The sequence below is a fragment of the Curtobacterium sp. PhB142 genome, assembly GCF_004341255.1.
In the GTDB taxonomy this organism is placed as follows: domain Bacteria; phylum Actinomycetota; class Actinomycetes; order Actinomycetales; family Microbacteriaceae; genus Curtobacterium.
Window position 1 is genome coordinate 1 of the sequence record NZ_SLUT01000008.1, and the last position, 206,180, is coordinate 206,180.

192 protein-coding genes and 5 tRNA genes are annotated in these 206,180 nt (G+C 71.2%); 92 read left to right on the forward strand and 105 right to left on the reverse strand.

What is annotated here, in order from left to right; translation table 11 throughout:
• Positions 1 to 222 precede the first annotated feature (222 nt).
• The 9 genes from EDF31_RS15455 to EDF31_RS15495 all read left to right on the forward strand — a co-directional run bounded on the left by EDF31_RS15455 (position 223) and on the right by EDF31_RS15495 (position 9,058).
• On the forward strand, positions 223 to 1,020 hold the full coding sequence (locus EDF31_RS15455) for a GNAT family N-acetyltransferase (RefSeq protein WP_131846781.1): 798 nt from the start codon (positions 223 to 225) through the stop codon (positions 1,018 to 1,020).
• Between the two features lie 87 nt (positions 1,021 to 1,107).
• Complete coding sequence (locus EDF31_RS15460; RefSeq protein WP_131846782.1) at positions 1,108 to 1,305, forward strand: antitoxin VbhA family protein; 198 nt, start codon at positions 1,108 to 1,110, stop codon at positions 1,303 to 1,305.
• Positions 1,306 to 1,347: 42 nt separating this feature from the next.
• Positions 1,348 to 2,130, forward strand: coding sequence for a Fic family protein (locus EDF31_RS15465; RefSeq protein WP_131846783.1), 783 nt, complete (start codon positions 1,348 to 1,350; stop codon positions 2,128 to 2,130).
• A gap of 6 nt (positions 2,131 to 2,136) precedes the next feature.
• Positions 2,137 to 2,733 (forward strand): recombinase family protein, encoded by a 597-nt coding sequence (locus EDF31_RS15470; RefSeq protein WP_131846784.1) that lies wholly within the window; start codon positions 2,137 to 2,139, stop codon positions 2,731 to 2,733.
• Between the two features lie 16 nt (positions 2,734 to 2,749).
• On the forward strand, positions 2,750 to 3,358 hold the full coding sequence (locus EDF31_RS15475) for a hypothetical protein (protein WP_131846785.1): 609 nt from the start codon (positions 2,750 to 2,752) through the stop codon (positions 3,356 to 3,358).
• Between the two features lie 406 nt (positions 3,359 to 3,764).
• The gene (gene tatC, locus EDF31_RS15480) at positions 3,765 to 4,517 is read left to right on the forward strand and encodes a twin-arginine translocase subunit TatC (RefSeq protein WP_111084003.1); all 753 of its coding nucleotides are present in this window, start codon (positions 3,765 to 3,767) and stop codon (positions 4,515 to 4,517) included.
• Complete coding sequence (locus EDF31_RS15485; protein WP_123339651.1) at positions 4,514 to 6,958, forward strand: DEAD/DEAH box helicase; 2,445 nt, start codon at positions 4,514 to 4,516, stop codon at positions 6,956 to 6,958. The genes tatC and EDF31_RS15485 overlap by 4 nt, the downstream gene beginning before the upstream one ends.
• An 11-nt stretch (positions 6,959 to 6,969) precedes the next feature.
• Positions 6,970 to 8,562, forward strand: coding sequence for an apolipoprotein N-acyltransferase (gene lnt / locus EDF31_RS15490; RefSeq protein WP_243650092.1), 1,593 nt, complete (start codon positions 6,970 to 6,972; stop codon positions 8,560 to 8,562).
• A gap of 145 nt (positions 8,563 to 8,707) precedes the next feature.
• Positions 8,708 to 9,058 carry an RNA polymerase-binding protein RbpA gene (locus EDF31_RS15495; protein ID WP_111084006.1) on the forward strand — a complete coding sequence of 117 codons (351 nt, stop codon included), beginning with the start codon at positions 8,708 to 8,710 and terminating at the stop codon, positions 9,056 to 9,058.
• Between the two features lie 73 nt (positions 9,059 to 9,131).
• Here the strand turns inward: EDF31_RS15495 and EDF31_RS15500 are convergent, their stop codons facing one another.
• Both EDF31_RS15500 and EDF31_RS15505 read right to left on the reverse strand, forming a co-directional pair.
• Positions 9,132 to 10,358, reverse strand: coding sequence for an SPFH domain-containing protein (locus EDF31_RS15500; protein WP_123339650.1), 1,227 nt, complete (start codon positions 10,356 to 10,358; stop codon positions 9,132 to 9,134).
• Positions 10,355 to 10,828, reverse strand: a complete 474-nt coding sequence (locus tag EDF31_RS15505) for an NfeD family protein (RefSeq protein ID WP_235035827.1) — start codon at positions 10,826 to 10,828, stop codon at positions 10,355 to 10,357. The genes EDF31_RS15500 and EDF31_RS15505 overlap by 4 nt, the downstream gene beginning before the upstream one ends.
• 154 nt (positions 10,829 to 10,982) lie before the next feature.
• Between EDF31_RS15505 and EDF31_RS15510 the strand changes: the two genes are divergently transcribed.
• From EDF31_RS15510 to EDF31_RS15525, 4 genes are all read left to right on the forward strand, one after another.
• On the forward strand, positions 10,983 to 11,744 hold the full coding sequence (locus EDF31_RS15510; RefSeq protein ID WP_131846786.1) for an SDR family oxidoreductase: 762 nt from the start codon (positions 10,983 to 10,985) through the stop codon (positions 11,742 to 11,744).
• Positions 11,745 to 11,754: 10 nt separating this feature from the next.
• On the forward strand, positions 11,755 to 12,210 hold the full coding sequence (locus EDF31_RS15515; protein WP_131846787.1) for an NUDIX domain-containing protein: 456 nt from the start codon (positions 11,755 to 11,757) through the stop codon (positions 12,208 to 12,210).
• 787 nt (positions 12,211 to 12,997) lie between these two features.
• On the forward strand, positions 12,998 to 15,391 hold the full coding sequence (locus EDF31_RS15520) for an excinuclease ABC subunit UvrA (protein ID WP_131846788.1): 2,394 nt from the start codon (positions 12,998 to 13,000) through the stop codon (positions 15,389 to 15,391).
• Positions 15,392 to 15,510: 119 nt separating this feature from the next.
• On the forward strand, positions 15,511 to 15,777 hold the full coding sequence (locus EDF31_RS15525; protein ID WP_123294405.1) for a hypothetical protein: 267 nt from the start codon (positions 15,511 to 15,513) through the stop codon (positions 15,775 to 15,777).
• Positions 15,778 to 15,870: 93 nt separating this feature from the next.
• Here the strand turns inward: EDF31_RS15525 and EDF31_RS15530 are convergent, their stop codons facing one another.
• A complete protein-coding gene (locus tag EDF31_RS15530; RefSeq protein ID WP_131846789.1) occupies positions 15,871 to 16,770 on the reverse strand; it encodes a shikimate dehydrogenase in 900 nt (299 codons plus the stop codon).
• A 95-nt stretch (positions 16,771 to 16,865) separates the two neighbouring features.
• On the opposite strand from EDF31_RS15530, the gene EDF31_RS20055 reads away from it, so the two are divergent.
• On the forward strand, positions 16,866 to 17,021 hold the full coding sequence (locus EDF31_RS20055) for a hypothetical protein (RefSeq protein WP_159571359.1): 156 nt from the start codon (positions 16,866 to 16,868) through the stop codon (positions 17,019 to 17,021).
• Positions 17,022 to 17,173: 152 nt separating this feature from the next.
• On the forward strand, positions 17,174 to 17,767 hold the full coding sequence (locus tag EDF31_RS15535; protein WP_131846790.1) for a dihydrofolate reductase family protein: 594 nt from the start codon (positions 17,174 to 17,176) through the stop codon (positions 17,765 to 17,767).
• A gap of 49 nt (positions 17,768 to 17,816) precedes the next feature.
• Here EDF31_RS15535 and EDF31_RS15540 read toward each other — a convergent pair whose 3' ends face one another.
• Positions 17,817 to 18,848, reverse strand: coding sequence for an alcohol dehydrogenase catalytic domain-containing protein (locus tag EDF31_RS15540; RefSeq protein ID WP_131846791.1), 1,032 nt, complete (start codon positions 18,846 to 18,848; stop codon positions 17,817 to 17,819).
• 91 nt (positions 18,849 to 18,939) lie between these two features.
• Between EDF31_RS15540 and EDF31_RS15545 the strand changes: the two genes are divergently transcribed.
• The gene (locus tag EDF31_RS15545) at positions 18,940 to 19,389 is read left to right on the forward strand and encodes a GNAT family N-acetyltransferase (protein WP_131846792.1); all 450 of its coding nucleotides are present in this window, start codon (positions 18,940 to 18,942) and stop codon (positions 19,387 to 19,389) included.
• A gap of 16 nt (positions 19,390 to 19,405) precedes the next feature.
• On the opposite strand, the gene EDF31_RS15550 is transcribed toward EDF31_RS15545, so the two are convergent.
• The gene (locus EDF31_RS15550; RefSeq protein WP_131846793.1) at positions 19,406 to 20,086 is read right to left on the reverse strand and encodes an SDR family NAD(P)-dependent oxidoreductase; all 681 of its coding nucleotides are present in this window, start codon (positions 20,084 to 20,086) and stop codon (positions 19,406 to 19,408) included.
• A 102-nt stretch (positions 20,087 to 20,188) separates the two neighbouring features.
• Between EDF31_RS15550 and EDF31_RS15555 the strand changes: the two genes are divergently transcribed.
• A complete protein-coding gene (locus tag EDF31_RS15555; protein WP_123294411.1) occupies positions 20,189 to 21,025 on the forward strand; it encodes a helix-turn-helix transcriptional regulator in 837 nt (278 codons plus the stop codon).
• Between the two features lie 52 nt (positions 21,026 to 21,077).
• On the opposite strand, the gene EDF31_RS15560 is transcribed toward EDF31_RS15555, so the two are convergent.
• From EDF31_RS15560 to EDF31_RS15570, 3 genes are all read right to left on the reverse strand, one after another.
• Positions 21,078 to 22,367 (reverse strand): DUF1254 domain-containing protein, encoded by a 1,290-nt coding sequence (locus EDF31_RS15560; protein ID WP_131846794.1) that lies wholly within the window; start codon positions 22,365 to 22,367, stop codon positions 21,078 to 21,080.
• 99 nt (positions 22,368 to 22,466) lie between these two features.
• The gene (locus EDF31_RS15565) at positions 22,467 to 24,377 is read right to left on the reverse strand and encodes an ABC transporter ATP-binding protein (protein ID WP_131846795.1); all 1,911 of its coding nucleotides are present in this window, start codon (positions 24,375 to 24,377) and stop codon (positions 22,467 to 22,469) included.
• A gap of 31 nt (positions 24,378 to 24,408) precedes the next feature.
• Complete coding sequence (locus EDF31_RS15570) at positions 24,409 to 25,629, reverse strand: beta-ketoacyl-[acyl-carrier-protein] synthase family protein (RefSeq protein WP_131846796.1); 1,221 nt, start codon at positions 25,627 to 25,629, stop codon at positions 24,409 to 24,411.
• A 55-nt stretch (positions 25,630 to 25,684) separates the two neighbouring features.
• Here EDF31_RS15570 and EDF31_RS15575 point away from each other — a divergent pair, with 55 nt between their 5' ends.
• On the forward strand, positions 25,685 to 26,293 hold the full coding sequence (locus EDF31_RS15575; protein ID WP_131846797.1) for a TetR/AcrR family transcriptional regulator C-terminal domain-containing protein: 609 nt from the start codon (positions 25,685 to 25,687) through the stop codon (positions 26,291 to 26,293).
• Positions 26,294 to 26,317: 24 nt separating this feature from the next.
• On the opposite strand, the gene dhaM is transcribed toward EDF31_RS15575, so the two are convergent.
• From dhaM to dhaK, 3 genes are all read right to left on the reverse strand, one after another.
• Positions 26,318 to 27,040 carry a dihydroxyacetone kinase phosphoryl donor subunit DhaM gene (dhaM, locus tag EDF31_RS15580; protein ID WP_131846798.1) on the reverse strand — a complete coding sequence of 241 codons (723 nt, stop codon included), beginning with the start codon at positions 27,038 to 27,040 and terminating at the stop codon, positions 26,318 to 26,320.
• Complete coding sequence (gene dhaL, locus EDF31_RS15585) at positions 27,037 to 27,678, reverse strand: dihydroxyacetone kinase subunit DhaL (RefSeq protein WP_131846799.1); 642 nt, start codon at positions 27,676 to 27,678, stop codon at positions 27,037 to 27,039. The genes dhaM and dhaL overlap by 4 nt, the downstream gene beginning before the upstream one ends.
• Positions 27,679 to 27,752: 74 nt before the next feature.
• Positions 27,753 to 28,754: a dihydroxyacetone kinase subunit DhaK gene (gene dhaK / locus EDF31_RS15590; RefSeq protein ID WP_131846800.1), complete on the reverse strand. Its 1,002-nt coding sequence runs from the start codon at positions 28,752 to 28,754 to the stop codon at positions 27,753 to 27,755.
• Between the two features lie 318 nt (positions 28,755 to 29,072).
• On the opposite strand from dhaK, the gene EDF31_RS15595 reads away from it, so the two are divergent.
• Positions 29,073 to 29,798: an MIP/aquaporin family protein gene (locus EDF31_RS15595; RefSeq protein WP_123294418.1), complete on the forward strand. Its 726-nt coding sequence runs from the start codon at positions 29,073 to 29,075 to the stop codon at positions 29,796 to 29,798.
• 74 nt (positions 29,799 to 29,872) lie between these two features.
• Positions 29,873 to 31,384 (forward strand): glycerol kinase GlpK, encoded by a 1,512-nt coding sequence (glpK, locus tag EDF31_RS15600; protein ID WP_111084025.1) that lies wholly within the window; start codon positions 29,873 to 29,875, stop codon positions 31,382 to 31,384.
• Between the two features lie 96 nt (positions 31,385 to 31,480).
• Here the strand turns inward: glpK and trpD are convergent, their stop codons facing one another.
• Entirely contained in the window at positions 31,481 to 32,545 is a 1,065-nt protein-coding gene (gene trpD / locus EDF31_RS15605; RefSeq protein ID WP_131846801.1) for an anthranilate phosphoribosyltransferase, read from the reverse strand.
• Between the two features lie 70 nt (positions 32,546 to 32,615).
• Between trpD and EDF31_RS15610 the strand changes: the two genes are divergently transcribed.
• The 5 genes from EDF31_RS15610 (at position 32,616) to EDF31_RS15630 (ending at position 37,994) form a co-directional block, all read left to right on the forward strand.
• On the forward strand, positions 32,616 to 33,254 hold the full coding sequence (locus tag EDF31_RS15610) for a heme-copper oxidase subunit III (RefSeq protein ID WP_111084027.1): 639 nt from the start codon (positions 32,616 to 32,618) through the stop codon (positions 33,252 to 33,254).
• A 21-nt stretch (positions 33,255 to 33,275) separates the two neighbouring features.
• The gene (locus EDF31_RS15615; protein ID WP_123294420.1) at positions 33,276 to 34,085 is read left to right on the forward strand and encodes a cytochrome c; all 810 of its coding nucleotides are present in this window, start codon (positions 33,276 to 33,278) and stop codon (positions 34,083 to 34,085) included.
• 33 nt (positions 34,086 to 34,118) lie between these two features.
• The gene (locus tag EDF31_RS15620) at positions 34,119 to 35,183 is read left to right on the forward strand and encodes a Rieske 2Fe-2S domain-containing protein (protein ID WP_111084029.1); all 1,065 of its coding nucleotides are present in this window, start codon (positions 34,119 to 34,121) and stop codon (positions 35,181 to 35,183) included.
• Positions 35,183 to 36,871: a ubiquinol-cytochrome c reductase cytochrome b subunit gene (locus EDF31_RS15625; protein WP_131846802.1), complete on the forward strand. Its 1,689-nt coding sequence runs from the start codon at positions 35,183 to 35,185 to the stop codon at positions 36,869 to 36,871. The genes EDF31_RS15620 and EDF31_RS15625 overlap by 1 nt, the downstream gene beginning before the upstream one ends.
• A gap of 163 nt (positions 36,872 to 37,034) precedes the next feature.
• Positions 37,035 to 37,994 (forward strand): phosphodiesterase, encoded by a 960-nt coding sequence (locus EDF31_RS15630; RefSeq protein WP_131846803.1) that lies wholly within the window; start codon positions 37,035 to 37,037, stop codon positions 37,992 to 37,994.
• Between the two features lie 648 nt (positions 37,995 to 38,642).
• On the opposite strand, the gene EDF31_RS15635 is transcribed toward EDF31_RS15630, so the two are convergent.
• The 4 genes from EDF31_RS15635 to EDF31_RS15650 form a co-directional block, all read right to left on the reverse strand.
• Positions 38,643 to 40,196 carry a stealth conserved region 3 domain-containing protein gene (locus EDF31_RS15635; protein WP_131846804.1) on the reverse strand — a complete coding sequence of 518 codons (1,554 nt, stop codon included), beginning with the start codon at positions 40,194 to 40,196 and terminating at the stop codon, positions 38,643 to 38,645.
• A 97-nt stretch (positions 40,197 to 40,293) separates the two neighbouring features.
• A complete protein-coding gene (locus EDF31_RS15640; RefSeq protein ID WP_207896251.1) occupies positions 40,294 to 40,728 on the reverse strand; it encodes a DUF6804 family protein in 435 nt (144 codons plus the stop codon).
• The gene (locus EDF31_RS15645; RefSeq protein WP_131846805.1) at positions 40,728 to 41,312 is read right to left on the reverse strand and encodes a GDSL-type esterase/lipase family protein; all 585 of its coding nucleotides are present in this window, start codon (positions 41,310 to 41,312) and stop codon (positions 40,728 to 40,730) included. Before EDF31_RS15645 ends, EDF31_RS15640 begins: the two co-directional genes overlap by 1 nt.
• Positions 41,309 to 42,841 carry an SDR family oxidoreductase gene (locus EDF31_RS15650; protein ID WP_131846806.1) on the reverse strand — a complete coding sequence of 511 codons (1,533 nt, stop codon included), beginning with the start codon at positions 42,839 to 42,841 and terminating at the stop codon, positions 41,309 to 41,311. Before EDF31_RS15650 ends, EDF31_RS15645 begins: the two co-directional genes overlap by 4 nt.
• 43 nt (positions 42,842 to 42,884) lie before the next feature.
• Between EDF31_RS15650 and deoC the strand changes: the two genes are divergently transcribed.
• The 3 genes from deoC to EDF31_RS15665 all read left to right on the forward strand — a co-directional run bounded on the left by deoC (position 42,885) and on the right by EDF31_RS15665 (position 45,377).
• Complete coding sequence (deoC, locus tag EDF31_RS15655; protein WP_131846807.1) at positions 42,885 to 43,616, forward strand: deoxyribose-phosphate aldolase; 732 nt, start codon at positions 42,885 to 42,887, stop codon at positions 43,614 to 43,616.
• Between the two features lie 136 nt (positions 43,617 to 43,752).
• Entirely contained in the window at positions 43,753 to 44,706 is a 954-nt protein-coding gene (locus EDF31_RS15660) for an ROK family protein (protein ID WP_123294427.1), read from the forward strand.
• Positions 44,707 to 44,825: 119 nt separating this feature from the next.
• A complete protein-coding gene (locus EDF31_RS15665; RefSeq protein WP_165901453.1) occupies positions 44,826 to 45,377 on the forward strand; it encodes a type IV toxin-antitoxin system AbiEi family antitoxin in 552 nt (183 codons plus the stop codon).
• Between the two features lie 82 nt (positions 45,378 to 45,459).
• Here the strand turns inward: EDF31_RS15665 and EDF31_RS15670 are convergent, their stop codons facing one another.
• From EDF31_RS15670 to ybaK, 17 genes are all read right to left on the reverse strand, one after another.
• The gene (locus tag EDF31_RS15670) at positions 45,460 to 47,784 is read right to left on the reverse strand and encodes a bifunctional (p)ppGpp synthetase/guanosine-3',5'-bis(diphosphate) 3'-pyrophosphohydrolase (protein ID WP_228505676.1); all 2,325 of its coding nucleotides are present in this window, start codon (positions 47,782 to 47,784) and stop codon (positions 45,460 to 45,462) included.
• Between the two features lie 69 nt (positions 47,785 to 47,853).
• Entirely contained in the window at positions 47,854 to 48,201 is a 348-nt protein-coding gene (locus EDF31_RS15675) for a rhodanese-like domain-containing protein (protein ID WP_131846808.1), read from the reverse strand.
• Positions 48,201 to 49,214, reverse strand: coding sequence for a protein translocase subunit SecF (gene secF, locus EDF31_RS15680; protein WP_131846809.1), 1,014 nt, complete (start codon positions 49,212 to 49,214; stop codon positions 48,201 to 48,203). Before secF ends, EDF31_RS15675 begins: the two co-directional genes overlap by 1 nt.
• Positions 49,214 to 50,965: a protein translocase subunit SecD gene (gene secD, locus EDF31_RS15685; protein ID WP_123292812.1), complete on the reverse strand. Its 1,752-nt coding sequence runs from the start codon at positions 50,963 to 50,965 to the stop codon at positions 49,214 to 49,216. The genes secF and secD overlap by 1 nt, the downstream gene beginning before the upstream one ends.
• A 92-nt stretch (positions 50,966 to 51,057) precedes the next feature.
• Positions 51,058 to 51,456 (reverse strand): preprotein translocase subunit YajC, encoded by a 399-nt coding sequence (locus EDF31_RS15690; protein WP_111084040.1) that lies wholly within the window; start codon positions 51,454 to 51,456, stop codon positions 51,058 to 51,060.
• Positions 51,457 to 51,547: 91 nt separating this feature from the next.
• On the reverse strand, positions 51,548 to 52,591 hold the full coding sequence (gene ruvB / locus EDF31_RS15695) for a Holliday junction branch migration DNA helicase RuvB (RefSeq protein ID WP_111084041.1): 1,044 nt from the start codon (positions 52,589 to 52,591) through the stop codon (positions 51,548 to 51,550).
• Positions 52,588 to 53,208, reverse strand: coding sequence for a Holliday junction branch migration protein RuvA (gene ruvA / locus EDF31_RS15700; RefSeq protein WP_111084042.1), 621 nt, complete (start codon positions 53,206 to 53,208; stop codon positions 52,588 to 52,590). Before ruvA ends, ruvB begins: the two co-directional genes overlap by 4 nt.
• Positions 53,205 to 53,849 (reverse strand): crossover junction endodeoxyribonuclease RuvC, encoded by a 645-nt coding sequence (gene ruvC / locus EDF31_RS15705; protein WP_111084043.1) that lies wholly within the window; start codon positions 53,847 to 53,849, stop codon positions 53,205 to 53,207. The genes ruvA and ruvC overlap by 4 nt, the downstream gene beginning before the upstream one ends.
• A 2-nt stretch (positions 53,850 to 53,851) precedes the next feature.
• Positions 53,852 to 54,619, reverse strand: a complete 768-nt coding sequence (locus tag EDF31_RS15710) for a YebC/PmpR family DNA-binding transcriptional regulator (protein WP_111084044.1) — start codon at positions 54,617 to 54,619, stop codon at positions 53,852 to 53,854.
• A gap of 140 nt (positions 54,620 to 54,759) precedes the next feature.
• Positions 54,760 to 55,371, reverse strand: coding sequence for a pyridoxal 5'-phosphate synthase glutaminase subunit PdxT (pdxT, locus tag EDF31_RS15715; protein WP_131846810.1), 612 nt, complete (start codon positions 55,369 to 55,371; stop codon positions 54,760 to 54,762).
• Positions 55,361 to 56,281, reverse strand: a complete 921-nt coding sequence (gene pdxS / locus EDF31_RS15720; protein WP_123292809.1) for a pyridoxal 5'-phosphate synthase lyase subunit PdxS — start codon at positions 56,279 to 56,281, stop codon at positions 55,361 to 55,363. The genes pdxT and pdxS overlap by 11 nt, the downstream gene beginning before the upstream one ends.
• 13 nt (positions 56,282 to 56,294) lie before the next feature.
• Positions 56,295 to 56,864, reverse strand: coding sequence for an HIT domain-containing protein (locus tag EDF31_RS15725; protein WP_123671781.1), 570 nt, complete (start codon positions 56,862 to 56,864; stop codon positions 56,295 to 56,297).
• Positions 56,864 to 58,852 (reverse strand): threonine--tRNA ligase, encoded by a 1,989-nt coding sequence (gene thrS, locus EDF31_RS15730; RefSeq protein WP_131846907.1) that lies wholly within the window; start codon positions 58,850 to 58,852, stop codon positions 56,864 to 56,866. Before thrS ends, EDF31_RS15725 begins: the two co-directional genes overlap by 1 nt.
• Before the next feature lie 103 nt (positions 58,853 to 58,955).
• Positions 58,956 to 59,498, reverse strand: coding sequence for an adenine phosphoribosyltransferase (locus EDF31_RS15735; protein WP_131846811.1), 543 nt, complete (start codon positions 59,496 to 59,498; stop codon positions 58,956 to 58,958).
• A 220-nt stretch (positions 59,499 to 59,718) separates the two neighbouring features.
• Positions 59,719 to 59,952, reverse strand: a complete 234-nt coding sequence (locus tag EDF31_RS15740) for a hypothetical protein (RefSeq protein WP_131846812.1) — start codon at positions 59,950 to 59,952, stop codon at positions 59,719 to 59,721.
• A gap of 648 nt (positions 59,953 to 60,600) precedes the next feature.
• Complete coding sequence (locus EDF31_RS15745; protein WP_131846813.1) at positions 60,601 to 63,216, reverse strand: ATP-dependent Clp protease ATP-binding subunit; 2,616 nt, start codon at positions 63,214 to 63,216, stop codon at positions 60,601 to 60,603.
• A gap of 95 nt (positions 63,217 to 63,311) precedes the next feature.
• Entirely contained in the window at positions 63,312 to 63,797 is a 486-nt protein-coding gene (gene ybaK / locus EDF31_RS15750; RefSeq protein WP_111084051.1) for a Cys-tRNA(Pro) deacylase, read from the reverse strand.
• A gap of 66 nt (positions 63,798 to 63,863) precedes the next feature.
• Here ybaK and EDF31_RS15755 point away from each other — a divergent pair, with 66 nt between their 5' ends.
• Both EDF31_RS15755 and yidC read left to right on the forward strand, forming a co-directional pair.
• Complete coding sequence (locus EDF31_RS15755; protein ID WP_131846814.1) at positions 63,864 to 64,169, forward strand: DUF6412 domain-containing protein; 306 nt, start codon at positions 63,864 to 63,866, stop codon at positions 64,167 to 64,169.
• Positions 64,170 to 64,232: 63 nt separating this feature from the next.
• Positions 64,233 to 64,976, forward strand: coding sequence for a membrane protein insertase YidC (gene yidC, locus EDF31_RS15760; protein WP_131846815.1), 744 nt, complete (start codon positions 64,233 to 64,235; stop codon positions 64,974 to 64,976).
• Positions 64,977 to 65,003: 27 nt separating this feature from the next.
• Here the strand turns inward: yidC and EDF31_RS15765 are convergent, their stop codons facing one another.
• Complete coding sequence (locus EDF31_RS15765; RefSeq protein WP_131846816.1) at positions 65,004 to 65,219, reverse strand: hypothetical protein; 216 nt, start codon at positions 65,217 to 65,219, stop codon at positions 65,004 to 65,006.
• Between the two features lie 95 nt (positions 65,220 to 65,314).
• On the opposite strand from EDF31_RS15765, the gene EDF31_RS15770 reads away from it, so the two are divergent.
• Together EDF31_RS15770 and EDF31_RS15775 are read left to right on the forward strand one after the other, a co-directional pair.
• A complete protein-coding gene (locus EDF31_RS15770) occupies positions 65,315 to 66,343 on the forward strand; it encodes a hypothetical protein (RefSeq protein WP_131846817.1) in 1,029 nt (342 codons plus the stop codon).
• Between the two features lie 212 nt (positions 66,344 to 66,555).
• The gene (locus EDF31_RS15775) at positions 66,556 to 67,917 is read left to right on the forward strand and encodes an MFS transporter (protein WP_111084056.1); all 1,362 of its coding nucleotides are present in this window, start codon (positions 66,556 to 66,558) and stop codon (positions 67,915 to 67,917) included.
• A gap of 371 nt (positions 67,918 to 68,288) precedes the next feature.
• Here EDF31_RS15775 and EDF31_RS15780 read toward each other — a convergent pair whose 3' ends face one another.
• Both EDF31_RS15780 and EDF31_RS15785 read right to left on the reverse strand, forming a co-directional pair.
• Complete coding sequence (locus tag EDF31_RS15780) at positions 68,289 to 70,367, reverse strand: carboxypeptidase regulatory-like domain-containing protein (protein WP_131846818.1); 2,079 nt, start codon at positions 70,365 to 70,367, stop codon at positions 68,289 to 68,291.
• Between the two features lie 116 nt (positions 70,368 to 70,483).
• A complete protein-coding gene (locus EDF31_RS15785) occupies positions 70,484 to 70,960 on the reverse strand; it encodes an NUDIX domain-containing protein (protein ID WP_347812752.1) in 477 nt (158 codons plus the stop codon).
• Positions 70,961 to 71,129: 169 nt separating this feature from the next.
• Between EDF31_RS15785 and EDF31_RS15790 the strand changes: the two genes are divergently transcribed.
• The gene (locus tag EDF31_RS15790) at positions 71,130 to 72,026 is read left to right on the forward strand and encodes a universal stress protein (protein ID WP_131846820.1); all 897 of its coding nucleotides are present in this window, start codon (positions 71,130 to 71,132) and stop codon (positions 72,024 to 72,026) included.
• Here EDF31_RS15790 and EDF31_RS15795 read toward each other — a convergent pair.
• The 3 genes from EDF31_RS15795 to EDF31_RS15805 form a co-directional block, all read right to left on the reverse strand.
• Positions 71,974 to 72,900 (reverse strand): SGNH/GDSL hydrolase family protein, encoded by a 927-nt coding sequence (locus tag EDF31_RS15795; protein WP_165901454.1) that lies wholly within the window; start codon positions 72,898 to 72,900, stop codon positions 71,974 to 71,976. The genes EDF31_RS15790 and EDF31_RS15795 overlap by 53 nt on opposite strands.
• Positions 72,901 to 73,052: 152 nt before the next feature.
• Positions 73,053 to 73,409, reverse strand: coding sequence for a PRC-barrel domain-containing protein (locus EDF31_RS15800; RefSeq protein WP_111084060.1), 357 nt, complete (start codon positions 73,407 to 73,409; stop codon positions 73,053 to 73,055).
• A gap of 50 nt (positions 73,410 to 73,459) precedes the next feature.
• Positions 73,460 to 74,452, reverse strand: coding sequence for a glycosyltransferase family 9 protein (locus EDF31_RS15805; protein ID WP_131846822.1), 993 nt, complete (start codon positions 74,450 to 74,452; stop codon positions 73,460 to 73,462).
• Between the two features lie 100 nt (positions 74,453 to 74,552).
• Between EDF31_RS15805 and EDF31_RS15810 the strand changes: the two genes are divergently transcribed.
• The 7 genes from EDF31_RS15810 (at position 74,553) to EDF31_RS15840 (ending at position 81,467) form a co-directional block, all read left to right on the forward strand.
• On the forward strand, positions 74,553 to 75,119 hold the full coding sequence (locus tag EDF31_RS15810; protein ID WP_131846823.1) for an HAD family hydrolase: 567 nt from the start codon (positions 74,553 to 74,555) through the stop codon (positions 75,117 to 75,119).
• Complete coding sequence (locus EDF31_RS15815; RefSeq protein WP_243650094.1) at positions 75,116 to 76,192, forward strand: glycosyltransferase family 9 protein; 1,077 nt, start codon at positions 75,116 to 75,118, stop codon at positions 76,190 to 76,192. The genes EDF31_RS15810 and EDF31_RS15815 overlap by 4 nt, the downstream gene beginning before the upstream one ends.
• A 53-nt stretch (positions 76,193 to 76,245) precedes the next feature.
• Positions 76,246 to 77,295 (forward strand): glycosyltransferase, encoded by a 1,050-nt coding sequence (locus EDF31_RS15820; RefSeq protein WP_131846824.1) that lies wholly within the window; start codon positions 76,246 to 76,248, stop codon positions 77,293 to 77,295.
• Complete coding sequence (locus EDF31_RS15825; protein ID WP_131846825.1) at positions 77,292 to 78,650, forward strand: glycosyltransferase; 1,359 nt, start codon at positions 77,292 to 77,294, stop codon at positions 78,648 to 78,650. The genes EDF31_RS15820 and EDF31_RS15825 overlap by 4 nt, the downstream gene beginning before the upstream one ends.
• Positions 78,647 to 79,267 (forward strand): SIS domain-containing protein, encoded by a 621-nt coding sequence (locus EDF31_RS15830; RefSeq protein WP_123339609.1) that lies wholly within the window; start codon positions 78,647 to 78,649, stop codon positions 79,265 to 79,267. Before EDF31_RS15825 ends, EDF31_RS15830 begins: the two co-directional genes overlap by 4 nt.
• A 77-nt stretch (positions 79,268 to 79,344) precedes the next feature.
• Positions 79,345 to 80,727 carry a PfkB family carbohydrate kinase gene (locus EDF31_RS15835; RefSeq protein WP_131846909.1) on the forward strand — a complete coding sequence of 461 codons (1,383 nt, stop codon included), beginning with the start codon at positions 79,345 to 79,347 and terminating at the stop codon, positions 80,725 to 80,727.
• 35 nt (positions 80,728 to 80,762) lie between these two features.
• Entirely contained in the window at positions 80,763 to 81,467 is a 705-nt protein-coding gene (locus EDF31_RS15840) for an SDR family oxidoreductase (protein WP_131846826.1), read from the forward strand.
• A gap of 669 nt (positions 81,468 to 82,136) precedes the next feature.
• Here EDF31_RS15840 and EDF31_RS15845 read toward each other — a convergent pair.
• On the reverse strand, positions 82,137 to 83,234 hold the full coding sequence (locus EDF31_RS15845) for a glycosyltransferase family 9 protein (protein ID WP_131846827.1): 1,098 nt from the start codon (positions 83,232 to 83,234) through the stop codon (positions 82,137 to 82,139).
• Positions 83,235 to 83,379: 145 nt separating this feature from the next.
• On the opposite strand from EDF31_RS15845, the gene EDF31_RS15850 reads away from it, so the two are divergent.
• From EDF31_RS15850 to EDF31_RS15870, 5 genes are all read left to right on the forward strand, one after another.
• Positions 83,380 to 84,795, forward strand: coding sequence for an aldehyde dehydrogenase family protein (locus EDF31_RS15850; RefSeq protein ID WP_131846828.1), 1,416 nt, complete (start codon positions 83,380 to 83,382; stop codon positions 84,793 to 84,795).
• The gene (gene rfaE2 / locus EDF31_RS15855) at positions 84,792 to 86,387 is read left to right on the forward strand and encodes a D-glycero-beta-D-manno-heptose 1-phosphate adenylyltransferase (protein ID WP_131846829.1); all 1,596 of its coding nucleotides are present in this window, start codon (positions 84,792 to 84,794) and stop codon (positions 86,385 to 86,387) included. Before EDF31_RS15850 ends, rfaE2 begins: the two co-directional genes overlap by 4 nt.
• A 93-nt stretch (positions 86,388 to 86,480) precedes the next feature.
• Positions 86,481 to 87,209, forward strand: a complete 729-nt coding sequence (locus tag EDF31_RS15860) for a VTT domain-containing protein (protein ID WP_131846830.1) — start codon at positions 86,481 to 86,483, stop codon at positions 87,207 to 87,209.
• Positions 87,206 to 88,423 carry a histidine kinase gene (locus tag EDF31_RS15865; protein WP_131846831.1) on the forward strand — a complete coding sequence of 406 codons (1,218 nt, stop codon included), beginning with the start codon at positions 87,206 to 87,208 and terminating at the stop codon, positions 88,421 to 88,423. The genes EDF31_RS15860 and EDF31_RS15865 overlap by 4 nt, the downstream gene beginning before the upstream one ends.
• Positions 88,420 to 89,082, forward strand: coding sequence for a response regulator transcription factor (locus tag EDF31_RS15870; protein ID WP_123292794.1), 663 nt, complete (start codon positions 88,420 to 88,422; stop codon positions 89,080 to 89,082). The genes EDF31_RS15865 and EDF31_RS15870 overlap by 4 nt, the downstream gene beginning before the upstream one ends.
• A 409-nt stretch (positions 89,083 to 89,491) precedes the next feature.
• Here the strand turns inward: EDF31_RS15870 and EDF31_RS15875 are convergent, their stop codons facing one another.
• From EDF31_RS15875 to EDF31_RS15910, 8 genes are all read right to left on the reverse strand, one after another.
• Entirely contained in the window at positions 89,492 to 89,992 is a 501-nt protein-coding gene (locus EDF31_RS15875) for a DNA starvation/stationary phase protection protein (RefSeq protein WP_111084072.1), read from the reverse strand.
• 156 nt (positions 89,993 to 90,148) lie between these two features.
• Positions 90,149 to 90,562 (reverse strand): SIP domain-containing protein, encoded by a 414-nt coding sequence (locus EDF31_RS15880; RefSeq protein ID WP_131846832.1) that lies wholly within the window; start codon positions 90,560 to 90,562, stop codon positions 90,149 to 90,151.
• A gap of 29 nt (positions 90,563 to 90,591) precedes the next feature.
• On the reverse strand, positions 90,592 to 91,320 hold the full coding sequence (locus EDF31_RS15885) for a TetR family transcriptional regulator C-terminal domain-containing protein (protein ID WP_243650096.1): 729 nt from the start codon (positions 91,318 to 91,320) through the stop codon (positions 90,592 to 90,594).
• Positions 91,317 to 93,386, reverse strand: coding sequence for a CocE/NonD family hydrolase (locus EDF31_RS15890; protein ID WP_131846833.1), 2,070 nt, complete (start codon positions 93,384 to 93,386; stop codon positions 91,317 to 91,319). The genes EDF31_RS15885 and EDF31_RS15890 overlap by 4 nt, the downstream gene beginning before the upstream one ends.
• Positions 93,383 to 95,164: an ABC transporter ATP-binding protein gene (locus EDF31_RS15895; protein WP_131846834.1), complete on the reverse strand. Its 1,782-nt coding sequence runs from the start codon at positions 95,162 to 95,164 to the stop codon at positions 93,383 to 93,385. The genes EDF31_RS15890 and EDF31_RS15895 overlap by 4 nt, the downstream gene beginning before the upstream one ends.
• Positions 95,161 to 96,045 (reverse strand): ABC transporter permease, encoded by an 885-nt coding sequence (locus EDF31_RS15900; protein ID WP_131846835.1) that lies wholly within the window; start codon positions 96,043 to 96,045, stop codon positions 95,161 to 95,163. The genes EDF31_RS15895 and EDF31_RS15900 overlap by 4 nt, the downstream gene beginning before the upstream one ends.
• Complete coding sequence (locus tag EDF31_RS15905) at positions 96,042 to 97,070, reverse strand: ABC transporter permease (RefSeq protein WP_131846836.1); 1,029 nt, start codon at positions 97,068 to 97,070, stop codon at positions 96,042 to 96,044. Before EDF31_RS15905 ends, EDF31_RS15900 begins: the two co-directional genes overlap by 4 nt.
• Positions 97,067 to 98,668, reverse strand: coding sequence for an ABC transporter substrate-binding protein (locus tag EDF31_RS15910; protein ID WP_131846837.1), 1,602 nt, complete (start codon positions 98,666 to 98,668; stop codon positions 97,067 to 97,069). Before EDF31_RS15910 ends, EDF31_RS15905 begins: the two co-directional genes overlap by 4 nt.
• A 155-nt stretch (positions 98,669 to 98,823) precedes the next feature.
• Here EDF31_RS15910 and EDF31_RS15915 point away from each other — a divergent pair, with 155 nt between their 5' ends.
• The 3 genes from EDF31_RS15915 to EDF31_RS15925 are packed head-to-tail and all read left to right on the forward strand — an operon-like array spanning position 98,824 to position 100,486.
• A complete protein-coding gene (locus EDF31_RS15915) occupies positions 98,824 to 99,417 on the forward strand; it encodes a molybdopterin-dependent oxidoreductase (RefSeq protein WP_131846838.1) in 594 nt (197 codons plus the stop codon).
• A complete protein-coding gene (locus EDF31_RS15920) occupies positions 99,414 to 100,217 on the forward strand; it encodes a ferredoxin reductase (protein ID WP_131846839.1) in 804 nt (267 codons plus the stop codon). The genes EDF31_RS15915 and EDF31_RS15920 overlap by 4 nt, the downstream gene beginning before the upstream one ends.
• Complete coding sequence (locus EDF31_RS15925) at positions 100,217 to 100,486, forward strand: DUF6510 family protein (protein WP_131846840.1); 270 nt, start codon at positions 100,217 to 100,219, stop codon at positions 100,484 to 100,486. Before EDF31_RS15920 ends, EDF31_RS15925 begins: the two co-directional genes overlap by 1 nt.
• Before the next feature lie 274 nt (positions 100,487 to 100,760).
• On the opposite strand, the gene EDF31_RS15930 is transcribed toward EDF31_RS15925, so the two are convergent.
• Positions 100,761 to 100,832 (reverse strand) — tRNA-Gly (locus EDF31_RS15930).
• Between the two features lie 186 nt (positions 100,833 to 101,018).
• Here EDF31_RS15930 and EDF31_RS15935 point away from each other — a divergent pair.
• Positions 101,019 to 101,225 carry a hypothetical protein gene (locus tag EDF31_RS15935; protein WP_111084081.1) on the forward strand — a complete coding sequence of 69 codons (207 nt, stop codon included), beginning with the start codon at positions 101,019 to 101,021 and terminating at the stop codon, positions 101,223 to 101,225.
• A 36-nt stretch (positions 101,226 to 101,261) separates the two neighbouring features.
• Here EDF31_RS15935 and EDF31_RS15940 read toward each other — a convergent pair whose 3' ends face one another.
• The 3 genes from EDF31_RS15940 to EDF31_RS15950 form a co-directional block, all read right to left on the reverse strand.
• A complete protein-coding gene (locus EDF31_RS15940; RefSeq protein ID WP_131846841.1) occupies positions 101,262 to 102,641 on the reverse strand; it encodes a hypothetical protein in 1,380 nt (459 codons plus the stop codon).
• 36 nt (positions 102,642 to 102,677) lie between these two features.
• Complete coding sequence (locus tag EDF31_RS15945; protein ID WP_131846842.1) at positions 102,678 to 104,750, reverse strand: GMC oxidoreductase; 2,073 nt, start codon at positions 104,748 to 104,750, stop codon at positions 102,678 to 102,680.
• 74 nt (positions 104,751 to 104,824) lie between these two features.
• Positions 104,825 to 105,697: an oxidoreductase gene (locus tag EDF31_RS15950; protein ID WP_131846843.1), complete on the reverse strand. Its 873-nt coding sequence runs from the start codon at positions 105,695 to 105,697 to the stop codon at positions 104,825 to 104,827.
• Positions 105,698 to 105,960: 263 nt separating this feature from the next.
• Here EDF31_RS15950 and EDF31_RS15955 point away from each other — a divergent pair, with 263 nt between their 5' ends.
• Entirely contained in the window at positions 105,961 to 107,412 is a 1,452-nt protein-coding gene (locus EDF31_RS15955; protein WP_279387370.1) for an MFS transporter, read from the forward strand.
• Here the strand turns inward: EDF31_RS15955 and EDF31_RS15960 are convergent.
• The 5 genes from EDF31_RS15960 to EDF31_RS15980 form a co-directional block, all read right to left on the reverse strand.
• A complete protein-coding gene (locus EDF31_RS15960) occupies positions 107,397 to 108,158 on the reverse strand; it encodes a glucose 1-dehydrogenase (protein ID WP_123938060.1) in 762 nt (253 codons plus the stop codon). The genes EDF31_RS15955 and EDF31_RS15960 overlap by 16 nt on opposite strands.
• 147 nt (positions 108,159 to 108,305) lie before the next feature.
• A complete protein-coding gene (locus tag EDF31_RS15965; RefSeq protein WP_131846844.1) occupies positions 108,306 to 108,833 on the reverse strand; it encodes a hypothetical protein in 528 nt (175 codons plus the stop codon).
• Between the two features lie 88 nt (positions 108,834 to 108,921).
• A tRNA-Val gene (locus tag EDF31_RS15970) sits at positions 108,922 to 108,996 on the reverse strand.
• A 48-nt stretch (positions 108,997 to 109,044) separates the two neighbouring features.
• Positions 109,045 to 109,118 (reverse strand) — tRNA-Cys (locus EDF31_RS15975).
• An 82-nt stretch (positions 109,119 to 109,200) separates the two neighbouring features.
• Positions 109,201 to 109,272 (reverse strand) — tRNA-Gly (locus EDF31_RS15980).
• A gap of 359 nt (positions 109,273 to 109,631) precedes the next feature.
• Here EDF31_RS15980 and EDF31_RS15985 point away from each other — a divergent pair.
• The 5 genes from EDF31_RS15985 (at position 109,632) to EDF31_RS16005 (ending at position 116,145) form a co-directional block, all read left to right on the forward strand.
• Positions 109,632 to 109,704 (forward strand) — tRNA-Val (locus tag EDF31_RS15985).
• A gap of 101 nt (positions 109,705 to 109,805) precedes the next feature.
• Complete coding sequence (locus EDF31_RS15990) at positions 109,806 to 111,335, forward strand: DUF3375 family protein (RefSeq protein WP_131846845.1); 1,530 nt, start codon at positions 109,806 to 109,808, stop codon at positions 111,333 to 111,335.
• On the forward strand, positions 111,332 to 112,120 hold the full coding sequence (locus tag EDF31_RS15995; protein WP_131846846.1) for a DUF4194 domain-containing protein: 789 nt from the start codon (positions 111,332 to 111,334) through the stop codon (positions 112,118 to 112,120). The genes EDF31_RS15990 and EDF31_RS15995 overlap by 4 nt, the downstream gene beginning before the upstream one ends.
• Complete coding sequence (locus tag EDF31_RS16000; RefSeq protein ID WP_131846847.1) at positions 112,117 to 115,482, forward strand: SbcC/MukB-like Walker B domain-containing protein; 3,366 nt, start codon at positions 112,117 to 112,119, stop codon at positions 115,480 to 115,482. The genes EDF31_RS15995 and EDF31_RS16000 overlap by 4 nt, the downstream gene beginning before the upstream one ends.
• 363 nt (positions 115,483 to 115,845) lie before the next feature.
• Positions 115,846 to 116,145 (forward strand): hypothetical protein, encoded by a 300-nt coding sequence (locus EDF31_RS16005; RefSeq protein WP_123292766.1) that lies wholly within the window; start codon positions 115,846 to 115,848, stop codon positions 116,143 to 116,145.
• Positions 116,146 to 116,346: 201 nt separating this feature from the next.
• Here the strand turns inward: EDF31_RS16005 and EDF31_RS16010 are convergent, their stop codons facing one another.
• A complete protein-coding gene (locus EDF31_RS16010; RefSeq protein ID WP_131846848.1) occupies positions 116,347 to 117,810 on the reverse strand; it encodes a peptide MFS transporter in 1,464 nt (487 codons plus the stop codon).
• Between the two features lie 359 nt (positions 117,811 to 118,169).
• On the opposite strand from EDF31_RS16010, the gene EDF31_RS16015 reads away from it, so the two are divergent.
• Positions 118,170 to 120,143 (forward strand): acyl-CoA dehydrogenase, encoded by a 1,974-nt coding sequence (locus EDF31_RS16015; protein WP_243650100.1) that lies wholly within the window; start codon positions 118,170 to 118,172, stop codon positions 120,141 to 120,143.
• A gap of 22 nt (positions 120,144 to 120,165) precedes the next feature.
• Here EDF31_RS16015 and csrA read toward each other — a convergent pair whose 3' ends face one another.
• The 13 genes from csrA to EDF31_RS16080 all read right to left on the reverse strand — a co-directional run bounded on the left by csrA (position 120,166) and on the right by EDF31_RS16080 (position 130,695).
• Entirely contained in the window at positions 120,166 to 120,441 is a 276-nt protein-coding gene (gene csrA / locus EDF31_RS16020; RefSeq protein WP_123292764.1) for a carbon storage regulator CsrA, read from the reverse strand.
• A 4-nt stretch (positions 120,442 to 120,445) separates the two neighbouring features.
• Entirely contained in the window at positions 120,446 to 121,378 is a 933-nt protein-coding gene (locus EDF31_RS20060; RefSeq protein WP_165901456.1) for a hypothetical protein, read from the reverse strand.
• Positions 121,353 to 123,407, reverse strand: a complete 2,055-nt coding sequence (locus EDF31_RS16030; RefSeq protein WP_131846850.1) for a flagellar biosynthesis protein FlhA — start codon at positions 123,405 to 123,407, stop codon at positions 121,353 to 121,355. Before EDF31_RS16030 ends, EDF31_RS20060 begins: the two co-directional genes overlap by 26 nt.
• Positions 123,404 to 124,597, reverse strand: a complete 1,194-nt coding sequence (locus EDF31_RS16035; RefSeq protein WP_131846851.1) for an EscU/YscU/HrcU family type III secretion system export apparatus switch protein — start codon at positions 124,595 to 124,597, stop codon at positions 123,404 to 123,406. Before EDF31_RS16035 ends, EDF31_RS16030 begins: the two co-directional genes overlap by 4 nt.
• A 6-nt stretch (positions 124,598 to 124,603) precedes the next feature.
• Positions 124,604 to 125,362, reverse strand: a complete 759-nt coding sequence (locus EDF31_RS16040; RefSeq protein WP_131846852.1) for a flagellar biosynthetic protein FliR — start codon at positions 125,360 to 125,362, stop codon at positions 124,604 to 124,606.
• A complete protein-coding gene (fliQ, locus tag EDF31_RS16045; RefSeq protein ID WP_111084131.1) occupies positions 125,362 to 125,637 on the reverse strand; it encodes a flagellar biosynthesis protein FliQ in 276 nt (91 codons plus the stop codon). The genes EDF31_RS16040 and fliQ overlap by 1 nt, the downstream gene beginning before the upstream one ends.
• 9 nt (positions 125,638 to 125,646) lie before the next feature.
• The gene (gene fliP / locus EDF31_RS16050; protein WP_228505755.1) at positions 125,647 to 126,393 is read right to left on the reverse strand and encodes a flagellar type III secretion system pore protein FliP; all 747 of its coding nucleotides are present in this window, start codon (positions 126,391 to 126,393) and stop codon (positions 125,647 to 125,649) included.
• 68 nt (positions 126,394 to 126,461) lie between these two features.
• Positions 126,462 to 126,977: a flagellar biosynthetic protein FliO gene (locus tag EDF31_RS16055; RefSeq protein ID WP_131846854.1), complete on the reverse strand. Its 516-nt coding sequence runs from the start codon at positions 126,975 to 126,977 to the stop codon at positions 126,462 to 126,464.
• Between the two features lie 7 nt (positions 126,978 to 126,984).
• Entirely contained in the window at positions 126,985 to 127,689 is a 705-nt protein-coding gene (gene fliN / locus EDF31_RS16060; protein ID WP_123292757.1) for a flagellar motor switch protein FliN, read from the reverse strand.
• Positions 127,689 to 128,567: a flagellar motor switch protein FliM gene (locus EDF31_RS16065; protein ID WP_123292756.1), complete on the reverse strand. Its 879-nt coding sequence runs from the start codon at positions 128,565 to 128,567 to the stop codon at positions 127,689 to 127,691. The genes fliN and EDF31_RS16065 overlap by 1 nt, the downstream gene beginning before the upstream one ends.
• Before the next feature lie 88 nt (positions 128,568 to 128,655).
• Positions 128,656 to 129,585: a flagellar motor protein MotB gene (locus EDF31_RS16070; protein WP_131846855.1), complete on the reverse strand. Its 930-nt coding sequence runs from the start codon at positions 129,583 to 129,585 to the stop codon at positions 128,656 to 128,658.
• 2 nt (positions 129,586 to 129,587) lie between these two features.
• The gene (locus tag EDF31_RS16075) at positions 129,588 to 130,412 is read right to left on the reverse strand and encodes a MotA/TolQ/ExbB proton channel family protein (RefSeq protein ID WP_131846856.1); all 825 of its coding nucleotides are present in this window, start codon (positions 130,410 to 130,412) and stop codon (positions 129,588 to 129,590) included.
• A 1-nt stretch (position 130,413) separates the two neighbouring features.
• Complete coding sequence (locus tag EDF31_RS16080; RefSeq protein ID WP_123938088.1) at positions 130,414 to 130,695, reverse strand: flagellar FlbD family protein; 282 nt, start codon at positions 130,693 to 130,695, stop codon at positions 130,414 to 130,416.
• Positions 130,696 to 130,934: 239 nt separating this feature from the next.
• Between EDF31_RS16080 and EDF31_RS16085 the strand changes: the two genes are divergently transcribed.
• The 9 genes from EDF31_RS16085 to EDF31_RS16125 all read left to right on the forward strand — a co-directional run bounded on the left by EDF31_RS16085 (position 130,935) and on the right by EDF31_RS16125 (position 140,376).
• Complete coding sequence (locus tag EDF31_RS16085) at positions 130,935 to 131,774, forward strand: DUF4397 domain-containing protein (protein WP_131846857.1); 840 nt, start codon at positions 130,935 to 130,937, stop codon at positions 131,772 to 131,774.
• 29 nt (positions 131,775 to 131,803) lie between these two features.
• Positions 131,804 to 132,424 carry a class F sortase gene (locus EDF31_RS16090; protein WP_131846858.1) on the forward strand — a complete coding sequence of 207 codons (621 nt, stop codon included), beginning with the start codon at positions 131,804 to 131,806 and terminating at the stop codon, positions 132,422 to 132,424.
• 68 nt (positions 132,425 to 132,492) lie between these two features.
• Positions 132,493 to 133,038 (forward strand): sigma-70 family RNA polymerase sigma factor, encoded by a 546-nt coding sequence (locus tag EDF31_RS16095; protein WP_131846859.1) that lies wholly within the window; start codon positions 132,493 to 132,495, stop codon positions 133,036 to 133,038.
• A complete protein-coding gene (locus EDF31_RS16100) occupies positions 133,035 to 133,781 on the forward strand; it encodes an anti-sigma factor (RefSeq protein ID WP_131846860.1) in 747 nt (248 codons plus the stop codon). The genes EDF31_RS16095 and EDF31_RS16100 overlap by 4 nt, the downstream gene beginning before the upstream one ends.
• Before the next feature lie 78 nt (positions 133,782 to 133,859).
• Positions 133,860 to 134,867, forward strand: coding sequence for a type IV toxin-antitoxin system AbiEi family antitoxin domain-containing protein (locus EDF31_RS16105; protein ID WP_131846861.1), 1,008 nt, complete (start codon positions 133,860 to 133,862; stop codon positions 134,865 to 134,867).
• The gene (locus EDF31_RS16110) at positions 134,864 to 135,769 is read left to right on the forward strand and encodes a nucleotidyl transferase AbiEii/AbiGii toxin family protein (protein WP_131846862.1); all 906 of its coding nucleotides are present in this window, start codon (positions 134,864 to 134,866) and stop codon (positions 135,767 to 135,769) included. Before EDF31_RS16105 ends, EDF31_RS16110 begins: the two co-directional genes overlap by 4 nt.
• 120 nt (positions 135,770 to 135,889) lie before the next feature.
• Positions 135,890 to 137,458: a UDP-N-acetylglucosamine 1-carboxyvinyltransferase gene (locus EDF31_RS16115; protein ID WP_185002989.1), complete on the forward strand. Its 1,569-nt coding sequence runs from the start codon at positions 135,890 to 135,892 to the stop codon at positions 137,456 to 137,458.
• 147 nt (positions 137,459 to 137,605) lie between these two features.
• A complete protein-coding gene (locus EDF31_RS16120; RefSeq protein WP_131846863.1) occupies positions 137,606 to 138,727 on the forward strand; it encodes a DUF475 domain-containing protein in 1,122 nt (373 codons plus the stop codon).
• Positions 138,728 to 138,795: 68 nt separating this feature from the next.
• Positions 138,796 to 140,376, forward strand: a complete 1,581-nt coding sequence (locus tag EDF31_RS16125) for a Na+/H+ antiporter (RefSeq protein ID WP_131846864.1) — start codon at positions 138,796 to 138,798, stop codon at positions 140,374 to 140,376.
• 26 nt (positions 140,377 to 140,402) lie between these two features.
• Here the strand turns inward: EDF31_RS16125 and EDF31_RS16130 are convergent, their stop codons facing one another.
• The 19 genes from EDF31_RS16130 to EDF31_RS16220 all read right to left on the reverse strand — a co-directional run bounded on the left by EDF31_RS16130 (position 140,403) and on the right by EDF31_RS16220 (position 157,050).
• A complete protein-coding gene (locus EDF31_RS16130; protein ID WP_243650097.1) occupies positions 140,403 to 141,821 on the reverse strand; it encodes an MFS transporter in 1,419 nt (472 codons plus the stop codon).
• A gap of 107 nt (positions 141,822 to 141,928) precedes the next feature.
• Positions 141,929 to 142,471: a DoxX family protein gene (locus EDF31_RS16135; RefSeq protein WP_123339565.1), complete on the reverse strand. Its 543-nt coding sequence runs from the start codon at positions 142,469 to 142,471 to the stop codon at positions 141,929 to 141,931.
• Between the two features lie 142 nt (positions 142,472 to 142,613).
• On the reverse strand, positions 142,614 to 143,789 hold the full coding sequence (locus EDF31_RS16140) for a flagellar hook protein FlgE (protein WP_123292728.1): 1,176 nt from the start codon (positions 143,787 to 143,789) through the stop codon (positions 142,614 to 142,616).
• A 56-nt stretch (positions 143,790 to 143,845) separates the two neighbouring features.
• Positions 143,846 to 144,289 carry a flagellar hook capping FlgD N-terminal domain-containing protein gene (locus EDF31_RS16145; RefSeq protein ID WP_131846865.1) on the reverse strand — a complete coding sequence of 148 codons (444 nt, stop codon included), beginning with the start codon at positions 144,287 to 144,289 and terminating at the stop codon, positions 143,846 to 143,848.
• A 25-nt stretch (positions 144,290 to 144,314) separates the two neighbouring features.
• Positions 144,315 to 145,781 (reverse strand): flagellar hook-length control protein FliK, encoded by a 1,467-nt coding sequence (locus EDF31_RS16150; protein WP_131846866.1) that lies wholly within the window; start codon positions 145,779 to 145,781, stop codon positions 144,315 to 144,317.
• A complete protein-coding gene (locus EDF31_RS16155) occupies positions 145,778 to 146,512 on the reverse strand; it encodes a C40 family peptidase (protein ID WP_131846867.1) in 735 nt (244 codons plus the stop codon). Before EDF31_RS16155 ends, EDF31_RS16150 begins: the two co-directional genes overlap by 4 nt.
• Positions 146,509 to 146,940 carry a flagellar FliJ family protein gene (locus EDF31_RS16160; RefSeq protein WP_123292724.1) on the reverse strand — a complete coding sequence of 144 codons (432 nt, stop codon included), beginning with the start codon at positions 146,938 to 146,940 and terminating at the stop codon, positions 146,509 to 146,511. Before EDF31_RS16160 ends, EDF31_RS16155 begins: the two co-directional genes overlap by 4 nt.
• Entirely contained in the window at positions 146,940 to 148,283 is a 1,344-nt protein-coding gene (locus tag EDF31_RS16165) for a FliI/YscN family ATPase (protein ID WP_131846868.1), read from the reverse strand. Before EDF31_RS16165 ends, EDF31_RS16160 begins: the two co-directional genes overlap by 1 nt.
• On the reverse strand, positions 148,280 to 148,942 hold the full coding sequence (locus tag EDF31_RS16170; protein ID WP_123292722.1) for a hypothetical protein: 663 nt from the start codon (positions 148,940 to 148,942) through the stop codon (positions 148,280 to 148,282). The genes EDF31_RS16165 and EDF31_RS16170 overlap by 4 nt, the downstream gene beginning before the upstream one ends.
• Positions 148,935 to 149,999 (reverse strand): flagellar motor switch protein FliG, encoded by a 1,065-nt coding sequence (gene fliG, locus EDF31_RS16175; protein WP_123292859.1) that lies wholly within the window; start codon positions 149,997 to 149,999, stop codon positions 148,935 to 148,937. Before fliG ends, EDF31_RS16170 begins: the two co-directional genes overlap by 8 nt.
• A gap of 8 nt (positions 150,000 to 150,007) precedes the next feature.
• A complete protein-coding gene (fliF, locus tag EDF31_RS16180) occupies positions 150,008 to 151,681 on the reverse strand; it encodes a flagellar basal-body MS-ring/collar protein FliF (RefSeq protein ID WP_131846869.1) in 1,674 nt (557 codons plus the stop codon).
• Positions 151,681 to 152,016 (reverse strand): flagellar hook-basal body complex protein FliE, encoded by a 336-nt coding sequence (gene fliE, locus EDF31_RS16185; protein ID WP_131846870.1) that lies wholly within the window; start codon positions 152,014 to 152,016, stop codon positions 151,681 to 151,683. The genes fliF and fliE overlap by 1 nt, the downstream gene beginning before the upstream one ends.
• Positions 152,016 to 152,411, reverse strand: coding sequence for a flagellar basal body rod C-terminal domain-containing protein (locus tag EDF31_RS16190; protein WP_235035933.1), 396 nt, complete (start codon positions 152,409 to 152,411; stop codon positions 152,016 to 152,018). The genes fliE and EDF31_RS16190 overlap by 1 nt, the downstream gene beginning before the upstream one ends.
• Complete coding sequence (locus tag EDF31_RS16195; RefSeq protein ID WP_123938149.1) at positions 152,408 to 152,752, reverse strand: flagellar basal body protein; 345 nt, start codon at positions 152,750 to 152,752, stop codon at positions 152,408 to 152,410. The genes EDF31_RS16190 and EDF31_RS16195 overlap by 4 nt, the downstream gene beginning before the upstream one ends.
• A 217-nt stretch (positions 152,753 to 152,969) precedes the next feature.
• The gene (locus EDF31_RS16200; protein WP_131846871.1) at positions 152,970 to 153,308 is read right to left on the reverse strand and encodes a hypothetical protein; all 339 of its coding nucleotides are present in this window, start codon (positions 153,306 to 153,308) and stop codon (positions 152,970 to 152,972) included.
• A complete protein-coding gene (locus EDF31_RS16205) occupies positions 153,298 to 153,771 on the reverse strand; it encodes a flagellar export chaperone FliS (protein WP_123292717.1) in 474 nt (157 codons plus the stop codon). Before EDF31_RS16205 ends, EDF31_RS16200 begins: the two co-directional genes overlap by 11 nt.
• Positions 153,772 to 153,781: 10 nt before the next feature.
• Positions 153,782 to 155,182, reverse strand: a complete 1,401-nt coding sequence (gene fliD / locus EDF31_RS16210; RefSeq protein ID WP_131846872.1) for a flagellar filament capping protein FliD — start codon at positions 155,180 to 155,182, stop codon at positions 153,782 to 153,784.
• 92 nt (positions 155,183 to 155,274) lie between these two features.
• Positions 155,275 to 156,114 (reverse strand): flagellin, encoded by an 840-nt coding sequence (locus EDF31_RS16215; RefSeq protein ID WP_207896253.1) that lies wholly within the window; start codon positions 156,112 to 156,114, stop codon positions 155,275 to 155,277.
• 117 nt (positions 156,115 to 156,231) lie between these two features.
• Positions 156,232 to 157,050, reverse strand: a complete 819-nt coding sequence (locus tag EDF31_RS16220) for a sigma-70 family RNA polymerase sigma factor (protein WP_131846873.1) — start codon at positions 157,048 to 157,050, stop codon at positions 156,232 to 156,234.
• 459 nt (positions 157,051 to 157,509) lie between these two features.
• On the opposite strand from EDF31_RS16220, the gene EDF31_RS16225 reads away from it, so the two are divergent.
• From EDF31_RS16225 to EDF31_RS16245, 5 genes are all read left to right on the forward strand, one after another.
• Complete coding sequence (locus EDF31_RS16225) at positions 157,510 to 157,995, forward strand: flagellar protein FlgN (RefSeq protein WP_131846874.1); 486 nt, start codon at positions 157,510 to 157,512, stop codon at positions 157,993 to 157,995.
• Positions 157,996 to 157,999: 4 nt separating this feature from the next.
• Positions 158,000 to 159,421: a flagellar hook-associated protein FlgK gene (gene flgK, locus EDF31_RS16230; protein WP_131846875.1), complete on the forward strand. Its 1,422-nt coding sequence runs from the start codon at positions 158,000 to 158,002 to the stop codon at positions 159,419 to 159,421.
• Positions 159,422 to 159,423: 2 nt separating this feature from the next.
• A complete protein-coding gene (gene flgL / locus EDF31_RS16235; RefSeq protein ID WP_131846876.1) occupies positions 159,424 to 160,305 on the forward strand; it encodes a flagellar hook-associated protein FlgL in 882 nt (293 codons plus the stop codon).
• Entirely contained in the window at positions 160,302 to 160,670 is a 369-nt protein-coding gene (locus tag EDF31_RS16240) for a flagellar assembly protein FliW (protein ID WP_111086356.1), read from the forward strand. Before flgL ends, EDF31_RS16240 begins: the two co-directional genes overlap by 4 nt.
• A gap of 471 nt (positions 160,671 to 161,141) precedes the next feature.
• A complete protein-coding gene (locus tag EDF31_RS16245) occupies positions 161,142 to 162,101 on the forward strand; it encodes a hypothetical protein (protein WP_131846877.1) in 960 nt (319 codons plus the stop codon).
• A 35-nt stretch (positions 162,102 to 162,136) separates the two neighbouring features.
• Here the strand turns inward: EDF31_RS16245 and EDF31_RS16250 are convergent, their stop codons facing one another.
• Positions 162,137 to 162,766: a hypothetical protein gene (locus EDF31_RS16250; RefSeq protein WP_131846878.1), complete on the reverse strand. Its 630-nt coding sequence runs from the start codon at positions 162,764 to 162,766 to the stop codon at positions 162,137 to 162,139.
• A 38-nt stretch (positions 162,767 to 162,804) separates the two neighbouring features.
• Here EDF31_RS16250 and EDF31_RS16255 point away from each other — a divergent pair, with 38 nt between their 5' ends.
• A complete protein-coding gene (locus tag EDF31_RS16255) occupies positions 162,805 to 163,722 on the forward strand; it encodes a hypothetical protein (RefSeq protein WP_207896255.1) in 918 nt (305 codons plus the stop codon).
• 58 nt (positions 163,723 to 163,780) lie between these two features.
• Here the strand turns inward: EDF31_RS16255 and EDF31_RS16260 are convergent, their stop codons facing one another.
• The gene (locus tag EDF31_RS16260) at positions 163,781 to 164,749 is read right to left on the reverse strand and encodes a beta-ketoacyl-ACP synthase 3 (RefSeq protein ID WP_131846879.1); all 969 of its coding nucleotides are present in this window, start codon (positions 164,747 to 164,749) and stop codon (positions 163,781 to 163,783) included.
• Positions 164,750 to 164,880: 131 nt separating this feature from the next.
• Between EDF31_RS16260 and EDF31_RS16265 the strand changes: the two genes are divergently transcribed.
• Positions 164,881 to 165,852, forward strand: coding sequence for an aldo/keto reductase (locus EDF31_RS16265; RefSeq protein ID WP_123338347.1), 972 nt, complete (start codon positions 164,881 to 164,883; stop codon positions 165,850 to 165,852).
• A 139-nt stretch (positions 165,853 to 165,991) separates the two neighbouring features.
• On the opposite strand, the gene EDF31_RS16270 is transcribed toward EDF31_RS16265, so the two are convergent.
• From EDF31_RS16270 to zapE, 3 genes are all read right to left on the reverse strand, one after another.
• Positions 165,992 to 166,642 carry a tyrosine-protein phosphatase gene (locus EDF31_RS16270; RefSeq protein WP_131846880.1) on the reverse strand — a complete coding sequence of 217 codons (651 nt, stop codon included), beginning with the start codon at positions 166,640 to 166,642 and terminating at the stop codon, positions 165,992 to 165,994.
• Positions 166,643 to 166,779: 137 nt separating this feature from the next.
• Complete coding sequence (locus tag EDF31_RS16275; RefSeq protein ID WP_111086361.1) at positions 166,780 to 168,054, reverse strand: ammonium transporter; 1,275 nt, start codon at positions 168,052 to 168,054, stop codon at positions 166,780 to 166,782.
• Positions 168,055 to 168,259: 205 nt separating this feature from the next.
• On the reverse strand, positions 168,260 to 169,279 hold the full coding sequence (gene zapE, locus EDF31_RS16280) for a cell division protein ZapE (protein ID WP_131846881.1): 1,020 nt from the start codon (positions 169,277 to 169,279) through the stop codon (positions 168,260 to 168,262).
• Between the two features lie 136 nt (positions 169,280 to 169,415).
• Between zapE and EDF31_RS16285 the strand changes: the two genes are divergently transcribed.
• The 10 genes from EDF31_RS16285 (at position 169,416) to EDF31_RS16330 (ending at position 180,013) form a co-directional block, all read left to right on the forward strand.
• The gene (locus EDF31_RS16285) at positions 169,416 to 170,321 is read left to right on the forward strand and encodes a sulfurtransferase (protein ID WP_131846882.1); all 906 of its coding nucleotides are present in this window, start codon (positions 169,416 to 169,418) and stop codon (positions 170,319 to 170,321) included.
• Positions 170,318 to 170,776, forward strand: a complete 459-nt coding sequence (locus tag EDF31_RS16290; RefSeq protein WP_131846883.1) for a SufE family protein — start codon at positions 170,318 to 170,320, stop codon at positions 170,774 to 170,776. The genes EDF31_RS16285 and EDF31_RS16290 overlap by 4 nt, the downstream gene beginning before the upstream one ends.
• 145 nt (positions 170,777 to 170,921) lie before the next feature.
• Positions 170,922 to 176,264, forward strand: coding sequence for a DUF6531 domain-containing protein (locus EDF31_RS16295; protein WP_131846884.1), 5,343 nt, complete (start codon positions 170,922 to 170,924; stop codon positions 176,262 to 176,264).
• Between the two features lie 13 nt (positions 176,265 to 176,277).
• Positions 176,278 to 176,625, forward strand: a complete 348-nt coding sequence (locus tag EDF31_RS16300; RefSeq protein ID WP_131846885.1) for a hypothetical protein — start codon at positions 176,278 to 176,280, stop codon at positions 176,623 to 176,625.
• A gap of 48 nt (positions 176,626 to 176,673) precedes the next feature.
• Positions 176,674 to 177,138, forward strand: coding sequence for a hypothetical protein (locus EDF31_RS16305; protein WP_131846886.1), 465 nt, complete (start codon positions 176,674 to 176,676; stop codon positions 177,136 to 177,138).
• 210 nt (positions 177,139 to 177,348) lie between these two features.
• Positions 177,349 to 177,948 carry an Imm26 family immunity protein gene (locus tag EDF31_RS16310; RefSeq protein WP_165901458.1) on the forward strand — a complete coding sequence of 200 codons (600 nt, stop codon included), beginning with the start codon at positions 177,349 to 177,351 and terminating at the stop codon, positions 177,946 to 177,948.
• A gap of 25 nt (positions 177,949 to 177,973) precedes the next feature.
• Positions 177,974 to 178,348 (forward strand): DUF6188 family protein, encoded by a 375-nt coding sequence (locus EDF31_RS16315; protein WP_131846888.1) that lies wholly within the window; start codon positions 177,974 to 177,976, stop codon positions 178,346 to 178,348.
• Entirely contained in the window at positions 178,345 to 178,761 is a 417-nt protein-coding gene (locus EDF31_RS16320; RefSeq protein WP_131846889.1) for a DUF6188 family protein, read from the forward strand. The genes EDF31_RS16315 and EDF31_RS16320 overlap by 4 nt, the downstream gene beginning before the upstream one ends.
• A complete protein-coding gene (locus EDF31_RS16325; protein WP_131846890.1) occupies positions 178,758 to 179,483 on the forward strand; it encodes a hypothetical protein in 726 nt (241 codons plus the stop codon). Before EDF31_RS16320 ends, EDF31_RS16325 begins: the two co-directional genes overlap by 4 nt.
• On the forward strand, positions 179,480 to 180,013 hold the full coding sequence (locus EDF31_RS16330) for a hypothetical protein (protein WP_131846891.1): 534 nt from the start codon (positions 179,480 to 179,482) through the stop codon (positions 180,011 to 180,013). The genes EDF31_RS16325 and EDF31_RS16330 overlap by 4 nt, the downstream gene beginning before the upstream one ends.
• 129 nt (positions 180,014 to 180,142) lie before the next feature.
• Here the strand turns inward: EDF31_RS16330 and EDF31_RS16335 are convergent, their stop codons facing one another.
• Complete coding sequence (locus EDF31_RS16335; protein ID WP_131846892.1) at positions 180,143 to 181,366, reverse strand: alpha/beta fold hydrolase; 1,224 nt, start codon at positions 181,364 to 181,366, stop codon at positions 180,143 to 180,145.
• 23 nt (positions 181,367 to 181,389) lie between these two features.
• Between EDF31_RS16335 and EDF31_RS16340 the strand changes: the two genes are divergently transcribed.
• The 5 genes from EDF31_RS16340 to EDF31_RS16360 all read left to right on the forward strand — a co-directional run bounded on the left by EDF31_RS16340 (position 181,390) and on the right by EDF31_RS16360 (position 187,207).
• Complete coding sequence (locus EDF31_RS16340) at positions 181,390 to 181,971, forward strand: DUF3000 domain-containing protein (protein ID WP_123312757.1); 582 nt, start codon at positions 181,390 to 181,392, stop codon at positions 181,969 to 181,971.
• 71 nt (positions 181,972 to 182,042) lie between these two features.
• Complete coding sequence (locus tag EDF31_RS16345) at positions 182,043 to 183,224, forward strand: HRDC domain-containing protein (protein WP_131846915.1); 1,182 nt, start codon at positions 182,043 to 182,045, stop codon at positions 183,222 to 183,224.
• 127 nt (positions 183,225 to 183,351) lie between these two features.
• Positions 183,352 to 184,572, forward strand: a complete 1,221-nt coding sequence (locus EDF31_RS16350) for a thiolase family protein (RefSeq protein ID WP_131846893.1) — start codon at positions 183,352 to 183,354, stop codon at positions 184,570 to 184,572.
• Positions 184,569 to 186,713 carry a 3-hydroxyacyl-CoA dehydrogenase NAD-binding domain-containing protein gene (locus tag EDF31_RS16355; protein ID WP_131846894.1) on the forward strand — a complete coding sequence of 715 codons (2,145 nt, stop codon included), beginning with the start codon at positions 184,569 to 184,571 and terminating at the stop codon, positions 186,711 to 186,713. The genes EDF31_RS16350 and EDF31_RS16355 overlap by 4 nt, the downstream gene beginning before the upstream one ends.
• 131 nt (positions 186,714 to 186,844) lie before the next feature.
• Positions 186,845 to 187,207, forward strand: coding sequence for a hypothetical protein (locus tag EDF31_RS16360; protein WP_131846895.1), 363 nt, complete (start codon positions 186,845 to 186,847; stop codon positions 187,205 to 187,207).
• A 7-nt stretch (positions 187,208 to 187,214) separates the two neighbouring features.
• Here EDF31_RS16360 and EDF31_RS16365 read toward each other — a convergent pair whose 3' ends face one another.
• The 6 genes from EDF31_RS16365 to dut form a co-directional block, all read right to left on the reverse strand.
• A complete protein-coding gene (locus tag EDF31_RS16365) occupies positions 187,215 to 187,949 on the reverse strand; it encodes a hypothetical protein (RefSeq protein WP_131846896.1) in 735 nt (244 codons plus the stop codon).
• 68 nt (positions 187,950 to 188,017) lie between these two features.
• Positions 188,018 to 189,949, reverse strand: a complete 1,932-nt coding sequence (gene dxs / locus EDF31_RS16370; protein ID WP_131846897.1) for a 1-deoxy-D-xylulose-5-phosphate synthase — start codon at positions 189,947 to 189,949, stop codon at positions 188,018 to 188,020.
• A gap of 217 nt (positions 189,950 to 190,166) precedes the next feature.
• Positions 190,167 to 193,001: an aconitate hydratase AcnA gene (gene acnA / locus EDF31_RS16375; protein ID WP_131846898.1), complete on the reverse strand. Its 2,835-nt coding sequence runs from the start codon at positions 192,999 to 193,001 to the stop codon at positions 190,167 to 190,169.
• A gap of 129 nt (positions 193,002 to 193,130) precedes the next feature.
• The gene (locus EDF31_RS16380) at positions 193,131 to 193,922 is read right to left on the reverse strand and encodes a DUF3159 domain-containing protein (protein WP_123938170.1); all 792 of its coding nucleotides are present in this window, start codon (positions 193,920 to 193,922) and stop codon (positions 193,131 to 193,133) included.
• A 25-nt stretch (positions 193,923 to 193,947) separates the two neighbouring features.
• Positions 193,948 to 194,685: a DUF3710 domain-containing protein gene (locus tag EDF31_RS16385; RefSeq protein ID WP_243650098.1), complete on the reverse strand. Its 738-nt coding sequence runs from the start codon at positions 194,683 to 194,685 to the stop codon at positions 193,948 to 193,950.
• Positions 194,682 to 195,173 (reverse strand): dUTP diphosphatase, encoded by a 492-nt coding sequence (gene dut / locus EDF31_RS16390; protein WP_131846899.1) that lies wholly within the window; start codon positions 195,171 to 195,173, stop codon positions 194,682 to 194,684. The genes EDF31_RS16385 and dut overlap by 4 nt, the downstream gene beginning before the upstream one ends.
• 66 nt (positions 195,174 to 195,239) lie before the next feature.
• Between dut and EDF31_RS16395 the strand changes: the two genes are divergently transcribed.
• Together EDF31_RS16395 and EDF31_RS16400 are read left to right on the forward strand one after the other, a co-directional pair.
• Positions 195,240 to 195,677 carry a DUF3093 domain-containing protein gene (locus EDF31_RS16395; RefSeq protein ID WP_123938171.1) on the forward strand — a complete coding sequence of 146 codons (438 nt, stop codon included), beginning with the start codon at positions 195,240 to 195,242 and terminating at the stop codon, positions 195,675 to 195,677.
• A gap of 29 nt (positions 195,678 to 195,706) precedes the next feature.
• A complete protein-coding gene (locus EDF31_RS16400; RefSeq protein WP_131846900.1) occupies positions 195,707 to 197,845 on the forward strand; it encodes an acyltransferase family protein in 2,139 nt (712 codons plus the stop codon).
• A gap of 99 nt (positions 197,846 to 197,944) precedes the next feature.
• On the opposite strand, the gene EDF31_RS16405 is transcribed toward EDF31_RS16400, so the two are convergent.
• The gene (locus EDF31_RS16405) at positions 197,945 to 198,244 is read right to left on the reverse strand and encodes a DUF4193 domain-containing protein (RefSeq protein ID WP_031263038.1); all 300 of its coding nucleotides are present in this window, start codon (positions 198,242 to 198,244) and stop codon (positions 197,945 to 197,947) included.
• A 276-nt stretch (positions 198,245 to 198,520) separates the two neighbouring features.
• Between EDF31_RS16405 and sepH the strand changes: the two genes are divergently transcribed.
• Positions 198,521 to 199,546: a septation protein SepH gene (sepH, locus tag EDF31_RS16410; protein WP_165901460.1), complete on the forward strand. Its 1,026-nt coding sequence runs from the start codon at positions 198,521 to 198,523 to the stop codon at positions 199,544 to 199,546.
• A 47-nt stretch (positions 199,547 to 199,593) separates the two neighbouring features.
• Here the strand turns inward: sepH and EDF31_RS16415 are convergent, their stop codons facing one another.
• Positions 199,594 to 200,760, reverse strand: a complete 1,167-nt coding sequence (locus EDF31_RS16415; RefSeq protein WP_131846901.1) for a nucleotide pyrophosphatase/phosphodiesterase family protein — start codon at positions 200,758 to 200,760, stop codon at positions 199,594 to 199,596.
• Positions 200,761 to 200,786: 26 nt separating this feature from the next.
• Here EDF31_RS16415 and EDF31_RS16420 point away from each other — a divergent pair, with 26 nt between their 5' ends.
• Entirely contained in the window at positions 200,787 to 203,273 is a 2,487-nt protein-coding gene (locus EDF31_RS16420; RefSeq protein ID WP_131846902.1) for a DNA topoisomerase (ATP-hydrolyzing), read from the forward strand.
• A 269-nt stretch (positions 203,274 to 203,542) separates the two neighbouring features.
• Here EDF31_RS16420 and EDF31_RS16425 read toward each other — a convergent pair whose 3' ends face one another.
• Entirely contained in the window at positions 203,543 to 205,669 is a 2,127-nt protein-coding gene (locus EDF31_RS16425) for a DNA topoisomerase IV subunit B (RefSeq protein ID WP_131846903.1), read from the reverse strand.
• A gap of 168 nt (positions 205,670 to 205,837) precedes the next feature.
• On the opposite strand from EDF31_RS16425, the gene EDF31_RS16430 reads away from it, so the two are divergent.
• On the forward strand, positions 205,838 to 206,062 hold the full coding sequence (locus tag EDF31_RS16430; protein ID WP_071255055.1) for a hypothetical protein: 225 nt from the start codon (positions 205,838 to 205,840) through the stop codon (positions 206,060 to 206,062).
• Positions 206,063 to 206,180 lie beyond the last annotated feature (118 nt).

Sequence of the window (206,180 nt, forward strand, 5' to 3'; positions counted from 1 at the left end):
ACCGTCTACCGGGCAATCCAGCGCGGCGGAGCGAACCCGCCCGCCAGCTGACGACACGGAGCGAAGCGAGAAGGACGACACCGAGCGAAGCTGCTTACACACGCCGACCGATCAGCTGTCCAAAACCCATTGCCGAAACCCCGGGCTGCTCAGAACTCCTGCTGGACGTTTTTGGACGATGTGGCCAAGGCGGGGCGACGGCGGCAGTGGCATGCTCTCGGGATGACGTCTATCGCGGTCCGCCCCATGACGGTCGATGACCTGACTCTCGTCAGCAAGCTCGAGCGCTTGTTTCCTTCGGAGGGGGACCGCGGATGGCTACCCGAGGACGCCCGCCAGTTCGAGGACGCCCTTCCGCAGCTGCAACAGGTCGGGGTAGATCTAGTCATCGCTGACTACGACGGCGCTGCCGTTGGTTTCGGAATGATCGCTCCACGCAACGATCAACTTGGGATAGACCGGGCGTCGCTGTCACGTGTTCTTACGCATGTAGCGGTCCTGCCGGAGTACCGGAAGCGAGGCGTCGGATCGCGGCTGCTCGACGATCTGTCCTCGCGCGCGAAGCGTTCGGGGGCAGCCCTTCTCTTCGCCCACATCCCTGCTTCGCTGCGGGCGCTGTACGAGGACGCTGGCTGGACCGTCACGGCCCCGGAGGCGGGAATCGCGTGGATCGAAGAGCCGTCAATGCAGCTCTGGACTGACATGTCCGCGAAGGGGATGAACGCCGGGCCCCGACGCAAGCTCTCACTGCTACGTCATGACGACGCCGACGGTGACACCGAGTACCCCTGCATGGCGTACAAGGTTCTCAACGATCGGAAGATCAACACACTGTTTGCGTTCCCCGGCGGGCAAGTGCCAAGTCCTCTGCGGGCCTACCGGTTGCTCGCGTCACTATGCATCCAGCGACCCGAAACGTTCGTCGGGCTACCCCCCGACGTCTCTCAGCAGGTGGAGCCGTTCGTCCGTGAGCTTGCGGGGGATCAAGCCCTCATGGATCTGAAGCGGGCTAGGCGATAGGGCTGGCGATACGCCATTACTGCTCAAAACTAAGGTGGAACGTTTTCGGGCAATTTGGTAGAATGAAGGCCGAGTAGGGGAGTGATCATGGCCACCAAGACCGAGCACCGCACGGGCCGTCAGGTCGACGTCGATCAGACCATGGCGATGATCGAGAAGAGCCAGCAGCTCGCGGGGCACTTCCCGGATGCCGAGGCGCTGGGGCGGGCCCGTCGCATCCTCGAGGGTGAGCTCACCGCCGAGCAGGCGTACGACGAGCTCGACGCGAAGTACGCCCAGGGCTGACCGCCCCGAGCAGCTGCGCCGTTTCGCCGCATCTCCATCACCGTGAGTGACGACGACAAGTACACCTACCCGGGCAGCGGGGGTGTGCTGATCAATTCCAAGGGCATCCGGGATCAGGACCGGCTTGACCAGGCGATGAACGACTACGCCTCCGCCGCGATGGCGGAGTTGTCGAACGAGCCGATCCCGGATCGCCCGGATGCCGACTACCTCCGGAGCATCCACGAGCGCATGTTCGAGCGCATCGCGCCGAACATCGCTGGCCGTACCCGCGACGTCGACGTGCAGGCCACCGGCACGGGCATCCCGTACTGCCGACCGGAGTACATCGACGAGAATATGGCCGGCCTGTTCCGGAAGCTCGACCGGGAGGACTACCTGACGGGGCTGGACCCGAGGGCGTTCGCTGACCGGCTCGCGGACCGGTGGGGCGAGCTCTCGGCTATCCACCCGTACCGGGATGGCAACACCCGCACGCAGAGCTTCTACGTGAGCACGCTCGCTGAGCGAGCGGGCCACCCGATCGACTGGCAGCGCGTGAACGTCGACGAGCTCCGCGCTCACCGGCTGAACGCCGTCGCGGGCCAGGAGCGCGGCCTGGCGGACTACCTGCACGAACGGCTCATGACGTCGGGGGAGCAGGGCCGACAGATCCCCACGCTCACGGCTGACCAGCAACGCATCGTCGACATGCTCGCCCGGCAGAACGGCCGTCCCGCGACTGAGGCAACGCGACCGCTGCCGCCGGGCGTCGAGCGGGCGACGTCGGCACGCAGCACCGGGCTGGGAACCAGCCGCGGCAACACCACGAACCTCGGAAGGTAGGACGGCGTGATCGTCGGGTACACCAGGGTGAGCACTCTGGATCAAAACCTCGGATCGCAGGAGGACGCGCTGCGCGCCGCTGGCGCGGAGACGATCTTCTCCGACAAGTCGACGGGGAAGAACACCGCCCGTCCCGGGCTGCGCCGCTGCCTCGAGCACCTGCGCGCGGACGACGTGCTGTTGGTCTACTCGACGGACCGGCTGGGCCGGTCGATGACCGACGTCGTGAACATCGTGACCGAGCTCCAGGAGCGGGAGATCCAGTTCCGATCGCTCACGGAACCGTTCGACACCACGACCGCCGGCGGCGAACTGTTCTTCCACATCTGCGCCGCGTTCGCGCAGATGAACGGGCGCATCATCTCGGACCGCACCCGCGCCGGCCTCGCGGCCGCGCGGGATCGGGGTCGTCGCGGCGGCCGACCCACGGTCATGACGCCGGAGCGCATCGCGATCGCGCGACGGATGCGGGCCGACAAGGAGACGTGGCAGACGATCGCGACGACACTCGGCGTCGGCATGTCGTCCGTGCGCCGCGCGCTGGCCGACGACGACGACGCACACGACGTCGAGGACCTGACGCTGGTGGCGCAGGTCTCCTAGGGGATGGGGCACGCCGATGGGGACTGATGAGCTTGCGGGGCAACTTGAATCGCGGGTGCTGTTCGTGCCGTGGGGAGCGGAGAGCGTCATGTGCGCGGCGGAGCTCGCGCTGGAACTGCGCGACGAGACGCACGCTCGAGGGTTGGTCGTCGTCGACCAGTTGACCGTCGTCCCCGATGAGCTCGCGGCGTGGCCGCACCGGACCCTACGCACCCGGACGCCCGTCGACGGCGCCGACGTCGTGGCGATCATCCGGCCGAGCTATGACCTGCTCGCAGACGTCCGCCTTCCGGCGAACGGCTTCGCGATCGTGGCGGAGGACCCCAGCGACCCGCTGCGCGGGTGGGCGCAGTTCGTCGGTGCACGCGACATGAGCACCGGCGACGTGCTCAGTCTCGACGTCGACGACGCGACGCAGGATGCGTTGGACGAGTTGGTCGACTCCGGCTACAAGGGCTGGACCGACGACCGCTCGCACACGCGCGCTCGCGTCGCCGCCAGCCTGCTCCGCTCGCACGGTCTCACCACGGCGCAGATCCTCGGCTACATCCTGAGCGGCCGGTACGAACGTCTGAGGCCGTTCGCCGGCAAACATGTCACGAGGCTGCGCACGCTGCTGTCTTGACCTCCGCGCGGCGCTGCCGCCACTCGGTCAAGTCACCGGCGAGGTAGCGGACGTTCCTCGGACTGATCACCAGGCACTCCGGACCCTGCCCGGTCCGACGCAGCGCCGCGAGGTCACGCACGGACATGCGCAGCACCCTCGCCGCTTCAGCCGGCGTGAGCGCTGGACGCACCGTCGCGGGCATCGGCTCCGCCCTCATCGCGCCACCGCCGCGCGCGGCTCGGCGGGGAGCGCAGCCACCTTGTCCGGACGGAAGCCCGTCCAGGCCGACCACTCCTGCATGTGCGTTCGCACGGAGCGCGCTGAACTGTCGGTCCCCACCCCGTAGGATCGACCCATGGCTTCGACGACCGCGCGCGGGCGAGCGAGGCGGCAAGGGCGCCGTGACAACGACGCCGAAGGCCGCATGTCGCTCGGGCAGCACCTCATCGAGCTGCGCAACCGCCTGTTCCGCGCAGTGATCGCCGTGGTCATCGCCGCGGTCGGTGGATGGTTCCTGACCCCGTTCGTGCTGGACTCGCTCCGGGCACCGGTGGCCGAGCTCGCCAAGGTCGGCGGACACACGGCCGAGCTGAACTTCCCGATGATCACGGGCGCGTTCGACCTCAAGCTGCAGATAGCGATCACGATCGGCATCGTCATCGCCAGCCCGGTGTGGCTCTACCAGATCTGGGCGTTCATCGTGCCCGCCCTGGTGCGGCGCGAGAAGCAGTACGTGTGGGGCTTCCTCGGCACCGCGATCCCGCTGTTCTTCGCCGGGTGCTACTTCGGGTGGTACATCCTGCCCCACGTGGTCGGCATCCTCGGCAGCTTCGTGTCGAGCCAGGACACCTCGATCGTCGACGCGAAGGCGTACTACGACTTCGTCATCAAGCTCATCGTCGCGGTCGGGATCGCGTTCGTGCTGCCGGTCTTCATCGTGCTGCTGAACTTCGTCGGCGTCCTGTCGGCGGCGGCGATCATCAAGTCCTGGCGCATCGCGATCCTGTGCATCCTGGTCTTCTGCGCGATCGTCACGCCGAGCGCCGACGTCATCTCGATGTTCCTGCTGGCCGTCCCGATGGTGGTGCTCTACATCGCCGCGTGCGTCGTGGCCTGGTTCCACGACCGCAGGGTGGCGAAGAAGCAGGCCAAGCTCGACGAAGAGTACGGCCTGTGACGGGCGCGGACCTCAGCGCGGCCGAGCGCTTCGCCGCCGCCAAGGTCCGGAACCGCTCCCGCAACCTGGAGCTGTTCCGTGCCGACCTGCGCTTCGACCTCGACCCGTTCCAGTTCGCCGCGTGCGACGCGCTCGACCAGGGCCGCAGCGTCCTCGTGGCCGCGCCGACCGGTGCCGGCAAGACGATCGTGGCCGAGTTCGCGATCTGGCTGGCGATGCGGCAGCCGACGGCGAAGGTGTTCTACACGACGCCGATGAAGGCCCTGAGCAACCAGAAGTACGCCGAGCTGGTCGAGGTCTACGGCGAGTCCGAGGTGGGCCTGCTCACCGGGGACACGAACGTGAACCCGCGGGCGCGGGTCGTCGTGATGACGACCGAGGTCCTGCGGAACATGATCTACGCCGACTCCGACCTGCTCGACGACCTGGCCTGGGTCGTCCTCGACGAGGTCCACTACCTGGCCGACCGGTTCCGCGGTGCGGTGTGGGAAGAAGTGATCCTGCACCTGCCGACCGAGGTCCGGCTGGTGTCCCTCAGCGCCACGGTCTCCAACGCGGAGGAGTTCGGCGACTGGCTGCAGGCCGTCCGCGGGGACACCGACGTCATCGTGTCGGAAGACCGCCCGGTCCCGCTCGAGCAGCATGTCCTGGTCGGTTCGAAGATGGTCGACCTGTTCGACTCCAGCGGTGCGGCGGCGACGAACCGCGTCAACCCGGAACTGCTCCGCATGGTCGGCGGTGCCTCGCGCAGCGAACGGCACGGCGGCGGCCACCGTGGCGGACGAGGGCGTGGGGGATACCACGACCGCCGTGGGCCGCGCACCGAGAAACTGCACCGCGAACGCATCGCGCACATGCTCGACGAGCGGATGCTGCTGCCCGCGATCTTCTTCGTGTTCAGCCGCGCCGGGTGCGACCAGGGCGTCCGGAACGTCCTGCGCTCCGGCCTGTCGCTCACCACGGTCCCGGAGCGCAACGAGATCCGCGAGACCGCGGAGTACCACTGCCGCACCCTGCCGGACGAGGACCTCGCCGTCCTGGGCTACTGGGAGTTCCTCGAGGGCCTGGAGCGCGGTGTCGCCGCGCACCACGCCGGCATGCTCCCCGCGTTCAAGGAGGTGGTCGAGAACCTCTTCCAGCGCAAGCTGCTCAAGGTGGTGTTCGCCACCGAGACCCTCGCACTCGGTGTGAACATGCCCGCACGCACGGTGGTGCTCGAGAAGCTCGAGAAGTTCAACGGCGAGGCCCGTGTCCCGATCACCCCGGGGGAGTACACCCAGCTCACCGGGCGTGCCGGACGCCGTGGCATCGACGTCGAGGGGCACTCGGTCATCCAGTGGACCGACGGCCTCGACCCCCAGGCCGTCGCCTCGCTCGCCAGTCGACGCACCTACCCGCTGAACTCGTCGTTCAAGCCGACGTACAACATGGCCGTCAACCTGATCGACCAGTTCGGGCGGCAGCGCACGCGCGAGGTCCTCGAGACCTCGTTCGCGCAGTTCCAGGCCGACCGGTCCGTGGTCGACCTGGCCCGCAAGGTCCGCTCGCAGCAGGAGTCTCTCGAGGGCTACCGCGAGGCCATGCAGTGCCACCTCGGCGACTTCACCGAGTACTCGACGCTCCGCCGCGAGCTCTCCGACCTCGAGCGCACGAACGTGCCCGGTGGGCGCGAGGCCTCGCACGGCGCACGGCAGGAACGGCAGGCCGCGATCACGGCGGTCCGTCGCCAGATGCAGCGGCACCCCTGCCACGCCTGCCCCGACCGCGAGGCGCACGCCCGCTGGGCGGAGCGCTGGTGGAAGCTCAAGCGCGTCAACGACAAGCTGCTCCAGCAGATCCGGTCCCGCACCGGTGCCGTGGCCACCACGTTCGACCGGGTCACCGACGTGCTCCTGCAGCTCGGGTACCTCGTCGACGCCGGCAACGGCGAGGCCACCGTGGCCGCTGGCGGCCGCCGACTGCAGCGCATCTACGGTGACCGCGACCTGCTCGTCGCCGAGTGCCTCGAGGCGGGCGTCTGGAAGGACCTCACGCCGGCGCAGCTGGCCGCGATGGCCGCCACGATCATCTACCAGCCCCGCCGCGACGACGCCCCCGGCACCGAGCACGCGTTGCCGCGCGGCGCGTTCCGTCCGGCGCTCGACGAGACCCTGACGATCTGGTCGCGCCTAGACGACATCGAGCGCGACGCTCGTCTGGCCGGTTCGGTGCCGCCCACCCCGGCGATGGCGGTCGGCATGTTCCGCTGGGCCTCCGGCTCGGCCCTCGACGACGTCCTCCGCACCCTCGACCTGCCCGCCGGCGACTTCGTCCGCTGGTCGAAGCAGGTCATCGACCTGCTCGACCAGATCCGGAACGCCGGTGACGACGACCTCGCCCAGACCGCCCGACGTGCGACCGACGCGGTGCGCCGCGGCATCGTCGCCTACGCCGCGGTCTGACAGGAGGCACGGTGCGGGTTCCGGAGACCGGTGTGCGCGGGGTGCCCGCGCGCGTGGGCCGCGGTGCGGTCGCGGACGGCCCGTTCGCGGCGCTCCCGCTGGGCAGCGCGCTGCCCCTGGCCGTCATCGGCGGGCTGCTCTTCGCGCTCGCGTTCCCGTCACCCGGCTGGTGGTTCCTGGCCTTCCCGGCGCTCGCGTGCATGCTCCTCGCGGCGATGGGCCAGCGCGCCCGCAGGGCCGCGTGGCTCGGCTACCTGGCCGGTGCCGCGTTCTGGATCCCGGCCATCTCGTGGGCCGGCCGCTACCTGGGGCCCGTCCCGTGGTTCGCACTGGCGTTGTTGGAGGCGGCGTTCTTCGCGCTCGGCAGCGTCGCGATCGCCCTCGCGTACCGCTGGGTGGCGCGCGTGGTGCCCTCGACCGCCGGACGCGTGTGGGGCCTCCCGGCCGTGGTCGCCGCACTGTGGACCGGACGCGAGTGGTTCTCGGGGAGCTGGCCGTACGGCGGTTTCGCCTGGGGGCGCGTCGGCCTGTCGCAGTCGCAGGGGCCGTTCACCCACCTCGCGGCGTACGTCGGCGTCCTCGGGGTGACGTTCGTGGTCGTCTACTGCGTCGCGGTGGTCGTGTCACTCGCCCTCGTGTCCCCGCGGGCGCCGGGCGTGACCCTGCGACTGCCGGTGCGGGTCGCGACCGCCGGGTTGCTCGTCGCCGCCGTGCTGGCGGTGCCGGCCTGGCCGACCGCGACCTCCGGCACCATCCGGATCGAGTCGGTGCAGGGCAACGGGCCGGCCGGGTACTTCGACCGGGCTGCGCCGGGCGAGGTCCTGGCGGCGCAGGTCGCGGCGACCGACGTCGAGGCGAAGGGTGTCGACCTCGTCGTCTGGCCCGAGGCCTCCGCCGAGTTCGACCCGCGCCAGCAGCCCGTGATCGCATCGTCGCTCGACGCCGTCGTCGACTCGGTCGGTGCGCCGCTGGTCGCCGGAGCGATCACGCAGACGCCGTCCGGGGTGCTGCACAACACGTCGTTCGTGTGGACCGCCGACGGGTGGCAGTCGTCCTACGACAAGAAGCGCCCGGTGCCCTTCGGCGAGTACGTGCCGGACCGGTGGTTCTTCTCGAAGCTCGCGCCGTCCCTGATCGGCCTGCTGCAGCGCGACTACACGCCGGGGACGAAGCCGAACGTCCTGCCGGTGGCGGGGATCGAGGCGGGCATCGCGATCTGCTTCGACATCGTCGACGACGGGCTGACCCGCGACATGGTGCGCGGGGGAGCGCAGGTGATCCTCGCGCAGACGAACAACGCGGACTTCTCCGGCACCGACGAGAACCTGCAGCAGCTCGAGATCGCACGGATGCGGGCGATCGAGACCGGTCGGTCCCTCGTCAACATCTCGACCGTCGGCGCCTCGCAGGTCATCGACCCGTCCGGACGCACCATCGACCGGGTCCCCGAGTACACCGCGACCTCGATGGTGACCGACGTGCCACTCGGCACCTCGACGACCCCGGCGTCGATCGCTTCGGGGTCGATCGCGTTGTTCCTGTCGCTCGGCGGGCTCCTCGTGCTGCTCGCCTGTGCACCGTGGGGACGCCGCAAGCGCTCCTGATCCGCCGCCGCGTCCCCGTGCGTCCGAGGCCGCGATCCTGTGCATCGGGGCCACGCACTGGGAACGGACTGTGAATGCGCCCAGTCGGGAACGACAGGGCGTGGGACAGTGTTGTGGAGGGCAGACGAGCGAGAGGAGCACACACATGGCTGATCGGAGTCTCCGCGGCATGCGGCTCGGGAGTCAGAGTCTCCAGAGCGAAGAGGGCGTCGAGCTCTCGGACCGCAAGCGCGCGGTCTACCAGACGGATTCGGGGGAGACCTTCGACATCGTCTTCTCCGCTGACGCAGACGTGCCCCAGACCTGGTCGGAGCCACGCTCCGGCCGCGAAGGCCGCCTGCTCGGTGACGACGGCATCCCCGTCGAGGTCGCAGCAGAGGACGTCAAGGCGCCCCGTACCCACTGGGACATGCTGCTCGAGCGTCGCTCGCGCGAGGAACTCGAGGAGCTCCTCGAAGAGCGCCTGCAGGTCCTCCGTGCACGACGCGGTGCCTGACACCACCACCTGACGAACGACGATGCCCGCCCCGGTTCCCCGGGGCGGGCATCGTCGTTCGTGGTGGTGCGGGTCAGCGTCGGCCGGAGCCGTCGCTGGTGCGGTGCCCCGACGCTTCGTCGTTCGGGTGCTGCGCGGCGTCGGCCTGCGGGGCCGGTGCGTCGTCGACCTTCTCGGCGGTCGCGTCGTCGGCGGCTGCGAGGTGCGCGTCGACGCTCCGGTTCGACTCGGCCAGTCGTGCGTCGAGGTCGGACTCGGGGACGATGTCCGCGGCGGTGGCGTCCGCACGCGGCATGGTCGTGCCGGCGGACCCGGCAGCGGCGGTGTTCGCCAGGCTCTCGTTCGCGAGCTTGGAGATGCGGGAGAGGAAGTCCCCGCCCGAGCCGGCGCCAGCGACCGGGCCGCTGCCACTGCGTCCGCCGGAGAAGCCCTTCGCGATGCCGGACAGCGCCTCGGTGAACTCGCTCGGGATCATCCAGAGCTTGTTCGCGGTGCCCTCGGCGATCTTCGGGAGCATCTGCAGGTACTGGTACGAGAGCAGCTTGTCGTCGGGGTCACCGGTGTGGATGGCCTCGAAGACCGTGGCGATGGCCGAGGCTTCACCCTCGGCGCGGAGTACCTGGGCCTTGGCGTCACCCTCGGCCGCGAGGATGGCGGCCTGCCGCTGCCCCTCGGCCTCGAGGATCTGGGACTGCTTGGTGCCCTCGGCCTGCAGGATCGCGGCACGACGGCTCCGCTCGGCACGCAGCTGCTGCTCCATGGCGTCCTGGATGGACACGGGCGGCTCGATCGCCTTGAGCTCGACACGGCCGACGCGGATGCCCCACTTGCCGGTCGCCTCGTCGAGCACGACGCGGAGCTGACCGTTGATGTTGTCGCGGCTGGTCAGGGCCTCTTCGAGGTTGAGGCCACCGACGACGTTGCGGAGCGTGGTGGTGGTGAGCTGCTCGACGGCGCCGAGGTAGTTCGCGATCTCGTACGTCGCCGCACGGGCGTCGGTGACCTGGAAGTACACGACGGTGTCGATGGAGACCACGAGGTTGTCCTCGGTGATCACCGGCTGCGGCGGGAACGACACGACCTGCTCACGCATGTCGAGCAGGGGCCGCAGGCGGTCGATGAACGGCACGAGCAGGTTCAGGCCCGGCGAGAGCGTCTTGTGGTACTTGCCGAGGCGTTCCACGATGCCCGCGGTGGCCTGCGGGACGATGCGGATCGCCTTGGCCAGGACGACGATCACGAAGATGACGACGACGAGGATCAGGACGAGCAGTGCGATCGTCCCGGGTGTGATGGTCACGAGGTGGCCCTTTCTGCGAGGCGCACGACCGCGGTCGACCCCTCGATCGACTCGACGACCACGGGGGTGCCGAGTGGCGGTGTGCGGTCGATGGCGCCCACGGCGAACCGTGCGCTCCAGGTCTCGCCGTTGGCCAGGCGGACCTGACCGGGAGCAGATGATGTGAACGCGACGGCGACGGTACCGGGGAGCCCGATGAGCCCCTCGATGTTCGTGCGGTGCGGGTCGGCGCCTCGGCCGAGCATGAGCAGAAGACGCGGTCGCACGAGCGACAGCAGTACGAGCGCGAGCACGGCGGAGATGATGGCGGACAGCCACCACGGGGCGCCGAGCAGGGCGGCGATCAACCCACCGGCGGCTCCGGCCGCGAGCATGATGAAGATGAAGTCGAGGGTGAAGATCTCGACCACTCCCAGCAGCAACACGAGTCCGATCCAGACGATGGTCTGGATCCAATCGATTCCGTTCACGCGATCTCCCTCCCTCGGTCGCGCGCCGTGGCTCGCAGCGTCGCGACGGCCGGTACAACTCCGTTCAACATATCAGGAGGGTCGGTCGGCCGTGCAGGCGATTGGTAGGCTCGGTGCGGCCGACCGGCCGGAACACGACCTGGAGAACACGACTGTGAGCAACCCCCTCGCCCCCGGATCCCTCACCGACACGCGCGCCGTCGTCACCGGCTCGTCGCGCGGCATCGGCGCCGACACCGTCGGGTACCTGGCCGAGGCCGGCGCCAAGGTCGTCGTGAACTACCGCAACAAGGCCAAGCGCGCCGAGCAGATCGCCGAGAAGGTCGTCGCGGCCGGTGGCTCCGCCCTGGCGATCGGCGCCGACCTGACCGAGCACGAGTCGGTGCAGGCGCTCGTCGACACCGTCGTGCAGGAGTGGGGCGGCATCGACCTGCTCGTCCTGAACGCCTCGGGCGGCATGGAGTCCGGCCTCGGCGAGGACTACGCGCTCCGCCTGAACCGCGACGCGCAGGTCGACATGCTCCAGACCGCCCTGCCGCACATGCCCGCCGGGTCGCGCGTCGTGTTCGTCACGAGCCACCAGGCCCACTTCGTCGAGACCGCCGAGACGATGGACGAGTACGTCCCCGTCGCCAAGAGCAAGCGCGCCGGCGAACTCGCCCTGCGTGAGCTCATCCCGCAGCTCGAGGCCGCCGGCATCGAGTTCGTCGTCGTCTCCGGCGACATGATCGAGGGCACGATCACCGCGACCCTGCTGAACCGCCTGAACCCCGGCGCGATCGAGGGCCGCCGGCAGGAGGTCGGCAAGCTCTACAGCGTGTCGGAGTTCGCCGCCGAGATCGCCCTCGCTGCGATCGAGCCGATCCCCGCCGACCACACCAAGCTCGTCGGCGACGTCAGCGGCTTCGTCGGCTAGCGTCGGGCGGGTGACTGCCAAGCCCGGCCTGCGCCGAACCTCCCGCATCATCCTGCTCGACCCCGAGGGTCGCGTGTTCCTGATGGACACGAACTCGCCGTCGTCGGACGGTGCACACCGGTGGATCACGCCGGGTGGCGGGGTCGACCCCGGCGAGGACCACCGCGACGCGGCGATCCGCGAGCTGCGCGAGGAGACCGGCATCGTCATCGACGACCCGGGCGAGCCGGTGTGGTCATGGGACTTCACCGTCGAGTGGGACCTCGCCGACCACGACCGCGGCCACAGCGAGTTCTACGTCGTGCGCACCCCGGGCTTCGAGTTGTCGGACGCCGAGTGGACGGACGACGAGCGGGTCGACATCCTCGCGTCGCGCTGGTGGACCGCCGACGAGCTCGAAGCCACCGATGAACCGTTCGAACCTGCGGAACTGCCGGGGCTGGTGCGCCGGTTCGCCGTCGCCTGACCCGGCCGTCGTCTGACCTGGCCGTCGTCTGACCCGGCCGTCGTTTGCACGGTGCCGGGTCCGTCGGTCGGTGCGGGGTTGGTGGCGTGGTGCGCGCTTGTGGCGCTGCACGGTGCGCGGAACCGCGCACGGAATGAGAAAGAGCGCACGGTGCTGACGGGAGGCGCGGTGCGGGCCTGACCCGGGCCTCCTGTCCGGTGGTGGGGTACGTCCACCGCACGGTGCCGGGTCCGTCGGCCGGTGCGGGGTTGGTGGCGTGGTGCGCGCTAGTGGCGCTGCACGGTGCGTGGAACCGCGCACGGGGTGAGAAGGTGCGCACGGTGCTGACGGGGAGGCACGGTGCGGGCGCGACCCGTGCCTCCCGTCCGGTGGTGGGGTGCGTCCACCGCACGGTGCCGGGTCCGTCGGTCGGTGCGGGGTTGGTGGCGTGGTGCGCGCTTGTGGCGCTGCACGGTGCGCGGAACCGCGCACGGAATGAGAAAGAGCGCACGGTGCTGACGGGAGGCGCGGTGCGGGCCTGACCCGGGCCTCCTGTCTGGTGTTGGGGTGCGTCCACCGCACGGTGTCGGGTCCGTCGGTCGGTGCGGGGTTGGTGGCGTGGTGCGCGCTAGTGGCGCTGCACGGTGCGCGGAAGCGCGCACGGGGTGAGAAGGTGCGCACGGTGCTGACGGGAGGCACGGTGCGGGCGTGACCCGTGCCTCCTGTCCGGTGGTGGGTTGCGTCCAACGCACGGTGCCGGGTTGTCTTGTCGGTGTCGGTGTCGGTACCCGTCGGTACGCTGATCGACATGCATACCAGTTCCGGTGACGACGCCGTTCCGAGCCGGAGCGTGCACGCCGCTGACGGCCACGACCGGATCCGCGTGCGCGGTGCCCGCGCCAACAACCTGCAGGGGATCGACGTCGACCTGCCGAAGCGTCGACTCACGGTGTTCACCGGTGTGTCCGGGTCCGGCAAGAGCTCCCTCGTGTTCGGCACGGTCGCCGCCGAGTCGCAGCGGATGATCAACGAGACGTACAGCGCCTTCGTGCAGGGCTTCATGCCGTCGCTCGCGCGACCCGACGTCGACCTGCTCGACGGCTTGACAACCGCGATCGTCGTCGACCAGGAGCGTATCGGCGCCGACCCGCGGTCGACCGTCGGCACCGCCACCGATGCGAACGCGATGCTGCGCGTGCTCTTCAGCCGTCTGGGCGACCCGCACGTGGGTGGTCCGAACGCGTTCTCGTTCAACCTGGCGACGGTCACCGCCGGGGGAGCGATCACCGTGCAGAAGGGCAAGGACGCCAAGGCCGAGAAGGTCTCGTTCACCCGGCTCGGTGGCATGTGCGCCGACTGCGAGGGGCGCGGACTCGTCAACGACATCGACCTGACGCAGCTGTTCGACGACTCGAAGGCGCTCGGCGACGGGGCGATCACGATCCCCGGCTACGGCACCGACGGGTGGAACGTCCGGATGTACGCGGAGTCCGGGTACTTCGACAAGGACACCCCGATCCGCGACTTCACCGAGCAGGAGCGCGCCGACTTCCTGTACCGCGAGCCCACGAAGCAGAAGATCGCCGGCATCAACATGACGTACGAAGGGCTCGTTCCCCGGGTGCGCCGCTCGATGCTGCAGAAGGACCGCGAGGCGATGCAGCCGCACATCCGCGCCTTCGTCGACCGTGCGGTGACCTTCACGACGTGCCCGGCGTGCGGTGGTACCCGGCTGAACGACATCGCCCGCTCGTCGAAGATCGGCGGGAAGAGCATCGCCGACGTCTGCTCGATGCAGATCACCGACGTCGTGCCGTGGCTGCGAGCCATCGACGACCCCGGCGTCGCGCCGCTGCTCGACGGCCTCCGCGACCTGCTCGAGTCGTTCGTCGAGATCGGTCTCGGCTACCTCTCGCTCGACCGCCCGACCGGCACGCTGTCCGGGGGAGAGGGGCAGCGGGTCAAGATGGTGAAGCACCTCGGGTCGTCCCTCAGCGACGTCACGTACGTCTTCGACGAGCCGAGCACCGGGTTGCACCCGCGCGACATCGAGCGGATGAACGGCCTGCTGTTGCGGCTGCGCGACAAGGGCAACACCGTGCTCGTGGTCGAGCACAAGCCCGAGGTGATCGCGATCGCCGACCACGTCGTCGACCTCGGCCCGGGCGCCGGCTCCGGCGGCGGGACGCTCTGCTACCAGGGCCCGGTGCAGGGCCTGCGGGGGAGCGGGACCATCACCGGTCAGCACCTGGACGACCGCGTCTCAGTGAAGACCGCCGTCCGCCGGTCCGACGGGGCGATCGCGATCCGCGGTGCGTCGGCACACAACCTGCACGACGTCGACGTTGACGTCCCCACCGGGGTGCTCACCGTCGTGACGGGCGTCGCCGGTTCCGGCAAGAGCACGCTGATCCACGGGTCACTCGCGCATCGCGAGGGTGTCGTGGCCATCGACCAGAGCGGGATCCGCGGCTCCCGACGCAGCAACCCGGCGACCTACACCGGGCTGCTCGAACCCATCCGCAAGGCGTTCGCGAAGGCCAACGGTGTGAAGCCCGCGCTGTTCAGCGCGAACTCCGAGGGTGCGTGCCCCGCGTGCAACGGCGCCGGTGTCGTCTACACCGACCTCGGGATGATGGCGGGCATCGCCACCCCGTGCGTGGAGTGCGACGGTAAACGGTTCGACCAGTCGGTGCTCGGCTACCAGCTCGGCGGCAAGGACATCAGCCAGGTCCTGGGCATGTCCGTCGCTGAGGCCGTGGCGTTCTTCGCCGACGGTCCTGCCGCGCTGCCTGCTGCGCACACGATCCTGGCGCGCCTGGCCGACGTCGGACTCGGGTACCTGACCATCGGGCAGCCGCTCACGACGCTGTCGGGCGGAGAACGGCAGCGGCTCAAGCTGGCGACCCACCTCGGCGAGCCGGGCGGCATCGTCGTGCTCGACGAACCGACCACCGGACTGCACCTGGCGGACGTCGCCCAGCTGCTCGGGCTGCTCGACCGCTTGGTGGACTCGGGCAAGACCGTCGTGGTGATCGAGCACCACCAGGCCGTCATGGCGCACGCCGACTGGATCATCGACCTCGGGCCCGGCGCGGGGCACGACGGCGGCCGGATCGTGTTCGAGGGCACGCCCGCCGACCTCGTCGCCGCTCGCTCGACACTGACCGGCCAGCACCTGGCGACGTACGTCGGCGTCTGAAGCAGGGGACAGGTTCGTGCACGGAACCTGAACGTTGCCGGTGCGATTCGGATAGCGTTTGATCGACGCTCACGATCGGCTACCCGGCCTGGATCGGCGTCCTGATCGAAGGAGCTCCCATGTCCAACCCCGGCAACGCGCCTGCTCAGTCCAACACCTTCGGTGTCGTCTCCCTGGTGCTCGGCATCGTCGGCGTCGTCGGCGGCATCTTCATCGCCCTGATCGGCATCATCGCCGGCATCATCGGGCTCGTGCTCGGCATCCTGGCGCGCAAGCGTGGGGGCAGCCGCGGCACCGTCCTCGCCGGCATCATCCTGTCGGCCGTCGCGATCGTCATCGGCATCGTCGGCTACATCCTGACGGCGGTCATCCTCACCCAGTCGTGATGGAGCGCGTTCGCGGGCGTACTCGGTACGTCCGCGGGCGTGCATCGTGAGCAGAGGAGGTCGAGTCCGCCATCCGGACTTGACCTCTTCTGCTCACCCGACGGCTTCGCGCCCGGTCCGGTCACCGGCGGTTCGCCCTTCGGCGAGGAACCCGGTGAAGGCAGCGCGCACACGGTCGAGGTCCGGCTCGAGCCCGGTGATGTGTCGGAGGCTCGCGACCGCCTGCCCGACGGCCATCCAGCCACCGTCGACCACCCGGAATCCGGCCACACGTGCCGACCGGACGAGCGGCGTCTCGAGCGGGAAGTAGACGGCGTCGGAGACCCAGGCGCCTCGGGGGAGCAGCACGGGGTCGAAGGCCTGTCGCGGGTCGTCGTTCATGCCGAGCGGTGTCGCGTTGACGGCTCCGTCCGCCGTCGCGAGCACCTCGGCGGCATCGGTCATCGCCAGGACACGGGCGTCGACGGGGGAGTCGATGGGTGGCTCGAGCGTCGCGACGAGGGCCTCCGCGCGGCCGACGTCCGCATCGACGACGTCGAGCCGCCGGGCACCGAGTCCGACGAGCGCGTGGGCGATCGCCGAGCCCGCACCACCGGCACCGAACTGCACGACGTGCTGCCCGGCGACCGAGCCGAGACCGCGTTCCACGGCGATCCGGAAGCCGGTCTCGTCGGTGTTGTACCCGATGCGGCGGCCGTCGCGGAACAGCACGAGGTTGACCGCACCGATCCGGGCAGCCCGTGGGTCGAGCGCATCGAGCAACGGGACGACGGCCTGCTTGCAGGGGTGCGTGACGTTGACCGCGCGGTACCCCTCGGCCTCGGCGGTGGCGAGCAACTCCGGCAGATCGGCCGCAGTCCGGCCCACCACGTCGAGGTCGAGCAGGCGGTACTCGTAGTCGAGTCCGAGCAGCTGGCCTTCCGCCTCGTGCATCAGGGGAGTCAGCGACCGCTGCAGTCCGGCGCCGATCAGCCCGACGAGCGTGTGCGGCATCGTTCCTCCCGTGGCGTCGACCGGCCATCCGACAGTAGCGCGCCGTGCACGGAGTCCCGATACGTCATCAGCGCGGTGGGCGTACCGTCCGGCGCATGAGCTACAGCCAGCCAGACCCAGCAGAAGAGACCACCCAGAGCGAGACACCGGAGCAGCCGGACACCGACCAGGAGAACCTGGAAGAACAGGGCGGTGAACCGGCGGCGCTCGAGATCGACGCCGACGACGTCCCGACGAAGCCTGTCGACTGACGCGGTCGCCCGGCGATGTGCTTCGTGAGCAGGAAAGGTCGAGTCCGCGCGTGGGACCCGACCTTTTCTGCTCACGAAGTCCCTTGGTGTCGCTTGTGAGCGTGCGCCGATAATGCATATTATGTCAACTCAGATCCGGACAGGGGCTCCCCGTGCGTGAACTCGTCCTGAAGATGTCGATGTCGTTGGACGGCTTCGTGGCCGCTCCCCAAGCTGAGTCGGACTGGATGTTCCGCGGCGGGAGTCCGGACTCGATGGCTTGGGTGCTCGACGTCGTCGCTGGTGCGGGCGTGCACGCCTTCGGCCGCAAGACCTTCGAGATCATCTCAGGTTTCTGGCCGACGGCGCCCGGGCCGATCGCCGAACCGATGAACCGGATCCCCAAGGTCGTCTTCACCACGCAACGTGACTTCGATCCGCGAACAGTGGCAGTCCCCGACTCCGACTCCCCTGCGGCGGCGACCTGGACGGGTGCACGAGTCGCAGCCGGACCGCTCGAAGCCGAGGTGACAGCGCTCAAGCAGGAGTCGGGCGGGTACGTCCTCGCGCAGGGCGGGACGGAGTTCGGTCGCAGCCTGGTCCGGGCTGGTCTGGTCGACGAGTACCGGCTGGCCGTCCTGCCCGTCGCGCTCGGGTCAGGCGATGGCGTGTTCGCCGACCTGACGGACGAGCTCGACCTCGAACTGATCAGTTCTCAGGCCTTCGCCGGCGGCGCGCTCGGACTGGTGTACCGACCGAAGCGCTGAGCAGTTCAGGAGACAGCGCTGAGAAGTTCGCGTGACAGCGCTGGGCAGGTCAGACGACGGCGACGGTCATCCCGGTCGACGTGGCGGGACGGTCCATGGCGACGATCGCTTCGGGCAGGTCGTCGAAACCGATCGTCCGACCGATTGAGTCGTCCGGACGCAGTCGCCCGGTGACGACGTCGGCGAGCATCGCCGCGTACTCCCCCACGGAGATCCCGTGGCTGCCGAGCAGTTCGAGCTCATCAGCGATGACGCGGCCCATCGGGATCACCGGGTCGGCCTCGTCGTCGAGCAGCAGGCCGACCTGCACGTGACGTCCCCGAGGGCGCAGGGAGGCGACCGCTGCGACGGAGGTCGCTCGGCTGCCGAACGCGTCGATCGAGACGTGCGCGCCGCCGTCGGTGCGAGCGCGGACTGCGGCGACGGCTCCCTCGTCCATCGGCACGGTGACGGCACCGAGTGCCGCCGCACGTTCGAGCGCCGCCGACGAGACGTCCACCGCGACGACCTGTGCGCCCGCCGCGACCGCGACGATGATCGTCGACAGGCCGACGCCGCCGCAGCCGAACACGACCACCCACTCCCCTGCTGCGACCCGACCTCGGGCGTGCAGGGCGTGGTACGCCGTCCCGAACCGGCACCCGAGTGCTGCGGCCTCGGCGAAGCCCACGGCGTCCGGGAGCGCGACCACGTTGACGTCGGCGTGCGGGATGACGACCGACTCGGCGAGGGAACCGGGCAGCGTGAACCCGGGTTGCTGCTGGTGCGTGCACACCTGGGTGGCGCCGTCGACGCACTCCGGGCACGTCCCGCAGGCGAACACGAAGGGCGCGGTCACACGGTCACCGACCGAGACCCGGGTCACCGCGTCCCCGACGGACGTGACGACACCGGCGAACTCGTGCCCGGGGACGTGCGGCAGCGAGACGGAGTCGTCGTGCCCCTTCCAGGCGTGCCAGTCACTGCGGCACACCCCGGTGGCTGCGACCCGGACGACGACACCGTGGTCCGGTGCCACCGGATCGGGCAGGTCGACGATCGACGGGGCGGATCCGAACTGGTCGTACTGGACTGCGCGCATCCCGCCATCGTCCCAGACGGTGGTGCCGCGTTGTCCACAGGCGACGGATTGGCCGTTGCCCGCCGGTGGCGACCGCCGGTTCACTGGTCCCATGGACGAACCGACCCCACTGCACTTCTCAGCCGACCCCGCCGACCTCGACGTCGACCGCGTGCACCGCTGGCTCAGCGAGCAGTCGTACTGGGCACGGGGTCGCAGTCGTGCCACCCAGGACGCGATCATCGCCGGGTCCCGCAACTTCGGCGTCTACGACACGGCGACGGGTGCGCAGCTCGGGTACGCCCGGGTGATCACCGACGGGGTGACGTTCGGCTGGCTGGCCGACGTCTTCGTCGATCCGGACGCTCGTGGCCGTGGTGTCGGCGTCGCCCTCGTGCAGGGCGTGACCGAGGCGATCGAGCCACTCGGGTTGAAGCGGTTCGCCCTGTTCACCGCGGATGCGCAGGCACTGTACGAGCGGTTCGGGTTCCGTGCGCTCCCCGACCCGGAAGGCTGGATGATGCGCCCCGGGCCGGGGTTCGGCGCCGACGTGCACGACTGAGCCGGACGCCGTGACCTCAGTACTCGATGCGGCCGTCCCGGTTGTGGAACTCTCCCGTGGGCCCGTCCGGCCCGACGGTGGCGAGCGCGACGGTCGCGTCTGTGCCCTCGGTGATCGTCTGGTGGCCACCGAACCCGTTGAACTCGGTGGCGGTGTACCCGGGGTCGCTGGCGTTGACGCGGAACCCCGGCAGGTTCTTCGCGTACTGCACGGTCAACGCGATCACCGCGGCCTTCGACGCGGCGTAGGGCACCGCCGGCACCGCGTACTCGTCGTGGCCCGGGGTCGTCAACCACCGCGCGAACCCGACGCCCGAGGCGACGTTCACGATCACCGGGTGGTCGGATGCCCGCAGGAGCGGGAGCGCCGCCTGCGTGACCCGGACGATGCCGGTGACGTTGGTGTCGAGCACGGTGGCCATCGCGGCGGCGTCGAGGTCGTCGACGCCGAACGACGTCCCGAGGATGCCGGCGTTGTTCACGAGCACGTCGAGGACGGGGATGGTCGCGATCGCGGCGTCGATGCTGTCCTGGTCGGTCACGTCGAGCCGGACCACCTGGGCACCGAGGGCGCGTGCTCCGTCGCCGGTGGACGGATCGCGCATGCCGGCGTACACGGTGTGGCCCGCGTCGACCAGGCGGCGGACGGTCTCGAGCCCCAGGCTGCGGTTGGCTCCGGTGATGAGTGTCGTTGTCATGCCCCCACTCTCCGCCCGAGCGGCTGACTCCCCCAGGCACCGTGCGACGGTGGGACCAGCAGTACCAGGACGGACAGGAGGCGCGGGGCGAAGATGGTGGACATGAGCGAGTTCGCGAGTGTGTTGCGTTCCTGGCGCGACCGCGTCCGTCCCGAAGAGGTCGGCCTGCCGGCCGGGCCCGGCCGACGGACCCCCGGTCTCCGACGCGAGGAGCTCGCAGCGCTCGCCGGGGTGAGCGTCGACTACGTCGTCCGCCTCGAGCAGGGCCGCGCGCTGAACCCCTCACCGCAGCTCCTCGGCGCGCTCGCCACTGCGCTCCGGCTCACCGCGGCCGAGCGCGACCACCTGTGCCGGGTCGCGGGCGTCGCTCCCCCGTCGCTCCAGGTCGTCCCGCGGCACATCACCCCCGGGGTGCAGCGGCTCGTCGACCGCCTCGGCGACGTCCCGATCGCGGTGTTCACAGCGACGCACGACATCGTGCTGTGGAACGACCTGTGGGCTGCGCTGAACGGTGACCCCTCGCGGGCCGTCGGCATCGAGCGCAACCTGGTGTGGCGGCACTTCATGCACGCACACGACGGCGTCGAGTGGGACGACGAGCACCAGGAGGAGTTCTCGAGCGACCTCGCAGCGGACCTCCGGCAGGCATCCGGCCGCTACCCCGCCGACCGCGACCTGGCCGAACTCGTGGCGCGGCTCCGCCGGGAGTCACCCGAGTTCGAACGCCGCTGGGACACCGGTCGCATCGCCGAGCACCGGGCGAGCCGCAAGCAGGTGCACACGCCCGTCGGCCCGATCGAGATCGACTGCGACGTGTTGACGGTCCCGGGTGGCGACCTGCGGATCGTCGTGTACACCGCGGTCCCCGGAACCGAGGATGCCGCGAAGCTCGACCTGCTGCGGGTCACCGGCCTCCAGCAGTTCACGACGGCGCCGTGACCGCGATGGGCGAGCACGACCGCTGACGTCCGGACGGCGGCTGGTCCCCTGGCTAGTGGTCCGAACGAACGACTGCCGGAGCGGTCCACGCTCGGCTCAGGACGGCGTCGTCAGGTTCGTACATCCGGAGGATCGGGCGGAAGTCCCCGGCGGGGCTCGGGAGCCAGTTGGCGTCCGGGTCCGCTGGCCGCTCGTGGCTGATCGTGATCGTGAGTGCGCCGTCCGGGTCGCGGACGATGCCGGGTGTCCGGTCGCCGACCGAGTAGCGGTCGATGGGGTTCGCGACGAGGTAGAAGTCGGGCATGGAGTACATGGTCAGTGACCAGAACCCGCCGACGGGAGGGGTCGGATCGAGACGGAGCGTGTAGGTCCGGGACCCCGTGAGCTGCTCACCCTGGTCGTCGACGTACGTCATGATGTACGCCGCCTCGTACGCGTGGTTGCCCCACAGACCACCGAGTGCCGCTGCGGCACCCACCTCGAAGAAGTCGAGGTTGTAGTCGAAGGCGTGCAGGGTGAGCTTCCAGCCGTTCACCTGCGGGCTCGCGCCCGAGGTGAGCGCGTGCTCGAGCGCCGCTCGTCCGGCGTCGAGACCGGCGGCGAGCCTCTCGTGCGCGGTGGTGGACAGGTCGAGGTACGGGGTGGTCGGCGCGGTGGTGCCGGCGGGCGCCAGCGACCGCTGCAGTTCGCGGTCGCGTGCCGCGGGCGGGAACTGCTGGGACCAGACGCGGAACTGCTCGAGGAAGACCAGGTCCTCGGGAACGGCTGGGTCCGGTTCGGCGAGGCCGATCGGACGGGCAGCGGCGTCCAGCGGTGTCAGCGTCGTCGCGTCCTGGAGCGCGTGCACGGCGGGCAGGTCGTCGTCGCTGCTCACCGCCCAGCGGCCGACGATGGACGCCACCGTCGTCGGGAAGTGGATGACGGTCGTGCCCGACGGTGCGGAGTCGTCCCACGTCGGCGGCACGAGGAGGAACTCTGCCGCATGGGTGCCGGTCGCACGGTGGCCGACGTAGGCGAAGTTGTCCGTCCACGCGGACACGAACTGCAGCACGTAGTACCGCCCGGCCGTGTCGGGCACGCGCAACCGGACCGGTCCGACGCTGAGGTCGATCTGGGCCATCGAGTACAACGTGTCGTTGTTGATGGTGACGAACGTGTCGTCCGGCCCGGCGAGGGTACGGGCGTGTCCGAAGGAGTTCCACGGTGCCGCAGGAACCGCACCGACACCGGTCTCGACGTACCGCGCGACCTGCGCGAGGTTGAACACCAGCGGGAAGCCGTACAGGTACGCCTTCGTCAGGAGTGCTCGGTCGGCATCGCTGCTCACTGCTGTGTCGGTCATGCAGCGATCTCACCGCGAACCGCCGCCAGTGGCTTCACCCCGAACGGGTGAGCAGGCTGCGATGCGACTTCCGGCATCCCCCTGATCAGAGCTCGTGCCTCACTGCGACGAGCTCGGGCTCAGCGCTTCCTCGTCCGCCGCGACGTCCTTCTGCACGGCGAACTGGGTCCGGTGCAACTCCTCGTACCGTCCGCCCACGGCCAGCAGTTCCTCGTGGGTCCCACGCTCGACGATCGAGCCGTCCTCGACCACCAGGATCAGGTCCGCGCTGCGGATGGTCGACAGTCGGTGGGCGATCACCATCGCCGTCCGCCCCTCGAGCGCCTCGCTGAGCGCAGCCTGCACGGCGGCCTCGGACGTCGAGTCGAGCGCGGCGGTGGCCTCGTCGAGGATGACGACGCGCGGCTGGGCGAGCAGGAGCCTGGCGATGGTCATCCGCTGGCGCTCGCCGCCGGACAACCGGTAGCCGCGCTCCCCGACCATGGTGTCCAGCTGGTCCGGCAGGGAGCGGATGAGCGGTTCGAGCCGCGCACGCCGGACGGCGTCCCACACCTCGTCCTCGGTCGCCTCGGGCCGTGCAAGGCGCAGGTTGGAGCGGATGGTCTCGTGGAACAGGTGGCCGTCCTGCGTCACCATCCCCATGGTGTGTCGCATGGAGGCGAACGTGACGTCGCGGACGTCCGACCCGGCGAGTCGTACGGCGCCGCTGTCGACGTCGTACAGGCGGGAGAGCAGCTGCGCGATCGTGGACTTGCCCGCTCCGGAGGTGCCGACGAGGGCGACGGTCTGCCCCGGCTCGATCCGGAACGAGACACCGTGCAACACCTCGTCACCGCCGCGGGTGTCCAGCGTGGAGACCTCCTCGAGCGAGGCGAGGGAGACCTTGTCCGCTGCGGGGTAGGCGAAGCGGACGTCGTCGAACTCGACCGCCACCGGGCCGTCGGCGACGGTGCCGGCGTCGGGCTTCTCCTGGATGAGCGGTTCGAGGTCGAGGACCTCGAAGACGCGCTCGAAGCTGACCACCGCGCTCATGATCTCGACCCGGGCGTTCGCGAGGCTGGTCAGCGGCGCGTACAGGCGGGTGAGCAGGAGGGCCAGCGTCACCACGTCGCCCGTGTTCAGCTGGCCACCGAGTGCGAGGGCACCGCCGACCCCGTAGACGAGCGCGAGGGCGAGCGCGGAGACCAGGGTGAGGGCGGTCACGAAGACGAACTGCAGCAGGGCACTCCGCACCCCGATGTCGCGGACCCGGGCGGCGCGGACGCGGAACTCCTCCGCTTCCTCGTCGGGCCGGCCGAACAGCTTCACGAGGGTGGCGCCGGGCGCGGAGAAGCGCTCGGTCATCTGCGTGCTCATGGCGGCGTTGTGGTCGGCGGCCTCGCGGCGCAGTGCGGCGAGGCGGCTGCCCATGCGCCGCGCGGGGACGAGGAAGATCGGGAGCATGACGATCGCCAGGACCGTCACGAGCCAGGACGTGCTGAGCATGACGGTCAGGGTGAGGATCAGCGCCACGAGGTTCGTGACCACGCCGGACAGCGTGCCGCTGAAGGCCTGCTGCGCGCCGATCACGTCGTTGTTGAGGCGGCTGACGAGGGCACCCGTGCGTGTGCGGGTGAAGAACGCGATCGGCATCTTCTGCACGTGGTTGAAGACGGCGGTCCGGAGGTCCAGGATCACGCCTTCGCCGATGCGTGCCGAGAACCAGCGTGTCGCGAGCGACACCCCTGCGTCGCCCACGGCGACCAGGGCGATGACGACCGCGAGCCGGACGATCGTGCTGAGCGCGCCCCGGGCGACGATGACGTCGACCACCCGGCCGGCGAGCACCGGTGTCGCGACCGCGAGGACCGCGCCCACGACGGAGAGGACGATGAAGACCACCAGCTTGGCCCGGTAGGGCACCGCGAACGTCAGGATCCGCCGCACCGACTCGCGCGAGATGCCGTGCTTGCCGTCCTTGGCGGTGGAGATCTTGTACAGCGAGCTCCAGGCCACGCCTTCCATGCTCATGGCAGTCAGGATACGTCGGTCCTCGCGCCCCTCAGACCGCGGTGAACACCAACGAGGCGTTCTGCCCACCGAACCCGAACGAGTTGTTCAGCGCCGCACGCATGGCCGCGGTCCGAGCCGTCCCCGCCACCACGTCGAGGGCGATCGCCGGGTCCTGGTGCTGCAGGTTCAGCGTCGGCGGCACGACCCCGGTCTCGAGTGCCCGGACCGTCAGGATCGCCTCGACTGCTCCCGCCGCACCGAACATGTGCCCGATGGCGCTCTTCGGCGCGGTGACGAGCGCACCGGTCCCGACAGCACGACCGATCGCCGCTGCCTCACCGACGTCCCCGACCGGGGTCCCGGTCGCGTGCGCGTTGACGTGGTCGATGTCCGCACCGGTGAGCCCGGCCATCCGGATCGCCGCCGTCATCGCGCGCTCCTGCTCGCTGCCGTCCCCGCGCGGGGCGGTGATGTGGAACGCGTCCGACGTGATCCCCCACCCGGCGAGCGTCCCGTGCGACCGCTGTGCGCGGGCGGCGGCGTGCGAGGCCCGCTCCAGGACGACGAACCCGGCACCCTCGCCGAGCACGAACCCGCGGCGGTCGGCGTCGAACGGTCGCGACAACGTGGTGGGGTCGTCACCGTCGGGCTTCGCGAGGGCCTGGGACTGCGCGAACGAGGCCATGGTGACCGGGGTGACCGCCGCTTCGGTGCCGCCCGCGATGACGACGTCGGCCTCCCCCGTGACGATGAGCCGCGCGGCCGTCGCGATCGCCTCGGCACCGGACGCGCACGCCGAGACGGTCGTGTACGCACCGGCGCGGGCGCCGTACTCGATGCTGATCTGCGCTGCGGCCCCGTTGGCCATGAGCATCGGGACGGTCCGGGGCGACACCCGACGCGCGCCCGAGGCGCCGAGCACGTCGTGTGCATCGAGCAACGTCTCCACTCCCCCGATGCCGGTCCCGACGACGACGGCCAGGCGGTCGCCGTCCACCGCGGGCGCGCCGGCGTCGGCCCAGGCCTCGCCGGCGGCGACGAGCGCGAGCTGCTGGCTGCGGTCGAGTCGGTTCGCACGGACGCGACCGAGTGCGGAATCGGCGTCGAGTGCTGCGTCGGCACCGACCATGATCGGCACCCGTTCCCAGAGCTGCCCGTCGCGGTGCAGCTCGTGCACGCCGGAGCGTCCGGCGACCAGGGCGTCCCACAGCGGCGCGACGCCGTGGCCGAACGGGGAGACCGCGCCGTAGCCGGTGATGGAGATGTCCACGAGTGCTCCTTCTTGTACGTTGAACAAGTGGAGTTGTATCACGTACAATTCAGGGATGGCAACCACCGACGGCGCCGGGACGACCCGCGGCGCAGCGACCCGGGCGAGGATCCTCGCCGCGACCGCCGGACTCCTCAGCGCAGGGGCAGCCGGTCGCGCGGGCGGAGTGAGCACCCCACGCCACGCCGTCACCGTCAGCGAGATCGCCCGTGCGGCCGGGGTCTACCCGAACCAGATCACGCACCACTACGGCTCGAAGGACCGCCTCGTCCTCGACGCCGCCTTCGCGCTCTTCCTCCGCGACACCACGCGCCTGCAGGTCGCCGGTCGGCGAGCCGGGTCCGCCGACGCGTTCCGTCAGGTGCTCGCACGCACCGCGCTCGCCATGCCGTCGACACTCCTCGTCGTGCGCGCGCTGGCCGCCGCCGGTGACGACGACGCCCAGCGGGAGCGCGTGCGGCTCCTGCTCGCGGTCCTGTTCCGGCAGTCGGAGCGCTACCTCGAGCGCGTCGTCGCCGAGCACGGCTGGACGAGTCCGAGCGGTGTCGGCCGTGATGCCCGGACGTTCTGGAGCGCGGTGTTCGGCGCGACGCTCCTGGCCGACGCGGGCGTCACCGGCGGGCCGTCGGACCTCGACCTCGCAGGCACGGTGTCCATCCGCTGAGCGCGGGACGACGACCGGCGAGGGCTACTCGCCGAAGCCGCTCCGCACCAGCTCCACCAGTGCGTCGACCGCGACCTGCGCATCGGTCCCGCTCGCCTCGATCGACACGGTGGCGCCCTTCGGCAGTGCCAACGCCATGATCGCCAGCAGGCTCTTCGCGTCCACGCCGTTCACGCGCACCGCTGCGTCGTACTTGGCTGCCGTCTTCACGAACTCCGCCGCGGGGCGGGCGTGCAGGCCGGTCTCGTTCACCAGTTCGACGCTCTCGGACGCGGCCACGTCGTCGACGCTGGCAGCCCCGTCACCCGGCCCCGGGCCTCCCGGCTGGTCACCGGACGGACGGGAGGCGCTGCTCGCGTCGTCCGCGGACCCTGCGGCGGACGCCGCAGCAGCGAGCACTGCCTCGGCGTCACCACCCGTCTGGGCCGCGACGGCCGCGGCGACCGCGCCCTCGACGAGGGGCGCCTGCGAGACGTGCACGCGTGCGCGGACGTCGTCGTCGAGGAAGTCGAGCGCCGTGTCGGTGGTCAGGTAGGCCGAACCGAGGTCGCACAGGACCACGACGGCGTCGGCGTCGGCGAGCTCCTCGATGCCGGCGGTGATCGCCTCGAACGACGTGCCGATGCCGCCGTCGTCGGTCCCGCCGGCCGCGACGAGCGGTACGTCGGCCGCCATCTGTCGGGCGAGTTCGACGGTGCCGGAGGCGATCGCGGCGCTGTGCGAGACGATCAGGATGCCGACGGTCACGCGGCGGAGCCCGTCGTCGCGTCCACCGCGGCGCGCAGGATGTACGCCGTCGACTGTGCACCCGGATCGCGGTGCCCGACGGCGCGTTCGCCGAGGTAGCTCGCACGCCCCTTGTGGGCGACGAGCGGTTCGGTGGCCTCGGCGCCCGAGGCGGCGGCGTCGGCCGCGGCGGCGAGCACCGCTGCCGGGTCGTCACCGGCGGCGGCGGCAGCGGTGGCGGCGTCGACCGCGGGGGTCCAGGCGTCCACCATCGTCTTGTCGCCGACGGCGGCCTTGCCGCGCGAGACCACGCCGTCGCGGGCTGCGGCGAGCACGGCGACGAGCGTGTCGGCGTCGAGCTCGGTCGCGTCGCCAGCAGCCTGGGCTGCCTTCAGGTACGCGGTGCCGAACAGCGGGCCGGCGGCGCCGCCGACGGTCGAGATGAGCTTCGTCGCGACCGTCTTGAGCACGGCGCCGGGCGTGTCGAAGGACCCGCCGTCGACGGCCTCGAGCACGGCGCGGAAACCGCGGTCGAGGTTCTCGCCGTGGTCCCCGTCACCGATCTCGCGGTCGAGCGTGACGAGCTCTGCCCGGTGTTCGTCGATCGTCGCAGCGGTGCGACGGACCCAGTCGATGGCCCATGCGGTGTCGAGCGCCAATGCGGTTCCCTTCGTGTTCCCGGCCCGGTGGGCTCGGTGTCGTGGTCGGTGGTCGAGCGGCCGTACTCGGCCGCTCAGCGGCCCCAGCGCAGTGCCGGGGTCTCCACCGGTGCGTCCCAGAGTGCCGTGAGTTCCTCGTCGAGCACCGTGACGGTGAGCGAGAACCCCTGCATCTCGAGGGACGTGACGTAGTCGCCGACCAAACTACGCGTGACGTCGTACCCGCGGTCCGTCAGCACCTCGGCGGCGCGGCGGTAGGCGATGTACAGCTCGGACAGCGGGGTGCCGCCCATGCCGTTGACGAGCAGGAGCAGCTTCGAGCCGGCCGGGGCGTCGAGGTCGGTCAGGATCGGTTCGAGCACACGGTCGACGAGCTGGTCGGCAGGTGCCATCGGGATGCGCTCGCGCCCGGGCTCGCCGTGGATGCCGATGCCGAGTTCGACCTCGTCGTCGGCGAGCGTGAAGGACGGCTCCCCCGCGTGCGGCACGGTGCCGGATGCCAGGGCCAGGCCCATCGACCGCGTGACGTCGTTGACGTGGCGGGCGACCGCGGCGACGGCGTCGAGGTCGTCACCGCGCTCGGCCGCGGCACCGGCGCACTTCTCGACGACCACGGTGCCGGCCACGCCGCGGCGACCGGCGGTGTAGAGCGAGTCCTGCACGGCGACGTCGTCGTCGACCACGACGGCCTCGACGCGGATGTCGTCCATCTCGGCGAGCTCGGCGGCGGTCTCGAAGTTCAGGACGTCGCCGGTGTAGTTCTTCACGATGTGCAGGACGCCCGCGCCGCCGTCGACGGCCTTGGTGGCCGCGACGATCGGATCGGGGGTCGGACTCGTGAACACCGGGCCCGGGACGGCGGCGTCGAGCATGCCGTATCCGACGAAACCCGCGTGCAGCGGCTCGTGCCCGCTGCCACCGCCGCTGACGATGCCGACCTTGCCGGCGACGGGTGCGTCGGCGCGGTGCAGGTGGATCGGGTCCTCGACCAGGACGACGTGTCCGGCGTGTGCCCGGGCGAATCCCCGGACGGTCTCGTCGACCACGGCCTGCGGGTCGTTGATGAGCTTCTTCATGCGCGTGCCTCCACGGGTACGGGGCCGAGCCGAGGCGAACTGCACACCGCCGTCGTCGACCGGAGTGCGCCCAATCTACATCCGACGCCCGGGCGCTCGTTCGTCCGGTCTGCACGTTCGTGCAGTGCGACGGGGACGCGTCACCGGCTCGCGATCCCCCGCAGCGCACGCCGGTTGCACGTTCGTGCACGATCCCGGACTTCCCTCAGGAATTCATCGCCGCGTCGTTCGCCTCGTCACTAGGCTCGGCCTCAATCACTCAACGGGGAGTGCGGCGCAGCACCACCGGACCCCCACCTCACGCACTGGAGGTCACCGATGGACGACATCGGCGTCAAGTTCCTGTCCGAGCTCGTCGGTACAGCGATGCTCATCATCCTGGGTGGCGGTGTCGTCGCCGCCGTCTCCCTCACGAAGTCGAAGGGCTTCGGGGCCGGCTTCCTCATGGTCACGATCGGTTGGGGCTTCGCGGTCTTCGCCGGCGTCCTCGTGTCCTACAAGTCGGGCGGCCAGCTCAACCCGGCCGTCAGCCTCGCCCAGGCCATCCTCGGCAACATCAGTGTCGGCACGATGCTCATCTACTGGCTCGCGCAGATGATCGGCGCGGTCATCGGTGCCGTCATCGTCTGGCTCGCCTACAAGCAGCACTTCGACGAGGAGCCCGACGCCGCTGCGAAGCTCGGCGTGTTCTCCACCGGCCCCGCGATCCGGTCGTACGGCTGGAACGTCGTGACCGAGATCATCGGCACCTTCGTGCTCGTCTTCGTCATCCTCGCGATGACGAACGGCAAGGCACCTGCCGAACTCGGCGCCGTCCCCGTCGCCTTCCTCGTGATCGCGATCGGTGTCAGCCTCGGTGGCCCGACCGGCTACGCCATCAACCCGGCCCGTGACCTCGGCCCGCGCATCGCCCACGCCTTCCTGCCCATCAAGGGCAAGGGCTCGAGCGACTGGTCGTACGCCTGGGTGCCGGTCGTCGGACCGCTCGTCGGCGGTGCACTCGCCGCCGTGCTCTCGCTCGCGCTGCTGCCCGTCGTCAGCTGAACCAACCCAACCCCGGGGTGAGCGGCGCGCGATCGCGGGCCGCTCACCGCACCGAACACCCGTAAGGAGCACCAATGGCCGACTACATCGTCGCCATCGACCAGGGCACGACCTCCACCCGAGCGATCGTCTTCGATCACTCCGGCTCGATCATCTCGACCGGGCAGAAGGAGCACGAGCAGATCTTCCCGCGCGCCGGGTGGGTCGAGCACGACCCCGCCGAGATCTGGGACAACACCCGCGAGGTGATCGGTCAGGCGCTGTCGCGTGCCGACATCACGCGTCACGACGTCGCCGCCGTGGGCATCACCAACCAGCGCGAGACCGCCGTCGTCTGGGACAAGACCACCGGCAAGCCGATCTACAACGCGATCGTCTGGCAGGACACCCGCACGCAGTCGATCGTCGACAAGCTCGCCGACGGCGACACCGATCGCTACAAGGCCATCGTCGGCCTCCCGCTCGCGACGTACTTCGCCGGCACCAAGATCATGTGGATCCTCGAGAACGTCGAGGGTGCGCGTGAGAAGGCCGAGGCCGGGGACCTGCTCTTCGGCACCACCGACACCTGGGTCCTCTGGAACCTGACCGGTGGCGTCGACGGCGGCGTCCACAAGACCGACGTCACGAACGCGTCCCGCACGCTGTTCATGGACCTCGAGACGCTCCAGTGGCGCGACGACATCCTCGCCGACTTCGGTGTGCCGAAGTCGATGCTCCCCGAGATCGTCAGCTCCTCCGAGGTCTACGGCCACGTCGAGTCGTCCAACCTGCTCCGCGAGGTCCCGATCGCGGGCATCCTCGGCGACCAGCAGGCCGCGACCTTCGGCCAGGCGGCGTTCGACCAGGGCGAGTCGAAGAACACCTACGGCACCGGCAACTTCCTCATCTTCAACACCGGTACCGAGATCGTCCGCTCCGAGAACGGCCTGCTCACCACCGTCGGCTACAAGCTCGGCGACCAGGAGACGCACTACGCACTCGAGGGCTCGATCGCCGTTACGGGTTCGCTCATCCAGTGGCTCCGTGACAACCTCGGTCTGATCGGCAGTGCCCCGGAGGTCGAGGCACTGGCCAAGACCGTCGAGGACAACGGCGGCGTGTACTTCGTGCCGGCGTTCTCCGGGCTCTTCGCGCCGTACTGGCGTCCTGATGCCCGCGGCGCCATCGTCGGCCTGACCCGCTACGTCAACAAGGGGCACATCGCACGTGCGGCCCTCGAGGCGACGGCGCTGCAGACCCGCGAGGTCCTCGACGCGGTGAACGCCGACTCGGGCGTGGACCTGACCGAGCTCAAGGTCGACGGCGGCATGACCGCCAACAACGAGCTCATGCAGTTCCAGGCCGACATCCTCAACGTGCCGGTGGTGCGTCCGGTCGTCGCCGAGACGACGGCGCTCGGCGCGGCCTACGCGGCCGGTCTCGCGGTGGGCTTCTGGGCCAACCTCGACGAGCTCCGTGCCAACTGGCAGGAGGACAAGCGCTGGGAGCCGCAGCTCGACGCTGCGGAGCGCGAGCGCACGCTCCGTCTCTGGAAGAAGGCCGTCACGAAGACCTTCGACTGGGTCGACGAGGACGTCCAGTAGCGACGCACGCGCACGCTGACCGCGTGCACTGAACGCACCGACGGGAGGCCCGGTGCCGGTTCCTGGAACCGGCACCGGGCCTCCCGTCAGTTGCGTCTACTGCGCGTCGGTCGCGGTCGGGACCGCGATCCAGTCCGCCAGCTTGCGGGTGCCAGCGCCGGAGTCGATCGCCTCGGCGGCCACCGCGAGTTGCTCGCGGAAGCGCTGCAGGATCGGTCGGTCGGACTCGGCCGGGTCCTGCGCCAGACGGAAGGAGACCAGCCCCGCCGCGGCGTTGAGCAGCACGATGTCGCGCACCGGGCCCGTCTCCCCCGACAGCACGCGGTGCACGACGGCTGCGTTGTGCTCGGGGTCGCCACCGAGCAGGTCCTCGGTGCGTGCACGTGCGATGCCGAGGTCGCGCGGGTCGAGGTCGTGCTCGATGATGCGCCCGCCGGTGACCTCCCAGATGTGGCTGTGGCCGGTGGTGGTGAGCTCGTCGAGGCCGTCGTCCCCGCGGAACACCAGGGCGGTCGCGCCGCGGGTCTGGAACACGCCCGTGATGATCGGCACGAGGTCGAGCTGCGCAACGCCGACCGCGTTCGCTTCGCACCGTGCGGGGTTGACGAGCGGCCCGAGGAAGTTGAACACCGTGGGCACGCCGATCTCGCGGCGGACCGGCCCGGCGTGCGCGAAGCCCGGGTGGAACGCGTTGGCGAACGCGAAGGTCAGTCCGACACGCCGGAAGGTGTCCGCGACACGCGCGGCGTCCATCGTGAGATCGAGCCCGAGTGCGGCGAGCACGTCGCTCGAACCGGACTTCGACGAGCTCGCCTTGTTGCCGTGCTTCACGACGGGCACCCCGGCGGCGGCGATGACGATCGCCGCCATGGTCGACACGTTCACGGTGCCGACGACGTCCCCACCCGTGCCGACGATGTCCAACGCCATCGGGTCGACGTCCAGCGGAACGGCGGCGTCGAGGATCGCGTCGCGGAACCCGACCACCTCGTCGACGGTCTCGCCCTTCGCGCGGAGCGTCACGGCGAACGCGGCGATCTGTGCCTGGGTGGCGCGCCCGTGCACGATCTCCTCCATGGCCCATGTGGATTGCCTGATCGTCAGGTCCTCGCGCGCCATGAGCGCGCTGATCACTGCAGGCCAAGAGAGTGCGTCAGGCATGGCTCGATCGTAGTGAATTCGAGAGACCCGCCAGTCTCCTGCGAAAACACTGTCTGGGGTTTCGGCCATAATGGAGGACGTGACTAGCACCCCTCTCTCCAGATCCGCCAGCGGTCCGGCCCTGAACAGGCCGAACGCCGTTGCCGTGGGGACGATCGTGTGGCTGGGCAGCGAGGTCATGTTCTTCGCCGGCCTGTTCGCGATCTACTTCACGCTGCGCAGCACGTCCCCCGAGCTGTGGGCGGCCGAAACCTCCAAGCTCGAGGTGCCCTTCGCCTCGGTGAACACGATCATCCTGGTGCTGTCCAGCTTCGCGTGCCAGTTCGCCGTGTTCGCTGCAGAGCGCTTCCAGGTGCACCGCACGAGCTGGAACCCGCGCCACTGGGGCATGACGGAGTGGTTCTTCGTCACCTACGCGATGGGCGCGATCTTCGTCTGCGGCCAGATCTTCGAGTACGCCAACCTCTGGCACGAGGGCGTCACGCTCTCCTCCAGCGCCTACGGCTCGGCCTTCTACATGACGACCGGGTTCCACGGCCTCCACGTCACGGGTGGCCTCATCGCCTTCCTGCTGACGCTCGGCCGCGGCTTCGCCGCGAAGAACTTCGGTCACAAGGAAGCGACCACCGCCATCGTCGTGTCGTACTACTGGCACTTCGTCGACGTCGTGTGGATCTTCCTCTTCGCCGTCATCTACCTTCTCAAGTAGGAACTGGACACCCCCGAGCACATGTTCAACAGAACCAAGACCAAGAAGGGCCGCCGTTCACCGATGGCGACCGTCTCGCTCATCGTCGTGGGCCTCATGACCACCGGCGGTGCGTACGCGCTCTTCAGCTCCACGGCCAACGCCGACGACAGCACGAGCACCGTCGCGGCGACCAGCCAGTCGAAGGTGAACGAGGGCCAGAAGCTCTTCGCCTCGAACTGCGCGACCTGCCACGGCCTCTCCGCCCAGGGCACGAGCGAGGGTCCGTCCCTCATCGGTGTCGGCGCCGCCTCGGTCGACTTCCAGGTCGGCACCGGCCGCATGCCGATGGCCGCCCAGGGTCCGCAGGCCGAAGAGAAGCCCGCGCAGTTCACCGACGAGCAGGTCGACGCCCTCGCCGAGTACGTCGCCTCGCTGGGCCCCGGCCCGGCCGTCCCGTCCACCGAGCTCACCAACGGTGAGGACGGCGACGCGGCCGAGGGTGCCGAGCTCTTCCGCATCAACTGCGCCATGTGCCACAACGTGGCCGGCGCCGGCGGTGCCCTGACCGAGGGCAAGTACGCACCGAACCTGTCGACGGTCTCCGGCAAGCACATCTACGAGGCGATGCAGACCGGCCCGCAGAACATGCCGGTCTTCAACGACCTGAACCTCACGCCGGAGCAGAAGGCCGACATCATCACGTACCTCAAGTACGTGCAGGACAACAAGTCGCCCGGCGGGTTCGCACTCGGCTCCCTGGGCCCGGTGGCCGAGGGTCTGTTCATCTGGATCTTCGGACTCGGCGCGGTCGTCGCGATGACCGTCTGGCTGACCGCGAAGTCCAACTGATCGTCCGTGTCGAACGACACTGAAGGGAACACCATGGCAGAGCACGACGACGAGACGCTGAACTCGTCCTCGGCTGTCGAGAAGCACGGCACGACCACCTCCCCCGGGATCGCGGTGCTGCCCACCGACCCGTTCGAGAACCCGGGTGAGCCGCCGCACCGCGCGCGCCGCACCGACGTCGACCCGAAGAAGCAGCGCCTGGCCGAGCGTCAGGTCGCGACCTTCTTCTACCTCTCGATCGTCGGCAGCGTCCTCTCGATCGCGGCCTACGTCGCGTTCCCGATCGACTCGAACGACTTCGGGACGGTCCGCACCGCGAACCTCTTCCTCGGCCTCTCGATCGCCCTCGCGCTCATCGCGCTGGGCCTCGGTGCGGTCTACTGGTCGAAGTCGCTCGTCGTCGACCGCGAGATCACCGAGCTCCGCCACGGAACCCGCGGCACGGACGCGACGCGCGCCAAGGCCGTCGAGGCCTTCCAGCTGGCCGACAAGGAGTCCGGCTTCAGCCGTCGCAAGCTGATCCGCAACTCGATGATCGGTGCGCTGGCCGCGTTCCCGCTGCCGGGCATCGTCCTGGTCCGCGACCTCGCTCCGGCCGAGGACCCGAACGAGCTCCTGCGCCACACCTTCTGGAAGCAGGGCCTGCGCCTGACGAAGGACCCGACGGGTCTGCCGATCAAGGCCTCGGACGTGACCATCGGTTCGGTGTTCCACGTCATCCCGGACGGCATGCTCGACTCCGAGCACATGCTCGAGGAGAAGGCCAAGGCCTCCGTCCTCCTCATGCGTCTCGACCCGAAGGACCTCAACCCGTCCAAGGGTCACGAGAACTGGGGCTACGACGGCATCGTCGCGTACTCCAAGATCTGCACCCACGTCGGATGCCCGGTCGCGCTCTACGAGCAGCAGACGCACCACCTGCTGTGCCCGTGCCACCAGTCCACCTTCGATGTCTCGAACAACTGCGAGGTCATCTTCGGTCCGGCCGCACGCCCCCTCCCCCAACTTCCGATCGCGATCGACGACGACGGCTACCTGGTTGCCCAGAGCGACTTCCACGAGCCGGTCGGACCGTCCTTCTGGGAGCGTGAACGCTGATGACCAGCACCCCCACCACCACGGCACCGAGCAGCACGGCCAACAAGCCGGCTCCGGAGCGCGGATCCCGCATCATCGGCGGGGTCGCCAACTACATCGACGAGCGCACCAGCATCTCGGGGCTCGTCAAGGAAGTCGGCCGGAAGATCTTCCCGGACCACTGGAGCTTCATGCTCGGCGAGGTGGCGCTGTACAGCTTCGTCGTCGTCCTGCTCTCCGGCACGTTCCTGACGTTCTTCTTCCAGGCCTCCATGGCCGAGGTCGTCTACAACGGCTCGTACGTCCCGCTCAAGGGCGTCGAGATGTCGACGGCGCTCCAGTCCACGCTGGACATCTCGTTCGACATCCGCGGTGGGCTCTTCGTCCGCCAGGTCCACCACTGGGCAGCCCTGCTGTTCGTGGCGTCGATCATGCTGCACATGGCCCGCGTGTTCTTCACCGGTGCCTTCCGCAAGCCGCGTGAGCTCAACTGGGTCTTCGGCTTCCTGCTCTGGGTCCTCGCCATGGGTGAAGGCTTCACCGGCTACTCGCTCCCCGACGACCTGCTCTCCGGAAACGGCCTGCGGATCATCGTCGGCATGATCGAGGGCGTTCCGGTGATCGGCGTCTGGATCGCCTACCTGCTCTTCGGTGGCGAGTTCCCGGGCACCGACATCGTCGGCCGCCTGTACACGCTGCACATCCTGCTGCTGCCGGCGATCCTCGTCGCGGTGCTCGGTGTCCACCTCGTGCTCGTCGTGATCAACAAGCACACCCAGTTCGCCGGCCCGGGCAAGACCAACGACAACGTCGTCGGTGTCCCGATCCTCCCGGCGTTCGCCGCCAAGGCCGGCGGGTTCTTCTTCATCGTCGCGGGCATCATCGCCCTCATCGCGTCGATGTTCACGATCAACCCGATCTGGAACTACGGCCCGTACGACCCCTCGCCGGTCTCCGCCGGTACCCAGCCCGACTGGTACATCGGCTTCGCCGACGGCGCACTGCGTCTGGTGCCGCCGCACTGGGAGGTCGTGTGGTTCGGCTACACGGTGTCGTTCAACATCCTGGCGCCCATCGCGGTCCTGGTGCTGCTCATCCTCGCGATCCTGCTGTACCCGTTCATCGAGTCGTGGATCACCGGCGACAAGCGCGAGCACCACATCCTCGACCGGCCGCGCAACGCCCCGACCCGCACGGCGATCGGTGCCGCCGGCATCACGCTCTACGCCAGCCTCTGGGCTGCGGCGTCGTCGGACATCATCGCGACCCACTTCCTGGTGTCGATCGAGCACGTGATCCACGTGATCCAGGCAACGACGGTCCTCGGCCCGTTCGTCGCCTTCTGGATCACCAAGCGCGTGTGCCTCGCACTCCAGAAGAAGGACCGCGAGATCGTCCTGCACGGCTACGAGTCCGGTCGCATCGTCCGACTCCCCCACGGTGAGTACATCGAGGTGCACGAGCAGCTCGACGAGTACGAGCGCTGGAAGCTGCTGCAGTTCAACGAGTACAAGCCGCTCATGATCCGCCCGAACGCCAAGGGGCAGATCACCGTGATCCAGAAGGCCCGTGCGAGCGTCTCCCGCTTCTTCTTCGAAGACCGCATCGAGCCGGTCTCCAAGGCGGAGCTCGAGGCAGCGCACGCCGCCCACCACGGCCCGGACCTCGAGGGCAGCCACCAGGCCCCGCAGGTCGAGGAAAAGCACTAAGCACGACGACAGGAACCCCCGCCACCACGTGGCGGGGGTTTCTTCGTGCGATGGGCGAAACGCCGCCCCCAGTTCACGGCTGGTTCACCGACACGTGCTGGACTCATCCAGGACGGTGTGGCAACGTGTTGCACCACGCATCCGCCAACGGAATGAGACCCCGATGGACAGCCGGACGGCCGAACACCCCAGGCCGAACCACTTCCTCCTCCACCTCAGCGACACCCACCTCGTCTCCGGCGACGGCGATCTGTACGGCGGGGTCGACTCCGCCGCCCGGCTCACCGAGATCGTCGCGGACATCGAAGCATCAGGCAACCGACCCGAAGCGATCGTCGTCACCGGCGACGTGGCCGACAAGGGCGAACCGGGTGCCTACGCCCGCGTCCGCGAGATCGTCGAGCCGGCTGCCCGCCGGATCGGTGCCCAGGTCATCTGGGCGATGGGCAACCACGACGAGCGCGGCGCGTTCCGTCAGGAGCTCTTCGGGTTGCACCCCACCGACCGTCCGGTCGACTTCGTCTACGACGTCAACGGTCTGCGGGTGATCACCCTCGACACGAGTGTCCCGGGCCACCACCACGGCGAGGTCTCCCCCGAGCAGCTCGACTGGCTGGCCGAGGTCCTGTCCGAGGCTGCGCCGCACGGCACCATCCTGGCGATGCATCACCCGCCCGTGCCGAGCGTGCAGGACCTGACCGTCCTCGTCGAGCTCCGCGACCAGCAGGCCCTGGCCGAGGTCGTCGAGGGCAGTGACGTCCTGTCGATCATCGCCGGACACCTGCACTACTCGACCAGCGCGGTCTTCGCGGGCATCCCCGTGTCGGTCGCCAGTGCCACGTGCTACACGCAGGACCTCACCGAGTTCCAGGGCGGCACGCGTGGGCGGGACGGCGCGCAGTCGTTCAACCTGGTGCACGTCTACGGCCACAACGTCGTGCACTCGGTCGTCCCGATCGGGCACTACTCCACGGTCGGCGAACCGGTGTCGGCCGTCGAGACCGAGGCCCGACTCGCAGCGCACGGGGTCACGATCCCGCCCGCGGTCGAGCCGGCTCCGGTGACCTCGAGCATCCCGGTCTTCACGCTCGACTCGGTGCCGGTCTCCCCCGTCCACCGGTAGGTCGCCGCACTTCGTGAGCGGCAATGGTCGGGTCCGCAGTGCGGACCCGACCATTTGTGCTCACCATGTGCCGTGGGCGTGCGCGCGGGGCGGACGGGAGGCGCGTGGCGGGGTCGCCACGGGCCTCCCGTCCGGTCGGTGGTCGCGAATCACCGCGAGACGTGTGTCGAGCGGTCAGCTCGCGTCGTCTGCCGGGGCGCGTGCCGACAGGCCGTGACCGCTCGGCGGTCGGCGGTCGGCGGTCGGCGACGGGGCGGTCGGGAGGCGCGTGGAGAGTCCAGTACGGGCCTCCCGTCCGGCCGGTGGTCGCGAATCACCGCGAGACGTGTGTCGAGCGGTCAGTTCGCGTCGTCTGCCGGGGCGCGTGCCGACAGGCCGTGACCGGTCGGCGGACGGCGACGGGGCGGGGCGGTCGGGAGGCGCGTGGCGAGTCCGTCCCGGCCCTCCTGTCCGGTGAAGGGTCACCACGCACCGCGTGTCAGGCGTCGAGCGGTCAGCTCGCGTCGTCTGACGGCGCGCGTGCCGACAGGCCGTGACCGCTCGGAGGACGGCGACGGGGCGGGGCGGTCGGGCCCGGAGCGCGTGGCTGGGCTTCGGCGCCGGGCTCGCAGGCTCGCCCGGAGCGCGACAGCAGAACGCTGGCGCGTTCTAGACGCTGTCGCGCTCCCACGGCGCAGGGAAGGGGAAGTAGCGCTCGAGGAAGTCGGTCACGCGCTGCGTCCGCTCCTCGTCGCTGACCTCCGGGAAACTGCCGTCGTTCAGGCAGAAGAAGTCCGCGTTCCGCTTCTTGAGCAGCTCGTCGAGCGATCGCAGCCCGGACTGCATCGTGGTGTCGATGTAGCGGACGTCGGCGTTCTCCTGCGTGATCGCCCGACCCGTGAGCAACGAGTAGTAGTGGTAGAGCGAGTTGGTCACCGAGATGTTCTCGGCAGCACGGAAGCGCGACGCCGCCGTGGCACGGAACTCGTCGGCGAACTCGTGCTCCATCTCCGTCATGATCGACGACCGGAGCGGGGTGGGCGCGTGCTCGAGGTGCCGGGTGGTGACCGCACCGAACCGCTGCTGCAACAGGCGACGGTTCACCCGCGCGGAGTTCTCGAACCCACTGCGCGCGGCGTTGTTCACGCCGAGGCCGATGCGGGTGGTGGCGAGGATGAACTTCGACACCGACCCCGGGCTGAAGAACACCGATGGGTCGACGGTGCGGCCGAAGAACATGTCGTCGTTCGAGTAGATGAAGTGCTCGCTGATGCCCGGGATGTGGTGCAGCTGCGACTCGACGGCCTGCGAGTTGTGCGTCGGCAGCACGGACGGGTCGGCGAAGAACTCCTCGCTGCGCACGATTCGGACCTTGGGGTGGTCAGCGAGCCAGTGCGGAGCGGGCGAATCGGTGGCGATGTAGATCTGGCGGATCCACGGTGCGAACGTGTGCACCGAGCGGAGTGCGTACTTCAGCTCGTCGATCTGGCGGAACCGTGCGGGGGCGTCGTCGCCCTCGCCCAGGACGGCCGACGCCTGCGCTGCCTGGCGGGCGCGCTGGTACTCGATGGCGTTGCCGTCGACCCACGAGAAGACGATGTCGATCGGGAACCGGATGTCCGAGACGTGGTCGTCGAACATGTGCTCGACGGTGCGCCACGTGCGGCCGTAGCGCTCGATGTCGACGAGCACGAACTCGTCGACCGGCAGGCTGCGGCGCATCAGGGCGTTCTCGACGGGCGCGAGCACCTCGGTGTCGGTGAGTCGCCAGAACTCGAGCTGCACGCTGGTCTCGGCGCCGTAGCGCAGGCGACCGAGGGGCTCGAGACGCGGGCGGAAGACGCGCAGCACCGGCTCGTCGACGGGCCCGAGACCGTCGTCCTGCATGAGCACGGCCGGTTCGCCGGGCGGCTTCGCGTAGAACGGTTCGTTGACGGCGGCGGCCATGACGGCGCTCTCCGCACGCTGCCGGTCGCGCTCGTCGATCGCGATGACCGGACGCTCGTCGTTGCCGCGGATGAGCAGGTGGTCGACGTCCGCCACGGTCAGCGCGTCGTCCAGGAACAACAGGTCCTCGATCATCGACTGCTGCGGCGTCAGGTGGCCGTTGAGCAGCGTCAGGCGCCCCTTGCGGACGACGACGTCGGGCCGGTCGAGACCGCCGGAGGACGGTCGAGGGGTCAGCAGAGGACTCTCGGTCACCGGCTCGGTCTCGTCGTTCATCCATGCCCTTCGGGTCGTGCTGCCGGGTCCTGTACCCGACCCTGCGATCCTACCGTCCGCCCGCCCGGTCGGTTCCGCAGGCGGTCAGCGGAGCCGGTCAGGAGGCCCGGGGTGCGTCCGCCTCGCGCGGCACCTTGACGGCGATGCCCACCACGATGAACAGGGCGGCAGCCAGGATCTGCAGCGCGGCCCACACCTGGCCGGGGATCGGCACCGTGACCAGGGGGTTCCAGCAGACGGCGACGGCGGCCATCAGCACGGCGGCCCACCACGTCTTCCCGCGCACCGCGAAGACGAGCACGATGAGGGACAGCACCGTGACACCCCAGCGGGCGAAGACGAAGCCGGACGAGTCGATGATCGCCACGCAGGCGAGCAGGACGATCGCGGCGATGAGCGACGGCGCGAGTGCCGGCCGGGTGAACCCCGGGGTGGCATGGGTGTTCGTCGTCCCCGCGGCCGGTCGGACCGGTGCGGCGGGCACACCGTTCTGCGACGACCCCACCGGGGGTCGTCCCTTGCGGGCAGCCATCAGGCGGGGGCCTCGTCGAGGTCGATGGCCGTGAAGGACCGGGACATCGGCGGGAGACCCCGCACACGCTCGAGCGCGGGGACCAGCTCGCCGAGGTAGGCCCGGTAGCCCTCGTCGGTGAGGTGCAGGCCGTCGTCGGTAAAGCGGTCGTCGAGGTGGTCGCCGTCCGCCAGCGCGGGCCAGGCGTCGAGGTACTGCGCGTGGCAGGTCGCGACGAACTGCCGCAGGTGCCGGTTCGCCTCCTCGATCTTCGCCGTGTACTCGGCCTGGCGGGGCAGGACGGAGACGAGCAGCAGGCGGACACCGGGCAGCTCGCGCCGCAGGGTGACGAGGATCGTCTCGACGTTGCGGACGACGTGTTCGGCGCTCGCCCGGTGGTTGCCGAAGTCGTTCGTGCCGATCAGCAGCACGATCACCTCGGGCTGTTCGGCGACGACCGCGTCGAGCCGTGCGAGCACGCCGTCCGTCGTGTCGCCGCCGATGCCCTGGTTCAGGGTCTGCTCGTCGGGGAGCCAGCTGTCCCACGACCCCTGGGCCGTGATGCTGTCCCCCAGGAACAGGACGGGACTGCGTTCCTCGGTCATGCTGCCTCCTCGTTCGCCGGTTCCGGACTCCCATTGTGCTGGGTCCGGTTGTGCTGCGTCGACTCGGTGTTGTCCGACTCGCGCTCGGCGGCCGCGGTGATGCGCTCGACCATGCCGGGGAAGATGATCCCGTGGAAGGGCAGGATCCCGTACCAGTACAGCCGGCCGGGCAGGCCCTGCGGGAAGTAGATCGCCCGCTGGTGGTAGTCGCTGCCGCCCTCGGGGTTCGGGGTCACGGTCATCTCGAGCCAGGCGCGCCCGGGTGACTTGAACTCGGCGCGGAGCCGCAGGTAGTGCCCGCGCTCGAGGCGTTCGACGCGCCACCAGTCGAGGGCGTCGCCCTGCTCGAGTCGGTCCTGGTCACGACGACCACGGCTGAGCCCGACGCCGCCGGCGACCTTGTCCATCCAGCCGCGCGCGACCCAGGCCAGCGGGAACGAGTACCACCCGTTCTCGCCGCCGATCGACTCGACGACGCGCCAGACGTCCTCTGCGGAGGCGGTCGAGTGACGCTTCCGGTCGTCGACGTAGACGGTGTGGCCGGCCCAGTCCGGGTCGGTCGGCATCGGGTCGGCCGAGGCGCTCGACAGGGTGGCGCTCCGCCAGCTCGTCTGCACCTCGCCGGACCGCATCTTGTTCAGGGCCAGTCGGACGGCGCGGCGGTACGACGTGAGCCCGCCCTCGGGCTGCGGGACGACGTCGTCGATGTCGTGCTCGCGCTGGACGCACTCGAACTGCAGCGACTCGATGATCGGCGTCGCCAGCTTGCGCGGGATCGGCGTGACGGCGTTGAACCAGTGTGCGGCGAGGCGCGGGGTGAGCACCGGCAGGACCGTGATCGGCCGCTGCCGCAGCTTCGCCTCGACCGCGTAGCCGTTGAGCATCTGCCCGTAGCGCAGGACGTCCGGCCCGCCGATGTCGAAGGTGCGGTTGACGTCGGCGGGGACGTCGAGCGCCGCGACCAGGTAGTACAGGACGTCGCGCACGGCGATCGGCTGGATGCGGTTGCGCACCCACCGCGGTGCGGGCATCCACGGCAGGACGTCGGTCACGTGCCGGATCATCTCGAACGAGGTGCTGCCGGAACCGATGACGACGCCGGCCTGGTAGGCGATCGTCGGCACGCCGGAGTGGAGCAGGATCTCACCGACCTCTTTCCGGCTGCGCAGGTGCTTCGACAGGTCGCCGTCGGGGTGCAGGCCGCCCAGGTAGACGAACCGGCTGACGCCGGCACGCTTCGCCTCGTGCGCCATCGTCTCGGCCGCCTGCCGTTCCGCGGACTCGAAGTCGCCGTCGGCACCCATCGCGTGGGCGAGGTAGTACACGGCCTCGACGCCGTCGACCGCGGCGCGGACCGCGTCGGCGTCCTGCAGGTCTCCTTCGGCGACGTCGACGTCGCTGCTCCACGGGACGTCCTGGAGCTTCCGGGGGTTGCGCACGAACACGCGCACGGAGTGTCCGGCTTCGAGGAGACGGGGGACGAGACGACCGCCGATGTACCCGGTGGCGCCGGTGACGAGGACCTGCATGCCCGGAACGCTACGCGGCACGCCTGACGGGTAGGCTTGCCGGGTGGACAACGCAGCCTTCCCCGTCACCGCCGATGCCGTCCGCGGCCTCATCGACCACGCGATCCTGAAGCCCGAGCTCACCCGCTCGGACGTCGACGCCCAGCTCGACGAAGCCGCCGCGTACCGGGTCTTCAGCGTGTGCGTCCGGCCCAGCGACGTCGCCTACGCCGTCGGGCGTCTCCGGGGCACCGGCGTCGGCGTCGGGACGGTCATCGGCTTCCCGCACGGCACCACGTCCACCGCGGCCAAGGTCGCCGAGTCGCTGCAGGCCCTCGCCGACGGTGCCTTCGAGCTCGACATGGTGCAGAACATCGGCGCCGCGAAGTCCGGCGACTGGGAGCGCGTCGAGCAGGACGTCCGCGCCGTCGTCGACGCAGCCGGGTCCACCGTCGTCAAGGTCATCCTCGAGACCGCGTTCCTGACCGACGACGAGATCGTCGCAGCCTCGCGTGCCGCGCAGTCCGCCGGTGCCGCGTTCGTGAAGACCTCCACCGGGTTCGCCGGCGGCGGGGCGACGACCGAGCACATCGCACTGATGCGGCGCACGGTCGGAGCCGACACGGGCGTCAAGGCCTCGGGCGGCGTCCGCGGGCTCGACACCCTGCTCGAGATGGTGGACGCCGGGGCGAACCGCATCGGCACGAGTGCGTCCGCGCGCATCCTCGACGAGGTCGCGCACCGTGTCGAGACCGGTGCCGCGTCGTCGCAGGGCGACGACACCAGCTCCTACTGACCCGCCGCGACACGACCTATCCACCGCACGACGACCTGACCCGACCGACCCACCACCTGCCAGGCCGGGGCACACCGGACGCGACGCCGCGTCCGGGAGCCGCCCCGGGCCTCCAGACCGCCGCATCGGAGCGCGCATGTCCAGCACCGCACCCCAGTCCCCCGCCCTCGCACTCGCCGTCGACCTCGGCGGCACCAAGGTCGAGGCCGCGCTCGTCACCGACCAGGGCGTCGTCCTGCCGGGCACGCGCTTCCGCAGCCCCACCGGGCCGCAGCGCACGTCCGACGAGCTGCAGGCAGCCGTCGACGAGGTCGTGACGAGCGCCCTGGCCACGGTCCCCACCGACGCGACCCTGGTCGGCGTCGGGGTCGGCTCGGCCGGCCCCGTCGACGAGGAGCACGGCCTCGTCTCCCCGCTCAACATGCCGGTGTGGCGCGGCCACCCGCTGCGCGACCGCATCGCCGCGCTCGTGCCCGAGGGCGTGCCGGTCACGCTGCGCATGGACGGCCTGGCGATCACGCTGGCCGAGCACTGGGTCGGTGCCGCGCAGGGGTACGACCACGTCATGGGCATGATCGTGTCGACGGGCGTCGGCGGTGGCCTCATCCTGCACGGCCGCACCGTCAGCGGCCCGACGGGCAACGCCGGGCACATCGGGCACGTGGAGTGCGGCGGCTACGACGATCCGTGCGCCTGCGGCGGCACCGGCTGCCTCGAGGCGATCGCCAGCGGCCCGAAGACCGTCGCCTGGGCGCAGCGCCAGGGGTTCGACGGGTCCACCGGCGAAGAACTGTCGGCGGCGTACGCGGCCGGCGACGAGATCGCGGTCGCCGCGGTCAAGCGCAGCGGCCGGGCGCTCGGGCAGGCGATCGCGGCGGCGACGAGCCTCGTCGACCTCGAGGTCGTGGCGATCGGCGGCGGGTTCTCCCACGTCACGCCGGACCTGTTCGAGTACGCACGCGAAGCGGTGGCGGAGCGCGTCGAGTTCGGGTTCGTGACGAAGGTGCGCATCGTGCCGACGGCGCTGTCGCAGGACGGCCCGCTCATCGGCGCCGCGGCACTCGTGCACCGCGCCGACGTCCTGCGCTGAGCGGACCGCGCCGACGCCCTGCGCTGACGTCCTGCGCTGAGCGGCGCTGCCGACGCCGACGTGCCCGGCCTCTCCACAGGGGGTGTCGGCCGGGTGTCGGTGTCCGGCAGGATGACGGGGTGCCCGGTTCCCGTCTCCTGACCACGGACGACTGGCCCGAGGCGGAGCTGCGCGCTGCGGTGCTCGCGGGCGAGTTGGTGCCCGTCGGGCCGTGCTGGGCCTCCCCCGCGACGCCGCAGGACCCGGCGCTGCGCGCGACCGCGGCATCGTGGGTCTTCGGCGATGCGCGGCTCGTCGCCTCCGGCCGGACCGCCGCGTGGATCTGGGGCGCGGCGTCGCGGCCGCCGGACCCGATCGAGGCGAGCGTCCCACCGCAGCTGCGCATCGCGGTCGGGCCGGGCCTGCACCTGCGCGAGGTCGCGCTCCAGCCCGTCGACGTGGTCCGGTTGGGGTCCGTGCAGACCGTCGTGACGACCCCGGCGCGCACCGCCGTCGACCTGCTCCGCACCCCGGGTGACTGGGACCCCGAGCGGGCAGCGGCCGTCGACGGGCTGCTGACGATCGGGGCGGTGTCCGTTGACGAGCTGCACGCGCGCCTGAGCGGCCTCGGGACCATCCCGATGGCGCGGCAGGCCGAACGACGGCTGCGCGGGCTGCTCAGCGCACGCTGACGCGGGCTCGGGCCGTGCTCAGCGCGCGGCGACGCGCGCTCGGGTCCTGCTCAGCCCGAGGCGACGCGTGCTCGGGCCGTGCTCAGCCGGCGCTGACGCGGTAGACGTCGTAGACGGCGTCGATGCGTCGGACCGCGTTCAGCACCCGGTCGAGGTGGATGGTGTCACCCATCTCGAAGACGAACCGACTCAGCGCCAACCGGTCGGACGAGGTCGAGACCGTCGCCGACAGGATGTTGACGTGGTGGTCGGTGAGCACCCGGGTGACGTCGCTGAGCAGCCCCGACCGATCGAGCGCCTCGATCTGGATCTGCACGAGGAACACCGACTTCGACGACGGGGCCCACTCGACCTCGATCATCCGGTCGGGCTCGTTCATCAGGGACTTGACGTTCGTACACGACGACTGGTGCACCGAGACGCCCTGCCCGCGGGTGATGAACCCGACGATCTGGTCGCCCGGCACCGGGGTGCAGCACTTCGCGAGCTTCACCAGGATGTCCGGCGCACCGCGCACCAACACGCCGCTGTCGCTCGTGCGCAGCTGACGGCTCGTGACCTGGCGCGGGAACGTGAGCTCCGGCTCGTCGGTCTCCGTGTCGCTCTGGACGCTGCCCAGGACCTTCTCGATGACGGACTGCGTCGAGACGTGCCCCTCGCCGACCGCGGCGTACAGGGCCGAGACGTCGTCGTACCGCATCGACGAAGCGACCTCGGCGATGGTGTCCTGGCTCATGATCCGCTGGAGCGGCAGGTTCTGCTTGCGCACGGCGCGGGCGATGGCGTCGCGGCCCTGCTCGATCGCCTCTTCGCGGCGCTCCTTGGTGAACCACTGCTTGATCTTGTTGCGCGCACGCGGGCTCTTGACGAACTTCAGCCAGTCCTGCGACGGACCGGAATCGGGGTTCTTCGACGTGAAGATCTCGACGACGTCACCGCTCGACAGCGAGCTCTCGAGCGGGACGAGGCGGCCGTTGACCTTGGCGCCCATGGTGCGGTGCCCGACCTCGGTGTGCACGGCGTACGCGAAGTCCACCGGGGTGGCGCCGGCGGGCAGGCCGATGACCTTGCCCTGCGGCGTGAAGACGTAGGTCTCCTTCGCGCCGATCTCGTAGCGGAGCGAGTCGAGGAACTCCCCCGGGTCGCTCGTCTCGGCCTGCCAGTCGGTGATGTGCGCGAGCCACGCCATGTCCTGGTCGTCGGTGGTCGACGAGGTCCCGACGTCGCGGCCAGCGGCACGCTGCTTGTACTTCCAGTGCGCGGCGACACCGAACTCGGCGCGCTGGTGCATCTCGTGCGTGCGGATCTGGATCTCCACGGGGCGCCCCTGCGGCCCGAGCACGCTGGTGTGCAGCGACTGGTACAGGTTGAACTTCGGCGTCGCGATGTAGTCCTTGAACCGGCCGGGCAGCGGCGTCCACCGCGCGTGCACCGAACCGAGCATGGCGTAGCAGTCGCGCACCGTGGGCACGAGCACCCGGATGCCGACGAGGTCGTAGATCTCGTCGAACTCGCGACCCCGCACGATCATCTTCTGGTAGATCGAGTAGTACTGCTTCGGCCGCCCCATGACCTCGCCGCGGACCTTCGCTGCCTTCAAGTCCTTCTTGAGCGTGCCGATGACGTTCTGGACGAACTGCTCGCGCTTCGGCTGGCGTTCCTTGACCAGGCTGTCGATCTCGACGTAGAGCTTCGGGTGCAGGACCGCGAAGGACAGGTCCTCGAGCTCGAGCTTGATCATCTGGATGCCGAGCCGGTGCGCGAGGGGCGCGTAGATCTCGAGCGTCTCCTTCGCCTTGCGGGTGGCGGAGGTGGACTCGACGAAGCCCCAGGTGCGGGCGTTGTGCAGCCGGTCCGCGAGCTTGATGACCAGCACGCGGATGTCCTTCGACATCGCGATGACCATCTTGCGGACCGTCTCGGCCTGGGCGCTGTCGCCGTACTTGACCTTGTCGAGCTTCGTGACGCCGTCGACGAGCATGGCGATCTCGTCGCCGAAGTCGACCTGCAGCTGGTCGAGCTGGTAGTCGGTGTCCTCGACCGTGTCGTGGAGCAGCGCGGCGGCGATCGTGATCGGCCCGATGCCCAGGTCGGCCAGGATCTGGGCGACCGCGACGGGGTGTGTGATGTACGGCTCGCCGGACTTGCGCTTCTGACCGTCGTGCGCGCGCTCGGCGACGGAGTACGCGCGCTCGATGAGCGTGACGTCGGCCTTGGGGTGGTGCGAGCGCACCGTGCGGATCAGGGTGTCCACGGCGCCGGCCGGCTGGGCGCGGGAGAACAGACGCGGCAGCAGCGACCGGAGCGAACCGAGGTTGCCCGTCGTGTTCGGTCCGAGGGGGCTGGTCGGCCGCTGGGCGGAGCCGGGGCGGCTCGGCGCGGACGGCTCTTCGCGGGTGTCCGTCATGATGCGCCTCCCAGGACTCGATCCGAGAGCTCGATCCGAGCTCGATCCGCCAACACTACGCGTGTCCGGTCAGTGCTCGTGAACCGGTTCGCCCTGGGCGTCGCGGACCACCGGTGCGCCGGACTGCTCCCAGGCGACCATGCCGCCGGTCAGGTTGACCGCGGAGACGCCGGACTGTTCGAGTGCCGCCACCACCCGGGCCGAACGTGCACCCGAGTGGCAGACGATGATCGCGGGTTCGCCGCCGCCGTCGATCTCCTGCCAGCGGTTCACCAGCTCGGACATCGGGACGAGCGTGGCCTCGGGAGCGTGGACCTCGTCCCATTCCCCCTGCTCACGGACGTCGAACAACCGCGACCCCGACTCGAGCCGGCGACGCGCCTCGGCGACGTCGACCTCGGTGATCTCGATCGGCATCAGGCGGTCGCCTTCGCGTCGGCGTCGGCGTCGACCTCGCGCTGGCGCTTCTCGGCCGCCTGGATCTTCTTGGCGTCGGCCTGCTTGATCTTCGGCTCGTTCTCGCGCAGCTGGGCGTACATCGGCGACGCGATGAAGATCGTCGAGTAGGTGCCGACGATGATGCCGATGAACAGTGCGAGCGAGATGTCGCGGAGCGTGCCGGCACCGAGCACGTACGACCCGATGAACAGGATCGCCGCGACCGGCAGCAGCGCCACGACCGAGGTGTTGATCGAGCGGACGAGCGTCTGGTTCACCGCGAGGTTCACCGACTGCTTGAACGTGCGGATCGACTCCTGAGAGGTGTTCTCACGCACCTTGTCGAAGACCACCACGGTGTCGTAGAGCGAGTACCCGAGGATCGTCAGGAAGCCGATCACCGCCGCGGGCGTGACCTCGAGCCCGACGATGCCGTAGACACCGGCCGTGATCAACAGGTCGTGGACCAGCGCGGCCATCGCGGAGAGCGACATCTTCCAGGTGCGGAAGTACAGCGTCATGAAGACGGCGGCCAGGGCGAGGAAGATCACCAGACCGCGGATCGCCTGGGCGAGCACGTCGGCGCCCCACGTGGCACCGATGAACGTCGCGGCGACCTGGCTCTCCGGCACGTCGTACGCCTCGGCCAGGGCGTCCTGCACCTCGGTCGTCTGACGGTCGGTGAGCTGGCCGGTCTGCACGCGGATGCCGTGCGTCCCGAGCTGGGAGACGCGCGGGATCTCGTCCGAGACGACCCGCTCGACGGTGTCCGTCGCGATGCTCTGGTCGGTGTTCTTGACGTCCGACAAGGTGAACTCCGAACCACCGGTGAACTCGATGCCGAGCTGGTACCCACCACGCAGCCACGGGGTGGCGAGAGAGATCACGATCATGATGAGCGCGATGAGGTACCAGGTCTTGCGTCGTCCGATGATGTCGTACGACCGCTTGCCCGTGTAGAGGTCGCTGCCGAACTGGCTGAAGCTGGCCATCAGTCGTCCTTCCCGTCCGGCGTCGAGCCGTTGTCGCCGGAGGCCTGCTGGGCCTTCCGTTCCGCGATCGTCTGTCGGCGCTGCGCCTCACCGGCACTGCGCTGGCGCTTGCCGTCCACCACGGGGGCGCGGAACTGCGCACGCCCCTTGTAGACCGCACCGAGCGCCGCTGGGTCGAGCCCGCTGAACTTGTGCCCCTCGCCGAAGAACCGGGTGCGGGAGATGAGCTGCATCATCGGGTGGGTGAAGAGCGCGACCACCACGATGTCGATCAGCGTCGTGAGGAGCAGCGTGAACGCGAAGCCCTTCACGTCGGCGACCGCGAGCACGTACAGGGTGACGGCGGCGAGGAAGTTCACCGCGTCGGACGCCAGGATCGTGCGGAGTGCGCGCTTCCAGCCGGACTCGACCGCACTCTCGAGTGCGCGACCGTCGCGGAGTTCGTCACGGATGCGTTCGAAGTAGACGATGAACGAGTCCGCCGTGATGCCGATCGCGACGATCAGACCCGCCACACCCGCCAAGGACAGGCGGTAGTCGACGCGCCAGGACATGATCGCGATGACCAGGTAGGTCAGGACGGCGGCCACCCCGAGCGAGAGCACCGTGACGAACGCGAGCGCCCGGTACTGGATGACGGAGTAGATGATCACCAGGCCGAGGCCGATCAGGCCCGCGACGAGACCACCGATGAGCTGCGCCGTTCCGAGCGTCGCCGAGATGTTCTCGTTCGACTGCACCTGGAAGTTGATCGGCAGCGCACCGTACTTGAGCTGGTCGGCGAGCGTCTTCGACGACTCGGCCGTGAACGAGCCGGTGATCTGCGCCTTGCCGTTGGTGATGGCGGAGTTCGTGGACGGGGCCGTGATGACCGAGCCGTCCAGCACGATCGCGAACTGGTTCTGCGGTGCCTGCAGCGAGACGAGGCGGTTCGTGACGGTGCGGAAGTCCTTCGTGCCCTGGCCGTCGAAGGTCAGGTTGACGGCCCACTGGCCCGTCGACGTGCCCTGGGAGTCGGTGGCCAGACCCGAGGTGGCGTTGCTGATGTTCGCACCGGAGACCTCGACCGGGCCGAGGATGTACTTCGACGCACCGTCGGCGTCGCACGTGACGAGGGGCTCGTCGTCCGGCGCCGAGGTGACGTCGTCCGGAGCCGCGCAGTTGTAGTTGGTGTACAGGTCCTGCAGCGCCGGGGTGATCCAGTTGACGTCGCTGGCGTTCGTCGGCTTCGCGCTCGGCGTCGCCGCGAGCGATGCGGGCGGCGAGTACGGCGTCGGCGAGGCGGTGGACTTCCCGTCGTCACCGACGGCGGAGTTCGTCGCGGCCTCGGTGAAGAGCACGGGGCGGAACGTCAGCTTCGCCGCTGCTTCGATGCGGTCGATCGTGGCCTTGTCGGGCCGGCCGGGGATCGACACGACGATGTTGTTCGCACCCTGCGTGTTGATCTCGGTCTCGGAGACGCCGGTGGCGTTGATGCGCTGGCGGATGATCTCCACCGCCTGCTGCAGCTGCTGCGAGGTGACCGAGTCGCCCTCAGTGTTCTGCGCCGCGAGGGTCAGCTGCGTGCCGCCCTGCAGGTCGAGTGCGAGCTCCGGTACCCAGCTCGCGCCCTGGTACCACTTGTCCGTGTCGTCCTTCGAGCTGCCGGCGAGGATCGTCGCGGCGGTGTTCAGGCCGGCGAGGATCGCCATCAGGATCACCAACCAGGTGAGCGAGCGCAGCGCCTTCTTGACGGGTGTCGATCGTGCCACCGGTCGTCTCGTCTTTCTGTTCAGGACCGTCGGCGCTCAGGCACGACGGCAGAGGGAAGCCGCCGGGTCAGACGACCCGGCGGCCGAGGGCGTCAGTCGTCGGACTTGCGCTTCGAGTCGGTCTCGTCGAGGCGGTCGTTGTCGACCCGCTCGCCGTAGACCGGCTCCCCGTTGAGTTCGGCGACGGGCTTCGCCTCGTCCTCCGGCGTCGCGGTGGTCTCGATGTCGGAGGCGCTGTCGTCGACGACGCGCGACAGGGTCTGGCGGTGCACGGTGACGACGGTGCCGGGGGCGATCTCGACGTCGGCGGTGACCTTCTCGTCGTCGACGGAGAGGAGCGTGCCGTACAGGCCGAAGGACAGCATCACGCGAGCACCCGGCACCATCTTGGTGGCGAGCTCGCCCTGCTGCTTCTTGCGCTTGCGGCTGTTGTAGAACATGAAGGCCGCGAACGCCACGACGATGACGATGAGGATGACTTCTTGACCCATGATGCAGTTGCCTTCTCTGGTTGCTCGGTTTCGGGCCGTAGCAGTCTAGGGCACGCCACTGTGCGTGGCATGTCACCCGACCGATCGGCCGCTAGTCGGTGGTGTCGGTGTCGTCGAACAGGCCCGGGAGCGGCCCGACGCCCTGCCCCGGGGTGAGGCCGAGGTGCCGCCACGCGACCGGGGTCGCGATGCGGCCGCGCGGGGTGCGCGTGACCAGACCGACCCGGACGAGGAAGGGTTCGACGACCGACTCGATGGTCTCGGACTCTTCTCCGACCGAGACCGCGAGGGTGTTCAGCCCCACCGGTCCGCCGTCGAAGCGGGTCAGCATGATCTCGACCACGGCGCGGTCGAGGCGGTCGAGCCCGAGCTCGTCGACGTCGTACAGGTCGAGTGCACCCTGGACGGCCGCCATGCCGTCGGTGGTGCGGTGCACGAGGGCGTAGTCGCGGACCCGGCGGAGCAGCCGGTTCGCGATGCGCGGGGTGCCCCGGGAACGCCCGGCGATCTCCCGCAGCGCCGATCGGTCGATGTCGAGCTCGAGCAGGTGCGCGGCGCGGATCAGGACCTGTTCGAGTTCGTCCTTCTCGTAGAACTCGAGGTGCGCCGTGAAGCCGAAGCGGTCGCGGAGCGGGTTGGGCAGCAGGCCGGCGCGGGTGGTGGCACCGACCAGGGTGAACGGCGCGAGGTCGAGCGGGATGCTCGTCGCGCCGGCGCCCTTGCCCACCATGACGTCGATCCGGAAGTCCTCCATCGCCAGGTAGAGCATCTCTTCAGCCGAGCGCGCCATCCGGTGGATCTCGTCGATGAACAGGACCTCGCCCGGCACGAGCGACGACAGGACGGCAGCCAGGTCGCCCGCGTGCTGGATCGCCGGACCGCTCGACATCCGCAACGGACGCCCGGTCTCGTGCGCGACGATCATCGCCAGCGTGGTCTTGCCGAGGCCGGGAGGACCCGCCATCAGGATGTGGTCCGGGGTGCGGTCCTGCATGCCCGCGGCTTTGAGCAGCAGGTCGAGCTGCCCGCGCACCTTCCGCTGGCCGACGAACTCGTCGAGCGACCGCGGCCGGAGTGCACCTTCGAACGCGAGTTCTTCCTGCGACTCGGCTCCGGCGGACGTGATGCCGCTCATCGACCGGCACCGGCGGGCCGGAGCGCACCGAGCGCGGCGCGGAGCAGCGCCTGCGTGCCCATGGCTGCGGCCCCTGGCTCGTTCGCGACGGTCTCGTCGACGGCGGTCTGTGCTGCGTCCTCGCGCCAGCCGAGGCCGATCAGTGCGGAGACGACGTCGGTCGCGGCCGGGTGGGCAGCAGTGCCACGACCGGCGGTGACCACGGCGGCCTGCTCGAACGCGGCGAGCTTGCCGGTGAGCGCGAGGATGATGAGCTTCGCGGTCTTCGGGCCGATGCCGGAGACCTTGCGGAAGGCGCCGTCGTCGTCCTTCGCCACGGCGTTCGCGACCTGCGACGGGTCCATGTGGGCCAGGACGCCCATCGCGGACTTGGGCCCGACACCCGTGACGCTGCGCAGCAGGTCGAACACCTGGAGGGCGTCGGTCGACTCGAAGCCGAAGAGCAGGTGCTCGTCTTCGCGCACGATCATCGCGGTGCGGACGAACACCTCGGACCCGTGGCGCATCGTCAGTGCGTGGGCCGGGGTCACGGTGACGGCGTACCCGACTCCCCCGGCCTCGATCACCACGCCGGAACCGGCGATGTCGATGCAGGTACCCCGGAGACTCGCGATCATGCCCCGAGCCTACGGCCGCCCACCGACGCGGCCGACGAGCCACGCGGTCGGGCCGCGGCAGCGGCCGCACGGGCGAGCGGGGAGTCGACGGTGCCGCCCTGTGCGTCGCGCCACGCGCGTTGTGCCGGGGTGAGGTTCGTGGCACGTTCGCCGGCGACGTCAGGTGATCCGAGCCTCCAGGCATGGCACACGGCCAGCGCGAGCGCATCGGCGGCGTCGGCCGGCTTCGGGGCCTCGGCGAGACCGAGCACGCGCGCGATCATGGTCTGCACCTGGCGCTTGTCGGCGTTGCCGTAGCCGGTGACGGCCGCCTTGACCTCGGACGGCGTGTGCAGGCCGACGGGCAGCCCGCGGGCCGCCGCGGCGTGCAGCGCGAGCCCGGCCGCCTGGGCGGTGCCCATCACGGTGCGGACGTTCGCCTGCGCGAACACGCGCTCGACGGCGACCGCATCCGGGTGGTGCTCGTCGATCTCGGCGGCGATGCCGTCGGCGATGCGGAGCAGCCGCTGCTCGAGCGGCATGTCCGCCGGGGTGCGCACGACCGTCACGTGGACGAGCCGTGCGCGCCGGTTCGGTGCGACCTCGACGACGCCGACGCCGCACCGGGTGAGCCCGGGGTCCACCCCGAGCACACGGAGCACGGCTACTCGCCCTCGTCCTCGTCGAGCTCGGCCTGGACGTCCGCCGGCACGTCGAAGTTGGCGTAGACGTTCTGCACGTCGTCGCTGTCCTCGAGTGCGTCGATCAGGCGGAAGACCTTGCGGGCGGTCTCGGCGTCGACCGGCACCTTGAGGCCGGGGACGAACTCGGCGTCGGCCGAGTCGTAGTCGATGCCGGCGTCCTGCAGCGCGGTGCGTGCCGCGACGAGGTCGCTCGCCTCGGTGATGATCTCGAAGCCGCCGCCCTGGTCGATGACGTCCTCGACACCGGCGTCGAGTACGGCGGTCATGACGGTGTCCTCGTCGAGGCCGTCGGTCTTCGTGACCGAGATGACGCCCTTGCGCGAGAAGTTGTAGGCGACGCTGCCCGGGTCGGCCATGGTGCCACCGTTGCGGGACATCGCCGTCCGGACCTCGGCCGCTGCGCGGTTCTTGTTGTCGGTGAGGCACTCGATCAGCATCGCGACGCCGTTCGGGGCGTAGCCCTCGTACATGATCGTCGTGTACTCGATCGACTCACCGGTCAGGCCGGCACCGCGCTTGACGGCGCGGTCGATGTTGTCGTTCGGGACCGAGGTCTTCTTGGCCTTCTGGATCGCGTCGACCAGCGTCGGGTTGCCCGACAGATCGGCGCCGCCCATCTTCGCGGCGACCTCGATGTTCTTGATGAGCTTGGCGAACGACTTGGCACGGCGGCCGTCGATGACGGCCTTCTTGTGCTTGGTCGTCGCCCACTTGGAATGCCCGGACACGGTTCTCCTTGCGTCTTGCGGAAAGTCGGGGTCAGTTTACCCAGCCGGGAGGCCCGGCGCCGCCCCGCCCCGCCGGTGCGGGCACGCAGGTGTCCGGGCCCAGGGCCCGCGGGCGGTCGTGCCCAGAGCCCGGGGCCGCGTCAGGCGCTGCGCACCATGGCGAGAAAGCGGCGGTGGAAGCGGTCCTCGCCGGCGACCTCGGGGTGGAACGCACTGGCGAGGACGTTGCCCTGCTGCACCGCGACGACCTGCCCGTCCGCCAGTGCGCCGAGGACCTGGACACCGGGGCCGTGCTGCTCCACCACCGGGGCACGGATGAAGACCGCGTGCACGGGGGCGTCACCGAGCTCGGGCATCGGGACGTCGACCTCGAACGAGTCGTTCTGGCTGCCGAACGCGTTCCGACGAACCGTGGTGTCGAGCACGTCGAGGGTCTGCTGGCCGCTGATGCCGTCGGTGATCCGCGACGACAGCATGATCATGCCGGCGCACGTGCCGTACGTCGGCAGGCCGTCGCGGATGGCAGCAGCGAGGGGCTCGGCGACGCCGAACGCCCGGGACAGTTTGTCCATCACGCTCGACTCGCCGCCGGGGATCACGACGCCGTCGAGCGCCGCGATCTCCTCGGGGCGACGGAGCGGCACCACGTCGGCGCCGAGCTCCGTCAACGAGGCGATGTGCTCGCGGAAGTCACCCTGCAGTGCCAGGACCCCGATGCGGGGCCGAGCACTGCTCGTCGTGCTACCAGCCACGCTCGGCGAGGCGGTGCGGTGCGGGAACGTCGGCGACGTTGATGCCGACCATCGCCTCGCCCAGACCACGCGAGACCTCGGCGATGACCTTGGGGTCGTCGTGGAAGGTGACGGCCTTGACGATCGCCGCGGCACGCTTCGCCGGGTCGCCGGACTTGAAGATCCCGGAGCCGACGAACACGCCGTCCGCGCCGAGCTGCATCATCATCGCGGCGTCGGCCGGGGTGGCGACGCCACCGGCGGTGAAGAGCACGACGGGGAGCTTGCCGGTGCGGGCGACCTCGCGCACGATCTCGAACGGCGCCTGCAGTTCCTTGGCGGCGACGTAGAGCTCGTCTTCCTTGAGGTGGCGCAGCGCCGCGATCTCCTTGTTGATCGTGCGGATGTGCTTCGTGGCCTCGGACACGTCACCCGTGCCGGCCTCGCCCTTGGAACGGATCATCGCAGCGCCCTCGGTGATGCGACGGAGCGCCTCGCCCAGCTCGGTGGCACCGCAGACGAACGGCGTGGTGAAGTTCCACTTGTCGATGTGGTTGACGTAGTCGGCGGGCGAGAGCACCTCGGACTCGTCGATGTAGTCGACGCCGAGCTCCTGCAGGATCTGCGCCTCGACGAAGTGGCCGATGCGGGCCTTCGCCATGACGGGGATCGACACGGCCGCGATGATCTCCTCGATCATCGACGGGTCGGACATGCGGGCGACGCCGCCCTGTGCGCGGATGTCGGCGGGGACACGCTCGAGGGCCATGACCGCGGTCGCGCCGGCTTCTTCCGCGATGCGGGCCTGCTCGGCGTCGACGACGTCCATGATGACGCCGCCCTTGAGCATCTCGGCGAGGCCGCGCTTGACGCGGTCGGAGCCGGTGATCGAGGTGCCAGGGGTGCCGGAGGTGCTGGTGCTGTCGCTCATGATGCCGATCAGTCTAGTCCGCTGCCGGCCAGCCCTCGGCGACCAGTCGGCGGGTGTCCCCGAGCATCTGGGACATCGACTTCGTCCGCGCGATGATCGGGAAGAAGTTCGCGTCGGACTGCCACCGCGGCACGATGTGCTGGTGCAGGTGTGCGGCGATGCCGGCCCCCGCGACCTCGCCCTGGTTCATGCCGATGTTGAAGCCGTCGCAGTGCGACACGGCGCGCAGGACCCGCATCGCGGTCTGGGTCAGCTCGCCCATCTCGCGCAGCTCGTCCGGCGTGGCCTCGTCGTACAGCGGCACGTGGCGGTACGGGCAGACCAGCAGGTGTCCGTTGTTGTACGGGAACAGGTTGAGCAGCACGTAGGCGTGCTCGCCCCGGGCGACGATGAGGGCGTCCTCGTCGGACTTCCGCGGTGCCTCGCAGAACGGGCAGTCGTCTGCGTGCCCGCGGCCCGTGCCCTCGCGCCCGGCGTCGATGTACGCCATCCGGTGCGGGTTCCACAGGCGCTGGAAGGCATCCGGGACGGCCGCACCGGTGGCGGCGTCCCGGATGACCAGCGGGTCCTGCTCGTCCGTCATCAGACCTGCGCGCGCTCGCGGATCGCCGTCAGGATGCGGTCGACCGCTTCGTCCACGGGTACGGCGTTGTCCTGGCGCCCGTCACGGAAGCGGAACGACACCGCACCGGCGTCGCGGTCGTCGCCGCCGGCGATGAGCTGGAACGGCACCTTCGCCTTGGTGTGCGTGCGGATCTTCTTCTGCATGCGGTCGTCCGAGTGGTCGACCTCGGCGCGGACGCCGTACGACCGGAGCTTCGCGATGACCTCGTCGAGGTAGTCGCCGTACTCGGCCGCGACGGGGATGCCGACGACCTGCACCGGCGACAGCCAGGCCGGGAACGCGCCGGCGTAGTGCTCGGTCAGCACGCCGAAGAACCGCTCGATCGAGCCGAACAGCGCACGGTGGATCATCACCGGGCGCTGGCGGGAGCCGTCGGCCGCGGTGTAGTCGATGCCGAAGCGCTCGGGCAGGTTGAAGTCGAGCTGCACGGTCGACATCTGCCAGGTCCGGCCGATGGCGTCGCGAGCCTGCACCGAGATCTTCGGGCCGTAGAAGGCGGCTCCGGCGGGATCGGGCACGAGCTCGAGACCGGACTCCTCGGCGACCTCGCGCAGGGTGTTCGTCGCGACGTCCCACACCTCGTCGTCACCGACGTACTTCTCCGGGTCCTTCGTCGAGAGCTCGAGGTAGAAGTCGTCGAGGCCGTAGTCGCGCAGCAGCGACAGCACGAACTCGAGGGTGGTGGTCAGCTCCTCCTTCATCTTCTCCTGCGTGGTGAAGATGTGCGCGTCGTCCTGGGTCATGCCACGGACCCGGGTGAGGCCGTGGATGACGCCGGACTTCTCGTTGCGGTAGACCGTGCCGAACTCGAACATCCGGAGCGGCAGGTCGCGGTACGAACGCGGCTGCGACCGGTACGCCAGGATGTGCATCGGGCAGTTCATCGGCTTGAGGTAGTAGTCGGCTCCCTGACGCGTGACGTTGCCGTCCTCGTCCTTCGCCTCGTCCATGTGCATGGCCGGGAACATGCCGTCCTTGTACCAGCCGAGGTGCCCGGAGGTCTCGAACAGGTCGCCCTTGGTGATGTGCGGCGTGTAGACGAACGAGTAACCGTTCTCCTCGTGCCGACGGCGCGAGTAGTCCTCCATCTCGCGGCGGATGATGCCGCCCTTCGGGTGGAAGATCGCCAGGCCGGAACCGATCTCGTCGGGGAACGAGAACAGGTCGAGTTCGGCACCGAGCTTGCGGTGGTCGCGCTTGGCGGCTTCTTCGAGGCGCACCAGGTACGCCTTGAGCTGGTCCTTGTCGGGCCAGGCGGTGCCGTAGATGCGCTGCAGCTGCGGGTTCTTCTCGGAGCCGCGCCAGTAGGCAGCGGCGACGCGCATGAGCTTCGCGGCGTTGCCGATCCAGCGGGTGTGCGGCACGTGCGGGCCCCGGCAGAGGTCCTGCCAGACGACCTCGCCCGACTTCGGGTCGACGTTCTCGTACACGGTGAGCTCGCCGGCGCCGACCTCGACGCTCTCGCCGGAGTCGCCGTCGGTCGCCGCACCCTTGAGCCCGATGAGCTCCTGCTTGTACGGCTCCCCCGCCATCAGCTCGCGTGCCTGCTCGTCGGTGACGACCACGCGGCGGAAGCGCTGGGCCTGCTTGACGATGCGGTCCATGCCCTTCTCGATCGCCTTGAGGTCCTCGGGGGTGAAGGGCTCGGCGACGTCGAAGTCGTAGTAGAAGCCGTCGGTGACGGGCGGCCCGATGCCGAGCTTGGCCTCGGGGTTGATCTGCTGGACGGCCTGCGCGAGCACGTGCGCGGCCGAGTGACGGAGGATGTCGAGCCCGTCCTGCTCCTGCAGGGTGACGGCCTCGGCGGTCTCGCCGGCAGCGACGTCGGCAGCGAGGTCCTTCAGGACACCGTCGACGCGGATCGCGACGACGCCGCGCTCACCGTCGAAGAGCTCGGTGCCCGTCGTGGTCGTCGTCGCGGTGCGGGGCTCGGGTGCCTGGGGCACGGCTGCGGGCTCGGCGCTCTCCGGCGCTGCGGCGACTGACTCGGTCACGATGATGGGACTCCTCGATCGAAATGGTGCGTCAAGACTAGTGCGCGCGTGGGGCTCAGGCGGGCACGGCGCCGAGCGTCGTGACGGGCAGGCGCGGCTCAAGTCGCTCACGTCCGTACAGCCCGTCGAGCTCGAGCAGCGCGGCGAACCCGACCGCCTGGTAGCCCGCGCGTTCGAGCAGCGTGATGGTGGCGGCGCCGGTCCCACCGGTGGCGAGGACATCGTCGACGACGAGGACCCTGGTGCCCGCGGGGAGCTGGCCCGGACGCAGCTCGAGCTCGGCCTCGCCGTACTCGAGTGCGTACTGCTCGCTGAGGACCTCGCCCGGCAGCTTGCCGGCCTTGCGCACCGTGAGCACGCCCACCTGGTGCTGCGCGGCGATCCCGCCGGCGAGGGCGAAGCCCCGTGCCTCGATGCCGGCGACGGCGTCGAACCCGGCACCGACCGCGAAGGGCGCGGCGAGTGCCTCGCACACGCGGCCGAACGCGACGGCGTCCGAGAACACCGGCGTCACGTCACGGAACAGCACCCCCGGCTTCGGGAAGTCCGGGACGACGGCGGTCAGGCGTTCGACGAGTGCAGCTGCGGTTTCGGTCACCCATCAACGGTACGGGAGGCCCGGGGTGCGTCCGACACGTCGGCGCACGGTGCGGGGTCGGTCGCGCCGTGCTGGGTCGTCGGTGCGGCGCACGGTGCGGGTTGCGTCGGCCGGTGCGCCGACGGTGGCTCGGTGCGGGGCTGTCCCCTCGCACCGAGCCACCAAACGGGCACGGGACGGCGACGGTCGCACGGTGCGACGGTCGGGTGTCCGATCCGGCTCAGCGCCAGGCGCGCATGAGTGCGGCCTGCAGGAGCAGGTCGTTCTCGCGCTGCTGCCGCTCGCGGTCGAGCTGCAGCCGTGTTGCGTGGTCGATCACCGGACGGACCCGGCGGGTCCGGCGGCTCCAGATGATGAGCGACATGCCGATGCGCAGCGCGACGCGGTCGGTGAGGGAGACCCGGTGGCGCGCTGCGCGGGTATCGGGAGGACGGGTGGCGGTCTTCGATGACACGGTGATCCCTTTCAGGGCATGACGGAACTGCCCGGCACACGGGCAGGAGTGGACTGCCCGGAACACGGGCAGGACGAAATGAATGCGTGAGAATGCATTCCGCGGTCACCGGAGGAATGTCCGACGACGCGGTACTGAATGACTTCCGGTACCGAGAGCGTCGCACCGACCGCCGACATTCTCCGGCGAGGATCGACGCAGTCCGATCGCGTGCGCGGAGCACACGGGTCGGGACCGATCGGCGATCGACGGAGCCGGTTCGACGCGAGCCAGAACGGCTCAGCGCGAGGTGTCAGGCGACGGACTCGTCACGAGACGAGGATCGAACGACACAGATGTCGGCAGAAGGCGGAACGCTCCGGGTCAGCGGACGCGGAACGGGGTGCCGACGCGTCCACGGATTCCACGGAACGGAGTGGTTGCGGTGATCATCATGGTCGGCCCCCTTTCGGTCTCGAGCTGTCGGAGTCGTCCCCCGGCTGCACTGCAGCGGTTCGCGACGAGTGAACACTATCGGCACCGCAATTCGCAGCGCAACCCCTTTCTCCGATTTCTCCGGAATTGCATTCCCGAACACCCCGCAGCGCACCCGGACGCCACGAAGGCCCGGTACCGAATCGGTACCGGGCCTTCGTGGGCGAACGGCTGCTACAGCGTCGCGGGTTCCACCACCGCTGCCGTCAGCACGGCGTCGACGACGTCGATCCGCACGGTGTCCCCGGCGGTCACGCCACCGTCGACCACGAGCGTCGCGATGCGGTCGTCGACCTCGCGCTGGATGAGCCGACGGAGCGGACGGGCGCCGTACTCGGGCTCGTACCCGTGGTCGGCGAGCCAGTCGACCGCGGCGTCGGACACGGAGAGCACCATGTCCTGCGCGACGAGCCGGAGCGCCGTGTCCTGCAGCAGCAGTGACACGATCGACGTGATCTGCGACCGGTCGAGCTTGCGGAAGAGCACGATCTCGTCGATGCGGTTGATGAACTCCGGCCGCATGGCCTCGCGGAGCTTGCCCATCACCCGGGCGCGGAGGTCATCCTCGCCGTACCCGTCAGTGGAATCCACGGGCGCGAAGCCGAGGGCGCCCGACCGTGAGGCCAGGAACTCCGAGCCGATGTTCGACGTCATGATCACGACGGTGTTCCGGAAGTCCACCGTGCGCCCCTGGCCGTCGGTCAGTCGACCGTCGTCCAGCACCTGCAGCAGCAGGTTGAACACGTCGGGGTGCGCCTTCTCGACCTCGTCGAGCAGGATCACCGAGTACGGGTTCCGACGCACGCGTTCGGTGAGCTGCCCGGCCTCGTCGTAGCCGACGTACCCGGGAGGCGCCCCGACCAGCCGCGAGACGGTGTGCCGCTCGCCGAACTCGCTCATGTCGAAGCGGAGCATGGCGGACTCGTCACCGAACAGCGACGACGCCAGGGCCTTCGCCAGTTCGGTCTTGCCGACGCCGGTCGGGCCGAGGAACAGGAAGCTGCCGACGGGTCGACGCTGGTCGCCCATGCCGGTCCGGCTGCGTCGGACGGCCTTCGCGATCGCCGCGACGGCGTCGTCCTGGCCGACGACGCGCTCGTGCAGTTCCTGCTCGAGCACGGCGAGCCGCGAGCGGTCGCCCTGGGTCAGGCGCGTCGCCGGGATGCCGGTGGCACGCGACACCACACCGGCGATGTCGCGTTCCGTGATCGAGGTGCCCACGGATTCGGGACGGGAGGCGCGGGGAACGTCCGCCGACGTGGCGGCGGCGATCCGGGCCTCCAGTCCGACCGTCTCGTCGCGCAGGCGCGACGCCTCTTCGTACAGTTCCTCGGCGACCGCGCGGTCCTTCTCGGCGAGCAGCTCGGCGACCTGGTCGCGGAGGGCCTCGACGTCCACTTCCCCCGAACGGGCGAGCCGGCGCCGTGCACCGGCCTGGTCGATGAGGTCGATGGCCTTGTCCGGCAGGTGCCGGTCGGTGACGTAGCGGTGCGAGAGTTCGACGGCGGCGCGCAGCGACTCCGGCGTGTAGACGACGCCGTGGTGCTCCTCGTACCGGGGTGCGAGGCCGGTCAGGATCGCGACGGCGTCCTCGACGCTCGGCTCCCCGACCGTGACCGGCTGGAAGCGACGCTCGAGTGCGGCGTCCTTCTCGATCCGACGGTACTCGTTCAGTGTGGTCGCGCCGACCAGGTGCAGGTCGCCGCGGGCGAGCCGGGGCTTGAGGATGTTGCCGGCGTCCATCGAGCCGCCCTCACCGCCGCCACCGGCGCCGACGACGGTGTGGAGCTCGTCGACGAAGACGATGAGCTCGTCGGCGTGCGCCGCGATTTCGTCCATGGCCTTCGTCAGGCGCTCCTCGAAGTCGCCGCGGTACCGGGTGCCGGCGAGCATGCCGGGCAGGTCGAGGGCGACGACCCGCTTGCCCTGCAGCAGCGACGGGACGTCGCCGTCGACGATGCGCTGGGCGAGTCCCTCGACGATGGCGGTCTTGCCGACGCCGGGCTCGCCGATCAGGACGGGGTTGTTCTTGGTGCGACGGAGCAGGATCTCGACCGCCTGCTCGATCTCGTCGGCGCGACCGATGACGGGGTCGATGCGACCGTCACGGGCCCGCGCGGTGAGATCGGTACCGAACTGGTCGAGGGTCGGGGTGTCGCTGTCGCTGTCGGTGTCGCTGTCGGCCGTTCCGGTCGTTGCACTGGTTCCGGGCATGGGGCGCCCCTCTCGTGCTGCTGCCGCGGCCTGCTGGGCGTAGTCCTGCATGGCCTGCGGGGTGACACCGGCGCTGGCGAGCAGCTGCCCGGTGACGGTCTCCTGGTCGGTCACGAGCGCGAAGAAGACGTGCTCGGGGTCGGTGTAGGTGCTGCCGAAGCCCCGCGCGGCCTGGGTGGCCTCGACGAGGATGCGCTGCGCCGTGCCGGTCAGGGCCGGGCGGCCGGTCTGCTCGGGCTGCGGCTCGCGGGCCATCGGCAGGCGCTGCTCGATCTCGGCGGCGAGGCGCTCGGGGTCGACCCCGGCGGAACGGACGACGGCGTCGAACGGCTCGGTGCGGACGAGCACGTGCAGCAGGTGCAGCGCGTCGAGCTCGTGCTGCCCCTGCGACACCGCGTACTCGGCGGTGTGCTGGAGCAGCTCGTGGGTACGGCGGCTGAGGAGCCGCGTGATGTCCACCGGTCGGCCGAACGCACGGGGGCGCTGCGGGTCACCGGTGTTCTGCGCCGCGAGGAGGCGGGCGAGGAACTCGTCGAACGAGTCACTGCCGCCGGTCGGGCCGAACGTCTCTGGCAAAGGGACCTCCTGGGGAACTTGAGTGCCTTCGACTCAATGCAACGCAGGAGTGCCGGGGTCATTCCCGACGACGAAAAAACTTGCGGCGACTCGGCTCAGGTCCGCGCGATCGCTGCCGAGATCGCCTCGGTGACCCGCGCGAGGTCGGCCGGAGCCACCTCGATGTCGAACCCGCGGCGCCCACCGGAGACGAAGATGCTGTCGTACGCCAGGGCCGACTCGTCGAGCACGGTCCGGATCCGGGACTTCTGGCCGACCGGGCTGATGCCGCCGACGACGTACCCGGTGCGCTTCTCGGCGAGGGCCGGATCGGCCAGCGTCGCCTTCTTCCCGCCGACCGCCGCCGCGATGGCCTTGAGGTCGAGCCGGTTCGCCACCGGCACGATCGCCACCGCCAGTGCGCCGTCGACCGAGACGACCAGGGTCTTGAAGACCTGCTCCTCGCGGAGACCGAGTGCGGCGGCGGCCTCCTCGCCGAAGTTCGTGGCGCTCTCGTGGTGGTCGTACACGTGCGGCGTGTACGACACCCCGGCTCGGTCGAGCGCGACGGTCGCTGGGGTGCTCGGCGAACCTGCGGTCATGCGGCGATCCTCTCCCGCGCTGCCGTCCTGTCCGTGGCGGCACGCGGGCGTTACGCTGAACCGACCATGACCGTCGCCCTGCTGATCCTCCGCGCCGCCGCTGCGCTGGTGCTCGGTGCGCCCGCGGTCGGCGACCCCGCAGCCGGCGTCCTGCCACTGCTGGCAGTGGCCGCGCTCGGCCTGACGGCCGTCGCCGTGGCGGTCGTCGTCGCGCAGGTCATCGCCACGGTGCTGGCGGCGGTCCTCGGGCTGCGGTCGACGGGTGTCGAACACGCTGCGGTACCGGACCTGGTCACCCGCATCGCGTGGAGCCACCCCGATGCCGACGGGCACGTCCGATCGCGTGCTCCGGGAGTCGTCGACCCGGCCTGACCACCGACCGGTGGCCGGGCCCCTCGCGACCCCTCCTGCGAACCACCACCGATCGGAACCGTCATGGACCTGTCCACCCTGCCCCTCGTCGGCCCGCTGCTGCACGGCGGCGCGGACCTCGTCGCCGCCCTGACCGCGGCCCTCTCCCCCACCACGGGCTCGTTCGCCGCGGCGATCGCCGTCGTGCTCCTCACCCTGGCCGTCCGGGCCGTGCTCGTGCCGCTGTCCGTCCTGCAGGTCCGAGCGGAGCGCGACCGACGTCGGCTCGCGCCGCAGCTCGCCGCCCTGCGGAAGCGCCACGGGAAGAACGCCGAGCAGCTGCAGCGCGCCGTCCAGCAGCTCTACACGAACGAGAAGGTCTCACCCCTGGCCGGCTGCCTGCCCGTCCTCGCGCAGGCTCCGGTGCTGTCCCTCGTCTACGCCCTGTTCACGCATGCGTCGATCGGCGGCACGGTCAACGCCCTGCTCGAGGCCACCCTGGTCGGGGTCCCGCTCGGGCACTCACTCGTCGTCACGCTCACGTCGCCGCTCTGGGTGCACGCCTGGGTCGTCGTCCTGCTGCTGGCCGTGCTCGCCGTCGTCGTGGAGCTCAGCCGTCGCGCGAACCTGCGCTGGAACCCGCTGCCGACACCCGAGCCGGGCGCGCAGGTGCCCGGTGCGGCAGCGACCGCCGCCATCGGGCGGTTCGCCCCGTTCATCACGGTCGTGTTCGCCGCGATCGCCCCGCTCGCCGCCGCGCTGTACGTCGTGACGAGCGCCGCGTGGACGGCGGGCGAGCGGGCCGTGCTGCGCCGGGTGATCCGGTAGCGCGGGCGCGTGGCGTCGGGTCCGGCGTCAGCCGCCCTGGCCCTCCTGCTGCGGCCCCTGGTCCACCGGGTCGTACTCGGTGCCGCGACCCTGCTCCTCGTCGGCGGTCGGCACGTGGCGCTCCGTGCCGGTCCCACCGGGGCTCGTCGCCACGTAGTCGGCCTCGCCGGACTGGGAGTCGTGGCTCAGCGGCTCGAGGGTCTCCGGGTCGGCGTCGTGCCGCGGTTCGGGTTCGGTGCTCATGCGTCACGCCTACTCCCCTCGTTCTGGGTGCGCGCCGCTGCCCCGGCAGTGCCACGATGAAGGGAGTCCACGCGACCGGCAGATCGGGAGTGCGCATGGCCCACGACGACGTGGCAGCGGAACGGGCACGGCTCGAGGCCGTCGCCTGGGGAGCGGCATCGAGCCCCGCCGACGCGGCGCGCGCCCGGATCGCGCTGCAGGATCTGGCGAGCGGGCGGCGGTCGGGTGGTCGGCGAGCGGTCGCGGGAGTCGCCTCCGCCACGGGGCCGGACGGGCGGCCGGGAGGCACGGCCCCGGCCAGCGGGCAGGTCGCGTCCCCCGAACGGTCGGCTCCACTGCCCGGCTCGCCGCCGGAACTGACGGCTCCACAGGTCGGCCCGTCGCCGGAGCGCCCGGCCCCGCAGTCCGGCTCGCCGGAATCGTCGTTCCCGGAGCCCGGTCGGTCGCCGGGACCGTCGGCCCCAGGGCGCGCGGCGGCTGTCGCGGAACCGGACCCGTCCCCGCGAACGGAGGCCGGATCGTGGGGAGCGACCGAAGCCCGAGAACCCGTCCGTCCCGACGACACGGGTGACGACGTCGGGGGTGAGCCGGGCCTCCCGGTCGGACCGACGCGACGGTCCCGGTGGCGCACGCTGCTCTGGACGGAGCGGCCACGCGTCTGGATCGCGCTCGGCGCGGCAGCGGCGGTCGGGGTGGCGTTCGCCGCCGGCACCGTCGTCGGGCCCGTCCGCGGCGACGTCGCGGCAGCACCGAGCGTCACGCCGACGGCGGGAACGGTCACGCTCGAGCAGCTGCTCGACGTGCCGCAGACCTACGCCGACCAGCTGCCGGGGCCGGTGGAGGCACCCGTGAGCCTGCACTCCACGCGACTCGTGTTCACGAACCGGGCGTTGGACGGCGGCTCGTTCGACACGCCGTGGGCAGTGTGGGCCGGGGTCGGCACGGACCGGTCGACGATCTGCCTGGTGGCGACGGCGAACCGGATCGAGTCGTCGACGGCGTGCTTCCCGCGCGAGGCAGCGCTGCACGGCTCGGTGTCGATGTCCGCGCAGTCGATGAGCGGGACGTTGACGATCGCGCTGCGGGGCGGCGGCGTGCAGGGTCGGGTGACGAACGAGAACTGAGGGCGCGGATTGTTGGAGCGCTCCGAGAATCTCCTCTGACCCCCTCGCGGGCTGCGGTCCATCGTGCAACACTGGATGAGCGCACTCGCCGTGGAGTCGTACCCACATCACCCACATCCACAGCGAGCGCGCCCCGCAGACCTCCCGGTCATCGTCGTTCCCCCGAACGGCACCGTCGCGCGCTCGCCCGTGCCCCGGAGGAGGTCAGCAGCGTGTCCACCAACACCACCACCTCGGCCGTGTCGACGAACACGCGGCCGATCACCGTCACCACCCAGTCCATCGTCGGCATCGCCGTCCTCGGGCTGGCGACGTTCTTCGCCATCACCACCGAGCTCATGCCCGTCGGGCTGCTCGGCACGATGAGCGCCGACCTCGGTGTGTCCGAGGCCACCATGGGCATCGTCGTCACCGTGTACGCGGGCGCCGTGGCACTCCTGGCGCTCCCGCTCACCGCCTTCACCGCGAAGCTCCCCCGCAAGGCCGTGCTTGTGTCGACGCTCGTCGGCTACACGGTGTCGAACCTCATGATCGCGTTCGCACCGTCGTTCGCCGTCGTCTGCGCCGGCCGGGTCGTCGGCGGCATCGCGCACGCGCTGTTCTTCTCGGTCGCCTCGGCGTACGCCACCCGGATCGTGCCACCTCGCCTGGCCGGTCGCGCCATCGCGTTCGTGTACTCGGGCAGCTCGCTCGGCTTCGTGCTCGGCGTGCCCGTCGCCACCTGGGTCGCGCAGCACATCGGCTGGCGCCCCGCCGTGTTCTCGATCGGTGTCGCCGCCGCCGTGCTCGCCGCCGTGGCGCTGCTGTTCCTGCCCGCCGTCAGTGGTGCCTCGTCGCCGCACATCGGGTCCCCGAAGGCCTGGGCGCGCACCGGGCTGCTGTCCGTCGTGATCGCCGACCTGCTCCTGTTCGCCGGGCACTACGTCGTCTACACCTACGTCGGGCCGTACGCGATCGACGCCGGACTCGACGCCTCGATGGTGAGCGGTGCGCTGCTCGTCCTGGGCGGCACCGGGGTGATCGGCCTCTGGCTCGCGGGCATGTTCGTCGACCGGGCACCCCGGCAGACCCTCATCGCCGCCGTCGCGGTCATGGCCGTCGCGTTCGCCGCGATGCCGTTCGTGCACGGCTCCCTGGTCGGCACGATGGTCGTCGCCGGCGTGTGGATGGCCGCGAACGGCACGACGGGCACGCTCTTCATGGCGGCCGCGATCCGTTCCGGAGGCGTCTCCCCCGACATCGCCGGCGCGCTCATCAACGGTGCGTCGAACATCGGCATCGCGGGCGGTGCAGCCATCGGTGGGCAGGCGCTCGGGATCGTCGGGCTGCAGTACCTGCCGTTCGCCGGTGGTGCCGTGCTGCTCGGGTCGCTCGGGGTCGTCGTGCTGGCGCGTCGGGGCTTCCCGGTGCACACGGTCGGGCAGGAGCACCTGTCGACGTCGTCGATCGAGGCGATCACGTCCTCGCTCGCGGTGGTCACCACGTCGGTACCCGTCGTCGGTCGGGCGATCCAGACCCTGACGGGCTCGGTCGCGACGGTCACGGGCTCGCACCGCACGCACCGCACGCAGTAGCGCGGCGCGGGCGCGGGCGCGGGCGCGGCGTGCGCCTGCCTGCGCCCGAGGTTCCGAAATCTCGGCATCTGGCCGTGCCGTGCGGCCGTCCGTGGAACCTCGGCGAGCGACGTGCGGCGTGTCGTGGAACCTTGGCGTCGGGCTCCGGGCGTGGCGTGCGGTTTCGGCGCCGCGTGCGCGTGCGGCATCGACACGCCGTGTGCGTTGCGCTGAGGTTCCACGACCTGCCGAGTGAGTCGCCGCAGGTGTGCAGATTTCGGAACCTGGGGGTCGGGCGGCGGGCGGGCGGGCGGCGGCGTGTTGCCGAGCGACGAGCACGACGACGAGGGGCGGGCCGGCAGCACCGACCCGCCCCTCGTCGTCGTGGGTCCTCAGTCCTGCAGGTGGCTCCGGCGACGGTTGCGCACCGCGCGGTAGGTCAGGAGCGCCGCACCGAGCAGCACGAGCACCCCGGCCGCGATGAGCCCCGGCTTCAGGTCGGCACCCGTGTAGGCGAGGGGTCCACCGTCACCGACGTCACCCGAACCAGCGGCTGGCGCGTCGCCCGAGCCCCCGGCAGCGGGCACGGTCGGGACCGCCGTCGGCGAGGTGCTCGGCGTCGGAGCACTGGGCGACGGCGACGGCACCGGGGTGACCGCGGCGTCGACCACGAAGGCCAGCGGCGTCGCAGCACCGTCCTCGGGCGTGACGACGGTCGCCGGGGTGGCGCCGTCGACGTCGACGGTGATTACGTACTCGGTCGTCGGCTGCAGGCCGGTCAGGTCGAACGCGCCGTCCTCGTCGGTCGAGACGGTGACGGGGTCGCCGGCGTCGTCCTCGGTCGGGGTCGCGACGACCTCGACGTCGGCGATCGGGTCACCGTTCGTGTCGACGACTGTGCCGGGCTGGTCGGTCGTGACGACCTCGGGCTCGGCGGCCGACGTGAACGGCAGGTCCGACGTCACGCTGGTGCCGGCCAGCGCCTCGATGCCGGTGTTCGCGGTGTCGCCGGTCGCACCCGCAGCGGGGACCACCGTGCGGACCGTGTAGGTGCCGGTCACCGTGGCGAAGACGTAGCGGCCGTCGGCGTCGGTGGTGTCCGAGCCGACCACGGCACCGTTCTCGTCGAGGAGTTCCACGACGACGCCGATCGGGACGGGTGTCCCGTCGAGCGACACGACACCGGTCACGGTGGCGATCGCGGCGGGCGGGGCGACGATCGGCTCGGGCTCGACCGGTGCGGCACCGGCGTCCCCGGTGGTGATCGTCACGGGCGGTTCACTGGCCACCGAGACCTCCACGGCGGTGTCCGCGGGAAGGTCCGACGCGGTGTACACGCCGTCGCTGTTCGTCGTGGTCTCGATCGGGTCGCCCCCGGGGACGTCGATGACGACGGGCACGTTCGCCACGGGGTGGTCCTCCGCGTCGGTCACCGTCCCGATGACGGACGTCGTGTCGTCCGGCGACGCGAACGCGAAGTCGGCGGTCTTGTCGACGCCACCTGGTGTGCCGGCGACGGCGAGCGAGACACCCGTCACCGTGGCGTCACCGTCAGCACCCGCCGGCGGAGTGATCTCGACTCGGTAGTTCGCGATCACCGGCAACTGCGGGAACACGTAGTTGCCATCGGCGTCGGTGGTCGTCGTGTACACGGTGCCGCGCGGTGCGGTCACGGTGACGGTGGCTCCCGGGATCGGGGTGCCGTCGAGTGTCGCGGCGCCGCTGATCGCCGCGGTGCGGTTGGCGAACCAGGTCTGGTAGACGGGGAACCCGCTGCGCTGCTGGTACGTGATGGTCAGGCTCGTCAGCGACGCGGTCGGGGTGAACCAGGCCGAGGCGCCCGCGGTGTCCGACGCGGCGGCGTTGCCGGTCAGCGTTCGCGTGGCGGCGTCCCAGGTCGGCTGGTCCTTGCCGGTGGTGCCGTCGGGGTCGGGGGTGCACGACCAGCCGCCGGCCGTCGGAGCGGCCGAGCACGAGTTGTAGGACCCCTCGTAACCGAGCTGCTCCGCGGTCGCCGCGCCCCCACCGGCCACCGTGGCCGAGATCGTGGCCTGGTCGGCGTCGACGTCGCCCAGGACGAACGACCAGCTCTGTGCGCCGGGCGTCGCGCCGTCGAACATATAGGTGGTGGTCGACGCGCCGGCCGTGGTGGGCGAGTCGGCGAACGGCCGCTGGTTCATGTACGTCTGTGCCCGACTCGTGCCGTAGACCTCGCCCGACGGCGTCCCTGCCGACTGCCAGGTCGACGCGCCGCTGATGACGGTCGACTGCCGCGAGTTCGAGGTGAACGTCGTGGCGGGGAACCCCGGCAACGTCATCGTGCCCGTGTACGCCTTCGACGCCCCGCTCAGGGTGAACGTGCCCCAGTTGCCCGCGGGCTCCGCCGAGGCGCTCGTCGCGCCGCCGATCGCGAGTCCTGCTCCGAGTGCGAGGGCGGTGAACCCTGCTGTGACCGTGCGCCAGCGCCGCATGTGTACTCCCCTGGTGGTCGCGCCGGCCCGCCCGACACCCGGTCAAGTTATCCACGCCCCCGTGACCCTGTCCGGACCGTCACCCGATCGTGACTCACCCGCAACGGGCGATGCGCTCACCCGGCCGGATCCGGCCCGTCGAGCAGCACGAGCAGCGCGTCCACCGCGGCGACCTGGCCCGCGACGAGCAGCTCCCGCGCCTCGGCGACCGGCACCCACCGGGCGTCGTCGACCTCCGGCACGTCGACGAACCGTCCTGAACCGCGTGGCAGCTCGAGCCGGACGGTGTTGCTCCGCACGTCGACGACCTCGAACGCCGGCGCCGGGGCGACGAACACCCGGACGCGCTTGCCCGAGGCCTGCCGGAACTCGCCCAGGTCCGTGACGTCGTCGGCGGCCGCGGGTGCGGGGACCCCGATCTCCTCACCGAACTCGCGCACGGCAGTCTCGAGCGGGTCCTCGCCGGCTTCGACGAGTCCCTTCGGGATCGACCAGGCACGTGGCCGGTTCCGCCAGAAGGGCCCGCCCATGTGCACGACGAAGACCTCCGGCCCGGCCGGACCGGTCCGGTGCAGCAACAGTCCGGCGCTCACCACCACGCCTGCGAGACTACGCGGCGTCGGCCAGGAGGCCCGGCCCACGTCCGCCGCCCGCGGTCACCGCCGCGCACGGCCGGTTCCACCGCCCCCGACCGGAGTACCGTGTGGCGCACGGAGCGCCAGGTGACGGCCCCGAAGCCTGCGACGGAGGAGGCCGATCGGGATGGACGAGCGATGGACGACGGTGACGTTGGCCGCCGATGCGGCGATGCCCCACGACGAGGCCCTGCGGTGGATCGTGGCCCGCGCCGGTGCCGGTGTCGAGCGGCTGCGGATCATCGGCGCCGACCACGCGCTGGAGGGTCGGACGCCGGTCGCCGACCAGCTCGCCGAGGCCGCGCGGACCGCTCTGCCCGGTGTGGCGGTCGAGGTGCACCGGCACGCGGGTCCGTTCGCCGCAGCCCTGGTCGAGGAGTCGGACGGCGGCGACCTGCTCGTGATCGGGAGCTTCCGCCACCGGCGCGGATCGACGGCCGGCGGTGACCCGGCGCGGGTCGCCGAGCGTGCTGCCGTCCCGACCGTGGTCGTGCCGGAGGGTCCGCACCCGATCGACGGTGACGTGGTGCTCGCGGTGGAGGACCCGATCGACGAACGTGCGGTGTCGATCGCCGTCGACGAGGCCGTCCGGCGGAACCGACGGCTGACGCTGCTGCGCGCCTGGGAGATGCCCGTGCTCACGCGGACGGGGCTGACCGACTTCGCCGAGGACCCGCTCCGGTGGCGTACGAGCAACGCCGAACTGCTGCAGCGGGTGACGTCCGTGCTGGCCGCGCGGTACCCGTCGCTCCGCCTCCGTCCGCTGCTGGTCGAGGGCCACCCGGGTCACGCCATCGCGTCGCACACCCGCCGGGCGTCGTTGGTGGTGCTCGGCCGCGGCCACGTGCGCGCACTCTCGGGCTCGTTGCTCCACGACGTCGTGCGCGAGACCGCCGCCCCGGTCTGCGTGGTCCCGCCGGCGGCGCACCCGGACAGCCGAGCGGCCACGGCGACCGAGACCGCCGGTGGGATCAGCCGGCGAGGGCGCGGATCGCGGCGGCCATCCGCGCGGTCAGGTACGTGACGCCGCGCTCGTTCGGGTGCAGGGCGCCGGCCTTCAGGTCGATCTTCCGCAGGTCGCCGGAACCAGTGAGGGTCACACCGGCCACGTAGCGCTTCGACGCGGCGCACGGCGAGTGGTCCTGCGTGCTCGCGAAGACGTCGACGAACCGCACCCCGGCGGCGGCGGCAGCGGACCGGGAGACCTCGTTGAGCTCGTCCTGGACACCGTGCAGGTACTCGACGTCGGTGTCCGTGAAGGGGTAGGTGTCCGACGGGAACGAGCCCGCCAGGGTGCCGAGGTCGAGTGCCGACCGGAAGCAGCCCTTCGCGGGGGTGTCCTCGGCGTCCGGGAAGATCGCCGGGTACCCGAGGAACACGACGACGGCGTTCGGGGCGGCCCGCTGCACCGCGCCGAGTGTGTCGGCGATGCCGAGGGCCACGCGCGACTGGATCTTCACGGCGAGCTGGTCGACGCCGTCCTGCACCAGGGTGCTCTCGCACGACGGGGCGTCACGGCCCGAGAACACCGGGCCGTTCGCGGAGATCGCCAGGCACGAGGCCGCCGTGCCGAACAGGTCGGCGTCGTTGCCGCCGATCGTCAGGGTCACCAGTCGGGTGCGGTCGGACAACGACTCGATCTGGGGTGGGACGCCCTTGAACTGGTGGCCCGTGGTGACGTCGTCGCTCGTGGCGCCGGCGCACGTGACGTCGGTCAGGGCGAGCCCGAACTGCGCCGCGAGCCGGTGCGGGTAGTCGCGCGCCGACTGCACGCAGGCGTTCGTGGGCAGCCCGGTGCGGTCCCCCAGGCCGTACCCGGCCGAGTAGGAGTCGCCGAGCGCCACGTACTCACTGCCCGGCGGGATCGCGTCGAGCGTCTCGGTGGGGTCGGCGGTCACGGGGTACGGCTCGGGCACCGGCCACATCGGCGCCGCGGAGGCCGACGGCGCGCCGACGGACCCGCCGAGGCCCGCCGCCACGAGACAGACGGCGCCGACCACCGCCAGGGCAGTGCGCAGTGGTCGGCGGGCGATCCGGAGCAGTCCCGGCCTCAGCGGCGTCCGAGGCGACGCTCGCCGCCGCTGCCCGTGCGGTACTCGAGGCCGTAGTGCTGGAACAGCTCGGGCTCGGTCGCGGCGTCGAGCTCACCGTCGGTCGCGATGGAGGGCGCGTCCTTCACGAGCTTCTTCGGGAAGGTCACGCGCAGGTGCTTCGGTGCGACGGTCGCCCCGACGAGGGGGACGAACACGAGCTTCTGGAAGCCGACCATCCCGGTCGTGAGCGCACCGAACGCCGGCTCGGACGTGGCGGTGTCGTAGTAGATGCTCTCGAGCGTCCCGACCTTGTCCTCGGCCTCGTCGACGACCGGCAGGCCGATCCAGTCACGGATGTTGGCGGCTTCGAACACGAAGGACTCCTTCCGAGTGCCCGGTGGGTCCGGGTGGCTCTCGGTTGACGCTACCGGTCGGTCGCCTGTGCGGTCACCCCGAGCACGTCGAGCCGGTCCACCGCGGCGAGCACGTCGGCCGCGCTGACCGCCAGGATCGCCGGGTCGGGGTCCTCGGCGAAGACGTCGCCGCGCCGGACCGAGGCATCGGTGAGGACGACGTGCGGACCCGACGCGGGCGGCCCCCAGGCCTCCGGCGGCGCCGGGCCGAAGAGCACCACCGACGGCACGCCGTAGGCGGTCGCGAGGTGCGCCGCACCCGTGTCGACGGTGACGACGAGCCGCGCCGCGGCGATGACGCCCGCGAACTCCTGCAGCTCCAGGGAGCCGGCCAGGACCGCCCCCGGCGCCAGGCCGGCCGCGTCCGCGACGGCACGTGCACGGACGACGTCGTCCGCGCCTCCCGTCAGGACCACGTCGGCACCGCGCTCCCGCAGTCCGCGCACCACGTCGGCGAAGCGGTCCGTGGGCCAGTGCCGCGCCCCGTGGAAGGCACCGACGTGGACGACCGCGGCGTCGGCGACGACGGGCGGTGCCGAGGGGCGGTCGACGGCCACGTCGTCGGCGTCGGCGGGGACGCCGTGCCAGGTGAGCAGGTCCGCCCAGCGGTCGCGTTCGTGCACGTCGGACGGCCACTCGGGACCGTCGTGTCCGTGGGTCGGGTCGGCGTGCCCGATGACCCGACGGGGCTGCAGGGCGGCGATCAGGTCGGACGACTCGGGGCCGGCGCCGTGCAGGTTCACCGCGACGTCGACCGTGCCTGCGGGGGCGTTGATCGGGTGGTCGAGGCCGTGCTGCGCCAGGTGGACGTCCACGGCGGGGACGAGCTCGACGACGGGCGCCAGCCACGCCGTCGTCGCGAGGGTGATGCGGTGGTCCGGGAAGGCCCGTCGCAGAGCGCGGAGCGCGGGGACGGCGACCAGGAGGTCGCCGAGCTTGATGGCGCGGAGGACGACGAGCTCCGGGCGTCCGTCGGTGGCGGGCAGGGTCTCGAGTGCGGTCACGGGCGCGACGGTAGGCGGTGCCCGCTGGTGGCGTCGGCTGCGGGCGCGTTCCCCGGCTGTCCTGAGCCGGCACGCGGCCGCCGACCGGTACTCCGGTGCCATGCCCCTCGCTCCGGACCGCGCGATCCGCGGCCTGCTCTTCGACCGCGACGACACCCTCGTCGTGGACGTCCCGTACAACGCCGACCCGCGCCTGGTGGTGCCCGTCCCCGGTGCCCGTCGCGCCGTGGAGCGGGCTCGTGCAGCCGGGCTGCTGCTCGGCGTGGTCACGAACCAGTCCGTGGTCGCGAAGGGCCTGGCGACGCGCGAGCAGGTCGACGCGACGAACGCCCGCGTGGACGCGCTCGTCGGGCCGTTCGACGTCTGGTGCGTCTGCCCGCACGACGCCGGCGACGACTGCGCGTGCCGGAAGCCGCGGCCGGGCATGGTCTTCGACGCCGCCGAGCGACTCGGGGTCCCGCCGGACACGCTCGTGCTGGTCGGCGACATCGGCGCCGACGTGCAGGCGGCGCGGGCTGCAGGGGCGCAGGGCGTGCTCGTGCCGACCCCGCGCACGCGGCCCGAGGAGGTCGACGACGCCGAGACCGTCGCGGCGACCCTCGCCGAGGCCGTCGACCTGGTGATCGCCGCGGCCGGACCGTCGACCGTCAGGACGGACCGCACGTGAGCCGTCCCCGCGTCCTGGTGGCGCGCCTCGACTCGTTCGGTGACGTCCTGGTCGCCGGCCCCGCCGTCCGCGCCGTCGCCGCCGGGGCCTCGCACGTCACGATGCTCTGCGGGCCGCAGGGCGCCCCGGCCGCCGACCTGCTGCCCGGCGTGGACCGCGTCCGGGTGTGGGCAGCGCCGTGGGTCACCGAGACCGCGCGGCCGATCGACGACGCCGTGCTCGCCGAGTTCCGCGCGCTCGTCGTCGAGGAGCGACCCGACGAAGCGGTCGTCCTCACCTCGTTCCACCAGTCGCCGCTGCCCCTGGCGCTACTCCTGCGCCTCGCCGGTGTCCCCCGCGTCTCCGGGGCCTCGGTCGACCACCCGGGGTCGCTCCTCGACGTCCGCCTGCGACCCGGCGAGGACCTGCCCGAGGACGTCCCCGAGCCCGAGCGTGCGCTCCGGATCGCCGACGCGGCCGGGTTCCGGCTGCCGTCGGAGGACGACGGGAGGCTCGTGGTGCGTCACGACGCCGTCGCACCCCGGTCCGTGGCCGGGCTGGGACGGTACGTGGTCGTGCACCCCGGCGCCAGCGTCCCCGCCCGGTCGTGGCCGGCATCGCACCACCGGGAGCTCGTCGCCGCGTACGCCGAGCGTGGCGTGCCCGTCGTCGTCACCGGCTCCTCCGGGGAACGCGACCTGACCGCCGCCGTCGCCGGTGCCACCGGCATCGACCTCGGCGGTCGGACCACGCCCGCCGAGCTCGCCGCGGTCCTGGCCGGTGCCGAGGTCGTCGTCGTCGGCAACACCGGGCCGGCGCACCTCGCCGCGGCGGTCGGCGCACCGATCGTCAGCCTCTTCTCGCCCGTCGTCCCCGCCGTCCGGTGGGCACCGTACGCACCGCTGGTCGAACTGCTCGGGGACCAGGCGGCTCCCTGCCGGCTCAGCCGAGCCCGGGAGTGCCCCGTCGCGGGGCACCCGTGCCTGTCCACGGTGCGCATCGAGGACGTGCTCGCGGCCCACGAACGGCTGCTCGACCGCGCTTCGCGGATGGAACCGAGAAGTCTGCGGAGCGCGCCAGAAGGTGCTGCGTAGCGTCCGCCACTGCTCCCCCTTCTCCTCGTGCCCGACCGACCGAAAGGCCCCGCATGCGCATCCTCGTATGGCACGTGCACGGCGGCTGGATGGACGCGTTCGTCCGCGGCCCGCACGAGTACCTGATCCCGACCACGCCAACGCGCGACGCGTGGGGCCTGGGACGTGGCGGGCGCGCCTGGCCGGCGTCGGCGATCGAGATCGACCCCGTCGACGTCGCCGACGCCGAGGTCGACGTGGTCGTCCTGCAACGCACCGAAGAACTCGACGCGGCGAAGCGCCTGCTCGCCGGTCGCGACGTGCCGATCGTCTTCGTCGAGCACAACGCGCCCCGCATCGACGTGCCGAACAGCCTGCACCCGTTCCGCGACCGCGACGACCTGACCATCGCGCACGTCACGCACTGGAACGCGCTCATGTGGGACTGCGGCACCACGCGCACCACGGTCGTCGAACACGGCGTCGTCGACCCCGGCCCGCGCTACACCGGCTCGCTCGACCGCCTCGGCGTCGTCATCAACGAGCCCGTCCGTCGGGACCGCGTCGTCGGTACCGACCTGCTCCCCCGCTTCGCGGCCGTGGCGCCCGTCGACGTCTGGGGCATGGGCACCGAGCGGCTGCCGGAGGTCGGCTTCGGCGACGCCGTGGTCGCCCGCGGTGACGTGCCCTCCGACCCGATGCACACGGCCCTCGCGGAACGCCGCGCGTACGTCCACCCGAACCGGTGGACCTCGCTGGGGCTGTCCCTCCTCGAGGCGATGCACCTGGCGATGCCGGTGCTGGTGCTCGCGACGACGGACGCGGCCCGCACGGTGCCGGGCGAGGCCGGCGCGATCGCGACGGACGTCGAGGAGCTGGTGCGGGCCTCCCGGATCCTCATCGAGGACCCCGACGAGGCGCGCCGACGGGGTGCCGTGGCGCGGGAGGCCGTGCTCGCACGGCATGCGCTCGGCCGCTTCACCGCCGACTGGGACGACCTGCTCGACGACGCCGTGACCCGCGGCGCCCGGCGCGACCGGGCGGCGTCGGCCCCGACTTCGGCCACGACTTCGGCCGCGACTTCGGCCACGACGTCGGCCACGTTCGAGGGGAGCCTTCGATGAAGATCGCGATGGTGTCGGAGCACGCGAGCCCGCTCGCCGTGCTCGGCGGCGTCGACGCCGGTGGACAGAACGTCCACGTGGCCGAACTGTCCGGGGCGCTCGCGGACCGCGGGCACCAGGTGACCGTCTACACCCGGCGTGACGACGCATCCGCGCCGGTCCGGGTGCCGCTGCGACCCGGGGTCGACGTCGTGCACGTCGACGCCGGTCCGGCGCGGCACGTGCCGAAGGACGAGCTGTTCCCCTTCATGGGGACGTTCGCGTCGGTGCTCGCCGCGGAGTGGTTCGTGGACCGGCCCGACGTCGTGCACGCCCACTTCTGGATGTCCGGGCACGCGGCACTCGACGCCGTCGCGCAGGTGCAGGCCCGGACCGGCGGCACCCGCATCGCCGTCGCGCAGACCTTCCACGCGCTCGGCGTCGTGAAGCGTCGGCACCAGGGCTCGGCCGACACGAGTCCCGCCGAGCGCGAGTGGCTCGAACCGGCCGTCGGACGGAGCGCCGACCAGGTCGTCGCGACGTGCTCCGACGAGGCCTTCGAGCTCAAGGCCCTCGGCGTCCCCCTGCAGCGCATCTCCGTCGTGCCGTGCGGCGTCGACGTGGCGCTGTTCCGCCCCGACGGACCCGTCGAGGAGCGCGGCCGTCCGCAGCGGGTGCTCACCGTGTCGCGGCTGGTCCGGCGCAAGGGCGTCGGCACGACCATCGCCGCGCTCGCCGCCCTGGTCGCCGAGGGGCGCGACGTCGAACTCGTGGTCGTCGGCGGTGCCGGTGTCGCCGGGGCTGACCTGGTGGACGACCCCGAGTACCAGCGGCTCGACGCGCTCGCCCGGTCGCTCGGGGTCCGTGACCACGTGTCCTTCCGCGGACAGCTGGCGCAGCACGAGATGCCCGCCGTGTACCGGAGCGCCGACGTCGTGGTCTGCGCACCCTGGTACGAGCCGTTCGGCATCGTCCCGCTGGAGGCGATGGCCTGTGGTCGACCCGTCGTCGCGTCGAGTGTCGGTGGGCTCATCGACACCGTCGTCGAGGACGGCACGGGCCTGCACGTCCCGCCGCGCGACGAGGCCGAGGTCGCCGCTGCCGTCGGCGCCCTGCTCGATGACCCCGACCGCCGCGGATCCCTCGGCCGGGCCGGCCGCGCACGCGCGGAGTCGCGGTACACGTGGCAGAAGGTCGCCGCGGACAGCGAGCGCGTCTACGAGCGGCTGCTGGCCGGTGCGGTCGCCGTGGCCGCACCGACCACCACGGCGGGTGCAGCGCAGCGCACCACCACGGCGGGCGCACCGCAGCGCACCGCCACCCACGCCGGACGGGTCCCGCGTGCTGCACAGCCGACCGAGAGGACCGCCCGATGACCATCGACCAGCAGCCCGGCATCGACGAGCACACCACCGCGAGTGCACGCATCGTGCTCGACCACGTCGCCGCCTCGGTCCCGGTGATCGCCTCGCTCGTCGACCACCACGACCACATCGCCGCCTGGGCCGACGACATCGCGGCCCGACTCGTCGCGGGTCGCCGCCTGCTCGCCGCGGGGAACGGCGGGTCGGCCGCCGAGGCGCAACACCTGACCTCGGAGCTCACCGGACGGTTCGACGGCGACCGCCCCGCCTACTCCGCGATCTCGCTGCACGCGGAGACCTCGGCCGTCACGGCGATCGGCAACGACTACGGCTTCGACCAGGTCTTCGCCCGACAGGTGTCGGCGCACGCCCGGGCGGGTGACGTCGTCGTGCTGCTGTCGACGAGCGGCAGGAGCCCGAACCTGCTCCGCGCCGCCGAGGCCGCCCGAGCCGTCGGCGCCCGGACGATCGCCATGACCGGGCCCCGGCCGAACCCCCTGGCCGAGGCCGTGGACGACGCGATCTGCATCGCGGGGCCGTCCGCCAACGTGCAGGAGGCGCAGCTCGTGCTCGTGCACGCCCTGTGCCGGGCGATGGAGCCCGCGCTGCGCCGCGGGGTCCGGCGATGACGCCGCAGCGGCCGGCAGCGCCGCAGCCGCCGGCAGCGCAGCGACCGGCAGCGCAGCACCGCGCGGCGGGTCGTCGCCTGCGGATCGTCGTCGTCGGCGACACGTTGCTCGACGTCGACGTGGCCGGCACCAGCGATCGGCTCAGCCCGGACGCACCCGTGCCCGTCGTCGACGTCACGACCGACGACCGCCGCGCCGGGGGTGCCGGACTCGTCGCCACGATGCTGGTGCGTGACGGACACGACGTCACCCTGGTCACCGTCCTGGGCGACGACAGCCGCGCGCAGGAACTCCGCGACCTGCTCCCCGACGTCACCGTGGTCGCCGAGTCCTCCGGTGCCCCGACGCCGGTGAAGACCCGCGTGCGCGTCGTCGACCACGCGCTCATCCGCATCGACGAGGGCTGTGCGACCCCGCCCGTGCCCGAGGCCACCGACGCCATGACGGCCGCCCTCGACGACGCCGACGCGATCGTCGTCGCCGACTACGGCCGCGGGGTCGCTGCGGCTCCGGCGCTGCGGGAGGCTCTCGCGCGCGTCGCCGAGCACACCCCCGTGGTCTGGGACCCGCACCCGAAGGGCGCCGCACCCGTTCCCGGCATCACCGTGGCCACCCCGAACGCCGCCGAGGCCCGCCGGTTCACCGACGTCGAGGGCCACGGCGTGCCCGTCGCGACCGTGCCCTTCGCGACCGTGGCCGCGGCGGCCCTCGTCGAGCAGTGGGGCGTCGGCGCCGTCGCGGTGACGCTCGGCGATCGCGGAGCACTCCTCGCCGACGACCGTTCGGACAGCCGCTTCGTGCCGGCACCCTCCGTCACCGCCGGCGACCCGTGCGGCGCCGGCGACCGGTTGGCGGCCGGTGTCGCCGTCGCACTGGCCGGTGGAGCGGACGTCCCCGACGCCGTCGCCGCCGGCGTGGTCGCGGCCTCCGAGTACCTGGCCGCCGGCGGAGTCACCGCGCTCTTCGCCGACGACGGCCCCGCGCCGCTGCGGGTACCGGGAGCCGACCGCGACGCGCTGCGCACCGTGCACGAGGTCCGGAGCGCCGGCGGCACCGTCGTCGCGACCGGCGGCTGCTTCGACCTGCTGCACGCCGGGCACGCGCGCACCCTCTCGGCAGCGCGGGCACTCGGCGACTGCCTGGTCGTGTGCCTCAACTCGGACACCTCGGTCCGGGCGCTCAAGGGTCCGGACCGACCGATCATGACCCAGGACGACCGCGTCGAACTCCTGCTCGCCCTGGACTGCGTCGACGCCGTCGTGGTGTTCGACGAGCACACCCCCGACGAGGCCCTCCGCCGCTTCCGCCCGGACGTCTGGGCGAAGGGCGGCGACTACACCGCGAGCGAGCTGCCCGAGGCCGCGACCCTCGCCGAGTGGGGCGGACGAGTCGTCACCGTCCCGTTCCACCCCGGCCGCTCGACGACCCGGCTCGCCGCAGCCCTCGAACACGTCGGCTGAGCCCGACGGATCCACGCCCCTACGGAAGGAAGTCCATGCCCGTCCCCACCACCCCCATCGGTCGCATCCTCGTCACCGGCGGCGCCTCCGGACTCGGCGCGGCGGTCGTCGTCGCGGTCGTCGAGGCCGGCGGCACCCCGATCGTCCTCGACCTGCGCGTCGACGCCGTGTCCGAGGGCATCGACGCCGTGGCCGTCGACGTGTCGGACACCGACGCGGTCGAGCAGGCGGTCCGCCAGGCGGCCGAGCGTCACGACGGACTCGACGCGGTCGTGACCGCCGCGGGGATCGACACCCCGGCACCGATCGACGCGATCTCCTCCGGCAACTGGGAGAAGATCGTCGCGGTCAACCTCATCGGCACCGCCTCGGTCGTCCGCGCCGCACTGCCCGCCCTCGAGGCAGCGCACGGACGTGTGGTCACGATCTCGTCGTCGCTCGCCCTGCGCGGCGTCGGCGACGGCACCGCGTACTCGGCGTCGAAGTTCGGCGTCCGCGGCTTCTCGCAGGCCCTGGCCGCCGAGACCGCCGGCCGCATCGGTGTCACCAACGTGATCCCGGCCGGCATGCGCACGAACTTCTTCGCCGACCGCACCGAGCAGTACAAGCCGGGTCCGGACGCGCAGCTCATCGAGCCCGAGTACGTCGCGAACGCGATCCTCTTCGCGCTGTCGCAGCCGGCCGGTTGCGAGATCCGGGAGCTGTCGATCATGCCCGCGACGGAGCCGAGCTGGCCGTAGGCGCTCGCTGCGCGCCGCGCCGCTGCCTGGTGCGTTGGTTTTCGCCACGGGGCGGACGGGAGGCACCTGCCGGGTTGGCACCGTGCCTCCCGTCCGTCGGTCTTGTCACGTTGCCTGCGCGGTGCGGCTTGCGTCGTTTGGTGCGGGGTTGACGGCGTGGTGCGCGCTTGCAGCGCCGCACGCAGCGGTCAACGGCGCGCCGGGTGGCGACGTGCGCACGGTGCGGACGGGAGGCGCGGTGCCGGGTTGGAACCGTGCCTCCCGTCCGTCCGTCTTGTCACGTTGCCTGCACGGTGCGGCTTGCGTCGTCTGGTGCGGGGTTGACGGCGTGGTGCGCGCTTGCAGCGCCGCACGCAGCGGTCAACCGCGCACGGGGTGGGGACGTGCGCACGGTGCGGACGGGAGGCGCGGTGCCGGGTTGGCACCGTGCCTCCCGGCCGTCGGTCTTGTCACGTTGCCTGCGCGGTGCGGCGTGCGTCGTCTGGTGCGGGGTTGACGGCGTGGTGCGCGCCTGTGGCGCCGCACGCAGCGGTCAACCGCGCACCGGGTGGGGACGTGCGCACGGTGCGGCTTGCGTTGCCTGGTGCGGGGTTGACGGCGTGGTGCGCGCTTGCAGCGCCGCACGCAGCGGCCAACCGCGCACAGGGTGGCGACGTGCGCACGGTGCGGTCAAACGGTGCGCAGCAGGTCGGCGGCGTCGTCGAGGACCAGTTGCGGGTCGACCTCGTCGACGTAGGACGGGTCGTGCGCGCAGCGCTCGGCCGTCCACCCCACCTGCGTGACGTCGACTCCGCAGACCGGGCAGCGCGTGACGTAGGACAGGTGCACGCGGTGGCGCCCGCGGTCGAACGGCCCGGCGTTGACGACGTTGCCGAACCAGAACACGCCGACGGTGGGCGTCCCGACGGCGACCGCCAGGTGCCGCGGGCCGGAGTCGTCGCCGACCATGACGTCGGCGGCGGCGAGCACGGCGGGGAGCTCGCGGAGCGGCACGGCACCGGTCAGGTCGTGCACGCGTCCGGCGAGGTCGGCGGGCAGCGCGTCGACGATGGCGGTGGACGCCGGCACGTCGGACGCGTCGCCGACGAGCACCACGTCGTCCCCGGCGGCGAGCCGGACACGGGCGACCTCGGCGAAGCGCGAGGGGCTCCATCGGCGACGCGGATCCGTCGCTCCGGGGTGGATCGCCAGGAGCCGGGTGCCGTCCCCGGCGACCCCGAGCCGCTCGCGGACCGCCGCCCGCTCGTCGTCGGACACGTGCACCCGCGGATCGAGCGTGACGGGGGCGGCCCCCGCGAGCGACACGACCTCGAGGGCACGCAGGACCTCGTGCTGGTAGTACACGTAGCGCACCCAGCGCTCGAGGACCTCGGCGTCCGCGGTCGCGGTGCCGACGGTGTGCCGGGCGCCGAGGCGGAGCAGGAACGGGTTCGAGTTGCGACCCCCACCGTGCAGCTGCACCGCGAGGTCGAACCGGCCGGACAGCCGCGCGAAGAAGTCCTCGGCATCAGGAGCGTCGTCGCCGGCGTCGCGGACACCCGGAGCGACCGGGAGTTCCTCGAAGGCGTGCACGGCGTCTGTCCGGCCGCCCAGGACCGCTGCCGCGGCGGCCGTACCGAGGAGGGTGATGCGCGCGTCCGGGTAGGCGGCGGCGAGGGCCTCGAAGGCCGGTACGGCGAACATCAGGTCGCCGAGGCCCCCGCCGCGGAGCACCGCGATCTCGGTCACGCCGTCGAACCGTTCTCCGCCCACACCGATCTGCTGCACGCTTCTCGTCTACCGGTCGGATGCCGGTGGGACGTCCAGCACCGGGCGACGGACGGCCACCGATGGACACGAAGCGCGGAGTCGAGTCGGCACACAGCGGTGTCCGAGCACCGTCTGACCCCCGTAGGCCCTCCGGAAGGACACCATGACGATCGCACCCGCAGCTGCCGACGCCGCCACGGACCTGGTGGTGACCGACCCCGTCGACGGGACGGTCGCGTCGACCGTGCCCCGTGCCTCCGAAGCCGAGATCCGCGACGCGGTCGCCCGCGCCCGCGCCGCTGCGGGCCGTTGGGGGCGCACCGCCCCGGCCGAGCGCGGCGCACTGTTGCACGCGGCGGCCGAGCACGTGCGCGCGCACGCCGAGGAGCTCGCCGAGCTGAACACCCGCGAGACCGGCAAGGTACCGGGTGACGCACTCGGTGGGGTCGAGGCCGGCGTCGGGACCCTCGTGCAGTACGCCGAGCTCGGACCGGTGCACCGCGGCGAGGCGCTGCGCGGGCAGTTCGGGGCCGCCGACTGGGCCGTCCCGCACCCCCGCGGCGTCGTGCTCGTCCTCACTCCGTGGAACGACCCGGTCGCCGTGGCCTGCGGGATCCTCGGTGCCGCGATCGTCACCGGCAACACCGTGGTGCACAAGGGCAGCGAGCGGTCCCCCGCCACCATCGCGCGCCTGAACGCGCTGCTCGCCGAGGTCCTGCCCGACGGCGTGCTCGTCGGCGTGGACGGGGACGGGTCCACCGGCGAGCTGTTGCTCGCCCAGGAGGGCATTGACGTCTACGCGCACGTCGGGTCCACCGCGACCGGTGACCGGCTGTCCGAGGTCGCCGTCGCGACCCGAGCCCACGTGATCCGTGAGAACGGCGGGAACGACGCGGTCGTCGTCGACGCCGACGTCGACCCGGAGTGGGCCGCCGCCCAGGTGGCGCTCGGTGCGTTCGCGAACACCGGGCAGATCTGCACCAGCGTCGAACGCGTCTACGTGCACCGCGACGTGGCCGAGCCCTTCGTCGCCGCCCTCGTGGCCGAGGCGGAGCGCCGCACCGCCGCACCCGCGACGACCTACGGTCCGCTGGTCGACGACCGGCTGCGCAGCACCGTGCAGGCGCACGTCGACGACGCCCTGCAGCGCGGTGCCTCGGCGCGGACCGGTGGGGTCACCCCGGACGGCGTCGGGTCGTTCTACCCGGCGACCGTGCTCACCGGGTGCACCGATGACATGCTCGTGATGACCGAGGAGACTTTTGGCCCGATCGCGCCGGTCCGCGTCGTGGCTGACTTCGACGAGGGCCTCCGGCTCGCCGCCGCCGACCGGTACGGCCTGGCCGCCACCGTCCTGACGAACGACACCGGTCACGCCCTGCGCGCCGCCGCGGAACTGCCGGTCGGCACCGTCAAGGTCAACGCGGTGTTCGGCGGGGCACCGGGCGGCAGCGCCCAGCCACGCCGTGCCTCCGGAGCGGGTTTCGGGTACGGCCCGCACCTGCTCGACGAGATGACCACCACCACGGTCGTGCACCTCGAGCCCGCCCCCGCACGCACCGTCGGCGGCACACGATGAGCGTCGACGTCCGGCTCGTCCGCGACCTGGTCGCCACGATCGACGACCGCGAACCGCTCGTCGTCGTGATCGGCGACTGCATCCTCGACCGGTGGACCGTGGGCGAGGCCGAGCGGGTCTCGCGCGAGGCACCGGCACCCGTCGTCCGGGTCACCGAGACCATCGCGGTGCCCGGCGGGGCGGCGAACACCGCGGTGAACGCCCGCGCGCTCGGCGCCCGGGTCCGGATCGTCGGACTCATCGGCGACGACGAGGCCGGTGACGTCCTGCGCGAACGGCTCGAGACCGCGGGCGTCGACACGACGTTCCTGGTCGAGATCACCGGTGCACGCACCACCACGAAGTCCCGCGTGGTCGGTGGCGACCGGGTCGTGGTCCGGGTCGACGACCTGGCCGGAACCCCGACCGCCGACCACAACGAACTGCTGGCACGCGCCGTCGCCCGAGCGGTCCGGTGCGCCGACGCCGCGGTCGTCTGCGACTACGGACTCGGCGTCCGCGCCGAGGACGTCGTCCCGGTGCTCGACCGCGACCGCCCCGGGTCCATCGTCGTCGACGCGCACGACCTGCCCCGCTGGGCGCCGTTGCGACCCGACCTCGTCACACCCAACGCCGGCGAGGCCGCAGCACTGCTCGGACGCGACCTCGGAAACGGCGCCGACCGGGTGGCCGCCGTCCTGGGGGCGCGCGCCGACGTCCTCGCCCGGACCGGTGCCCGCGCGGCCGTCGTCACGCTCGACCGCGACGGCACCGTGCTGCTCGAGCCCGACACGGACGAGGGCTTCCGCACCCGCGCGGTGCCGGCCTCGGAGCAGCAGGCGTCCGGCGCCGGGGACACGTTCTGCGCCGCCGCGACGGTGGCGCTCGCGGTCGACGCGTCCGTCCGTGATGCCGTGTCCGTGGCACAGGCCGCCGCCGACGTCGTCGTCCGCGAAGCCGGTACGTCGGTCTGCAGCGCCGCCGCGTTGCTCGACTCGGTGACGGCGCCGGCCGCGACCGTCGTCGACCACGACGAACTCGCGGCCGCCGTCGAACGGGCCCGTCAGGTCGGTCGGCGCGTGGTGTTCACGAACGGCTGCTTCGACGTCGTGCACCGTGGGCACACGACGTACCTGCGCCAGGCCCGGGACCTCGGCGACCTGCTCGTCGTCGCGTTGAACGACGACGACTCGGTGCGGCGGCTGAAGGGACCGGAACGCCCGATCAACCCGGCCGAGGACCGCGCCGGGGTGATCGCCGCCCTGGCCTGCGTCGACCTGGTGACGGTCTTCGCGACCGACACCCCGATCCCGCTCATCGAACGGCTGCGCCCCGAGGTCTACGTCAAGGGCGGTGACTACTCACCCGAGATGCTCCGCGAGACGGCGGTCGTCCGCGGGTACGGCGGTGAGGTGGTCATGGTCGACTACGTCCCCGAGCACTCCACGACGGCCGTGGTCCGGCGCATCCGCGAGGCCGCGGCAGCGTCGGCCGGGTCCGCGGTGCCAGCTGCAGCGTCGGCCGGGTCCGCGGTGCCAGCCGCAGCGACCACCGCGCCCGCAGCCGCGCCCGACCCCGAGGGGACCACCGACGGAAAGGTCATACCGCAGTAGGGGGTCGTCGAGACCCCGGCGGGATGGCAGCGCTCCCGGCGCTCCGTAGCGTCGAACCCGTCGACGAGGTCCGTCGGCGGAGGGAGCGTCGCCGTGTTCGACCAGATCACCCCGTTCGTCGTCGAGTTGGCCGCGAGTCCGCTCGTCTACGTCGTGCTCGTCGCCCTGTGCTTCGTCGACGGCTTCTTCCCGCCGGTCCCGAGCGAGTCGGCGCTGGTCGCCATCGCCGCCATCGCCGCGACGTCCGGCCAGCCCGTCCTGGCCGGGGTCCTGGTGGCCGCCGCGGTGGGGGCGATCGCGGGTGACTCGGTGGCGTACTGGATCGGTCGCCGGATCGGACTCGCTCGCCTGGCGCAGTCCCGGCGACCGCGGATCGCTGCGGCGTTCGCGTTCGCCGAACGGCAGATGCAGCGCCGGTCCGCGAGCCTGATCCTGGTCGGCCGGTACATCCCCGTCGGCCGGGTCGCGGTGAACACGACCGCCGGCGCGACCCGGCTGCCCTACCGTCGCTTCCTCGCCATCAGTGCGATCGCCGGGACGGCGTGGTCCGCGACCTCGGTCGGGATCGCCCTGGCCGCGTCGCAGGTGCTGCACGAGCCGCTCGTCGCCGCCCTGGTGTCGATGGTGGTCGCGGGCGGCCTCGGCATCGCGGTCGACCGGGTCATCGGTAGCATCAGCCGCAGGCGCGACGCTCGTGCCGCCCGAGCGGCCGCCGCGAACGTCCCCACGACCGACGTGCCCACCGCGAGCACCACACCCGTCGCGCACGCCCCGTCCGCCACACCCCGCATCGTCCCCACCGGAGAGATCGTCCGACCGTGACCACCGCCCTGCTCCGCCCGCGACCGACCTGGCTGCCGCTGGCGACCCGGATCGCTCTCGTGGTCGCGGTGGTGTCCCTGTTCAGCGTCGCCGCCCCGGTGACCTCGGTCTACTACGCCGTCCCCGTCCCGCTCTCCCTGCTCGTGTCGGCGGTGCTCGCGGTCAGCATCGGCATCGCCCCGTTCGTCCCCCGAACCGCAGCCGCCGCCCACCTCGTCGGTCTCGTCGCGCTCGGCCTGCTCACCGCCCCGGTCGAGACGAGCCCGTGGCCGATCCCGGTCACCGGCATCATCGGCCTGAGCGTCCTGCTCGTCGTGCTCGGGGTCCGCTCGACCTGGCGGCTGACCGCGATCGTGTGGGCCGTCGCCGCCGTGCTCCCCCTGCTGCTCGTCGCCGTGACGCCGGGCCGCTGGGACCAGCCCGCCGTGTGGGCGACGAGCTTCGTCGTGTCCGCCGGCGACACGCTCCTGGTCGCCGCGGCAGCCGTCGTCATCGGGCAGCGCCGCAGCATCCGCCAGGAGCTCGTCGCCGCCCGCCGCGACGCCGAGCTCGAGCAGGCCCGGCGCCGCACGGTCGAGGAACGCTCCCGCATCGCCCGCGAGCTGCACGACGTCGTCGCGCACAGCATGTCCGTCGTGCACATGCAGGCGGAGTCGGCCCCGTACCGGGTGGCCGACCTGCCGCAGGAGGCCCGCGCCGAGTTCGCCGCGATCGCCGAGACCTCGCGCACCGCGCTGCGCGAGATGCGCCAGCTGCTCGGCACCCTGCGCGGGGACACCGCCGCCGAACGCGCGCCGCAGCCGGACCTCGCCGACCTGCCCGCGCTCGTGCAGGCCACCCGCGCCGCCGGCATCCCCGTCGAGCTCGACGTCGACGTCGCCGACGACGTCGACCGGCTCGCACAGCTCACCGTCTACCGGGTCGTGCAGGAGGCGCTCGGCAACGTCGCCCGGCACGCGCCCGGCGCGTCCACCGTCGTGACGGTCAGGAGGCACGGCTCGCGTCTCCGGGTCGAGGTCGCCAACACCGCTCCACCCGCTGGCACCGTGCCGGCCGCACCACCCGACGACGGTGGCTTCGGCCTGGCCGGGATGCGCGAGCGGGTGACGGCGCTCGACGGCACGATCGACCACGGCCCCGCGGCGGACGGAGGCTTCATGGTCGTGGTGACCCTGCCCGTCCGCGTACCGGCGGCCGACGGGGGAAGCCGATGACGCGGGTGATGGTGGTGGACGACCAGCAGATGTTCCGCATGGGACTGCGGGCGATCCTCCAGGCCCAGGACGACGTCGAGGTCGTCGGCGAGGCCGCGAACGGTGCCGAGGCGGTGGTCGCGGCGATCCGGCTGCAGCCGGACGTGATCCTGATGGACGTCCGGATGCCGGAACTCGACGGGATCGAGGCGACCCGACGGATCACGGCGGCGCCGACGGACCGACCCGTCCGCGTGGTCATGCTGACGACGTTCGACATCGACGACTACGTGTTCGACGCCCTGCGGGCCGGGGCGAGCGGCTTCCTGCTCAAGGACGCGAGCGCCGACGAGCTCGTCGCGGCGGTGCGCACAGTGGCCGCGGGCGAGGCACTGCTCGCGCCGCGCGTGACCCGGCACCTGGTCGAGGCGTTCGTCGCCGGACCGGTCACCGCCGCTCCGCGCACCGAGGTGCTCGACGTCCTGACCGACCGGGAGCGCGACGTGTTCCTGCTCATGGCACGCGGGCGGTCGAACGGCGAGATCGCGGGCGACCTGTTCATCGCGGAGCAGACCGTCAAGACCCACGTGGGGCGGGTGCTGGCGAAGTTGCAGTTGCGCGACCGGGTGCACGCCGTGGTGCTGGCGTACGAGGCCGGCTTGGTCCGCCCGTCCGCCTGACGCGCCGCCTCCGTCCGCCGGGCCCCCGTCCGCCGCGCCGCTCACGTCCCCCGAGGTTCCGAAATCTGCACATCTCGCGCGCCGAAACGTCGGTCCGTGGAACCTCGGCGTCGCGCCAGCGGTGTGTCGCGCGATCTCGTCGGTGTCGCAGGGCCGGCACGGGTACAGGTAACGCGCGGGTACTTGCGCGCGCAACCAGCGACGTCGCCGATGTCGTACGACATCGAGTTCGTCGCAACTGCGCGCCCGCAACGGTTGCACCCGCGGAGCGGCGACAGGGTCGTTGTCGAACGACATCGAGAGTGTCGCACCGGGTCGAAGCGGGTCGCGGTGGGCAGACGCGACGACAGACAGACGGGAGGCGCGGTGCCAGCTGGCACCGGGCCTCCCGTCAGGGGTTGGTCGCGACTCAGGCGGCGAGGTGCGCCTGCAGGAACCAGCGGTCCTTCGTCAGGCCGCGCTCGATTTCGATGACGACGTCCTGGCTGTTGAGGTCGACCTCGTCGAGACCCTCGACGGCGCGCCGGACCTGCAGCAGGGCCGCGTCGATCTGGGCGATGACCTCGGTGATGGTGACGTCAGAGTTCTGGAAACCCTGCGACAGCGGCGGCAGCGTCGTGTTGGCGGCGACGGTCGCGATGCGCGAGTCGACCGGCAGGCCGAGGGCGACGATGCGCTCCGCGGCGGTGTCGGCGTAGGCCTGGGCGTGCTCGACGATGTCGTCGAGGAGCTCGTGCACACCGACGAAGTTGCGGCCGCGGACGTGCCAGTGCGCCTGCTTGCCGTTGACGACGAGTGCCTCGAGGTCGATCACGACGGGGGCGAGGAACTGTGCCACTCCGGCGGCGAGCTCCGGCGTCGTCGAGAACGGGGACGTGGTGGTCGTGGTGCTGGTGGTGGTCGTGGTCATGTCTGAACCTCCTGCGTCGTGGTTACACCGGATCGCTGGGCCTGTCCTGACCAGTTCGGTGCTGCCGATGGACACAACCATGCCCGCTTCTCTTGTATGCCGCAAGGAAGCGGAGGCTGCCCTTACCGGCGGCGAGCAGCCGCCAGCCGGCAGCGGTCAGCCGACGAGCGTGTCGAAGCCGGCGTCGCTCAGCTCGATCTGGACGGCGGAACGCGCCCGCTCGACCCAGGGGCTGTCGGTGCACCCGATCCAGACGCTCGTGCGCGGCTCGCAGTCGGCGACGCACCACTCGGCTGCCCAGCCGGTCAGGGCGTGCGCGAGGGCCTCGCCGTTGTCGGCGAAGACGAGCGGCGACACCGCCGAGGTGCGGGCACTGCGGACCAGCCACGTCACGGTCACGCGGGGCGGCGCGGGCAGGATGCGGATCTGCTCGTCGAGGGCGACCTCGACGAAGACCTGTCCGTACGCGTTCTCCGGCAGGTCTTCGAGCTGACGGCGGATCTCCGGCAGGTCCTCGACGCCGCCGGCGATGAGGATGCGTTCGCTGGGCTGTCGCCGGGTCCGTGCCATGCTGCAACGGTAAGGCAAGCCTTACCTCATCACAAGGGCTGCTGGCCGGTTCCGGCGATCTCCACAGCCGGCACACCGAGTTCGTGTGCCAGGAAGGTCCACATCCACGACAGCGCGACGGTGTTCGTGAGCCCCGGGACGCCCTGCGCGATCTGCGTCGCGACCCCGTCGCTGTAGGCCGCGAGCTTCAGGGCCACGGTGTCCGGCTCGATCGGTCCGGCGCCGCCCGGGAACGTGCCGGCGTCGGCACCGCGGCGGATCACCCGGACCAGACAGGCCTCCCAGACGCGGATCCGCTCGGCGTACTCGGCGGCCACCTCGGGCCGACGGGCGACCGCGGTCCAGTAGTCGGACCAGATCCGCCAGTGCTGCCGGACCTGTTCGGTGTCGTCGAACAGGGGCGCCACGAGCATCCGCAACGCCTCGACGGGGTCGGACTCGGCGTCGACGGCGATGACGATCGCCCCGTAGAAGCGCTCCGTCTCGAGCACGACGACCTCGTTGAGGATCTCCGCCACGCTGCCGAAGTGGTACGTCACGGTGCCGACGGACACTCCGGCCTCGGCGGCGATGTCCCGCAGCCCCGTCGCGCCGACGCCGTTGCGGACGATGACGGCACGGGCGGCCGCGACGATCATCGCGCGCCGGACCGCGGGACGCTGCCGGACGCGCGGCGCCGCACCCGCTGCGGCGTCCACTGCCGGGCCCCGCGCAGCCGCCGCCGCCGCCCCCGGCGCAGCCCCCGCCGCGCCGGTCACGCCGAGGTCCTCGGGACGTCGTCGGCGAAGGTCTGCTCGGTGACCAGCACCTCGGGGGCGTCGGGGCCGCCGTCACGGGCCCAGGCCCGCACGGTGTTCACGACGTGGAAGGCCTCGGCGTCGGCGGTGACCTCGGAGGACGTCTCGAGCCGTGCCGACCAGTCCGGCTTCGCCAGGCCGATCGCCCAACGCGACGAGGCCACGGCCGAGTTCGGGTCGTCCGACCGGATGCGGTACGTCTCGCGGGCGTCCTCGCTGAAGACGAGCCCGTCGGGGTAGACCCGTCCGCCGCCGTACCCGGGGTCGACGTCGAGGGTCCACTCGCCCGTCTCGACGTCGTGCGTGACGGTGCGCTGGGGCAGCTGCTCGGTCGGTGCCACGCGATCGATCGCGAGCGGCGTCGACCGCTCGGGCTCGTCGAAGCGCACGTCGTCGTCGGTGTCGCGGGTCCAGACCGGCAGGCACACCTCGGACGCCGTCGGGTCGATCGTGACGGTGGCCTCGGTGCCGTGCGGCCAGACCCAGGGCCAGTAGGACGACGACACCGCGATCCGCAGGCGGTGCCCGGCGGCGAACCGGTGACCGGTCGCGACGAGCTGCACCGGCAGCGACGCCGGCTCACCGGGGACCAGCGGGTCGTTCCGGTCCATGCCGTCCCGCTTCGCCGCGTTGAGCACCCCGCGCGTCACGAGGGTCGACGAGCCGTCCGGCGCGACGTCGCACAACCGCACCGTCAGGGTGGCGCGCGGCTGGTCGCTCGTGACCGACAGGGTGACGAGCGCGTTGCCGAGCAGGTCGAACGCCCGGCCGACGGGCAGGTCGAAGCAGACGGAGCGGCCGTCCTCGGCACGCTGGTCCGGTGGCAGGTCGGTCGCGTTGCCGAACGGGAAGAACCGTCCGGCGTCGGCGCCGGTGTGCTGCGGCGACCGGACGACGACCGGCCCGTCCTCGCCGCCGCGCAGCGTCGCGAGCGGCAGCGCGCGCCGGTGCGTCGCCGCCGACGGCCACGCCTCGGCGCCGACCCACCGACCCCGTCGCGACGCGTAGTACGTCGCCGGTGCTTCGCCCTCGTTGATCCAGGCGCGGAGCGCGGGGTCCGCCTCGACGCCGGTGTCGATCCCGCGGAGCCAGCGGTCCCACCAGCGCAGCGTCTCCTGCAGGAACCCGATCGACGGTCCGGGTGCGAGACCGCGGTCCGGGTACTGGTGCGACCACGGTCCGACGATGCCCTTGACCGGGGACTGCACGTTCGACACCAGTCGGAGCACGGCGTCGCGGTACGGGTCCGCCCAGCCGCCGACGGCGAGGACCGCTGCACCGATGTTGCCGTAGTCCTCGGCGGCGCTGCCGTGCCGCCAGTAGTCGTCGCGTTCCTGGTGCGCGAGCCACACCGGCGTCATCGGGCGGTTCGACTCCAGCCGCTCGCGCCACCGGTCGACCCAGTCCGTGCCGACGACCTCGGGCCGGGGCGGCCGCGAGTTGAACGCGAACATCGTCGCGCCCCACGCCGCCATGTCGATGCCGAGCACCGCTCCGCCGACGTAGTGCACGTCGTTGTCGTACCGGTCGTCGGTCGAACACACCGTGACGATGGCCTTGAGCGCGGCGGGCGCACGCGCTGCCAGTTGCAGGGCGTTGAACCCACCCCACGAGATGCCGAACATGCCGACGGCGCCCGTCGACCACTCCTGCTCGGCGAGCCAGGCGATCACGACCTCTCCGTCGCGGAGCTCCTGCTCGCTGTACTCGTCGTCGAAGAACCCGTCTGACGAGCCGCTGCCCCGGATGTCGACCCGGACCGAGGCGTACCCGTGCTGGGCGTACCAGGGGTGCCGTTCCGAGTCGCGGGGCGCGGTCCAGTCGTCGAGCCGGTACGGCAGGTACTCGAGCAGCACCGGCACCGGACCGTCGGGCGACGCCGGCGACCAGATCCGGGTGTGCAGCCGGACGCCGTCGGGCATCGAGATCCACTCGTCGCGGACGGTCACGCCGTCCGGCAGCGAGTCCGGCGCGCCGATGGCGGTGAGGGTCGAAGCGTCGGCGTACTCCGAGCGATCGCGGCTCATGCGTCCTCCCAGTTCCGGGTCAGGTGTCCGTCGCCGTGGTCGGTCCAGCCCTCGGTGTGCCGCCAGCGCGGCACACCGTCGCCGACGTCGGGCAGCTCGGTGCTGCCCGGCTCGAGCGTCGCGGCCAGCAGCGTCGACGTGTACGGGTGGTTCGGGCCGGTGAAGACCCGCTCGGTCGGTCCGATCTCGACGATCCGGCCGCCGGTCATCACGGCGACCCGGTCGGCCACGCCCCGGACGACGGCCAGGTCGTGGCTGATGAACAGGCAACTGAGCCCGCGCGAGCGCTGCAGGTCGGCGAGGAGCGCGAGGATCCCGGCCTGCACCTGCACGTCGAGCGCGGTGGTGATCTCGTCGGCGATGACCAGGCGCGGCTCGGCGGCGAGGGCCCGGGCGATGCCGACGCGCTGCCGCTGCCCACCGGAGAGCTGCGCCGGCAGCCGCTCGGCGAACTCCGGGCCGAGGCCGACCTGGGTGAGCAGCTCGCCGACGCGCTGCCGCGAGGACGTGCCCGTGAACAGCTTGAGCGGTCGCCCGATCGCCGCGCCCACGGTGCGCCGCGGGTTGAGCGACGTGTCAGCGTTCTGGAACACGAGCTGCACCGCACGACGAAGGTCCGGGGACCGTCCGGCGATCGGCTCGCGCAGGTCGCCGCTCACGGTCCCGTCGTCGAACGAGAACGTGCCCGACTCGGCCGGCACCAGGCCGGCGAGGGCGGTCGCGAGAGTCGACTTGCCACTTCCGGACTCCCCCACGACCGCGAGCGTCTCACGCGGTGCGATCGTGAAGGAGACGCCGTCGACGGCGGCCGGCAGGCCGCGTCCGTAGCGGATCACCAGGTCCTCGGCGGTCACCACGGGACGGACGAGCGGTTCGGGAGGAACGGTTCGGCCGGCCGTGGAGGCGACCGTCGACGAGACGGTCGCCGTCTCGGGCACGTGCCCCGATCCTCCCGGCCGTCGCCCGTCCGGCACCGCGGCCAGCAGGGCACGCGTGTACTCGTGCTGCGGGGCGGCGAAGAGCGCCGCCGTGGCGGCGTGCTCGACGATCTCGCCATCGCGCATGACGGCGATCTCGTCCGCCATCGCCGACACGACCCCGAGGTCGTGGCTGACGAGCAGGACGGCCATGCCGAGCTGGCGGCCGAGGTCAGCGATCAGGTCGAGGACGGCGGCCTGGGTGACGACGTCGAGCGCCGTCGTGGGCTCGTCGAGCACGAGCACCCGCGGGCGTGCGGCGACGGCCATCGCGATCGCGATGCGCTGCTGCTGCCCGCCGGAGAGCTGGTGCGGGTAGCGGCGGACGATCGCGTCGGGGTCTGGCAGCCGGACCAACCGGACCAGCTCGGCGACGCGCTCGGGGCCGTCGGGTTCGCGGTGGGCGCGCAGGGCCTCGCGGATCTGCTCGCCGACGCGCATCGACGGGGTGAGCGCCTGGCCGGCGTTCTGCGCGACGACGGAGGCGACGCCGCCGCGGAGCTCGCGGCGGCCGGACGGTGACAGCGCGAAGACATCGTCGCCGCCGACGCGGACCGAGCCGCCGACGATCGTCGAGCCCGCCCGGAGGTGCGCGAGCAGGGTCCGGGCGACGGTGGACTTGCCGCTGCCGGACTCCCCGACGAGGCCGAGGGTGCGCCCGGCGGGGATCGCGAAGGAGACGCCGCGCACCACGGGGACCAGGCGCTTGCCGGCCGCGTAGGAGATCGCGAGGTCGTCGACGCGGACGATGGGGTCCGTGGCGGTCGCCGGTGCGGCCGGTGCGGTGTCGGTGTGCGTCATGCGCTCACTCCCTTCGTGGCGCGGTCGACGCCGAGCGACTTGCTCAGGCCGTCGGCGGCGAGGTTGAGCCCGATCACCAGGGTCGCCAGGGCGACGATCGGTGCGAGCGTGCCGAGCGGCACCACGGTCAGCGCGGTGCGGTTCTCCTGCACCATCAGCCCCCAGTCGGGCGTCGGTGGGTTGGCGCCGAAGCCGAGGAAGGACAGCGACGCGACGAGCAGCACGATCCACGAGGCCCGCATGGCGTACTCGACGAGCACCACGTCGAGGACGTTCGGCAGGATCTCGCGGAACACGATCGACAGCGCGCGTTCACCCCGGGCCCGGGCGGCCGTCACGTAGTCCTGCGTGATGACGGTGCGGGCGGCACCGCGGACGACGCGGGTCACGGCGGGCGCGTAGACGACGGTGACGGCGAGGACGATCACCCAGAGCCCGGCGTCGAAGACGGTGACGACGACCAGCAGGGCGAGGATCGACGGCACGCTGAGCAGGGCGTCGACGACGCGCATGACGGCCTCGTCGAACCAGTTGTCCGCGTACGCCGTGATGCAACCGAGCACCGTGCCGACCGCGACGGCGATCGTCGTGGCCAGGAAGGTCACGAGCAGGGCGTACCGGCCGCCGTTGAGCGTCCGCCACAGCACGTCACGGCCGTACTGGTCGGTGCCGAGCCAGTGCGTCCAGGTCGGGCCGGCGAGGACGTCGCCGGCGTTCGTGGCCACCGGGTCGTACCCGGCGATGACCGGTGCGAGCAGGGCGAGCACGACGTGCAGGGCGATGAGGCCGAGGCCGATGCTCAGCGCCGTCGAGCCGCGCAGGGGCGCGAGGGCCCCGGCGAGGACGACGCGTCCGGGGCGGCGGGTGGCGGTGGCGGTCATGCGGCGGCCTTCCTGGTGCTGCGCGTCGTGCGCGTGCGCGTGCGCGGTCGCCGCTGGCGGGTCCGCAGCTTCGGGTCGAGGGCGAGCGCCACGAGGTCGGCGGCGAGGTTGCAGACGACGTAGATGACGGCGCTCAGGAGCGCGATCGCCTCGATCGTCGGCAGGTCGCGGTTGAAGACCGACTCGAGCATGAGCTTGCCCATGCCCGGGTAGTTGAAGACGTTCTCGACGACGACGACCCCGCCGAGCAGCCAGGCGACGTTGAGCGCGACGACGTTCAGCGTCGGCAGCAGCGCGCTCGGCACCGCGTGCTTCCAGACCACGCGACGCATCGTCAGGCCCTTGAGCTCCGCCGTGGTGACGAACTCGGACGCCATCACGTCGATGGTCGAGGAGCGGGCGGTGCGCACGATGTAGGCGGCCATCGCCAGGGTGAGCACGATGATCGGCAGCCAGATCGTCGGCAGGAGTTCTCCGACCGTGGCGTCGCTCCCCCGCAGCACGACGGCGGGGAAGACCGGCAGGCCGATCGCGAAGAGCAGCACGAGCACGGTCGCGACCATGAACTCGGGCACGCTCATGACGACGAGGCTGACGATCGAGATCACCTTGTCGGACGGGCGACCCCGACGGACCCCGGCGAGGACGCCGAGCGTCAGGGAGACCGTGACGCCGACGAGCATCGCGGGGACGGCGATGAGCATGCTGTTGCGGAAGGCCGTGAACAGTGTCGGGGCGACGGGTTCACCGCTGACGAGCGAGGTGCCGAAGTCGCCGTGCACCGCACCGCCGAGCCACTGCAGGTAGCGGAGCCAGACGTTCTGGTCGAGACCGAGCGTCTCGCGCAGCTGCTTGACGGCATCGGGGGTGGCGTTCTGCCCGAGCAGCTGCTGGGCGACGTCGCCGGGGAGCGCCTGCACCGCGAGGAACACGAAGAGCGAGGCGAGCACGACCGTGAGCACGGCGATGCCGACCCGGCGGAGGACGGGGACGAGGACGTCCGACGGGGTGTTCTTGGTCGTCATCGGCGCAGTCCGATCCGGAGGTAGTCGAACTCGAAGCCGTACTCCGAGTAGTTCACGACGTCGCGGGACAGCCCCACGAGCCGGTCGCCGAACATCGGGGTCATGTCGGCCCCGTCCTCGACCACGAGCCGCTGGGCGTCCTGGTAGAGCGTCAGCCGCTTGGCGTCGTCCATCTCGGCGCGGGCATCGTCGAGCAGCCCGTCGAAGGTCTCGTTCGACCACGCGCTCTCGTTGTAGGACGAGCCCGTGCGGAAGATCTGGTTGAGCAGCTGGTCGATCGGCCGGCCGGTGAACCAGTAGCTCACCATGAGCGGCTTCTGCATCCAGATCTGCGTGTAGTACGAGTCCGAGCTCGCGTTGCGGACCGTCAGGCGGATGCCCGCGTCGGCGACGGCGTCGCGGTAGGCGACCGCCATCGGCGTGAAGACCGACTCGTAGCTCGACGTGTAGATCGAGGTCCGGAACCCCTCGTGACCGGCCTGCTTGAGCAGTGCCTTCGCCTTGTCCGGGTCGTACTCGCGGTGGTCGTCGACGAACGCGGCGAGCTGCGGCGGGACGGGGTTGTCCCACCCGGGCGAGCCGGTGCCCTGCAGGGCGGTGTCGACGATCTGCTGCGGGTCGTAGGCGAACTTCATCGCCTGGCGGACCCGCGGGTCGCTGAACTCGTCGCTCGTGGCGAGCATCGGGATCGTGTACCACTGGGCGTTCTTGGACCGGGCGACGGTGGCGCGGTCGGACGCGGACACCACCCGAGCGGTCGCGAAGTCCAGGTTCGTCTGCGAGATCAGGTCGATCTGGCCGGCGAGGAGCGCGTTCACCCGGGCGGTGGTGTCCTGGATCGAGTAGAAGTCGATGCCGTCCAGCGCGGGACGCCCGGCGAAGTGGTCGTCGAACGCCTCGACACTGCCGGCACCGGCGGGGGTGAACGCGGAGAGCCGGAACGGACCCGTCCCGATCCCGGTGCGGCCGATGTCGGCGATCGCGGCCGCCGGCACGATGTAGCACTGGTACGCGGTGAGCAGCGACGGGAACTCGGCGTTCGGCTTGGTCAGCGAGAACCGCAGCGTGTACGGGTCGGTCGCACGCATGGAGTCGGCGTCCATCACCTCGCCGAGGACCCCGGCCTGCGGGCTGCCGGTCTTCTCGTCGAGGATGTGCCGGATGCTCGCGATGGCGTCGTCCGCGGTGAAGCGGCTGCCGTCGTGGAAGGTGACGCCACGGCGGAGCGAGAACGTCCACTCGGTGCCGTCGGCGTTCGCGGACCACTCCTCGGCGAGGTCGGGCACGGTGGTGCCCTGCTCGTCGAGCTTGACGAGCCGGTTGTAGAGCGCGCCGAGGTACTCGTACGCCGACAGGGAGCTGGCGGAGTCGAGGGTCTCGGCGGCCGAGGCGGCCGGGCGCGCGATGCGCAGGCGACCGCCGCGTCGGGCGACGCCGGTGGCCGCCGCTTCGGGGATGGTGGGCGTGCCGGCGTTCGCGCCGGAGCTGCACCCCGTCAGGGTGAGCAGGCCGAGGCCGGCGAGGCCGGCGGCGCCGGTGAGGAGCGTTCGACGGCTCGGGCCGCGGGCGTTCCGGGGTTCGGGGACGATGGGCTGCATTCGGGGTGGCCCCTCCTGTAATCGTTCCGGTGAACGATAGAGGGAACCCGGCGATCCCCCAACTCCTGCTCCTCGTCCTCCGGAGTGTTTACGAACTCGTTACACGGGCGCCGCCGGCACGGAGCATGATCGGACCATCCCGTCCGAGGAGGATCATGGCGACGTTCACCAGGGGGTTCGGTGGCCGTCGAGCCGACCGCGACGACACCCGCATCCCGCCCGGCCAGACCCTGGTGCGCGACTGGCCCGTCCTGTCGGCCGGTGCCACGCCCGACGTCGATCCGGCGTCGTGGGTCTTCTCGATCCGCGCCGAGAACGGTCTGCACACCTGGACGTGGGACGAGGTGCACGCGCTCGGCGTCGAGGACGTCACCGTCGACATCCACTGCGTCACCCACTGGACCAAGCTCGACATGCCGTGGCGCGGCGTCCCCCTCGACCGCCTGTTCGAGGACGTCGAGACGTCGCTCGACTACTGCATGGTGCACAGCACCGGCGGGTACACGACGAACGTGCCGCTCGACGAGCTGCTGGACGGCAAGGCGTGGATCGCGTTCGAGGCCGACGGCGAACCGCTCGAGCCCGAACACGGCGGTCCGGCGCGCCTGCTGGTGCCGCACCTGTACTTCTGGAAGAGCGCGAAGTGGGTGAGCGGGTTCGTCATGCAGGCGGACGACGAACCGGGCTTCTGGGAGAACGCGGGCTACAACCTGCACGGCGACCCGTGGAAGGAAGAGCGGTACTGGTGACGGTTCCCGACACCGACGTGTCCACCGACCTGGAGGCCCGGATCGCGCCCGCCGGTCGGCCCGCGCCCCGCAGGCGGCCGGCCTGGCACCCCGCGACGGTCGCCTCGGTGGAGCGCGAGACCCCGAACGCACGTCGGGTCGTCCTGGACGTCCCGACGTGGCCGGGGAACGACCCGGGCCAGCACCTGGACCTGCGGCTCACGGCCGAGGACGGCTACCAGGCATCCCGCTCGTACTCGATCGCCTCGGCGGGTGACCGGCCCGACGTCGTGCTCGCCGTCGACCGCGTCGAGGGTGGCGAGGTGTCCCCGTTCCTGGTCGACGCGGTCGAGGTCGGCGACGCGCTCGAGGTGCACGGGCCGCTCGGCGGCTGGTTCGTGTGGCGCCCCGGCGCGTCCCCCCGTCCGGTGCAGCTGATCGCCGGCGGCTCGGGGATCGTGCCGCTCGTCGCCATGGTCACCGCGCACGCCGAGGCCGGGGACCCCGCACCGTTCCGGTTGCTCGTCGCCGTCCGGACCCCCGACGACGTCTTCTTCCGCGCCGAACTCGACCGGGCCGTCGCTTCCGACGCTCCGCTCGACGTGACCACCGTGTACAGCCGGACCGCTCCACCCGGGTCCGCCGTGCCCGTGGGACGGCTGACCCGCGATGCGCTCGCCGCCGCGGTCTTCCCACCCGACGCCGGGGCGCTCGTCTACGTGTGCGGCTCGACGCCCTTCGTCGAGCAGGTGCTCCGTTGGCTCGCCGACCTCGGACACGACACCACCGACGTCCGTGCCGAACGGTTCGGGGGCAGTTGATGACGGTCGTCGACGGCAACGCGCTCGCGGGGGTCCTGTCCGAGGTGCTCGGTCCGGAGCCGACCGTGACGGTGCTCTGCTGCGCGGGGTGCGGGTCCCGCGGATCGGTCGCACGCACCGCCGTGTACTGCTCGGCGATGGGCTCCGTCGCCCGGTGCCGGACGTGCGACACCGTGCTCGTCACCGTCGTCGAGGCCGGATCCGCGCGCTGGATCAGCCTCCCCGGCACCCGTGCCGCGCTGATCCCATTACCCGAGGATCGCGGCTAGCGCAATCGCCGACCGCATGTCGTGCGGAGTTCTTGCGGCTTTCCGCATGCCTCGAACTGGGGTCCAATCCGACCGCGACGATGCTCCGGATGACTCTTCGGGACATCGCTGGGCCACCCACCCGGCGTCTCCGCTCGGGGCAGTGCGGCCTCTGCGTCCGGTGGGCGCGGGTACCCGAAGCCTGCGCCCCCGGATGCACCCGCTCACGGCGCCCGGGAACGACAGAACCCCCGGTGCTGCTCTGTGAGCAACCCCGGGGGTTCTGTTCCGTCCGAGCGGATGACGAGATTCGAACTCGCGACCCTCACCTTGGCAAGGTGATGCGCTACCACTGCGCCACATCCGCATTCGCACGCCGTGTGGGCCGTGCGGAGTCGACTGTACCCGATCCCGGGCCCACGGACGTGTTCTGCGGCAGATCCGGGCGTGTCCGGTGTCGCGAGGCGCGGCCCGGCGCGGCCCTGCGCGGCCCTGCGCGGCCCGGCGCGGTCATCAGGCGCGGTCATCAGGCACGGAGGAGTTCGATCGGAGCATGAGCTACGTGCACGACAACCCGGGCGGGACCGAGGCCCACGGCGTCGACCTGATCGACGGTGACACCCCCGCCATCCGCATCCTGGTGCACGGCGACCTGCCGACCACGATCGAGCACGAGGGGCGGACCTGGCTCGCCACCGGCGATGCGCACGACGACGGTGACGACCAGGCGCCCCCGATCGCGATCTACCGCCCGGTCTGAGGCGCGCTCGGCGACCGGCCTGGCGCTCGACTGCGGTCAGTGCCCGCGGACGTCGCCCGTCAGGATCGCGTGCTCGGCGCCGGCCGACAGTTCGTCGTGCAGCGCGTCCGCGAAGAACTCCCCGGCGCCGAGGCTGACCAGGTGGGTGAGCGCACCGGTGACGTCCGCCAGGGCGGGGTTCCACTCGTCGTGGAGGGACGCCCGGACGTGCCCGGACTCGTGCACGACGACGACCCCGATGTGGTCGTGGGCATCGCCGACCTCGAGCACGGCGTCGTACACGACGGGTTCGGTGTCCTCGCCGAGGGGCTCCAGGTGCACCTCGCCGATCCCGGGCCACTCGGTGCGGAACACGGGCAGGTCCGGCGCGTGCAGGTGCGGGGCGCGTTCGTCGGTGACGGACTCGATCTCCCCCGACGTCAGGTACTCGTCGACGACCTCGTGGATCCGGTCGTGCAGTCCGGGCTCGTACTGCCACCAGCGCTGGTGCACCGCCCGGAGCCAGTCCTGCGTCGCGGCGTCGGCCGAGGCCGAGGTCCCGACCAGCTGCGGTGCCGTGCCGGGCGATCCGACGACCTCGAGCTGCTCGTCGTGCGTCTCGACGGTGATGGACCCGGTGGCCTCGTCGGGGTGCACGCCGTGGACATCCTCGGGGGCCGCGGCCCAGATGCTCGCCGGGAGCTTCGGCGGCAGGGCGAACGCGACTGCGATCGCCGGACGTGCCAATGCTTCGTCGAGCGCGTCGCCGAGGTGCACCTCGTCCGAGCGGGACCCCATGACGATGCCGCCGGTCGGGGGCACGGCGGCCAACCGCTCGAGGTCCTCGTGGTCGGCGTTCATCGACGCGAACACGGGGGTGTCCGCCCACTGGACGAACTCGCCGGCCGCACGGTCCTGGTCCTCGAACGGCACGTTCCAGACCGAGGGGTCCGCGAGCACCCACGACGCCGATCGACCGGCGGGGCCACGGCGCACGGCGTCGACCACGGCGGGAACGAGTCCGGGCAGCCCGCGGTACGCCGGTCGCACGGTGAGGCGGTCGAGCGCCAGCAGGTCCGGCTTGCCGAGCATCTCGGCGGCGTGCGTCTGCAGCGACAGGAAGGTCTCGCCGGTCGCGTCCGGCACGACGATCGCCGCGGCGAAGTCACCGTCGACGTCGGAGACCTGGTACCCGAGCACCAGTGCCTCGACCGACTCGGGCGAACGGCTCGTGTACGCGGCGACCTCGGCGACCGACACCGCTTCGGCCTCGTCGTCGGTGATGGGCACCCGGACGTCGATCACCCACCGGTCGACGTCCTGGCCGGGGTAGGCGTCGCCGTCCTCGTCCGAGATCGTGATGTGCACGAGCCGCAGGGAACCGTCCCACGCGTCGTGGACGTGCTGGGCGATGGCGGCTTCAGGGTCGTCGGTCACGGACGCCACCGTATCGGTGGCGGACCGGGCACGTGGTCAACCGTGCTGCGCGACCATCGCGTCGACGCTCCGCATCGCGGTCGCCAGGATGGTGAGCACCGGGTTCACCCCGCCGTTCGTGACGTGCACCGAGCCGTCGGTCACGCGCAGGTTGTCGTGTCCCCACACCCGGCCGAACGGGTCGACGACCGACGTCGCCGGATCCGTCCCCATCCGGAGCGTGCCGGCCTGGTGCTGGCCACCGCTCGTGCCCCGGACCGGACCGTGCAGCTCCGCCACGCGCGTGGCGCCGGCCGCGCGCAACCAGTCGCCGCTCCGGGCGCTGGTGTGGTCGCGAGCACGGACGTCCTCCGGGTGGACCCCACCGCTGAACGACGCCACCGGGATGCCGTACCGGTCCGTCACCGCGGGGTCGACCCGGACGCGTGTGTCGGCCGTGGTGACCTCCTGGATCGGCCCCATTATCCGCATGCTGCGCCGCGCCAGGTCCCGCATCGCGTGCTTGCCGTCGAGCCCGGATCGCGGCGCGAGCCCCGTGCCGACGAGGTACTGGTACGTGTTCGACGGCGTCGCGATGAACTCGTTCGCCAGGATCCCGCCACCGATCTGCCCGGGCACGCCGTGCCGGTAGTCGGTGGTGGCGATCGACGGCCCCGGTCCGAGACCGTCGTCCACCACGTCGTCGAAGACCCCCATCGCGCCGCCGTAGACGTGGCCCTGCAGGTGCCGGCCGACCTGGTCCGCGCGGTTGCCGATGCCGTCGGGCTCCTGGTCGCTCCGGCTGTTCAGCAGGAGCCGTGCCGACTCCACCGCTCCGGCCGCGACGACGACCTCGGCGGCGTCGACCTCGGCCCGCCAGTCGCGGCCGTCCGCGGTGCCGACGATCGTGACGCCGACCACGCGGCCGGCATGGTCCGTGCGCAGTCGGGCGACCCGGGACTCGAGCACGATCGACGCGTTCCCGGTGGCGAACGCGCGGGTCAGCATGGTGTTCTGGCTGCCGTTCTTGGCGTCGACCGGGCACGCGAAGCCGACGCACATGCCGCACTGTTCGCACGCGCGGCGGCCCAGGTACGGCGTCGAGTTGATCAGGAGCGGGACGTGCACCGTCGAGATGCCCAGGGCGTCCGCGGCGCCGGCGAGCCGGTCCCGCGCTGCCCCCGACGGCAGCGGTGGCATCGGTCGCGCGCGCGACCGCTCCCCGGACCACGGACCGTCGACGTCACCGCCGCTGACCCCGATCTCCCACTCGGCGCGCTCGTACCAGGGCTCGAGGTCGTCGTACCCGAACGGCCAGTCGGCCAGCGCACTGCCGTCCGGCACGCCGTACGTCGATGCCATCGCGAAGTCCCGCGGCCCGAACCGCCAGGCCTGGGCGCCGTAGACCCGTGTGCCGCCGCCGGCCGTGACGGCGTTGTTGTGCCACCCCGGCGACGAGGGCCGGAGCACCAGGAGCTCGCGACCGTCCGCCACCGTCCGCGGGTTGCCGACGTCGGACGGCCCCGACCGCGGTGCGACGCCCCAGCTCGACCGCGGGTTCCGGATGTGGTCACGGCTGAGTTCCGCGGTGCCGGGCCACCCACCGGCCTCGACCACGAGCACGCGCCGACCGGACTCGGCGAGCCCGCACGCCGCGACACCCCCGCCGGCGCCCGACCCGACGACGACCGCGTCGTACCGGTCGGCCAGCTGCGACGGGTGCACGACCGAGGGCGCTGCGGTCGCCACCGGTACCGGCACGCTCCATCCGTCCGGCGGACCGGGCTGCCACCCCACCATGTCCCAGGACCGCTCCCCCGCGTTCCCGCCGTTCCCCGCGTCGGCGTAGTACCCCGCGGCGACGAGCTCGGCGAACCAGGTCCAGTCGGGATCGTCGCCGTCGCGGAGCTCGTCGACGCCCTCGTGGTCGTCCGCGTACTCGACGACGCCACGGAGACGGTCCAGCCAGTCCGGCCGGTCGATCAGCACCCCGGCCAGGAAGTCGAGCACGCCGGCCTCGGACGCCGACGGGTACTCGTCCGCCGGCACCACCTGGTCGACCAGGGAACGGAGCCGTTCGTCGTGCGTGCGGAGGAACTCCTGCGCTGCGGTGGCCGCGTGGTCCGTCATCGGTCCTGCCTCTCGAGCAGCGCCGGTGCCGCCCACGAGCACCGTAACGGACACAGCAGGGTCCGGGGCCGGGCTCAGCCGCCGATGCCCTCCAGGTCGAGCAGGTCGTCGTCGCTCAGCACGACGGCGGCCCCCTCGACGTTCTCGCGCAGGTGTGCCCGCGACGACGTGCCCGGGATCAGCAGGATGTTCGGGGAACGGCGCAGCAGCCACGCCAGGGCGACGGACATCGGCGTCGACCCGAGCCGTGTCGCCACGGTCGAGAGCACCTCGGACTGCAGCGGAGAGAAGCCACCGAGCGGGAAGAACGGCACGTAGGCGACTCCCTCGGCCGCGAGCCGGTCGATGAGCGGGTCGTCCTGCCGATTGGCCAGGTTGTACATGTTCTGCACGGACACGATCGGAGCGATCCCCTGCGCTTCGTCCACTTGGCCCAGCGTGGCGTTGCTCACGCCGAGGTGCCGGATGACCCCCTGTCGCTGCAGGTCGACCAGCGTCTCGAACGCCGGGGCAATCGGCCCCGCGACCGGACCGTTCGCGTCGCCCAGCCGCAGGTTGACGAGGTCCAGCACGTCGACGCCGAGCGTCTCGAGGTTGTCGTCGACCTGCGCACGCAGTTGGTCGGGTTCCCGAGCTGTCGGCCACCCGCCTCGGGCGTCCCGCCGCGCACCGACCTTCGTCGCGATGACGAGGTCGTCGGCGTACGGGTGCAGCGCCTCGTGCACCAGCTCGTTGACGATGCGGGGGCCGTACGTCTCGGCGGTGTCGATGTGCGTGATGCCGCCCGCGACGGCGTCCCGGAGCACGGCGACAGCCTCGTCGTGGTCCTTCGGTGGCCCGACGACCCGGGGACCGGTGAGCTGCATCGCGCCGTAGCCGAAGCGTGCGACCGGCCGGTCGCCGAGGGTCCAGGTGCCGCCGGGCAGGCGAGGGGTGGTGGTGCTCATCGGATCTCCTTCGAGGGCGTGCCGACGCCGAGGCGCAGCGCACTCGTGACAGCCTGCTCGCGTGGGCAGCGGCTCGCACGACACCGACGCGCGTTCCGGCCCACTCGCAGCGGACGGCCCGCTTGCAGCAGACGCCCCGCTTGCAGCAGACGCCCCACTGGACGTACGCTCCTGCCAGAGGGCAAAACGCCTCGTCGCTCCGGCGGCCAGGCACCCACACGCGGTCTCGGACGAGTCGCCACTTCTTCATCGAAGGAGTGCACGTGTCCACCCGTTCCCCCGCCCGGCTCCGCGACGCCGGGATCGCCCTCGCCGGCCTGTCCGCCGTCTTCCTGTTCGAGATGCTCGACAACTCGGTGCTGAACGTCGCCCTGCCCACCATCGGCCGTGAGCTCCACGCGTCGACGACCGGACTGCAGTGGGTCACCGGCGCCTACTCGGTCGTGTTCGGCGCCCTCATGCTCCTGTTCGGTGCGGTCGCCGACCGGTTCGGCCGACGCCGGGTGATGCTCGTCGGCCTGGTGCTGCTCGCGCTCTCCGCGCTGGCGACCACGCTCGTCACCACGACCGGCGAACTCATCGCGGTCCGCGCGCTCATGGGGCTCGCGGCTGCCATGACGACGCCCGGGTCGATGGCCCTGGCCTTCCGGCTCTTCGACACCGACGCCCTGCGGGTCCGGGCGCTGACGGTCATCTCCACCGCGGGCCTGGTCGGGCTCGCGGTCGGTCCGACGGCGGGTGGCTTCGCCCTTGCGGTGGCGCCGTGGCAGGCCCTGCTCCTGGTGAACGTGCCGATCGCTGCACTCGCGTTCGTCGGCATCCGAGCCGGCGTGCCGGCTGACCGACCGGAGGACCTGCACCCCGACCGGATCGACGTGACCGGCGCGCTGTTCGGGACCACGGCCCTGGTCGGTGCACTCGGGACGCCCACCCTCTTCGCCGAGGCGGGCAGCGCCTCCTGGCCGGGGTGGACCGGTGTCGTCGTGACGGTCGCGGCGGTGGCGGCCTTCGTGCAGCGGGAGCGCACCGCGGCGCAGCCGCTGCTCGACCTGCGCCTGCTCGCCCGTCCGCTCGTCGCGAGCGGTCTGGCGTACAAGGCGGCCTCCGGACTGGCCGTCTCCGGCCTGTCGTACCTGGTGACGCTGCAGCTGCAGTTCGCCTGGGGGTGGTCGCCGGCACTCGCCGCGATCGGGACGCTGCCGCAGGTGGTGGTGCTCCTGGCGTCCGGGCGATTCGTCGGCCCGTTCGTGCAGCGGGTGGGCCTCGGCCGCGCGGCCTGGCTGAGCGCCGGCGCCGTCGTCGCAGGACTCGCGCTCTTCACCGTCGGCGGCCGTGCCGGGTACGGCTGGGTCGCCGCGGCCCTCGTCCTCGTCGCCGCCGGGATGCGGGTCGTCGGGGTCGTCGCGGGCAACAACGTGCTCCAGGGCCTGCCGTCGAACCGGACGTCGGTCGGTGCGGCGCTCGTCGACACCTCGAGCGAGCTCGCGACCGCGGTGGGCATCGCGGCGACCGGGACGGTGCTGGCGCTGCTCGTGCCGGGCAGCATCGCGTCGACGTCGTGGACGGCGGACCGGCTGGCCGCGTTCGAGGGCGGGATCACCGTCGCGGGCGTCGTCCTGACGGTCGTCGCCGCCGTGCTCGTCGCCGTCGGCATGGCCCGCGCGACGACCCGCGCGGGCACGCCGGTGGCCGAACCGGCTCAGACGGCGCTGTAGCCGCCGTCCGCCACGAGCACGGATCCGGTGATGAACGACGCCGCGTCGCTCGCCAGGAAGACGACGCTCGGCGCGATCTCCTCGGGCAGGGCGAAGCGCTGCTGCGGTGCGTCCTCGATCCAGTACCGCCGGAACTCCGGGGAGTCCACCGGGGCCATCTCGGTCTTCACGTACCCGGGGGCGACGGCGTTCACGCGGATCCCGTACTTCGCCCACTCGACCGCGAGCGACTTCGTCAGGTGGTGCACGGCGGCCTTCGACGCGTTGTACGCCGGCTGCCACTGCGGCCGGTTCACGATGAGGCCCGACATGCTGCCGATGTTCACGATCGAGCCCGAACCGGCATCGCGCATGTGCGCGCCGACCGCCGTCGACGTCTTCCACAGTGCGCGGACGTTGAGGTCGAACACGTCGTCCCACTCGCTGTCGGGGACGTCGAACGCGTCCCGGTGGTGGCACGTGCCGGCGTTGTTGACGAGCACGTCGAGGCGGCCGAGGGCGGTCATGGCCTCCTCGGTCATGCGCGCCACCTGCTCGCCGTCGGTGATGTCCGCCGTGATGGTGACGAAGTCGTGGCCGGCATCCGCGGCCTCGGCGGCGACCCGGGCGTTGCGCTCCGCGGAGCGCCCGACGATCGCGACGCGGGCGCCGGCCTCGGCGAGGCCGAAGGCGAAGGCCCGGCCGAGTCCCTGGTTGCCGCCGGTGACGAGGGCGGTCCGGCCGGTGAGGTCGAAGGGTGAGGTCATGGAGCGGGCGCCTTCCTGAGCGGGGTCGGCGCGGTGCACCGCGTCGACGAGGTACCGCCCTGCGTACACGGCCCGGCCGGGAGGCGCGGCGTGCGTCCGCCCCGTACCGCGCCTCCCGCGCTGGTCACCATCACCGCGTCCGGTCGCTCAGTGCGTGTCGGTCGCGTTCCGCCGGTCGAGCTCGACGAGCATCGCGGCGGTGTTCCGTAGCACCCTCGGCGTCTGCAGGAGGGTGACGATCAGGAACACGAGGAACATCGCCGCCGCGAACCAGAAGACCGGCCGCCCGGTGACGGCGAGGGACACCTCGAGGACCATCGCCAGCACGAACACGACGGGTCCGAACCACCGCTGTCGGCGGTACTGCTGCTGGTAGTGCTCGAGCGCCTGGCGCCACTGCGCCGGGTCGGCATCAGCGGGCAGTTCGCCGCGCCTCACCGCTCGACCGAGTGCACGATCACGCGCTGCCGGCCCGACGCTCCGGCGCTGCCGACCGATCCAGAGCCCGAAGATCACGCCGAACGCGGCGCCGGTCACGGCACTCGCTGTGCCACGGATCCAGACGGGCACGTCGGCGGGCATGGTGACGAACGTCGACAGGTACCAGAACCCGCCGAACGCGACCGCGAGGACGATCATCACGGCCCACAGCGGCCACCTACGCATCGAATCCATATCGCCATCGTGCCAGCCGAGCGCGGCGGTCGCCCGGAACGAGGAAAGCCCCCGGCCGGACCTGGTGGTCCTGCCGGGGGCTTTCCCGTGGTGGGCGATACTGGGATCGAACCAGTGACCTCTTCCGTGTCAGGGAAGCGCGCTACCGCTGCGCCAATCGCCCAGATTCCCTGTCTGAACCGGGGTTCGTTCAGGATCTGGAGGGTGTTGCTGGAGGTGGGGACGGGATTCGAACCCGCGTGGACGGCTTTGCAGGCCGCTGCCTAGCCTCTCGGCCACCCCACCATCGAGGTTCACGTCTCCGTGAGTACCCGAACGGTGGGATACCCTCTGGTGAGTCGCAGGGCTTCGAGAAGCCCCGCACTCGAGCGGATGACGAGATTCGAACTCGCGACCCTCACCTTGGCAAGGTGATGCGCTACCACTGCGCCACATCCGCATTTGTCTTTCCGCTGTCGCGGCGACGACGTAAACTCTATACGAACCCGGGGGCATCCGCCAAAATCCTTCCCGTTCACCGGGCGTGTCCCCCGATTTCATGCGGATCCGGCCGGTTCGAGCCCCCTCGCACGGCGCAGTCTTCGCCATGTGGTGCGCAGTTGCGTGCTCCGTGCCTGCTTTCAGGCCCGCCCCATGCGGTCAAGCTCGCACGGAGGCGCCAATGCCGCACCGTGCGAACGTGCCCCAACGCCGGACGGTGCGCCGCTGCACACGCGCAGCGCGCCACACCCGGGGCGCGCGCCGTGTTCGATGCACCGCCGGACTTCCGCTACTATCGACTCGCACGAACAGTGCAGGGGGCGATTGGCGCAGTTGGTAGCGCGCTTCGTTCACACCGAAGAGGTCATCAGTTCGAGTCTGGTATCGCCCACCCACCCTGCAAGAGCCCGGCGCACAAGCGTCGGGCTCTTCGCATCTGTTGAGACAGTCAGCAGCCAGAACAGCCACCAGCACGATCGGACGAAGGGGCGCATGACCGACGTCGACCTCGAGTTCGCCCGGGTCCGAGCGGTCCTCGACCGTCCGACCCTGCGCCTCATGTCCCGCCCGACGAGCGCGACGGTCCTCGCCGTGTTCCGCACGGTGTTCGACCGCGACGTCCAGTACGTCCCCGCCGACCGCATGCACCTGCAGGTCGAGGAGCACGTCGCGCGCCTGCAGGCATCGGGTGCACGCGTGCCCGCGAGCGAACAGCACGATCAGAGCGAGCAGGACCCCCGACCGAACGGCCGCGCCCTCTGCCGTGAGTGGGTGGCGGCACAGTGGCTGGTCCGCTCCAACTCCCCCGACGGCGACGAGCAGTACTCCCTGACGAGTCACGCGCTCGAGGCCCTGAGCCTCGTCGACGCCCTGTCGGCCGACCGCGCACTGATCAGCGAGAGCCGCCTGGCGATGATCGTCGACGCCGTGCACCGCTGGGCCGCCCGTGCCGAGCCTGATCCCGACGTGCAGATCCGCCGCATCGACGCCCAGATCGCCGAACTGCGGGCCGAGCGTGAGCGCCTCGAGCACGGCGACGACGTCGTCACCGTCGAGGACGACCGGATGCGCGACGGCTACACGAACATCTCCGACCTCATCCGGCAGCTCCCGAGCGACTTCAAGCGCGTGGAAGAGGCCGTCGCGACGATGCACCGCTCGATCGTCGAGGACTTCCGGCAAGAGGTCCGTCCGATCGGCGAGATCCTCGACGACTACCTCGCACGCACCGACAACCTGATGCAGGCGACGCCCGAGGGCCGCGCGTTCGAGGGTGCTTTCGAGCTGCTGCGCGACGACGCCCTGCTGCTCCGCCTGCGCGACGACATCGCGACGATCCTGTCCCACTCCTTCGCCGACGGCCTCGGAGCCGGTGAGCGTCGCGCGTTCCGTAACACGGTGACGATCCTGCGCCAGGGCATCGAGGACGTCCTCGCCCAGCGGCGTCAGCTCACCGCGACACTGCGCGACCAGATCGTCGCCCACGACGTGGTCCGCGACCGTGAGCTCGACGCCGTGATTCGCTCGATCAACCGCGGCCTGGCGACACTCATGGACCAGGGCGGTGCGCGCGACCGCATCCCGCTCCCGCTGCTGCCGGCGGCGGCCGAGGTCGGCACCCTGCGCGAGCGCTTCTACGACCCGGACGCCGAGTCGGTGCCGCCACCCATCGAGGAACCCGACGACGACGTCTTCGAGGACCTCGACGTCGAGATGCTCCGCAAGCACGGCGGCCCGCTCCTGACGGAGCTGCGCGCCGCGCTCCGGTTCGCCGAGGCCGACTCGAGCGTCGACGCCTTCCACGGGCTGCCGCCAGAGCAGCGTCGACCGGTCGAGCTGTTCGGCCTCGCCCACCTGCTCACCGGACGCGACGACTTCGAGTCCGCCGCGCACGTCGCCGAGCACCGCACGGTGCGCCCGGACGGCAGCCCGGTCACCTTCCACATGCCCACCGCTGCGCTCGCTGCCGAGCACGCGCCGGCCGGCGATCCCCACGACGACAACGCACAGGAGGCACGGTGAGCGACACGACGCCGGCACCGGTCGACGAGACCGTCCCGTACGACGACCCCGCAACGGTCGTGCAGGACGACGAACGCGACGAGTCCAGCTTCGCCCTCTTCGAGGGCGACGAGGGCCGGCTCGACGAGCACCAGCGCCGCGCGCTGGTGGCGCTGCTCCGGCACTCGTACGTCAGCTCCCGCACCCACCCCGACGAGTGGCGTGCGGTGCTCGACGCCGAGTTCCAGTTGCGGTCGCGACTGAACGACCTGTTCCTCGAGCTGCACGTCGACCGTGACCGCGAGGTCGCGTGGAAGCGCCAGGCCCGTTCGGAGAGCCAGCGCCGCACGTTCCCCACGTTGCTGCGCGACCTGCCGTACACCCGCGAGGAGACGATCGTCCTGGTCTACCTGCGGATGCGCCTGCGCGCCGACGCCCGACCGGGTCCGGACCAGGTCGTCGTCGACCGCGCGGAGATCCTCGGGCACGTCGCCGGGTTCCGACCGGCGACCGCGACCGACCGCACGCGCGACGAGGGCCGGGTGGCGAAGGCCGTCGAGCGCCTCGTCACGGCGCGCATCCTCATCCGCACCTCGGACCCGGACCGCTTCCGGGTGGCGAGCGTCGTCGAGGTGCTGCTCCCCCTGGAGCGCCTGCTGGAACTGGACACGTGGCTGCGGACCACCACCGCGCACGAAGACGCGACCGACCAGGGCGGTGAGCCGACCGACGCAGCCGCCACGGGCCTCCCGGCAGACGGCGAAGCCGAGACCGACACCGACGACGACGGCGAGACGGAAGCATGACCGACACCTTCCAGATCCCCGCGCTGTTCGACACGGTCGCGCAGTGGCGCGCCGAGTCGATGCAGGTCGTCAACTGGGGCGGGTTCCACGGCCACCGGCAGGTCGAGCTGTCCGGCACCGCGACGCTCATCTCCGGCGCGTCCGGCACCGGCAAGTCAACACTGATGGACGCGTACCTGGCCGTGATGATGCCGTCCGACGTGCCGTTCAACGGCGCCTCGAACGACGCCACGACGGGTCGCGCGCGCAGCGCCGACCAGCGCAACCTGCTCACGTACCTGCGGGGCAAGGTCGACACCCGCCGCGATCCCGAGTCCGGTGCCCTGCGCGACGTGAACCTGCGCGGCGACGACCAGACCACCTGGGGTGCGGCCGCGGTCACGTTCCGGAACGACGACGAGCGGCGCTTCACGGTGCTGCGGGCGTACATCGTGCCGAAGCGCGCGCGCGGCGTCGGCGACATCCAGATGACCATGGCGACGGTCGACGACACCTTCGACCTGCGCCGGCTCGAGGAGTTCGTGCCGACGCGGTTCCACCACCTCGAGCTGACCGGCCGCGTGCCGGGGCTCGTGATCCGCGACACCTACCAGGAGCTCGCGTACACGCTGCAGACCCGGCTCGGCATCGGCGACTCCGGCGGCGGGAACCGGGCGATGCGCCTGCTCGCGCGCATCCAGGCCGGGCAGCACCTGCCGACGGTCGACGCGCTGTACAAGTCGCTCGTGCTCGAGACCCCGGGCACCTACGAGGCGGCCGACCGCGCCCTCGCGCACTTCTCCGCGCTCGACGAGGCGTACGAGGCGATGGACACCGAGGAGCGCAAGGTCCGCATCCTCTCCCCCATCACCGACCTGCACGACGAGATCGAACGGTCGAAGGCCGCCGCCGAGGCCCTGGACGGCATCGCCACCGGCGCCGAGGTCTCCCCGTTCGCGCACTGGACGGCCTCGCGGAAGCGGGACCTGCTCGACGCCGAGGTGGACCGCAACGGCCGGGAGCGCACGGCGTCCCGCGCCGAGGTCGCCGCCGCCGAGGCCCGGCACGCCGCCGTGGAGATCGAGCTGCGTGACGCCGAGGCGCGGCTGCGCGACCAGGGCGGCAACGCGCTCGCCCAGCTCGAGGACCGCATCGAGCGACTCACCCGTGAGCGCGACGCGGTGGTCCGGACCCGGGCGACCTTCGACGAGCGCACAGCGGTGCTCGGCACGTCCGTCGCGACCGAGGCCGACTTCACTGCCGCGCAGCGCAGCTCGCACGAGTTCCTCGGTTCCTACGCTGCTTCGCGCTCGTCGTTGGACGACCGCCGCGACGCCCTGACGCGCGAGGAGTACCCGCTCCTCGACCGGGAGCGCTCACTGCGGCAGGAGCGGCAGTCGCTCGAACACCGCCAGGGCGCGATGCCGCTGCCGATGCACGAGGCCCGGCTCGCGATGGCCCGGGCGGCCGGCATCGACCCCGCAGACCTGCCCTTCGTCGCGGAACTGCTCGACGTGCGGCCCGGCGAGGAGCGCTGGCGCACGGCGATCGAGTCCGTGCTGGCTCCCGTCGCCCGCACCCTGCTGGTCGACCAGGACCGGCTGGGCGCGTTCAGCGAGGCGATCGACGCACTCCGCCTGCCGGTCCGCGTGCAGTTCGAGGGTGTGCCGACCGGTCCGCACCTGGACCTCGACGGCGACCCCGCGATGGTGTCCGGCAAGCTCGCGATCAAGCACTCGCCGTTCAGCACCTGGGTGCGCGAGCGGATCGAGTCCGAGCGCACCGACGCCCGCTGCGTGATCGACGCCTCCGAGCTCGGTGGTGGTGGCCGGCGCGTGACCGAGTCCGGCCAGCTCCGCGACGGCCGTCGTGGCGCGCACGGTGACCGCCGCCAGGCGAACGTCATCGGCTTCACGAACGAGGCCCGTGTCGCCGCCGTCGAGCAGGAGCTCGCGTCGATCGCGCAGGACCTCGCCACGCTCGAGGCCCGTCGCACCGACGTCGCGCAGGACCTCACCGCGCTCGACGTCCTGCGGGCCGCGCACCAGCATGTCGTCGACGTGACCTGGGACGCCATCGACGTCCAGGGCGTCGAGACCTCGCTGGCACGCCTCGACGAGGAACGGCAGGCGCTGCTCGCCGCCGACGACGGCCTCAGGACCCTGCGCGCCTCGGTCGCCCGCCTGCGGAAGTCGCTCGACGAGACGGCCGACCGCCGCTCCGCCGCGCGGCTCTCCGTGCAGCGCCTCGAGGAGCGGCACGCCGTGCTCGTCGACGGCCAGGACGCCGCCGCCGAGATCCTGTCGCGTTTCGACGACACCCCCGAGTCGTTGCCCGACGACGAGCAGTCGCGACTGCTCGCCGAGACGTTCGCCGAGGTCGGGGCACCGGACGGTGTGGACGGTTTCGACGACGCCACCCGACGGCTCCGACGACGCCTCGAGGAGCGGCTGTCGCAGGCACTCGACGGTGCCGCAGCGGCCTCGACCTCGTTGACCCTCACGTTCCAGCGGTACCAGGACGCCTGGCCGGACCCGAACCTCGGCACCGGCGTCGCGTCGTACCCGGACTACCACGCCATCCTCGACCAGATCGTCGCGACCGGCCTGCACGCCCGCCGCACCGAGTGGCGTCGGCGGCTGTCGCAGTGGAGCGGCGAGGACCTCGTACCGCTCGCCGGGGCCTTCGACCGGGCCGTCGTCGAGATCGAGGAGCGCCTCGAACCGGTCAACGAGATCCTGCGGGACCTGCCGTTCGGCGCGAACCGCGACCGTCTGAAGATCCAGATCCGGCGGGTCACCCGCGAGGACGTCACCGCGTTCCGCCGCGAGCTCCGCGCCCTGTCCGCCTCGGTCGACGCCGAGCTGACCGACGACGTGCTCGAGACCCGGTTCCGTCGGCTCCGGCGCTTCATGGCCGTCATCCGCCCCGACCCCGACGCCGCCCGTGGCCGCACCACGCAGCGCGACGCCGTGCTCGACGTCCGGCGGCACATGGAGATCACGGCGGTCCGCTACGACACGTCGGGCAACGACCTCGGTGTGTACTCGTCGCTCGGTGACAAGTCCGGTGGTGAGACGCAGGAGCTCGTGGCGTTCATCGTCGGTGCGGCGCTCCGTTACCAGCTCGGCGACGAGACCCGGCCCCGGCCGCGGTTCGCCCCGGTGTTCCTCGACGAGGCGTTCATCAAGGCGGACTCGGAGTTCGCCGGTCGTGCGGTCACCGCGTGGCTCCGCCTCGGGTTCCAGCTGGTGGTGAGTGCGCCGCTCGACAAGGTCACGGCGCTCGAGCCCTCGATGGAGCGGCTGCTCTCGATGCGCAAGCACCCCGAGACCGGTCACTCGTCCATCACCGAGATCGCCCGGGTCCCCGCCGACGCCTGACGCTTGCCGAGAGGTCACGAACTGTCGGATGGCCGCGGCGCCGCCGACAGTTGGTGACCACTCGACGCGCGGCAGGCGGCGTGTCCTGACCACCCGGCACACGCTGTGGGGGTGCCCGGCGACGGCCTGGAGGCGCGGGGCGAGCCTGCCACGGTCCTCCCGGCCGTCGCCCTGCCGGTCGCAACGCCCTGCTCACCTTCGCGCACTGGTCACGATGCGTCGCCTGGCGGCGCTGCCGCCGACAGCCTGCGACCACTCGGAGCACGGCCGACGGGATGTCCTGACCACCCGGCGGGTGCTTCGTCAGCGTGTCGACAGGCGCCGCACAGACGTTCCTTGACCACTCGCCGCTACGGTGATGGCGTGTTCGGACGCCGCTCCCCCAAGCCCCGCCCCGACGACGCCCCCGGCCTCGGCATCGGCGCGCTCGTGCAGGTCATCGACTCCGCGGAGGGCGGTGAGCGGTGGGCCGACGAGCCGATCGGTGTGATCGTGGCTCCCGGCGGCAACCAGATCGTCGGCTACCCCGGCGTCGGCGAACCGCTGTCGTGGACCGTCGCGTTCGAGGAGCCCGTGTACACGAAGGACGGCCGCGGCCCCTTCGAGCGCGCGACCGTCCTGAGTCGTCAGTTGGTGCCGATCACGACCGGCAGCGGCGAGTAGCCCAGCGGGCTCAGTACTCTTCGGAGCCGCTCTTCATCATGGCGGCGACCGCCATGCAGCAGCCCACACCACCGAGGACGCCGATGCCGATGATGATGCCGGCGATGAGTTCGAGCATGGGGTGACTCCTTGGTTGCTTCGGCCGTGTGGCTTCCCTCAGGTTAGCGGATGCCGCGACGGATCAACGGATACCGCGACGGATCAGCGGATACCGCGCATGAGCTTCAGGACCGGCTTGGCCAGGACGAGCAGGACCACGCCGACCGCGACGGCGACGAGACCGAGCACGGCGAAGTACGGCGCCTCGTTCGCAGGGTCGTAGTACTGCGACAGCACTCCGGTGACGGCGGTGCCGAGCGACACGGACAGGAAGAACAGCGCGACCATCTGCGTCTGGAACTTCGGCGGCGCGAGCTTCGTGGCGACGGACTGCCCGACGGGTGACAGCAGCAGTTCGGCCAGCGTGAAGACGAGCAGGATGCCGACCAGGGCGAGCAGCGGCGTGCCGTTCTGCCCCGAGCCGACGAAGGGCAGGAACAGCAGGAACGCGACGCCCATGATGCCGGTGCCCAGGCCGAACTTGGTCGGCGTGGACGGCTGTCGGTCGCCGAGCTTGGTCCAGAGGGCCGCGAAGACCCCGGACAGCACGATGATGAAGACCGGGTTGATCGACTGCACCCACGACACCGGCATCTCCCACCCGAACAGCGAACGGTTCAGTCGCTCGTCGGAGTAGACCGTGACGACGGTGAACTGCTGCTGGTAGAGCGACCAGAACACCGCGCTGCCGATGAAGAGCGGGATGAACGCGAACACCCGGGAACGCTCCTGCGCGGTGATGCCGCTCGTCAGGATGACGACGAAGTACCCGATCGTGGCGAGGATCACGATCGCGACGACCACGGTGGGCAGGTTGCCGACGTTCAGCAGCCCGGTCAGGACGGCGACCGCGATCACGACCAGGGCGACGACGACGCCGATGCCGATCAGCGGCAGGCGTCGGCGGTCGACCGGGTTCGTGACGTGGCGCACCGTGTCGGGCAGGTTCTTCCGACGGATGGCGTACTGGACCAGGCCGGCTGCCATGCCGACGGCGGCGAGCCCGAAGCCGTAGTGGAATCCGAGCGAGCTCTGCAGCAGCCCGGTCAGGAGCGGCCCGAAGAACGCACCGAGGTTGACGCCGAGGTAGTACAGCGAGAAGCCGGCGTCACGGCGGGGGTCGTCGCGGCTGTAGAGCCCACCGACGATCGTCGTGGCGGTCGCCTTGAGTCCGCCGGACCCGAGCGCGATGAGCACGAGTCCGACGCCCACGCCGGCCACCCCGGGGATGAGCGCCAGGGCGATGTGGCCGAGCATGACGACGATCGCGCTGCCGAACAGTGTGCGATCGGCACCGAGCAGCCGGTCGGCGATCCACGCGCCGATGATCGTGAACAGGTACACGGCGCCGCCGTACGCGCCCATGATCCCGGTCGCGATGCCCTTGTCGATCCCCAGGCCGCCCTGCGTGACCGTGTAGTACATGTAGATCAGGACGATGCCCTGCATGCCGTAGAACGAGAACCGCTCCCAGAGCTCCACCGCGAAGGGCGTCGACAGCTCGAACGGCTGTCCGAAGAAGGTGCGTTTGGGCTTGGGATCGTGTCCCGTGGTGGAGCCTGACATGTCGGCCAGTCTGCCCCGCGGGCCGGTGGTGCGCCCAATCGTTGATGGGTGCTCATCAAATCGATCGACGCGTGCAGTTGGAGGGTTCCCACCATCGTGGTCGGTCCGTGCCGGGCAGCGTTGTGCGGCCCGCACGGCGTTCCGCCGGCTCCCGGCGGCGGTGTCTAGCGTGGGGAGCGCAACACCGGACACCGCAGTTCAGGAGGACTCCGACCATGGTCGACACCGCATCCGCGCAGCACACCGGCACGCCCACGGCGAAGCACGACGCCGGCGAGAAGGCGAGCAAGCACACGAGCGACAACGCGAGCACGAACGCCAGCGCGAGCAAGCACACCGACATCCGCATCGACGTCGACATGGTCGAGACCCTCCTGCTCGGCCGCTGGGCCGAGGACCGCCGGATCTCCCGCCGCCTCGTGCTCGACCCCGCACTCCACAAGACCGAGGGTCTCGGCACCATCGAGCACCGAGCGCGCGCGTTCGAGCAGCTGCAGATCCTGGTCGACGCCGGAGCCATCCAGCGTCCGTACCCGCCGGAGCTCGGCGGCCAGGACAACCACGGCGGCAACCTGGCGGCGTTCGAGGAGATCACCACCGCCGACCCGTCGCTGCAGATCAAGGCCGGCGTGCAGTGGGGCCTGTTCGGCTCCGCGGTGCACCACCTCGGCACCGCGCGGAACCACGAGGAGTTCCTGCCCGGCATCATCGGGTTCGACGTGCCCGGCTGCTTCGCCATGACCGAGACCGGCCACGGTTCGGACGTGCAGAACATCGCCACGTCGGCCACGTACGACCCCGCCACGCAGGAGTTCGTCGTGCACACGCCGTTCCGCGGGGCGTGGAAGGACTACATCGGCAACGCGGCCCTGCACGGCAAGGCGGCCGTCGTCTTCGCGAAGCTCGTCACCCAGGGCGTCGACCACGGCGTGCACGCGTTCTACGTGCCGCTCCGTGACGACGACGGCGAGTTCCTGCCGGGCGTCGGCGGCGAGGACGACGGCGTCAAGGGTGGCCTGAACGGCATCGACAACGGCCGGCTGCACTTCGACCACGTCCGCGTCCCCCGCACGAACCTGCTGAACCGCTACGGCGACGTCGCCGAGGACGGCACCTACAGCTCGCCGATCGACTCGCCCGGACGCCGCTTCTTCACGATGCTCGGCACCCTGGTGCAGGGCCGCGTGTCGCTCGACGGTGCCGCGGTCGTCGCCCAGAAGATCGGGCTGCAGATCGCGCTGACGTACGCGATGCAGCGCCGGCAGTTCCCGACGGCGGGCGGTGTCGAGGGCGTCCTGCTCGACTACGGCCGGCACCAGCGCCGGCTCATCCCCCGTCTGGCGACGGTGTTCGCGCAGTCGTTCGCGCACGAGCAGCTGCTCCGCACCTTCGACGACGTGTTCAGCGGGCGTGCCGACACCCCGGAGCGCCGCGAGGACCTGGAGACCCAGGCCGCCGCGTTCAAGTCACTGTCGACGTGGTCCGCGCTCGACACCCTGCAGGAGTGCCGTGAGGCCTGCGGCGGCGCGGGCTTCCTCGCCGAGAACCGCCTGACGAGCCTGCGCGCCGACCTCGACGTCTACGTCACGTTCGAGGGCGACAACACCGTCCTGCTGCAGCTCGTCGGCAAGCGTTTGCTCACCGACTTCCGGAAGCGGGCGCCGCGCGACGCCGCGTCGACCGCGAAGTTCGTCGCGTCGCAGGTGGGCGCCAAGCTCGCGGACGCCTCGGGCCTCCGCCGCCTGGGCCAGACCGTCGCCGACCGCGGGTCGCTCGCCGCGAGCGTCACGGACCTGCACGACCCTGCCACGCAGCGCGCGCTGCTCGCCGGCCACGTGGACACCATGGTCACCGAGATCGGGCTCCGGCTGAACACCGCCGGCAAGGACCGCGCCCGCCAGGCCGTGCTCCTGAACCGGTCGCAGCACGAGCTGATCGAGGCCGCACGCGCCCACGCGGAACTCATGCAGTGGGACGCCTTCACCGAGGGGCTCGACGCGGTCCCCGAGGGCGACACCCGCCGGGTCCTCGTGTGGCTGCGCGACCTGTTCGCGCTCGGACTGCTCGAGCAGCACCTCGACTGGTACCTGGTGCACGGCCGTCTGAGCGCGCAGCGTGCCCGTGCGGTGTCGGCGTCGATCGACCGGCTCGTGGCGCGGCTCCGTCCGGTGGTCCCGCAGCTCATCGAGACCTTCGGCTACGAGCCCGGCCACGTGCGGGCGCCGATCGCGCTCGGCGAGGAGCAGGCGCGCCAAGACGAGGCCCGTGCGTGGTTCGCCGCCGAGGCGGCAGCCGGACGACTCCCCGAACAGGAGAAGAAGCCCCGGCGCTAGCGACGGGCTCCGGCGCGAGCGACTATTCGGTCGGGTCCGTCGGCTGGGCGGACCCGCCGAGCGCGGCACGCAGCCGTGCCTCGGCGTCGTCACCGGAGGCACCGGTCGCGCCGGCAGCCGCAGCGGCCTCGGCGTTCGCCTCGGCGACCGCCCGCACGACCTCTTCACGCTGGATCTTCACCCCGCGTGGTGCGTCGATGCCGATCCGGACGCCGTCACCCCGGGCGTCGAGGACCGTGATGACGATGTCGTCACCGACGAGGATCCGCTCGCCGACCTTCCGCGTGAGTACCAGCACCCGCTCAGCCTAGCGACAGGACGGGGACCCCCAGCAGGTCGACGGACTCCGGCGTGGCGGTCTCCCCCGCGCCGATCGCGACGACACCGGCCACCGGCAGCCGTGCGGCCACCGCGGACACCATGGCCGCGGTGTCCTCGGGCTTCCGTCCGACGTCGACGACGACCCAGACCTGGTCGGCCTCGATCCCTTCGCCGGTCGCCCGGTCGTCCCACGCGGCGACGGCGAGCACCGCGTGGCCGTCGCGCACGCCGTCGGCGCGGGCGAGGATGGCGGACCGCCGGTCGGCGGCGTCCGTCGGCCGCAGCGCGTGCCGGACGGCGAACAGCCCGGCCGCGGCGTCGACGTCGTTCGCCCGGCCGACCAGCAGGACCAGGTCACCGTCAGCAGACCGCACTGCCTGGACAGCAGACCGCGCGGCAGGCGCCGTGGACCGGGCCGCGCGCCGGCCGGGCGCGACGTCGGGGACGGTGGCCGGGCCTCCTGGCAGGGTGTCGGTGACGGCCTGGAGGCGCGGGTCGACGTCCGCAGGCCCGTCCGCTCCGGGCAGGGCGCGTGTCGGGCGCGGGGCGCTCCCCGTGATCCCGTCCGCCACGAAGCCGTCGAGCACCGACGCGAACGCGTCGGCACGCGTCGCCTGGGTGCCGTCACCGCGCGCGATGCGGGCCTCGGCCGCGTCGGCGTCGGCGAGCAGCGCCGCGATGCCGATCCGCTGGACGGGTGAGTCGGCGATCACGACGCGTGCGGTCGGGGTCTCCCCCGGTTCCGGCACCTCGACGGTGGCCTCGACGTGCGCCTTGCGGAACAGCCCGCCGATGCCCGGCGTGGTGACCCGCTCGGCGGCGACGATCCTCGCGCCCGCGCCGAACTCGGTCCGGACGGCGTCGCGGACCTCGTCGAGCGTTGCGCCGTTACGCTGCAATCGGGTCGGCGGCACGGACAACTCCCACGGTCTCGATGGTGGAGCCCGCGGCGGTGGCCTCCTGGTACGACAGCACCGGGAGCCCGTTCGACTGGGCGGCGACCATGCGGTGCACGGCCGGGCGGAGCTGCGGGGCGCACACGAGGACGGCGGACAGGCCCTGGTCCTCGACGCTGCGCACGGCATCGCGGACGGAGCCCAGGACCTGCTCGATGCGGTGGGCGTCGAGGACGATCTGGCTGCCCTGTTCGGATGGTCGCAGGCCCTCGAGCATCGACTGCTCGAGCAGCGGGTCGATCATGATGACGCGCAGGGTGCCCTGGTCGGTGTACCGGGCTGCGAGGGCGGGGCCGAGTGCGGCGCGGGCGGCCTCGACCAGCCCCTCGGGGTCGGTGGAGGCCTTGGCGCGCAGGGTCAGCGCCTCGCAGATCCGCCCGAGGTCGTTAATCGGCACGCGTTCGGCGAGCAGGCCCTGCAGCACGCGCTGGAGTTCGGCCATCGAGAGCATGCCCGGCACGAGTTCCTCGACCGCGGCGGGGTTGACCTGCTTGACGCCCTCGGTCAGGACCTTGACGTCCTCGCGGGTGAGCAGGCGAGCGGCGTTGTCACCGATGACGGCCTGCAGGTGCGTGACGAGCACGGACACCCGGTCGATCACGGTGGCGCCGGTCATCTCGGCGGCGTGCCGGAGTTCGGCGGGCACCCACTTGCCGGTCAGGCCGAACACCGGCTCGACCGTCGAGGTGCCCGGCAGCCCGTCGAGGTGGTCGCCGAGCGCCAGGACGCTGCGCGCCGGGGCGGTGCCGCGGCCGGCCTCGACGCCGGCGATCCGGATGGCGTAGGTCGACGGCGGCAGGTCGATGCTGTCGCGGGTGCGGACCGGCGGCACGACGATGCCCATGTCGACCGCGATCTTGCGACGGAGGGCACGGACCCGGCCGAGCAGGTCGTCGGAGGCGCCGGACACCATGTCGACCAGGTCGGGCGCCAGCAGGATCTCGAGGGCGTGCACGCGCATCTGCTCGATGAGGTCCTCGGGGGTGTCGCCGGAGGGAGCGGCGGCTTCGAGGGCCTGCTGCTCGGCGGCGGCCGACTCGGCTTTCGCGGCGTTCCGGCCGATGCGCCACGCGGTGAACAGCAGGGTCGCACCGACGAGCAGGAAGGGCAGGATCGGCATGCCGGGGATGAACCCCATCGCGATCGCGGCGACGCCGGCGATCATCAGGGCGTTGCGCGACTGCGAGAGCTGGGTGGCGGCCGACGCACCCATCTCGGACTCCGCGCCCGAGCGCGTGACGATCATGCCGGTGGAGACCGCCATGAGCAGGGCCGGGATCTGCGTGACGAGGCCGTCGCCGATCGTCAGGATGCCGTACTTCGACAGGGCGTCGGTGGCGGAGAGCCCGTTCTGCAGCATGCCGATCGCGATACCGCCGATCAGGTTGATGATGATGATCAGGATGCCGGCGATCGCGTCGCCCTTGACGAACTTCGAGGCGCCGTCCATCGCGCCGTAGAAGTCGGCCTCGGCGGAGACCGCGGCGCGGCGGTCCTTCGCCTGCTGGTCGGTGATGAGCCCCGCGTTCAGGTCGGCGTCGATCGCCATCTGCTTGCCGGGCATGGCGTCGAGGGTGAACCGTGCCCCGACCTCGGCGACGCGCTCGGCACCCTTCGTCACGACGACGAACTGGATGACGATGAGGATCAGGAAGATCACCGCGCCGATGATGATCGACCCGGACACGGCGACGTGGCCGAACGCCTGGATGACGTCGCCGGCGAAGCCCTCGCCGAGCACGAGCCGGGTCGACGCCACGTTCAGGCCGAGGCGGAACAGCGTCGCGACGAGCAGCAGCGACGGGAACACCGAGAAGTCGAGCGGCTTCTTCACGAACAGCGTCGTGAGCAGGATCACCAGCGCCAGCAGGATGTTGATGATGATCAGGAAGTCGAGCAGGAACGACGGCACCGGCAGGATCAGCAGCAGGATGATGCCGACGATGAACACCGGGACGACGAGCTTCGGCAGGTCCTTGCGGTTCATGCGGGGAGTCCTTCGGTCGGGGTCTCGGCGATGCGCGGTGCGCGGAGCTTGCGGGGGCGGAGGTCACCGGTCAACGTGGCCGGGTCGATGACGCCCGCGACCTCGTCGGGCGTGGTCGGCCGCGGCGGTGCGTGGGTGCCCGCCGCTGCACCGCGGGCCTTGAGCGCCATCACGAACGACAGCACCCGGGCCACCGGCGTGTACAGGTCGACGGGGATCTCGTGCCCGAGCTCGCACGCGGCGTGCAGGGCTCTGGTGAGCGGGACGTCGCGGACGATCGGCACGCGCTCGTCCTCGGCACGGGCGCGGATGACGTCGGCGACGGGGCCGGCGCCCTTCGCGACCACCCGGGGTGCGGCCTTGCCCGGCTCGTACTTCAGCGCGACGGCGTAGTGGGTCGGGTTCGTCATGACGACGTCCGCGGTGCCCACGGACGCGATCATCCGGTTGCGGCTCATGGCCAGCTGGCGGGACCGCCGCTGCCCCTTGACGAGCGGGTCGCCGTCGCTCTTCTTGTGCTCGTCCTTGACCTCGCGCTTGGTCATCATCGTGCGCTTGCGGTTCCGGCGGACGACCACGAGCACGTCGATCGCGGCGAGCACGAGTCCCGCGGCGATGGCGGCGCGGAGCAGGGTGCCCGCACCGTCCGCGGCTGCCTCGAGCACGGCCGACAGCGGCAGCGAGCCGCTCGTCATGAGCACGGGCATCAGACCCTGCACGGCGAACCAGAGCACGAGCCCGACGACCGTGGTCTTCAGCAGGGCCTTCGCGCCGTTCCAGAGGGCCTGCACACCGAACACGCGCTTCAGGCCCGCGATCGGATCGAAGTGCGACGCCTCGGGCGCGAGCTTCCGGATGTGCACCCCGCCCTGGGCGACGGCGGCGGCGGTGACCGCGACGAGGACCACCGCGAGCATCGGGCCGAGGGTCGCACCGACGCTCGCCATCGCCTCGCCGAACACGTGGTTCATGGTGCCGATGGTCGGGTGCGCGATCACGGACTGCACGGCGACGAGCTGGGCGGTGCCGGCGGCTGCCGCGTTGCCGATCATGGACGGCACCATGAGCGCGACGACGGCGATGCCGATCCACGCGCCGAGGTCCTGGGACCGGCCGAGCTGGCCCTTCCGGTGGACCTCCTGCATGCGCTTCTGGGTGGCCTTCTCGGACTTCTCACCACTGTCGGACACGCTGCATCACCCCCGGCCCGTGATCGCCTGGACGGCGTCGCCGGTCAGCGACGACACCACCGAGGGCAGGGCCATGAAGAGCGCTCCGGCGAACAGGACCGTGAGCCCGATCTTGATCGGGAAGCCCATCTGGAAGGCGTTCAGCGCCGGGGCGACGCGGGTGAGCAGGCCGAGCCCGACGTCCGCCAGGAACAGCACGACCACCAGGGGCCCGGCGATCTGCAGTGCCGCGAGGAACATCTGCGACATCGCCGCCACGAGCAGGTGCGCCAGGCCGTCGACCGCGAACGCGCCGGTGAGCGGCACGGCGTCGAACGACCGCACGAGCCCGCCGACGATGAGCTGGTACCCGCCAGAGGTGAACAGGAGCGCGAGCGCCGCCATCTGGAACAGCCGCGTGAACTGGGCGCCGTTGACCTGCGACTGCGGGTCGAACGCCTGCGCGAGCGTGAACCCGCCGAACAGGTCGATGAGCGCACCGGCCGACTGCACCGCGGCGAACACCAGGAACACCAGGAAGCCGAGCGACAGGCCCACGACGAGCTGGGTGAGCAGCGCGAGCAGGAACGGCCCCGTGTCGAGCGACTCGTACCCGACCGCGACGCGCGGCGCGACGCCGATCGCCAGGCCGAGCCCGAGGATCACCTTCACGGTGCCGGGGAACGCCCGGTACGAGAACGGCGGAGCGATCACGAAGAACGCGACGAGCCGGACACCGGCGAGCATGGTCGCCTCCAGACGGTCGGCGTTGATGCTGAGCTCCATCAGCCGCTGCCGAGGAGCTTCGGGATCATGTCGAAGGCGACGTGCGTGAACGCCACCATCTCCGAGATCATCCAGTTGCCGCAGACGACCAGGGCGATCGCGACGGCGACGGCCTTCGGCACGAACGAGAGCGTGACCTCTTGGATCTGCGTCACGGACTGGAACAGCGAGATCGCGAACCCGACGACGAGCGACGTGACGAGCACGGGAGCGGCGAGCTTGCCCGCGACCAGGAGCGCCTGGAGGACGAGGTCGATGACGGCCTGCTGGTTCATGCGTGCCCCCTAGACAACGTGGTAGCTCTCGATGAGCGACGTGATGATGAGGCCCCAGCCGTCGACCAGCACGAAGAGCAGGATCTTGAACGGCAGCGAGATCATGACCGGCGGGAGCATCATCATGCCCATCGACATGAGCGCCGCGGAGACGACGAGGTCGATCACCAGGAACGGGATGAAGATGACGAACCCGATGATGAAGGCGCTGCGGAGCTCCGAGATGATGAACGCCGGGATGACGGTCGTCATCGGCACGTCGGCCATCGACTTCGGGTTGTCGAGCCCGGCCGCGCGGGTGATCAGGGCGACGTCCTCGTCACGGGTCTGGTGGAGCATGAAGGTCCGCAGCGGCTTCGTGCCGATCTCGACGGCCTGGTTGAAGTCCAGGTGCCCGGCCAGGTAGGGCTGCAGGGCGTCGTCGTTGATGTGTCCGAGGACCGGGGCCATCACGAACAGGGACAGGAACAGCGCCAGGCCCGCGATCACCTGGTTCGGCGGGATCGACTGCAGCCCTAGGGCGTTCCGCGTCATCGCGAGGACGACGAAGATCTTCGTGAACGACGTCATCATGAGCATGAGCGCCGGGGCGACGCTGAGCAGCGTGATGCCGATGAGCGTCACGACGGCCGACGACGGGGTGCCGTCCGGGCCGTTCACGCTGACGCTGAAGTCGCCGTTCGCGGGAGCGGTCGGCGTCGCGGGGGCGGTCGGTTCGACCACGCCGGCGGCGTGGGCGCCGGTCGCGGTGAGCATGAGGAAGCCGGCGACGACCGCCAGCCCGAGCAGGACGAGGGCCAGGACACGTGCCGAGCGGACCGCGGTCACCCGGCCCGCCGGTTCCGCAGTGCGGCGGCTGCCTGCCGCCAGGTGTCGACCGACAGGATCGAGCCCTGCAGCTGCTGCGCGGTCGGCACCGTGGTGCGCTGCGGACGACGGTTGCGCGGGCGCATCGGCAGGGCCTCCGGGAGGGACGTGGGGGCGTCCGCCTGCAGCGCCAGTTCCTGACCGAACGCGTCGGCCGACGGGGCGGGACGCACGGGCAGCTGCACGGGTCCGGTCACGATGGTGAGTTCCGGAGCGGGCGCCTGCGCGCTCGTCAACAGGCTGACGCCCTGCTCGGAGACCCCGAGCACCAGGCGCTCCCCCTCGACGTCGACCACCACGACGCTCGCCTTGCCGCCGAGGCCCTGACGACCGACGACCTCGACGGTCGCCGCACGGCGTCCGGAGGTCTTGCCCGCGAAGCGCTTCTTGCTGGCACGGTGCAGCACCCACATGAGGGCGAGCACGACGCCGAGCGACAGCGCGACGCGGAGCGTGATGAGGAGGGTGTCCACGCGGGGCTCAGAGGGATTCGGCGACGTCGAGGATGCGGGTGATCCGGACGGCGTAGTCCTGGTCGACGACGACGACCTCGCCGTGCGCGATGAGGCGACCGTTCAGCAGGACGTCGGCGGGCGCACCGGCGCTGCGGTCGAGTTCGACGACCGCGCCGGGCTCCATGCCGAGCACGTCGCGGACCGACATGCGGGTCCGGCCGATCTCGACGGTCAGGGTCATCTCGACGTTGTTGATGCGGCCGAGGTTGCCGGCGGGCACCCCGACGGGCGCCGCGGCCGAGACGGTGCCGTGCTCGCGCACCCGGATGCCGAACCAGCCGCTCGGGACACCACCGGCGGTCAGCTCGAACACCACCGTGTCGGGGTCGGCCAACAGCGCCGCCGCCGACTCGCGGCTCGCCTCGCCGAGGACCCCGACGCCGAGCACCGACGCGGCGGCCTCGAGCGACGGACGCAGCACGTCGGTGACGGCCACGATCCCGTGGTCGGTGCCGCCGGCCGCGATCACGGCCTCCAGGTCGGTGAGCACGAGGGCCAGATCGGCCGACAGGCCGCCGACGAACGACGCGACCACGGCGTCGGTCGCCGCTTCGAGCACGACCGGGGTCGCGCCTCCCGGCAGCAGCAGCGCACCCAGCGGGACGGCCGTCGGCAGCTGCGCCGCGAGCGACTCGGCCGCGGTGGTCTGGAGGGTGGTCGTTTCGGTCATCAGTGCTGCTCCGTGCTCGTGGTGGTGACGACGATGCCGGCGAGGCGCGAGCCGTTCGCGCCGACCGCGGCGGTGCCGACGGGTTCACCGTCGACCGCGATGGTGAGGGGGCGGTGCTGCGGGTGCGGCAGCGGCAGGACGTCGCCGACCGCGAGCCGGAGGACCTGCGTCGGCAGGACCGTCGCCGGGGCGAAGCGCAGGCTGACCCCGACGGGGACGCCCGCGAGCTGCGCGTCGAGCAGGGCCTGGGCATCGGCGGGCGACACGTGCGCGGCGGCCTCGCCGAGCTGCGGCAGCACGGCCTCGGCCGGCAGGGCGAGCGTGCCGGGGGCGACGCGGTCGCCGACGCGGATCGAGAACGCCGCGACGATCATCAGGTCGCCCTTCTGGGCGGCCTGTGCGAACTGCGAGTTGAACTGGAAGCCACCGGCCGTGACGTCGTGCGCGAGCAACCCGCCGAACGAGTAGCGGAGGTCGTCGAGGGCGTCCTCGACGATCTTGCGCACGAGGGCCTGCTCGATGGGCGTGAACGTGCGCTCCGGGGTCGGCAGCGGCTTCGAGGCACCGAGCGCGTGCGAGACCCAGGTCAGCGCGGCGTCGAGCGGGACCTGCAGGACGCCCTTCGGGACGACGTCCGCGATCGGCAGCAGCACCATGCCGGTGAGCGCGGGCAGCGAGGCGGCGTACTCGTCGTACGTCACCATCTGCACCTGCTCGCAGGTGACCTGGCTGACGGCACGCACCTTCGCGGTGAGCTGCGTGCCCCACTGCCGCGCGAAGGTCTCGAACGCGAGCTCGAGGACCCGGGCGTGCTCGCGGGCGAGCGTCGACGGGCGCGCGAAGTCGTACACCTCGGGCGCTGGCAGGGTCTCGGTCACGGGTGCGTCTATCGGTCGCCTGTGTGGCACCCGTCAGTGCTGTACCCCGTACTGGGGATGCGGGGTCTCCAGCCCCGTCGGTCGCGCGTCAGCCCTGGCGTGCTCCGTCCTGCGCCTTCGCCAGTGCCGGCATCAGCGCGCTCACGTCCTGGTCGGCGTTCGACAGGACCACGATGTCGACCCTTCGGTTCAGGGCGAGGTCCTGGTCGGTCCCGCCCTTCGCGAGCGGCCGGCTCGACCCGAAACCGACGCTCTGCACGTGGTCGCCCGGCATCCCGCCACGCTCGACGAGGTCGCGCAGCACCCCCGTCGCCCGGGCCGCGCTGAGCTCCCAGTTGGTGGCGTACGGTGCCGTCGAGTTCCGCTGGTCGGCGTGCCCTTCGACGCTGACGTCGTGGTGGCTCGTCTGCAGGACCGGGGCGATCGCGTCCATGATCGACTTCGCCTGGTCGGACAGGTCGGCGCTGTTCGTGCCGAAGTAGGTCTCACTGCCGACGAGGCGGACGATCAGGCCACGGGCGTCGACGGTGAACTGCACGTTCGCGGTCTGCCCCGCCTTCGCGAGGTTCTGCTTGATCGCCTGCTCGATCGCGGTGAGGTCGTCGAGCTCCTTCTGGGCGTCGGCGAGGTCCTGCTTCGTCGCGGTCACCGGCACGACGGTCGACGCGGGGTCGACGTTGGTGTCCTTCGTGCCGGACGACGCCGTCGAGTGGTCGGCCTGCGACTTGTCGGTGGAGTACCCGGATCCGTCCTCGACCTGGTCCTTCGTCACCACCGTTCCGCTGGCGGTGTCGACCTTCTGCGACTTCACCTCGCCGAAGCCCGTCGCCAGGGAGTTCTTCAGGGCGATGTACTTCTCCTGGTCGACCGTCGACATGGCGAACAGCACCAGGAACATGCACATCAGCACCGTGATCATGTCCATGTACGAGGCCATCCAGCGCTCGTCGGGGTGCTCGGCCTCGTCGTGGCCCTTCTTCGCACGACCGCGGCCACGGCCACGGGGGTTGGCGCTCATCGTCAGGCCGCCAGCTGTTGGTCGTCGGCGTCGGCGTCTTGCTTGTTCTTGCCGGCCTTGCTCTTCGAGGTGTCGGTGCGCGCTGCCGGCGGCACCATCGCCTTGAGGCGTTCACCGAGCAGGCGGGGCTGGCTGCCGGACTGGACCGCGAGCAGCCCTTCCATCAGGAGCGTCTGGCGGTCCGACTCGAGCTGTGCGAGCTTCCGGAGCTTGCCGCCGATCGGCAGCCACATGAAGTTCGCGGTGAGCAGGCCCCACAGGGTCGCGACGAACGCGCTCGCGATGAGGGGACCGAGCTCGTCGGGCTTGCCGAGGTTCGCGAGCACGTGGGTCAGGGACACGACGGTGCCGATGATGCCGACCGTCGGGGCGAAGCCGCCGAGACCCATGAAGAACGCACTCGCACTGCGCGTGGGGGCCGCGTTCGACTCGATCTCGTCCTCGAGCAGGATCCGCAGCTCGTCGCCGTCGGTGCCGTCCGCGATGTTCTGCAGCGCCTTCTTCATGAACGGGTCGTCGTGCTTGTCGGCCTCCTGCTCGAGGGCGAGCAGACCGTTCGACCGAGCCGTCTCTGCCAGGCCCACGACGTCGTCGATGACCGACTGCGGCGGCGTGACCTTGCCGGTGAACGCCTTCGGGACGGCCTTGAAGCTCGCGATGGCGTCCTTCAGCGTGGTGCTCGCGATGCCGCAGCCGATGGTGGCACCGAACACGAGCAGCATCGGCGCGGGCAGGAACAGCCCGGCGAGCTCGACGTGCTCCATCTCGACCATGCCGAACAGGGCACCGAAGGCGAGCAGGATCCCGATGATCGTCGCGATGTCCACGTCAGCGACCCCCGTCCTGCGTGCGGAGCGGAGCGACCGCGGCGAGCGTCGGCTGGGGGCCGGTGGCGTTCCGCGTGTTCGGCAGGTCGGTGCCGTAGGCCATGCCGACGATGCGGGCGCGGTACGCGGCGATCAGGTCGATGACGTCGGCCATGGACTCGCGGACGATGTACTTCGCCCCGTCGACCATGATGAGCGTCGTGTCCGGCGTCTCGTGGATGCGCTCCACGAGGTCGGGGTTGACAGCGAATGCGCTGCCGTTGAGTCGTGTGACGACGATCATGGCCCGTCCTGGTTCTCGATCGTCCCGCCGCCGTCCGTGGGGCAGGATGCTGCCCGTCCGTGGGCCTGCACGGAGGTCTATCGGCGGGCGGGGCCGGGGCGTTAGCGACGATCCGGCGGTGGCTCCGCGGATCCGCCGGGAACCGGTGCATCCGATCGGCCCTCACGGCCGGTAGTGGGGGTACGACGTCGATGACGACGCCGTCCGCTCCGGCCCGGACCGGCCCGAAGGAGAACGCCATGCGCAAGACACTCGTCACCGGCCTGAGCGCCGGTGTGCTGTTCGCCGCCGCCGCGGTCGTACTGCCCGCGACCGCCGCCACCGCCGCCACCGGTGAGGCGACACTCTCGGTCCTCCACGCCGTCCCGGACGTCACCGTGGACGTCTACCTCGACGGGAAGCGGGCGATCGACGACTTCACACCCGGCACCCTCGCCGGTCCGATGATGGTGCCGGCAGGTGCACACCAGCTCGCCATCACCGCCTCGGACGCCGCCGACGCCTCGAAACCGATCATCGGACCGGCGGACGTCTCGTTCGACGCGGGCGGCAACTACACCGCCGTCGCACACGACGCGGCGGACGGTTCACCGACCGCCACGGTGTTCACCAACGACACCTCCGCCGTGCCCGCCGGCCACGGGCGTCTCGTCGTCCGGCACGTCGCGGCCGCACCCGCGGTCGACGTCCTCGCCGGCGGGAAGGCCGTCGTCACGAACCTGTCGAACCCGGACGAGCAGGCACTGGAACTCCCGGCCGGCACGGTCTCGGCGAGCGTTGCCGCGACCGGGACGACCGACCCCGTGATCGGCCCGGCAGACGTCGCGGTCACAGCCGGCGCCGACACCATCGTGTACGCGTGGGGCAGCCTGGACGACTCGAACCTCGCGCTCGCCACGCAGACGATCTCGGACCTCGGTGGCACGCCGAACGGCGTCCCCGCCGGCAACGCGGGTCTGGTGGCCACGAACGGTCAGGCCGCTCTGCCGCTCGTCGGTGGTGCAGCAGCAGCCCTGGCCGCAGCTGCCGCGATCGGTGCCGTGCTGCTCCGTCGACGCACCGCAGCGGCCCGCCGCTGAACGTGCGGTCCCCAGTGCGGTCCGTCACGGTGACGGCCATCGTCGTCGCCGTGGCGGTCGCATCCCTGACCGGGTGCTCGTCGGCCGGACACGCCCCCGACGGGCAGCCGCCCGCCCTGCCGACGAGCACCCCCACTCCGGTCCCGACGGCGTTCTCGACCGCGGTGCCGCAGCAGGCAGCCACCATCCCCCCGGTCCGGCGCGCACCGGCTCCGACCGGCATCGTCGTCGACCACGACGGCATCAGCGCCCCCGTCCAGCCCGAGGGCGTCGACGGCAGCGGGGCGATGGGCCTCCCGCCCGACCCCGCGACCGCCGGGTGGTACCGGTTCGGCCCAGCGCCGTCGTCACCGGAGGGTACCGTCGTGATCGCCGCCCACGTCGACGCCGTCGGGTACGGCATCGGACCCTTCGCCCGGCTCCGGGACGTCCCCCGCGGGACGACGGTCACCCTCACCGACGCTGCCGGTGCCGACACCCGGTGGCGGATCGACTCCGTCAGCACGCTCGAGAAGCAGGGCCTCCCCTGGGGCGAGGTGTTCCGCGACGACGGACCGCGCCGACTCGTCCTGGTCACGTGCGGCGGCCGGTTCGACACGAGCACCGGACACTACGAGAGCAACCTCGTCGTCACCGCGGCACCGATCTGACCGTGGCGACCGACGGCCGCTTACGATCAGGTCGTGGTCGACGACGACCGCACCAGCGACAGGAAGACGTGACGACCATCCTCCCGGACGACGGCGAACTCTCGGACGCGTTCAGCGCCGGGGGCGAGCACGCCCTGCGCGCCGTCTACGAACGCTGGTCGTCGCTCGTGTACTCCTTGGCCCTGCGGGCACTGTCGGACCCGGCAGCCGCGGAGGACGTCACGCAGCAGGTCTTCGTGAAGGCCTGGCAGCGGAGCGCCAGCTACGACCCTGCCAGGGCTCCGCTCGGCGCCTGGCTGGTCGGCATCACCCGCAACTGCATCGTCGACGCCCTGAACGATCGCCGTCGGCACGCCAGCGCAGCCGACCCCGAAGTCGTCGAAGCGACGACGCCCGCACCGGAACCGGCGTTCGACCTGGCGGAGCGCGCACTGGTCGCGGGCGAGCTCGACCGACTCGACGAGACACCGAGACGAGTGATGCGACTGGCGTTCTACGACGACCTCAGCCATCGTGAGATCGCCGAACGGCTCGACCTGCCGCTGGGCACCGTGAAGAGCCACATCCACCGGAGTCTGGCTCGGCTCCGAACACGTCTGGAGGTGATCGAATGAAGCACGTCGACGACGAGACCCTGGCGATGCTCGCGGTCTCCGACCAGGTGGCTGAGGACGACGTCGCCGAACACCTGGCGTCCTGCGCCCGGTGCCGCGACGAGGTCGCCGTGCTGCAGCGGGTCGCCGCCGTCACGCGGGCGTCCGACGACCTCGAGCTCATCGCGCCGCCGGACCACGTGTGGGACCGGATCGCGACCGAGATCGCGCAGACGCCGCAGCAGGTGACCGCCCCCCTCGACCCGCGGCCCCACGTCGTGTCTCGTCGACCCCGGTCGGCCACGCGTCGTCGTCTCGTGACGGTCCTCATCGCGGGTGCCGGCGTCCTCGCGGTCGTCCTGGGCATCGGCGTGGCGTCCGGCGTCGTCCCCGGGTTGCCCCGTGGCGACACCGAGACCGTCCTCGCGAACACCGAACTCGCGGCGCTCCCCGGCTGGTCCGGCACGTCCGGTACCGCCGAACTCGAACGCGACCGGGACGGGCGGGTGACGCTCGTGGTCGACCTGCACGGTGAACGCGGTCGATCCGGTACCGGTCCGCTCCGCGAAGTCTGGATGATGCGGTCCGACCTCGCCGGCCTGGTGAGCGTCGGCTACCTGGACGGCGACCGCGGCACCTTCACCGTGCCCGCCGACCTGGACACCGCGCGGTTCCCCGTGGTCGACGTCTCCGCCGAGGCGGACGACGGCGACCCGGCGCACTCCGGCGACTCGATCGTGCGCGGGACGCTGACCGATCCCTGAGCAACAGACGCAACGCCGGCTGATCGCGTGCCGACGATCAACTGCCACATTTGTTGCATTTCCGCTTACAATTGCGCCATGTCCGCATCAACCGAGAGCAAGCTCGCCGGGCTCGCAGCCGGGCAGTGGGGCATGCTCACTGCCGCGCAAGCCACCGAAGCGGGTGTCGCGCGGAGCACGCTGCTGCGACGAGAGCAGACCGGCGCGCTCGAACGCATGCGTCACGGCGTGTACCGCCTGCCTGGCGCTCCCGTCGACCCCGCAGACGACATCCGCGCCGCGTGGCTCGCCTCGGATCCCTCGACCATCGGGCGTGACCGACTGGACGACCCCGACGTCACCGTCGGTGGAGCAGCGGCCGCGGCGGTACACGGCATCGGCGACCTCTCCCCTGCCCCGTACCTGCTCTACACGTCGACGCGGCGGCGCACTCGACACGATGACGTCCGCTACAGCACACGCCCCGTGCCAGCCGAAGACGTGATGATCCTGGACGGTCTCCCCGTCACGACACGCGAGCGCACGATCGCCGACCTGCTCGACGAGCCCGGCGCTGACATCTCGACCGTCGCGGACGCACTGCGCGACGCAGAGCTCTCGGGCGCCGATGTCGACGTGCAGTCCTTGATCGAGCACCTGGATCCGATGGCGAAGGGTCTCGGCCTCGACGACGGTGCCGCCCTGTACCAGCGCCTCCGCTCCCTGACGCAGGTGGACGAGGTCCGGCTGCGGGACCTCATCGCGCACACGGACATCGTCGAGCAGGTGGACGCCGCGGTGGAGGCTCACCTGCGAGAGGCACTCGAGGCCGTGACGGCGCAGATCGACCGGCAGACGCGCACCGTCATCGAGCCGGTGCTCCGTTCCGAAGCAGTCGAGACGCCGACGGCGCAGTCAGGGCGTCCCTCCCGGATCGGGGTGCCGAAGGTCGTACTCCCGCCGGGCCTCCTGCCGAAGACCACGCTGCCTCCGTCGACGCTCGCGCTGATCGACCAGATCGCTCAGAAGTCGACGCGACCGTCCGGCGCGAGGCGCGACGGTACGTCCCATCCGACCACCCAGCCCGAGGAGACCGACGAACGGTGAGCAAGCCAGAGCACTACGCGACCCCGCTGGCCACGATGCAGGCGATCACAGCCGCCGCGCGCGCTGCGTCGCCGGCGATGGGCCTGCGGGTGAGTGACCTTCGGAGCTACCTCGTTTTCGACCGGTTCCTGGTCCGGGTGTTCCGCGATCCGCGGCATGCGTTCATCCTGAAGGGTGGCACGAGGATGCTCGCCTTCATCCCGACCGCACGCGCCACGGTCGACGTGGACCTGGAGACCACGCTCGGCCTCGACGACGCCGTGAAGCACCTCTCCGACCTCGTCAGTGTGGACATCGGCGATCGCCTCCGTTTCCGACTCGTGTCCCGTTCGGACGGCGGTGGCGACGACCAGCCCAACCTGTCGGTGGCTCGCCTGGCGTTCCGCGCCGACGAGACGCGGGAGGTGGTGAAGATCGACCTCGCGGTGCACGCGCGGGCTGGTGCCGCGACCGTCGTCGCCGCTCCGGCTTTCCGTGTCCCCCTGACCCGATCCGTGGAGTCCGTCGACTACCTCATGATCGCGATCGAGCAGCAGATCGCCGACAAGGCCGCTGCGATGATGGAGACGCGGCACGTGGGCGGGGACGGCCGCTCCTCGCGAGCGAAGGACCTCGTCGATCTCGCCCTGATCGCGGTGCATCTGCCCTGCGGCGCGCGCGCACTCCGCGGTGCGGTCGCGTGGCAGGTGGGCGAGCGAGGAATCGAGCCATTCGTCGCGGTCGACGCCTCTGATGCGATCCAGCGCGGGTACCGGAAGGCGGCGCAGCGTGCGGTGGGTCTCACTGAGGACTGGCGAGAAGCGGAGTCGCTGGCGAACGGGATGCTGGGTCCCGCGCTGGACGGCTCGGTGACCGAAGGTCGGTGGGATCCAGAGCTGAAGGCCTGGGTCCCGCTCCGCTGACGGCGTCGGACAGTCGCCCTGTCCCCCGAATTCTCAGCTGTGATGTATTCGAGACCTCGTGCCGGGCAACGGGTGTCGTTCTCCAGTCGTTTTATCTCATGAGCGTGTTACGTTGGCGCCATGTCCGACACCACCACCGTCGTCTCGCCGGCCACCCCGGCATCCGCCGCCCCGCTCCGCGAGGTCGGTGCCCTCATCCGGGGCGCCCGCAAGGGCCGCAGCATGACCCAGGCGCAGCTCGCCGAACGCGTCGGCACCAGCCAGAGCGCGATCAACCGCATCGAACAGGGCGGGCAGAACCTGTCCCTCGAGATGCTCACCCGCATCAGTGACGCCCTCGACCAGCAGATCGTCTCGATCGGCGGCGCCCCGCAGCGTGCCCACCTGCGCGTGCAGGGCGGCCGGAAGCTCAGCGGCTCCATCGCCGTCAACTCGAGCAAGAACGCCGCCGTCGCGCTGCTCTGCGCCTCGCTCCTCAACCGCGGCGTCACCCGCCTGCACAAGGTCGCCCGGATCGTCGAGGTCGACCGGATCATCGACGTCCTCCGCAGCCTCGGCGCGAGCGTCACGTGGTCCGAGGACGGCGAGACCCTCGAGATCGTCGCCCCGTCCGACCTGCACCTCGACGCGATCGACGCCGACGCCGCCCGCCGCACCCGCAGCGTCCTGATGTTTCTCGGCCCGCTCAGCGGCCGGTACGAGTCCTTCCGGCTCCCCTACGCCGGCGGCTGCGACCTCGGCACCCGCACGGTCGAACCGCACCTCATCGCGCTGCGCCCCTTCGGCGTCGACGTCGAGGCGACCTCCGGCTGGTACGAGGTCGGCGTCGCGAACCAGGACGTCCCCACGAAGTCCGTCGTCCTCACCGAGCGCGGCGACACCGTCACCGAGAACGCGATCCTCGCCGCGGCCGCCCGCGACGGCGAGACCGTCATCCGCAACGCCAGCCCCAACTACATGGTGCAGGACCTCTGCTTCTTCCTCGAGCTGCTCGGGGTGCAGGTCGAGGGCATCGGCACCACGACGCTCCGCATCACCGGCAAGAGCCGCATCGACGAGGTCGTAGACTACTGGCCGAGCGAGGACCCGGTCGAGGCGATGAGCCTGCTGACCGCCGGCATCGTCACCGACTCCACGCTCACCGTCACCCGGGCGCCGATCGAGTTCCTCGAGATCGAGCTCGCGACCCTGGCCGAGATGGGCCTGCGGTTCGACGTCACCGACGAGTACCCGGCAGCGAACGGCCGCACCCGCCTGGTCGACATCACCGTGCACCCGTCCGAGCTGCACGCCCCGATCGACAAGATCCACGCGATGCCGTTCCCCGGGCTGAACATCGACAACCTGCCGTTCTTCGTGGTCATCGCCGCGATGGCCGAGGGCACCACGCTCGTGCACGACTGGGTGTACGAGGGCCGGGCGATCCACCTGCTCGACCTGACCCGTCTCGGCGCGAGCGTCACCCTGCGCGACCCGCACCGCCTCGACGTCACCGGTCCGACGCACTTCTCCGGTGCCGAGATCAGCTGCCCGCCGGCCCTCCGCCCCGCGGTGGTCATCCTGCTGGCGATGCTCGCGGCGAAGGGCGAGAGCGTCCTGCGCAACGTGGGCATCATCGCCCGCGGCTACGAGCAGCTGCAGGAGCGCCTCAACTCCCTCGGCGCGTCCATCGAGACGTTCCACGACTGAGGCGACCGCCTGCCCGCGTGACCCGACGGCCCGTCCCCGCAAGTGGGGACGGGCCGTCACCCGTTCTGCGCGGATCGACCCGTGCCTCCAGGCTGATGCGCAGGAGCGCTCCACCACCCACCCAGGCGACCAGTGCTGGATGGGGTGATGGCCACGAGATCGCTCTTGACCGTCCCCCTGTTCACCACGGTCGCGGCCGCCGCGGCGGCCTGGTTCGTCCTCGGCCCCGCGGCCGCCCTGGCGTTCGTCGCGCTCGCGCTCCTCGAGATCGCGATGGCCGCCGACTCGTCGGTGCCGATGGCCGGCATCGCCGGACGACTGCACTCCCCCGCCCGACGGCTGTTCCTGTCGCTCGGGATCGTCGCGGGCGTCCTCGCGATGCGGCTGCTCCTGCCGCCGGCTGCGGTCGCGGTCGGCGACGCGACCGACCCCGCGAGCTCCGTGCAGGAAGCCGTCTTCGCCCCCGGCTCGTTCTCGGCGCACCTCGCCGAGGTGCGGCCCGCCCTCGCCGCCTTCGGCGCCGCCTTCATCTGGCTCGTGTTCGCCGAGTACCTGTTCAACACCGACCGTGCGTCGCGCAGGTCCTGGCTGGGCCGCCTGGAGGCCCGGCTCGCCGCCGTCGCGCGTCCTCGCGTCTGGTCGCTGGTCACCGCTGCGACGGGGGTCGCCGTCACGGCCGTCCTCGTCGGCGTCGACCGCGCGTGGTCGCCGGGAGCCCTGCTGCCGGTCGTGCTCGGCGGTGCGGCGGGCATCGCCGCGTACCTCGGGTCGAAGCGCGTCGCCGCCTGGGCGCTCGACGGGGTCGGCTCGGACACCGCGTCGATCGGGGTCGGGCGGGGTGCCTGGCGGATCCACGCCTACGCGTCGACCGTCGTGTTCGAGCGGGGGCTCGTGGTGTTCATGCTGTTCGAGATCCTGGACGGCGTGTACAGCCTGTCCGGGTCCGGGACCCTCGGCGCCGACGGCCTCGGAGCGCTCGAACAGGCGGCGGTCGCGGTGGCGGCGATCGGCGTCGGTGCCGTGTTCCTGGCGCGGTTGACCTCGCGGTTGGACGAGGCCGCGGGGCTGAAGCGGCTGCGGTACCTGAAGGCCGGGGCGGCGTACGTGCTCGGGGTGCTCGCGGTGCTGCTGTGGGCGAGCCTGCTCGTGCCGATCCCGGGGGCCGTCGTCGCCTGGTTCGGCAGCGTGGTGATCGGTTCGGCGCTCGCGAGCTCGTTGCCGTGGCGGGCGTGGTGGCGGCGGGTGGCGCGGCGCCCGCACCCAGTCTGATCGCGCGTCTGGAAGGATCCACCGGTGATCGGCGTTGACTTGCGGGTCGGACGACGATCGGAGTGCACGTGCTGGGTCCTGAACTGGTGGTCGTCCTCGGCCTCGCCATCGCACTGACGGCGGGGATCGCGGACCGGATCCGGGTGGCCCCTCCGGTGCTGCTGCTCGTCTTCGGCGCTGCGCTGGCCTTCGTGCCGGAGTTCGCGGACGTCGAGCTGCCGGCCGACGCCGTCCTGCTGTTGTTCCTGCCGGCGCTCCTGTACTGGGAGAGCCTGACGACGTCGCTCCGCGAGATCCGGAAGAACCTGCGCGGCATCGTCCTGATGGGCACCCTGCTCGTCGTCGCCACGGCGGGCGCCGTCGCCGTCCTGCTCCACCTGCTCGGCATGCCGTGGGGTCCGGCCTGGGTGCTCGGCGCCGCCGTGGCCCCGACCGACGCGACCGCGGTCGGGGTGCTCACGAAGATGCTGCCGCGCCGGAACGTCACCGTGCTGCGGGCGGAGAGCCTGGTGAACGACGGCACGACCCTCGTCGTGTACGGCATCGCGGTCGCCGTCACGGTGGGCACGCAGGAACTCACGTTCTGGGGCGTCTCGGGGATGCTCGTCCTGTCGTACCTCGGTGGGGTCGCCGCGGGGCTCGCCGCGGCGTGGGTCGGCACGCTCGTGCTGCGCCGGGTCGACACCGTGGTGCTCGAGAACCTCGTCACGCTCCTCGTGCCGTTCGGTGCGTTCCTGGCTGCCGAGGCGATCGGCGCCTCCGGTGTGCTCGCCGTGGTGGCGGCCGGCATCGTCGTCAGCCAGGTCGGGCCGAAGCTCGACCGCGCCGAGACCCGGCAGCAGGTCCGCGCCTTCTGGTCGTTCCTGACGTTCCTGCTCAACGGTGCACTGTTCGTCCTGGTCGGCATCGAGGCGATGGTCGCGGCCCGGGCGCTGACGCCGTCCGAGCTGCTCCGCGCCGTCGGCGTCGTCCTGGCCGTCGCGGTCGTGCTCGTCGTGGTCCGGTTCGCGTTCCTCAACGCCGCGGGCGGCACCGTCTGGCTCGTCACCCGTCGCACGGGAGGCGCGCCCCGCGAGGGCCACCGCGACCGGCTCGTGAGCGGCTTCGCCGGGTTCCGCGGCGCGGTCTCGCTGGCGATGGCCGTCGCCGTCCCCCGCGTTCTGGAGTCCGGAGCGGACTTCCCGGACCGCGACCTCATCGTCTTCGTCACGGCGGGCGTGGTCGTCGTCACCATCGTCGGTCAGGCACTCGTGCTGCCGGCGGTCCTGCGGCGGGCTGCGCTGCCCGAGGACGAGTCGGTCGGTGAGGAACGTCGCTACGCCGAGCGGACCGCGATCGAGGAGGCCCTCGACGCCCTGCCGCGGTTGGCACGGTCGACCGGAGCCGACCAGGCCACCGTCGACCGGGTGCGCAAGGACTACGAGGCGCACCTGGACGTCATCCAGGCGCGCGAGGAGGACGACGACGAGCACCCGGCGGTGCAGCGGCACGACACCGCCGTCGCGCTCGAGCTCGCCCTGGTGCAGCACAAGGCCGCGACCCTGCTGCGGCTCCGTGACTCGGACGAGATCGACGACCTGGTGCTCCGCCAGGTCCGCGCCGGCTACGACGCGGAAGAGGCGCGACTCGACGGCATCACCCCCGCCTGACCTCCGCCGCCCGACGGCGCGCTCGATCAGCGCTCCCGGACGTCCGCCCGCGGGAGCACGACGACCGCGATGACGGCGCTGGCCACGAGGAAAACGGTCGCGATCGTGAGCGCCGTGTCCGTGCGGGCGACCACCGCCGCCGCGTCCGGCCCGGCGGTAGCGGTCGTGGCGACGGCGACGAGGACGGCCAGCCCGAGCGAGCTGCCGAGTTGGTGCGCGGTGTTGACCAAGCCGGAGGCGGCGCCCGCATCCGACGCCGTGGCGCCGTGGATGCCGAAGCTCGTCAGCGGTGCGAACACCAGACCTTGCCCGCCACCGATCAGGACCATCGGCAGCGCGACACCGGTGGTGAAGGAGGAGTCGACGTGCACCTGGGCGAGCCACCACATCCCGATCGCGGTGAGGACCGCACCTGCCACGAGCACCCAGGCCGCCGGGACGCGACGGAGCAACCGGGGCACCGAGACGGCGACCGCGAAGTTCACGACGCTCATCGGCAGGAAGCCGAGCCCGGCCTGCAGTGGCGTCCACCCGAACACCTCCTGCAGGAACTGCGTCGTGAAGAAGAAGAAGCCCATCATCGCGCCGAGGTACAGGAAGCGGATCGCGTAGGCGCTCGACCGGATCGGGCTGCGGAAGAGCCGCAGCGGCATGATCGGCTGCTCCGCACGCCACTCGTTCACCACGAGGAGCGCGAGCAGCACCAGCCCGACGATGACCGCCGTCAGGGTGACCGGCGACGCCCACCCCCGTGTCGAGGACTCGATGACCCCGAAGATCAGCGCGCCCACGCCGATGGTCGCGGTGAGGGCGCCGACGACGTCGAACCGGCCGGGAGCGCGACGAGTCTCGACCAGGTACCGCACCCCGAGCACGATCATCACGGCACCGATGGGCAGGTTCAGGAAGAAGCCGGCGCGCCAGGAGACGAGGTCGGCGGTCACCCCGCCGACGACCATGCCGAGGCTCGCGCCGATCCCCGCGACCGCCGAGTACAGCGCGACTGCTCGCGAACGCTCGTCACGGTCCGTGAACGTGCTCGTGATCAGCGACAACGACGTCGGAGCGAGGATCGCGGATCCGATGCCCTGCGCAGCGCGTGCGGCGATCATCCACCAGCCGGTGGGCGACGCCCCGACGAGGCCGGAGGCGACCGTGAAGACGACCAGCCCGATGATGAACATGCGGCGCCGGCCGACGATGTCCCCGGCGCGCGCCCCGAGCAGCAGGGCGCCGCCGAAGGTGAGCGTGTACGCGTCCTGGACCCAGGTGAGCTGGGTCTGGGTGAAGTGCATCTCGCGCTGGATGGTCGGCAGCCCGGTGAAGACGATCGAGTTGTCGAGGATCAGCATGAAGTAGCTGATCAGGATGATCACGAGGATCGCGGTCGTGTGGACGACGGTCCGGTTCGTGCCGGTCGCGGGCTGCAGGGTGTCAGTGGTCACCGGACGATGCAATCGCCGATCCGACCGCGCTGACAGGGGCTGTCAGCCCCTGCCACGGCGGACGGGAGGCCCGGTACCAGCTGGCACCGGGCCTCCCGTCTCGTGGTCTACGCGTCTTCGGGCGCCGCCGCGTCGGACGCGAGCGCCTTCCGACGCTGCGCGACCTGGACCGCGATCGCGACCGGGATCGCGGCGAGGGCGACCGCCCGGAGCCACGGGCGGTCGAACACGTGCCGGGTGGCGTGGTCGAGCGACACCGGACCGGGGCCGCCGAGCGCGAACATCGCCGCCGAGAAGCCGAGGAACGCCGGGAACTCGAAGCCGCCGTCCGCGTTGAAGAAGCCGTTCGGGGTGTGCACGCTCGACGCGACGCCCATCGTCGTCGCAGCGCCCGCACCGGCGATCGGGGTGGCGAGCCCGAGTGCCAGGGCGGCACCGGAGCCGGCCTCGCCGATGCCGGCCAGCACGGCGTTCCGCTTGGCGGGGCGGAACCCCATCGCGTGCATGCCCTGCGCGGTGCCCTCGATGCCTCCGCCGCCGAACGCGCCGAAGAGCTTCTGGGAGCCGTGCGAGACGAGCACGGCTCCGAGGGCGATGCGGAGCAGGGTCTTGGCGGTGACCGAAGCGGTGCTGGTGGTGTGCGAGCTCATGCGCGCGACGGTACGCCGCGACGGTCCGCCGCGACCGGCGATCGTGAGCAGAAATGGTCGGGTCGCCCGGAGGCACCCGACCATTTCTGCTCACGAAGCGCACGACGCGACGCGACGCGACGCGACGCGACGGTACCAGCGCCTACCGCTTCAGGTTCGTCAGCTCCTGCAGCACCTCGTCCGAGGTCGTGATGATGCGCGCGTTCGCCTGGAACCCGCGCTGCGCCACGATCAGGTTCGTGAACTCCTGCGACAGGTCGACGTTCGACATCTCGAGGGTGCCCGCCGCGAGCGACCCGACGCCGGCCGAGCCGGGACCACCGACGGTCGCGGTGCCCGAGTTGCCGGTGGCACGGTAGCCCGAGGCGCCGGTCTTCTCGAGGCCCGCCGGGTTGGCGAACGTCGCGAGGGCGATGCGGCCGAGGGCGAGCGACGCACCGTTCGAGAACGTGCCCGTGACGGTGCCGTCCTTCGAGATTGCGTAGCCCTGCAGGGCGCCGGCCTCGCGGCCGTTCTGCGAGCCGATCGACGCGGTGTTGAGCGAGGCGAAGCCGGTGAGCTCCCCCATGTCGACGGCGATGCCGCCGACCGTCAGGGCGCCGCCGGAGGTCAGCTTGCCGTCGGTGCCGAACGTGAGCGACCCGTTCGTGGTGGTCCCCTGCCCGTTGCGTGCGGTGACGTCCCAGCCGGTGCCGGTGCGCGTGTAGGCGAGGGACATCGTGTGCTTGGCGCCCGAGGCGTCGTAGACGGTGGCCTCGCGGGTGATGGTGTCGCCGACGGCGGTCTCGGACGGCAGGTTGCCGGCGACCGAGGCGGAGGTGGTGCGGACGGCCGGTGCCGCGGCGTCGAGCGGCAGCGTGATGTCGGCGAGGCCACCGTTGTCGTTGACGACGCCGTTGGTGGCCGGGTAGCCCTGCACGATCTTGCCGTCGGCGGTGACCAGGCGGCCGTCCGCGTCGAAGTCGAACGCACCGGCGCGGGTGTAGACGGTGTCGTTGCCCAGGCGGGTGACGAAGAAGCCGTCGCCGGAGATCATCAGGTCGGTGGCCTTGCCGGTCGCCTGGGCCGAGCCCTGCGCGAAGTTGGTGGAGACGCCGGCGACCTGGACGCCGAGGCCGATCTGCGCCGGGTTGGTGCCGCCGACACCGGTCTGCGGTCCGCCGGCACCCTGGGTCATCTGCGACAGGGTGTCCTGGAAGACCGTCGACGAGGCCTTGAAGCCGACGGTGTTGACGTTGGCGATGTTGTTGCCGGTGACGTCGAGCATCTGCTGGTGCGAGCGGAGGCCGGAGATCCCGGAGTAGAGCGAGCGGAGCATGGTGCGTCCTTTCGGAGAGGCAGGGAGAGCAGGAAGGAGAAGGGGAAGGAGAACGGTCAGGAAGCCGGAGCGGTGGTGGTGATGCCGGAGATCACGTCGAGAGCGACCTCCTTCCCGTTCACGGTGACCGTGGGCACGCTGTTCGCGTACGACACGGCCGAGGCGGTCCCAGTGACGGCGGTACCCGTCGCAGCGTCGGTGTAGCTGACCTGCTTGCCGACGAGGTTCGCGGCGGCGATGCGCATCTGGAGCGAGAAGTTCTCGTTCCCCGTCGTGGTCTGGTTGGTGATCTGCTCCATCATCGCGAGCTGCGTCTGCTGGCTGATCATCTGGTTGGTGTCCATCGGCGACGACGGGTCCTGGTTCTGCAGCTGCGTGACGAGCAGCTTCATGAACACCTCGGAGTCCATCGTCTGGGACTGCTTCGCGGTCGAGTTCGCGGCGAGGGCCGCGGCCTGGGCAGCCTGGTCCACGCTGCCGGTGATGCCGTCGATGGGCATGGTTGCGTTCCTGTTCGTGAGCCGGTCAGGCGAGGACGTCGAGTCCCGCGGTGCGGATGGTGGAGGTGGACGTGGCGGCTGCGGAGGCTGGCTGCGCAGCGGAGGTGCGCCGTGCCTCCAGGCCGGTGTCGGCACGCAGGCGGCCGTCGGCCGGTCGCTGGTCGCGACCCGCCGACGTGCCCGGGTGGTTCTGCGACGACAGGTCGAGCGTGGTGCTCAGCCCGGTGCCGGCGGCGTCGCGCCGCAGGTCTGGCAGCACCTGGCGGACCGCGTCGCGTCCCGCTTCGGACGCCGCGAACAGCTCGACGTGCATGCCGTGCGCGGTGACGTGTGCGCGGACCGTGACCGGTCCGAGGCTGTCCGGCACGACCTGCACCGTGACGACGTGTTCCCCGGGGCCGGCCCGCGCGAGCGAGAACACCGGGCGCGCGAGCTGCTGACCGAGGGGCGCGGGCGTGGCCGTCTGGGACGTGACCGGCGCGGCGGCAGCGACGGGGGCGGGCGCGGCGGTCGGCGTGGTGGGCAGGACGAAGGGCGTCTCGCCGCCGCGCGTGGTGGTGACCGCCGGGAGGCCCGGATCACCCGCCGTCGATCCCTGCTGGTCCGTCCCGTGGCCGGTCTGCCCACCCCGCGCGGCGGTCGCCGCTGCCACCGTGACGACGGCCGGGGTCGCGGGGGCGGTGGCGTCGGTGGGCTGGGTGGACTGGGTGGCCGGGCCGGTCGGCTGGAGCGTCGCGGCGACCGCGGCCCCAGCGGCCGCGGCAGCGGGCGCGCTGCTCGTGCTCGTGCTCGTGACTCCGACGGTGCCGGTGCCGGTCGTCCCGCCGGACGGGGTGCCGGGCCTCGGGATGTCGGACGCCGGTGACGGTGCGGACCCGTCGGTGGGATCGGCGGTCGTGCCTGGTGCCGGTACGGCGGCGGATGCGACGGACGCCGTGGTGCTGGCCGACGGCGCCGTCGTGGCCGACAGCGACACCGCGGCCCCCGTGGCAGTGGCAGCCCCGGTGGCGGCGGAGACGGCAGCAGTCGTCGTCGGCGTGGTCGTCTCCGGAGCGGGCGTCGGGGCCGCCGTCGTCGAGGTGACGACCTGCGCCGTCGGCTCGGGCGCGGTCGACGTCACCGGTGTGACCGTCTCGGCAGGGGTCACCACGATCGGAGCGACCGGGGCAGGCACCGTCCCGGCGAGTGGGAGCGGGAGTGAGAGCGTCTGGGCCTCCCCAGCGGCAGCGGCCGAGCCGTCAGCGGCAGCCGCCACGTCCGTCCCGGTGGCGGTCGTGGCAGCGTTCGGCGACGTGGTCGAACCGGTGTCGTCGGCTGCGCGGGAGTCGTCCCGGCGCGCCGGTGCACGCTCACCGGCACGACGATCGGTCGCGGCGGCCGCGGACAGGGCGGCGTCGAACGAACCGGCACCGCCGGGGTCGGACGTGGCGCGGGCGGGCGGAGCGCTGCTCGCCGGAGCGGGCGCGGGCTGGGTGGCGATGGTCAGGCTCATGCGGCGCTCCCGGACTGCATCATGGACAGCAGCGCGGCGGTCTGCAGGTCGGTGGCGCTGCTCGCGGCGGTGGTCGCGGTCGTCGCCGGGGTAGCGGACGCCTGCGCCGGCACGATGCGGCGGATGGTGGCGATGTCGGCGTCCGAGTACCAGTTGTCGACGATGCGGACGTCCTTGCCGGGGCGCGGCGCGTGCAGCACCTTGCCGTCGCCGACGTAGATGACGACGTGGCCCTCGCCCTTCGGGATGATCAGGTCGCCGGGCTGTGCGTCCTTCAGGGAGCCGACCTCGACGCCCATCTTCGCCTGGTCCGGCACGACCCGCGGCATGGTCACGCCGAGGTCCTTGAACACCGTCTGCACCAAGCCTGAGCAGTCCATGCCGGCGGTCGTGGTGCCGCCGAACACGTAGGGCACGCCGAGGTACTTCTTCGCGTCCGCGACGACGTCGGACCCGGTGGCGCCGCTGCCGGTCGCGAGCGTGCCCGCGCCGGCGTCGACGGACGTGGCGGGCGCGCTGCTGGTGGTCGCCGCAGCGGCGGCAGCAGCGGTCGCGGTCCCGGTGCCGGTGTTCCCGGTCGCCGTGGCCAGGGCGTCGGCGAAGGCGCTCGACGACGCGCTGGTCGACACGGCGGACGATGACGAACTCGTCGCCGCGGCCGTGCCACCGCGCAGGGTGTCGATCTGGGAGCGGATCTCGGAGATCCGGGAGAGCACCGCTTCGACGCTCATCGGGCACCACCTTCCGTGCGGCGTCGTGCCGCGATCTCGTCGAGGGCGTTCTGTTCGGTGCGGAGTTCCTCGGCGGCCTGCTCGGCGGCGTGCTTGCCCTCGAGCTTCTCCAGGCCGACCGCGGCACGTCGTGCGGCGGTGTACTCCTCCTGTGCCCGGTCGGCGTCCGCGCGGCGGGTCCGGACCACGGCGTCGAGCTCCTCGAGCATCCCGCGGGTCGCGGCACGCGCAGCGGCGACGGCGCTCAGGGTCGCGGCGTCCTCGATCGGCTGTGCGCCCTCGGCGTCGGCGAGGCTGCGGCGCGCGGCGATCCGGGCGTCGGCGGCATCGCGCACGCGCTCGTTCGCGGTGGCGAGCGAGGCAGCGGCGCGGTCCTGTTCGGTGTGCCGCAGGCGCAGGAGCCCCGCGAGCGGGAACCGGCGGGCCATCACGACACCCCCAGCTGCTGCACGAGACCGCCGAGTCGCTGCCAGGACGCGTCGGCGGTCGCCCGCTCGTCCATCCCCTGGCGCAGGAACGCGTCGATCGCATCCTGGTGGTCGACGGCGGCGTCGACGAGCGGGTTCGAGCCGCGCTGGTACGCGCCGACGTCGAGCAGGTCCTGGGCGGCGGCACGTGCGGCCATCACCTTGCGGAGGGTCGTCGCGGCACCGCGCTGCGCCGGGTCCGTCACCTTCGAGGCCACACGGGACACCGAGCCGAGGGCGTCCACGGATGGGAAGTGCCCGGTGATCGCGAGCTTCCGGTCGAGCACGACGTGACCGTCCAGGATGCTGCGGGCGGCGTCGGCGATCGGCTCGTTGTGGTCGTCGCCGTCGACCAGCACGGTGTACATGCCGGTGATGCTGCCGACGCGGTCCGTCCCGGCACGCTCGAGCAGCCCGGCGAGCACCGAGAACGTCGACGGCGGGTAGCCCCGGGTGGCCGGCGGCTCCCCCACCGAGAGCCCGATCTCACGCTGCGCCATCGCGACGCGGGTGAGCGAGTCCATCATGAGCACGACGTCCTGGCCGGCGTCGCGGAACGACTCGGCGATGCGGGTGGCCATGAACGCGGCGCGCAGGCGCATGAGGGCGGGCTCGTCCGAGGTCGACACGACGACGATCGAGCGGGCGAGGCCCTCGGCGCCGAGGTCGTCCTCGAGGAACTCGCGCACCTCGCGGCCACGCTCCCCGACCAGTGCGATCACGTTGACGGCGGCGTCGCTCCCCCGGGCGATCATCGACAGCAGCGACGACTTGCCGACACCGGAGCCCGCGAAGAGCCCCATGCGCTGGCCACGGCCGACCGTGGTGAGGGTGTCGAGCACCCGCACGCCGAGCTGCATCGGGGTGTCGATGCGGGTGCGTGCCATCGCGTTCGGGGTCGCGTGGTCGAGCGGCACCCAGTCGACGGGCTCGCCACCGGCACCGACGAGCGGTCCGCGGTCGTCGATCGGTCGGCCGAGCCCGTCGAGCACACGGCCGAACAGCCCGGCACCCGTCGGCACGAGCACCGGCCGGCCGGTGGGGCGTGCGGGGGTGCCGGCGGTCACACCGGTGAGGCGGCCGAGCGGCATGCAGCGCACGCCGGTGGCGTCGGTGGCGACGACCTCGACCATGGTCGGCTCGGAGCCGTCGCGGCCGACCGACACCAGTTCGCCGACGTGGGCGTCGAGCCCGGCGATCGTCAGCCCGAGCCCGACGGCGCTCGTGACGACGCCGACCCGCTGGGGTGCGGCCTGCCGCAGGGCGTCGTCGAGCCCGCGGGGGCGGAGCAGCGTGGCGGTCACGCGGACACCCCCTGCAGCTCGACACCCAGTGCAGTGCGGGCACGGTCGAGTGCGGTGGCGATCCGGGCGTCGAGGATGCCGTCCGGCAGGTCGACGACGGCGTCGCCGTCCCGCAGCGCGGGGTCCGCGACCACGGGCACCGGCAGGTCGACGTCGGCGACGCGGGCGGCGTCCGCCGGGCTGAGCCGGACGGCCACCGGCACGCTGCGGTCGATGGACGCGAGCGCCCGCCGGACGGTGGTCTCGGCACCGGACGTGATCCGGGCCTCCCGGTCGTCATCGGTACCGACCGCCGGACGGGAGGCACGGATCTCGTACCCGACGATCGCCTCGGCCAGGTCCGTGGCCGCGCTGGCGACGGACGCCTCGGCGTCGCTGAGGACGGGCGCGACCGTGGACAGCATCGCGTTCGTCGCGGCGTCGAGGACGGCGATGCGGCGGACGGTGTCCGCGCGCAGCGACGCGGTCAGCGCGGCGTGCTCGGCCTGCAGGCGGGCGCGCAGGGCGTCCGTCTCGGCCTGCGCGGCGCGGAGTCCCGCGGTGTAGCCGGCGGCGTGGCCGCGGACGTCGGCGCCCGACGCACGGTCGGTCGCGGCGGCGGTGCCGATCGCGGGGAAGGCGATGCGCTGCACGGTACCGGCGGTCGTGGTGTCAGTCAACGAGCTCGTCCTCCTCGGCACGGTGCACGGTGATGACGCCCTGCGCCTCGAGCTCGCGCACGGAACGGACGACCTCGGCGCGCGCTTCCTCGACCTGCGAGACGCGGACCGGGCCCATGGCCTGCAGTTCGTCGTCGAGCAGCGAGCGGTTGCGCTCGGACACGTTCGCGCGGATCGTCTCGACGACGGGTCCGGCCGCACCCTTCATGGCGGTCGCGAGGAGCTTCGAGTCGATGCCACGCAGCACCTGCTGGATGTCGCGGGACTCGAGCTTCACGATGTCCTCGAAGGTGAGCATGCGCGAGCGGATGTCCTCGGCGAGTTCCGGGTCGCGGGCCTCGAGCCCGTCGAGCACGGCCTTCTCGGTGGCGACGTCGGAGCGGTTGATGATGTCGACCAGGGGCGCGATGCCGCCGACGACCTCGACGCTCTCGCGCGGCGACACGACGGCGCCGGCGCGCTGCCGCAGGACACCCGCGACGATCCCGACGGCCTCCGGGGTCGCGCTGCCCATCGTGGCGAACGCCTGCGCGACGTCGGTGCGGACGCGCTCGTCGACACCCGCCAGGACGGCGCTCGCCTGCCCGGGCTTGAGGTGTGCCAGGACGAGGGCGATGGTCTGCGGCAGCTCGCCCTCGAGCAGGGTGATGACCTGCCCGGGCTCGGCGTCGTCGAGGAAGTCGAAGGACTGGCCGGCGAGGTTCGAGGCGAGCCGGTCCATCACGCCGGCGGCGCGCTCGGCGCCGAAGGACGCCTCGAGCAGCCCGAGCGCGGTCTCCTTGCCGCCGCGCTTCTGCAGTCGGCCGCTCATCGTGATCCGGTGGAACTCCGACATGGTCTGGTCGACGACGGTGTCCTCGACGCGGCGCATCCGGACGATCTCGGCCGAGATCTCCTCGGCCTCCATCTCGGTGAACTGCTTCATCACCTCGGCCGCGCGGTCGGTGTCCATCTGCATGAGGATGAGCGCGACCTTCTGGGCGCCGGTCAGCGCTCGGTCGTTCGAACCCTTGCCGGTGCCCGGGCCGTTGCCGTTGCCGTTGCTGCCGCTCGGCATCAGGGCGCTCACACCGGTGCCCGGTCGTCGAGGAGCCCGCGCAGGAGTTCGGCCGTGCGCTTCGGGTCGCGTTCGGCCAGCGCGGAGATGTCCTGACGGCGGCGCTCGGCCGTGATCTCGTCGGTCGTCAGCACCTCGGTCGGCGGGTCACCGGCGGGCATCGTCGACAGCACGGCAGTGGGGGCGTCGCCGGCACCGAGGGTCGCACGGTCGGCGGCGCCGTCCATCGCGAGGGGCAGCTGGAACGTCTCGCCGGCGAAGGCGTCGAGTTCGCCGAGGTCGACGGCCTCGCGTTCCTGCTTCCGGCTGCGACGGGCGATGACGAACATGACGGCGATGAGCGCGAGCAGGATGCCGATGACGATGCCGGCGGTCCGGATCGACGACCACAGGGCTTCCTGCTGGTCGGCCTTCTGCTGCGCCTCGAGGGCCTTCGCGGCCTGGTCGGCGCCGCTGGTGTCGAAGTCCATCATCGCGACCTTCACCTGGTCGCCGCGGTCCTGGTCGACACCGGCGGCGGCCGACACCAGGTCGTTGATGCTCTGCAGGTTCGCGTTCTGCACGGCGTCGGCCTTCGAGTTCAGCGCGACCGAGATGGTCTGCCGGTCGAGGGACCCCGAGGGGATCTGCGTGGTCTCGGTGGTGTGGTCGACGGCGTTGTTCTTCGTCGCCGACTCGTTGGTGTAGCCGCCGTCACCGGTGCCGCTCGTGGCGGTGCCGTTCGGCACGGCGATGTTGTCCGGGCCGAGGACCCCGGTCGCACCGCTCGACGCGCCCGCGGCGCCGGAGCCGTACTGCTCGGTGGTGCTCGACTCGTTGAGCGCGACCGGACCGGAGGTCGGTGACGTGTAGCTCTCCGACGTGCGGGTGCCGGACTCCTGGTTCATCGTGCCGGAGACCACGACGGTCGCGTTGCCGGCGCCGAGGGTGGTGTCGAGCAGGTCCTGGATCTTCTTGCTCGTCGCGGCGTCGTAGTCGGCGGCCTGGTCGGCGCCGCTGCCGGTCGCACCGGTCCCGACGGCGGACAGCGTCTGCCCCTTGGCGTCGACGACCGAGACGTCGGTGGTCTGCATGCCCTCGACCGAGGCGCTGGTCAGGTGCACGATCGCCTGCACCTGGTCGGTGCTCAGCTGGGTGCCGTTGTCGGTGGCGATGAACACCGACGCCGTCGGGTCCTTCTCCTCGGACACGAACACGGACTTCTCCGGGATCGCGAGCTGCACGGTCGCGGTCTGCACGCCGTCCATCGCGCCGATGGTCTTGGCGAGCTCGCCCTCCATCGCCCGCTTGTAGGTGACGTCCTGCTGGAACTCCGAGCTCGTCACGCCCATCTGGTCGAGCAGCGAGTAGCCGCCCTCGTTCGACGACGGCAGCCCGTTCGACGCGGCCTTGAGGCGCTCCGAGTACACCTGCGCCTGCGGCACCAGGATCGTCGCGCCGCCGTCGGTGAGCTGGTACGGCACACCGTCGGTCTGCAGCTGGTCGGTGATGGAGCTCGCGTCGGCGGCGGCCAGCCCGGTGAAGAGCGGCGCGTAGGACGCCTTGCCGAGCCACGACGCCAGGGCGATCCCACCGAGCACGAGCGCGGCGATCACCAGGATCGCGATGGTGCGCTGGGCGGCGGAGAAGCCCTTCACGTACGCGGACAGGCGCGCGAAGACGTTCTTGACGGCGACGGGCATCAGGCCTGCATCCTCATGATCTCGTTGAACGCGTCGACGCCCTTGTTGCGGATGGCGGAGACGAGCTCGAGCGTGACCTGCGCGCGGGTGGCGGCGATGGTCGCGTCGTGGATGTCGTCGAGGTTGCCGGTGACGGCCTTGAGCGCGAGGGTCTTCGAGTCGCTCTGCAGCGCCTGCAGCCCGTCGACGGCGTTCCCGAGGCTGGCGGCGAACCCGCTGCCGTCGGTGCTGGTCGCACCGGCGGTGCCGGTGACGTCGCTGGAGGTGCCGGACACACTGGTCAGTGCGTTCGTCATCGCGTTGGTGGTCACACCGTTGACGGCGTCGATGGGCATCAGTTCTTCCCGATCTGCAGTGCCGCCTCGTAGGCGGTCTTGGCACGGTCGACCACGGCGGCGTTCGCCTGGTAGCCGCGCTGGGCCATGATGAGGTCCGCCATCTGCGTGCCGAGGTCGATGTCCGGCATGCGGACGTAGCCCTCGTCGTTCGCGAGCGGGTTGTCCGGGTCGTAGGTCACGCGGCCGGCGGCGCTGCCGAACGCGGCGCCCTTGACGTAGGCGCCGGACACGCCGTTGCCCTCCTGGACCTCGACGTAGCGGGCCTGGAACGCGGTGTCGTCCATCGACTTCACGGTGTTCGCGTTCGCCATGTTGTCGGCGACGGCGTCGAGCCACTTCCGGTGCACGGTCATGCCGGTGCTCGCGATGCCGATCGCGTCGAAGGTCGTCACGAGTTCGTCCGCATCGCCGCACGGACGCTCGTGAGCTCGGAGTTCATCGCCTGTGTGGCGAACTGGTACCGGAGCACGGTGTCGACGTTGGAGAGCGTCTCCTCGTCGAGGTTGACGTTGTTGCCGTTCGTGTTCGTCGGCTCGAGGCTGCGGGCGACCGTCGGCGCGGTGTTCCCGCTGCCGTCGGTGATCGACTTCGCCAGGGCGTCCTCGAACTGGACCTTCTCGGCGTGGTAGTCCGGCGTGTTGATGTTCGCGATGTTGTTCGCGATCACCTTCTGGCGCATCGACAGGCCGTCGAGTGCGCTCTGCAGCGCGACGCTCGTCACGGAATCGAACACGGTGGTCCCCTCGTCAGGCGTCGCCCGTGGGACGTCGCCGTGCGGTGGTGGCCGATCCGTGGCCGAACTGGTGAGCGATCCGTGCTCGTGTGGCGCTATCGGTGCCCGTCCCCGGCCGCGTTAGCCCTCGCCCCGAACGGGGGTGGCACCACTTCTGCGACAGACCACGCGTCGATCGACGCGTGCTTCGTCGCGGAACAGGTGGCGGGAGCGCGGGTCAGGCGGACGCGTCGAGGTAGACCGCGCCACGGGGCTCGCGGGTCGCGTCGACGGCGCGCAGCGCACCGAGGTGCTCGAGCGTCGCGCGTCGGTCCGACTCCAGTTCCGCGATGCGGTCGCGCTGCGCAGCGAGCAGCCGGGAGGCACGCCCCACCAACTCGCGCGGCACCGGACCCAGCCCGGCCGGCTCCGACCACCCCACCACGGCCGTGGGGTCGGCCGCCTGTCGGGCGGCGTCGTGCTCCAGGGAGTCGAGGAGGGCCTCCCAGACGAGGCGGTGGTCGACCTGCTCGGGCGACACCACCTGCTCAGGCGACGGTGCCGGTTCAAGCGACACCGAGGGCTCCGCCCGTCGACTGCTGGCGGGCCGGCGTCGCCGGCAGCGACGCGGCAGCGTCGTGCCACGACTGCCGCAGGGGTTCGAGGATCCGGATGCAGTCGCGCGTCGCCTGCACGTCACGGTGCACGTTCGCGGTGATGAGGGACGTCGACGCGTAGTTGTAGACGGCGAGCAGGCCCTCGCCGCCGTCCCAGACGTCGATCCGCAGCGTGGACGACAGCTCGCCGACGATCGCCTGCGCGTGCAGCAGTTGCTCGCGGGCGGCGTCCCAGTCGGCGCTGGTCTGTGCGGCCTCGGCGCGGTGCAGGTCGAGCAGCAACCGGTCGTAGAGCATCGTCACGAGCTGCGCCGGGGTGGCCGACAGGACGGCCTCGTTCGTGTACTGGGCGCGACGCTGGTCGGTCACGGTGCGGGGCTGCGCGGCCTGGCGGAAGGCTGCGGCCTGGAAGTCGAAGGTCATGGTGATCCCGTCAGCTCGTCGTCGCCGCGAGCTGGCTGGCGAGCCAGCTCGACTGGGACTGGAGCTTGCTGAGGCTGGTCTCGAGCGACGAGTACAGCGTCTGGAGCGATGCGCGGCGCATCGTGAGTCGGTCGGTCCAGCTGTCGATCTGGGTGTTGAGGTCCTTGGCGACCGCCTGCTGGCCGGTGATCGTCGTGGTGATGGACCCGTCGTACTTGTCGGACGCCGCGGTGGCGGCGGCGCCGACGTTCGCGGCGACACCGGACAGCATCGCCTGGGTGCCCTCGGGGTCGGTGGCGAGGGCCTTCTGGAAGACCTCGGCGTCGAAGGTGAAGCTGCCGTCCTTGGTGATCGAGATGCCGATCGACGACGGCGACTTCCCGCCGACGGGCGCCGACATGGTGCTTCCCAGGCGCTGCACGGCGTCGCGCGTGGTGCCGTCGCCCATCAGGACCCCGGCGGTCGTGGTCGTCGATCCGCTGGTGGCACTCGTGGTGCTCGTCACCGCGGTGTTCGTCTTGTAGTAGGCCGAGACCGCGTTCATCGCGTCGACGAGTCCGGACGCCACGGACTGGGCCTTCGTGGTGTCCTGCGCGACGCCGACCGTGACCGGATCCGTCGAGGCCCTCGACACGGTGACGCTGAGCCCGGGGACCAGGTCGGTGAACGTGTTCGTCGCGCTCGTGATCGTCTGCTCGGCGGCGGTGCCGGCCCACAGCGTGACGCTGGCGTCCTTCGCCTGCGCGACGACCGCGGCGCCGACCTCGGTCAGCACGTTCGTCGCGGTGCCCGCGGCCACCTGCTCGGCGGTCCCCCGGTGCACCTCGAAACCACCCGCGGCCCCGGTCTTGGCGGACGTCAGCTGCAACCGGTAGAGCTTGGTGCCGTCGGCGGCCGCACCCGCGGCGACCTTCGTGGCGGTGACGCCGGCCCCGGACTTGTTGATCGCCGACACCGTGTCGTCGAGGGAGCCCGACGACGGCGTGACGGTGGTCTTCGTGCCGTCGGCACCCACCAGGGTGATCGGTTCGGCAGCGGCCGACCACGTGGACATCGCGGCGGTGACCCCGACCTGGGCCGAAGCGGTCGAGCCGACGCTGAACGTCAGCGACCCGGCGCTCGCGTTCGTGCCGGTGACGGCGGTGACGCCCGACGACGAGCTCGTGGCCGTGAACAGGTCGAGCGAGGTCGCCTTGGCGGCGTCCTTCGCCTTGGTCGCGAGGGCCTGCGCCAACCCGTTGATCGTCTGCAGTGACGAGATGAACGAGTTGGTGCTCGTGAGCTTGTTCTTGAGCAGGGTCTGCGGCACGCCCTCGACGCTCATCAACGAGTTGATGAGGTCGGTCGTCTTGAGCCCGCTGACGAGCCCGTCGATCGCGAGGCTGGTGCTCGAGGACACGGACGATGACATCGTCGACACTCCCTGGCGTCGTGGGGATGGTCAGGAGGGCGACGCCGCCTCCCGGGAAGCCTGAACGATCCCGGAAGGCGGCGTCGTGGGTGCTAGCGCAGGAGCGAGAGCACGCCCTGCGTGCTCTGGTTCGCCTGCGCGAGCATCGACGTGCCGGCCTGGCTGAGGATGTTGTCGCGGGTGTACTTGACCATCTCCTCGGCCATGTCGACGTCGGTGATGCGCGAACCGGCAGCGGTGAGGTTCTCCTTGGCCACGTTCGTCACGTTGATGGCGTGGTCGAAGCGGTTCTGGACAGCACCGATGCTCGAACGTGCCGCGGACACGTACTTGATCTGCTCGTCGATCGCGGTGATGGCGGCCTGAGCGTTCGTCGCGCTGTCGAAGGTGAGGGCGCCGACAGCGGTCGACACGGACTCCACGTTGGACTTCGACAGGTCGACGTCGATCTGGCTCGCCGCGTCGCCGTTGGCGCCGACCTGGAACTTCAGGACGCCCGCTGCGCCGGCGGAGCCGTCGAGCAGGTTGATGCCGTTGAAGTTGGTCGACTGCGAGATGCGGGTGAGCTCCTTGGTGAGCTCGCCGACCTCGGTGGTGATCGCCGTGCGCGAGTCCTCGTTGTTCGAGTCGTTACCGGCCTGGACGGCCAGGTCGCGCATGCGCTGGAGGATCGAGTGGGTCTCGGTGAGCCCACCTTCAGCGGTCTGCACGACGGAGATGCCGTCCTGCGCGTTGCGGGCGGCGACCGTGAGGCCACCGACCTGGGACTTCAGCCCCTCGGAGATCGACAGACCGGCCGCGTCGTCGGCAGCACGGTTGATGCGGAGACCCGACGAGAGCTTCTCGAGGGACTTCGACAGGTCGTTCTGCGTCGAGTTGAGGTTCCGGTACGTGTTGAGTGCCGAGAGGTTGGTGTTGATGGACATACCCATGGTGGTTTCCTCCGTGAATGCTGGGTCGTGCTACAGCCCGTCCGTGGGCTGACGTGGATGACTCTCGACCGGGTGCCGGGAGCCGTTAGGGAATCGACGGAAATACCCGTCGACGGTTCAGCTCGCCGCCACGGCGACCGGCGCGGTCGCGTCGTGGACGGCACGTGCGACGCCGGCAGCGGCGTTCGACGCGACGCGTGCGAGGTAGGCGCTCCGGCGGGCCGCGGTGGTGCGCGAGGCGGGTTCGGCAGCGGCACCGCCGTCGCCGTAGTGGGCGGCCAGTCCGTCGCGGAGCAGGCGCATCGCCTCGGAGCGCTGCTGCGAGACGGCGGAGTGCGTGATGCCGAGTTCCGCGGCGACGTCGGTCACCGAGCGGTCCCCGAAGTAGACGGCCTCGACGACGAAGCGCATCCGCTCGGGCAGTGCCTCGACGGCTGCGCGCAGGTAGCGGCGCTTCTCGGTCTCGAGCAGGTCGTCGCCGGGCAACGGCAGGTCGGCTGCGACGAGGTCGTGCACGGTCTCGTCGAGGGGCGCGACGAGGCGGGCCGCGTCGCTCATGGCGTCCGAGGCGGTCTGCCGGTCGACGCCCATCGCGTCCGCGATCTCCTGCACGCCGACGCTCCGGCCGAGTCGGGCGGACAGGGCCTCCTGCGTGGCGAGGGTCTCGCGGATCCGCTTCCGGGTGCCACGAGACGCCCAGTCGGCCGAGCGCATGTCGTCGGCGAGGGCTCCGGCGATCCGGGTCCGGGCGTAGGCGCCGAAGGGGACGCCGAGGGTGGGGTCGAACGCGTCGGCAGCGGCGACGAGCGCGAGGGAGCCGACGGCGGCGAGGTCGTCGCGGTCCAGGTGCGTGGCACGGGAGCGGACGTCGGCGACGATGTAGCCCACGAGCGGGAGGTGCTCCACGATCATCGCGTTGCGTGCGGTGCGGTCCATGCTGATCCCCTGATCGACCTGACGTGACTGTCTCGACTCACCCGTCCCTGGGCACGACGGACGCCGGCTTCGGATGGCCGGTGCGTACGCCGAAGACCCGCCCGGTTCCCTCCGAGCGGTGCACCCCGCGCCCCTGTGGCGCGGTTCGAGGTCGCCCTCGTGGTGCGTTCTGAATGTATCGGCTGGCAATGTCCTGAACAGGGGTTCATCCGTCCCCAGTGCGGGGGCATTCGCGGTGTTTCCCGGTCGGCATTTGGGGGGACCCAGCGGGTAGAACGCCCGTTCCCGTCCCCACATTGGGTGACGTTCGTCCGTTCTGGAGGCGCGGCGAGTGTCCGTCGCACGCAGTCGCGTCCCCCGGGCGCTTACGTCCACCGCCGCCCAGTCGATAGATCCTGGTGTCCGCATGATGGCGGACCGGGGTCCGCCCCGACGAACCACACCACACGGGAGGAGCTGATGAGCGTGAACGACCTGTCCGCCGTGCTCTGGCGCGAACGCGAACTGCTCGAGCTGCTCACCTTCAAGCTCGAGGAGGAGCAGCTCCTGCTCACCGCGGGCCGTTCCCGTTGGGTGTCGCACGCCAGCCGCGAGGTCGAGCAGGTCCTCGAACGACTCCGCAGCACCGGACTCGAGCGCGCCGCGTCGAGTGCCGAGGTCGCCGAGGAGTGGGGCGTCCCCGCCGATGCACCCCTGCGCGACGTCGTCGCCGCAGCGCCGAACGGCCCGTGGGGCGAGATCCTCGCCGTGCACCTGACCGCGATGGTCGAGCTGACCACCCAGATCGGCGCCCTGCGCGACGAGAACGACCGCTTCCTGCGCACCGCCGCCCAGGCCACCGAGGAGACCCTCGCCGGCACCGTGACGACCGCCGCGACCTACGACGCCTCGGGCACCTCCGGTCCCGGCTCCGACGGCGCCCGCCTGTTCGAGGGGACCCTGTAACCCCGTGGTCAGCACCTTCGGCTCCCTCGCCACCGCGTACTCCGGCCTCGCCGCAGCCCGCGCCGGCATCGACGTCACCGGCCAGAACATCGCGAACGCCGGCACCACCGGGTACACGCGGCAGCGCGTCACGCAGAACTCCATCCCCGCGACGCAGACCGGGTTCATGCGCGGCACCGCCGCCCTCGCCGGTCAGGGCGTCTCCGTCGACGGCATCGCCCGCCTGGCATCGCTGACGCTCGACGTCGGCGCCCGGGTCGCCGCGGGGTCCTCCGCCTACGCCGACGCCCGTGCGACGGCACTGTCCGCCCTCGAGACCGGCCTGCACGAGCCCGGCAAGGACGGCCTGAGCGCCAAGCTCGATGCCTTCTGGTCGTCGTGGAGCGAACTCGCCAGTCACCCCGACGACCCGGGTGCTGCCAGCGCCGTCCTCGGCGCAGCGGGCACCGTCGCCGCGGCCCTGGCCGCCGGGTCGAAGTCGGTCGACGCGCAGTGGTCCTCGGTCCGGGGCACCGCGGCCGGCCAGGTGACCCAGCTGAACGACGCCGCGAAGCAGGTGGCCGACCTTAACGGGCGGATCCGCACCGCACTGGCCTCCGGCGGCAACGCCAACGAACTCCTCGACCAGCGCGACCAGCTCACCGAGCAGATCGCGACGCTCGCCGGCGGGACGACGCGCACCAACGCGGACGGCACGGTCGACGTGCTGCTCGGCGGCAACCCGCTCGTGCAGGGCACCGACGCCCGCGCCGTCGCTCTCGGCGGTGGCGAACGCCTCGCCGACGGCGCTGCGGTCACCCTGACCTGGACCTCCGGCACCGCCGGCGCGGTGTCCCTGAGCGGCGGGTCGATCGGTGGCGCCCTCGCCGTCCTCGCCCCGGCGAACGCGAACGGCACGGGCGGCGCGCTCGCCCAGGCCGCCGCGTCCTACGACGCCGTCGCGACCCAGCTCGCAGCGACCGTCAACGCCGTCCATGCCACCGGCACGACCCCGGCCGGCACCACCGGCACCGCGTTCTTCGCCCTCGCGGCGGGCGTCCCCGCCGCGCAGGGCCTGTCGGTCGTCCCGACGGACGGCAGCGGCCTGGCGACGCGGAACGCGGCGGGGCAGCTCGACGACTCGTTCGCCGACGCGCTCTCGCGAATCGGCACGGGCCCTGGGGCCGCCGACACGACCTGGGCGACGTTCGTGGCGGGGGTGGGCACCGCCTCCCGGTCGGCCGCGACGGAGTCGACGCTCACCGGACTCGCCCTGACCAACGCGCGAACCCAGCAGCAGTCGAGCGCCGGCGTCGACCTCGACGAGGAGAACGTGAACCTGCTGAGCTACCAGCACGCGTACCAGGGCGCGGCACGCGTCCTGACCGCCGTCGACGAGATGCTCGACACCATCATCAACCGCGTCGGACTCGTCGGGAGGGGCTGATCGTGATCACCCGGGTGACCACCCAGATGTCGATGGCCGCGGCCTCGGCACGGCTGCAGACCGGTGCGGCGCGCGTGGCGCAGCTGACCGAGCAGGCCACCACGCTGCAGGCGATCCAGAAGCCGTCCGACGACCCCGTCGGCACCGCGTCGTCGATGCAGGTGCGCAAGGAACAGGCCGCCGCCGCGCAGTACACGCGCAACGCGAACGACGCCGTCGCCTGGCTCGCGACCACCGACAGCGCCCTGTCGAGCGTCTACTCGGTGCTGAACAGCGTGCGGGACCTGACCGTGCAGGCGGCGAACTCCGGCACCATGAGCGACACCGACCGCGACGCCTTCATCACGCAGTTCCAGTCGCTGAAGTCCGACCTCGAGGCACGGGCCAACACGACCTACGGCACCCGCTCGGTCTTCGCCGGTGCCTCGACCGCCGCCGCCGCGTACGACCCGACGACCGGGTGGGCGAATTCCGGCACGGACGTCTCCCGCCGGATCGGCGACGGCACCACCGTGCGCGTCGACACCGCCGGGGCCGACGTCTTCGGCACCGGCGCGTCGTCCGTGTTCGGCGTGCTCGACTCCATCGTCAGCGACCTGCAGAACGGGGTGAACGTGAACGCGCGGATCAACGACGTCGACGGAGCGCTCGGGGCCGTCCGCGGCGCCCAGGCCGACGTCGGTGTCCGGCACGCGACCGCCCTCGCCGCGCAGGACTCGCTGAAGACGGCAGCCGTCTCGCTCGAGAACCGCCGCGCCGGCATCGAGGACGTCGACCTCGCCAAGGCCGTCCTCGACCTGCAGGTGCAGCAGACCAACTACCAGGCAGCCCTCGCCGTCACCGCGAAGGTCCTGCAGCCGACCCTGATGGACTACCTCCGATGAGCATCTCCCTGACCTTCGCCGTCCCGCCGTTCGGCCTGTCCCCCGCACCGGTCTTCACGCTGACCCCGGTGGACGGCGCCGAGGGCCTGTTCACCCTCGTCGGGGGTTCCTCGCGCTTGTTCGTGCTCGACGCCGCGGTGCACCTGCCGTCGTACTCGCCCGAGCTCACCGACGAGCAGGCCGCTGGGCTCGAGCTGACCGACCCTGCCGACGCGATGCTGCTCGTGGTGGCGAACCCCGGCGCGTCCGGCACGACCGTCAACCTGCTCGCGCCGATCGTCGTGAACGCCCGGACCGCCGTGGGCGCGCAGCTCATCCTGGAGGACCAGGACCTGCCGCTGCGGGCGGAGCTCGCGCGGGCGTAGGTGCTGCGGGGGGCTGGCGGCTGCACGAGCTGCCTGGCTGGTCGACTCGGAACGACGTCCTCGATGTCGTACGACATCGAGTTCGTCGCACCCGCGCGTGCGCAACAGTTGCACGCGACGCCCGACGACAACATCGACGTCGTGCGACATCGCTGTTGTCGCACCTTGCACGGGCGTCGGTCCGGCATCGAACACGCGTACGCCCTCGGCCCGGGGCCCCGATCCCCGCAGGCCCCTGTCACCCGTCGACCCCGAACGACGTCCTCGATGTCGTACGACATCGAGTTCGTCGCACCCGCGCGTGCGCAACAGTTGCACGCGCCGCCCGACGACAACATCGACGTCGTGCGACATCGATGTTGTCGCGCCGTGCGTCCGCCTCATCCCTCCACAGACTGGAGGCCCGGCTCGTTTCCCACAGATCGTCGCTCCGAACCGACGTGGTCGGCTCGCACCGCCGATCGTTGAGACATGAACGACCGAGTCCTGGCCATCCCCCTCATCCGCACCGGCGACCATCCGAGCGCTGAACGGCGTGCGCTCCAGCGTCGCGTGCATCGCGGCTCGCTTGCCTCGATCCGGCCCGGCGTGCTGGTCGATCCGTCGCTCGTACAGGGGCTGCGGAGCGAAGACCGTCTGCTCCTGCTCGTCCGGGCGACGGTCCCGTCGGTCGGACTGCCCCGGGCGTTCTCGCACTCCTCCGCGGCAACCGTGCACCGGCTGCCCTTCACCGCAGCGGCTCCCGACCGAGTCGAGGTCGTCGACCCTCGGTTGACCAGGCCGGACACCACGGCGCTTGCCCGGGTCAGGCCGGGGCATGCGATCGACGACTCCGGCGGACGATGGGCAGGGACGCCGCCGACCGTGCCGATCGAGATCGACGGGGCGCCGGTGACGTCGTTGGTCCGGACGCTCGTCGATCTCTCGGCCACCGCACCGTTGGACCAGGCCGTTCCGATGATCGATCAGGCGCTGCGCGAGCGACGGGTCCTGCCGGAGATGCTCCGCGACGAACTCTCGTCCCACGAGCGCAAGGGGTCCGAGAAGGCGGGGGTGGCGATCGAGATGGGGTCGGCGCTGTCGGGGTCGCCGGCGGAGTCGGTGTGCCGGGTGCGCTTCCGACAGGTCGGGGCGCCTGAGCCGGTGCAGCAGCACGAGTTCCGACGGACCGGAGGCGGGACGGCCGTCGTCGACTTCTGGTTCCCCGATCAGGGCGTCGTGGTCGAGGTCGACGGCCGCGCGAAGTACGAGGACCCGGTGATGCTCGAGGGGCGGAGCACCGCCGAGGCGCACTGGCAGGAGAAGCGTCGCGAGGACTTCGTCCGGTCGTCCCCGGAGGTCCGGTTCGTCATCCGGTTGTCGTGGGCCGACCTCATGCAGCCCGACCGCGTGCGTGCAGCACTCCGCCGGAGCGGTGTCCCGTGCCAGTGACGCGCAGGCGAGCGGCTGCGAGGGCCCGGCCGGGGTCAGTGGCTCGGCGCCTCCCGGTGGTGTGCACGCTGCCGTTCGACCACGAGCGGTGCACTCGGCGCGCCACCGCCGACGATCACTTCGCCGGTGCCGACCCGCACGCCGTGGACCCGCACGACACCCTTCACCACACCGGCACGCCGATCGGGGTCGGGCTCGCGGTGGTCGCCCCCGGCTGCGAGCTCGGCGTCACGGACGGCGACCGTCCCGAGCACCTGGGCACCGGCGCCGAGCTCGGTGGGGCCCTCGACGAGGCAGCCGCCCGACAACCGAGTGCCGTCCCCCACGAGCACGTCCACCCCGGTCGCCGTGATCGTGACGGACCCCGGGCCCAGCTCGGCACCGGAACCGATGGTCACCCGGGCCGCGGTGGCGACGACGGAGACCGGGCCCGGACCGAGCCGCGCGCCGGATGCGACGGTGATCGAGCCCCCGGCACGCGTCTCGAGTACGGCTCCGGGGTAGAGCACCACCCCGGCTGCAAGGGTGACGTCCGCGCCGACGAGCACGGAGCCGGGGTCGAGCACCACGACCTCGGGCAGCAAGCCGCGCACCTCGGCGACCGTCAGGAACCCGGAGGCCCGACGAGCGTCGTCAGCCGGACCGGGCGCGCCGTCGATGTCCATCCAGCGAGCCTCCCACATGCCCGGCGTACGGTGAGCGCATGGCCCGCTCCCCGAAGGACCAGGCGATCGTGCCGCTGCCGAACGCCCAGGTCTCCCCCATGCCCGACGACTCACGGACCCCGCAGCCGCAACAACCCGGCGGGTGGGTCAAGTGGCTCGACCGTGCCATCAGCGTCCAGCGCCCGGTGGTCGTGGCGCACGTCAACGCGATCCGCCGACGCAAGCCGGACGCCACCCCCGCCGAGGTCATCCAGATCCTCGAGCGGCAGTACCTCACCGCGGTCACCACCGGTGGCGCAGCGGTCGGTGCGAGTGCGGTCATCCCGGGCGTCGGGATGGTGGCCGCCCTCGGGCTGAGCGGCGCGGAGACGGTCGGGTTCCTCGAGACCACCGCGCTGTTCGCCCAGTCGGTGACCGAGGTGCACGGCATCGCCCTGGACGACCCCGAACGGGCACGGACCCTGGTGATGGCGATGATCCTCGGTTCTCCGGGCACACAGCTCATCAAGCAGCTCGGCGGACAGATCGCCGGCGGTCAGGCGCGCACGGCGTTCTGGGGCGAGATGGTGACCTCGTCCCTGCCGAAGCAGGTCGTCAACGGCCTCGGCGGGCAGGTCCGCGACCAGTTCATCAAGCGGTTCGCAGTGCGTCAGGGGACGTCGGTGCTCGGCCGTGCACTGCCGTTCGGGATCGGCGCAGCCGTCGGCGGGCTCGGCAACCACGCGCTCGGGCGGAAGGTCATCCAGGCCTCGCGGACCGGGTTCGGGCCGCCGTCGGCACACTTCCCGATCATCCTCGAGCCCAAGCCGGCGAAGCCCGAGAAGCAGCCGAAGGACAAGCAGCCCAAGGAGAAGCAGCTGAAGGAGCCCAAGCAGCCCAAGCAGCAGAAGCAACTCGGCTGGCGCCGCGGCTCGGCGAAGGACGAGGACCTCTGGTCGGAGACGCCCGAGCGCTGAGCCGGGCGGCAGGCCCGATCAGAACGACCGAGGCCCGATCAGAACGACCGAGGCCCGATCAGAACGACCGCACCGGCGTCCTGACGACCTGTCCGGCGTGCGCGAACCCGCCGCCGAAGCCGAACAGCAGCGCGGGGACGCCCTCGGGCAGGTCGCCACGCGCCCATGCCTTCGACAACCCGAGCGGCACGCTGGCGGCCGAGGTGTTCCCGGACTCGACGACGTCGCGGATGACGAACTTCGACTCCCCGCCGAGAGCGGTGACGAGCGGCTCGATGATCCGCAGGTTCGCCTGGTGGAACGCGAACACCTCGATGTCGTCCATGGTGAGCCCGGCGGCCTCGACGACCTTGCGGGCGTGCCCCTCGGCCTCGGTGATGGCCCAGCGGTAGATCGAGCGCCCCTCCTGGTTGAACCGGCCGGGCGTTCCCTCGACCCGCACCGCGTCGAGCAGGTGCGGCACGCTGCCCCACGAGACGGGCCCGATCTCGGGGGTGTCGGCGGCGCCGAGCACGGCAGCTCCGGCTCCGTCGCCGACGAGCACGCACGTCGACCGGTCGGTCCAGTCGGCGATGGCGGAGAGGGTCTCGGACCCGATGACGAGCGCGACGTCGGTGGACCCGACGCGGATCGACTGGTCGGCGAGGGCGAGCGCGTACTCGAACCCGCTGCACGCGGTGTTGATGTCGATGGGCGCCGGACCGTTCGTCATCCCGAGCGCGGCGGCGACCCGACCGGCGGTGTACGGCGCACGGTCCTGGTGCGTGGTGGAGGCGACGATGACGAGTCCGACCGCCGAGGGCGACACGCCGGCGTCGGCGAGGGCGTTGCGGCCCGCTTCGATCGCCATCGACGTGACGGTGTCGTCCGGCCCGGCGATGTGGCGGGTCTGGATCCCGGTCCGGGTGCGGATCCACTCGTCGTTGGTGTCGACCATGGTCGAGAGTTCGTCGTTGGTCAGGATGCGTTCGGGCTGGTGGTGACCGAACCCGAGGATCCGGCTGCCACGGAGTGCTGGGGTGTTCACCGTCGTCACGGTACTCCTCCCCCGAACCAGAACATGCCCCCGACGGCATGCGGCGGCGCAGCGACGCAGCATGCAGAACCGGTACTCCCAGGGCCTGGCAGGGTGCCCCTCGGAGCGCGTAGACCGGAGTCATGGACTACACACACCTCGGACGGACAGGGCTGTCGGTTTCACGAGCAGTGCTCGGCACGATGAACTTCGGCCCGGAGACCACTGAAGACGACTCGCACGCCATCATGGACCGGGCCCACGAGCTCGGCGTCAACTTCTTCGACACCGCCAACGGCTATGGCGGCTCGGTGGGCAAGGGTGCCACCGAGGAGATCATCGGCCGCTGGTTCGCGAAGGGCGGCGGCCGTCGCGAGAAGACGGTCCTGGCGACCAAGGTCTACGGCGACATGATCGACTGGCCGAACGGCGGCAAGCTCAGCGCGTTCAACATCCGCCAGTCGCTCGACGCCAGCCTGCAGCGCCTGCAGACGGACCACATCGACCTGTACCAGTTCCACCACGTCGATCGTGCGACCCCGTGGGACGAGATCTGGCAGGCGATCGACGTCGCCGTGCAGCAGGGCAAGGTCCTGTACGTCGGGTCGTCGAACTTCGCCGGCTGGCACATCGCCCAGGCGCAGGAGGCCGCGAAGCGCCGCCACACCTTCGGCCTGGTGAGCGAGCAGTCGATCTACAACCTCGTGGTGCGCGACATCGAGCGCGAGGTCCTGCCCGCCGCCCGCGAGTACGGCCTCGGCGTCATCCCGTGGTCGCCGCTGCAGGGCGGTCTGCTCGGTGGTGTCATCGAGAAGACCGAGAACGGCTCCCGCCGTCTGTCGGGTCGGAGCGCGGAGTACGTCGAGGGGCACCGCGACCAGCTCACGGCCTACGAGTCGTTCGCCGAGGAGCTCGGCCACACGCCCGGCGAGCTCGCCCTCGCGTGGCTCCTCCACCAGCCCGGTGTGACCGCGCCGATCACCGGTCCCCGCACGATGGAGCAGTGGGAGTCCGCGGTCCGCGCCGTCGACATCCGCCTGGACCAGCGTGCGCTGGACCGGCTCGACGAGATCTTCCCGGGGCACAAGACCTCACCGGAGGACTACGCCTGGTGAGCTGACGGAACGGGCCGGAACCACGGCCCGCGATCAGGGCCACGGACGGGAGGCACGGTGCGCGTCGGACGCGCACCGTGCCTCCCGTCCGCCGTTGCGACCACCGCACGTGGCGAGCCGTCAGGACGACGCACGCCCGTCAGAGTGCTGCGATCTCCGCGTCCGTCAGCCCGGCCCAGCGCAGGTACGCGGTGACGCTGCCCCACCGCGCCTCGACGTGCTGGATCACGGTGGTCATGGTCTCCGGCACGCACCGTTGCGCGACGGCGGTGGCCTCGGGGTCGGTACTGACCGCACGCTCTGCGGCGAACCGATCGGCCAGCCCGGCAGCGCTGGCGGCGTAGTCGTCGCCGACGGCCTCGATCGACGCACCCCAGAATCGGGCGAGCAGTCCGCTGACGACGCCGGTGCGGTCCTTGCCGGCGGAGCAGCAGACGAGCACGTCGCCGTCGGACCGGGCGATGGCGCGGAACGCGGCGGCGATCCCGGTGCGGTGGCGCTCGAGCCAGTCGATGTACTGCTCCTCGAGCTGCACGGCCTGGGCGCCGGACTCGACGGTCGACGGGTCGAACAGCGGGACGAGCCGGTAGCCGTCGGTTGTGCCGAGCGGGTGCGGGACGCGGGCGACCTCGTCGTCACGGCGCAGGTCGACCACGGCCGCGAGTCCGTGCGGGTAGGCGTCGGCAACGACGCGTTCGGTGTTGGCGCGGTACACGGTGCGGGGTCGGGCGTCCTGCAAGCCCGGTCCCCCGACCTCGCGCAGGTTGGTGAGGGTCGACGTCGTCGTCATGCCGTCAACCCTGCCAGACGACAGACGACAGACGACAGACGACAGACGCCGGACCGCACGACGACGGGCCCCGCGCTTGCTGTGTGCGCGGGGCCCGTCGTCGTGCGGGTGGTGCTGGTGGAGCTGGTGTCTGCTGGCTAGCGGACCGAGACCGGCGAGTCGTCGGTCTGCTCGTAGAGGACGTAGCCCTCTTCACCGTGGACCGCGGTGTCGATGCCGGCGACCTCGTCCTCGGTCTTGACGCGGAAGCCGATCGTCTTCTCGATGAGGAAGCCGATGACGAACGCCAGGACGAAGGAGTAGATGCCGACGGCCAGGGCCGCGGTGGCCTGCTTGCCGAGCTGCTCGAACGAACCGGAGTAGATCAGGCCGGTGTCGTTGGCGAAGAAGCCGAGGTACAGCGTGCCGACGATGCCGCCGACCAGGTGGACACCGACGACGTCGAGCGAGTCGTCGAAGCCGAGACGGTACTTCCAGTCGATGGCGAAGCAGCAGATGATGCCGGCGACGAAACCGAGCAGGATGCCCCAGCCCGGGGTCAGGTTGGCACACGCCGGGGTGATCGCGACGAGACCGGTGACGGCACCCGAGGCGGCGCCGACCGACGTGGCCTTGCCGTCCTTGAGCTTCTCGACGAGCAGCCAGCCGAGGATGGCAGCGGCCGGTGCGGCGAGGGTGTTGACCCAGGCGATCGCGGCGATGCCGTCAGCGGCGCCCTCGGAGCCGGCGTTGAAGCCGAACCAGCCGAACCACAGGATGGCGGCACCGAGCAGGACGAAGGGCGGGTTGTGCGGCTTGTGTGCACCCTTGGCGAAGCCGACGCGCTTGCCGAGGACGAGCGCCAGGGCGAGACCTGCTGCGCCGGCGTTGATGTGCACCGCGGTGCCACCGGCGAAGTCGATGACCCCCCACGTGGCAGCCCAACCCGAGGTCAGGTTGAAGACCCACGAGGCGACCGGGAAGTAGACGACCGTGACCCAGATGCCCGCGAAGACCATCCAGGCGCCGAACTTGGCGCGGTCGGCGATGGCGCCGGAGATGAGCGCGACCGTGATGATCGCGAACGTGGCCTGGAAGCCGACGAACGCCATCGACGGGTACGCCGCCTGGATGTTCGAGGACTGCGCCTCCTCGAAGGCCTGGCCGAGGCCGATCTGGTTCCAGTCGATGCTGAAGAACCCGACGACACCGGAGACCGCCGTGCCGTCACCGTGGTTGGCGAAGGCGATCGCGTAGCCGTAGAGCACCCACAGGACGCTCACGAGTGCGATCGCACCGAACGACATCATCATCATGCTGATGACGGACTTGGCCTTCACCAAACCGCCGTAGAAGAAGGCCAGGCCGGGTGTCATGAACAACACCAGCGCCGCCATGACCAACACGAACGTCGTGTTGCCCTGATCAAGCATCTGTTCACCTCTCGATTGCACGAGCGGCTCTTGGACCGCCTCGGGTGACACCGAGTCTGGCGAGGTGACGTTTCACGAGGGGGCACGATGTGTTTCGCGGATGTAACGCGACGGCGCGGTTTGTAAACGTCGTGTTTCGCACGGCCCGATGCCCCCTGGACAGGGGGTGCACCGACCGGTCAGCGGATACCCCGGGCGGTGGGGGTCAGTCCTGGGCGCGGCTCAGGGCCACGACACGGCTCGCTGCGCGCAGGTACTTCTTGCGGTAGCCGCCGTCGAGCATGGCGTCGGGGTACACCTGGTCGAGCGGCGTGCCCGAGGCCACGATCCGGACCTGGGCGTCGTACAGCCGGTCGACGAGCGCGACCCACCGGAGCGCGTCGGTCTGGTCCGTGAACGCCCGGACGTCGGTGAGCCCGACGGCGTCGAGGTCCTCGACGAGTGCAACGTACTTCGACGGGTGCACCGAGCCGAGGTGCGCGACCACGGCCGAGAAGTCGTCGAGCGTGACGGTGCCGGCGGGCAGTGCCGCGGCCACGTCGGACACCACACCCGCCGACTCGTCGACCGCGCGGCGGCGGTAGTCGAGCCCGTCGATCCGCATCGTGTCGAACCGGTCGGACATCGCCTGGATCTCCCGCAGGAAGTCCTGGGCCGCGAACCGTCCCTCGCCGAGCGCGCCCGGAGGTGTGTTCGAGGTGGCGGCGAAGCGGGTGCCGGTCTCGGTCAACTCCTTGATCAGGCGGGTCATGACCATGGTGTCGCCCGGGTCGTCGAGCTCGAACTCGTCGATGCAGACCAGCGCGGTCCCCCGCAGCAGGTCGACCGTGCCCTGGAACCCGAGCGCGCCGACCAGCGCCGTGTACTCGATGAACGTGCCGAACGTCTTCCGCCCGGAGGCCGCGTGGTATGCCGCCGCGAGCAGGTGGGTCTTGCCGACACCGAACCCGCCGTCCAGGTAGACGCCCGACTTCGCAGCGGGCTCGACCGGCTGCTTGCGGCGGCCGAACAGGCCGCGACGGGGCGCTTCGGTCGGCCCGGCCGCGACGAACGCGGCGACGGCGTCGCGCACGTCGGCCTGCGAGGCGTAGTCCGGGTCCAGGCGGTACGAGTCGAACGAGGCGTCCGCGAACTGGGGCGGTGGCACGAGTGCCGCGGCCATCTGCTGCGGGGTCACCTGGGGGTCACGGTCGACGAGGTGCGCTGGCGCGGTGTTCGTGGACAATCAGGAACCCTTCCGGGAAGCAAGTCGTGCGGTGTCACGTTGCGGCTGGGGCACGGTACGTCCGCGTACCGTTGCCCACAGGCACCGACGACCGATCCTAGTCCGGTGCCGGATGACCACCTGGAGGTAGCTCACCATGACCGCACCGGTCGACCCGTCCGAGAAGTTCACCGCCTACGCTCACCCGGAGCGTCTCGTCTCCACCGAGTGGCTGCAGGAACAACTGGACGCCCACACCCCCGACCTGGTCGTCGTCGAGTCCGACGAGGACGTCCTGCTCTACGAGACCGGACACATCCCCGGCGCGGTCAAGATCGACTGGCACACCGACCTCAACGACCCGGTTCAGCGCGACTACATCGACGGCGAGGCGTTCGCCGAACTGCTCGGCAGCAAGGGCATCGGCCGCGAGACCACCGTCGTGCTCTACGGCGACAAGAACAACTGGTGGGCCGCCTACGCCCTCTGGGTCTTCTCGCTGTTCGGCCACGAGGACGTCCGCCTGCTCGACGGCGGCCGTGCGAAGTGGATCGCCGAGGACCGCGCCCTCACCACCGAGGAGACCGTCGTCACGCCGGCCGAGTACCCGGTCGTCGACCGGATCGACACCGAGATCCGTGCCTACAAGGACGACGTGCTCGCCCACCTCGGCAAGCCCCTCATCGACGTGCGCAGCCCGGGCGAGTACGACGGTTCCCGAACCACCGCGCCCGACTACCCGGAAGAGGGTGCACTGCGCGGCGGCCACGTCCCCACCGCGGTGAACATCCCGTGGGCGACCGCCGCCGCACCGGACGGCACGTTCAAGCCGCGCGCGGAACTCGACGCCATCTACCGCGAGGGCGCCGGCATCGGCGATGCGGACGAGGTCATCGCGTACTGCCGCATCGGCGAGCGGTCGAGCCACACCTGGTTCGTCCTCCAGCACCTGCTCGGCTACGACAGCGTCCGCAACTACGACGGCTCGTGGACCGAGTGGGGCAGCGCCGTCCGCGTCCCGATCGTGCAGGGCGCGGAGCCGGGTACAGTTCCGAACCGATGAACGACAGCACCGAGGCCTCCCTCCCCGCCACCCTCGCCGAGATCCGCGACGACTTCCTCGCCCTGGGCCAGAAGGACCGCCTGCAGCTCCTCCTCGAGTTCTCGAACGAGCTGCCCGCACTGCCCGAACGGTTGCAGGGGCACGAGGACGAACTCGAACGGGTCGAGGAGTGCCAGTCCCCCGTGTTCATCACGGTGACCGTGGGCGAGGACGGCGACGCACCCGACGTCGTCCGCATGCACGCCACCGCCCCGCGCGAGGCGCCGACCACGCGCGGCTTCGCCTCCATCCTGGCGCAGGGCCTGAGCGGCTTGACGGCAGCGCAGGTGCTCGCCGTGCCGGCGGACTACCCGTTGACGATCGGGCTGTCCGAGGCGGTCAGCCCGCTGCGGATCCGCGGCATGGTGGGCATGCTCGGACGCGTGCAGCGTCAGGTGCAGGCTGCGGTGTCGTAGACGCGACCTTCTGACAGACGGGAGGCCCGTGGCGGCTCCGCCACGGGCCTCCCGTCCATCTCCCCCTCGGCACGCATGCCGTCCTCTGGAATTTCAGTCCGGACCCGTGCCAGGATGGTGCGGTCAGCTCCAGGGGGGAATGACGATGGCGAAGATCCACGGGAACGATCCGACCGGCTACTCGTACAGCGCGGCGGATGCGCTCAAGTCGGCTTCGACGGCGCTTGCGTCGTCGATCGGCGGCCAGTCCGGGTCGCGGTCGCCATCGGTGACGACTGCGCGTGCGGAGTTCCGGGGCTACTTCTCCGAGGTCTTCGCGGACAACGCCGACATCGCCTCGCGCAGCGCGACGAAGCTCGTCGAGTCGCTGCAGAGCCTGTCGGGCTTCGTGCAGCAGCTCCGCGACGCCGCGAAGCACGAGGACGACCGGCGGAAGCAGGCGAAGGAGTGGACCGCCCGCAAGCGTGAACGCGAGGAGAACCTCCTCGTCGCCGCAGGACACGAGATCTCGACGTGGTTCGGCGGGGGCGACGACCCGAAGCCGCCGGAGCCCGAGCCGGAGCCACGACTGCAGGCGGACGAGGTCAGCGTCACGGGGCGGGAGTTCCCGGCGGGCGGCGGGACCAGCGGTGGGACGTCGTCCGCCGTCCCCGCGGACCTCCGCTCCTTCGAGGCGACCACCCGGACGCTCGACGCCGATCTGTCCGGCGCCGTCTTGACGTTCCGGAACGCCCTGAGCGACTACGAGGCCGAGTGCAACCCGTGCTGGGGCACCCTGAACGCCCAGTCGCTGCTGACCGCGGTGAACGACTGGCTCACGGCGAACGGGAAGGACGCCGACTGGGCGGGCACCGTCGCAGCGCAGTTCGAGGCCGCCGGTGGTGGTGCCGGGCCCGCGACGCTGTCAGACGCGGCGATCGCGGCAGCCCTGTCCTCGGCGGGGATCGACGCCGGACGTGATGACTTCACCATCGGGCCGTTCTCGGCCATGGGAACACCCCCGACGAACGGGTTCGCCGACGACCCGGTCAACACCGCTACCGGCAACTTCCTCGAGCCCGAGACCGACCTGTCCTTCGCGGGGCAGGCCGCGTCGCTCCGGCTCACCCGCATGTACAACTCACTCGACGGCCGCGTCGGGGTGTTCGGACTCGGGTGGTCCTCGATCCTCGACGTCCGGCTCGAGGTCAGCGACGAGGCCGCCTCGGTCGTGCTGGACGACGGTCGGCAGATCGACTTCCCACGGCAGGGGGACGGGTGGAGCCGCGGCATCGGCGAGGACCTGTGGCTCCGGGCCGAACAGGACTCACTCGTCGTGCGGGACAACGCCGGCGGTCGGTGGGCGTTCACGCCGTCCGGACTGTGGCTGAGCAGCGATCGTGGTGCGGGCACCGCCGTGACCGTGCGCCGCGACGAGCAGGACCGGATCACCCGGCTCGCGCACGTGTTCGGGCGGTTCGTCGACATCGAGTACCGCGGCGACCGGGTGGCATCCGTGACGGCGTCGGACGGTCGCCGCGTCGAGTACCACTACGACGACGACGCCCGCCGGCTGGTCCGGGCGACCGACGCTGTCGGCAGTCGTCGGTACCGCTGGAACGCGGACGGGCTGATCGACCGAGTGACCGCGGCGACCGGGGTCGTCGAGTGCGAGAACACCTACGACGACCGCGGCCGGGTCATCGAGCAGCGCACACCGTTCGGTCGACGGGTCCGGTTCACGTACCTGCCGGGTCGGGTCACCTCGGTCTCCGACGTCGACGGGGACCACGCGAACACCTGGATTGCCGACCGGAAGGGCCGCGTCGTCGGGATCATCGACACCGACGGGCAGCGCCAGTCGATGTCGTACGACCCGCACGGCAACCTCGTCTCGGTGACCGAGCGCGATGGTCAGGTGACCGTCCACGGGTACGACGACCGCGGGCGTCGGGTCCGGACCGTGACGCCGGAGGGCGCCGACATCACCTTCGGGTACGACGAGCAGGACCGCATGACCACGGTGGTCACCGCGAACGGCGGGGTCGCCGAGTACGAGTACACGGGCGACGACCGGAACCCGTCGGCCGTCGTCGATCCCGTCGGCGGACGCACGCTGCTCGACTGGCAGGACGGGGTGCTCGTCCGCACCACCGATCCGACGGGCGTCGTCGTCACGTTCCACCACGACGCGTCCGGTGAGCTCGTCGGCGCCGAGAACGCCGTCGGCGACACCGCGCGGTTGGTCCGCGACGCCGGAGGCCGGATCGTCGAGGCCGTCACACCGCTCGGCCACCGGACCCGGTACCGCTACGACGCCGCCGGGCTGCTCACCGCGCGCGAGGATCCGGACGGCGGACTGTGGCGGTTCGAGCACTGCGACGGCGGTCGGGTAACGGCGACGATCGACCCGACCGGTGCCCGCACGGAAGTCACCCACGGTCCACACGGCGAGGTCGTGTCCACCACGGACCCCCTCGGTCGCGTCGTCACGAAGGACTTCGACGCGTTCGGCAACGTGTCGACGATGACCCTGCCCGGCGGTGCCGAGTGGGCGTTCGTCCACGACGCGCTCTCGCGGCTCGAAGCCGTGGTCGACCCGGCCGGCGGCACCTGGAGACGCGAGTACAACGCGGTCGGAGCCCTCGGCGCCACCGTCGACCCGACCGGTGTCCGCACCGAGGTGGGGCAATCGCGCACGGACGGCGTCTCCACGGTCCGCGACGCCTTCGACGCCGTGTCCGTCACGACCGACGAGTTCGGGCGTCCGACCCGGCTCGAGCACGCGGATTCCTCTGCTGAGCTGACGACGTACGACGCTTGCGGCCGCCCGGTCGAGCTCGTCGACCCGGACGGTGGGCTCACCCGCATCCAACGTGACCTCGCCGGACGCGTCGTCGCCGTCACCACCCCGGCGGGCCGCACCACCCGGTACGAGTACGACGCGTGCGGCCGACCGGTCTCCGCGATCGATCCCGCCGGCGCACGCACCACGCTGACCTACGACGCGGATTCGCGGGTCGTCGCGCGCACCCTGCCGACCGGCGAGGTCGCTCGGACCGAGTACGACCGCCAGGGCCGGGTCGTCCACGCCGACGTCCCCGGGGTCGGCACCGTCCGGTACCGGTACGACCGAGTCGGTCGCGTGGTCTCGGCGCGGGACACCCGCTTCGGCCAGCGGACCTTCCGGTACGACGCCGCAGGACAGCTCGTCGCCGCGGTGAACGGTCTCGGGGGTACGACCCGCTACGAGTACGACCAGCGTGGACGACTCGTCCGCTCCGTCGATCCGCTGGGTGGCGTGACCGTCCGGACGTACACGCAGCTCGACAAGGTGGCCTCGTCCACGGATCAGCTCGGGCGCACGACGACGGCGACCTACGACGCCGCCGGACGACAGCTCACCCAGACCGATCCGGACGGCACCGTGCTGCGGTGGGAGTACGACGCAGCCGGTCGGGAATCCGCGCAGTACGCCGACGACCGTCTGATCGGCCGCATCGACCGCGATGCCCGCGCCCGCACGGTGACGATCACCGACGAGACCCGTGCGGACTCCCCTGCCTCCCACGTCCTCGAGTTCAGCCGACTGGGCCAGCTCGTCCGACGTGCCACCGGCACGCGCGAGACCCGGTGGACCCACGATGCCGACGGACTCCGCACCTCGGTGCAGTCCCCTGACGGGTCCACGACCCGGTACGAGCACGACGCCACCGGACGGGTCGTCCGCGTCGACCACTCGGCCTTCGGCGAAGTTCGGTACGAGCACGACGCGGCAGGGCGGCTCCTGGAGGCCCGCGCCGGCGACCAGCTGCAGACCTGGGAGTACGCGAACGGACACGTCGTCCGACACACGCGCATCGACTCGGACGGCACGCACCTCAGCACCATCGGGCGCGACGCCGACGGGCGCATCACCCGGGTCGATGGACCCGGCGGGAGCACCACCTACGAGCACGACGATGCCGCGCAGCTGGTGGCGTCCGTCCAGGACGGCAGTCGCACGGGCTGGGTCTACGACGCAGCGGGTCGCCTGGTCGAGGAACGAACGGACTCCGGGGCCCGACGGTTCTCGTACGACGCCGCCGGACAGCTGACCAGGGTCGACGCTCCGGACGGGGTGCCCGAGGCGGAGTACGCCTACGACGGCGCTGGTCGTCGGGTGGAGGCGCTCCGAGCCGACGGGGTGACGACCACGTACGGCTGGACCCCGCAGGGTCACCTCACCGCGGTGGCGGAGGCCACCGCGGCAGGCACCACCACGACCGACCTGCACGTCGACGCCCTCGGTGAACTCGCCGATGTCGACGGCATCCCGATCGCTTGGGACACCGCCGCGTTCGCGCCGACGCTCCTCGCTGTCGGCGACACCCCGGTCGTCCGCGCTCCCGGTGGTCTCACCGGGGTGGGCGACGGGTGGGCAACCAGCGGTCGGCGCACGACGAGAGCAGCCGACGACGCCGACCCGTGGCAGACGCTCATCGACCTCGGCGGTTCCGGCCTGCCCGGCGAGATCGCGCTCGGCGCCGACGGTTCGCTGCAGGTCGCCGGCTTGGAGTGGATGGGTGCCCGCGCGTACGACTCGTCGTCGCGCGGCTTCCTGTCCATCGACCCGGTCAGCGCGCCCGCCGGAGCAGCCTGGGCAGGCAACCCCTACTCGTTCGCCGGCAACGATCCGCTGCACGCCATCGACCCGCTCGGTCTCGCGCCCGTTACCGACGCGGAACTGGAGGCCTACGCGGCGGCCGAACAGGGTCCGCTCGCCCGGGCCGCTGCGGCCACCGGTGACTGGTTCGCGGACAACTGGGAGTACGTCGCCGGCGGCGCGATGGTCGTCGCGGGCGGTGTGCTTCTCGCCACCGGCGTCGGCGGTCCGGTCGGCATGATGCTCATCAGCGCCGGTGCCGACACCATCATCCAGAAGGCCACGACCGGCGAGGTGAACTGGGGCCAGGTCGCCGTCAGCGGGGCATTCGGTGCGGTCGGCGGTGGTGCCGGTGCCCTGATCGGGAAGCACCTGCTGGGCAACGCCGCAGAGGGCGCGGTCGAGAACGTCGCGAACTACGCCGTGAGCGGCCAGCCGGTGACCCCCGGTGGCCTGCTCCGGAACGCTGCCGAGGGTGCCGCGACGTCGGCGGCCACCGGCGGCACGATGTCGAAAGTGCACCTGCCGACCGCGGTGAACAGGCTTTCCGACGTCGCTCCTTTACCTCCGACAGGACTCGGTGAGCGCGCCCAGCGAATTGCAGACAAGGTTCTCGAAGATCCGAACAAGATGGGGCACATCTTCGACAAGAAGGAACACGGACTTGATCCGCTCGTCGACTCGATGGGAGGGAAGCGTCCGGTCATCGAGGCCGTTGCCCATCACCTCGACAAAAAAGATCTACCCCCCGGCAAATTTGTTGAAGATGTACCAATAAGCGACGCTACTGTTCGCGTACGTGGATCCAATGTAGAGGACACCCCTCGTGTCGGTACAATGTTCATCCCAAGGGACACACCTTGAAGATTGGGGCAACATGAAGACAGAAGACGAATCACGTCTGCACGATCTCGTCCGCACTTGCTTGGATCACCTACTCCTACCTGAATCAGGACCATTGCAGGACCAAGCGCAAGCAATTCGAGGATTCCGAGCGACTGGTCCACGGATCTGGCAGATAGACCTTGACGACTCACCCGCCGTCAGCTTGCCGGACCAGCCCCTTCCGATCGAAGCCTCTTATGCAGATGAATCTTCTGAAGTTGTAGGCGAAGTTCTTATCTGGACGAAGAACGGGAGGATTGACAGTCTAGAGCTTCCGTGGTTCACGGATTTGATGCCAAGAAACATTCCCAGCGCTCAACAACTGCTATTTGACGAATGATTTCCAGCGTCTTCAAGCGGAGGACAAGGCGAGGTTGAATCGGATCCGATGCTGCGACTTTTTACCCGTGAATCTGAACAGGGCGATAGCGGGTGGTTCGACCTCGCCGACGTCGTGTCCTCCCTTCATCTGCCGCAGCTTTCATGGACGGCCGAGGACATATTCGTGAACGTGTCGAGAGATCCCGGACTGGACGTTGCCGAACTGGAGCAGCTCTCGAGCGCGCCCCACTTGCCCAATCCGGTGCTCGACAATGCCTCGTTCATGCGACTCACCGAAACCACGCAGCAGTTCATCGATGGCGAGTTCGTCGGATTCAACCCATCCGAAGTCGGTGATATCGACAGAGCAGTCATCCGCCTCGACATGAGTGACGGCTCGTTGTGGACGATCATCATCGACACAGATCGGGTCGAGATTCGGGACGGATTTGCCCGGGCATTCGGGCCGGGAACGCGAGTGCCGGCGATGACCACCCGCACCACCGGGCCTTCGACCGAAATGCCACCGTGAACACCGCACGGTCGCGAGCCTTGAGCAGAAACAGAGCAACCGGCCCACGAGAACGAAACGTGCTCTCTTGAGTCCACCGGTCCACGCGGGGATGGCTCCCCATCCGTGAACAGCATCACCCGTCAGGGTCGAGTTGCCCATCGGAGTTGGGGCGAAGCTCCCCCGCGATCGCACTTGTGACGTGTGCAACCAAAGCCTGAAAGGACCACGTTGAGTTCACAGCAACAGATCTACCCAGTTGCGGTCGGTGACGTCTTCACCGTGCCGCTCGATGACAGCAAGGTGGTGCTCGGACAGGTGATCGGCAAGTACACGAAGGCGCTCTACGTCATCATCTTCGACCTCGTCGCGCCCGTCAGGTCAGTGCAGACCCTCCACTTCAGCGACGTGACGGCAGCGACTCCCCTTCTCGCGCGGATGACGTTGGATGCGCGATTCCGACCGGGCATGTGGCAGATCGTGGGCAACAGCATTCCCGATCATCGCCGGTTCCTGCCCGCGTTCAGCCACGGATCGGAGGACTACGACGGTGTGCACGTCACGAACTTCGACGGGTCGAGGATGCGGAGGGCGACGGCTGACGATGCCCGCCGTGTTCCGCATCTGACCGTCGACTCCCCGATGGTCGTGGAGAAAGCGGTTCGTGCCCACCACGGCTTGGAACCGTGGCGGCCGGTGTACGACGACCTCCGGTACCGCCCCACTCCGACGTCATGGGAACTCTTCGGAGAATCTCGATCTGCTCGAGCAGACTCAGCGAGGGCAGCTCCTGAACAGCAATCCGTACAAGGGAACGATCATGGTCGCTGACACCGCTGACCCCACCGGGGGCGCGATGACCGTCGAGCGCGCGGGCACGCTCGACCTCATAGGCGTCGACTTCCGGCTTGAGCTGGGGTTCGGCAACGGCTACCGCGTCCAGCTCGAATCCGAGTGCACCGTCACCGACCGGTCCGGAAGCACCGCGGTCGTCGATCCCGAAAGCAAGGACGCACTGGCCCCGATCCTGCGGCTGTTCGGTGTCGAGCTCGTTCGGAGTTCGACCGAGAACGGCGTACTGACGCTGATCTTCGACGGCGGGGACACCCTCGTCGCCGGTCCCGATGCCGAGTTCGAGTCCTGGCAGGTCTCCGGGCCGAAGGTTCGCCCGGCCCGCACCGAGCCTCCGACCGGAAGCACGAGCACGGGCACGGAAGGAGATCGAGGATGAGCGGCGTTCCGCGCCAGCCCTTCGCGCTGGACATCGCCGGCGACACCGTCGACCTCATCACCATCGGACCAGACGTGACGATCCGCTTCTCGAGCGGTGCTTCGCTCCGGTTCGAGACCGACTTCGCGCTGACAGGCTCTGACGGGGAGCACGCGTTCCTCGATCCCGGCGACAAACCGTCCCTGCTCGACCTCCTTGCCCTGCACAACAAGGTCGTCTCGGACGGTGCAGTCACGGGCGCGCGGATCGCCATCCGGTTCGCCTCGGGTGAGTTGCTCGAGGGCTGGTCGAACCGCCGAGGTCCGTCCTGGCACTACAGCGAACCGGGGCGCGCACGGGTCGACATCGACGTCCTGCCCGACGGCGAGGTCCGGTACCGACAGGGCCCGTCGTCCGCGGAGATCCGACGGTGACGGACGCGCCCCCGGCCATCTCGATCCACCATCTCCGAGCGGTCACCGATGAATCGACCGTGGAGCTCCCGGACCGTGTCGTCGAGGTCCTCGCCACTGTCGGGCCGGACACGGATGTGCTCGTCTCCGACGTGTCCGCACGCTCGTTCGCAGCGGTCATCCGGCGGACCTACTCGAAGCAGGAGCCGAACCTCGCGCCGTTCATCGACCCACTCGAAGCCCTCGGCGACGAGCTCGTCCTGATCTGTCAGGTAGAGCACGCCGACGAACTCGTGACGGTCGTGTTGCGCGCGACGGACCGAACGCTCGTGGCGGCCACGGCGATCGACCGATCCATCGGACTCGTCCACATCACCGTCCAGGAGCTGTGCTCGCGCCTGCGCACATCAGACGCCCCGGGGGCCGAACTGGCGCTCGAGGTGGCATCGCAGTGCGCGGCCGAGGAACGGCTCCGTGTCTTCGATCAGGGCGCGCTGGCGACGGCACGGACCTTCCTGACGAAGTACACGATGGCCGCCGAGAAGGGCTTCGACGTCCGCGGACTCGACGAGTTCGCCCGTGCGCTCGTGCCGCTCGGCGACGAACAGCCGCGGTTCTGCATCGTGCAGGCTGACACATGGGTCGGATTCACGGCGTTCACGCCCGGCAGGACCGACGTCCTCGCTGCCATGAGCGTGGGCGGCCTCTCGCCCCAGACCGAGACGACCGAGGAGAACGGATGACCACGACAGTGCCGGGCGACCTGGGGATGGCCACCTACCGGATCGCCGCTGCTCGCATCGTGCTGCCCGACCTGGTGCAGTTCTTCTCAGAGCTCGAAACATCAGAGCTCGATTCACCAGAGCTCGTCTGGGTCCTCACGACCCTGTACGCCGTCACGTCCCCTGACAAGCCGGTCCAAGCGCTCCCACTCGAACGCCGCGTCGACGCGGCGGCGGAACCCGGGCTCATCCTGAGCCATGCCGAGGCGATGGAGATCGCTGACAGCATGCGGCAGCTCATCGACGGCGAGTTCCTCGGCTACCTCCCCGGCTCGGACCTGACCGACGAGTCGAACCTGGTCGTCCGGATCGACGCGTTCGACAGTGGCGAATGGACCGTGACGGTCCGACCGCCGCTCACGACGATGAGCGATGCCTTCGACCGGACGCACGGCCCAGCGCAGCTCGGCCGACCGGCGACTCGTCTCGAGGAGTTCGGGCCGCGACAGCAGACGACGAACGGAACGAATGCCGGACCACCCGCTTCGTGAGCAGGAATGGTCGGGTGTCGGACGGTGGCTCGACCATTTCTGCTCACGATGCGACCGAACGGACGCAAGGACGGACGGGAGGCGCGGTGCCAGCTGGAACCGCGCCTCCCGTCCGCCCTTCGGTCGCGTCTACCGCGCGCTGGTCGCCCCGCGCCGCTGGACCACCTCGGTGAGCCACGCGAGGATGCGGGCGTCGAACCAGTCGGCGTCGTGGTTCCAGAGCTTGGTGTGCCGGGCCGTGGTCTGGATCTCGAGCCGCACCAGATCGGGCCGTGCGCGGGCCAGGTCGTGCGAGGCCGAGGACGGCACGAACCCGTCGTCGTCGCTGTGCAGCAGCAGGATCGGCACCGTGAGCTCGTCGGAGCGCGTGACCATGTCGAGCTCGCGCAGGTCCACAGGAGCCTGGAGCCCGGCGAGCCGGTGCAGCACCGGCGTGCGGAGCAGGCGTTGCGCGACCTTGCGGACCGGACGCGGCAGACGCAGGAGCTGGCTCTGCGACTTCAGCACCGCGTGCCAGTCGACCACCGGAGACTCCAGCACCACCCCGTCGACCAGGCCGGCGAAGCGCGAGCGGAGCAGGGTCTGCAACACGACGGCGCCACCCATCGACCAGCCCATGAGCACGACGCTCTGGGCGTCCTGCGCGGTGAGCCAGCGGAGGACGGAGTCGACGTCCTCCCACTCGGTGCTGCCGAGGCCGTAGCGGCCGTCGACGCTCGGCGGGGCGACGCCGTCGTTCCGCCACGACGCGAGCACGACCGAGTAGCCGGCGGCGCGGAACACCGGGACGGCGCGGATCGTCTCGGCACGCGTGACGCCACGGCCGTGCACCAGGACCGCCCAGGGCGCTGCCGGGTCGTCGGCGCGGACGACCCACGCGGGAGCCGGGCCGTTCGGGGTGGGGATGTCGACGTCCTCGACGGGCACGTCGAGTTCGCCGGGGGTCAGGTAGAACCAGCCGCCCCAGCGACCGCGGCGTGCAGCGGTCGGGTCGCCGGCGTCGATCGCGATGATGCGGCGTGTGACGGTGGTGTCGGTGGCGCCGAGGACCTCACCGACGCGCATGTGCCCGGTGCCGGCGCCGAACCAGAGGGAGTAGCGGCCCTGCAGCTCGGTGTCGGCGGTCCGCTCGATGGTCACGGTCATCCGGACCGGGTCGACGGCGTGGATCGGGACGCGTTCGGTGCGCTTGCGGTCCGGGGTGACGACGGCACGGGCGACGGCGGCGACGAAGCCGCCGATGACGGCCGTTCCCACGGCGGCGGCGGCCAGACCGGCGCCGAGCGCGATGAAGCCGGCCGATCGTGCGGTCTCCTGGACGACGTCCTCGGCGGGTCGCGCGGATCGGGACATGGCCCGGAGCCTAGTCTGCATGTGTGTCCGAAACCCGAGAGCCCGACGCCTTCGCGCGGCTCCGCGCGTTCGTGTCCTCCGGCAGCAGCCGTTCCGAGACCACCGTCACCGAGATCCCCTCGCCCACGCGGATCGCACCGTTCTCGATCGCCCTGGCGGCGGACGTGTCCGGCACCGCGCACGGCGTCGAGTCGGACCTCGGCACCGGGCGCTTCATCGCCCTGTACGACCCCGAAGAACCCGAGGGCTGGGGCGGCGCGTTCCGGGTGGTCTCGTTCGCGCAAGCACCACTCGAACCCGAGATCGGTGTCGACGAGTTCGTCGCCGACGTCACGTGGAGCTGGCTCGTCGACGCGCTCGAGACGCACGGCGCCGAGTACGACCACGCCTCGGGCACGGCCACCAAGATCATCTCGCGCGGGTACGGCGACCTCGCCGCACAGGGCGACGGCGCCCAGCTGGAACTCCGCGCATCGTGGACGCCGCGCGGTGACGACCTCACCGCGCACGTCCGGGCATGGCAGGACATCGTCGCCATGCTCGCCGGTCTGCCTCCTGCCTCGGACGGCGTGACCCTGTTGGCCCCGAGGAGGCTCGCCAAGTGACCGACCCCGTCAGTTCGACCCCCGGTGCACCGGACCCCGCGTTCGAGGACTCGCACGAGGCCGTCAAGGTCATCGAGTCGCGCGACGACTACCTGGCCGCCGTCGCGGCGATCGCTGCGGGTCACGGCCCCGTCGCCGTCGACGCCGAGCGCGCCAGCGGCTACCGCTACTCGCAGCGCGCCTACCTGATCCAGGTGTTCCGCCGCGGTGCCGGCGCGTTCCTGTTCGACCCGATCCCGATCGGCGACTTCTCCGAGCTGCAGGCGGCCATCGTCGACGAGGAGTGGCTCTTCCACGCCGCGTCGCAGGACCTGCCGTGCCTGCAGGAGGTCGGCCTCGTCCCGACCCGCATCTTCGACACCGAACTCGGCGCACGCATCGCCGGGTTCCCCCGGGTCGGGCTCGGTGCCGTCGTCGAGCAGCTGCTCGGGATCACGCTCGCCAAGGCGCACTCGGCGGCCGACTGGTCGACCCGACCGCTGCCGCAGTCGTGGCTGGTGTACGCATCGCTCGACGTTGAACTCCTGCCGGACCTGCGCGACGCCCTCGCCGCGAAGCTCGACGAGGCCGGCAAGTCCCGCATCGCGGAGGAGGAGTTCGACGCGGTGCTGCACCGCGCCCCGAAGCCCGTCCGCGCCGAGCCGTGGCGCCGGCTGTCCGGCATGCACGCCCTCCGTGGTGCCCGCGCGCTCGCGATCGCCCGGTCGCTCTGGCTCGCCCGCGACGAGTACGCCCGCGCGGCCGACATCGCTCCCGGGCGCACCATCCCCGACGCCGCGATCGTCGCAGCGGCGGCGGCCGCACCCGCGTCGCGCGCCGAGCTCGGCGGGCTGAAGGCGTTCACCGGCCGGGCCAGCCGGTCCGAGCTCGACCGCTGGTGGGCCGCGGTGGACGAGGGCCGGACGACCGAGGACCTGCCGAAGCTCCGCGGTTCCGGCGAGGCCACGCTCCCGCCGCCCCGCGCCTGGGCCGACCGCAATCCCGCCGCCGACCGACGGTACAAGGCCGCCCGTGCTGCAGTGACGAAGCGGTCCGAGGAGCTCGACATCCCGCTCGAGAACCTGCTCACCCCGGAGACCCTCCGGGTGGTGTCGTGGGCACCGCCGTCGCCACCGTCGACCGAGCTGGTCGGGGCTGCCCTCGCCTCGCACGAGGCCCGTCCGTGGCAGGTGGAGGAACTGGCCTCGGTCATCGCCTCGGCCTTTGTCGCTGCTGCACAGCAGCCCGCGGCGACGGATGACGTCGAGTCGTAGGAACCGCCCAACCGGCATGCGGCCGCCCAGCCTGGGGGCATAGCGTCGGGAGTGTCGCCGGGCGAGGCCCGGCCGGCCGGAGCGATGAGCGTTCCGGCCCGATCGAAGAGGATCTGGGAGGCCCGGATTGCCAAAGGCATCAGACGTCGTGTTCGTGGACGGAGTACGGACGCCGTTCGGACGAGCCGGCGAGAAGGGGGTGTTCTGGAAGACCCGGTCCGACGACCTCGCGGTGCACGCGATGCGCGGACTGCTCGACCGGAACGCCTCGCTCGACACCGCAGCGGTGGACGACGTCGCCGTCGCGGCGACCACGCAACAGGGTGACCAGGGGCTGACCCTCGGCCGCACCGTCGGCATGTTGGCCGGCCTGCCGAAGTCGGTCCCCGGGTACGCGATCGACCGCATGTGCGCCGGGGCCATGACGAGCGTCACGACCCTCGCGGGTGCCATCGCCTTCGGCGCCGCGGACATCGCGATCGCCGGGGGTGTCGAGCACATGGGGCGCCACCCGATGGGCTTCAACTCGGACCCGAACCCGCGGTTCATCGCCGAACGCATGGTGTCGAGCGACGCGCTGGTGATGGGGTCCACCGCCGAGCGCCTGCACGACCGCTTCCCGGCGATCACGAAGGACCGCACGGACGCCTACGCCGTCCAGTCCCAGCAGCGGTACGCCGCGGCGTGGGCCGCCGGCAAGCTGCAGCCCGACGTCATCCCGGTCGAGGTGAACAAGGGCGACGGGTGGGACGTCATCAGCACCGACGAGCCGCCGCGTCCGGGCACCACGCTCGAGGCGCTGGCCGCGCTGAAGACGCCGTTCCGCCCGCACGGACGGGTCACCGCCGGCAACGCCGCCGGCCTCAACGACGGCGCGACAATGAGCTTGCTCGCCTCGGCCGAGGGCGCCAAGGAGCACGGCCTGCCGACGAAGATGCGCATGGTCTCGTTCGCCTTCGCCGGCGTTGAGCCCGAGGTCATGGGCGTCGGCCCGGTTCCCGCGACCGACAAGGCGCTGTCGAAGGCCGGCCTGTCGATCGACGACATCGGTTTGTTCGAGATCAACGAGGCGTTCGCGGTGCAGGTGCTCGCGTTCCTCGACAACTACGGCATCCCGCAGGACTCCGCGAACGTCAACGCGTGGGGCGGCGCGATCGCCGTCGGTCACCCGCTGGCATCGAGCGGTGTCCGCCTGATGAACCAGCTCGCCGCCCAGTTCGCCGAGCGCCCGGACGTCCAGTACGGCATCACCACGATGTGCGTCGGGCTCGGCCAGGGCGGCACCGTCATCTGGGAGAACCCCGGCTTCAGCAAGTCCGCAGCACGTTCGGCTCGGAAAGGGGCATGAGCATGACCACCGTCGACACCGACCGTCTGTCCGAACTCAGCGAGGACGAGGTCGTCACACACTCGTTCGTCAAGCACGTCACGATGCCCTCCGGTGGCACCCTGGCGCTCATCACGCTCGACAACGGCAAGGACTACAAGCGTCCGAGCACCCTCGGGCCGCGCACGCTCCGCGAACTCTCCGGGGTGCTCGACACCCTGAAGACCGAGGCGACCGCCGGCACGATCCAGGGCGTCGCGATCACCGGCAAGGAGTACTGCTTCGCCGCCGGGGCCGACCTGTCCCAGGCCGCCGCGGTGCCCTCACGCGAGGCCGCCCATGACCTGGCCGCTCTCGGGCACGCCACCCTCCGCAAGTTCTCCGACCTCGGGGTGCCGTCGTTCGCCTTCGTGAACACCCTGGCCCTCGGCGGTGGGCTCGAGATCGGGCTGCACTGCACCTACCGGGTGTTCTCGTCCGCGGCGCAGGGGATCGGCCTGCCCGAGGTCTTCCTCGGCATCATCCCGGGCTGGGGCGGCGCGACACTGCTCCCCCGCCTGATCGGTCCGGAGCGCGCGCTGCGGGTCATCGTCGAGAACCCCCTCAAGAACAACCGCCTGATGGACGGCCGGGCCGCGGTCGAGATCGGCATCGGCGACGTGCTGATCCCGTCGGTGACGTTCCTGCCGTCGGCAGTCGCCTGGGCCGACGGCGTCATCGCCGGTCGTGTGTCGGTCAAGCGGCCCAATGAACCCGGCATGCTCGAGAAGGCTGCATGGGGCACGGTCGTCAAGGTCGCCCGTGGGCAGGTCGCGTCGAAGATCGGGACGGTGCCGAAGTCGCCGTTCCGCGCGCTCGACCTCGTGGCCGCCGCTCGCGGCGGTTCCCTGGACGAACGGTTCGCCGACGAGGACGACGCCCTTGCCGACCTGCTCTCCGGTGACCAGTTCGCCGCGTCGATGTACGCGTTCGACCTGGTGCAGAAGCGTGCGAAGAAGCCCGTCGGTGCTCCGGAGGGCGTTGAGCCGAAGAAGATCACGAAGGTCGGCGTCCTCGGCGCTGGTCTCATGGCCTCGCAGTTCGCGCTGCTGTTCGCCCGACGACTCGGCGTCCCCGTCGTGATCACGGATGTCGACCAGTCCCGCGTCGACGCCGGTGTGGAGCGGATCCGCGGTGAGGTCGGCAAGCTGCTCGAGAAGGGGCGGATCTCCCCCGACGACGCGAACCGCATCACCGCACTCGTCAGCGGGTCGGTGTCGTACGACGCCTTCGCCGACGCCGACTGGGTGATCGAGGCCGTCTTCGAGGAGATGAGCGTCAAGCAAGAGGTCTTCCGGAAGATCGAGCAGGTCATCGCGCCGGACGCCATCCTCGCCACCAACACCTCGTCGTTGTCCGTCTCCGAGATGGGCTCGGTGCTGTCCGACCCGTCGCGCCTGGTCGGGTTCCACTTCTTCAACCCGGTCGCCGTGATGCCGTTGCTCGAGGTCGTCCGCACCGCCGACACCTCCGACGAGACGCTCGTCACGGCACTCGCCGTCGCGAAGACCCTCAAGAAGACGGCGATCATCACGGCCGACCAGCCGGGCTTCGTCGTCAACCGGGTGCTCGCACGGGTCCTCGGTGAGGCGATGCGCGGCGTCGAGCAGGGCACCTCGTTCGACGTCGTGGCGGCCGGTGCCGCGCCGCTCGGACTGCCGATGTCGCCGTTCGAACTACTCGAGCTCGTGGGCCTGCCGGTCGGAGCGCACGTGCTCGACTCGCACCACGCTGCCTGGCCGGAGCGCTTCTACCCCGGTGACGGGCTGAAGAAGATCGCCGAGTACGGCAAGATCCTGACCCGCGACAAGAAGGGCAACGCGACCGGGTACGACCCCGCCGCCGTCAAGCTCGTCGCGCCGTCGAAGAAGGACGCGAAGCCCGTCGACGCTGCCGCGATGCAGCAGCGCTTCGAGGACGCCCTGGCCGACGAGCTGCACCGCATGCTCGAGGACGAGGTCGTCCAGCACGTCGAGGAGATCGACCTCGGCCTGATCCTCGGTGCGGGCTACCCGTTCCAGGCCGGTGGGATCAGCCCCTACCTCGACCGCAGTGGGGCGTCCGAGCGCGTCTTCGGTGGGAGCTTCCACGACCCGCTGATCGTCGGCCCGGCTTCCCGCTAGCCGGCGCGAGTCCCGCGCCTCCACAGGACCGCCTGGTTCCGCAAAACACCGGTGTTCGTGCACTGAACCCCCGCATCCCGCGGTGCGACGCACGAACACCGGTGTTCTGCTGCCTGGCGTACGGTGCAGGAGTGACGCAGGAGTGGTGGGCACCGAAGACCGCCGCAGGGCCGTCCGTGGTCCTGCCGGTCCCGCTCGACGCTGTACCGGCCCTGCTCCGGCGAGCAGTCGATGCCGTTCCGGGTGCCGCGGCCATGGAGATCCGCGACGACGGCGCCGTCATCGCCCGCCGGACGTCGTTCGCGATGCGGGCCGAGAACATCGTCCTGACCTTCCGGCGCGAGTCGGCCTCGTCGTCCCGCGTCCAGATCCTCCGCGAGGGCCGCGACGGTCTGGACTCCGGCCAGGTCCTCTGGGTGACGCCGATGGCGCGGGCGATCCTCGCTGCGCTGCGGTCAGCAGCTGCACCAGGTCCGGCAGCGCCCCCGTCGTGAGCCGCCGTCAGCCGCCCACGCAGTCGTTGCTGCCGCTGAAGCACGGCGGGACCGACGGCCGTGGTGCCGGCGGCTCGGGCGGCTCGTTGTCGTACGACGTGAAGTACGCGGCGCTGTGCGTCACGACGAGCACGTAGTCCGCCCCGCTCGCCCGGACAGCGCCGTCGCGTCGGTCGACGCCGAGACCCGGTGCGGACTGCACGACGGACGATCCCTCCGACTGCCACAATCCGAGTGACCCGTCCCAACCGCGGACCCGCACGACCGCGAACCGGTCCTGCCCGAGGTCGTTGCCGAGTGCGATCGACTGCCGCCCACCGATGTCGACCAAGTACGGTGTCGATCCGTCCGGCTGGATCGCCTGTGCCACGAGGTCCTCGTCGGTCAGGCCGCCCGTGCGCAGCGCCGGTCCGGCGATGCGCACCGCGTCGACCGGTGTGGTTGCACCGTCGATCGTGTACACCGCTCCGGCGTCGATCCGACACGTCGTGCCCGAAGCGGGCTGGAAGAACCCGGAGTTGCTCGCGTGGCCGCACGAGTCGGTCCAGGTGGCATCAACCCGGTGGACTGCGGCGGTGCCCTCCCAGTCGACCACACGGTGCATCGTCTGTCTGGCGCCGACCCGGGCATCTGCGCCGAGCTCCGGCGTGACCGTGCCGTCGTTCATCGCTGCGCACCCTGAGGACAGCGCCACCACCGCGAGACCGATCGCCACCGCCGTCGTCCTGAACCCCCGTCGCATGCGGCGATCCTGCCAGACGTCCCCGAAGGACATGCCCCTGTCGGCATGCGTGACCCTCCGCGACCCGCCTAGCGGTCGGCGGACTCCCGCGACCGCGCGGGCTTCGCCTGCGGCAACTTCGTCCCGACGACCTGGTCGATCACGTCGCAGGCGATCGCCTGCGCCGTCAGCCCGACGTCGGCGAGGATCTGCGACCGGGTCGCGTGGTCGATGAACTCGTCCGGCAGCCCCAGCTCGTTCACGCCCGTGTCGACCCCGGCGGCCCGCAGGTCCTGCCGGAGCCGGGTCCCGACGCCACCGACGCGCACGCCGTCCTCGATCGTGATGACGAGCCGGTGCGTCCGCGACAGCTCGATGAGCGAGCCCGGGATCGGGACCACCCAGCGCGGGTCGACCACGGTGACGCCGATGCCCTGCGCCTCGAGCAGCGCCGCGGCCTCGAGCGCCGTCGGCACCATGGAGCCGACGGCCACGAAGAGCACGTCCTCGACGCCGTCCGCGGCGGCGTGCAGCACGTCCACCCCGTCGGCGAGACGACGGACGGCGGGGATGTCCGGCCCGACCTGGCCCTTCGACCACCGGAGGACGGTGGGGGCGTCGTCGACGGCGATCGCCTCGCGGAACTCCTCGCGCAGGGTCGCTGCGTCACGGGGTGCGGCGATCCGGATGCCGGGCACGACCTGCAGCAACGCGAGGTCCCACATGCCGTGGTGCGACGGCCCGTCCGGTCCGGTGATGCCGGCGCGGTCGAGCACGAACGTCACGCCGGCCTTGTGCAGCGCGACGTCCATCAGCACCTGGTCGAAGGCGCGGTTGAGGAAGGTCGCGTAGAGAGCCACCACGGGGTGCAGGCCGCCGTAGGCGAGACCGGCGGCGGTCGTCACGGCGTGCTGCTCGGCGATGCCGACGTCGTACACGCGGTCGGGGTGCTGCTCCTGGAACAGGTGCAGTCCGGTCGGTCGGAGCATCGCTGCCGTGATCGCGACGACACGGGGGTCCGAATCGCCCACAGAAGCCAGGGAAGACGCGAACACCGAGGTCCACGACGGCCCCGACGCGGCGTCGAGCGACTCCCCCGTCTCCGGGTCGATGTGTCCGACGGCGTGGAACTGGTCGGCCTGGTCGCGCAGGGCGGGTTCGAACCCGTGCCCCTTCTCGGTGATCGCGTGCACGATCGTCGGGGCACCGTAGGCCTTCGCCTGGCGGAGCGCCGCTTCCATCGCCCGCTGGTCGTGGCCGTTGACCGGGCCGATGTACTTGATGTCGAGGTTCGAGTACAGCGCCTCGTTGTTCGTGAACCGCGACAGGAACCCGTGCAGGCCCCCACGCATCCCCCGGTAGACCGCACGTCCGGGGGCACCGAACCGGTCCGCCACCGCCCGCGAGGTCTCGTACAGCGCCCGGTACTCGCGCCGCGTCCGCATCGAGCTGAGGAACCGCGCCATTCCACCGATCGTCGGGGCGTAGGACCGGCCGTTGTCGTTGACCACGATGACCAGCCGGCGGTCGTTGTCGTCCGAGATGTTGTTGAGCGCCTCCCACGTCATCCCACCGGTGAGGGCGCCGTCACCGACCACCGCGACGACGGTGCGGTCGGTCTGTCCGGTCTGCCCGAACGCGCGGGAGATCCCGTCGGCCCAGGACAGGGACGACGACGCGTGCGAGGACTCCACGATGTCGTGCTCGGACTCGCTGCGCTGCGGGTAGCCGGCGATGCCGCCCCGCTCGCGGAGCTTCGAGAAGTCCTGCCGCCCGGTGACGAGCTTGTGCACGTACGACTGGTGCCCGGTGTCGAACACGAACGGGTCGTTCGGCGAGTCGAAGACCCGGTGCATCGCGAGCGTCAGCTCGACGACGCCGAGGTTCGGTCCGAGGTGCCCGCCGGTCTTCGCGACCTCGGCCACCAGGAACCGGCGGATCTCGGTGGCGAGGTCGGTCATCTGCGCGTCGGAGAGACGCTTCAGGTCGCGCGGCGACGTGATGCTGCTGAGCAGGCTCACGGGCGCTCCTTTCGTGGGGCTGTCGGCCCACTCTATTCTCGTGGACTCCCATTCAACCGACCTCGCAGGCTCGGTCGGCGCTGGCGCCGCGCGCCGCTGGCGCGTCGCATCATGCGGAGCGCGCGGGAGGCCCGTGGCGGTGTCGCCACGGGCCTCCAGTCCGCCATGTGGTCGCGTCAGCGCCCCGTGCGCGCGTCGCTCCTGTCGTTCAACTGACTCAGACGAGCGACCGGAGCACGTACTGCAGGATGCCGCCGTTGCGGTAGTAGTCGGCCTCACCCGGGGTGTCGATGCGAACGACCGCGTCGAACTCGACCGGCTGCTTGCCGGCGGGCGAGTGCTCGCTCGGCGTCGCGGTCACGTACACGGTCTTCGGGGTCCGGCCTTCGTTGAGCTCGGTCAGGCCCGAGATCGAGACGACCTCGGTGCCGTCGAGCCCGAGGGACTCGACCGTCTCGCCCGCCGGGAACTGCAGCGGGACGACGCCCATGCCGATGAGGTTCGAGCGGTGGATCCGCTCGAAGCTCTCGGTGATGACGGCGCGGACGCCGAGCAGGTTCGTGCCCTTGGCCGCCCAGTCGCGCGACGAGCCCGAGCCGTACTCCTTGCCACCGAAGATGACGAGCGGGATGCCCTGCTCCTGGTAGTGCTGCGAGGCGTCGTAGATGAACGACTGTTCGCCGTCGGCGGTCGTGAAGTCACGGGTGTAGCCGCCCTCCACGCCAGCGCCGTCGTTCGCGGACGCGAGCAGCTGGTTGCGCAGACGGATGTTCGCGAACGTGCCGCGGATCATCACCTCGTGGTTGCCGCGACGCGAGCCGTAGGAGTTGAAGTCCTTGCGGTCCACGTCGTGCGCCGCCAGGTACTTGCCGGCCGGGCTGTCCGCCTTAATCGAGCCGGCGGGCGAGATGTGGTCGGTCGTGACCGAGTCACCGAGCTTCGCCAGCACGCGGGCGCCGGAGATGTCGGACACCGCGTCGGGCTGCATGGTCATGCCCTCGAAGTACGGGGGCTTCCGCACGTAGGTCGACTCCTGGTCCCACTCGAAGGTGTCGCCCGTGGGGGTCGGCAGGTTCTTCCAGCGGTCGTCGCCCTCGAACACGGAGCCGTACTCGTGGGTGAACATCTCGGTGTCGATCGACTCGTCGATGACCTGCTGGACCTCGGCCGCGTCGGGCCAGATGTCCTGCAGGTAGACGTCGTTGCCGTCCTGGTCCGTGCCGAGGGCGTCCTTGTCGAAGTCGAAGTGCATCGACCCGGCGAGGGCGTACGCGATGACCAGGGGCGGGGACGCCAGGTAGTTCATCTTGACGTCGGGGTTGATGCGCCCCTCGAAGTTGCGGTTGCCCGACAGGACGGCGGTGACGGCGAGGTCGTTGTCCTGCACGGCCTGCGAGATCTCCTCGGGCAGCGGGCCCGAGTTGCCGATGCAGGTGGTGCAGCCGTAGCCGACCGTGTAGAAGCCGAGCTGCTCGAGGTAGGTCGTGAGACCGGCCTTCTCGTAGTAGTCGGTGACGACCTTGGAACCGGGGGCGAGCGTCGTCTTGACCCACGGCTTCGAGGTGAGGCCCTTGGCGGCGGCGTTCCGCGCGAGGATGCCGGCCGCCATCATGACGGACGGGTTCGACGTGTTCGTGCACGAGGTGATCGCGGCGATCGCGACGGCACCGTGGTCGATCGTGAACGGGTCGGCCCCGTCCATCGCGACCTTCGTCGGGGCCGAGGCCGTCGACGGGGCGCTCGACACGTAGACGTGCTCGTGCAGGTTGGTGTCCTCGTTGGTCGAGCCCGCGGCGATCGGGTCGGAGGCCGGGAAGGTCTCCTCCACCGCGTCGTCGAGGTCGGTCTGCTCGCTCGGGGTCGTGTAGTTGTTCAGGTCGACCTCGAACTGGTCCTTCGCCTTGGACAGTTCGATGCGGTCCTGCGGACGCTTCGGCCCCGAGATCGACGGCACGACCGTTGAGAGGTCGAGTTCCATGTACTCGGAGTACGCCGGCTCGACCGAGGCGTCGTGCCACAGGCCCTGGGCCTTGGAGTACGCCTCGACCAGGGCGATCTGCGCCTCGTCGCGACCGGTCAGGCGCAGGTAGTCGAGCGTGACGTCGTCGACCGGGAAGATCGCAGCGGTCGAGCCGAACTCGGGCGACATGTTGCCGATGGTGGCGCGGTTCGCGAGCGGGACGGCACTGACGCCCTCGCCGTAGAACTCGACGAACTTGCCGACGACACCGTGCTTGCGGAGTTCCTGCGTGATGGTGAGCACCACGTCGGTCGCGGTCACGCCGGCCGGGATCTCACCGGAGAGCTTGAAGCCGACGACCTTCGGGATGAGCATCGACACCGGCTGGCCGAGCATCGCTGCCTCGGCCTCGATGCCGCCGACGCCCCAGCCGAGCACGCCGAGCCCGTTCACCATCGTGGTGTGCGAGTCGGTGCCGACGAGGGTGTCCGGGTAGGCGTAGGTCTCGCCGTCGAAGTCACGCGTGTAGGTGACCTTCGCCAGGTACTCGATGTTGACCTGGTGCACGATGCCGGTGCCCGGCGGGACGACCTTGAAGTCCTCGAACGCGGTCTGGCCCCAGCGGAGGAACTGGTAGCGCTCCCCGTTCCGCTCGTACTCGAGGTCGGTGTTGCGCTGGAGTGCGTCCGTGCTGCCGAACAGGTCGGCGATGACCGAGTGGTCGATGACCATCTCGGCCGGGGACAGCGGGTTGATCTTGTTCGGGTCACCGCCGATGTCCGCCATCGCCTCGCGCATGGTGGCGAGGTCGACGATGCACGGCACACCCGTGAAGTCCTGCATGACGACGCGCGCCGGCGAGAACTGGATCTCGGTGTCCGGATCGGCGTCGGGGCGCCAGGAGCCGAGCGCGCGGATCTGCGCCTCGGTGACGTTCTTGCCGTCCTCGGTGCGGAGGAGGTTCTCGAGCAGCACCTTCAGGCTGTACGGGAGCTTCTCGTGCCCGGGCACCGTGTCGATCCGGTGGATCGCGTAGTCGACACCCCCAACCGACAGTGTGTCCTTCGAGCCGAAGCTATTGACTGCAGCCACCGTGCCGCCTCCCTACTGATCGGTTTGCCCTCATCATCGCGGGCCGTGGTCCGTCCCACCAGCAAGGCAAACCTAATCCCGCTGACGCCGGAGCGCCGGACGGGAAAGTCTCTTGATGTCGAGACAACTCTACACCGTGGCGGCGTCGTCCCTCCGCACGAACACGGTGCGGACCAGCAGCCAGGTGACCCAGAGCACGGCGGCGTAGAGCGGGACGCCGAGTATGAGCTTGAGGCCGGCGAGCAGCTCGACCTGCGCGGTGAGGTAGAGCGGCACCTCGACGGCCAGGCGGAGTGCGAAGAGCCCGACCCAGATCCAGGTGGCGACCGTCAGCACACGGCGCTTGACCGGGTCGGCGCGCCAGTCGACGTGCGAGCCGTCCTCGTTCGCCGGCAGCAGGAACCCGACGACCAGACCGATGAGCGGCCAGCGGACGGCCAGCGACACCAGGAGCCCGACCAACCACACCGAGTTGATGATGATCCCCGGGATGAAGTTGCTCTCGGCGCGTCCGGTGATGAGGGCGAGGCCGGCCGACACCGCGACGCCGAGGATGCCCGCGAATGACATCGTCAGCGACTGTCGCTGCACCAGGCGGAGCACGACGAACACCAGGCCGACGACGACCGGGATCACGACGCTCGGCACGAGCTCCTTCGTGATCGCGTAGACCACGAGGAACGCGAACCCGGGCAGCACCGACTCCGCGAGCCCGCGGATCCCGCCGACCGCTCCGAGCAGCGCGCGCCCGGAGGGCGCCTCGCCAGGAGCGACGCGGGCGATGCCCGCGTTCTGCACCGCGTCGCGGAACTGCGCCGAGAACGACGGCGCAGCCGACGCAGCGTCAGGGATCCCAGCGGACGCGGGCACGGCTTCGGACCCGGCCGTCTCGGGTCGGTGGGTGTCGTCGTGTTCCGGCACCGTGCCTCCAGGGCGGGTCAGGTCGTCAGATCGCGGTCTGCGTCGACTTCGGCATGTGCAGCGGGATGAGGTCGCGCGGCGGCATCGGCGTCGTGCCGCGCACGACGACGACGCTGCGGAACAGCTCCTCGATCTCGCTCGCGTCGTCGGGCTGCTCGGCGGCCTTGCCGGCGATCACGCCGCGCAGGAACCACCGGGGGCCGTCGACGCCGACGAAACGGGCCGGCCGGACGCCGGCCGCGCCGCCGCCGCCGTCGACCGCGACCGGCACGGACGCGCGGAGTTCGGGGCCGAACGGGCCGTCGACCTCGGTCACGACACCGCCCTGGCGCTCGATCTGCTCGGCGATCTGTGCGCGGATCTCGTGCCACAGCCCCGTCGAGCGGGGTGCCGCGAACGGCTGGACCTGCAGCGTCGAGTCGTCGTAGTCGAGCCCGACCGCGACGACGCGCTGCGAGCCCTCCTCGACCTCGAGGCGCAGGTGCAGCCCCTCGCGCGGCAGGACCTTCACCCCGCCCAGGTCGACGTACGGACGGACCAGGTTCGCCTCGGTCTCGTCGTGCGGGCCGTTCTCAGCACGGTCCTCCGGGGCGGACTTGTCCGTCGGGGCGACCGCGTCGACCTCGTCGAGGTCCGCGTCGGCGTCCGTCGCGATGTCGACCTCGGGGGACGTGTCCGCGATCTCGACCTCGTCGGCGACGGTCTCGGCCACCTCGACCTCGGCCACCTCGCCCTCGTCACGCTTGCGTCGACCGAACTTCATGCGCGCGTTCCTTCCTGAACATCATCGGCGGTGCCGGTCACGGCCCCGCTCCGGTCACCGTAGCCGGACGAGCCGAAGCCACCCTGGCCCCGGACGCTGTCGGGGAGTTCCTCGACGTGCGTGTACGTCACCCGCGGCACGGGCATGACGATCAGCTGTGCGATCCGGTCACCCACGTGCACCTCGTACGGCTCGGACCGGTCGGTGTTGAGCAGCGAGACCTTGATCTCACCGCGGTACCCGGAGTCGACCGTGCCCGGGCTGTTGACGATGGTGATGCCGTGCTTGGCGGCGAGCCCGCTGCGCGGGACCACGAACGCGGCGTACCCCTCGGGGAGCGCGATCCGCAGCCCGGTCGCGACCAGGTGGCGCTCGCCCGGCTGCAGCACGAAGGCTTCGGTCGAGACGAGGTCGGCACCGGCGTCGCCGGGGTGGGCGTGTCCGGGGCGGTTCTCCCCGGTCCAGAGGACGTCGACTGGTTCGGTCACGTGTCGAGGGTAGTGCAGAGACGTGACCCGACCGTGACCTGCCCCGAGTCGTGGTCGAATGGACCCGTGACCCTGTACCGCGAACGACTCTGGGCCCCGCCCGCCCTGTACCTGGCGACGGCGCTCGTCATCCCCGCCACCCTGCTCGTGTTCCTGCCCATCAGCGTGCTCGCCGGTGTGCTCGTGGCGATCGGCATGGAGCTCGGCGTCCTCGTGCTCCTGTGGGCACTCGCACCCACCATCGAGGTCACGGACAGCGAGTTCCGCGCCGGCAAGGCGCACCTCCCCCGCGCACTCGTCGGCAGCGTCGAGGCGTTCGAGGGCGCCGAGGCGACCACGCAGCGCGGCCCGAAGCTCGACGCACGAGCGTGGACGCTCTTCCGCGGCTACGTGCGCGGGGTCGTCAAGGTCGAGGTCCGCGACGACGCCGACCCGACGCCCTACTGGCTGGTCAGCGTCCGGCAGCCCACCAAGGTGGTCGAGGCCATGCAACATACGCGCTGACCTGGTATCTCACATGCCAGTCTGGGGTGATGGATCGTTCTCCGCCACCCCGTACGAAACCACCCCGTACGAAACCACCCAGTACGAAGCGGATCGATGTCGAGGCCCTGCGCGGCGTCGCGGTCGCCCTGGTGATCACCGAACACGCGCTCGGCACCCCTGCCGGCGGGTGGCTCGGAGTCGACGTGTTCTTCGTCCTCTCCGGGTTCGTGATCACGCGGAGCCTGCTCGCTGAGCACGTCCGCACCGGCCGCATCGACCTCGTCGGGTTCGCGGTCCGTCGGATCCGGCGTCTCCTCCCCGCCGCGCTCGTGGTCGTCGTCGTCACCGTGTCGGTCTCGGCGGCGCTCTGGTTCCGGCCCAGGTTCGTGTCCGTGCTCGGCGACGCCCTCGCGGCGCTCGTCGGCACGATGAACTGGCATCTCGTCCGGCAGGATGCCGACTACTTCGCCGAGACCGCGGCCTCGCCGCTCCGGCACTTCTGGTCGCTGGCCGTCGAGGAGCAGTTCTACGCCGTGTGGCCGGTGCTCCTGCTCGCCGTCCTGGCGGTCTGCGGACGTCGGCGCGCTCGTTTGGTCCCTGTTGTGGTCGCCACGCTCACGGCCGTCGGGACCGTCGTCGCCGTCGGCGCCGGTCCCGTCACGGACTCTGCCTACTTCCAGACCTGGGCCCGGGCATGGGAGCTCCTCCTCGGAGCGACCGTGGCGACGCTGCCGACCGTGGCGACGCGGTCGACCGTGGCGACGCGGTCGACCGTGGCGACGCGGTCGACCGTGACCGCGCACCCGACGCCGCGGGCACTGCCGACAGCCGTCACCGTCGGGCTCGGATCGGTCGGCGCGGGTGGCGTCATCATCGGGGTGCTCCTCGCCCCCGTGTCGCCGTTCCCGACGGTCCCGGTCGTCGTCGGGACCGCATTGGTGCTCGTGGCCGGCGACCTGCAGCTCCGGCTCCCCGCGGTGCGGTGGGTGGTCCGGCCCGTGGTCGCGCTCGGCCGGGTCTCCTACTCGGCGTACCTCTGGCACTGGCCGCTCTTGGTGTTCGCCGCCGTCGTCGCCCCCGGGGCGATGGGCACGGCGGCTGCGGTGACGGTCACACTCGTGCTCGCCACCCTCTCGACGCGGTACGTCGAGGAGCCGCTCCGGACCCGACGTCCCGCCGGGCACCGGCCACGACACCGACAGCGCCTCCGACGCCTCCGACGGCTCCCACTGGTGGTCCCGGCGATCGTGGTCACACTGTCGGTCACCACGATGACCGTCGGGGATCCGGCCTCCGCGGCGCGGCTGCTCGAGCGACCACCCACGAACGCCCCCGAGCGACTCCCGTTCGCGGACGCTCGCGCACTCCGCAGCGCCGTGGCCGTCGACGGGCACCCGGACGCCACAGCACTCGCCGCCGGTGCCACCCGCGCCTCCCTGCCGCCCGCCATGCGGGACGGCGGCTGCCTCGTCGGCGTCGGCGAGCCCCTCCGGACGTGCGGCACGACGACCGGGGCCGATGTGCTCGTGGTCGGCGACTCCACCACCGTCGCGTGGTCGCCGACCGTCGTCGGAGCGCTACCGACGGGTACCGCCATCGGCGTGACAGGCGTGGCGAGCTGCAGCGCCGTCATCCCGACACGCGCGGTGCGGCACCGGTGGTCCGATGCCTGTCTGACGGCCAAACGGGCCCTCCACCGGGCGGTCACAGCGGCTGACCCCCGACTCGTGGTCATCAGCGCCGTCACGGGCGAGTACCGGGAGCACCTCGGCGACCTCCCAGCGGGCCGTGCAGCCGCGCTCTGGGAACGGTCGATGGCCGAGACGATCCGCGCGTTCCGCCGCGACCACCGCCGCGTGCTCGTGCTCAGCGCACCCCAGTACGGTCCGGACACATCCACGTGCCCCGACCGGATCCACGGGTTCGGACCGTGCGCCGCTTCGGTCACCCCGGACGCCCGAGCGAAACGCACCGCGGAGGCCGCCGCGGTCCGCTCGAGCGGACCGGGCGCGGCGTACGTCGACATGGCCGCGTGGTCGTGCAGCAGCGACGGCTCGTCGTGCCCCGCGGTGATCGACGACACGCTCGTCCGGGTCGACCAGGTGCACACCACGAGAGCGTTCGCGGACCGCCTGGTCCCGGTGCTGCGTCGCGCAGTCGACTGGGACGCGTTGGTGCGACGCTGACACGCACAGCTGACGGGAGGCCCGGCGCGCGTCCGCACCGCACCGTACGACGAAGGCCCCGCATCCTGGAGGATGCGGGGCCTTCGGTCATCAGTGCGTCTAGAGCGCTGCGCATTCCGCGCAGACCGGCCCGAGCTTCGACTCGTGGTCGAGCTGGGAGCGGTGCTTCACGAGGAAGCACTCGACGCAGGTGAACTCATCGACCTGCGGGGGCAGCACCACGACGTCGAGGTCGACGTCGCTCAGGTCCTGCCCGGCGAGTTCGAAGCTGCCGGGGTTGTCCGAATCATCGTCGACGACCCCCGACATCTTGTCGGGAACGCGCTCCTTGAGGGCCTCGATCGACTCCGAATCGGAGTTGTCATCGGTCTTCCGGGGGGCGTCGTAATCGGTGGCCATGCCCATCCATTTCTCGTATCGAGAGGTCGTCGCCGGGTGATCGGCGGCGACAGTTTGCACTACGTCCCGCCAGAGTGCAAACCGAGATCTGCGGCGGGTCGTCACGGCGCTGCAACCCGTGACCGGATCGGGACATTCCCGACACCCGTCGCCACTGATGCGCAGACTCCGCGGCACGCCCGTGCGCCTCCGTGGAAACCGTCCGCGACCACTGCATACTCACGGGGTACGACGCACGACCGTACGCGACGCTGGGAAGGCTGGACCATGCAAGACGTGAGAGTCATCGGAGTCGAGGCAGGCGCACTCCTCCTGGCGACCGACGGCGGTACCGAGTTCCGGTTGCCCGTCACGTCCTCGCTGCCGGGGCAGGTGCGTCAGGCCAACCCGGACGCCGGTCCGCAGAAGCGGGTCTCCCCCAAGGACGTCCAGGCCCGCATCCGTGGTGGTGCCGACGCCGCCGACGTCGCGGCCGCGCTCGACGTCGACGTCGAGTACGTCCGACGCTTCGAGGGCCCGGTGCTCGCCGAGCGCGCGTTCGTCCTCGACGCCTCGCACCGCGTCCCGGTGACCCCGGTCGACGACGAGGCCCCCGACACGTTCGGCGCGGCGATCACCGCGAAGCTCGAAGCCGGCGAGGCCACCGCGATCAGCTGGGGCTCGTGGAAGCACCCGGAGAGCGGCTGGCAGGTCCGGGTCCGCTACACCGCGGCCGAGGTCGAGCACGACGCCCAGTGGCGCTTCGACCCGAAGACCTCGACGCTCGTGCCGGACAACGGCGACGCGCACCGGCTCTCGCACACCGACGACGAGGGCATCGCGCCCCGCCTGCGCGCCGTGGAGTACGAGCAGCAGGACGACGACGGCACCCGCTTCGACTCCGGCGCCTTCCGCGTCGAGGAAGAGGACGAGGCTGTCACGAACCCCGACGTCCCCGACCGCGCACCGCTCCGTGCACCGCTGCCCCGCATCGGCCAGGCGGCCGTCGAGGAGCGCGCACCCGGCAACGAGACCGCCGACCTGCTCGAGGCGCTCCGCCGCCGCCGTGGGGAGCGCGAGGCCGCCTCGTTCGGCGAACAGCGTGACGAGCCGGCCCGCGGCACCTCGATCAGCGTCGTCGACATCCCGCTGCAGGGGTTCGAGGACGAGCCAGAGGGCGACACCGTCCCGCCGTCGGCCGACGCCCGTCCGGCATCGGCGCCCGAAGCCGAGGGCCGTGCGGAGCGCAAGAAGCGCAACCGCCGGTCGATGCCGAGCTGGGACGAGATCGTCTTCGGCACCCGCCCGGAGGACCCGGCCTGATCAGCTCGGACTGACCTGATCAGCTCGGACTGACCCGCGGCCGGCTGCTACTGCGCGAACGCCCCGGCAAGCCGAAGCGGGACGAACGTCTCCTCGTCGGTCATCGCGCCGTGCTGACCGATCATGCGCTTCGGTACCTCGCCGTCCCGCAGCGCGCGGTCGTCGTTGAACGCCCACGACCCGCGTGCCACGACGATCACGTCGCCGATGCGCGGAACGACCTGTGGCGCGACCGCACCGAACCACCCGGCGGCGATCGCCTCGTCGCGGCTCGCGACGTACGCCTTCTTGCCGTAGCGCGCCCGGAACGCCCCGACCAGCCCGCGCACGTCGGTGCCCGGCGCCACCGTGAGCTGGCGGCACCGCGGATCGCCCGCCACCCCGACGACGTCCGTCAACAGGAGCGGGTCGATGGCGATGTTCGCGTGGTCGGGCACGTCGAGCACACCGTGGTCCGCGGTGACCAGGACACCCACGTCCGACGCACCGCGGGCATCGAGGCGGGCGAGCTCGCCGTCGAGCAGCTCGAGCGTCGCCGTCCACCGGTCGGACTGCCACCCGGACTTGTGGCCGATCGAGTCGAGCTCCGGCACGTACAGGTACACGAGCGACCGACCGGTGGCGGTCTCGGCCAGGGCAGCGTCGATGCGCTCCGGGATCGTGTCCGCCGACACGTACCGCGCGCCGCCGAGGACGTTCGCGGTCATGCCCGACGCCCGGTACCGATCGGGGCCGATGACGACGGGGTCGACGCCGAGCTCCGCGGCGCGGGTGAAGAGCGTCTTGGCGAGGAACCAGTCCGCGGGGACCTCGGTGTCCCACCCGCCGAGCAGGTTCATCACGGCGCCGGTGTCCGGGTTCCAGCCGCTGTAGCCGACGACGCCGTGCGTGCCGGGCGACCGTCCGGTGGTCAGGGTGCTCAGCGCCGCGGCCGTCGTGGTCGGGAACCCGCTGCGCAGCTTCTTCGCGGTGCCGGACCCCTTGGCGGCCGTGAGCCAGCGGGCGTGTCCGGCGCGAGCCGACAGCGCGACGCTCCCGAGGCCGTCGACCAGGACGACGATCGCGGAACGGGCGGGACGGAGGGCGATCCGGGCCTCCAGGCCGTGGTCACGCGACCACGCGCCGTCCGCAGCCCCGAGCGCCACGAGGCAACTCGGGAAGACGTCGGCGAGGTTCGCGGCGGCGTCGGGGGCCGTCGGTACGCTTGTTCCCATTCCAACGAGTCTTCCAGAAAGGTGCCATGGCACGCACGGACGCAGTCGGCCTGCCCGACGGTGAGCGCATCGAGGACGTCGACGTCTCCGAGGAGATGCAGGGCTCCTTCCTCGAGTACGCGTACTCCGTCATCTACTCGCGGGCGCTGCCCGATGCGCGCGACGGCCTGAAGCCCGTCCAGCGGCGCATCCTGTACCAGATGGCCGAGATGGGCCTGCGGCCCGACCGGGGGCACGTCAAGAGCGCCCGCGTCACCGGCGAGGTGATGGGCAAGCTGCACCCGCACGGCGACGGCGCGATCTACGACGCCCTGGTGCGGATGGCGCAGCCGTTCACGATGCGCGTGCCGCTGATCGACGGCCACGGCAACTTCGGGTCGCTCGACGACGGTCCCGCTGCCGCCCGGTACACCGAGGCCCGCCTGGCCGAACCGTCGATGGCGATGACCGAGGGCCTCGGCGAGGACGTCGTCGACTTCGTCCCGAACTACGACAACCAGATCATGCAGCCCGGGGTCCTGCCCGCGGCGTTCCCGAACCTGCTCGTCAACGGCGCGTCCGGCATCGCGGTCGGCATGGCGACGAACATGGCGCCGCACAACCTGGGCGAGGTGGTCGAGGCCGCGAAGCACCTGCTGATGAACCCGCAGGCCACCCTCGAAGAGCTGATGGAGTTCGTCCCGGGGCCGGACCTGCCCTCCGGTGGCACCATCGTCGGGCTCTCCGGGGTCCGCGATGCCTACGCCACCGGGCGCGGCACGTTCCGGACCCGGTCGAAGGTGAGCGTCGAGAACCTCACCCCGCGCAAGGTCGGGCTCGTCGTCACCGAGCTGCCGTACCTGGTCGGCCCCGAGCGCGTCATCGAGAAGATCAAGGACGGCGTCCAGTCCAAGAAGCTCGTCGGCATCTCGGACGTCAACGACCTGACCGACCGCAACCACGGGCTCCGGCTCGTCATCGGCATCAAGAGCGGGTTCAACCCCACCGCGGTGCTCGAGCAGCTGTACAAGCACACCCCGCTCGAGGACGGCTTCGGCATCAACAACGTCGCGCTCGTCGGCGGGTCCCCGCGCACGCTCGGGCTGCGCGAGCTGCTCGACGTCTACGTGCAGCACCGACTGTCGGTCGTCACCCGGCGGTCGGAGTACCGGCTCGCGCGTCGTCGCGAGCGGCTGCACCTGGTCGAGGGACTGCTCATCGCGATCCTCGACATCGACGAGGTCATCCAGGTCATCCGCACCTCGGACGACTCCGAAGCCGCACGGAGCCGGCTCCGTGACGTGTTCGACCTGTCCGAGGTACAGGCCGAGTACATCCTCGAACTGCGGCTCCGACGCCTGACGAAGTTCTCGCGCATGGAGCTCGAGGCCGAGCGCGACCAGCTGCTCGCCGACATCGCTGCGCTCGAGGAACTCCTCGCGTCCGACGAACGGCTCCGTGCCCAGGTCGCGCTCGAGCTCACCGAGGTCTCCGACAAGTTCGCCACCCCGCGCCGCACGCTGCTCACCGAGGCCGACGCCCCCGTCAAGGGCGGTCGCAAGGCCGCGGTCGACCCGGAGTCCCTCCAGGTCGCCGACTCGCCGTGCCGCGTGCTGCTCTCGACCACCGGACGGCTCATCCGCGTCGACATCCCGACGTCGGAGCTCAGCATCGTCCGCGTGCCGAAGCGCTCCAAGCACGACGCCGTCCGGTCCGCCGTGGTGAGCACCGTCCGGGGCCAGGTCGGCGCGCTGACCTCGACCGGGCGGGTCCTGCGGCTCTCCCCCGTCGACGTCCCGGCGGTGCCGCCCGCCGCGGTCCGGCTCGACGCCGGCGTGCGGGTCACCGACTTCCTGGTGCTCACCAAGGGCGAGACGGTCGTTGCACTCGTCGACCTGTCCGGCGCGTCGTCGGACTCCCTCGCCATCGGTACCGCGCAGGGCGTCGTGAAGCGCGTCGTCCCCGGAGCCTGGCCCGACAAGCCCGAGTTCGTCGCCATCGGCCTGAAGCCCGGCGACGCGGTGATCGGCGCCGCCCAGGCACCCGAGTCCGACGACCTGGTGTTCATCAGCTCGAACGCCCAGCTCCTGCGCTTCCCCGCGTCCGGCGTCCGTGCCCAGGGGCTCCCGGCCGGCGGTGTCGCGGGCATGGCGCTCGCGTCCGGGTCCTCGGTGATCTGGTTCGGGTCCGTCGCCCGGTCCGACGACGCCGTGGTCGCCACCGTGTCCACGACCTCCACGGCGCTTCCGGGCACCGACTCCGGCCGCGCCAAGGTCTCCGCCCTGTCCGAGTTCCCCGCCAAGGGCCGGGCGACCCAGGGTGTCCGGGCGCACGCGTTCCTGAAGGGCGAGGACGGGCTCACCGTGGGCTGGGCGGGCATCGCTCCCCCGCACGCGGTCGGCGCGGACGGCGCCGCGCGGACGCTGCCCGACTGGCTGTCGAAGCGTGACGGGTCGGGAGCGCCGCTCGAGGCGGTCATCGGCTCGATCGGCGGCAGTGCTGCGGCGCTCGACGGCACCGCTGGCGACGCGTAGCGCGCGGCAGCCCCTCCCCGCGAAAGCGACAGTGTCCCGCGAACAGTTCGCGGGACACTGTCGCTTCGGCGGCACGGACCGCGCACGGTGGCGGCACGGTGTCGCTCTGGCGGCACCGAGACTCGGGCTGAGCGACCGAACTCGGAGCCCGCAGCCCGAGACGAGTCGCTGAGGCCGAGACTCGGGCCAGCGCCGCCGAGACTCGGCCCGGCGCCGCCGCGACTCGGGCCAGCGGCGCCAGCGGCCGCGCGGCCAGCGCCGCCGCTCGGCTACGCGTCGATGCGGTTGCGGTCGAGGCCCTCGCCGGCCAGGATGAACTCCTTGCGCGGGGCCACGTCGTTCCCCATGAGCAGCTCGAACACCTTCGCCGCGCTCTCGGCGTGCGTGATGTTCACCCGCCGCAGGGTCCGGTGCGCGCGGTCCATGGTGGTCTCGGCGAGCTGGTCGGCGTCCATCTCGCCAAGGCCCTTGTACCGCTGGATCGGCTCCTGGTACTTCTTGCCGGTCTTCTCGAGCTTCTTCAGCACGGTCTGCAGTTCCTGCTCGGAGTACGTGTACAGCGTGTCGTTCGGCTTGCCACGGTTCACCACGACCACCCGGTGCAGCGGCGGCACGGCGGCGAACACCCGGCCCTGCTCGATCATCGGTCGCATGTACCGGAAGAACAGGGTCAGCAGCAGCGTGCGGATGTGGGCACCGTCGACGTCGGCGTCCGACATGATGATGACCTTGCCGTAGCGCGCCTGGTCGATCTCGAACGTCCGGCCGGAACCGGCACCGATGACCTGGATGATCGACGCGCACTCGACGTTCGACAGCATGTCCGACACGGACGCCTTCTGCACGTTCAGGATCTTGCCGCGGATCGGCAGCAGCGCCTGGTACTCGCTGTTGCGTGCGAGCTTTGCGGTCCCCAGGGCCGAGTCCCCCTCGACGATGAAGAGCTCGGTTCCCTCGGTCTCCTGCGACCGGCAGTCCGCGAGCTTCGTCGGCAGCGAGGAGTTCTCCAGCGCGTTCTTCCGGCGCTGCGTCTCCTTGTGGGCGCGGGCAGAGATGCGGGTCTTCATCTCCGCGACGACCTTCTCGAGCAGGGTCGCGGCCTGGGCCTTCTCGGTGCGTTGCGTCGACGTCAGGATCTCGGTGATGCGCTTCGACACGACCTGGTCGACGATCTTGCGGACCGCCGGCGTGCCGAGGATCTCCTTCGTCTGCCCCTCGAACTGCGGCTCGGGCAGCCGGACGGTCAGCACGGCGGTCATGCCGGCGAGCACGTCGTCCTTGTCGAGCTTGTCCTGCCCGACCTTGAGCTTGCGGGCGTTCGCCTCGACCTGCGCACGGACGGCCTTGACCAGACCGGATTCGAAGCCGGCCTGGTGCGTGCCGCCCTTCGGCGTGGCGATGATGTTGACGAAGCTGCGGAACACCGTCTCGTACCCGTCGCCCCACCGCAGCGCGAGGTCCACCTCGCAGGAGCGCTCGACCGACGTGGACACCATGTGGCCCTTGTCGTCGAGCATCGGGACGGTCTCGGTGAAGGTCCCGGTGCCCTGCACGCGCCAGACGTCGGTGACGGCGGTGTCGGCCGCGAGGTGCTCGACGAACTCGCCGATGCCGCCCTCGTAGCGGAAACGCTCGACGACCGGGCCGGCCTCGACGGCGGTCCCAGTCGCCTCGGCACGCGCAGCAGCGGCCTCGATCGAGGACACGCGCTCGTCGGTGATCGTGATGCCGAGCCCGGGCACCAGGAACGCCGTCTGCCGTGCCCGGGTGACCAGGTCGTCGGTGCTGAACCGCGCATCGGCGGTGAAGATCTGCCGGTCCGCCCAGTACCGGATCCGGGAACCGGTGACGCCCTTCTTCACCTTGCCGACCACCCGCAGCTCGCTGCCCGAGGTGAACGGGCTGAACGGGGCGTCCGGACCGATGCCCTCGGCGTCGTCGAACGTGCCGGGCTCGCCGCGGTGGAACGACATGGCGTAGGTCTTGCCGCCGCGGTCGACCTCGACGTCGAGGCGCTCGGACAGGGCGTTGACCACCGAGGCGCCGACGCCGTGCAGACCACCGGAGGCCGCGTAGGAGCCGGAGCCGAACTTGCCGCCGGCGTGCAGCTTGGTGAACACGACCTCGACCCCGGTCAGACCCGTCTTCGGTTCGACGTCCACCGGGATGCCCCGGGCGGTGTCGCGGACCTCGACCGAACCGTCGGCGTGCAGCACGACACCGATCTCGTCGCCGTGCCCCGCCAGGGCTTCGTCGACGGAGTTGTCGATGATCTCCCACAGGCAGTGCATGAGGCCGCGAGAGTCGGTCGAGCCGATGTACATCCCCGGACGCTTCCGGACCGCCTCGAGCCCTTCGAGGACGGAGAGATGGCGTGCGGAGTAGTCGGAGCTCACCGTCCGATGCTACCGAGCGGCACCGACACCCTCGGCGTGGACACTCGCACTGGGGACAACCGATCCGCGCTCAGCGAAACAGCGCTGCACAATGCATCGTTCTCAGGCATCACGTGTTGAAATGGTGCAACCACCCGGCACCACCTGCGATCCGTGAGGAGCACAGCAATGACCCAGACCGTGCAGGACCCCTCCATCGACGAAGTCAGCAACCACCAGCTGACCGCCGCCGACCGTTGCGACAGCTGCGGAGCGCAGGCCTACATCCGAGCCACCATGTCGAGCGGCGAGCTCTTCTTCTGCGCGCACCACGGCGCAGAGTTCAAGGACAAGCTCGCGGCGACCGCCATCGAGTGGCACGACGAGAGCAGCCGACTCTACGAGTCGAAGTAGCGCGCGAAGGCGCGAGCACAGCAAGACGGGAGGCCCGGTGCCAGCTGTGAACCGGTCCCGGTTTGTTGGACCGTGAAGTCAGATTAGGCCGCGAGGGCGTGAGCTCGGTATTGAACCG

What these genes read in the sequence shown, in the direction of transcription:
- EDF31_RS15455 (WP_131846781.1), top strand. Translation starts at nt 223, where the DNA reads ATGACGTCTATCGCGGTCCGCCCCATGACGGTCGATGACCTGACTCTC.
- EDF31_RS15460 (WP_131846782.1), top strand. Translation starts at nt 1,108, where the DNA reads ATGGCCACCAAGACCGAGCACCGCACGGGCCGTCAGGTCGACGTCGAT.
- EDF31_RS15475 (WP_131846785.1), top strand. Translation starts at nt 2,750, where the DNA reads ATGGGGACTGATGAGCTTGCGGGGCAACTTGAATCGCGGGTGCTGTTC.
- tatC (WP_111084003.1), top strand. Translation starts at nt 3,765, where the DNA reads ATGTCGCTCGGGCAGCACCTCATCGAGCTGCGCAACCGCCTGTTCCGC.
- EDF31_RS15495 (WP_111084006.1), top strand. Translation starts at nt 8,708, where the DNA reads ATGGCTGATCGGAGTCTCCGCGGCATGCGGCTCGGGAGTCAGAGTCTC.
- EDF31_RS15520 (WP_131846788.1), top strand. Translation starts at nt 12,998, where the DNA reads ATGCATACCAGTTCCGGTGACGACGCCGTTCCGAGCCGGAGCGTGCAC.
- EDF31_RS15525 (WP_123294405.1), top strand. Translation starts at nt 15,511, where the DNA reads ATGTCCAACCCCGGCAACGCGCCTGCTCAGTCCAACACCTTCGGTGTC.
- EDF31_RS15530 (WP_131846789.1), bottom strand. Translation starts at nt 16,770, where the DNA reads ATGCCGCACACGCTCGTCGGGCTGATCGGCGCCGGACTGCAGCGGTCG.
- EDF31_RS20055 (WP_159571359.1), top strand. Translation starts at nt 16,866, where the DNA reads ATGAGCTACAGCCAGCCAGACCCAGCAGAAGAGACCACCCAGAGCGAG.
- EDF31_RS15540 (WP_131846791.1), bottom strand. Translation starts at nt 18,848, where the DNA reads ATGCGCGCAGTCCAGTACGACCAGTTCGGATCCGCCCCGTCGATCGTC.
- EDF31_RS15545 (WP_131846792.1), top strand. Translation starts at nt 18,940, where the DNA reads ATGGACGAACCGACCCCACTGCACTTCTCAGCCGACCCCGCCGACCTC.
- EDF31_RS15550 (WP_131846793.1), bottom strand. Translation starts at nt 20,086, where the DNA reads ATGACAACGACACTCATCACCGGAGCCAACCGCAGCCTGGGGCTCGAG.
- EDF31_RS15555 (WP_123294411.1), top strand. Translation starts at nt 20,189, where the DNA reads ATGAGCGAGTTCGCGAGTGTGTTGCGTTCCTGGCGCGACCGCGTCCGT.
- EDF31_RS15560 (WP_131846794.1), bottom strand. Translation starts at nt 22,367, where the DNA reads ATGACCGACACAGCAGTGAGCAGCGATGCCGACCGAGCACTCCTGACG.
- EDF31_RS15565 (WP_131846795.1), bottom strand. Translation starts at nt 24,377, where the DNA reads ATGAGCATGGAAGGCGTGGCCTGGAGCTCGCTGTACAAGATCTCCACC.
- EDF31_RS15575 (WP_131846797.1), top strand. Translation starts at nt 25,685, where the DNA reads ATGGCAACCACCGACGGCGCCGGGACGACCCGCGGCGCAGCGACCCGG.
- dhaK (WP_131846800.1), bottom strand. Translation starts at nt 28,754, where the DNA reads ATGAAGAAGCTCATCAACGACCCGCAGGCCGTGGTCGACGAGACCGTC.
- EDF31_RS15595 (WP_123294418.1), top strand. Translation starts at nt 29,073, where the DNA reads ATGGACGACATCGGCGTCAAGTTCCTGTCCGAGCTCGTCGGTACAGCG.
- glpK (WP_111084025.1), top strand. Translation starts at nt 29,873, where the DNA reads ATGGCCGACTACATCGTCGCCATCGACCAGGGCACGACCTCCACCCGA.
- trpD (WP_131846801.1), bottom strand. Translation starts at nt 32,545, where the DNA reads ATGCCTGACGCACTCTCTTGGCCTGCAGTGATCAGCGCGCTCATGGCG.
- EDF31_RS15610 (WP_111084027.1), top strand. Translation starts at nt 32,616, where the DNA reads ATGGAGGACGTGACTAGCACCCCTCTCTCCAGATCCGCCAGCGGTCCG.
- EDF31_RS15615 (WP_123294420.1), top strand. Translation starts at nt 33,276, where the DNA reads ATGTTCAACAGAACCAAGACCAAGAAGGGCCGCCGTTCACCGATGGCG.
- EDF31_RS15620 (WP_111084029.1), top strand. Translation starts at nt 34,119, where the DNA reads ATGGCAGAGCACGACGACGAGACGCTGAACTCGTCCTCGGCTGTCGAG.
- EDF31_RS15625 (WP_131846802.1), top strand. Translation starts at nt 35,183, where the DNA reads ATGACCAGCACCCCCACCACCACGGCACCGAGCAGCACGGCCAACAAG.
- EDF31_RS15630 (WP_131846803.1), top strand. Translation starts at nt 37,035, where the DNA reads ATGGACAGCCGGACGGCCGAACACCCCAGGCCGAACCACTTCCTCCTC.
- EDF31_RS15635 (WP_131846804.1), bottom strand. Translation starts at nt 40,196, where the DNA reads ATGAACGACGAGACCGAGCCGGTGACCGAGAGTCCTCTGCTGACCCCT.
- EDF31_RS15640 (WP_207896251.1), bottom strand. Translation starts at nt 40,728, where the DNA reads ATGGCTGCCCGCAAGGGACGACCCCCGGTGGGGTCGTCGCAGAACGGT.
- EDF31_RS15645 (WP_131846805.1), bottom strand. Translation starts at nt 41,312, where the DNA reads ATGACCGAGGAACGCAGTCCCGTCCTGTTCCTGGGGGACAGCATCACG.
- EDF31_RS15650 (WP_131846806.1), bottom strand. Translation starts at nt 42,841, where the DNA reads ATGCAGGTCCTCGTCACCGGCGCCACCGGGTACATCGGCGGTCGTCTC.
- EDF31_RS15660 (WP_123294427.1), top strand. Translation starts at nt 43,753, where the DNA reads ATGTCCAGCACCGCACCCCAGTCCCCCGCCCTCGCACTCGCCGTCGAC.
- EDF31_RS15670 (WP_228505676.1), bottom strand. Translation starts at nt 47,784, where the DNA reads ATGACGGACACCCGCGAAGAGCCGTCCGCGCCGAGCCGCCCCGGCTCC.
- EDF31_RS15675 (WP_131846808.1), bottom strand. Translation starts at nt 48,201, where the DNA reads ATGCCGATCGAGATCACCGAGGTCGACGTCGCCGAGGCGCGTCGCCGG.
- secF (WP_131846809.1), bottom strand. Translation starts at nt 49,214, where the DNA reads ATGGCCAGCTTCAGCCAGTTCGGCAGCGACCTCTACACGGGCAAGCGG.
- EDF31_RS15690 (WP_111084040.1), bottom strand. Translation starts at nt 51,456, where the DNA reads ATGGGTCAAGAAGTCATCCTCATCGTCATCGTCGTGGCGTTCGCGGCC.
- ruvB (WP_111084041.1), bottom strand. Translation starts at nt 52,591, where the DNA reads ATGAGCGGCATCACGTCCGCCGGAGCCGAGTCGCAGGAAGAACTCGCG.
- ruvA (WP_111084042.1), bottom strand. Translation starts at nt 53,208, where the DNA reads ATGATCGCGAGTCTCCGGGGTACCTGCATCGACATCGCCGGTTCCGGC.
- pdxS (WP_123292809.1), bottom strand. Translation starts at nt 56,281, where the DNA reads ATGAGCGACAGCACCAGCACCTCCGGCACCCCTGGCACCTCGATCACC.
- EDF31_RS15725 (WP_123671781.1), bottom strand. Translation starts at nt 56,864, where the DNA reads ATGACGGACGAGCAGGACCCGCTGGTCATCCGGGACGCCGCCACCGGT.
- ybaK (WP_111084051.1), bottom strand. Translation starts at nt 63,797, where the DNA reads ATGACCGCAGGTTCGCCGAGCACCCCAGCGACCGTCGCGCTCGACCGA.
- EDF31_RS15755 (WP_131846814.1), top strand. Translation starts at nt 63,864, where the DNA reads ATGACCGTCGCCCTGCTGATCCTCCGCGCCGCCGCTGCGCTGGTGCTC.
- yidC (WP_131846815.1), top strand. Translation starts at nt 64,233, where the DNA reads ATGGACCTGTCCACCCTGCCCCTCGTCGGCCCGCTGCTGCACGGCGGC.
- EDF31_RS15765 (WP_131846816.1), bottom strand. Translation starts at nt 65,219, where the DNA reads ATGAGCACCGAACCCGAACCGCGGCACGACGCCGACCCGGAGACCCTC.
- EDF31_RS15770 (WP_131846817.1), top strand. Translation starts at nt 65,315, where the DNA reads ATGGCCCACGACGACGTGGCAGCGGAACGGGCACGGCTCGAGGCCGTC.
- EDF31_RS15780 (WP_131846818.1), bottom strand. Translation starts at nt 70,367, where the DNA reads ATGCGGCGCTGGCGCACGGTCACAGCAGGGTTCACCGCCCTCGCACTC.
- EDF31_RS15790 (WP_131846820.1), top strand. Translation starts at nt 71,130, where the DNA reads ATGGACGAGCGATGGACGACGGTGACGTTGGCCGCCGATGCGGCGATG.
- EDF31_RS15810 (WP_131846823.1), top strand. Translation starts at nt 74,553, where the DNA reads ATGCCCCTCGCTCCGGACCGCGCGATCCGCGGCCTGCTCTTCGACCGC.
- EDF31_RS15820 (WP_131846824.1), top strand. Translation starts at nt 76,246, where the DNA reads ATGCGCATCCTCGTATGGCACGTGCACGGCGGCTGGATGGACGCGTTC.
- EDF31_RS15825 (WP_131846825.1), top strand. Translation starts at nt 77,292, where the DNA reads ATGAAGATCGCGATGGTGTCGGAGCACGCGAGCCCGCTCGCCGTGCTC.
- EDF31_RS15830 (WP_123339609.1), top strand. Translation starts at nt 78,647, where the DNA reads ATGACCATCGACCAGCAGCCCGGCATCGACGAGCACACCACCGCGAGT.
- EDF31_RS15840 (WP_131846826.1), top strand. Translation starts at nt 80,763, where the DNA reads ATGCCCGTCCCCACCACCCCCATCGGTCGCATCCTCGTCACCGGCGGC.
- EDF31_RS15850 (WP_131846828.1), top strand. Translation starts at nt 83,380, where the DNA reads ATGACGATCGCACCCGCAGCTGCCGACGCCGCCACGGACCTGGTGGTG.
- rfaE2 (WP_131846829.1), top strand. Translation starts at nt 84,792, where the DNA reads ATGAGCGTCGACGTCCGGCTCGTCCGCGACCTGGTCGCCACGATCGAC.
- EDF31_RS15870 (WP_123292794.1), top strand. Translation starts at nt 88,420, where the DNA reads ATGACGCGGGTGATGGTGGTGGACGACCAGCAGATGTTCCGCATGGGA.
- EDF31_RS15875 (WP_111084072.1), bottom strand. Translation starts at nt 89,992, where the DNA reads ATGACCACGACCACCACCAGCACCACGACCACCACGTCCCCGTTCTCG.
- EDF31_RS15880 (WP_131846832.1), bottom strand. Translation starts at nt 90,562, where the DNA reads ATGGCACGGACCCGGCGACAGCCCAGCGAACGCATCCTCATCGCCGGC.
- EDF31_RS15890 (WP_131846833.1), bottom strand. Translation starts at nt 93,386, where the DNA reads ATGAGCCGCGATCGCTCGGAGTACGCCGACGCTTCGACCCTCACCGCC.
- EDF31_RS15895 (WP_131846834.1), bottom strand. Translation starts at nt 95,164, where the DNA reads ATGACGCACACCGACACCGCACCGGCCGCACCGGCGACCGCCACGGAC.
- EDF31_RS15900 (WP_131846835.1), bottom strand. Translation starts at nt 96,045, where the DNA reads ATGACCGCCACCGCCACCCGCCGCCCCGGACGCGTCGTCCTCGCCGGG.
- EDF31_RS15905 (WP_131846836.1), bottom strand. Translation starts at nt 97,070, where the DNA reads ATGACGACCAAGAACACCCCGTCGGACGTCCTCGTCCCCGTCCTCCGC.
- EDF31_RS15910 (WP_131846837.1), bottom strand. Translation starts at nt 98,668, where the DNA reads ATGCAGCCCATCGTCCCCGAACCCCGGAACGCCCGCGGCCCGAGCCGT.
- EDF31_RS15915 (WP_131846838.1), top strand. Translation starts at nt 98,824, where the DNA reads ATGGCGACGTTCACCAGGGGGTTCGGTGGCCGTCGAGCCGACCGCGAC.
- EDF31_RS15925 (WP_131846840.1), top strand. Translation starts at nt 100,217, where the DNA reads ATGACGGTCGTCGACGGCAACGCGCTCGCGGGGGTCCTGTCCGAGGTG.
- EDF31_RS15935 (WP_111084081.1), top strand. Translation starts at nt 101,019, where the DNA reads ATGAGCTACGTGCACGACAACCCGGGCGGGACCGAGGCCCACGGCGTC.
- EDF31_RS15945 (WP_131846842.1), bottom strand. Translation starts at nt 104,750, where the DNA reads ATGACGGACCACGCGGCCACCGCAGCGCAGGAGTTCCTCCGCACGCAC.
- EDF31_RS15950 (WP_131846843.1), bottom strand. Translation starts at nt 105,697, where the DNA reads ATGAGCACCACCACCCCTCGCCTGCCCGGCGGCACCTGGACCCTCGGC.
- EDF31_RS15960 (WP_123938060.1), bottom strand. Translation starts at nt 108,158, where the DNA reads ATGACCTCACCCTTCGACCTCACCGGCCGGACCGCCCTCGTCACCGGC.
- EDF31_RS15965 (WP_131846844.1), bottom strand. Translation starts at nt 108,833, where the DNA reads ATGGATTCGATGCGTAGGTGGCCGCTGTGGGCCGTGATGATCGTCCTC.
- EDF31_RS15990 (WP_131846845.1), top strand. Translation starts at nt 109,806, where the DNA reads ATGACCGACGTCGACCTCGAGTTCGCCCGGGTCCGAGCGGTCCTCGAC.
- EDF31_RS16000 (WP_131846847.1), top strand. Translation starts at nt 112,117, where the DNA reads ATGACCGACACCTTCCAGATCCCCGCGCTGTTCGACACGGTCGCGCAG.
- EDF31_RS16010 (WP_131846848.1), bottom strand. Translation starts at nt 117,810, where the DNA reads ATGTCAGGCTCCACCACGGGACACGATCCCAAGCCCAAACGCACCTTC.
- EDF31_RS16015 (WP_243650100.1), top strand. Translation starts at nt 118,170, where the DNA reads ATGGTCGAGACCCTCCTGCTCGGCCGCTGGGCCGAGGACCGCCGGATC.
- EDF31_RS16030 (WP_131846850.1), bottom strand. Translation starts at nt 123,407, where the DNA reads ATGAACCGCAAGGACCTGCCGAAGCTCGTCGTCCCGGTGTTCATCGTC.
- EDF31_RS16040 (WP_131846852.1), bottom strand. Translation starts at nt 125,362, where the DNA reads ATGGAGCTCAGCATCAACGCCGACCGTCTGGAGGCGACCATGCTCGCC.
- fliQ (WP_111084131.1), bottom strand. Translation starts at nt 125,637, where the DNA reads ATGAACCAGCAGGCCGTCATCGACCTCGTCCTCCAGGCGCTCCTGGTC.
- fliP (WP_228505755.1), bottom strand. Translation starts at nt 126,393, where the DNA reads ATGCTCACCGCGACCGGCGCCCACGCCGCCGGCGTGGTCGAACCGACC.
- fliN (WP_123292757.1), bottom strand. Translation starts at nt 127,689, where the DNA reads ATGACCGAAACGACCACCCTCCAGACCACCGCGGCCGAGTCGCTCGCG.
- EDF31_RS16070 (WP_131846855.1), bottom strand. Translation starts at nt 129,585, where the DNA reads ATGAGCGCCAACCCCCGTGGCCGTGGCCGCGGTCGTGCGAAGAAGGGC.
- EDF31_RS16080 (WP_123938088.1), bottom strand. Translation starts at nt 130,695, where the DNA reads ATGATCGTCGTCACACGACTCAACGGCAGCGCATTCGCTGTCAACCCC.
- EDF31_RS16085 (WP_131846857.1), top strand. Translation starts at nt 130,935, where the DNA reads ATGCGCAAGACACTCGTCACCGGCCTGAGCGCCGGTGTGCTGTTCGCC.
- EDF31_RS16100 (WP_131846860.1), top strand. Translation starts at nt 133,035, where the DNA reads ATGAAGCACGTCGACGACGAGACCCTGGCGATGCTCGCGGTCTCCGAC.
- EDF31_RS16105 (WP_131846861.1), top strand. Translation starts at nt 133,860, where the DNA reads ATGTCCGCATCAACCGAGAGCAAGCTCGCCGGGCTCGCAGCCGGGCAG.
- EDF31_RS16115 (WP_185002989.1), top strand. Translation starts at nt 135,890, where the DNA reads ATGTCCGACACCACCACCGTCGTCTCGCCGGCCACCCCGGCATCCGCC.
- EDF31_RS16120 (WP_131846863.1), top strand. Translation starts at nt 137,606, where the DNA reads ATGGCCACGAGATCGCTCTTGACCGTCCCCCTGTTCACCACGGTCGCG.
- EDF31_RS16135 (WP_123339565.1), bottom strand. Translation starts at nt 142,471, where the DNA reads ATGAGCTCGCACACCACCAGCACCGCTTCGGTCACCGCCAAGACCCTG.
- EDF31_RS16140 (WP_123292728.1), bottom strand. Translation starts at nt 143,789, where the DNA reads ATGCTCCGCTCGCTCTACTCCGGGATCTCCGGCCTCCGCTCGCACCAG.
- EDF31_RS16145 (WP_131846865.1), bottom strand. Translation starts at nt 144,289, where the DNA reads ATGCCCATCGACGGCATCACCGGCAGCGTGGACCAGGCTGCCCAGGCC.
- EDF31_RS16150 (WP_131846866.1), bottom strand. Translation starts at nt 145,781, where the DNA reads ATGAGCCTGACCATCGCCACCCAGCCCGCGCCCGCTCCGGCGAGCAGC.
- EDF31_RS16155 (WP_131846867.1), bottom strand. Translation starts at nt 146,512, where the DNA reads ATGAGCGTCGAAGCGGTGCTCTCCCGGATCTCCGAGATCCGCTCCCAG.
- EDF31_RS16160 (WP_123292724.1), bottom strand. Translation starts at nt 146,940, where the DNA reads ATGGCCCGCCGGTTCCCGCTCGCGGGGCTCCTGCGCCTGCGGCACACC.
- fliG (WP_123292859.1), bottom strand. Translation starts at nt 149,999, where the DNA reads ATGCCGAGCGGCAGCAACGGCAACGGCAACGGCCCGGGCACCGGCAAG.
- fliF (WP_131846869.1), bottom strand. Translation starts at nt 151,681, where the DNA reads ATGCCCGTCGCCGTCAAGAACGTCTTCGCGCGCCTGTCCGCGTACGTG.
- fliE (WP_131846870.1), bottom strand. Translation starts at nt 152,016, where the DNA reads ATGCCCATCGACGCCGTCAACGGTGTGACCACCAACGCGATGACGAAC.
- EDF31_RS16205 (WP_123292717.1), bottom strand. Translation starts at nt 153,771, where the DNA reads ATGACCTTCGACTTCCAGGCCGCAGCCTTCCGCCAGGCCGCGCAGCCC.
- fliD (WP_131846872.1), bottom strand. Translation starts at nt 155,182, where the DNA reads ATGTCATCGTCCGTGTCCTCGAGCACCAGCCTCGCGATCGACGGGCTC.
- EDF31_RS16215 (WP_207896253.1), bottom strand. Translation starts at nt 156,114, where the DNA reads ATGGGTATGTCCATCAACACCAACCTCTCGGCACTCAACACGTACCGG.
- EDF31_RS16220 (WP_131846873.1), bottom strand. Translation starts at nt 157,050, where the DNA reads ATGGACCGCACCGCACGCAACGCGATGATCGTGGAGCACCTCCCGCTC.
- EDF31_RS16225 (WP_131846874.1), top strand. Translation starts at nt 157,510, where the DNA reads ATGAGCGTGAACGACCTGTCCGCCGTGCTCTGGCGCGAACGCGAACTG.
- EDF31_RS16240 (WP_111086356.1), top strand. Translation starts at nt 160,302, where the DNA reads ATGAGCATCTCCCTGACCTTCGCCGTCCCGCCGTTCGGCCTGTCCCCC.
- EDF31_RS16245 (WP_131846877.1), top strand. Translation starts at nt 161,142, where the DNA reads ATGAACGACCGAGTCCTGGCCATCCCCCTCATCCGCACCGGCGACCAT.
- EDF31_RS16250 (WP_131846878.1), bottom strand. Translation starts at nt 162,766, where the DNA reads ATGGACATCGACGGCGCGCCCGGTCCGGCTGACGACGCTCGTCGGGCC.
- EDF31_RS16255 (WP_207896255.1), top strand. Translation starts at nt 162,805, where the DNA reads ATGGCCCGCTCCCCGAAGGACCAGGCGATCGTGCCGCTGCCGAACGCC.
- EDF31_RS16265 (WP_123338347.1), top strand. Translation starts at nt 164,881, where the DNA reads ATGGACTACACACACCTCGGACGGACAGGGCTGTCGGTTTCACGAGCA.
- EDF31_RS16270 (WP_131846880.1), bottom strand. Translation starts at nt 166,642, where the DNA reads ATGACGACGACGTCGACCCTCACCAACCTGCGCGAGGTCGGGGGACCG.
- EDF31_RS16275 (WP_111086361.1), bottom strand. Translation starts at nt 168,054, where the DNA reads ATGCTTGATCAGGGCAACACGACGTTCGTGTTGGTCATGGCGGCGCTG.
- EDF31_RS16285 (WP_131846882.1), top strand. Translation starts at nt 169,416, where the DNA reads ATGACCGCACCGGTCGACCCGTCCGAGAAGTTCACCGCCTACGCTCAC.
- EDF31_RS16290 (WP_131846883.1), top strand. Translation starts at nt 170,318, where the DNA reads ATGAACGACAGCACCGAGGCCTCCCTCCCCGCCACCCTCGCCGAGATC.
- EDF31_RS16295 (WP_131846884.1), top strand. Translation starts at nt 170,922, where the DNA reads ATGGCGAAGATCCACGGGAACGATCCGACCGGCTACTCGTACAGCGCG.
- EDF31_RS16300 (WP_131846885.1), top strand. Translation starts at nt 176,278, where the DNA reads ATGAAGACAGAAGACGAATCACGTCTGCACGATCTCGTCCGCACTTGC.
- EDF31_RS16305 (WP_131846886.1), top strand. Translation starts at nt 176,674, where the DNA reads ATGCTGCGACTTTTTACCCGTGAATCTGAACAGGGCGATAGCGGGTGG.
- EDF31_RS16315 (WP_131846888.1), top strand. Translation starts at nt 177,974, where the DNA reads ATGACCGTCGAGCGCGCGGGCACGCTCGACCTCATAGGCGTCGACTTC.
- EDF31_RS16320 (WP_131846889.1), top strand. Translation starts at nt 178,345, where the DNA reads ATGAGCGGCGTTCCGCGCCAGCCCTTCGCGCTGGACATCGCCGGCGAC.
- EDF31_RS16330 (WP_131846891.1), top strand. Translation starts at nt 179,480, where the DNA reads ATGACCACGACAGTGCCGGGCGACCTGGGGATGGCCACCTACCGGATC.
- EDF31_RS16335 (WP_131846892.1), bottom strand. Translation starts at nt 181,366, where the DNA reads ATGTCCCGATCCGCGCGACCCGCCGAGGACGTCGTCCAGGAGACCGCA.
- EDF31_RS16355 (WP_131846894.1), top strand. Translation starts at nt 184,569, where the DNA reads ATGAGCATGACCACCGTCGACACCGACCGTCTGTCCGAACTCAGCGAG.
- EDF31_RS16365 (WP_131846896.1), bottom strand. Translation starts at nt 187,949, where the DNA reads ATGCGACGGGGGTTCAGGACGACGGCGGTGGCGATCGGTCTCGCGGTG.
- EDF31_RS16385 (WP_243650098.1), bottom strand. Translation starts at nt 194,685, where the DNA reads ATGAAGTTCGGTCGACGCAAGCGTGACGAGGGCGAGGTGGCCGAGGTC.
- EDF31_RS16400 (WP_131846900.1), top strand. Translation starts at nt 195,707, where the DNA reads ATGGATCGTTCTCCGCCACCCCGTACGAAACCACCCCGTACGAAACCA.
- EDF31_RS16405 (WP_031263038.1), bottom strand. Translation starts at nt 198,244, where the DNA reads ATGGCCACCGATTACGACGCCCCCCGGAAGACCGATGACAACTCCGAT.
- EDF31_RS16415 (WP_131846901.1), bottom strand. Translation starts at nt 200,760, where the DNA reads ATGGGAACAAGCGTACCGACGGCCCCCGACGCCGCCGCGAACCTCGCC.
- EDF31_RS16420 (WP_131846902.1), top strand. Translation starts at nt 200,787, where the DNA reads ATGGCACGCACGGACGCAGTCGGCCTGCCCGACGGTGAGCGCATCGAG.
- EDF31_RS16430 (WP_071255055.1), top strand. Translation starts at nt 205,838, where the DNA reads ATGACCCAGACCGTGCAGGACCCCTCCATCGACGAAGTCAGCAACCAC.